The organism is Haemophilus sp. HN_Hi16, assembly GCF_049823435.1.
GTDB lineage: Bacteria > Pseudomonadota > Gammaproteobacteria > Enterobacterales > Pasteurellaceae > Haemophilus > Haemophilus influenzae_D.
The window spans coordinates 1726725-1952268 of sequence record NZ_CP187500.1; the positions used below are offsets into that span (position 1 = coordinate 1726725).

Sequence of the window (225544 nt, forward strand, 5' to 3'; positions counted from 1 at the left end):
GTAAGCTATCGCACCGTGAGGTTCACATAAATAACCTTTCGCCTGCATCGCTTTTAAGGTATCTTCTGTTTCACTATCACTTAGCATACCCGAACCTAAATCAGTTAAATTCCAATCATTTCGTTTAAACAATTCTTCCACTCTCGGCCAATTATTTGGGCGACTGACATCCATTGCATTAGAAAGAGTTGCAACTGTCGTTTTAGGCTCCCAATTACCCGATTTTAAATAACGTGGCACTGTATCATTTGCATTTGTTGAGGCAATAAAGCGTTTTATCGGCAAGCCTAAGGTTTTTGCAATTAACCCTGCAGTTAAGTTACCAAAATTACCACTTGGCACAGAAACCACAACATTATCACGTTTTTCTTTTGGCAATTGTGCGACAGCCTCAAAGTAATAACAAACTTGAGCTAATAAACGGCTAATATTAATAGAATTTGCAGAGTTAAGTCCGATAGCTTGGCGTAATTCAACATCATCAAAGGCTTGCTTAATTAAAGCCTGACACGCATCGAAATCAGCGTTAATAGCAACAGTACGAATATTCCCACCTAAAGTACAGAATAGCTTTTCTTGTAATGGGCTGATTTTGCCTTTTGGATAAAGGATAACTACATTAATATTTTCTAATCCATAAAACGCATGTGCTACAGCGGCTCCAGTATCGCCAGAGGTTGCCGTTAAAATAGTGATTTTGCCATCGCCACGTACTGCAGCAAGTGCTTGTGCCATAAAACGACCACCAAAGTCTTTAAATGCTAATGTGGGACCATGAAATAATTCAAGCGCATAAATATTATCTTCAACTTTTTCTAACGGTGCAGTGAAAGTGAATGCATTTTTCACCATCTCATCTAAAGTTGCTTTCGGCAATTCTTCACCGATTAATGCACCAAGAATTTTTTGGCTACGCTCAACAAGAGGTAATTCAAGTAATTCATCAATGTTATTAAGTTGCGGAATAACTTCTGGAAAGAATAAACCTTGATCCCGCCCAAGACCTTGACGAACAGCCTGAGAAAAAGTGACTTGTTCTTCTGGGTGTTTGATATTGTATAAATTCATATTTAATCCGTTTTTAATCTGATTTCATCTATTTAAATTAACTTATTTAATTTCTCTTGTGCCTTCGTTATCGACCTTACATACATGCACAAAACCTTCATTATTTTGTAAATAATGATTCTCTAAATAAGTTGAAAGTTTAATTGCAGTTTGTAAATCAGGGGCAATAGAGAAAATTGTTGGTCCAGAGCCTGAAATACCTGTGGCAAGTGCGCCTAAGTCTCGCGTAGCTTGTTTTACTTCAGCAAAATTAGGTAACAGAGATTCACGATAAGGCTCGGCAATGACATCTTTCATCATAATCGCTGCAAGGTTTTCCTGATGGGTATGGCAAGCATGCACAAAGCCACCTAAATGACGACCATGGGCAATCACGTCTTGTCGAGTATAGCTTTTCGGTAAAATTGCACGAGCTTCAGCAGTAGAAACTTCAATTCCTGGATAGGCTAATACCCAATACCAATTATCAAAAAATGGCAGTTTTTGACAAATATTGCCAAGCGATTGCACCATAAATTGCACACCGCCAAGATAGCAAGGTGCGACGTTATCATAATGGATTGAACCAGAAATACGACCTTCCAATTCTCCCATCATTTCAAGCAATTCCATTTTCGAAAAAGGTTCATTATGAAACTGATTTAATGCCACTAATGCAGCAACAATAGAACAAGCACTAGAGCCTAAACCAGAGCCAATAGGCATATTTTTTTCCAGCGTTAAACGCAAAGGTTTTACATTTGCTCCGCATAATTTTAATTGCTCACTAAATAGCACATAAGCTTGGTAAACAATATTTTTTTGCGGTTCTTTCGGTAATTTACGAACAAAATAGCCCGCACTTTCTAACTCAAAATCACTTGAAATAGATTCTATTTGAACCACATCGCCTAACAAAGAACCATCAATTGGAGAGATCGCAGCACCTAAAGTATCGAATCCTACACTAATATTTGCGCTAGATGCTGGAGCATAAATTCTTAACATCTGAAATCCTTAATGTTGTAATGTTCTTAAAATATCTGCAAAGATACCTGCCGCAGTAACTGCATTGCCTGCGCCATAACCACGTAATAAAAGTGGAATTGGTTGGTAATAACGAGTGTAAAATGCTAAGGCATTTTCGCCATCTTTTACTTTATAAAGTGGGTTATTCTGATCCACTGCAACAATAGATACTTTGCATTTACCTTCGCGAATTTTTCCAACATAACGCAATACTTTGCCTTCAGCTTTAGCGGTGGAAACACGAGCTTTAAATTCTTCATCAAGCTGTGGCAACATTGCCATAAATTCATCTGCAGATTTTCCTTCAGAAAAGCCTTTCGGCAATACACCTTCAACTTCAACATCGGAAAGTTCAAGTTCAATTCCTGCTTCACGAGCCAGAATTAATAATTTACGCGCTACATCTTGTCCTGAAAGGTCATCACGGGGATCTGGCTCAGTAAAGCCTTTTTCTCGCGCAAGTGCGGTGACTTCTGAAAGAGAAAGTCCTTCTTCTAATTTACCAAAAATAAAGGAAAGCGAGCCAGATAAAATACCTTCAAAATATTCAAGTTCATCGCCTGCGGCAAGTAAGTTTTGAAGATTTTCAATAACTGGTAAACCTGCGCCCACATTGGTTTCATACAAAAACTTATGGTGGCTTGCTTGAGCATTTTGACGTAATTCATTGTAATATGCTAATTCTCGTGTATTCGCTTTTTTATTTGGTGTAACCACATGGAAACCTTCTTTTAACGCACGAGCATAAAGCCCTGCAACAGACTCCGCCGAAGTACAATCTACAAATACAGGGTTTACCACATGATGTAATTTAATGAAAGAAAGCAATACATCAAAATCTGATGGCTGAGTCGCATTTTCTAAATCAGTTTTCCAATCCTCTAAATTTAATCCATTTTCATCAAGCAACATACGATTAGAATTTGCTATAGCGCAGACACGAATTTCAACATTCTTCTTTGCTAAATACTCCTTTTGGCTCTTTACCTGCTCTATTAATTCTCCGCCTACTCCACCAACGCCCACTAAAAACATATCCACTACTTTTTTATTATTGAAAAGTGCCTGATGGGTAGCTTTTACGGCTTCGATCGCTTTATTTTGTGACACAACTGCAGAAATTGAACGTTCACTAGAACCCTGTGCAATCGCTACAATGCTAATATTTGCCTGTGCTAATGCAGAGAAGAAACGAGCAGCAATACCTTTCGCTTGCTTCATTCCATCGCCCACAACAGAAATAATGGATAAATCTTTAATCACTTCAATTGGTTCTAATTGATGTTCATTTAATTCGTTAGCAAACTCAGTTTCTAGTACGGTTTTCGCGACTTCTGCAGATTTCACAGGCACACAGAAACTAATACTATATTCAGACGAAGACTGAGTAATTAAAATAACTGAAATACCTGCGCCTGACATAGCTGAAAATACACGAGATGCCATACCTACCATGCCTTGCATACCAGGGCCTGATACATTAAACATCGCCAAATTGTCTAAGTTAGTAATACCTTTGACTTGCAAACTTTCTGATTTCACATTGCCATCAATAATAGAACCTGGTGCAGAAGGATTTCCTGTATTTTTAATGACACAAGGAATATTTTGTGGCAACAATGGGCCAATCGTACGAGGATGAATGACTTTCGCGCCAAAATAAGAAAGTTCCATTGCTTCACGATAAGAAAGCGTTGGTAATAAACGTGCATCAGGCACTAAACGCGGATCGCAAGTATAAACGCCATCCACATCGGTCCAAATTTCGCATACGCTTGCGCCTAAACAAGCGGCTAAACAGGCTGCAGAATAGTCTGAGCCATTACGACCGAGCAGCACCAACTCACCTTTTTCATTACCCGCAGTAAAACCTGCCATCAACACCACTTTATCTTTTTCGATACTTGCTGCATCAACACGTTTTGTTGATTCTTCAATTTCAACAGAAGACTCAAGATAACCGCCTTTTGCTAATAATTGCTTGACAGGATCCACAATATGTACACTATAGCCACGCGCTTCAAACCAAGCTTTCATCATTGCGATAGAAAGTTTTTCACCACGGCAATCAATCGTCGCTTTAACTGCATCTTCTACTTTTCCTGCCTGACGAATTTCTTCTAATAATTCTTTGATTTGAGCAAATTCAGCATCAATAAGCGCCTTGATGCCATTTAAGTCGAATTGATTATTTTCGGTATGCAAGCCATTGATGATATTATAGAAAATTTCGATTGCTTCGTTGAAATGTGTATCGGTTGGTTGATTTAATGCAGCTTTTTCAGAAAGGGCGACGAGATGATTAGTTATTTTGGCTGGTGCTGATAAAACACCAGCAGCCTGCTCTTCTAAATGAGCTTGCTCGATCAATTTCGCCGCTTGGGAAAAACGTTCTGGATTTGCAAGCGAAGTGCCGCCAAATTTAAGTACGCGCATAATTGGTTCTCCTAGAGATATTGTGTTTTTAAATTTATAAAAAAACCCGCTATTCAGTTGAATTGCGGGTTTTCAGTATCCTGTTTTTTGCTGCACTAACCCGCACCATTAATTGTAATAATGGTCATCATAATAGTGGTAATTGTGCTAATGATTACGGATAAAGTGCGGTTATTTTTCATTGTTTTTTATCTTGAAAAATGAATGCGTAAAGAAATACCGAAATTTCCCGAGCTTGTCAAACAGAAAGTAACAAATTTTTCAGAAATTTTCTCAGTAAATAAATTTCGTGTAAACTAACCGCACTTTTATAAAGGAGAACCTATGGATATCCAACATAATCTCAACCTAATTCAGCAAAAAATTGAAACGGCTTGCAAAGAAGCTAAACGCAATCAAAATACCGTAAAATTACTTGCCGTATCTAAGACCAAACCTATTTCCGCGATTCTTTCGGCTTATCAAGCTGGGCAAATAGCCTTTGGGGAAAATTATGTGCAAGAAGGTGTAGAAAAGATCCAATATTTTGAATCGCAAGGTATTAACCTTGAATGGCATTTTATCGGTCCATTACAATCGAATAAAACCCGTCTCGTTGCTGAACATTTTGATTGGATGCAAACGCTTCATCGAGCAAAAATTGCAGATCGTTTAAATGAACAACGACCGACCAACAAGGCTCGATTGAATGTATTAATTCAGGTTAATATCAGCGATGAAGAAAGTAAATCGGGTATTCAACCTGAGGAAATGCTAACACTGGCAAAACACATCGAAAATTTACCGCACTTATGCCTACGTGGCTTAATGGCAATACCCGCGCCAACCGATAATATCTTTGAACAAGAAACCGTGTTCAGAAAAATGTCAGACCTATTTGAACAACTGAAACAAGCCTTACCAAATCAACAAATAGATACGCTTTCTATGGGAATGACCGATGATATGCCGAGCGCAATAAAATGCGGTTCTACAATGGTACGCATTGGCACTGCGATTTTTGGTGCGAGAAATTATTCAACATCACAAAATAAATAATCATGGAATAAGGCTCGAATTTAAAACAAGCCTTATTTATTAATGAAATTTAAATGCCAGTACTCTCGCCACATTTTGAGCGGAAGAAATTAAATTTTGTTCGCCTTGTTTGAGAATATCCGATAAATCGCCAAGTTGGTGAATAATAGGAAACACCGCATCAATACCGTGATCAAACACCACATCATAATCTTCACGCAAACACCCTGCGATGGCGATCACTGGCTTATTGAACTGTTTTGCCGTACGCGCCACACCAATTGGCGTTTTACCCATAATACTTTGTGCATCTATTCGCCCTTCACCCGTAATCACCACATCAGCATCTTTTACATAGTCGATTAAACGTAACCGGTCTAACACAATTTGTATACCTGCTTTCAGTTGTACGCTTGGTAATAATAGCAATCCACCACCCATACCACCAGCAGCACCTGCGCCAGCCTGATCACGAATTTGTTTACCGCAATCACGTTCGGCAATTTCAGCAAAATGCGAAAGTGCAGCATCAAGTTGTTTCACCATTTCAGACGTTGCACCTTTTTGTGGTCCAAAAATGGTAGATGCGCCACATTCACCACAGAGCGGATTATTCACATCGCACGCTACTTCAATGTGAACTTGTTGCAAACGTGGATCTAATTGTTGAACGTCAATCTTCACAATATTTGCTAGCTCTGCTCCACCAAAACCGATAGGCTTATCTTGCGAATCTAAACATTGCATCCCTAGTGCTTGCAACATTCCTACACCACCATCGTTGGTTGCACTACCGCCAATGCCAAGAATGAAACTCTCCACACCTAAATCTAATGCCAGTTTAATCAACTCCCCTGTGCCGTAACTGGTGGTAAGCAAGGGATTGCGTTTTTCAGGCGGAACAAGATGTAAACCAGAAGCTGCAGCCATTTCGATAATCGCAGTTTTTCCATCTCCCGATAAACCGAAGAAACTTTTCACTTTGTCGCCCAAAGGCGCGGTGACTTCACATTCAATGAGCTTGCCTTGCGTGGCATCCACAAGAGATTGAACTGTACCTTCGCCCCCATCTGCCATTGGCAATTTTACATAGTCCGCATCAGGGAATACGCGTTTGAAGCCTGTTTCAATGGCAGTAGCTACTTCAAGTGCGGTCAAACTTTCTTTAAAAGAATCAGGTGCAATCACAAATTTCATAACAACTCCTAGAATTTAAATACGCCAAAAATTAAGGTAGAAACAATGGTCATCATCAAACCGACCGCACTTTCATAAGGAATAAGTTTTAAACGTTCTTTGATATCCATATTCACACTACCGCCTGTGGCATGGAAGAAAGAACCATGTGGCATATGATCAAATACGGTCGCCCCTGCGTGAATCATTGCTGCACCAGCAAGACTGCTAATACCAAGTTCTAATAAGGTACTACTGAACACATTGGATGCCACCGCAGTACCTGCAGTGGTAGAAGCTGTCGCTAAAGACATCAACGCCCCTGAAATTGGTGCAAGAATGTATGATGGCAAACCTGAATGTTCCAAACCTTGAATCAATACTTCTTTTAAACCAGAATTAGCAATGATGCCAGCAAGCGCACCTGTACCAAGTAACATAATTGCCACGGGTGTCATTTTACTCAATCCATTGATAGCATAACTATTTATATTGCGAAGTTTGCCCATACAAAGCGCACCAATCAAACCACCTAACGGCAATGCAATTAATGGATCAACTTTAATATCAAACAATGGACGAAGTGCCAATAGCAAAATTGCCACTAAAGGTGCGACAAGTGCGGTCAGAAATGAAGGTAAATTTTGCGTTTCAAGCACGATTACCTCTTTGTCAGTTACTTTAGAACCTTTGTTGATTAAGCGTTTTGCTAAGAAGTAGGTGAGAATCAAACCAAATAGCGCGGGAATTATACCAGCCATCATCACGGAAGTGAGTGGCAAATGAAAAGTATCTGCTGCCGCAATGGCATTTGGGTTTGGCGACATAATATTACCAGCTTTACCACCGCCAATCATGGCGAGCAAAATTGCAGCTTTCGATAAATCGCTGCGACGCGCTAACGCTAAAGCAATTGGTGAAACAGTAATCACTGCTACATCCACGAACACACCTACCGCAGTTAAAATCATCGTCGCCAGTGCCAAGGCGAGTAAAGCTCGAGTTTCACCCAATTTATTAGTAATGGTTTCCGCGATGGAATTTGCTGCACCCGATTCAATCAACACGCCTGCCAACACACCAGCAGCTAAGATACGCATAACCGCAGTAGTAATACCCTGAGCACCACCGATCATTAGGCTCACTGTTTGCGATAAATCCGCACCGCCAATTAAGCCTCCAACCAAAGCTCCCACCAACATACCATAAGCTGGTGAGACTTTTTTCAAAATGAGGAAGATAGCAACGATTAACGCCACCAACGCACCTATTGCTGAGACTGTTGTCATTTTTTCTCTCCTATAAAAATTAAAACCAAGGAGATTATTTCTGTTTTATAGGGAAAATGCTTTATTAGAGCAAACAAAAAGTGCGGTTAAAAATCATCAAACTTTGTAAAGTTATACAACCTCAATGTTCTAACAACGTTCCGAGATAAAGCGTTAATTCATCATCTATCTTATTGAAAAATAAGCCAGTTATTTGCTCTATTTTGTTCAATCGATAACGCAAAGTATTCGGGTGAACAAATAATTTTTCCGCAGTGAGATAAAGATCACAATTTGATAAAAAATATTGTTGAAGGGTTTTATAAAGTGTCGCATTTTCTTCTGAGAAAAGGGGAGAAAGAGGTTTTATCAATTCGTTCCCTTGCCAAGAATGAGATAATCCAGCAAGTAGCACAGGCAATCGATGCTCATCAAACACATAAATACCTTTGCGTGGATGATGTTTTAATCCATAAGAAAGCGTGCTTTGTGCACTTTGAAAAGACAAGGGAAGTTGCTCAAAAAGCGGTAGATTTAGACAAGCACCTACAGCAATTTTATAATCTTGTTTTGAATAATCTGCAGGTAAAAGCGTTTTCATTTGAGCAGAAAGTACGGTGGAGTTTTGCCAAGTCTTTAAGACCACAACCTGATCAAGGGACAAAATTGCCACATCCTGTGCAAATTCAGACTGTTCTAAATAATTGATCAGATGCTGTAAATTATCCAGGGCTGGATTAAGTAACTTAATCAATACAACCACACGAGATTTATTTAAATCAAAAGAAAAAAATTTCGCCTGCTGTTCCATCTCTTTCCAATTCAAATTGCTGTGTAATAATTGTAAAATAAATTCTTCTTTGTAACGACGATGCCAGCTTTCTTGTTCGAGTAAAGCCTGTTGTTCCACAATAAGTTCTGCCGTCATTTTCACTAGTTCGGCATATTGTTTCACCTGCGTTGGCTCACCAGAAATCCCCACCACTCCAATATTTTTGCCTAAATAATGAATCGGTAAATTAATCCCTGGTTGCGCTTCAAAATTCCATTTTTGTGCCAACGCTTGATCAATCTCTACCACACGATTTTCCCTCAACGCCAATACCGCTCCTGTGTGCCGTTGATTCAAACGCGTTGAATTTCCCGACGCAATGATCACACCGTCGTGATCCATTACATTTACAGAGTGATGAATGATCTTCATTGCACGTTTAACAATTTTTTTGGCAGTGTATTTATCGAGTTGCATATTTGTAATAAAGAAGATAAATGAAGATAAAATATTGAGAAAAAGAAAGTTAGTCAAATATTGTTTTATCTGCAAGAAAAGACGCGAGACTATTCTCCCGCACTGCGTTTTTATCGCTATAATGTTTTATTCTGAACTTGAACATATCCCATAATTAATGCCAAAATCCCTAGTGGAAAAATAAGATCTATTACAGAACCATCATTTCCCCAAATCAAATTAGCAATAATAACGAGACTACCACTTATCGCCCAAGCAATTGTTGTAGGTATTGACCATACAATCATTTGTTTTTTTACATCATTAATCCCCATCATTCGATTCCAGAATAAATAAATTAATATAAATGATTTGCACCCCAAAACTAAACAAATAAGCTTACTCATTAAGGTGCAAATCAAAGTGCGGTTCATTTTTATATTATTTTTGACTACATACAGCAATAAAATGTAATTTATGTTCAGGATCATTAAAGGTTTTGAACATTCTTTTAAATTGCTCACGATTTTCCGCTTTCATGGCATTACGGATGATTTTTAACGTACCGAAAATTCCTTCATCATAAATCATTCCTTTTGGAGAAAGTAATGTCATCTCGCCAGAGAAAGTATCTACATATCTAAAGCCACTTTCTTGGAATATGCCTTTCCAGCCATCTTTCGTTAATGGCGTGACAGTCACATTAATCGCTTTGCGCATATTTTCTAGAATAGTTTGATGATCATTCCCCACCAGCATAACATCGTGAGTAAGCAATAAACCATTGGGTTTTAACACTCGAAAATATTCTGCAATGGCTTTTTTCTTAGCCTCCACGGGTAACATTGTGAGCATCGCTTCATTGATGACAATATCAAAACTTTCATCCTCGAAAGGCAATTTCATCGCATTCGCTCGCTGCACATGGATTTTTTCTTGCAAGCCATTTGCTTCGATATTTGCTTGTGCTTTTGCTAACGCATGTTCGTCTAAATCAACACCTTCAATATGACAACCAAATTGCTTCGCCAATCCAATGGCTGTCGTCCCCATATTACAAGCAACCTCTAACACTTTTTTATTTTGACTAAAATCGCCATTGGCAATTAACCAATCTGTTGCTTTTTTACCGCCTGGACGCAAACGAGTTTTACCTAAACGTGCAAGAAAATTATGCCCAACTTCATCTTTTGCCATATCTATCTCCTAGTAATTAACTTGGTTTTTATATTATAGATAAAAATGATAACTATTAAAATGGCAGATCAAACAAATAAGGCGGAATAATTGTTCCGCCTTTTTCTCTTATTTCTTCAATGCTTTTTTCAATTCAAGTAATTCTCGACGTAACTGTTTCAATTCGCTTTCCATTTCAGCTTGTTTATGCAGTTTTTTTCGGTTTCTACTTGTTGAGAACGCATCATCACTACTTCTTGTCTCAATTGCAAAACTTCCGCAGAATTGACCACACTTTGTGTTGAAACCGCAGGTTTGGATTTGTTACCAAATTTCCAAGAAACACCTACACCAAAAGTTTTTTCCGAACCAGAAAAACTCCCCGCTACATTAAGCAACACATTTTCAGCTGGCTTAAACACTACACCCATTGCCATCGCCTGCGCATTTTTATAGCTTCCTACACCTAAAGATAACGCAAATTTATCATCTTCGCCTAATTGTGCAGGTTTTAATGAAGCCAACGCCGCAGCACTTGCACCAACTCGGTTAATACGTAAATCTGTTCGATTTAAACGCGTATTTACGTGAGTGAATTGATTATCAATTTGTCCAAGTTTAGTTTCTGTACCATCTAAACGATTATTAACTTGTGTAAAGTTATTATTAACTTGAGTAAATTGGTTATCAATTTGACCCAGTTTATTGTCTGTATTATCTAAACGGTTATTGACTTGAGTGAATTTATTATCAACTTGAGCAAATTGATTATTCACTTGACCAATTTTAGTTTCTACCGCATTTAACTGACGAACATTTACTGCATCATTCTTCTGTGCCATCGGCGACATTAACGATTTGGCGGCGGAAATTAGTTGATGAATCACCAACAGAAACACTGTTTTCTCGATCTGCAAAGGACATATAACCTACAGCAACAGAATGTTTGGCAACAGACTTAGCATAAGCTCCTAAAGCTGTTGATTCTTTAGCATATGCTAAAGAACGATTCCCCACCGCAGTACTGTCTTCGTCTACTGCTGTACTGGAACTCCCCAAAGCCGTTGAATATCTGCCTATTGCGGTACTATATGTGCCGTAAGCAGAAGCCGTTAGTGCATGTGAAGATGAATGCATCCCAAAAGCTGTTGCAGCATAGGTTTTTCCATAAATTTTTCTAATTCTTCTGGTGTTTTTGAAAGAGTTCTTGTTGGGCTAGTAATTGAATTGGATAGAATGGCAGTACTGCCAGATTGTCTAACATAAGATTTCTTTAAGGCTTCAAGATCTATTTTTTACTATTTCCATATTCATTATTATACGCCTCAACTGTTTCAACTTTACTAAGCAGACCAACAGCAATAGAACCGTATCCGCCTAGGGCTTTGCTCTCATGTCCTAAAGCAATACTATATTCTTCATTCGCTTCAGACCATCGACCCAACGCCATACTTCGTTTTCCTAACGCTTTTGCATGCGTGCCAATAGCAATGCCTTCCCCATTAACTCCCGTTTCTGAATATGCTCCTATCGCAGTAGAATCCTTACCTAAAGATTTCGCCCCTTCTCCAATGGCAAGACTCAAATATTCGCCAGCCTTAGCACTCGCACCTATGGCAAGTGAATTTGAACCGGAAGCATTGGCTTCATTTCCTACGGCTATAGCAAGTTGTTTAATGGCTTTGGATTCACTTCCAACAGCAACAGTATCCGGTCCCGAGGCATCAGCGTTCAATCCAAATGCAACAGAACGAACGATTGCTTTTGCTCCAGAACCACAAGCGATACTATCTCCATCTTTTTTACATATTGACTGATCAATCGCAAAAAACTGAACAGGATAAAAAGAAGTAGAAAGAAGCAGGCTGATTAAAGAAAGTCGGGTTAGATTATTTTGCTTGCTTGCTTGCTTGCTTGCTTGCTTACTTAATGATTTTCATAATATTTTTCCTTTTGTCAAATAAATGATTATCGAAAGGCTTCCAAAAATTACAAAATATTAATAAAAAATCTGTGACGTATATCACAGATTTTTAAATCAATTAGCTATTTAGGCTTTTACTATTTACTCTCTTTCCACTTTCCATTTACTACTGTGCCGATCACTTTATAATCTGGCGTAAACACTGCTAAGTTTGCTATCTTACCTTTTTCTACCGAACCTAAACGATCATCTATACCAATTGCACGAGCTGGGTAAAGGTTACTCATTCTAATGGCTTCCGCAAGAGGAATTTCAACATATTCTACCGCATTTTTAATGGATTCCATCATTGTGATTGATGCCCCTGCAATCGTGCCATTCGCATCATAGCAACGCCCATCTTTGATATAAATTGTTTTTCCTACAAAGGTAAAACTTTCTAGTTCTGGCGGTGCACCTGCGGCTGCAATGGAGTCAGTCACAATACAAAGTTTGTCGCCTTTGATTTTTTTATCAATGCGAACATTGCCGTAATTCACGTGAATACCATCAACAATAATGCCTGTGTAAATATCGCTGTCTAGCACAGCTCCCACGACACCCATTGCACGCCCAGAACTAATTGGCGACATTGCATTATGCAAGTGAGTCGCAAAAGTTACACCTTTATGGAATGCGGCTTTAGCCACCTCATAGCTTGCGTTGGAATGCCCTACAGAGACAATAATGCCCGCTTCCACAAAATCGGGCGTATAGTTAATAGTTGGATTTTCTGCGGCAATGGTAATTTTTGTAATGACATCCGAATTTTCACAGAGAAAATCTTTCATTTCTGGCGTAATTTCACGAATATATTCGGGACGGTGCACGCCTTTTTTCTCAATGCTGAGATAAGGCCCTTCAATATGTAAACCAAGTGCTTGGTTTTTATGCTTGTTTAAATATTCACGCATAATTTTCACCGCACTTTTTATATTTTCATCAGGCGCAGTAATAAAAGTGGGAAGGAAACTTGTACAACCTGATTTTAAGTTAGTTTCCTGCATAATTTCCAAGGTTTCAACGCTAGTTTGGTCGTTAAACATCACGCCACCACAGCCATTTAATTGCAGATCAATAAAACCAGCAGTTAAATTATTACCTTGTAAATCAATGGTTTTGATGTCCTTTTCTAATTCAGTTTGCGGGATCACTGCTTCAATAGTCTCGCCATCAATTACTACCGCATAATCTCGTAGAATTTCATATTTAGTGTAGATCACACTGTTGGTTAATGCGTATTTCATTCTATACCTTCCAAATTTTTTAAGAAAAACGACTGATTGTAAAAATGATAGGTTATTTATCGCTGTAATAAGTCCCAGCAACCGCACCTTCTAATTCAGTAAAATATTTCACGGTTTTCACTTTTAACTCTTGTTGAGCAGCTTCATCACAAACGAGCAAGAAATGACGGTGCATTTGTAATGCACTGACTGTCCATAAATGGTTAATACTGCCTTCAACGGCAGCTTGCACTGCCAGTGCTTTTTGATGTCCTGTTGCTAAAATCATCACTTCTTCTGCATCTAATAATGTGCCAACACCAATGGTTAAAGCATATTTCGGCACTTGAGTAACATCGTTATTAAAGAAGCGTGAATTTGCAATTAATGTATCTTGTGTGAGTGTTTTAATGCGGGTGCGAGAACTTAATGAAGAGGCAGGTTCATTGAATGCAATATGTCCATCCACACCAACCCCCCCCATAAACAGATGAATTTTGCCGTAGGATTTAATTTTTTCTTCATAACGACGGCATTCTGCATTATGGTCATCGGTATTGCCGTTAAGAATATTGATATTTTCAGGTAAAATATCAATATGATTGAAAAAATTGTTATACATAAAACTGTGGTAACTTTCAGGGTGTTCCTCTGGTAAACCCACATATTCATCCATATTGAAAGTCACTACATGTTTGAAACTCACTTTGCCTGCTTGATAAAGTCGAATCAGTTCTTGATAAGTTTTTAGTGGTGTACCACCAGTAGGTAACCCCAATACAAAAGGACGCTCGGCGGTAGGTTTAAAATCATTGATACGATTGATGATATGTTGTGCAGCCCAACAACTGACTTGTTGTTCTGTTTGTAGCGGAATAAAACGCATATTAGCCTTCCTTTATTATTGACCGTAATGATCCTATTCATATCGTAGGCTGGACTGCCCCCCCTACACCAAAGGATCATTATAAGTGCGGTAATTTTCTATCTTATTTTTAAAAAGAAATTCTTTTGCTCCAATAATTTACGACAAAGCAATAGAAGTTGCCCCCTTCCGCCCTTCGGGTACCTTCCCCCGTAAACAGGGGAAGGGAAATTCTTACTGACTTGTTATTCTGTTTGTAACGGAATAAAACAGGGGGAAGGTAAGTTTTTTCTAATTTAAATATTTATGACAAAAATTTCGCTTTCAATTCTTTTGCTTTTGCAACTTGTTCTTCTGTTGCTTTTGCTGTCATTGGCTCACGGCAATAACCTGCATCCACCCCTTCTAATTTAAGCAATTCTTTGATGGTTAAATATAAACCGTTCGCTAAAATGCCTTCGATTAAATCGTTGGTTACATGTTGAATTTCTAATGCTTCAGTTAATTTACCTGCTTTGGTTAATTCAAAAATTTGACGAGCACGAACGCCGTTTACGTTAAAGGTTGAACCAATTGCACCATCCACACCAAGTGCAGCTGCAGGTAACATCATTTCATCGAAACCAGCCCAAATTAAGTGGTTTGGATAAGCTTTTTTCAAACGTTCTAATAAGTAGAAATCACCTGCTGTGAATTTTACCCCTAATACTTTCGGGTTTTTGTAAAGCTCGCCAAATTGTTCAATGCCCATATTCACGCCAGTTAAGAACGGAATAGAGTACACGATCATATTATTGCCCGTTTCAGCAATAATGGTGTCGTAATAATGTTTAATTTCAGGGAAACTAAATTTGTAGTAGAACGGAGTAACTGCAGATAAGCAATCATAGCCTAATTCTGTTGCATATTTACCTAATTCAACTGCTTCTTTTAGGTTTACGCTGCCCACTTGAGCAATTAGTGCGATTTGATCTTTTGCTTCATCTTTTGCAATGCGGAAGATTTCTTTTTTCTCTTCCGTTGAAAGCATAAAGTTTTCGCCTGTTGAACCGCCCACATATAAGCCGTCCACTTTCATTTTGTCGATGTTGTGGCGGATGATTTGGCGTAAACCTTTTTCATTAATGGTGCCATCTTCATTAAATGACACTAATAATGCACTGAAAATACCTTTTAAATCACGCATAAGTTTTCTCCTATTTTATACGTTGTTCAAGAATTACATTGAGAGTTTTTTGTTTAGTTTGAGCGGCAATTTCTTCTTCGCCCTGCACTAACAAAGCATAAATTAAATCCAATACAAAAAGCTGTGCGATCTTGGTGCCAATAGAATCGCCTTGTAACTTGCCTTGTTTATTACCATTTACCAAAACATAATCAGCATATTCTGTCACGGGGGAACGCAAACTATGCGTCAATGCCACTGTTGTTGCACCATTTTGTTTTGCAATTTTGATGGTATGTGCCGTTTCAGCAGAATAACCAGAATGGCTTAAACCAATTGCCACATCAGAAGACGTAAGTAATGCTGCCTGCATATACATAAAATGATTATTACCTGAAGCATCCACTTGAAAACCAATACGCATCAGCTTATTTTTAGCATCTTCCGCCGTTACGCCAGATGAACCCACACCAAATAAAAAAATACGACGTGCTTTTTTAAGTACTTTAACGACTTCTTCAAGCTGTTTTAAATCAAGTAAATTAATCGTTTCTTCCATTACATTAGCAACTGCGGCTTGCAATTTTTGTGCAATAGTGAGCGAATCATCACTTGGCATAATTTCTGTTTCAAGTACGCTTTCATCTTGATTATCTTTCGTCGCAAGTTCAATAGAAAGCTCTAGTTTGAAATCGCTGAAACCTTTAAAGCCAATGGTTCGACAAAAACGGACAAGCGTAGCTTCTCCAACTTCCAAATGTTTAGCGATTTCTGAAAGGGGGCATTGAGAGACCAAATCAGGCGAACGCAAAATCGTATCGGCAATTTTTTTCTCTGATTTAGTTAAGCTCTGGTAAAGCAAGCCAATTCTGTTTAACACATTTCCCGATTTAGCCATAAATTGTTCCTTCAGGCTTATCCAGTAAAACATCTTTTACCCAATAAGCTGCGCCAATTAAACCTGCATCTTGTCCAAATTTAGCGGATTCAATTTCACAACAATATATTGAAGGAAAATCTTGTAAATATTTTTCGACCAAAGGTAAATATCCCTCAGCTAATCCTACACTACCACCAATCGCGATTTTTTGAATATCTAAACTAATCACTAAATCTGCAATTAAATTAGCAATGGCTTTCGCAGAACGCTCGACAAGTGCGGTCGCTTTTTCATCATTTTTTCTAAAACGCTCAAACACTTCTTTTGGCTCACACGGATCTTCCCATTGGGAAGAAATCGCTTCAATTGCTCGCCCTGAAGCAACCGCTTCGACACAACCACGACGCCCACAACCACAGATCACACCATTTGGATCCGCTAATGTATGACCAATATGCCCAGCAATACCACGAGAACCTGTCTGCAAAATTTGGTTCAATACAACGCCACCGCCAACTCCTGTTGAAACGGTAATAAAAACGAAATTTGATACCTGTTCAGAATTTTGCAATTGATATTCCGCATAAGTCGCAGCTTGTGCATCATTTAATAAACCAATTGGTTTATCCGTATGTTTTGCAATACTCGCTTTAAGTGGAAATTCCGCCAAGCCGCCTAAGTTTTTCGGATTTAATGCACTTAAAATACCATTATTGATGATCCCCGTAGATGCCACCGCTACATAATCAAACTGCCCTTCATAATCAGCAAGCAATTTGCCTAACGCTTGGTGCATTCCCTCCACCACATTTTCACGTGGTGTATGAATTTGCTGACGTTGCTCAATTTCGCCATTTTTTACAATCGCCGCAGCAATTTTTGTCCCACCAATGTCTAGTGCTAAACAACGCATAACTTATCCTTATAGTATAAAGTCTTTTCTCACACGTCTTACGACTATCTTGCAGATTTCACTGAATTAGCAAACCAACTCACAATATGTTCAAGACGAGTTAAGGCTGAACCTACAGTCACGCAATCTGCGCCAATTTCAATTGCCACTTTTGCTAATTCAGGCGTGTTATAACGCCCCTCAGCCATCACAAAACAACCCGCTGCTTTTAAATCTTTTACTAATTGATAATCAGGTTCTTTTGGCACTGAGCCACCTGTATAACCCGACATCGTACTACCGACAATATCAAAACCAAGTGCTTTACAATACAGGCCTTCTTCTAAATTAGAACAATCTGCCATTGCCAAACAGCCCATTTCGTGGATTTTTTTCACCGCACTTTCAATATCCACAGGACGCGGACGGCTCGTGCCATCTACTGCAATAATATCCGCGCCTGCATTGGCTAGATCTTCAATATCTTGTAAAAACGGCGTAATACGCACGGGACTATCAGGCAAATCACGTTTTACAATTCCGATAATCGGAACATTCACAAAAGGACGGGTTGCTTTAAGGTTATCAACACCCTCAATACGTAAGCCAGAAGCTCCGCCCATAACCGAAGCCTGAGCCATAGCAGAAACGATTTCAGGTTTATCCATTGGGCCATCATCGACAGGTTGGCAAGAAGAAATAAGACCATATTGAATTTGAGAAAGCACTTCTTGATAAGATAATTTAGACATATAACACCCCTCATTTAAATCTGAATAAATCACTTTAAAATTAATTTAATCCACATAAAACAATCTTTTATAAATTGTAATATGCTTATATTTTCATCATTTAACATTATTATATGAAAAAGAAATGCCATTTTAAAGAATATTTTTGAAGTGTTTTTTCACAAATGTGATCAACTTCTCATTTTTGAAATAAAACTCGTAAAACTATTTTAAATTTGTTTTTTTACTCTTAGAATTGCTCTCGAATCCTATTTTGGGGGAGAAAACATACATTTTTTGCCTGAATTGATTCTCATATTACGGGGTTAATATATAACCCTTTCCAACATAAGTTCACACAGGAGCGAATATGATGAAATTGACAAAACTTTTCCTTGCCACAGCCATTTCTTTAGGCGTATCTTCTGCTGTTCTTGCCGCTGATTATGACTTGAAATTCGGTATGAATGCTGGAACTTCATCAAATGAATATAAAGCAGCAGAAATGTTTGCCAAAGAAGTCAAAGAAAAATCACAGGGTAAAATTGAAATTTCACTTTATCCAAGTTCACAATTGGGTGATGACCGTGCAATGTTAAAACAATTAAAAGACGGTTCTCTCGACTTCACCTTTGCAGAATCTGCTCGCTTCCAGTTGTTTTACCCTGAAGCAGCAGTATTTGCCTTACCTTATGTTATTAGCAACTACAATGTTGCACAAAAAGCCTTATTCGATACAGAATTTGGTAAAGATTTAATTAAAAAAATGGATAAAGATCTTGGCGTTACTTTACTTTCCCAAGCTTATAACGGTACTCGCCAAACGACTTCAAACCGTGCAATCAACAGTATTGCAGATATGAAAGGCTTAAAACTTCGTGTGCCAAATGCTGCAACAAACTTAGCCTATGCTAAATATGTTGGTGCATCGCCAACACCAATGGCATTTTCTGAAGTTTATCTTGCGTTACAAACGAATGCCGTCGATGGTCAAGAAAATCCGTTAGCAGCAGTGCAAGCACAAAAATTCTATGAAGTGCAAAAGTTCTTAGCAATGACTAACCACATTTTGAATGACCAACTTTATTTAGTAAGCAACGAGACTTATAAAGAACTCCCTGAAGATCTTCAAAAAGTCGTAAAAGATGCTGCCGAAAATGCAGCAAAATATCACACTAAATTATTCGTAGATGGAGAAAAAGATTTAGTCACATTCTTTGAAAAACAAGGTGTGAAAATTACACATCCTGATCTTGTCCCATTTAAAGCATCAATGAAACCATATTATGCTGAGTTTGTAAAACAAACGGGTCAAAAAGGTGAAGCAGCTTTAAAACAAATTGAAGCAATCAATCCATAATCCCTCTTTAGTGTGCCGTAATGGCACACTACATTCCCTTATTCTTCATTAAACGGAGTGAAGTATGAAATATATTAATAAGCTTGAAGAATGGCTGGGTGGCACATTATTTATTGCCATTTTCGGTATTCTTATCGCTCAAATTCTTTCACGCCAAGTTTTTCATTCTCCGTTAATTTGGAGTGAAGAACTCGCCAAGCTCTTATTTGTTTACGTGGGTATGTTGGGTATCAGCGTTGCTGTGAGAAAACAAGAACACGTATTTATTGATTTTTTAACTAATCTAATGCCTGAAAAAATCAGAAAATTCACAAATACTTTTGTACAATTATTAGTCTTTGTATGTATTTTCTTATTTATTCATTTCGGTATTCGTACTTTTAACGGCGCATCATTCCCTATTGATGCCTTAGGAGGCATTTCTGAAAAATGGATTTTCGCAGCACTGCCTGTTATCGCAATATTAATGATGTTTCGCTTTATCCAAGCGCAAACCCTAAACTTTAAGACAGGGAAAAGCTATTTACCTGCGACTTTCTTTATCATAAGTGCGGTCATTTTATTTGCGATTTTATTTTTCGCACCAGATTGGTTCAAAGTATTGCGCATTAGCAATTATATAAAACTCGGTTCAAGTTCAGTCTATGTCGCCTTACTCGTTTGGCTCATCATTATGTTTATCGGTGTCCCTGTAGGTTGGTCCTTATTTATTGCTACTCTACTTTATTTTTCTATGACACGTTGGAATGTCGTAAATGCCGCAACTGAAAAATTAGTCTATAGCCTAGACAGCTTCCCATTACTTGCCGTGCCATTTTATATTTTAACGGGCATTCTAATGAATACAGGTGGGATTACCGAACGTATTTTTAATTTCGCTAAAGCCTTACTCGGTCATTACACAGGAGGAATGGGACACGTTAATATCGGCGCAAGTTTATTGTTCTCTGGTATGTCAGGTTCAGCACTTGCTGATGCGGGGGGCTTAGGTCAATTGGAAATCAAATCAATGCGTGATGCTGGTTATGACGATGATATTTGCGGAGGAATTACTGCTGCTTCTTGTATTATTGGGCCATTAGTTCCGCCAAGTATTGCAATGATTATTTACGGTGTCATTGCCAATGAATCTATCGCAAAACTCTTTATTGCAGGTTTTATTCCCGGTGTATTAATTACTTTAGCTTTAATGGCAATGAATTATCGCATTGCAAAAAAACGAGGTTATCCACGTACACCAAAAGCTACGAAAGAACAACTTTGCAGCAGCTTTAAACAATCTTTTTGGGCAATCTTAACGCCGTTATTAATTATCGGTGGTATTTTTTCAGGCTTATTCAGTCCAACAGAATCTGCCATTGTTGCAGCCGCATACTCTGTAATTATTGGTAAATTTGTGTATAAAGAATTAACCTTAAAAAGCTTATTTAATAGTTGCATAGAAGCAATGGCAATTACAGGCGTAGTCGCCTTAATGATTATGACCGTGACTTTCTTTGGCGATATGATTGCCCGTGAACAAGTCGCAATGCGTGTTGCTAATGTGTTTGTTGCCGTTGCCGATTCACCTTTAACCGTATTGGTAATGATTAACGCACTGTTACTTTTTCTTGGAATGTTCATTGATGCCCTAGCATTACAATTTTTAGTATTACCAATGCTTATTCCTATCGCGATGCAATTTAATATTGACTTAATCTTCTTTGGTGTAATGACCACATTAAATATGATGATTGGTATTCTTACCCCACCAATGGGAATGGCTCTCTTTGTTGTTGCTCGTGTAGGAAATATGTCAGTTTCCACGGTAACCAAAGGCGTATTACCGTTCTTGATTCCCGTTTTCGTCACATTAGTATTAATCACGATTTTCCCACAAATCATCACATTTGTGCCAAATCTATTGATACCATAATAAAAAGCGCGGTTGAAAAACATTAAATTTTTTAACCGCACTTTTATCTTTTTCGTAAGTTACATCTGCCGTATCTTACAATACAAAAGGGTGCAATAACTGCACTTTATCAACGCCTATTCAATGCCGTTTAATGAATAGAAAACTGTAAACACAACTCAAAATGGGGTTTATTATGAAACTAACTAAAACAGCATTATGTACCGCACTTTTTGCTACCTTTACTTTTTCAGCGAACGCACAAACTTATCCTGATTTGCCAGTGGGGATCAAAGGAGGAACAGGCGCATTAATTGGCGACACAGTTTATGTGGGATTAGGTTCTGGTGGCGATAAATTCTATACCTTAGACCTAAAAGATCCTTCAGCACAATGGAAAGAAATTGCTACATTTCCGGGTGGCGAACGCAATCAACCTGTTGCAGCCGCAGTGGATGGAAAACTTTATGTATTCGGTGGTTTACAAAAAAATGAAAAAGGCGAACTTCAACTCGTTAATGACGCTTATCGCTATAACCCAAGCGATAATACTTGGATGAAACTTCCTACTCGTTCTCCCCGTGGTTTAGTAGGATCAAGTGGTGCATCTCACGGAGATAAAGTTTATATTTTAGGCGGCTCTAATCTCTCTATATTTAATGGTTTCTTCCAAGACACTGTGGCAGCAGGAGAAGATAAAGAGAAAAAAGATGAAATCGCAGCAGCTTACTTCGATCAACGTCCAGAAGATTATTTCTTTACAACAGAATTATTGAGCTATGAACCCTCAACCAACAAATGGCACAATGAAGGTCGCATTCCATTCTCTGGTCGTGCTGGTGCAGCCTTTACAATTCAAGGTAATGATCTCGTGGTTGTCAATGGCGAAATTAAACCAGGACTTCGCACCGCTGAAACCCATCAAGGTAAATTCACTGCTAAAGGTGTGCAATGGAAAAATTTACCTGACTTGCCCGCACCAAAAGGCAAATCACAAGATGGTTTAGCTGGTGCGCTTTCAGGCTATAGTAACGGTCATTATTTAGTCACTGGTGGCGCAAATTTTCCAGGTTCAATCAAACAATTCAAAGAAGGAAAACTTCACGCACATAAAGGTTTAAGCAAAGCTTGGCATAACGAAGTTTATACTTTAAATAATGGTAAATGGAGCATCGTTGGGGAATTACCAATGAATATTGGCTATGGTTTTTCTGTATCTTACAACAATAAAGTTTTACTGATTGGCGGTGAAACTGACGGAGGTAAGGCTTTAACTAGCGTCAAAGCAATCAGCTATGATGGTAAAAAATTAACCGTCGAATAATTTATCACAGAATAATGCATAAAATTTATAATAATCAAAAGCGGCGAAATTTATCGCCGCTTTATGCAAAATAAAAGTAATTAAAGCAAAATTAACACAAATTTTGACCGCACTTTAAATGCTCTATAAAGAGCTGGCATTTTTATTAATAAGATTTAGCGATGTTATTTATTCCACCACCACTACTCTGTTTATTCATTGCCATAGCAATGTATTTTTTGCCAAAGATTGCTAGTTATTCTGTCCATTTTTCAGTGATTGTTTTTGTTATTTCCCTTTCATTTTTGATTGCTTTAAGCAGCGTTATGCAATTCTTTATATGTAAAACCTCCATTAATCCTCGTGATTTTAAAGGCACAACAAAATTAGTTTGCACAGGCATATTTCGATTTAGCCGTAACCCAATGTATTTAAGTTTGCTGTTAATTTTGCTTGCTTGGACGCTTTGGTTAGGTAATAGTTTGGCTTGGTTAGGCGTAATTATCTTTATATTAGTGATAAACCAGTTTCAAATAGCCCGAGAAGAAACCTATTTGGAAAATAAATTTGGCGATGAATATCGTCGTTACAAACAAAAAGTAAGACGTTGGCTATAAAAAAACACCTTCACGAGGAAGGTGTTTTTATCAAATTAAAATCTATTTTTTCGGTGCCTGCATAAAGCGGAAGAAATCACTATCTGGTTTTAAAATCATTATATTGTCAGAATTTGCAAAACTCGCTTCATAGGCTTTTAAGCTACGCACAAAAGTAAAGAATTGTGGTTCTTGAGCAAAAGCATCTGAATATAATTTTGCTGCAGCTGCATCGCCTGAACCTCGTAATTCTTGTGCAGTTTTATTTGCATTAGCAAGAATTAACGTTACTCTGCGATCTACATCAGCTTGAATAAATGCTGCTTTTTCTTTCCCTTGAGAACGGTGTTCACGCGCCACTGCATCACGTTCTGCACGCATACGTTGGTAAATTGAAGAAGAAACTTCATCTGGTAAATTAATTTGTTTTACACGCACATCGATCACTTCAATACCCAATTCTGCCGTACTGTCTTGTCCTGAATTTAAAGCTTTTTTTGCCCCTTCCATTAATTCCCCACGAGTACCAGAAACAATATCTTTAATCGTGCGTGAACCAATTTCAGAACGTAAACGGTCATTTACTTTACGACTTAATAAATTTGCAGCTTGAGCATAATCGCCACCGCCAGTGGATGTGTAGAATCGTCCAAAATCACTGATTTTCCATTTCACATAAGAATCCACTAGCAAATCTTTTTTCTCAACAGTAACAAAACGTGTTGCAGAGCCATCTAAAGTACGAATACGCGCATCTAAAACTTTGATGCTATCAATTAAAGGCACTTTAAAATGCAAGCCTGGTTCATAGACAACCACTTTGTTATCTGCATCACGCTGTACTTTGTTAAATCGTAACATAATGCCACGCGTACCTTCCGTTACAACGACGATACTAGAATAAACCACTGCCGCAATCACGAAAATAACAGGTAATAAAAATCTACGCATTAGTTAAATCTCCCTTGACGAATCGGCGCAACGGTGGTTGGTTGAGGCTGATAAGAATTTTGACGTTCTGGCGCAGTAAAAGCAGGCGAAGAATTAACCGCACTTGGCACACTTGTTACCGATTTTTTGCCCATAATTTGCTCTAGCGGTAGCACAGTTAAATTATTACCATTATTGCCATCAAGCATTATTTTTGGCGTATTTGCCATCACTTTTTCCATCGTCTGAATATATAAACGCTCACGCAGTAAATCTGGCGCAGCCTTAAATTCTGGCAACAAGCGTTGCAAACGTTCCACTTCACCTTTTGCATCTAACACGATACGATCTTTATAAGCTGTTGCTTCTTCAAGAATACGTTGCGCATCACCGCGTGCAATCGGTTCTTTCTCACGCGCATAGGCTTCCGCTTCACGAATAAAACGTTGTTCATCTTCCTGCGCTTTAATTGCATCATCAAACGCATCTTTTACTTCTTCAGGTGGGCGCGCAGATTGGAAGTTCACATCAATAACCTCAAGTCCCATATCATAGGATTTGATAATTTCATTCAAAGCTTTCCAAGTATTTTCACGCACGACAGAGCGACCTGTGGTTAAAATATCATTCATAGACATATGCCCAATAACATAACGTAATGCACTATCTGTCGCTTGATTCAAACTATCATCTGCATTTGTTACGCTAAAAAGATATTTTGCAGGATCTTGCACGCGATATTGCACGGTCATTTCCACTTTTACCATATTTTCATCTTGAGTCAGCATTGCACCTTGTGTACGCAACTCTTTTACTTGCTCCACATTTACTGGCAATACTTTATCTACAAATGTTGGTTTCCAGTTCAAACCGGGTTGAACAATAGAATGTAACTCGCCAAAACGAAGCACAACACCGCGTTCAGCCTCTTTAATGGTGTAAAAACCGCTTACGCCCCAAATAATCGCACCAATCGCTACAGCAAGTGGAATAACTTTGCCAAAATGAAATGGCGTATTGCCTTGAGAACTGCCATTATTTTGACCGCTCTTTTTATTTCCACCACCTAATTTTTTAAGCAGATTATTAAAAATCTCCTCAATATCTGGCGGAGATTGCTCTTGATTTCCACGATTTTGGTTATTATTCCATCCATTATTGTTGGATGAATTTCCCGGCTGTTGGTCGTTGCTCTGCCCTGGTTTACTCCAAGGATCGCGATCTGAACCGTTCTGTGACATTTCATTCTCCATTTGTCAAAAAATTGTTAAGAGTTTAGCTAAATAAATGGGGCACGTCTATGAAAATACAAGAATTTTTAGGCAATAAAAAATCCTTGATTTTACACAAGGATTTTCTTGATTAATTCACATCATAAAAAACGCATTTTTGAAGTTCTTTTATCTGTAAACTTTCCCCACTCCATTCATAAAAGTGCGGTAATTTTTCTTGATGATTGACAAAAGCAGCTAAATAAATAGGGAGTTCATCAGTAAACCACAACTGCCCCTGCGGACAATAATCCGAAAAAATTTTTTGTTGTTCAGGGAAATGACGAACATTGGATAATTTTACGATCCCAAATCCTTGAGATTTCAATACAGCTTCTCGTAAACACCAACAACGATAAAAAGCGTTCAAAGAATCCTGCTGATGATGAAACCAATCAATTTCTTCTTTTGGTGCAATATGTTCCATCAACGCCGTAAAATTTCTTATTTTAGGAAATTCAATATCAATTCCCACCGCACTTTTTTCTTCATTTCTAATATCTAATATTACCGCCACCCAATCACCAGAATGACTAATATTAAAATCTATTCGCTCATCAAGAAAATAAGGTCTGCCACTTTCAGTACGATGAATTTGAGATAAAAGTGCGGTGGATTTTCTAGATATTTTTAAAAGTTGGAAAAGTAATAAGTGAGCAAGCCGACGGCACTGATGACGCTGAAAAACACGCGAGCTATCCGTTTCAGTTTGATATAGATTTTCTGGAATCAGTTCATCGGGTAAGGATTCCAAAGAAAAAGGTTGATTTATATTGCCGTAGGCGATGTAGGTTGTCATAAAAATAAAAGCACCATTCAAAGGTGCTTTTATATTAAAAGGATTTAGTTTGTGTGTAAATTAGCGAATCACTAATTCCGCCACAGAAACACCGGCCAAGCAAGCAACAACAACCCCAATTAAACCCGGCACCATAAAACTGTGGTTAAAATAATATTTACCAATTTTTGTTGTACCCGTTACGTCAAAGTTTACTGTTGCAATGTCTGATGGATAATTTGGAATAAAGAAATAGGCATAAGTTGCAGGCATTAAACCAACCAAGATTGGTGCTGGAATACCTAAGCCAATACCCACAGGTAATAACATGACTGCAGTCGCAGCTTGGCTGTTAATTACGACAGAAACTGCAAATAATGCCAATGCGAATGTCCAAGGATAAGTTTGCACCATATCAGTAATCGCAGCTTTAAATTCTGGCATTGCATATTTGAAGTAAGTGTCGCTCATCCACGCAATACCATAAATTGCAATCGCTGCTACCATACCAGATTTAAATACCACGCCATTTGGCACAATTTGAGGATTTGTTTTCGTTGCGAGTAAAATCACACCACCAAAGCAAAGCATCATCATTTGAATGATAAGTGACATTGAAATTGCTTTTCCGCTACCGATAGTGCGAATTTCAGGAATCATCGCAATCGCAACAATCACAACTAAAGCAAGTAAAAATAGGTAAACAGATTTTTTTGCCCCTTGCGGAAGGGTTTCATTCAATGTTGTGCTTGTGGTATTTAAAATACGTTCACGCCATACGGGATCTTGTAAGCGACGTTGATATTCAGGATCTTGTTCCAACTCTTTGCCACGACGCATACTGTATAAGGAAAGCGCAATTGTACCCACTAAAGTTGCAGGAACGGTTACACAAATAATATCTAATAAACTAATATGCTCAAAAGCGGGCATTGCTGTAATTTTACCTAGATAAAATACAACAGCTGCAGAAAGTGGGCTAGATGTGATGGCTAATTGCGATGCAACCGAAGACGCTGCCATTGGGCGTTCTGGACGAATTTTATTTTTCAGTGCAACATCGCCGATGATTGGCATAATTGTGTAAACAGAGTGACCAGTACCGAGCATAAAGGTTAATAAATAGACGACTAATGGGCCAAGTAAAGTGACACGTTTTGGATTTTTACGGAGAATGCGTTCAGCAATTTGTAACATAAATTTCAAACCGCCAGCAGCTTCAAGCACCGATGCACAAGTCACTACCGCAAGAATGATAAGCATAACATCAATCGGCGCTTTCCCTACTGGCATACGAAAAACAAAGACTTCAATTGCTAATCCAATACCAGAAACCACACCCAAACCAATACCGCCGTAACGGCTACCGATATAGAGCATTAATAGTAAAAATAAAAATTCTAAGTAAAGCATAAACACCTCAAAAATGAAAAACTATGCAAATAATACTTCTTTTTAGGCATATAACTAAATAATTTTTTAAAGTTTAAACCACGATTTTAAGTAAAAGATAATTTAGATCAATTTTTATGAAAGGGAAAAATAAAAAGTGCGGTAATTTTAAAGAGGATTATTAGAAAAAAATTAGGCGACTTAAAAGTCGCCCAACTTAAAATTATTGATTGTTTTGCACGTAATCAATCGCAGATTGAACAGTGGTAATTTTTTCAGCTTCTTCATCTGGAATTTCGATATCGAATTCTTCTTCTAAAGCCATTACTAATTCAACTGTGTCTAAAGAGTCCGCACCTAAATCTTCAACGAAAGAAGCTTCAGATTTAACATCTTCTTCTTTAACACCTAATTGTTCAACGATGATTTTTTTCACGCGTTCTTCAATACTCATTTGTTTTTCCTATTTTGTTGGTTTTAACTCATAAAAGAGCGGTTAGTGTATGTATTTTTTATCAACTTGCAACTATTTTATAGGCTGGTCGCACCACAAAATGGGCAATCTGAATACACACATTAAAAATAGTTACGTACCTTTGCATACGCTCAAGGCGTAACCAAGCTACACTGCGGCTTGGATTCTAACATTATCTAAAATCTTTGGCTATGATTTTGTTATTCAAAATCTATCAACATAATGCCAAAACGACATTAACTTAAATACAAACCACCATTAACGTGTAATGTTGTTCCCGTAATGTAAGCTGCATCATCAGAAGCTAAGAAAGCAACCGCTTTAGCTATGTCTTTTGCTTCGCCTAAACGACCTGCGGGAACATTAGATAAAATGCCGGCTTTTTGTTCATCCGTAAGCACGTCTGTCATATCTGTTGCAATAAAACCAGGTGCCACCACATTTACAGTAATACCGCGCGCAGCCACTTCTTTCGCTAAAGATTTAGAAAAACCAATCACACCCGCTTTTGCCGCACAATAGTTGGTTTGACCGGGGTTCCCCATTGAACCGACCACTGAACCAATATTGATGATACGACCAAAACGTTTTTTCATCATCGAACGTAACATTGCTTTAGAAAGATGATACACCGAAGTTAAGTTAGTTTGCATAATATCAAACCACTCATCATCTTTCATACGCATCAATAAATTATCGCGAGTAATACCTGCGTTATTCACGAGAATATCAATATCGCCAAAATCATTTTTAATTTGCTCAAGTAAAGTTTCAATAGATTCTTTATCCGTTACATTTAACACTAAACCTTTACCTTTATCCCCTAAATATGCAGAAATTGTTTCTGCACCTTTTTCAGAGGTTGCAGTACCGATAACAAACGCACCTTTTGAACTAAGTTCTTCTGCAATCGCACGACCGATACCACGAGTAGCTCCAGTGACTAAAGCAATTTTACCTTGCATTTTTTTCTCCTTTTTACGCTAAAAATTCTTCTACGGCATTGAATGATGCAACATCATTTACAGATATCGCTTGTAAATCACTCACAATGCGTTTGGTTAAACCATTTAATACTTTACTCGGTCCCACTTCAACAAGCACTTGAACGCCATCTTGTGCCATTTTTTCAACTGTTTCAGTCCAACGAACTGGGCTATATAACTGACGAATAAGTGCGGTACGAATTTCTGTACCTGCAGTTTCTGCTTTCACATCAACGTTATTTAATACCGATGTTGTTGGTGTATTAATTTGAATATTCTCAAGTGTTATCGCTAATTGCTCCGCTGCTGGTTTCATCAAGGCACAGTGAGAAGGCACACTCACAGCTAATGGCAATGCACGTTTTGCCCCAGCTTCTTTACATAATGCAGCTGCACGTTCTACCGCCGCTTTCGCACCCGCAATAACGACTTGACCTGGAGAGTTGAAATTCACTGCTGATACAACTTCGCTTTCCTCTGCTTGTTTACAAGCATTAATAATCGCTTCATTATCCAAACCAATGATCGCATACATTGCACCAGTGCCTTCAGGCACAGCTTGTTGCATTAATTTTCCGCGCAATTCCACTAATTTAATCGCATCTTGGAAATCCAACACACCAGCACAAACTAGTGCGGAATATTCCCCCAAGCTATGCCCAGCCATCACTTCTGGTTTTAATTGAGGAAACTTCTCTTGCCATACGCGATAAATAGCGACTGAAGCTGCCAAAAGTGCGGGCTGAGTTTGCCAAGTTTTATTGAGTTCTTCAGCTGGGCCTTGTTGAACAAGATGCCATAAATCATAACCAAGCGCATCAGATGCTTGTTTAAATGTTTCAGTAATGATTGGATATTCGGTGGCAAGATCAGCAAGCATACCGACAGTTTGGGAGCCTTGGCCTGGGAATACCATTGCGAATTTTTTCATTATGTTTTGTCCTATTGTTTTTTAATTGAGAATTCTTCTTCGGTAATTAAAATCGGGTTTAGCCGATGGCGACTTACTTTTTCTTTGCCTCGCCAAAGAAAAAGTAAGCAAAAAGAAGGGAACCCAATTTGTTCTTTCTCCGATTTAAAGTGCGGTTAAAACTCAAAATATTTTTTGTTCTTAAAATGAATTCAAAACTAACCGCACTTTTTAAACCGCTTACATATTCTAACAAACTAATTAGAAACGCACTAATGCTGAACCCCAAGTCCAACCACCGCCAAAGGCTTCTAATAATAATAACTGCCCACGTTGAATACGGCCATCTCGAACAGCCTCATCTAAGGCAACAGGCACAGTAGCTGCACTGTTGTTAGCATATTTATCTAACGTAACCACCACTTGTGACATATCCATTTCTAACTTTTTAGCCGTTGCCGTGATAATACGTAAATTTGCTTGGTGTGGCACAAGCCAGTCTAAATCTTTTTTATCTAAATTATTGGCTAAAAGTGTTTCTTCCACCACATTTGAAAGTTCACGAACTGCCAATTTGAACGTTTCGTTACCTTGCATCTCGATATAGCCAGATTTTTCTATACCACGTTCTGGCTGAGCTAAAACAAGGGCATTATTTTTATCTGCTGAAGCGTGTAAATGGGTGGAGATAATTCCTTCTTGTTCACTCGCTTCTAAAATTACAGCACCCGCACCATCACCAAATAGCACAACAGTGCTGCGATCTGTTTCATCTAATTTACGAGAATTGAGATCTGAGCCTATCACTAAGGCTTTTTTCACTTTGCCTGCACGAATAAATTGATCAGCTACGCTCAAAGCATAGACAAAGCCTGTGCAAGCTGCGGCTAAATCAAAAGAAATCGCATCATCAATATTTAATAAACCTTGCACTTGGCAAGCCGCACTTGGATAAGCATGTGAGTGACTTGTAGTTGCAACAATAATCAGTTCAATATCTTGAGGATTAATTTGAGCAGCTTCGATCGCATTTTTTGCCGCTTCAAATCCCATTGTTGCAACAGTTTCATCTGCCGCTGCGATACGACGTTCACGGATACCAGAACGAGTGACAATCCATTCATCTGATGTATCAACCATTTTTTCTAAATCCGCATTTGTGCGAATATGACTCGGCAGATAGCTACCGGTGGATAAAATTCTACTATTCATACTCAATAAGATAAGCGATTAAAAAGGAAAAAAATCTATGGACTATCGCCAAGTAAGAGATAAGACGACACCGGATTATTTTCCGATGTTAATGGAATGCAGATAGTAATACGGGGACCAACGTCCCCGCCCATCACATCTAACGCCAAGGTTAGACGGTTCAAGTGAACACCTATAAGTAAAAAATTACTTATTGATCACTTTACGACCACGATAGTAACCGTCTGCAGTTACGTGGTGGCGTAAGTGAGTTTCACCGCTTGCTTTATCTACTGATACAGCAGCAGTTGTTAAAGCATCGTGTGAACGACGCATATCACGACGTGAACGAGATTTTTTGTTTTGTTGAACAGCCATTGGCTATACTCCTAAATTTAATTTACTTTTGCTTTAAATTAGCTAATACAGCGAACGGGTTCGGTTTTTTTGCCAATTCTTCAGGCAATTCGCCAAAAACCTGTTCCTGCGCGGACACTTCACAGTGTTCAGATGAATGCATTGGTACAAGCGGCAAAGCTAAAATTAGCTCATCTTCCACCGTGCCAATTAAATCTATTTCGCCAAACTCATTGAACTCGATTGGCTCATAAATTTCGGGCAAGTCATCAGCCTGATCCCAATTAGCCACTGGACTATAAGTAAACTCACATTCCAATGTTTGTTTGTAAGGTTCGTTACAACGCTGACATTCAAGCTCGATATCAATCTGTACTTTACCTTTCATCACCACTAATTTTTGTGGATCAACATAAAACGATAATGTTACCTGTGCATCGCTGAGCACGTTTACCACTGATTCCGCCAAACGCTCAAGCTGATTTGCCGAATAATAACCAACATAATCAAGCCGTCTTTGAGCATCTTTTACCGGATCAACGGTTAGGGGTAGTTTTACCTTTTGCATAGGGCGTGAATATTACCCGTTGTTGCGAAGATAGTCAAAGGGAAATCACATTTTTATTGGATAATAACGAGAGAAAAATTTCTAATTATCAAAAAAGTTGGCACTTTGATAAAAATTGCTATAATCACGCCTCTTTTTTTAACAAGGAAAGATAATGATGACTTCAAATTCTTATTGGCAACGCTTAAAAGTGGCATTTCAATATGTCATGCCGCAAATTTATTTAACTCAAATTGCTGGCTGGTTTGCTAAACAAAAATGGGGCAAAACAACACATTTTGTAATTAAAGCTTTTGCGAAAAAATACAACATTGATATGAGCATTGCGCAAAAAGAACAATTTTCTGATTACGCAAGCTTTAATGAATTTTTTACTCGCCCGTTAAAAGAAAACGCACGTCCAATTAATCAAAATCCAACCGCACTTTGTTTACCAGCAGACGGTCGCATTAGTGAGTGCGGTCATATTGACGATAATCTTTTATTGCAAGCTAAGGGGCATTTTTTCAGCCTAGAAGACTTATTGGCAGAAGATAAAGAATTAGTGGAAACCTTTAAAAATGGGGAATTTGCCACTACTTATCTTTCTCCTCGTGATTATCACCGAGTACATATGCCGTGCGATGGCACGCTGCGTAAGATGATTTATGTGCCAGGCGATTTATTCTCTGTGAATCCATTTTTAGCCCAACATGTACCAAATTTATTTGCGCGTAATGAACGTGTGATTTGTGTATTTGATACTGAATTTGGCACAATGGTACAAATTTTAGTGGGTGCAACCATCACTGCAAGTATTGGCACAACTTGGGCAGGCGTAATTAATCCACCACGCCACAACGAAGTGAAAACTTGGACTTATGAAGGCGAAAGTGCGGTCAAATTATTGAAAGGTCAAGAAATGGGTTGGTTCCAACTTGGTTCAACAGTAATTAATTTATTCCAAGCAAATCAAGTGCGTTTGGCTGAGCATTTAAGCGTAAATGAACCTGTTCGCATGGGCGAAATCTTGGCATATAAAAAATAAACAGGATTTATTTCCATAAATGACAGAAACAAATCCTGAAAATAGATATTTCTCACTTCTTTAAAGGCAGTATAACCTTACTGCCTTTTTCTTCTTTCATTTGAACAATTAACGCATTGTTACAAATTCTTCTGAACCTGTTGGATGAATTGCCACCGTATTGTCAAAATCAGCTTTTGTTGCGCCCATTTTGATTGCTACTGCAAATCCTTGAATCATTTCATCTACACCAAAACCAATACCATGTAAACCCACAACTTTTTCATCTTTACCCACACAAACTAATTTCATTTTGCACGGTTGGCGATGTTGAGTTACCGCAGTGTACATCGCTGTGAAAGAAGATTTATATACCTTAACATTTTCTGCGCCGTACTGCTCAATCGCTTGCGGTTCAGTTAAACCTACAGTGCCGATAGGCGGATGGCTAAATACAACGGTTGGAACTAAACTGTAATCTAAATATTCAGTCGGTTTATTATTAAATAAACGCTCAGAAAGGCGACGACCTGCTGCAACTGCAACTGGTGTTAATTCAATGCCGTTTTCAATAATATCGCCTACCGCATAAATGCCTTTCACATTAGTATTTTGATATTTATCTACTTTGACATAGCCGTGTTCATTTGTTTCTACACCTGCATTTTCTAAGCCAATTTTATCTGTCGCTGGAACACGACCTGCCGCCCAAATAGCGCAATCTACGGTAACATCAGATTGACCATCACATTTTACAGTAAGTGAACCATCTGCATTTTTTACAATTTCAGATGGGGTAGAATTGGTATGTAATTGAATTCCATCTTGTGCAAGCACTTCCACTAATGTTTCTACGATTAATGGATCCTGATTACGCATTGGCGCATGGCGACGCACTAATAAATGTGTTTCCACGCCTAAGCTGTTTAATACGCCAGAAAGTTCAACAGCAATATAGCCTGCACCAATAACAGCAGCACGTTTTGGTAATTCGGTTAATGCAAAGAAACCATCTGAATCAATGCCGTATTCTTGTCCTTTAATATTTGGACGATATGGGCGACCACCAGTTGCGATTAAAATATGATCTGCGGTTACTTGCTCTTTTGTACCATCAGCAAGTGTTACTTCAATAGTATGGGCATCGACAAATTTTCCGAAACCATTAATTACATCAATATTATTTTTCGCTAATACATTATTATAAGATGTATGGATACGACTAATATAGGCTTGGCGACTTTCAATCAGTTTTGAAAAATCAAATTTTTTCACTTCAACATCAAAACCATAATCTGGCGCATAATTGTTGATTGCTTCTGCAATGTGTGCGCCATAAAACATTACTTTTTTAGGTACGCAACCTACATTTACACAAGTGCCGCCAAGATGTTTTGCTTCAATGATTGCACATTTTTTTCCATAGCTTGCTGCTCGATTTAGAGACGCAATACCGCCACTGCCACCGCCAATAGCGATGTAATCATAATGTTTAGTCATAGTTTGATCCTTTTTTAAACTCAAAGTTTTTTGTATTCTGCCTAATTTTTATAAAGAATGCTATAAATTGATGTAATTGGTTTTATGAATATTTTTTATTCTTTTGAACAGATGATTAGTTTGAAATGATTTTATGTGAAGCCTAGTATGTAGAATAAAATAGCGTGATAGAAAAAGAGGAAGATTGTTCAATCTTCCTCACTGTAGATATGTGATTAATTAGAATATTGGTTAATCGCAGCCGCAACTTCTTGATCTTGATAAATATTGTTTACAATATCATTAAAAGTTTGAGATAGCACTTTATGAATTTCATCATTGTCCGCATTAAATACGCCCTCTTGTGAACGCGTGACATTAAATGATTTATTATACGAACCTTTCGCACCTTGTACATAAACTGTCGCTTGAATTTTAGTATTAAGTTTATAACGAAGATTACCTTGTTCTACTTGCGTACCAAATTCATGCACATCTACAGTTACCCACGCATTTGAACCATTTAATTGCCCAATTCTAAAGCCTTTACTAATTAAATTTTGCTGCATCACTTGCTGAAATAATTGTGTAACACTTGGGGATGCATTTAATTTAATCAGTTCCCCGTGTTTCGTATAACTCGCAATCTCTTGTATTGTGCGGCTATCTTTTGTTGTAACAGATACAACGGCAGCTCGATTAACATTCATTGAAGCACTTGGCGCAAGCGGTGTAAATGCTAATATATTTGATTGTGCTTGGCAGCCTGCAAGAAATAATGTAGCCGCTAGAATACCTACTGATGATAATGTTTTAATTTTGTTTACTAATGTCATAGTTTCCCCATAAATCAATTAGAATTGTGCTATTCTTACAAACTTCCTTATTAATGTATAGCGTTTCATTGTAGTTTTTGTGGAGAACTTATAATGTCAATTCAACAAATTATTGAGCAAAAAATTCAAAAAGAATTTCAACCGCACTTTTTAGCAATAGAAAATGAAAGCCATTTACATCACTCTAATCGAGGTTCTGAATCACATTTTAAATGCGTTATTGTCAGCGCAGACTTTAAAAATATTCGAAAAGTACAACGTCATCAGCGTATTTATCAATTATTGAACGAAGAATTAAATCATAGTATTCACGCATTAGCATTACATTTATTCACTCCAGAAGAATGGAAAGCACAAAATGAAACTGTACCGCACTCAACAAAATGTGCAGGTATTGGTCGTTAATTTTGTTATAAAAATGTAACATTTTTGATATATCGCAAAAAGTTCTAACAAAAAACCCTCTGTTTAAGTAGCGAAAAACAGAGATTTTCGCTAGAATAAGGCGTTTAATTTAGTCCAAATTCGATTTCTCGGTAAAATTATTAACTGTGAAATCAATCCATTTGAGTTTTTTATTTTGTGACATTAATGTTTTTTTAGCGGTTTGTCACACTCAAACGTGAGATTGCTTCTAGGGTATTTTTACTATATTAGCAATTGTATTTTTAACCTTGAAAAGTAGTGCAAATAGTATGATTACAATTAAGAAAGGTTTGGATCTCCCAATCGCGGGAAAACCAGCACAAGTAATCCATAGCGGCAACGCTGTGAATCAAGTTGCGATTCTAGGTGAGGAGTATGTGGGGATGCGTCCTTCAATGAAGGTACGCGAAGGCGATGTTGTGAAAAAAGGTCAAGTACTTTTTGAAGACAAAAAAAATCCTGGTGTAATTTTTACAGCCCCTGCAAGCGGTACCATCACTGCAATCAATCGTGGCGAAAAACGGGTATTACAATCTGTTGTTATTAATGTAGAAGGTGATGAAAAAATCACTTTTGCAAAATATAGCACAGAACAATTGAATACACTTTCTTCTGAACAAGTAAAACAAAACTTGATAGAATCTGGCTTATGGACGGCATTACGTACTCGTCCATTTAGTAAAGTTCCATCCATTGAAAGTGAAGCATCTTCTATTTTTGTAAACGCGATGGATACCAATCCATTAGCAGCCGATCCCTCTGTCGTATTAAAAGAATATTCGCAAGACTTCACTAACGGTTTAACCGTATTAAGTCGTCTATTCCCTTCAAAACCATTACACTTATGTAAAGCGGGCGATTCTAATATTCCAACTGCTGATCTTGAAAATTTACAGATTCATGATTTTACTGGTGTTCATCCAGCTGGTCTTGTAGGGACGCATATTCACTTTATTGATCCTGTCGGTATTCAAAAAACTGTATGGCATATCAATTATCAAGATGTGATCGCTGTAGGTAAATTATTTACAACAGGCGAACTTTATTCAGAACGAGTAATTTCTCTTGCAGGTCCTCAAGTGAAAGAACCTCGTTTAGTACGTACAATAATCGGTGCTAATCTTTCTCAATTAACCCAAAATGAATTAAGTGCGGGTAAAAATCGTGTAATTTCTGGCTCAGTTCTTTGTGGTCAAATAGCAAAAAATTCACATGATTATTTAGGTCGCTATGCTTTGCAAGTATCAGTAATCGCTGAAGGTAATGAAAAAGAATTTTTTGGTTGGATTATGCCACAAGCCAATAAATATTCTGTGACTCGTACCGTATTAGGCCACTTCAGTAAAAAATTGTTTAATTTTACTACTTCAGAAAATGGTGGCGAACGTGCAATGGTGCCAATCGGTAGCTATGAGCGCGTAATGCCGTTGGATATTTTACCGACATTGTTATTACGTGATTTAATCGTGGGCGATACTGATGGTGCGCAAGCATTAGGTTGTCTGGAATTAGACGAAGAAGACTTGGCGTTATGCTCTTTCGTTTGCCCAGGCAAATATGAATACGGTTCAATCTTGCGTCAAGTATTAGATAAGATTGAGAAGGAAGGTTAAAATGGGTTTGAAAAATCTTTTTGAAAAAATGGAACCCGCGTTTTTACCCGGTGGTAAATACAGCAAGCTTTATCCGATCTTTGAATCGATTTATACCTTGCTTTATACACCAGGTACGGTAACGCACAAAAACACTCACGTTCGTGATGCGTTAGATTCAAAACGTATGATGATTACGGTTTTCCTTGCTTTGTTCCCTGCTATTTTCTACGGGATGTACAATGTGGGTAACCAAGCGATCCCCGCTTTAAATCAATTAGGCAATTTAGATCAACTAATTGCTAACGATTGGCACTATGCTCTTGCTAATTCATTAGGTTTAGATTTAACTGCCAATGCAACTTGGGGCTCTAAAATGGCACTTGGAGCAATTTTCTTTTTACCAATTTACTTAGTGGTATTTACCGTTTGTACTATTTGGGAATTATTATTCTCTGTGGTTCGTGGTCACGAAGTAAATGAAGGTATGTTTGTATCAACCATTTTATTTGCATTGATCGTTCCACCAACATTGCCACTATGGCAAGCCGCATTAGGTATTACTTTTGGTATCGTTGTTGCAAAAGAAATTTTTGGTGGTGTTGGTCGTAACTTTATGAACCCTGCACTTGCGGGTCGAGCTTTCTTATTCTTCGCATATCCAGCTCAAATTTCAGGCGATACGGTTTGGACTGCCGCAGATGGTTTTTCTGGTGCAACCGCACTTTCACAGTGGTCACAAGGTGGTCAAGGTGCATTGCAACATACCGTAACAGGTGCTCCAATTACTTGGATGGATGCTTTTGTTGGCAACTTACCTGGTTCAATGGGGGAAGTTTCTACCCTTGCAATTTTAATTGGCGGTGCTGTTATTGTATTCACTCGCATTGCAGCTTGGCGCATTATTGCTGGTGTGATGATTGGTATGATTGCAACCTCAACCTTGTTTAACCTAATTGGCTCAGAGACTAACCCTATGTTCTCAATGCCTTGGCATTGGCACTTTGTTTTAGGTGGATTTGCATTGGGTATGATATTTATGGCGACCGATCCTGTTTCAGCATCTTTTACTAATACTGGTAAATGGTGGTACGGTGCATTAATTGGTGTAATGGCTGTATTAATTCGTACTATAAACCCAGCCTATCCAGAAGGAATGATGTTAGCGATTTTATTTGCAAATTTATTTGCACCGATTTTCGACTACATCGTTGTTCAAGCAAATATCAAACGTCGGAGAGCGAGAACAAATGGCTAAGTTTAATAAAGACAGCGTAGGCGGCACAATCCTTGTTGTGCTACTACTGAGTTTAGTTTGTTCCATTATTGTTGCTGGTTCCGCAGTAATGTTAAAACCTGCACAAGAAGAACAAAAATTGCTCGATAAACAAAAAAATATTTTAAATGTAGCTGGTCTTTTACAAGCAAATACGAATGTAAAAGAAACTTATGCAAAATTTATTGAGCCGCGTTTCGTTAATTTAGCAACAGGCGAATACACACAACAAGCAGATGATAGCCAACAAGCAATTCCTGCTGATGCTGATAAAGCACGTATTCGTTCTCGTAGCAAAACAACTGAAGTTTATCTTGTAAAAGATGAACAGGGTCAAACCCAACAAGTTATTTTACCAATTTATGGAACTGGCTTGTGGTCAGTGATGTATGGCTTAGTATCTGTTCAACCAGATGGTAATACTATTAATGGAATTACTTACTATCAACACGGCGAAACACCAGGATTGGGCGGAGAAATTGAAAATCCAAACTGGGCAAGTCTATTTAAAGGTAAAAAATTATTTGATGAGCAACATCAACCTGCCATTCATATTGTGAAAGGTCAAGCTCCACAAGATGAACATAGTATTGATGGTTTATCTGGTGCAACTTTAACAGGTAATGGTGTTCAAGGTACCTTTAATTATTGGTTCAGCAAAGATGGCTTTGGTCCATATCTTGAAAAACTTCATTCAGGAGCAAACTAATGTCTGGAAAAACAAGTTATAAAGATCTGTTGTTAGCGCCAATTGCTAAAAACAACCCTATTGCATTGCAAATCTTAGGGATTTGTTCTGCATTAGCTGTAACAACAAAATTAGAAACTGCTTTTGTTATGGCAATTGCAGTTACCTTAGTAACTGGATTATCAAATTTATTTGTTTCCCTAATCCGCAATTATATACCTAACAGCATTCGTATTATTGTACAGCTCGCAATCATCGCTTCGCTTGTTATCGTAGTGGATCAAATTCTAAAAGCCTATGCTTATGGTTTATCTAAACAGCTTTCGGTATTCGTTGGTTTGATTATTACTAACTGTATCGTAATGGGACGTGCCGAAGCATTTGCGATGAAATCCCCTCCCGTTGAAAGTTTTGTAGATGGTATCGGTAATGGCTTAGGTTATGGTTCGATGTTAATTATCGTAGCATTTTTCCGTGAACTTATCGGTTCAGGTAAATTATTTGGTATGACTATTTTTGAAACTATTCAAAATGGTGGTTGGTATCAAGCAAATGGTTTATTCCTACTTGCACCAAGTGCATTCTTTATCATCGGATTTGTTATCTGGGGATTAAGAACTTGGAAACCAGAGCAACAGGAGAAGTAATCAATGGAACATTATATTAGCCTATTTGTTAAGGCAGTCTTCATTGAAAATATGGCACTTTCTTTCTTCTTGGGGATGTGTACTTTCTTAGCAGTATCTAAAAAGGTATCAACTGCGTTTGGTCTTGGAATTGCGGTAACTTTCGTTCTTGGTATTGCAGTGCCAGTAAACCAATTAATTTACGCAAATGTACTAAAAGAAAATGCTTTAATTGAAGGTGTAGATTTATCATTCTTAAACTTTATCACTTTCATTGGGGTTATTGCAGGTTTAGTACAAATACTCGAAATGGTATTAGATAAATTTATGCCGTCACTTTATAACGCATTAGGGATTTTCTTACCTTTAATCGCAGTAAACTGTGCAATCTTTGGTGGCGTATCTTTCATGGTTCAACGTGATTACAATTTCCCTGAATCTATCGTGTACGGTTTCGGCTCAGGTTTAGGTTGGATGTTAGCGATTGTGGCTCTTGCTGGCTTAACGGAAAAAATGAAATACGCTGATATTCCTGCCGGATTAAAAGGTTTAGGTATTACCTTTATCTCTGTTGGTTTAATGGCACTAGGCTTTATGTCTTTCTCTGGTATTCAATTATAAGGAGTGTAATCAATGAGCGATTCAGTAATTCTTGCACTCGGTATTGCCGCATTTACAGTTATTGTATTAGTGTTAGTGGCGATCATCTTATTTGCGAAATCAAAATTAGTCGATTCTGGCGATATCACTATCGGTATCAATGACGATCCTGAAAAAGCGATCACATTACCTGCAGGTGGTAAATTATTAGGTGCTTTAGCAAGTAAAGGTATTTTCGTATCTTCTGCTTGTGGCGGTGGTGGCTCTTGTGGTCAATGTATTGTTAAAGTGAAAAATGGTGGTGGAGAAATTCTTCCCACAGAACTTTCTCACATTAACAAACGTGAAGCAAAAGAGGGCTATCGCTTAGCTTGCCAAGTTAATGTAAAAGGCAATATAGAAGTTGAACTTCCTGAGGAAATCTTCGGCGTTAAAAAATGGGAATGCACCGTTATTTCTAATGATAACAAAGCAACCTTTATTAAAGAGCTTAAATTGGCTATTCCTGAAGGCGAGGAAGTACCTTTCCGCGCAGGTGGCTATATCCAAATCGAAGCTGATCCACATGTGGTAAACTATAAAGATTTCGATATTCCTAAAGAATACCATGAAGACTGGGATAAATATGATTTATGGCGTTATGTCTCTAAAGTGGACGAGCATATTATTCGTGCTTACTCAATGGCTTCATACCCTGAAGAGAAAGGTATCATTATGCTTAACGTGCGTATTGCGACTCCACCACCACGCCAACCTGATGCGCCTCCGGGTCAAATGTCTTCTTACATTTGGTCATTAAAAGCAGGAGATAAAGTCACAATTTCTGGCCCATTTGGGGAATTCTTTGCGAAAGAAACCGATGCAGAAATGGTATTTATCGGTGGTGGTGCGGGTATGGCACCAATGCGTTCGCATATCTTCGACCAATTAAAACGTTTACATTCTAAACGTAAAATGTCGTTCTGGTATGGTGCACGTTCTAAACGTGAAATATTCTATCAAGAAGACTTTGATCAATTACAAGCTGAAAATGATAATTTCGTATGGCATGTTGCATTATCAGATGCATTGCCTGAAGATAATTGGACTGGCTATACAGGCTTTATTCACAATGTACTTTATGAAAACTACTTGAAAAATCATGAAGCACCAGAAGACTGTGAATACTATATGTGTGGGCCTCCAGTGATGAATGCAGCTGTAATTAAAATGTTGAAAGATCTTGGTGTTGAAGATGAAAACATTTTATTAGATGACTTTGGTGGCTGATTTCAGTTAATCAATTCATCATAAAAACTGACCGCACTTTATGATAAAGTGCGGTCAAAATTTAAGATGTTTTTAGAAATTTTCTATGATTACAGGTAAGTTTTGTTGAGTTTGCCAGTAATTCACAAATTTAGGAAATCCAGATGAAAAAATTAATAAGCGGTATTATGGCTGTAGCAATGGCGTTAAGTCTTGCAGCCTGTCAAAAAGAAACAAAAGTTATCTCTTTAAGCGGTAAAACAATGGGGACAACTTATCATGTTAAATACCTTGATGATGGTTCAATAAAAGCAACATCTGAAAAGACGCATGAAGAAATTGAAGCTATCTTAAAAGATGTGAACGCGAAAATGTCCACTTACAAAAAAGATTCGGAATTGAGCCGTTTCAATCAAAATACCCAAGTGAATACACCGATTGAGATTTCAGCAGATTTTGCCAAAGTATTGGCCGAAGCGATTCGTTTAAATAAAGTGACTGAAGGTGCATTGGATGTAACTGTTGGTCCTGTCGTTAATTTATGGGGATTTGGCCCTGAAAAACGCCCAGAAAAACAACCTACACCAGAACAATTAGCTGAACGTCAAGCTTGGGTTGGCATTGATAAAATTACCCTAGATATTAACAAAGAAAAAGCTACATTAAGCAAAGCACTTCCTCAAGTTTATGTTGATTTATCATCGATTGCTAAAGGCTTTGGCGTTGATCAGGTCGCTGAAAAGTTAGAACAATTAAATGCTCAGAATTACATGGTTGAAATCGGTGGTGAAATTCGTGCAAAAGGAAAAAATATCGAAGGAAAACCTTGGCAGATCGCAATTGAAAAACCAATTACAACAGGCGAAAGAGCGGTTGAAGCTGTTATTGGATTAGACAATATGGGGATGGCAAGTTCAGGTGATTATCGTATTTACTTTGAAGAAAATGGTAAACGCTTTGCGCACGAAATTGATCCAAAAACAGGTTATCCAATTCAACATCATTTAGCCTCAATTACGGTGCTTGCACCAACTTCAATGACTGCAGATGGCTTATCTACAGGGTTATTTGTGCTGGGGGAAAACAAGGCGTTAGAAGTGGCTGAGAAAAATAATCTTGCCATTTACTTAATCATTAAAACAGATAATGGTTTTGTCACAAAATCATCCTCTGCTTTCAAAAAATTAACAAAAACAAAAGAATAGTTATGCAAACTTTATTTTTTACTTTAATCGCTTTCGTCGCAATTATATTGTTGATGTCTATCGGATTTATTATCAAAAAACAAAGTTTAAAAGGCAGCTGCGGTGGTTTATCTACCCTTGGTATTGCCAAAGCTTGCGATTGTGATAAACCTTGCGACACGCTTCAATTAAAATTAGATGCAGGCGATGAACAAGCGAAAGCTGAATATGAGCAAAAATTTGTGAAAAAAGATGATGATTCGCAATTTTATGAAGTGAAATAACTTGCTCAAAACTGACCGCTCTTTTGATGATAGGGCGTTATTAACGCCCTCTTGAGGATGAACTATGCGATCAAATAATCGTTGGCTACAACGTTTCCAAAATTATCAACGATCCCTTTTTCATTTAAAAAATGAAGTAACTCAATATGGAAATACCAATATTGATGTGATTAAAAAAGGAATTATTCAAAGTTTTGAAATCACTCACGAATTGTCGTGGAAATTGATGCAAGATATTCTTCGAGAAGAAGGAGAATCTGAGCTTTATGGATCAAAATCAGCAACTCGTTTAGCTTTTAACCGTGGACTAATTAATCAGGGAGAAATTTGGTTAGAAATGATCAAAAGCCGTAATCTAACAGTCCATACTTATGATCAGCAAATGATTAATGAAGAATTTGATAAAATTATTCATCTATATTTACCTGCATTTACTAGTTTTGAGCAAAAAGTGAGTATGATATGCAGCAATTTGGATTAAGTGATAAACAGCAGATAATTATAAAAAATATTTTAGCTCACTACCCAGAGGTTGAGCTTGCGATTATTTATGGCTCTCGTGCTCAAAACACTTTTAGAGAGGGCTCTGATATTGATTTAACACTGAAAGGTAAACATTTAACCCAAGATATTTTAGGAAAAATTTGGCTTGAACTTGATGATTCCGATTCACCCTATTTATTTGATTTATCAATTTATCAGCATTTGACTCATTCTCAACTGGCTGAAAATATAGAACGAACTGGCAAGGTTTTTTATCAACGATAATCAACTATCTTAACAACTAACCAATGTGCTTCGCCTTAACCGAAGTTACGGGAGAACTATGTTAATTTCAAATACTTATAATCAACACTTTCCTCAATTGACGCAAGAGCAGATTGCGAGCAATGCTACCAAAAAAGTGATTTGTGGTATGTCTGGCGGAGTGGATTCTTCTGTGTCAGCTTTTATTCTTCAACAGCAAGGCTATCAGGTGGAAGGCCTATTTATGAAAAACTGGGAAGAAGATGACGATACGGATTACTGTACTGCTGCAGCTGATCTTGCAGATGCTCAAGCAGTATGTGATAAATTGGGTATCAAACTACATAAAATTAATTTTGCTGCAGAATATTGGGATAATGTCTTTGAGCATTTTCTAACTGAATATAAAGCAGGGCGCACGCCGAACCCAGATATTTTGTGTAATAAAGAAATTAAATTTAAAGCATTTTTAGAATATGCAGCTGAAGATCTTGGTGCCCATTACATTGCAACAGGGCATTATGTACGTAGAGCTGGTGATGATGAAAATGCAAAATTATTACGTGGTTTAGATGCTAATAAAGATCAAAGTTATTTTCTTTATACCTTAAGCCATAAACAAGTAGGGCAAAGTTTATTCCCTGTTGGTGAAATTGAGAAGCCCATTGTTCGCTCTATTGCTGAAGATCTTGGTTTAATTACAGCGAAGAAAAAGGACTCTACCGGTATTTGTTTTATTGGTGAGCGTAAATTTAAGGATTTCTTAGCTCGTTACTTGCCAGCTCAACCGGGTAATATTCGCACTGTAGATGACGAAATTATTGGTCGTCATGATGGTTTGATGTATCACACGTTGGGACAGCGTAAAGGATTAGGCATCGGTGGTTTAAAAAATGCAGGAGATGAAGCTTGGTATGTAGTAGATAAGGATGTAGAAAATAATGAACTTATTGTTGCTCAAGGCCATGATCATCCTCGTTTATTTTCTAAAGGTTTGATTGCTAGCCAATTACATTGGGTTGATCGCGAACCAATTCGAGAGTTATTACGTTGCACGGTAAAAACGCGTTATCGCCAACAAGATATTCCTTGTGTGATTGAACCAATTGATGATGAAACCATTCGAGTGATTTTCGATGAACCCCAATCAGCAGTAACCCCAGGGCAATCTGCCGTATTTTACCTTGACGAAGTTTGTTTGGGTGGCGGTATTATCGCAGAAAGAATATAAAACAAAGATTACTAAAAGCGCATTTTATGCGCTTTTAGACTATTTATTCAAACCAAATGACACTTGCCATTCGGCCTGTTTGATTGTCCCTGCGATAAGAAAAGAACTTTTCTTTTTCGTTGAATGTACAGTGATTTCCACCATAAATTTGCGTAATGCCGAGATTATTTAATCGCTGAGTTGCGATTTGATAAAGATTACCTAGGTATTTACCTTCTTCGATTGCATCAGGTTGAAAGACAAGTTTGGCTTTTTCATCTACCGCAACAAATTGTTTTACAACATCAATTCCAACTTGAAATGCTGTTGGGCCAATTGCTGGGCCAAACCACACGATAATATCTTCAGATTTAGCTTGAAAATATTTCACTGTTTCTTCTAGTACGCCATCGCATAAACCACGCCAGCCAGCATGCACTGCAGCTACTTCATTGCCAGATGTTGTAGTGAATAGAACTGGCAAACAGTCTGCAGTCATAACAACGCAAACTTGATTGGGAACATTTGTATAAACTGCATCCGCTTCAAGATTTTCTCCTGAATAAGGTAATTGAAGTACTCTAGTGCTGTGTGTTTGCGTTAAAAATACAGGTTTTTGTGGCAAGCCAAATTTTTCGACTAATAAAGTGCGGTTGGTTTTTACCGCACTTTTGTTATCACCCACATGATCGCCTAAGTTGAAACTAAAATAAGGCTCTAGGCTCACGCCCCCTTCACGAGTGGTGGTAAAGGCATGAATATTCTTTGGAACGTTCCAATTGGGGTTAATCGCTTGCATATTAATAATCTAACTCATCTTGATGTTCTAGATAGTCGGCTTTGAGTGCATTAAGCAATTCAACGAAATCATCAGGCAATGGTGCATACCATTCCATCATCTCCCCCGTAATTGGATGGGATAAACGTAACATAACTGCATGTAAAGCTTGGCGTTTGAAATTACGCAATACTTCCATAAAGTCTTCACTTGCATTCTTGGGTGGACGAGGGCGTCCGCCATAGGTTTGATCGCCTAGTAATGGATGGGCAATATGTGCCATATGAACACGGATTTGATGTGTACGACCCGTTTCCAAACGTAAACGTAAACGGGTGTAGTTACGGTAATTCTCCATAATACGATAATGGGTCACAGCTGGTTTTCCCATTGGATGAACCGCCATTAAAGTGCGTTTGGTTGCATGACGAGCCATAGGTTGATCTACAGTGCCGCCTTTAGTCATAATGCCTGAAGCGACCGCTTCATATTCACGCGTAATTTTGCGTTTTTGTAAGTCGCGTACTAACTTAGTTTGTGCTGGAATAGTTTTCGCAACAACCATTAGGCCTGTCGTATCTTTATCTAATCGATGCACAATTCCTGCTCTAGGTACTTCTGCAATTGGCGGATAATGATAGAGTAACGCATTGAGTACGGTTCCATTTGGATTGCCAGCACCAGGGTGTACCACAAGATCTTTTGGCTTGTTAATCACAATAATATCATCATCTTCATACACGATATTCAATGGAATATTTTCTGCTTCAAAACGTGTTTCATCTTCCACTTCAACAATAATCTCTATTCTCTCTCCTCCGAGCACTTTCTCTCGTGGAATATTGGCAATGCGATCATTTAATTTTACGAGATCGGCTTCAATCCACGTTTTTAATCGGGAGCGAGAATATTCAGGGAACAACTCTGCAAGTGTTTGGTCTAAACGCTGTCCCATTTGTTCTGGCTGCACTTCAGCCGAAAGGGTAATTTGTGGCATAAATAGCTCTCAAAAATTTTAAAAGTTGGCTTATTGATTAATGTTCTATACAATAGCCAACAATTGTATCTTATTTATTGGTTTTCGTAAAAATTAAGGAAAAAACAATGCGTAAAATAAAATCTTTGGCGTTGCTTGCCGTGGCAGCATTGGTTATTGGATGTTCAAGTGGTTCAAAAGATGTTGAACAAGCATCGGTAAATGAATTATACACAAAAGGTACAACATCATTACAAGAAGGTAGCTACTCTGAAGCCATTCGCTATTTAAAAGCGACGACTGAACGTTTCCCTGGTAGTATTTATCAAGAACAAGCAATGTTAGATTTAATTTATGCAAATTATAAAACACAAGATTATACGCAAGTATTATTGACGGTAGATAGCTTTTTACATCAATTTCCACAAAGCCCAAATCAAGCCTATGCGGTATATATGGCTGGCTTAACTAATGCAGCAACAGGCGATAATGTTATCCAAGATTTTTTTGGAATTGACCGTGCAACACGTGAAACAACCTCTATGCGTACCGCTTTTTCTAATTTCCAAAACTTAGTTCGTGCATTCCCTAATAGCCCTTACTCACAAGATGCTTTAGCTCGTATGGCTTATATTAAAGATGCACTGGCTCGTCACGAATTAGAGATTGCCAAATTCTATGCAAAACGTAAAGCGTGGGTAGCAGTTGCAAATCGTGTGGTAGGAATGTTAAAACAATATCCTGATACTAAAGCAACTTATGAAGGATTATTTCTGATGCAGGAAGCTTATGAAAAAATGGGTTTGACCGCATTAGCAAATGATACTCAAAAAATTATTGATGCGAATAAAGATAAAACTTTTGCACCAATTGAAAAACCAAACGAACCAGACTTAAAAGTGCCAGCAGTTAAATAACAATAACTGCAGAAAAATCAAATACTCTCTGCACCCTAAAAGTTGAATAAAATTTAAACTAATTAAGGTGCAGATTTTTTTATTTTTTATCAACTGAAAATGCTTTACCATAATTCGCACAAATAATCTGAGCAGCATTATAAAGCGTCGTATCAGGTGTTAGACTTAACGTATGTTTCTTTTGCTTTTTAGGTGCTGCACGTAAACCCTGTCCCCAAAACTCATCATAGAAATCAGTTCGCACTTGAGTTAAATGATAATTTGCACAATTTAAAATCTTATACTGACGAACAGAACGTGCATAACGTTTAGGCTCAGGATAAACATACAATCCCTTATCTAAATTCACCACTGCATCAAAATGCACAATTTGTGGTTCTTGGTTATCCACCCAAATAGATTCACTATCGATGTAATAATTCACATTCTTCACCAAACGTACATATCCGCTTCGCACATCAGTCGGTGCTGTCAGCTTCACATCATTTTGTTCAACCTTTTGAGTTTGAGCAGAACAGGCGGTAAGTAGCCCAAGTGATAATGTTAAAATAATTTTTTTCATTATTTACTCCTTATGTTAGCTGACATTTATTTTAGAATTTTACAGTATGCCCATAACCTTCTAGGATTGTTTTAATATGCTCTAACGATTCTTTGGTTGGCGGTAATACATCTTCAAGCTCATAATCTAACCCAAGGGTTTTCCATTTATGTGCACCTAATCGATGATAAGGAAGAAGTTCAACTTTTTCAATATTGGTCATACCTTCAATAAACTGACCTAATAAATGCACATCGTGATCGCTATCGGTATAACCAGGAACAACAACATAACGAATCCATGTACGTTGATTACGTTTTTGCAAATATTTTGCGAATTCAAGGGTACGTTTATTTGGTACTCCAATAAGATTTTGATGAACTTGATCATTAAGCTCTTTTAAATCGAGTAAAACAAGATCTGTTACATCTAATAATTCATCAATAATATGATCATAATGACGTACAAAACCATTTGTATCCAAGCAAGTATTAATCCCTTCCGCTTTACAAGCACGGAACCAATCGCGTACAAACTCTGCTTGTAACATAGCCTCACCACCAGATGCAGTGACACCACCGCCAGTCGAATTCATAAAATGGCGGTAAGTCACTACTTCTTTCATTAAATCTTCGACACTGATTTCTTTGCCACCTTCAAGATCCCAAGTATCACGATTGTGACAATATTTGCAACGCATCAAGCAACCTTGCATAAATAAAATAAAACGAATACCTGGCCCATCTACAGTGCCACATGATTCAAAAGAGTGAATTCGTCCAAGAACTGACATACATAAATTTCCTAAAATTAGATATAGCTAAATTTTACCAAATATTTAGTCTATAAAAAATGAGCCTGATTGAAATCAGGCTCATACATATTATGTTTCCGCCAAAGTGCGGTCAAAAATAAAAATGTTTTTACATTGACTCTGTGAAAGTTCTAGTAATTACATCTTGTTGTTGCTCTTTAGTTAAAGAGTTGAAACGTACTGCGTAACCAGATACACGGATGGTTAATTGCGGATATTTATCCGGATTTTCCATTGCATCTAACAACATTTCACGATTTAACACGTTCACATTTAAGTGTTGGCCACCTTCAACAGTTGCTTCGTGGTGGAAGTAACCATCCATTAAGCCAGCAAGATTACGACGTTGTGCTTCTGCATCTTTACCTAACGCATTTGGTACGATTGAGAAGGTATAAGAAATACCATCTTTCGCGTAAGCAAATGGAAGTTTAGCCACAGAAGTTAATGATGCTACCGCACCTTTCTGGTCACGACCGTGCATTGGGTTCGCACCTGGTCCGAATGGTGCACCAGCACGACGACCATCTGGGGTGTTACCTGTTTTCTTACCATAAACTACGTTAGAAGTAATGGTTAATACAGATTGTGTAGGCACAGCGTTGCGGTAAGTTTTAAGTTTTTGAATTTTCTTCATGAAACGTTCAACTAAGTCACAAGCGATGTCATCAACACGGTTATCGTTGTTACCATATTGTGGATATTCACCTTCGATTTCAAAGTCGATTGCTACGTTAGTTGCAACAACATTGCCATCTTTATCTTTGATGTCGCCACGAACTGGTTTAACTTTCGCATATTTGATTGCTGAAAGTGAGTCAGCCGCAACAGAAAGACCCGCGATACCACAAGCCATGGTACGGTATACATCACGATCATGTAATGCCATTAATGCGGCTTCGTATGAATATTTATCGTGCATATAGTGGATTACGTTTAAGGCGGTCACATATTGTTTTGCCAACCAATCCATAAAGCTATCCATACGAGTCATTACTGTATCGAAATCTAATACTTCATCAGTAATTGGTGCAGTTTTCGGACCTACTTGCATACCTAATTTTTCATCGATACCGCCGTTGATTGCGTATAACAATGTTTTCGCTAAGTTTGCACGAGCGCCGAAGAACTGCATTTGTTTACCCACAACCATTGGTGATACACAACATGCGATTGCGTAGTCATCATTGTTGAAGTCTGGACGCATTAAATCATCGTTTTCATATTGAACTGATGAGGTATCAATCGATACTTTCGCACAGAAACGTTTGAAGTTTTCAGGTAATTGTTCAGACCAAAGAATGGTTAAGTTTGGTTCTGGAGAAGTACCCATGTTGTAAAGAGTGTGTAAAATACGGAATGTATTTTTGGTTACTAATGTACGACCGTCTAAACCCATACCTGCGATGGTTTCAGTTGCCCACATTGGGTCACCTGAGAATAATTGATCGTATTCAGGCGTACGTAAGAAACGAACCATACGGAGTTTCATAACTAAGTGGTCAACTAATTCTTGCGCTTCAGTTTCAGTAATTTTTCCTGCTTTTAAATCACGTTCGATATAGATATCAATGAAGGTTGCAGTACGACCGAATGACATTGCCGCACCATTTTGTGATTTGATTGCAGCAAGATAAGCAAAGTACATCCATTGAATTGCTTCTTGAGCATTAGTTGCCGGGTTAGAAATATCATAACCATAGCTTGCTGCCATTTGTTTTAATTGACCTAATGCACGGTGTTGTTCTGCGATTTCTTCACGTAAACGAATTGTTGCTTCAAGATTTACGCCATCTTCTAAATCTTTTTGTAAAGAAGAGAATTGTGCGTATTTATCTTTCATTAAGAAGTCTACACCGTAAAGTGCTACACGACGGTAGTCACCGATGATACGGCCACGACCATAAGCATCTGGAAGACCAGTTAATACACCAGATTTACGGCAACGTAAAATGTCTGGCGTATAAACATCGAATACACCTTGGTTATGCGTTTTACGATATTCAGTGAAGATTTTTTTCACTTCAGGATCAAGTTCACGACCATAAACTTTACAAGAACCTTCCACCATTTTAATACCACCGAATGGCATAATGGCACGTTTTAAAGGTTCATCAGTTTGAAGACCAACGATTTTTTCTAAATCTTTGTTAATGTAACCGGGTGCGTGGGAGATAATGGTAGATGGCGTATGTTCATCAAAATCCAATGGTGCGTGAGTACGGTTTTCAATTTTAATTCCTTCCATCACAGATTCCCAAAGCTTGGTTGTTGCTTCGGTTGGACCTGCTAAGAAAGAGTCATCGCCTTCATACGGAGTATAGTTTTTTTGGATAAAGTCACGTACATTGACATTTTCTTGCCAATCGCCACCAGCAAAACCAGCCCACGCCAATTTTTGCGCTTCATTAAGTTCTGACATAGTCATTTCCTTTGTTAATTAATAAATAAGTAAGTAAATCTTTAATGCGTTTTGGTTAAATAACGTTGGAATACACCAATACAAATTGCCCCGCCGACAATATTTCCCAACGTTACAGGGATTAAATTCTTCACAATGAAATGGTACAAATCTAAATCTGCATATTTCATCGGATCAACACCGATTTGTTGCCAAAATTCAGGTGTACTAAAATGTGCAGTAATAATTCCCATTGGAATCATAAACATATTAGCCACACAGTGTTCAAATCCTGATGCAACAAACAAACCAATCGGCATAATCATAATAAATGCTTTGTCTGTAACAGTCTTACCAGAATAAGACATCCAAACCGCCACACACACCATAATGTTACATAAAATACCTAGGTTAAAAGCTTCAAACCACGTGTGATGAATTTTATGTTGGGCGGTTGCAAGAATCGTTAAACCCCATTGGCCATTTGCTGCCATTGTTTGTCCACCAAACCAAATAACAGCGGCAATAAACAAACCACCAACGAAGTTGCCTAAATACACCACGATCCAATTTCGAATCATTTGTGTCGTAGTGATTCTACCGCCCACTCGAGCGACTAAAGTTAAAGTAGAAGAGGTGAATAATTCAGATCCTAAAATCACCACCATAATTACGCCCAAGGAGAAGACTAATCCACCTACTAACTTGGTTAATCCCCAAGGTGCACCTGCACTAGCAGTTTGTGTTGTTGTGTAAAATACAAAGGCTAAGGCAATACAAGCACCGGCACTAATGCCGGACATAAACGATAAAAATGGACGTTTATTTGCTTTATAAGTCGCTGTATTTTCTGCATAATCCGTTGCTTCAACTGGCGTGAGAGCAACAGAAGATAGTTTTTGATTTTCTGATGCCATAATCAAACTCCAACTATTGAAATTGAAAAAGTTGATGAAAATTTAATAATTTTAACAAGTTTACGGCTACAAATACTTCTATAATTGGCGTTATTTTACTCTCCTCCCCTTTCATTGCAAAGAAAAGCAAAAATTATTTCAACAAAATTTGATATTTTGCAATGTTTGTTCAATTAAACAAAAAACAAACTAAATTTTTACCGCACTTTTATATCTTAATAAATAAAAAATCTGCACTCAAATTAGTTAAATATTTTCTTTAACTAATTCAAGAGCAGATTGAAGTGCGGTTATTTTTTATATTGAATTATGGATTAAAGTTTTGCTGAAAGCATGGCTTCCAATTTTTCTTGGTCAACAGCAAATTTACGAATACCCTCTGCTAATTTTTCAACGGCCATTGCATCGCTGTTATGTTGCCAGTAGAACTCAGCTTCTGTTAATGGTTGTGGTTTCGCTTTTACTTCGCCTTTGTATTCAAGTTTGCGTACAAGTGCGGTTGAATTTTCTTGTAATTCTTTCAGTAATGCCGGTGCAATGGTTAAGCGATCGCAACCTGCAAGTTCAGTAATTTCTCCTACATTACGGAAGCTCGCGCCCATCACAACGGTGTTGTAGCCATATTCTTTGTAGTAATTATAGATTTTGGTAACAGAAATAACGCCTGGGTCTTCTGCTGGCGCATATTCTTTTTTGTCTGAATTTGCTTTGTACCAGTCTAAAATACGACCTACAAATGGAGAAATTAAGTAAACGCCTGCTTCTGCACAAGCACGAGCTTGCGCTTCAGAGAATAATAAGGTTAAGTTACAGTTAATGCCTTCTTTTTCAAGGATTTCTGCAGCTCGGATACCTTGCCATGTGGAAGCGATTTTAATCAAAATACGATCATTTGAAATGCCAACTGCATTATAAATTGCGATCAATTTACGCGCTTTTTCAACTGTTGCTTGTGTGTTGTAAGAAAGACGTGCATCCACTTCAGTAGAAATACGTCCTGGAACGATTTTTAAAATTTCTAAACCAATATTTACCGCTAATTTATCTTCTGCATCAATAAGTTGTTGTGCTTTATCATTGCTTTGAGCTTTTGCATAAGCTACCGCTTCATCAATTAATGGGGCGTATTGTGGTAATGCTGAAGCACTTAGAATTAATGATGGGTTAGTAGTCGCATCTTGTGGTTGATATTTTTTAATTGCGTCGATATCGCCAGTATCAGCTACGACGACGGTCATATTACGAAGTGAATCTAACTGTGTTGTCATTGTATTCTCCTTGAATGGACTTGTTTAAATCTAATCAGGTTACGATAGCACAATTAGCATTAAAAAGGTAATTTATGTAGGAAAATATTTACAATAGGAAAAATCAATACATCCTAGATCCCCCCTCTCATATCATCACTTTTAGCAATTTTTTTAGCGATTTATTAGACACAACTCACAAAACTCAATTTTTCTTCAAATAATTTCCTGACAAATCTTTACAAAAATGAATTTTTGAGCTAATAAGTAGAAGACTTTTTATAAAAATATCGCCTAATGACAAGGAGGCTCAAATGCAACACAAACTACTCTTCTCTGCAATCGCTCTTGCTCTTTCCTATTCTGCGCAAGCAGTTATAGTGCCTGAAGGAACACAATTAGATGAAAAACAGCATATCGTGTTCAATAATGGGGCTGAACCACAAAGTTTTGACCCACACAAAACCGAAGGTGTGCCAGAATCTAACGTTGCTTATCAATTACTTGAAGGCTTAGTCACCTCAGACTCTGAAGGTAAACTTCAACCGGGTGTGGCTGAAAGTTGGGAAAATACACCTGACTTCAAAACCTGGACATTCCATTTACGTAAAGATGCTAAATGGTCAAACGGAGATCCTGTTACTGCACACGATTTCGTGTTTGCGTGGCGTCGCTTAGTGGATCCTGCCACTGCTGCACCTTATGCGAGTTACTTAAGTTATTTACAAGTTGAAAATGCGCAAGACATTATTGACGGTAAGAAAAAACCGGCTGAATTAGGCGTGGAAGCAAAAGATGATTACACCTTTGTGGTTCATGCAACCAATCCTGTGCCTTATGCAGTCAGTTTAACGACTCACCAATCCTTATTGCCATTACCACAAAAAGTAGTCGAAAAATTGGGTGATGCATGGGTGAAAAAAGAAAACTACGTGGGTAACGGTGCGTATAAGCTGGCTAACCACATCATTAACGAAAAAATCGAATTTGAACGTAACCCACTTTATTGGAACGATAAAGAAACCGTAATCAATAGCGCGACATTCCTCGCCATTGAAAACCCAAGTACCGATGTAGCGCGTTATCGTGCGGGCGATTTAGACATGACCAGTTATGGTTTACCGCCAGAACAATTCGCTAAATTACAAAAAGAATTGCCAGGCGAAGTATACGTTACTCGTACCCTAGGAACTTATTCTTATGAATTAAACAATAAGAAAGCACCTTTTGATAACGTGAATATTCGTAAAGCCTTGAACTTATCCCTTGATCGTAATGTGATCACCGATAAAGTATTGGGCCAAGGTCAAACACCAACCTATGTGTTTACCCCAACTTACATCGAAGAAGGTCATCTCATTCAACAACCTGCTTATTCAAAAGAACCGATGGCACAACGTAATGAAGAAGCCATTAAACTCTTAGAAGAAGCTGGTTACAGTAAAGCGAATCCGTTGAAATTCAGCATTCTTTATAATACCAATGAAAACCACAAAAAAGTGGCTATTGCTGCAGCATCTATGTGGAAAGCGAACACCAAAGGTTTGATTGATGTGAAATTAGAAAACCAAGAGTGGAAAACTTACATTGATAGCCGTCGTGCAGGTCGTTACGATACGGCGCGCGCAGGATGGAGTGCGGATTACAACCAAGCAACAACATTCGGCAACTATTTCTTATCTAATTCTAGTAACAATACCGCGAAATACGCGAACCCAGAATATGATAAAGCGATGGCAGAATCTTACGCAGCAACTGATGCAGAAGGTCGTGCAAAAGCTTATGCGAAAGCCGAAGAAATTCTTGGAAAAGATTACGGTATCGTACCAATCTTTAACTATGTGAATCCACGCTTAGTGAAACCTTACGTAAAAGGTTATTCAGGCAAAGATCCACAAGATCATATTTACTTACGCAATCTTTATATTATTAAACATTAATTCGTTGCTCGTATTTAAGTGCGGTTAAAAATCGTCGTATTTTTTGACCGCACTTTTCGCCCATTTTGGTTGGAGTTGTTATGCTCAAGTTTATTTTTAAACGGCTGTTGGAAGCCTTGCCGACGCTGTTTATTTTGATTACTTTTTCTTTCTTTTTGATGCGTCTTGCCCCTGGCAGCCCGTTCACTTCTGAACGCGCTTATCCGCCAGAAGTCATGGCTAATATCGAAGCGAAGTATCATTTAAATGAACCATTATATAAACAATATTTCCTTTATTTAGAAAATCTTTCCAAAGGAGATTTTGGTCCCTCTTTTAAATATAAAGACCAATCAGTCAATGATTTAATCGCGTCAGCTTTCCCTGTTTCCATAAAATTGGGAATGGCTGCCTTCGCCTTTGCAGTCGTGCTAGGAGTAACAGCAGGTACGCTCGCCGCTCTCAATCAAAATAGCCGTTGGGATTATATTTTGATGAGTTTCTCGATGCTTGGGGTCATTATGCCAAGCTTCGTATTTGCACCTGTTTTAGTGCTAATTTTCGCCATTTATCTAGGATGGCTGCCAGCTGGCGGTTGGAACGGCGGTACCGCCATGTACATGATCTTACCTGTAGCCTCCTTAACTATCGCTTATGTTGCAGGGATTGCGCGTATCATGCGTGGTTCAATGATTGAAGTGTTACATTCCAACTTTATTCGAACCGCCAAAGCTAAAGGACTTTCCATGTCGAGAATCATTTTAAAACATGCTTTGCGTCCCGCACTTTTACCCGTGATAACCTATTTAGGACCTGCTTTCGTAGGGATTATTACCGGCTCAATGGTCATCGAAAGCGTATTTGGTTTACCTGGCATGGGATTATTATTTGTAAACGGCGCATTGAACCGCGATTACTCTTTAGTTTTGAGCCTCACCATTTTAGTGGGGACATTAACCATTTTATTTAATGCGATTGTGGATATTTTATACGCCATCATCGATCCAAAAATTCGTTATTAAGGATAAATTATGACAGATTATCGTACTCAGCCGATTAATCAGAAAAATGCGGATTTTGTGGAACAAGTGGCTGACCGTATTGAAGAAATGCAACTGGAAGGCCGCAGCCTATGGCAAGATGCGAAACGCCGTTTTTTCCGCAACAAAGCGGCCGTTGCCAGTCTGATTATTTTGGCGTTTATTATTATATTTATCACCGTAGCGCCTTGGTTCTTCCCATTTACCTATGAAGATACCGATTGGAATATGATGAGTGCCGCACCAACAATGGAAGGCTATCACTTCTTCGGTACCGACGCATCGGGTCGAGATTTATTGGTACGCACTGCTATCGGTGGACGGATTTCATTATTGGTCGGTATTGCTGGTGCTTTCATTTCCGTGACTATCGGCACAATTTATGGAGCGATTTCTGGCTATGTAGGCGGTAAAACAGATATGCTGATGATGCGCTTTTTAGAGATTCTCAGCTCATTTCCATTTATGTTTTTCGTGATTTTGTTGGTGACTCTTTTTGGCCAAAACATTTTCTTAATTTTTATCGCTATCGGGGCCATTGCTTGGCTTGGTCTTGCACGTATTGTACGCGGACAAACCCTCAGCCTAAAAAATAAAGAATTCGTCGAAGCCGCCATCGTTTGTGGCGTACCTCGTCGCCAAATCATTTTGAAACACATTATTCCGAATGTATTAGGTTTAGTGGCAGTTTATGCCTCGCTTGAAGTACCAGGACTCATTCTATTTGAATCATTCTTAAGTTTCTTAGGATTAGGAACTCAAGAACCGATGAGTAGCTGGGGTGCACTCTTAAGTGATGGTGCTGCACAAATGGAAGTGTCGCCTTGGTTATTAATTTTCCCGGCATTTTTCCTTTGCCTTACCCTATTTTGTTTTAACTTTATCGGTGACGGGTTGCGTGATGCACTCGATCCGAAAGATAGATAGGAGCGAATAATGAATCCTTTATTAGATATAAAAAATCTCTACGTTCGCTTCAAAACACCAGATGGCGTCGTTACAGCAGTGAATGACTTAAACTTCACGCTGAATGCAGGAAGCACGCTGGGCATCGTAGGCGAAAGTGGATCAGGCAAGTCACAAACAGCCTTTGCCTTAATGGGTTTATTGGCAGCCAACGGTGAAGTGGAAGGCTCTGCCATTTTTGAAGGGAAAGAATTAGTTAATTTACCGAATGCTGAATTGAATAAAATCCGCGCCGAGCAAATTTCCATGATTTTCCAAGATCCAATGACGTCGCTAAATCCTTACATGAAAATCGGTGAACAACTCATGGAAGTGCTGCAATTGCACAAGGGCTATGATAAACAAACTGCCTTTGCCGAATCCGTGAAAATGTTAGACGCAGTTAAAATGCCAGAAGCTAAAAAACGCATGGGCATGTATCCGCACGAGTTTTCTGGCGGTATGCGTCAACGGGTGATGATTGCGATGGCCTTATTATGCCGTCCCAAACTACTCATTGCAGATGAACCAACAACAGCTTTGGATGTGACCGTTCAAGCACAAATCATGACTTTATTAAATGAACTAAAACGTGAATTTAATACTGCAATTATTATGATCACTCACGATTTAGGTGTGGTAGCAGGTATTTGCGATCAAGTCATGGTGATGTATGCTGGACGAACCATGGAATACGGCACAGCGGAACAAATTTTCTATCATCCAACCCATCCCTATTCCATAGGCTTAATGGATGCGATTCCTCGCTTAGACGGCAATGAAGAACACTTGGTAACCATTCCTGGCAATCCACCGAATTTATTGCATTTGCCAAAAGGTTGTCCATTCTCACCTCGTTGCCAATTTGCTACTGAACAATGCCAAATTGCGCCAAAACTGACTACATTTAATCACGGTCAATTACGTAATTGTTGGTTACCAACGGAGAAATTTAACCTATGACAGTCTCAAACAACAAAGAATTACTCCTTGAAGTCAATCACTTAGGCGTCAGTTTTAAAATTAAAAATGATAAATCCCTTTTCTTCGCCAAACCGCAAACCTTAAAAGCGGTGAAGGATGTGTCTTTTAAACTTTACGCAGGTGAAACTCTCGGCGTAGTAGGTGAATCTGGTTGTGGTAAATCCACACTTGCACGCACTATTATCGGTTTAGTCGAAGCGAGTGAAGGGGAAATCTTGTGGCTTGGTAAACATTTACGAAAACAATCAGCGAAACAATGGAAAGAAACGCGTAAAGATATTCAAATGATTTTCCAAGACCCACTAGCCTCTCTCAATCCGCGAATGAATATTGGCGAAATCATTGCTGAGCCATTAAAGATCTACCAACCGCACTTAAGTGCCGCCGAAGTGAAAGAAAAAGTGCAAGCTATGATGTTGAAAGTTGGGCTTTTACCGAACTTGATTAACCGCTACCCACATGAATTTTCTGGTGGTCAATGTCAGCGTATCGGTATTGCTCGTGCATTAATCATTGAGCCCAAAATGATCATTTGTGATGAGCCCGTTTCAGCGTTAGATGTGTCGATTCAGGCTCAAGTGGTGAATTTATTGAAATCCCTGCAAAAAGAAATGGGGCTTTCCTTAATTTTTATCGCTCATGATTTAGCGGTGGTAAAACATATTTCTGACCGCGTATTAGTGATGTATTTAGGCAATGCAATGGAATTAGGCAGCGATGTGGAAGTATATAACGATACCAAACATCCTTATACCAAAGCTTTAATGTCTGCTGTTCCGATCCCCGATCCAAAATTGGAACGCAATAAATCCATCGAATTACTTGAAGGTGATTTGCCTTCGCCAATTAATCCACCGTCTGGTTGCGTATTTCGTACTCGCTGTCTAAAGGCTGATGAGAATTGTGCGAAACAAAAACCACCTCTCACCAGCCAAAACAACAGCCATTTTGTGGCTTGCTTGAAAGTCTTATAAAACAAAAAGTGCGGTTAAAATTCACCGCACTTTTTACTTTTACAATCCTAATTTTTCTTCAATTACTTTAGCCAAATCATCTAGCATCGCATAACGTTTACGATACATGGAACGTTTTTTACTTGGCACATCATCCAGATTTCTATCCATTTCTAAAGGCAATTCCCAGTAATCTTTTAATTCTCCGCCTGATTCGCCAAAAATCGCATCATAATCCACCGTGTATTGTTTACTTTGAATGAAACGAGATTTATTTTGGTATTTTTGCGGAATGCCAAGCAATTTATCGTAGCCTAAGATTTTCGTGAGTGATTTCATGGTTTCAACCATTAAATAGGCTGGGCGCAAACCGTGGCAAGATTTAGTTAGTTGTTTTACCATTTCCTTTGAGCCTTCAAAATTTGGCCCTTGTACAACAGCAATAAGAAGCGCATCGCCCAATTTGGCAAAGGTAAGCAAATAAACTAATTCATTTCTTGGTTTATGCCATAGCTCCAATACCCAATACCCCTCCATCGGTTGATGGGTTGTCATGCTTAATGTCATTTCAAAATCAGGAATGACTTCGCCAAAACTTAATGGTTTTTCCCATAACGGCGTAGAAAGTGCGGTAAGTTTTTTGGGTAAAAATAAAAGATTCTCACAAATGGCATTAAATCGTTGTGATGCATTGAAACGTTTATCGAGAAAACGACAAGCAACAGGATAACTATAATCCAAGTGCGTATTAAAAATATCGACGAGAAAAGGATGTTGATTGATAAATTGTTCAAAGCGACGAATTGAACCACGATTTAAAAAGCTACGTAAGTTATAACGCCAATGTTTTGGTGCATCAAAACGCCCTGGTCGATATGGATAAAGATCCTTAGATTGAGGCCATTGGTAAGTTGTTTTTGTTGTCATCTGGAGTGCCATTAGTTGATTATAATTTCGGAGAGAATTTTGACATAATTTCAGGAAATTTTCCATTTATGCTATTCTAAACACAATTTTTAAAAGGAATCCTTATGTCTGAAATTAAACTTAATTACCACAAAACCCACTTTTTAACGAGCGCGCCGAATATTCGTTCTATTCCTGAAGATACGGGCATTGAAATTGCATTTGCGGGTCGTTCAAATGCAGGAAAATCAACCGCACTTAATGCATTAACCAATCAAAAAAGTTTAGCCCGTACCTCAAAAACACCGGGGCGTACCCAACTAATCAACTTATTTGAAGTGGAACCAAATTGTAAATTGGTGGATTTACCGGGCTATGGTTATGCTGCCGTGCCAGAGCAGATGAAAATTCAATGGCAAAAATCCTTAGGCGAATATTTACAAAAACGCGAATGTTTGGCAGGGTTAGTTGTGTTGATGGATATTCGCCATCCGCTTAAAGATCTTGACCAACAAATGATTGAATGGGCGGTTTCAGCTGATTTACCAGTTCTTTTATTACTGACTAAAGCCGATAAATTAAGCCAAAGCTCACGTAGTAAACAAGTAAAAATGGTGCATGAAGCAATTCTTCCATTTCAAGGCGATATACAAGTTGAAGCTTTTTCTGCACAAAATAAAATTGGAATTGATAAACTTGCAGCGAAATTAGATTTTTGGTTTTCGCCACTTTTTGCGGAATAAAATACAAATATTGCGATCTAGATCGCAAAAAAAGCACGGGATGAATGATTTCATTACGTGCTTTTTTTATAGTGCCAAAACTATCTCCATTTTTACCACACTTTAAGGATTATAATGTCTCTTGCTATTGTTTACAGCCGTGCCTCTATGGGGGTGCAAGCGCCGCTTGTTACTATTGAGGTACATTTAAGCAACGGAAAACCCGGATTTATACTTGTTGGTTTGCCCGAAAAAACCGTGAAAGAGGCACAAGATCGGGTGCGTAGTGCATTGATGAATGCACAATTTAAATACCCAGCCAAACGCATTACCGTGAATCTCGCACCTGCGGATTTGCCTAAAGAAGGCGGACGATTTGATTTGCCTATTGCCATCGGAATTTTAGCTGCATCGGATCAGCTTGATGCGAGCTGCTTAAAGCAATTTGAATTTGTAGCGGAGCTTGCACTTACGGGGCAATTACGTGGCGTACACGGTGTAATTCCCGCTATTCTTGCAGCACAAAAATCAAAGCGAGAGTTAATCATTGCGAAGCAAAATGCCAATGAAGCCTCACTTGTTTCTGATCAAAATACTTATTTTGCGCAAACACTTTTAGATGTGGTGCAATTTCTCAATGGTCAGGAAAAATTACCTATCGCCACTGAAATTGTGAAAGAAAGTGCGGTAAATTTTTCGGGTAAAAATACATTAGATTTAACGGATATTATTGGACAACAGCACGCTAAACGTGCATTAACCATTGCCGCAGCGGGGCAGCATAATTTACTCTTTCTTGGCCCACCGGGTACAGGGAAAACCATGTTAGCCAGCCGATTAACAGGGCTTTTACCTGAAATGACTGATTTAGAAGCGATTGAAACGGCATCTGTAACGAGTTTAGTGCAAAACGAGTTAAATTTTCATAATTGGAAACAACGTCCTTTTCGCGCCCCGCACCATAGTGCATCAATGCCAGCTTTAGTTGGTGGTGGAACGATCCCAAAACCTGGTGAAATATCCTTAGCAACAAATGGGGTACTTTTTCTTGATGAACTTCCAGAGTTTGAACGAAAAGTGTTAGATGCGCTACGTCAGCCTTTGGAAAGTGGTGAGATTATTATTTCTCGTGCTAATGCAAAAATTCAATTTCCAGCTCGTTTTCAATTGGTGGCAGCGATGAATCCAAGCCCCACAGGTCATTATACTGGAACACATAACCGCACTTCACCGCAACAAATTATGCGTTATTTAAATCGACTTTCAGGGCCCTTTTTAGATCGCTTTGACTTGTCTATTGAAGTGCCTTTATTGCCACAAGGTAGCTTACAAAATACGGGCGATCGTGGCGAAACCAGCGCACAAGTTCGTAAAAAAGTGTTAAAAGTGCGAGAGATTCAAATGGAAAGAGCGGGAAAAATTAACGCTTATTTGAACAGTAAAGAGATTGAGCGTGATTGCAAGTTAAACGATAAAGATGCCTTTTTCCTTGAAAAAGCACTGAATAAACTTGGGCTTTCTGTTCGGGCTTATCATCGTATTTTGAAAGTGTCTCGAACCATTGCCGATCTACAAGGAGAACAACAAATTTCTCAACCGCACTTAGCGGAAGCCTTGGGCTATCGAGCAATGGATCGTTTGTTGCAGAAATCGTCGAATATGTAAAAACGCGTGGAAAGAATACCACGCGTGAAAGGATTAGTAAGTGCTTTGGGTATCTTGCGTACCGCTAATAATTGCAATGCCCGCACTTGCACCAATGCGAGTTGCACCCGCTTTAATCATCGCAAGTGCCGTTTCAGTATCTCGCACGCCGCCTGATGCTTTAACACCAATATTGCCGACCGTTTGTTTCATCAATGCAATATCTTCTACAGTCGCACCACCTTTATTGAAGCCTGTTGATGTTTTAACAAAAGCCACACCGATTTCTTTACAAATTTCACAGGCTTTCACTATTTCATCTTTAGTGAGCAAACAAGTTTCTAAAATCACTTTTAATGGCGTACCATCACAAGCATTAAACACCGCTTGAATATCTTGTTTTACTGCATTCCATTTTTGCGATTTTATCCAACCTACATTAATCACCATATCAATCTCATTTGCTCCCACTTTAATAGATTCTTGTGTTTCAAATGCTTTGACTGAGGTTAAATTCGCCCCCAAAGGGAAGCCAACTACGGTACAAATTTTTACATTTGAGCCAGCAAGTTTTTCTTTAGCAAGTGGAATATAACCAGAATTGATACATACAGAATAAAATCCATGTTCAATCGCTTCATTACAGAGTGTCAAAATATCTTGTTCATTTTTTTCTGCAGTCAGTGCAGTGTGATCGATATATTGAGCAAGTTGATTTGATGTCATTATTTTCCTCCTTTATTTATGTTTTACCTATTGTAGCAAAAATTCTTTATTTTTGACTGTTGTTTTATGCTCAATTACAATCATCTCAACAAGATAAGGAATAAATAAATAAAATGAAGATTAAAAAATTACTCAAGAATGGATTATCCCTCTTTTTAACTTTTATTGTGATGACTAGCATACTGGATTTTGTTCGTCGCCCTGTAGTGCCAGAGGAAATAAATAAAATCACGTTACAAGATCTTCAAGGGAATACGTTCTCTCTTGAAAGTCTTGATCAAAACAAACCCACATTACTTTATTTTTGGGGAACTTGGTGTGGCTATTGTCGTTATACTTCGCCAGCAATTAATTCTTTAACGAAAGAAGGCTATCAAGTTGTATCCGTGGCGTTACGCTCAGGCAATGAGGCGGAAGTGATTGATTATTTAAGAAAAAATGACTACCACTTCACTACAGTAAATGATCCGAAAGGCGAGCTTGCACAACAATGGCAAATTAATGTGACGCCCACAATTGTGCTGTTGAGTAAAGGCAAAATGGATCTTGTTACAACAGGCCTCACGAGTTATTGGGGATTAAAAGTGCGGTTGTTTTTCGCAGAGTTTTTTGGCTAAGCGGTAGAAAATCTATTACAATACGCAAACTTATTTTAAAGAGGACAGAATTATGATTATCGTAACAGGTGGAGCAGGTTTTATTGGCAGCAATATTGTCAAAGCATTGAATGATTTAGGGCGTAAAGATATTTTAGTGGTAGATAACTTAAAAGATGGCACTAAATTTGCCAATTTAGTTGATTTAGACATTGCAGATTATTGTGATAAAGAAGATTTCATTGCTTCTATTATTGCAGGCGACGAATTTGGCGATATTGATGCGGTATTCCACGAAGGGGCATGTTCTGCAACCACAGAATGGGATGGCAAATACATTATGCACAACAACTACGAATATTCTAAAGAGTTGTTACATTATTGCCTTGACCGAGAAATCCCTTTCTTTTATGCCTCAAGCGCAGCAACTTATGGAGACACCAAAGTATTCCGTGAAGAACGTGAATTTGAAGGTCCATTAAATGTTTATGGCTATTCTAAATTCTTGTTCGATCAATATGTGCGTAACATTTTGCCAGAAGCAAAATCGCCAGTATGTGGTTTCCGTTATTTCAATGTTTACGGGCCGCGTGAAAATCATAAAGATTCTATGGCGAGCGTGGCATTCCACTTGAATAACCAAATATTAAAAGGCGAAAATCCAAAATTATTTGCAGGCAGCGAACACTTCCGCCGTGATTTTGTTTATGTGGGCGATGTGGCTGCCGTGAATATTTGGTGCTGGCAAAATGGTATTTCAGGTATTTATAACCTTGGTACAGGAAATGCAGAAAGTTTCCGTGCAGTGGCTGATGCGGTAGTGAAATTCCACGGTAAAGGCGAGATTGAAACCATTCCATTCCCAGAACATTTGAAATCTCGTTATCAAGAATATACTCAAGCAGATTTGACTAAACTTCGTTCAACAGGCTACGATAAACCATTCAAAACAGTCGCGGAAGGCGTGGCTGAATATATGGCGTGGTTGAATAGAAAATAAATTATTAATGTAGTAAATCCCCTATAGACTCTCGGTATAGGGGATTTTATTTAGTATAATTGTGATAAATGTTTTAAATAACGCTCGTAAGAACTTTGATAATTTTTCACCTGTGATAAGTTAGGATAAGTTTTGGAGTTTTCATCTAAGTGAATGAAGGTGTCGCATAAAAATTCAAGTTCTCCTTCTCCATTTGCCCACATAGCTTGAATTGCCCCTCCTAATGCAGCAGCTTCTTCTTCCTGCAAACATACCACTTCGGTATTCATTACATCAGCAATCATTTGTCGCCAAAATAAGCTTTTCGCACCACCTCCAATTAGGCGAATTTGTGAGGTTTTGAGACCAGCTTGACGAAATAAATCTAAACCATAGCGAAGCGTAAAAGTGGCACTTTCCATCATTGCTCGACAAAGATTTTCTCGTGTGAAATTACTTGAATCTAATCCTAAAATGCTCGCTTTTGTATTGGGTAAAGGTGGAACTCTTTCACCATTAAAGAATGGTAAAATAGTGATGCCATTTGCGCCGATAGGTGCTTGTTGAGCAAGTTGATTTAATTCTTCAATATCAATATTTAGCAAATTCATTAGCTGTTTATTTGAGGAGGTTATATTCATCACACAAACTAGTGGTAACCAGCCATTATTACTTGAACAAAAATTTGCGATCATTGGTGGTAAATTAAGTAATGGCTTTTGCGTATAAGCATACAAGGTACCAGAAGTACCGAGACTCATCGTAGCAATCCCTTCTCGAATATTTCCTGTACCAATTGCTCCCATCATATTATCGCCTCCACCTGTGGAGACGATGACATTATCATTAAAACCAAATAAAGTCGCAATTTCAGGTTTAATCACACCGATTTTTTGTTCGGCAGAAAGTAATTTAGGTAACACTTCATCCATATTTAATTCTGGCGCAAGATATTTGAAGACTTCTCTTTTCCATTCTCTTTTCACAACATCGAAATAACCACTACCGGAAGCATCACCAAATTCAGTGCAGAATTTTCCTGTTAGCCAATAATTTAGATAATCGTGTGGCAGCATAATTTTGCGAATATTGGCAAATTTATCAGGATAATTTTGACGAAACCAACTCAGTTTTGAAGCCGTGTAACCAGTTTGGCAAATGATACCTAATTTTTCAAATGCGGCCGTTTGTCCGCCTAATTTTTCGATCAGTATATCATTTTCCGTAGCGGTTTCTGTATCACACCAAAGCTTAGCCTTATATAGAGGACGATCGTTTTTATCTAACATTACCAGTCCATGTTGTTGTCCTGAAATTCCTATTCCCTTCACTAAATTAGGTGAAAAGTGCGGTGAATTTTTTGCTTGTTTCAATGCAATTTGTAATGCTTGTTGTAATGCCTCAATCCACCAATTTGGTTGTTGTTCACGTCTTCCATTGGATTGTGTAATTAATCCATGTTTTGCGTAACCAACTCCAATCACTTTTTTTTGGACAGAATCAAGCACTATCGCCTTTGTTCCTTGTGTGCCACAATCAATTCCTATATACATAATGTCTCCTAAAATAAAAAAGTGCGGTGAAATACAACCGCACTTTTGCTTCATTTTTAGCTATAAATAACTTGGTTTACCAAATTTTCCAAATATTCTTGCTGACCTGAAACTGGTTTTGGCGCTAAATCTTTTTGTTGGACTAGTTGTGCAAGTGTTTCAAGTGAAGTTTTGCCTTGCAAAATATGCTGGCCAAGTTCACTATTCCAACCTGCATAGCGTTCATTAACAATTTTTTGTAAGGTTTCCTCTTGTAACATTTTTGCTGCACGTTTTAAGGATAATGCCAATACATCAATTGCACCGATATGAGCGTAAAATAAATCATAAGGATCAATACTTTGTCGGCGAATTTTCGCATCAAAATTAAAACCTCCAGTAGTAAAACCACCATGTTTTAAAATTTCATACATAACTAACGTGTTTTCTTCAACACTATTTGGGAATTGATCGGTATCCCAGCCTAATTGTGGATCGCCACGATTAGCATCAATTGAGCCAAAAATATCTAATGCACAAGCTGTTGCAATTTCATGTTGAAAGGTATGGCCAGCAAGCGTCGCGTGGTTAGCTTCAATATTAACTTTAATTTCTTTTTCTAAACCAAATTGTTTTAGGAAACCATACACTGTTGCCACATCATAATCATATTGATGTTTAGTTGGTTCTTGCGGTTTTGGCTCGATTAATAATGTACCTTTAAACCCAATTTTATGCTTATGTTCTACCACCATTTGCATAAAACGACCAATTTGTTCACGTTCACGTTTCAAATCGGTATTCAATAAAGTTTCATATCCCTCACGTCCACCCCATAATACGTAATTTTCTCCACCTAAACGTTGAGTAGCATTCATTGCATTAAACACTTGTGTTGCAGCCCAGGCAAAAACCTCAGGATTAGGATTGGTTGCTGCACCAGACATATAACGAGGATTAGTAAAACAATTTGCAGTTCCCCATAAGAGTTGTATACCCGTTTCTACTTGTTTGCGTTCTAAAATATCAACAATATGATGAAAATTTTGTACATATTCCCGCACTGAATTACCTTCAGGTGCAATATCTACATCATGAAAACAATAATAAGGTACGCCTAACTTATTCAAAAACTCAAAAGCAATATCGGCTTTTTGTTCTGCGCCAGCAAGCAAATTTGGATTTTTCTGCCAACTTCGTTCCAAAGAACCTAGCCCAAACATATCATTCCCATTCCAGCAAAAGGTATGCCAATAACACACAGCTAAGCGTAAATGTTCAGCCATAGTTTTACCTAAAATTACTTGATTAGCATCATAATGTTTAAAAGCAAAAGGATTTGTGGATTTTTCTCCCTCAAAGGAGATTTTTTCAATTTTATCGAAATAGGTTGTCATAACATTTTCCTCTCTAGATGATGAAGTTTTTCGTATTTTTGTGAAAAACTAGCTTTTCATCAATTATGTTATTTAATTTTTCTATGTTGATTATTTACAACTGTGGAGTGGATCACAGTTGTGAAAAAACGTAATAATGGAGAAAGATTTTATAATTGAAAGCCTTTTTTAAAGTGTGAAAACTAACAACTGGAGCAATAACTAGTCCTTCACTTAACTATTGAGGTATCAATATGAAAATCAAATCAGCTTTACTTACCCTTGTTGGTGCATTAACTGTATTTAGTAGTTCTGCCCATTCCAAAGATCTTAAAATTGGTTTATCCATTGATGATTTACGTTTAGAAAGATGGCAAAAAGATCGAGATATTTTCGTAAACAAAGCAGAATCAATGGGGGCAAAAGTATTTGTCCAATCTGCGAATGGTGATGATTCAGCACAAATTTCTCAAATCGAAAATATGATCAATAAAAATATTGATGTATTAGTAATTATTCCTCATAACGGTGAAGTATTAAGTAACGTTATTTCTGAAGCTAAAAAGGAAGGAATAAAAGTATTAGCGTATGACCGTTTAATCAATAATGCAGATTTAGATTTTTATGTTTCCTTTGATAATGAAAAAGTGGGTGAACTACAAGCTAAAAGTATTGTAGCTGTAAAACCAGAAGGTAATTATTTTTTAATGGGGGGATCTCCTGTAGATAATAATGCAAAATTATTTAGAAAAGGGCAAATGAAAGTATTAGATCCTTTAATTGCCAGTGGGAAAATTAAGGTTGTAGGAGATCAATGGGTTGATTCTTGGTTAGCTGAAAAAGCGTTACAAATTATGGAAAACGCATTAACAGCTAATAAAAATAATGTGGATGCTGTTGTTGCATCTAACGATGCTACTGCTGGAGGTGCGATTCAAGCCCTTAGCGCACAAGGCTTATCTGGGAAAGTCGCAATTTCTGGGCAAGATGCAGATTTAGCTGCAATTAAACGTATTGTCAATGGCTCGCAAACTATGACTGTTTATAAACCAATTACGAAACTTGCAGATAAAGCGGCAGAAATTGCGGTTAAATTAAGTAAGAATGAAAAAGTAGAAGCTAATGCAGAACTGAATAATGGCTTAAAAAATGTTCCTGCGTATTTACTTGATCCTATCGCTGTTGATAAACGTAATATTAATGAAACTGTAATTAAAGATGGTTTTCATACTAAGGAAAGTATTTATCACTAACTTTAAGAGGGAAGAGAAAACTCTTCCCTTACCTCTTAGGGAGTTACGATATGGCATTGTTGGAAATGAAACATATCACAAAAAAATTTGGTGATGTGACCGCACTTCATAATATATCTATTGAATTAGAAGCAGGGGAAATTTTATCTTTATGTGGTGAAAATGGATCTGGAAAATCTACATTAATGAAAATACTTTGCGGTATTTATCCTTGTGGAGATTACAGCGGTGATATTTACTTTTCTGAAAGTGAACTAAAAGCAAGGAATATTAGAGATACTGAAGAAAAAGGCATTTCAATTATTCATCAAGAACTTACTCTCGTAAAGAATATGTCTGTATTGGAGAATATTTTTTTGGGTAACGAAATAACTCATAAAGGTTTGACAGCAGATAATGAAATGTACTTACGTTGCAAAAATTTATTACAGCAGGTGCAATTAGATGTCGATCCCAATACACGAGTAGGAGAATTAGGTTTAGGGCAACAGCAATTAGTTGAAATAGCTAAGGCCTTAAATAAACAAGTAAGACTTCTTGTCTTAGATGAACCAACGGCTTCACTTACCGAAAAAGAAACGGAAATTTTATTAAATCTTATTAAGGATCTTAAAGCACACAATATCGCTTGTATCTATATTTCCCATAAACTCAATGAAGTTAAGGCGATATCTGACAAAATTTGCGTCATTCGTGATGGTGAACATGTTGGAACGAAAGACGCTTCAACAATGACAGAAGATGACATTATCACCATGATGGTAGGTCGGGAAATTACCTCACTTTATCCACATGAACCTCATGAAATCAAAGATGAAATTTTACGAGTAGAAAATCTTTCTGCTTGGCATCCAATCAATACACATATTAAGCGTGTTGATAACGTAAGTTTTAGTCTTCATGAGGGGGAAATTTTAGGTGTTGCAGGTTTAGTTGGTTCAGGTCGTACAGACATGGTGCAATGCTTATTTGGGTCTTATGAAGGTAAGTTTGAAGGAAATATTTTTATCAATCAAAAACAAGTAAATATCAAAAATTGTGCCCAAGCGATTGAACATAAAATTGTGATGGTTCCTGAAGATCGGAAGAAACACGGCATTGTTTCTATTATGGGAGTTGGCAAAAACATTACGCTTTCTTCTTTAAAATCTTATTGCTTCGGAAAAATGGTAGTTAATGAAGCAAAAGAAGAACAAATAATTGGCTCAGCCATCAAACGACTAAAGGTGAAAACTTTTTCACCAGATTTGCCAATAGGACAACTTAGTGGCGGTAATCAACAGAAAGCGATCCTAGCAAAATATTTATTGTTAAATCCTAAAATACTGATTTTAGATGAACCAACAAGAGGAATTGATGTTGGTGCGAAATATGAAATTTATAAGTTAATTAACCAATTAGCACAAGAAGGGATTGCGATTATTGTCATTTCATCAGAACTACCAGAAGTTTTAGGCATTAGTGATAGAGTTCTTGTTATGCACCAAGGTAAACTTAAAGCTAGTCTTATCAATACTGCTCTTACTCAAGAACAAGTTATGGAAACAGCACTTAAGGAGTAATCTATGTTTAAGTTAAAATCCGTAAATTTACAAGTTTACATTATGTTAATAGCTATTGCCGTCATTATGGCATTCTTTAGTGTTGCTACTGATGGCGCTTATTTAAGTGCAAGAAATATTTCTAACTTGTTACGCCAAACTTCAATTACTGGCATTCTTGCAATTGGAATGGTTTTTGTCATTATTTCTGCTGAAATTGACTTATCTGTTGGTTCACTTATGGGCCTACTGGGCGGATTTGCAGCTATTGCCGATGTTTGGTGGGGCTTCCCATTACCTGTAACTATTATTGCAACAATTGCTCTTGGTTTAATTTTTGGTATTTGGAATGGTTGGTGGGTGGCTTATCGCAAAGTGCCATCCTTTATTGTTACACTTGCAGGTTATCTCGCATTCCGTGGAATTTTGATTGGTTTGACTAATGGCACAACTGTATCTCCTATTAGTGGAACTATGATAGTTATTGGGCAAGGTTATTTATCAGATATTGCAGGGTTTATCTTAGGTGGTATTGCAGTTATTGGATTTGTTCTTTGGGGAAATTATCAACGTAGAAGTCGCCAGCAGCTTCAGCTGGAAGTGTCTGCATTATCAAAAGATTTTACGAAATATGCTTTGTTTGCAGTAATTGTATTAGGAGCAATTTATTTACTTAATGATTATCGTGGCATTCCATTTCCTGTTTTAGTACTGGCAGTTCTTGCAATCTTAGGGTTATTCCTCTCTCGTAAAACTTCATTCGGCCGCCACGTTTATGCGATTGGTGGCAATATTGATGCGGCAAAATTATCTGGTATCGATGTAGAGAAAACAAAACTGATTATCTTTGCAATGAATGGTGTGTTAGTTGCAATAGCAGGGTTGATTTTAAGTGCTCGTTTAGGTGCAGGCTCACCATCGGCAGGGCAAAATGCAGAACTAGATGCGATTGCAGCTTGTGTAATTGGAGGGGCAAGCTTAGCGGGAGGTGTAGGAAGTGTGTTTGGGGTTGTTATTGGCGCACTTATCATCACATCGCTTGATAATGGTATGAGTATGCTTGATGTGCCAACTTTTTGGCAATATATTGTCAAAGGTGCCATTTTGTTACTTGCTGTATGGATAGATACTAGTAATAAGAAAAAGATGTAATTATTAATTTTAAACCGTCATTTATAAAATGGCGGTTTTTTAATTTTATAGAAATGGTTACCTAACATACTGCTTTCTAGATGATGAAGTTTTTCATCTTCTTATGAAAAAACAAGTTCTTATCCGTTACATTATTTAATTTTTTATAGTGATTATTTACAATTGTGGACTAGATCACAGTTGTGAAAAAACGTAATAGATAAAGTAGTTTTAGTAATTTTAATTCTTTTCTTCTTTGACTAAAGTAAATTTGCTTTATACATCAGGAGGAATAATGAATAATTTTTATAATTTTGATGTGATTATTGATCGCCTAAATACATTTAGTGCTAAATGGAATGTAGATAATGATATTATTCCAATGTCTGTTGCGGATATGGATATTCCAGCCCCTCAGATAATGATAGATGAATTAGAAAAATTTAATCGTTTAGGAATTTATGGTTATACTGAATTACCAGCCGACTATTACAAGATAATCAGTGATTATATTTTCGAACAATATCATTATTCTGTTCTCTCTGAAAAAATTGTATTTTGCCCAAGAATAATCCAAGCCGTATCTATTTATATACGAGCATTTACAAAAGAAACTGATGGGATATGTATTCTATCACCTTCATATGGTCCAATATTAAACACGATAAAATTAAATGACAGAAAATTATATAAATGTCCTTTGGTTTATGAGAATAGAAAGTATCGTATTGATTTTAATTTATTAGAGGAATGTTTTGAACATTCTAAAGTATTTGTTTTAATTTCTCCTCATAACCCAACTGGAACGATTTGGAACAAAGAAGTCCTTATTAAAATTATAAACTTAGCTAAAAAACATAATGTATTTATCATTTCCGATGATGTCCACGCAGACTTTACACTAACAAATGACTCCCACTATTTAATATCATCATTAGATGAATGGGTAGCAAATCACTCAATGATCTGTTTATCCCCAGCAAAAACTTTTAATATTCCTGGATTGGAAATAGCTAACCTAATTATTGAGAATAAAGAGATTCGAGAAAAATTTATAAAAGAAATGATGGCATTAGGTATACATAATCCAAATTATTTCTCTATACCAGCTATTATTTCGTTATATAAATATTGTACTGACTGGGTAATCTATCTAAAAGAATACATAAAGAATAATAAGAAGATAGTAAAAGAATTTTTCAATGAGTATATTCCATTATTAGATATTACTGAAAGTGATGGAACTTATTTACTTTGGATAAACTATAAAAAGCTAAGTATAAATGAAAATGAATTAGCTTATTGGATTAATAATTTATCAAGAGTAAAAGTATCTTTGGGGAGTGAATTTAGCAAAGAGGGAGACGGTTTCTTTCGTATGAATGTCGCTATGCCTAGAGAAAAATTATTAGAAGCATTGAATCGAATCAAAAATGGGTTTTGTTTATTAAACAATAGGGAGATTTAATATGAAAACCACTCATCGCACAAGAATGCCAACAACATTAGAAGCTTTTTCACCAATCATTGTGATGCTATTACTGTTAGGGCTTGGGTATGCTTTATTTGATTTGCCAGCAGAGCCATTAATGATTATTTCAACGGTATTTGCTGGTTTTTTAGTTATTAAATTAGGTCATTGCTATTTAGATATTTTAGACGCCATTTCAGAAAAAATAGCTAAAACAATGCCTGCACTATTAATTTTAATTACTGTAGGATTATTAATTGGAACTTGGATTAGTGGAGGAACAATTCCTATGATGATCTACTACGGACTAAAAGCGATATCACCAGAATATCTTTATGTGACAGCCTTATTCCTTACTGCTATTGTTTCCATTTGTGCCGGAACCTCTTGGGGGGCAGCAGGGACTGTTGGTGTGGCATTTATGGGAGTTGCGATTGGATTAGACGCCAATTTGGCTGCTACGGCAGGTGCTGTGGTCGCTGGTGCGTATTTTGGAGATAAATTATCGCCATTATCTGATACAACCAATATTGCATCCGCAGCTGCTGGCGTAGATTTATATGAGCATATCGCTCACTTACTTTATACAACATTACCATCCTTTATTCTTTCGGCTACTGTCTATGTGGTATATGGTTTAAACTACGATTTTTCTAATGTAGCGACTCCAGAAAAAGTAAATACAATGATTCATGAGTTAGAGCAAGTTTATCATTTTAACTTTCTATTACTTATTCCAGTCGCTATTGTATTATGGGGATCTATTACTAAGAAACCGACTATTCCAGTAATGTTATTATCAGCATTTATCGCAATTATTAATGCTATCTTAATTCAAAAATTCTCTCTATCTGATGTGATTAATAGCGCAGTTAATGGATTTGATACCTCAATGATTCACCATACTTCAGTTAGCTCTGATTTAAGTCGTTTGTTGAATCGTGGTGGAATGAACTCAATGATGGGAACACTATTAATTTGTTTCTGTGCATTATCATTTGCAGGTGTATTACAATTGAGCGGTGCATTAACCGTGATTATTCAAAAATTACTCACCTTTGTTCATTCAACTCTTTCTTTGATTATTACAACGATTCTTTGCGGTTTAACAATGATTGGGGTTACTTGTAATGGGCAAATTTCTATTCTAATTCCAGAAGAAATGCTTAAAGATGCGTATGTAGAAAAAGGATTACATCCAAAAAATCTAAGTCGAACAGCAGAAGATTCCGCAACAATTATTGAACCTATTTTGCCATGGACTGCCGCAGGTGCATATATGGCAGGCACATTAGGTGTTGCAACATTGTCTTATTTACCTTGGGCAATTTTATGTTGGAGCGGTATTATCTTTGCTATTATTTATGGTGCAAGTGGAATAGGTATTGCGAAGCTAAAAAAATAAATGTGGTATTGGATATAAAAATGGCCAGTTATTCTGGCTATTTTTATCTTGAAGCTAAATATCTTTTCTATTATAACTTAAATAGCAATTTCCCATAGATAAGGATATAAAATGACGGAACAATACTACAAAATTGCCCTCTTATTTAATGCAAACAAAGTATATGATCGGCAGGTGGTGGAGGGTATTGGACAATATATTCAGGCATCGCAATGTATGTGGGATATTTTTGTAGAAGATGAATTTATCTATCATACTGATACCATTAATCAACTTTCTATTGATGGTATTATTGCAGACTTTGATGATCCAAAAACTGTTGAATTATTGCAACACACTCTTATTCCTACTATAGCAGTTGGTGGATCTTATAAACAAGCTGATTTTTATCCGCACTTTCCTTATGTAGCAACAGATAATATGGTATTGGTTGAAATGGCTTTGTCTCATTTACAGGAGAAAGGACTGTCACAGTTTGCATTTTATGGTTTGCAAGTAAATACTCATAAGCATTGGTCTATAGAACGAAGAGATGCTTTTGTAGAGTTGATGGAGAAAAATCATTACCCTATTTACCTATATGAGGGTGTGCAGGTTCATGCTCAAAATTGGTTGGAAGAGCAACAAAAGCTAATTGTCTGGTTAAAATCTCTTCCTTCTCATACTGGTATTATTGCTGTTACGGATGCGCGTGCTCGTCATTTATTGCAGGCTTGTGAGTACAGTAAAATTGCTGTACCTGAAGAGCTTTGTGTGGTTGGTATTGATAATGAAGAATTGATCCAATATTTATCGCGTGTGTCCCTTTCCTCCGTAGAACAAGGCACGAGAGAGATTGGTTATCAAGCTGCGAAATTATTACACAAATTACTCAATGGTCAAAAAGTTTCACATACCCCTATTTTAATTCCACCGATTACCGTTCACTCTAGAAATTCTACAGATTATCGATCATTAACAGATCCGCTTGTCATTCAAGCAATGCATTATATTCGTCATCGTGCCTGTCATCGAATTAAAGTAGAACAAGTTTTAGATCATCTTGAAACCTCACGTTCTAATCTTGAACAACGTTTTAAGAATGAAATGAATAAAACAATTCACCAAGTCATCCACGAAGAAAAAATTTCCCGAGCAAAGAATTTATTACAACAAACAGATATTTCTATTCAAGAAATTGCTGAGATTTGCGGCTATCCATCCATTCAATATTTTTATTCTGTTTTTAAGAAAGAATTTGAAATGACTCCTAAAGAGTTTCGACTAAATTGTTAAAGGAGCATATTTTTATTCAACTCTGTGCCATAATAACAAGTATTTTTAACCGCACTTTTATCTGAAAGACAGAAAATGAATATTCTAATTATTGGCCCATCTTGGGTTGGCGATATGATGATGTCGCACAGTTTGTACCAGCAACTGAAAATTCAATATCCAAGCTGCAATATTGATGTGATGGCACCGAATTGGTGTAAGCCTTTGCTTGCGCGTATGCCAGAGGTGCGTAAGGCGATTGAAATGCCATTAGGGCACGGGGCTTTTGAATTGGGAACACGTTATCGTTTAGGAAAATCTTTGCGTGAGCAATATGATATGGCGATTGTTTTGCCTAATTCATTGAAATCTGCGTTTGTTCCTTTCTTCGCAAAAATTGTTCATCGTCGTGGTTGGAAAGGCGAAAGCCGTTATATTTTATTGAATGATTTACGAGCCAATAAAAAAGATTATCCAATGATGGTGCAGCGTTATATTGCATTGGCTTTTGAAAAAAATGCTGTACCAAAAGCTGATGATATTCCTGTCTTGAAGCCCTATTTGACGGTTGAGCCAGCGCAACAAGCTGAAACCTTAAAAAAATTTGAAAAACAAACCGCACTTTTAGGCGAACGTCCAATTATTGGTTTTTGTCCTGGTGCAGAATTTGGCCCAGCAAAACGTTGGCCACATTATCATTATGCAAAATTAGCAGAAATGTTAATTACCCAAGGCTATGCAGTGGAGCTATTTGGTTCTGCTAAAGATGAACATGTGGGCGAGGAAATTCGTCAAGCACTGCTAGAAGAATTACGTGAGTTTTGTGTTAATTTAGCAGGAAAAACCAACTTAAATGAAGCGGTGGATTTAATTGCAAATTGTACAGCAGTCATGACAAATGACAGTGGTTTAATGCATATTGCAGCAGCAGTTAATCGCCCATTGATTGCACTTTATGGCCCAACGAGTCCGCAATACACGCCGCCGCTTTCGGATAAGGCAACGATTATTCGTTTAATTGAAGGTGGATTGATTAAAGTCCGTAAAGGCGACAAAGAGGGCGGTTATCATCAAAGTTTGATTGATATTACGCCGGAAATGGCATTAGAAAAACTGAACGAACTGTTAGCAAAATAATGAAAATTTGCTTAATGAAAATAAAACTTATAAAGATATTACTTATAAGATGACTTGTTTCATAAAAAATGCTCGCACTTGGCGAGCATTTTCATCTTTTATATTTTCTTAGTCTAAGGCTTTACCTTTTAATTCAGGGATTAAGAAAATTGTCGCTAACATATCAATTATGTAGATAATCGCAAGTAGGGCGATGGCAGTTTGGAAAGAGTAGGCGAGTACAACAGCGCCCACAACCACAGGCCCAAATCCCCCTACGGCACGACCAATATTGAAAAGTACGTTTTGTGCCGTTGCTCGAGCTTCTGTTGGGTAGGCTTCTGCCATTAATGCACCGTAACCGCCTATCATTCCGTTCACAAACATACCTAAAAATGCCCCAGCAAGAAGCATGATGTCAGGATCGGTAAGTTGTGAGTAAACCACGATACTTATCACTGCGCCTAATTGGAAAAGTAAGAAACTTGGTTTGCGTCCGATGCGGTCGGCAAGTTGTCCGAAAATCCAAATGCCAGCCATCATACCGCAGACGGTAACGGCTGTCCAAAGTCCAGATTTAGTTAAACTGAATCCAAGTTGTTTTGATAAGAAATTAGGTAACCAAATCATAATACCGTAATAACCGAAGTTTTGTACGGAAGTAAGTACGACGATACCAAGGCTAATTTTGCTCGTGTCTTTGTCTTTAATAAGAAGCTGGAATGAACGTAATTTATCAGTAAATCTGGATTGAGTTGAAAGTGCGGTTTGTTTTTGAGTAAAAATTTCAGGTTCGTGTAGATGAGAACGTAAGAACCAAGCGACAAATGCAGGGAAAATACCCACCAAGAACATTCCACGCCAGCCAATATGCGGGAGCAATAATGGTGTAAGTAATGCGGCACCTAATACACCAGCTTGCCAACCTAATGCAACATAAGATGCTGCTTTCGCTCGGTGACGTGCAGGCCATGCTTCTACTGCTAGAGCCATCCCAATTCCAAATTCACCGCCTAAGCCAATGCCAGCAATTGTGCGATAAATCAGTAAATCCCAGTAACCTTGTGCAATCGCACATAAACCAGTAAATACCGCAAAAAGAAGAATGGTCCAAGTAAGTACCCGTACACGACCGTATTTATCGCTTAATGCACCAAATAAAATACCACCAAAAACTGCACCAATAAGCGTCCATGTCACGAGAGAGCCACCTTGGGCAGGTGTCAGATTTAAGTCTGCGGAAATTGCACTAAGCATGAAACCTAAAATGAGAAGATCGAAACCGTCCATTGCATAGCCGACGGCGGAGCCAATTAAGGCTTTCCAGCCATAACTGTTTACTTTGTTTGTCATGATGTGTCCTTTTGTTACTCGCGGGTAACATTTAAAGTGAAAAGAAAGGTGATTAAAAATCGGTGGCTAGTTTACTGCATTAATAAAAAAATTCAATGAACAGAATACGAAAAGAAGAATAAAAAATTAATTTTGAATAAGAAGGAAAGGATAAGGCGATTAAATTAGGATGCTAGTGAGAAAGAACAACAATTTTAACGCTTATGCCTTGATTTTACTGGAGTTTAGTAGTGTTCGCTTATGTTTACTGAGATCAAAGATAGGGTGCAATGTAAATTAATTTGTGATTAATAACAACTAATTACGCAAGTTTAATGCGTATTCCCAAAGAGCATCGGGATCTACATTTAAAGGAATGTGAATAGCGTTTTAACAACAGTGAAACAAAATCTCAAATTTCAATTTTAAAATAATTAGTTAAAGGGAATTTGGTCTAGGTAAAAGTGCGGTGAAAATTCACCGCACTTTGTTCTTTTTTGTTTATCCTTCAATCCCTTCAAAAAGTGCTGTGCTTAAATAGCGTTCAGAAGCTGAAGGCAAAATAACAACAATGAGTTTATCAGCAAATTCTGGTAATTTAGCTAAACGATCTGCAGCCGCGACAGCTGCACCAGATGAAATACCTGCAAGAATGCCTTCTTCCGCCATTAAACGACGAGCTGTGGCAAGTGCGGTATCACTATCAACAGTTTCTACGCGATCAATAATAGATAAATCTAAATTTTTGGGAATGAAACCCGCACCGATACCTTGAATTTTGTGTGGGCCTGGTTTTACTTCTTCACCCGCTAAAGTTTGACTAATGACTGGAGATTCCACTGGCTCAACGGCAACAGAAGTGATTTGTTTACCAAAATCTAATTTAATCGCGCGAGAAATACCCGTAATCGAACCACCTGTTCCTACGCCAGCAACAACAACATCGACTTTGCCATCCGTATCTTTCCAAATTTCAGGCCCTGTTGTTTCTCGATGAATTTGTGGGTTGGCTGGATTTTCAAATTGTTTAAGCATGACATAGCGGCTTGGATCAGAAGCAACAATTTCTTCTGCTTTCGCAATAGCGCCTTTCATTCCTTTTGCGCCTTCGGTAAGCACTAAATTTACACCCAATCCGCACAATAAGCGTTTTCTTTCAAGACTCATTGTTTCTGGCATAGTGAGCGTGATTTTATAACCTCTAGCCGCCGCAACATAAGCCAAAGCGATACCTGTGTTACCACTCGTTGCATCTACAATTTCTTTTCCTTTCGTGAGCGTGCCATCTTTTTCTGCTTGCCACACCATATTCGCCCCAATACGGCATTTCACGCTGTAGCTTGGATTTCGCCCTTCAATTTTAACTACCACATTGCCGTTGTGACCAAAATGTTTTAAACGCACAAGCGGCGTATTTCCGATAGAATAAGAATTGTCTGCATAAACTGTCATAATATTTCCCTTTTGTTGGACTTCGTTAATGTTGGTTTATTTATAGTACCGTATTTTTGATTAAAAAAATAGTTATTTGATCTATTTTATAACCGCAAGCTATTTAACAATCCCTGTATTTTCTGAATGAACATCAAGCCCCGTTTGAGAGGAAAAAGGTCTATTCATATTAAAACGTAAGCCATTACGATAATTTTCTACCCACATTAGCGTCGCTCCACATACTGCAACAGGCATAATTAATAAATTAATCACAGGCACAAACGTACAGCACGTAACCAATCCTCCAAAAGTTAAATTTTGAGTTCGTTGATTGCCAAGCGCATTCTTCATTACATCAAAAGAAACTTTATGATTATCAAAAGGATAATCACAATATTGAATTGCCATCATCCAGCAAGTGAACAAGAAAGTAAGTACAGGCACGATGGTTTGCCCAACCAAAGGGATAAAACTCAGTAAAAACAAGGCGATAATTTTAGGCAGGCTATAACGTAATTTTTGCCACTCTCGAGCAAACATACGAGGCACATCTTTTATTACATCAGCAAGACCATCATCATTAATATTTTCCCCCGTCAGCATTTTTTCTACTTTTTCCGCCAATAAACCATTAAAAGGAGCAGCGATAAAGCCAGAAAGCGTGGTAAAAGTAAAATAAAAGAGCAATAAAATAGTTAAGATCGAGAATGCCAGTAAAATAAAACTGAGAAAACCAAGCCAATCAGGAATAAAATTCATTACCCAATCAATGGCACTGCTGATTTGGCTAATAAAAAGCCAAAATAAACCACAAAGCAAAACGGTATTGAGTAAAATTGGAATAATAACAAACCGACGTAAACCTTTTTGTGTGATGAAATGCCAGCCCATCACAAAATAATGGAAACCCGATTTTAATTCATTAAGATTCAACATTTTTCTTTCCTTTCAATAAAAATATACTTAAAACAGACCGCACTTTTCCTTTAAAATTCCACACCTTGAAGTATTTTTTTCACCTACTGAAATATGGTAGCATTAACACCGTTTATAGCACTCTTGCCGAACTATCGCACGTAAGGAATAAAAATGGATTTAAATACAATTTTGATTATTATGGGTATCGTGGTACTTGTCGCCTTAATCCTGCACGGATTATGGTCAAATCGTCGTGAGAAATCAAAATATTTCGATAAAGCCAATAAATTTGACCGCACTTCTCCAACATCTAAATCCCATACGCAAGAAGAAATGGTACAGCCAAACAATATTTCGCCAAATACCTATGTGGAAAATAGGCATACACCAATTACTCAACCAACCACAGAAAAAGCACCATCAGAAGCTGAATTGATCGATTATCGCCAAAGTGATAAAAGTGTGGATGACATCAAAATTTCTATTCCTAACGCGCAACCTATTTATGATATGGGCAATCATCGTTCAGAGACAACACAACCAACGCAGCCTCAATACGATATGCCGACCTCAAATAATGTCGCAAGTATGACCTTAGAACAACTTGAAGCACAAAGCCAAAATGTTGATTTTAATGGCATTAATTCATCATCGCCAGAATTAAGAGTGCAGCTTGCAGAATTATCTCACGAAGAACGTCAAATAGATTACAACGTCTCGTTTAATGAACCAAAAGCAGAAACGACAGCTCAGCCAAAACAAACAACTGGCTATATTCAACTTTATCTTATTCCAAAATCTAGCGAAGAATTTAATGGTGCTAAATTGGTGCAGGCTCTTGAAAATTTAGGTTTTATCTTGGGTAAAGATGAAATGTATCATCGCCATTTAGATTTAAGTGTGGCAAGTCCTGTGCTTTTTAGTGTGGCAAATTTAGAACAACCAGGCACATTCAATACTTATAACTTAGCAGAATTTAACACCATAGGAATTGTATTCTTTATGCAATTGCCCTCTCCGGGTAATAATCTTGCTAATTTACGTATGATGATCCGCGCTGCCCATACATTAGCCGAAGATTTACAAGGTGTTGTGCTGACTGAAGAACAAGAAGTCTTTGATGCAAATGCAGAGCAAACCTATCTTGCTCGTGTGTAAATTCATACTTTAAATTTACCGCACTTTTATTCATTGAGACAAGCTTTATGCCTGTCTATTTTCACTCTAAACAAGCAAAAAGTGCGGTCATTTTTCTCCGAGAATTTTATGACAGATATTCAAACTAAAATAAACAATCTACGCAAAACCTTGCACCAATATGAATACGAATACCACGTTCTAGATAATCCAACCGTGCCTGATAGCGAATATGATCGTCTCTTTCATCAACTAAAAGCTTTAGAACTAGAACATCCTGAATTTCTTACTTCAGATTCGCCAACTCAACGTGTGGGTGCAAAACCACTTTCTGGGTTTAGCCAAATTCGTCACGAAATTCCAATGCTCTCTTTGGATAATGCTTTTTCAGATGCAGAATTCAATGCTTTTGTAAAACGCATTGAAGATCGTTTAATTGTATTGCCTAAACCACTTACTTTCTGTTGCGAACCTAAACTTGATGGCTTAGCTGTGAGTATTTTATATGTTAATGGTGTACTTACCCAAGCTGCCACTCGTGGCGATGGCACTACAGGAGAAGATATTACGGCAAATATCCGCACCATTCGTAATATTCCGTTACAACTTTTAACAGACAATCCTCCAGCTCGTTTAGAAGTGCGAGGCGAAGTTTTTATGCCACACGCAGGCTTTGAGCGTTTAAATAAATATGCGCTAGAACATAATGAAAAAACCTTTGCTAATCCTCGCAATGCAGCGGCAGGTTCTTTACGCCAACTTGATCCTAATATTACCAGTAAACGTCCACTAGTATTAAATGCTTATAGTATTGGAATTGCTGAGGGTGTTGATCTGCCGACTACGCATTATGCTCGTTTGCAATGGCTAAAATCTATCGGTATTCCAGTAAATCCAGAAATTCGTTTATGTAACGGTGCTGATGAAGTTTTAGATTTTTATCGAGATATTCAAAATAAACGTAGCTCGTTAGGTTATGATATTGACGGAACGGTATTAAAAATCAATGATATAGCCTTACAAAATGAACTAGGATTTATTTCTAAAGCACCTCGCTGGGCGATTGCTTATAAATTCCCCGCCCAAGAAGAATTAACGGTGCTGAATGATGTTGAATTCCAAGTGGGGCGAACTGGCGCAATCACACCAGTTGCCAAATTAGAGCCAGTGTTTGTTGCAGGAGTTACAGTAAGTAATGCCACCTTACACAATGGCGATGAAATTGAACGTTTAAATATCGCTATTGGCGATACTGTTGTTATTCGTCGAGCAGGCGATGTAATTCCACAAATTATTGGCGTATTACACGAACGTCGCCCTGATAATGCTAAACCAATCATTTTCCCAACAAATTGCCCTGTGTGCGATTCTCAAATTATTCGTATTGAAGGCGAAGCGGTAGCACGTTGCACGGGAGGATTATTCTGTGCGGCACAACGTAAAGAGGCGTTAAAACATTTCGTCTCTCGTAAAGCCATGGATATTGATGGTGTAGGCGGAAAATTAATAGAACAATTAGTCGATCGAGAACTGATTCATACACCAGCCGATTTATTTAAACTCGATTTAACCACGCTCACACGCTTAGAAAGAATGGGCGTAAAATCGGCAGAAAACGCACTCAATAGTCTTGAAAAGGCAAAAAGCACGACGCTTGCTCGCTTTATTTTTGCTTTAGGCATACGTGAAGTAGGCGAAGCCACTGCATTGAATCTTGCTAATCATTTCAAAACCTTAGATGCGCTTAAAGACGCAAATCTTGAAGAACTTCAACAAGTGCCTGATGTAGGGGAAGTTGTAGCGAACCGAATTTTTATATTTTGGCGTGAAGCGCATAATGTTGCAGTCGTGGAGGATTTAATCGCACAAGGCGTACATTGGGAAACCGTGGAAGTAAAAGAAGCCAGTGAAAACTTATTTAAAGATAAGACCGTCGTCCTCACAGGCACCCTCACTCAAATGGGTCGCAACGAAGCAAAAGCATTACTACAACAGCTAGGCGCAAAAGTAAGCGGCTCAGTTTCCAACAAAACGGACTTTGTTATCGCAGGCGATGCAGCAGGCTCTAAACTTGCAAAAGCACAGGAACTAAATATTGCAGTATTAACAGAAGAAGAATTTTTAGCACAGATAACAAGATAAATTTTATCTAAAATAGTGATAATTATAATGATACCCAACGCTTGGTGTGACTGGAAGAACAGGCAATACACGTCTTGTTCTCGTTTTAACTTTATTGTCACTTTGGTTTAATTTTAAACTTGTATCAATTTGTTGCGTTATTTTATCCTTTTGAGTTTGCGTAACAGTATTACCACTAATAACTCGAGCATTATATTCTTGTACAGTTTTCATATCGTAAATAGCTTGACTACTTTGCTCTGACTGAGATGAACATCCAACCAAACTTAACATAACAACACTAATAAAAACGGAATTTTTCATTTAATATAACCTATTTACAAATTAAATCATTTAATACGGCGATGCCTTCTGAAATATGATTGATGGCAGTTTCCTTTAATTTTTTCTTTTCTTGTGCCTAAATACGCTTAGACAAATCTTTGTCTGTAATTGAATAAACAGGCACATAACTTAAATTTTGAAGATCTTTTTGGTTATAAATAGTTGCACCAGCCACACTGCCATAGAATTCTCCTCTATTGTCTAGAGAAAGATAATGGTAAGTTGAATTTGTGTAATCTACACCTCTTGTAATCTTAAATCCCTGACAAATTCCAGCTGGAGATTAATAAATACTTTCTGATGAAGTCGTTTCATCTATTTTATAAACTTTAAATTCAATACTTTGAGCTAGTTTTTGAGCATCATTATTTGAAACATCGGAATTAAATGCTTTTTTATCTTCAGAATCAATATAAGTGACTGCACTAGAATCATTTTCTGCAATCGAAAATTGTGAAGTAAATAAACTTCCAATAATGACGCAGAACAAAGAAAAAAAGTGCAATTTTTGTTATTCATTTCTCGTTCCTTTAGTACTTTATTAAATGCTAATCTGTTCGACTACGAATAATTTTTTCGCACTATATCAAAAAGTCTTATAACGTACTAGGTTATTTTTCAGGAGTGATACTTTTTGATTTTTCTTCGTTTTGAGCCTCTAAAGCATCACGTGCGGTACGAATACTTTTTTCAATTAATGGAACACGCTCATCATCTTTCGGCATTAAGCGCAACATCATTGCCCAAGTCACTGCCGCCATTTTATAATCTTCCGTTTCAAAATAACGGAATGCGAGCAGACTTAACGCTTCAATATTAGTGTGATCTTGACGAATTACCTCACGCAATAAATTGCCACCTTTAAGTTTATCAGTCGCGTCTTCAGAGAACATCAATATACGAGCATAGCCTAATTTATATTGCACATTATCTGGTTCAAGTTTATTAGCCTTTTGATAGCTATCAAATGCCAAACGTGCATCACCTAAATTCATCCCAATTTGACCGAGCATCCACCATTTTTTGGCATCAGTTGGATTTTTCTGCAAATCGATTCGAAGTGCGGTAGAAAATTGCTGCATTTCTGCATCAGAAAATGGATTTTTATCTTCATCTTTCATTCGATCATAGAAATAGGGCAATTTCGCATAAGTCTGCTCTAACATTGATTCGGCTTGCCAAGATCCCACCATAAAATAAGAAGAGCCTGCGATAATTCCTAACGCTAATACACCAGAGGCAAACCAAATTTTTCCATAAGATTTGTCAGAATAATCCACATTCTCTTGAACCTTGCTCGGCACATCATCAAGCAAAGTTTTCTGTAATTCTTGTTTGAGTTGCTCAACATTTTCAACTAAACCTTGGGAATTATCTTGTTCAATTTCTTCCAAGCGTGAGAAATATAATGCCTTATTTAAATCATCACGTTTTTGCCCATATTTCGCTTTGAATTGACACAATAAAGGATAAAAACAAATTAACGCCACAACTAAAGTGGTTAATATAAAAATTAATGCAAAATTCATCTATTTATCCTTGTTTAATAATTCTGCCAAACGCGCATTATCTTCATCAGTTAAAACATCTTGGGATTTTACCGCACTTTGAGCTTTTGGTTTACGTCTTAATAAAAATACCACGCCTAACAACACAAGCAATAATGGGGCAATCCATAGCACTAATGTACTCGCTGTCATAGGAGGATCATAGGTTACAAAATTGCCGTAACGTACCACCATATAATCCACTACATCATTTTTCGATTTGCCTTCTTGTAAAAGCTCAAATACTTTGCCACGCATATCCACAGCGATAGTCGCATTGGAATCCGCAATATTGTTATTTTGACATTGAGGACAACGCAAAGATTGTGTTAATTGATGGTAATCACTCTCTTGTTGTGGAGAACTAAAATTTAATGCGTCAATCGCTGAAAACGCCACTGTGCTAAACAAAAGAGCGGTCAAAAATAGCCATGTTTTTTTCATTATTGTTGCTCCGAGAGTTTGTCATAAATTGGTTTTAAAGTCTGAGTCCAAACTTTTTCGTTTACATCACCGGCATAACGATAATGAATCACGCCTTTTCCATCTATAATAAAAGTTTCAGGCGCACCATATACTCCTAAATCCAAACCGAAAGAACCTTTTTCATCTTTTAAAACAACTTGATAAGGATTGCCAAGATCTTTTAACCACTTCATTGCTTTAGGTGATTCATCTTTATAATCTAAACCGATAATTCGCACACCCTCTTTAGCAAGTTTGTTTAAATATTGATGTTCGGCATAACAAGTCGGGCACCAAGTCGCCCACACATTAAGCAAAACTGGCTTACCTTGTTGAAACAATTCATTCGTGTAAGCTTTATTTTCAAAAAGCTCCGTTAAATTTTTTGCTGGCACAGGCTTTCCAACCAAAGCTGACTCTAATGCTTTAATATCTTCGCCTTGTGCATTACGTTTTAATTGCACTAAAAAAGCAATTGTTATTGATAAAAAGAGAATAAGAGGAACGAGTAATTTTTTTTTCATTTTTTACCGCACTTTAAAATTGGTGCCTAGGGTAAGTATACCCTAGGCTAGTAAAAGTGTAGCCTCTTTGAGGCTAGTTGAAATTCCCCAAAGGGGAACCATTTCAATTAGCCATGGGTATACCTACCCATGGCAGTATAAATTATTTCTTCAACAACGCATTAAACCGATAGCGTCGATCGAACATACACAACAATCCACCTAACGCCATAAATAAGCCGCCAATCCAAATCCAGCGAATAAATGGCTTGTAATATAAGCGTAACGCCCAAGAATTGTCCTCAAGTTTTTCGCCAAGAGCCACATAAAGGTCACGAGTTAAACCACCAGCAATAGCGGCTTCTGTCATAGACATCCGACTTACTGTATAAAAACGTTTTTCTGCGAATAAACTTGCCTCTGGTTGCCCATTTTTCGAAATATCAATTTGAGCTTTTCCCCCAATATAGTTTGGACCATTCACATCCGTCACACCGGCAAATTTAAAATCGTAACGACCAATTTGTGCGCTCTCGCCAACTTTCATTCTCACATCACGTTCTACGCTAAAGTTTTGGCTAAACGCGATCCCCCAAACAGTCATTGCTACGCCTAAGTGAGCTAACATCATTCCCCAATGAGAACGAGATAGTTTGCGTACGCCAACAAAGAATGATTCACGATGCGTCGCACGTTGTTGCAATTCATAAAGCGCAAGTAACGCAATAATCACTGTCATCATTGAACCAAGCACTGAACTCACGGTAATTTTATCTTGCAAGAAATAAGGTAACGCAAAACCTGCAATCAGCATAACAAATACGCTGATAACAACAGGCGTGCGAATTGCAGAAAATTGGTCTCTACGCCATTTCACTAAAGGTCCAATACCAAGCAATAATGCAAATGGTGTCATAATAATTAAGAACATTTGATCAAAGAACGGTGCACCAATAGAAATAGAGCCTAAACCAAGTTGTTTGTGAACGAGTGGTAACAACGTTCCTAAGAATACAACGCAAAGTGCAGTCATTAATAAGATATTATTTAATAACAACATACTTTCACGTGAATAGCGTTCTGCATTATCACGAGAACGAATTTGACTGCCTTTATACGCATAGAGCGCAAGCGAACCGCCAATTACCACAACGAGGTAAGCCAAAATATACAAACCACGAGTTGGATCCGATGCAAATGCGTGAACTGAAACTAAGATACCAGAACGAACTAAGAATGTGCCGAGCAGACAAAGTGAAAAGGCTAAAATCGCAAGTAATACCGTCCAAGCTTTAAAAGAACCACGTTTTTCTGTCACAGAAAGGGAGTGAATCAATGCGGTACCAGCAAGCCAAGGCATAAATGATGAATTTTCCACAGGATCCCAGAACCACCAGCCGCCCCAGCCAAGCTCATAATAAGCCCACCAAGAACCGAGTACGATACCTAAAGTTAAAAACACCCAAGCAGCAAGCGTCCAAGGACGTGACCAACGCGCCCAAGCTGAATCTAATTTTCCTGTCATTAAGGATGCAATCGCAAACGCAAATGCCACAGAAAAACCAACATAGCCCATATAAAGTAATGGAGGGTGGAAAATCAAGCCTACATCTTGCAACATTGGGTTAAGTTCTTTTCCGTCCACTGGGAAATTAGGGAAGGTACGCGTAAAAGGATTTGAAGTGAACAAGACGAACAACACAAAACCGACGCTAATAATCCCCATAATACCCAGCACGCGAGCAACCGCTTCTTGAGGTAAATGTTTACTCAATAAAGCAACGGCAGATGACCAAACGGCAAGTAGCCAAATCCACAATAATAAAGATCCTTCATGAGAACCCCATACCGCAGATAAACGATAATAAATGGGTAAAGTAGTATTAGAATTATTTACAATATATTGCACGCTAAAATCATTGACTGCGAATAAATAAAATAACGCAACAAAAGCAATGCTTAAACTTGCAAATAAACCATAAGTCATTGGGCGAGCTAGTGCCATTAACTGTGCATTGCCCTTTTCAGCCCCCCACAAAGGGAAAATCGCCAACATAAGCGATACAGCTAAACTTAAAGCAAGCGCGTAATTTCCTAATTCAGCAATCATTTTGCGCCTTCTTTTTCTTGACGATCACGCGCACTTTCGCCTTTTAAGTCCGCTGCCTCAATTCCCATTGGTTTATGTACTTTTTGCATTTTTTCGCCTAATTCTGGCGGCACATAATTTTCATCGTGTTTAGCTAATACTTCTGTCGCGCTTAAAACAGTTGGCTGAGTTAATACACCTTGAGCCACAATACCTTGCCCTTCACGGAAAAGATCTGGCAAAATGCCTTCATATTCAACCGTGATCGCAGGGCCAATATCATTTAAATCAAACCGCACTTTCAAGCTTTTTGGATCACGCTCTACAGAGCCTTCAACCACCATACCGCCAACACGAATACGCTGCCCCACTTCAGGTTTTTGATTCAGATTATTATCCTTACCTTGAATCACTTCAGATGGCGTATAAAACAAGTCGATATTTTGGCGTAGTGCATATAACATTAACCCACTAGCAATAGCGATGCCTAATACAACAAAAATGACTAATTTAAATCTGGATTTACGTCTTGGATTCATAGTGTATTCCCCTTATTTGCTTGTTGTAAACGTTCTTCGCGTTGTTTCTCACGCAAGACATTTTGTAATACTGTCTTGCGTTGCTTGACACTTTGAACAATTAAGGCAATAACTGCCACTAAACTTACTGCATAGGATAACCATACGTAAAAACCGTAGCCACCCATATTAAAAAAATCACTCCAAGTTTGGAAAAACATAAAATATTCCTTATTTCTCACCCTAGGGTAGGTATACCCTAGGTTAGTAAAAGTACTACCCTTTTAGGGTAGATTCAACTTTCCCCAAAGGGGAATCATTTTATATTAACCGTGGGTATACCTACCCACGGAATTAGATACCCTCCGCAAGTGCTTTAACCCAAGGACGTTTCGCATCTTCTTTCAATAATTCCACGCGATAACGCACTAAAGTAAGCCAAATATACAAGGTTAAAAAACCGAAGATACACAAAATTAATGGAACCAACATTGGAATTGCAATGGATGGTTTTTCCAGTTTAGTGATACTCGCACCTTGATGTAACGTGTTCCACCATTCCACCGAAAAATGAATAATCGGTAAAATCACGACCGTTGTAATGCATAAAATCCCCGCTGCTTTTGCCCCTACATTACGATCTGAAAAAGCAGAATAAAGCGCTAAGATACCAAGATAAAGAAAGAATAAAATTAATTCTGCAGTTAAGCGAGCATCCCACACCCACCAAGTACCCCACATTGGTTTCCCCCAAATTGCCCCCGTAACAAGCGATAAGAAAGTAAACAATGCACCAATTGGCGCCATTGCAATCATTGCGAGATGAGCTTGCTTAATTTGCCACACAAGGGCAACCACAGCTGCAATCGCCATTGAACCGTACACGCCCATTGACCAAATCGCTGTCGGCACATGCACATACATAATTCGGAAACTATTGCCCTGTTGGTAATCAGCTGGGGCGAATGCTAACCCCCATACAATGCCGATACCGAGTAAAATAAGCGTTAAAAATGCAAATAGCGGACTCAATTTACCGCAGATACGATATTGAGTTTCAGGTTTTGCATAAGGATGTAGCCACTTCCACATAAAAAAATCCTTAAAAATTAAAGAGAAAAATTACCGCACTTTTATACGATGAAATAAAATTAATTATCTAAACTAATTCGCAGTGCCGCCGCGATGGCAAAAGGCGAAAGTGTTACTGCGCCAACCATCATTGCACCTAAAATCGCCAGTTGTCCCCCATAAGGCACATTTAATCCTGCTGCTTCTAATATTGATGAAGCAAAAATTAAAACGGGAATAAATAACGGAACAACAAGCAAACTCAACAACACACCCCCTTTTCGCAACCCCACTGTTAAAGCCACGCCAATTGCGCCAATACAGCTCAATACAGGGGTGCCAAGCAACAATGTCAAAACTAATGCCCACCAAATATTCACTTCAAGAGAAAGTAACAAAGCTGCAATAGGCGATAATAAAATAAGCGGTAAACCTGTGAGCAACCAATGTGCAACCACTTTAGCTAAAGCTATCATTGGCAAAGGCTGTGCAGTTAGCATTAATTGTTCAAGAGAACCATCAATAAAATCATCACGAAACAAACGTTCAAAAGAAAGCAATGCTGAAAGTAATGCAGCTACCCATGCGATACCCGGTGCGATACGGGAAAGTAATTTAGGCTCTGGCCCAATAACAAGCGGAAACAAAGTAATCACAAGCAAAAAGAACCATAGCGGATTTAAAATCTCCGCATTTTTGCGCATCGCAATTTGAAGTTCTCGTTTAATTATCTCTAAAAAAATCATTAAGTTATTCCGCTTTATAAGCCGCTAAATTCAATTTTTGCAGATGAGAACTTGGCACTTCTTGGTGGCTGGTCAATAACACAATACCTCCACGTTGAGCATGCTCATCAAAAAGTGCGGTTAGAATTTCCACGCCTTTTTTATCAATCGCAGTAAAGGGCTCATCTAAAATCCATAAGGGCGCTTGAGACAGCCATAAGCGACCTAACGCGATACGTTTTTGTTGTCCTGCAGAAAGTTGTGCGGCAGGCAAATCTTCACGCCCTAATAATCCCACTTTCTCAAGCAAATCCCACAACATATCGGTGTTTTGTTCAGCTTGACTAATTCGTTGATAAAACTGCAAATTTTCCCATGCGGTTAATTCTGGTTTAACACCAGAAAGATGACCTAAATAAAGCAAATTCTGATGATATTGTTCACGTTGTTTGGAAATCGCTTCAGAATCCCACCGCACTTCGCCTTCCAAAGGTTGCGCTAAACCCGCAAGAATACGTAACAAACTTGTTTTACCTATGCCGTTATGCCCTTCAATTTGTACAAAATCACCGCTATTAAAATCGCAAGTCAAAGCACGAAAAAGTACGCGCTCACCACGTTGGCAGGATAAATTTTGCAGAGATAACTTGTGTTGCTCAAACATAATTACAGAGGGAAAATAGAAAGTGGCAGTATTCTAATATTTGATGAAATTTTCGCAACTCAAACACATAACTCTTTAGAAGTAGATCGATAGGTTTATTGATTTAAAACAAAATTTAATAAATTCACTTTTTAAAAAAGGAAAAACATTTAATGATCTAAATCAATTTTTTTGCTATTATTTGCTCAATTTTGGTTATAGACCAAAACCTCAACGAAATCTGTTTTTAACAATAGAAGGAATACATTATGTCTTACACTCTCCCTGAATTAGGCTATGCCTACAATGCGTTAGAACCACATTTTGATGCGCAAACAATGGAAATCCATCATAGTAAACACCACCAAGCTTACGTAAACAATGCAAATGCTGCATTAGAAGGTTTACCCGCTGAATTAGTAGAAATGTATCCGGGTCATTTAATTTCTAACCTTGATAAAATTCCTGCAGAAAAACGTGGAGCATTACGTAATAATGCTGGTGGCCACACAAACCACAGTTTATTTTGGAAAAGCTTGAAAAAAGGCACTACTTTACAAGGCGCATTAAAAGATGCGATTGAACGTGATTTCGGTTCTGTAGATGCATTTAAAGCAGAGTTTGAAAAAGCAGCAGCAACTCGTTTCGGTTCAGGCTGGGCATGGTTAGTATTAACCGCTGAAGGTAAATTAGCCGTTGTATCAACAGCAAACCAAGATAACCCATTAATGGGTAAAGAAGTGGCTGGTTGTGAGGGTTTCCCACTTTTAGGTTTAGACGTTTGGGAACACGCTTACTACTTAAAATTCCAAAACCGCCGTCCAGACTACATTAAAGAATTCTGGAATGTGGTAAACTGGGATTTCGTTGCAGAACGTTTTGAACAAAAAAACAGCACACTGTAACTGTGCAAAATAATAAACATAGGAAAACCTAGCAAAAGTTAGGTTTTTCTGCTTTCCTCTCTATAACTTTTCTTTTGCAATCTTTTTTATCAAATCTGTATCTTTTACAGGCTTATTATTTATAGGCATTTATCAATGTTATTTTCCATAAACAAAGTATTATTAAAATTCAATAAATAATGAAGAAATGTAAAGCTTCTTTAGTGAGGTCAAAAAGAATGTTACTATGGCAAAATTTTAAGTTATTAAAAATAGAATTTATCACTATTTTTTATAACTATTTTTATGACCACATTAAAGTTAAGCCAAAAAAATGTGTTGCTATAAATAACAAAACTTAATCTTTAAATTAAACGAATCTAACTTTTTAAGGTCATATAAAACTGATTGAACTTTTTATTTATAAACGAGATTTTAATGAATCAAAATCTAATTGAAGTTAAGAATCTTACCTTTAAACGCGGTGATCGCGTGATTTACGATAACCTGAATTTGCAAGTAAAAAAGGGAAAAATCACTGCGATCATGGGGCCGTCGGGGATTGGTAAAACCACCTTACTTAAATTGATAGGTGGGCAACTAATGCCAGAGCAAGGTGAAATTTTGTTTGATGGACAAGATATTTGTCGTCTATCTAATCGTGAACTGTACGAAGTACGCAAGCGGATGGGGATGTTATTCCAATCAGGTGCACTTTTTACGGATATTTCTACTTTTGATAATGTCGCCTTTCCAATTCGTGAACATACGCATTTGCCTGAAAGTTTAATTCGTCAAATCGTGTTGATGAAATTGGAGGCGGTTGGGTTGCGAGGTGCTGCCGCATTGATGCCTTCAGAACTTTCCGGTGGTATGGCTCGTCGAGCTGCATTAGCACGAGCTATTGCACTTGACCCTGATTTAATTATGTTTGATGAGCCATTTACTGGGCAAGATCCAATCAGTATGGGCGTAATTTTGAGCCTGATTAAACGATTAAATGAAGCGTTAAATTTGACTTCTATCGTGGTGTCGCACGATGTGGAGGAAGTATTGAGTATTGCAGATTATGCCTATATTATTGCAGACCAAAAAGTCATCGCAGAAGGAACATCTGAGCAGCTTTTACAAAGCCAAGATCCGCGAGTAGTGCAATTCTTAAAAGGTGAATCTGATGGTCCTGTGCGCTTTAAGTACCCGGCGCAAGATTATGTGAAGGAATTGTTTGAATGATCATCAATTTTATTTCTGCTTTTGGAAAACAGGTGATCGACTTTTTCCGTGCCTTAGGGCGAGCAGGCTTTATGTTATTTGGCGCATTGATCGGCAAGCCACAAATTCGCAAGCATTTTCCTTTGCTTGTGAAGCAAATGCATGTTTTAGGTGTCCAATCGTTACTCATTATTTTGTTGTCCGGTTTATTTATTGGAATGGTATTAGGGCTACAAGGTTATGTCGTGTTAGTCGATTTTTCTGCTGAAACAAGTTTGGGACAGCTTGTAGCACTTTCTCTTTTACGAGAATTAGGTCCTGTTGTTACCGCACTTTTATTTGCTGGTCGAGCGGGGTCTGCATTAACGGCTGAAATAGGATTAATGAAAGCTACTGAACAACTGTCTAGTCTTGAAATGATGGCTGTTGATCCTTTACGTCGAGTGATTGCACCTCGTTTTTGGGCAGGAGTTATTTCCATGCCAATTTTGTCAATCTTGTTTATCGCGATTGGTATTTGGGGCGGTTCCTTAGTTGGTGTGGATTGGAAAGGTGTTGATTCAGGCAGCTTTTGGTCTGTTATGCAAAATTCCGTGAGTTGGAGCTATGATATTTTAAATGGCTTTATTAAAGCGGTTTTCTTTGCTGTAGCCGTAACTTGGATTGCGCTTTTTAATGGTTATGATTGTATGCCAACATCAGAAGGTATCAGTCAAGCTACAACACGAACAGTTGTGCACGCTTCACTTGTTGTTCTAGGATTAGATTTTATTTTGACTGCTATTATGTTTGGTGCAGGTTAAGGATTTTTTTATGAGACAAACAATTAAATATGAATTTTGGGTCGGATTATTTTTATTACTTGGTATTGGTGCCTTAGTTTTTTTAGGTTTACGCGTAGCTAATGTACAAGGTTTTGCTGAGACGAAATCTTATACCGTGACGGCAATTTTTAATAATATTGGCGGACTTAAAGTGCGCGCACCACTAAAAATTGGAGGCGTAGTAATTGGGCGTGTGAGTGCTATTACGCTTGATGAAAAAAGCTATTTGCCAAAAGTAAGTATTGCGATTAATCAAGAATATAATGAAATCCCAGAAAACAGTTCTTTATCAATTAAAACATCAGGTTTATTAGGTGAGCAATATATTGCCTTGACAATAGGTTTTGATGATGGAGATACAGCAATGCTTAAAAATGGTAGCCAAATTCAAGACACTACATCAGCTATGGTATTGGAAGATTTAATTGGGCAATTCTTATACGGAAGTAAAAAATCAGACGGCAATGAAAAATCAGAATCCGCAGAATAATAGGTTAAATTTTATAAATTAGGAGATTGATAATGAACCTTACTCAACTAAAAAAATGGTTTACTATTTTAACTTTCGTATTAACCGCACTTTTGGTTACACGAACAGCTATTGCAGAAACAAGTCCTTATGTTTTAATGCAGCAAGCGGCAGATAAACTATTTTCTGATATACAAGCTAATCAAAGTAAAATTAAACAAGATCCAAATTATTTACGTACTATTGTTCGTAATGATTTATTGCCTTATGTAAACTTAGAATATGCAGGTTCTAAAGTATTAGGTTCATACTACAAATCAACCTCTGCAGAACAACGCAAAAAATTTTTCAAAACTTTTGGCGAATTGATTGAGCAAAAGTATGCACAAGCATTAACAAATTATTCTAATCAAAAAATTCAAATTGAATCAGAAAAAGAATTAGGCGATAACAATTTTGTAAATATTCGCGTAAGTATTATTCAAACTAATGGCGTTGCTCCGATCCTATTAGATTTTAAATGGCGTAAAGGCAATAAAAGTGGGGAATGGAAAGCCTACGATATGGCAGCAGCAGGCGTAAGTATGCTGGAAGATACGATAAAAAATTGGGTTGGTATTTTAAACAAACAAGGTATTGATACATTAATCACAAAGATGCAGCAATCTGCCTCACAACCTATAATTTTCAATCAATAAATGAATAACTATGCTAAATTGGGATTTGCAAAAAAATAATGATAAAATAACGCTCTTTTTGTTTGGGGAACTATCTCGCAGCACGTTGTTACCAATGTGGCAGCAACGTGGCGTTTTTTTGTCAGCAAGTACACTTGATAAAACTATTGTTGAATGGAATTTGTCTGATCTTCAGCATATTGATTCTGCTGGTTTTGCAGCTCTTTGTGATTTTTTACGAGAGTGTCAAAAGCTTAATAAAACAGTGCGATTAGTTTATCCACCAAAACAATTATTAACCCTAGCAGATCTCTTTGGTTTATCTGATTGGATCGCAAATTTTACATAGCTTAACTAACCGGAAATCCGATGGAACTTCAAAAAATTGAACAAATTTTAAAAGACACACTAAATATTGCAGAAGTCTATGCACAAGGTGAAAATGCACATTTTGGTGTGATTGTTGTGAGTGATGAAATCGCTGCACTATCTCGTGTAAAACAACAACAAACGATTTATGCCCCTTTAATGCCTTATTTTAGTACTGGTGAAATTCACGCTCTAACCATCAAAACTTATACCGTAGAAAAATGGAAACGCGATCGTGCATTAAACCAGTTTAATTAAGGATTTAAAAATGGATAAATTTCGTGTTTATGGACAATCTCGTTTAAGTGGAAGTGTGAATATTTCAGGCGCAAAAAACGCCGCACTTCCAATTCTTTTTGCGGCTATTTTAGCGACAGAACCTGTTAAATTGACAAATGTTCCCGAACTTAAAGATATTGAAACTACTTTGAAAATTTTGCGTCAATTAGGCGTGGTTGTAGATCGTGATGCAACTGGTGCAGTTTTATTAGATGCCTCTAATATCAATCATTTCACTGCACCTTATGAATTGGTTAAAACTATGCGAGCTTCAATTTGGGCATTGGCACCTTTAGTCGCTCGTTTCCATCAAGGTCAAGTATCATTACCTGGAGGTTGTTCTATTGGGGCTAGACCTGTTGATCTCCATATTAGCGGTTTAGAAAAATTAGGTGCAGATATTGTTCTTGAAGAAGGATATGTAAAAGCACAAGTATCGGATCGTTTTGTGGGAACTCGTATTGTAATAGAAAAAGTAAGTGTAGGCGCCACTTTATCTATTATGATGGCAGCAACCCTTGCGAAAGGTACGACTGTTATTGAAAACGCCGCTCGTGAGCCTGAAATTGTTGATACCGCCGATTTCCTTAATAAAATGGGTGCGAAAATAACAGGTGCAGGTTCTGTTCACATCACGATTGAAGGTGTTGAACATTTAACTGGTTGTGAACATAGTGTTGTGCCAGATCGTATTGAAACGGGAACATTCTTAATTGCTGCAGCCATTTCAGGCGGTCGTGTTGTTTGTCAAAATACTAAGGCTGATACTTTAGATGCAGTAATTGATAAACTCCGTGAAGCTGGTGCGCAAGTTGATGTAACTGAAAATAGCATTACTTTAGATATGCTTGGTAATCGCCCTAAAGCAGTCAATATTCGTACCGCCCCACATCCGGGGTTCCCAACTGATATGCAAGCTCAGTTTACCTTATTAAATATGGTGGCAGAAGGTACAAGCATTATTACTGAAACGATTTTTGAAAATCGTTTTATGCATATTCCTGAATTAATTCGTATGGGGGGTAAAGCTGAAATTGAAGGGAATACAGCAGTATGTCACGGGGTTGAACAATTGTCTGGCACAGAAGTGATGGCGACAGATTTACGCGCTTCAATCAGTTTAGTGCTTGCAGGCTGTATCGCAACGGGAGAAACCATTGTAGAGCGTATTTATCATATCGATCGTGGTTATGAACATATCGAAGATAAATTACGTGGTCTAGGTGCGAAAATTGAACGTTTTTCTGAAGCATAATTAAGTATAGTTACTCGTTATATTCTTTCTATTTACAGCTATAGTACTTCGTCAAATTTCTATAAATGCCTTTCTTTATAAAGGCATTTTTGCGTTAATTGTAAAAATATAAGTCATTACGTTGTATAGATGCAAAATAATTTTCAAAAAGTGCGGTTAATTATTTTCTAGTTTTTAGAACAAAAGTTTATAAACTATAAATAAATAGTATTTTTTTTTCATAAATTTGGTTTTTATAATCGCATCTATCCAAAACACAACATAAGGAATAAAAAATGAAAAAATTACTTTTTACTACCGCACTTTTAACTGGAGTTATTGCTTTCTCAACTTTTTCTCAGGCAGGCGAAATTGCCGATCGTGTTGAAAAAACTAAAACTTTATTAGTCGGAACAGAAGGGACTTATGCACCATTTACTTTCCATGATAAAAGTGGAAAATTAACAGGTTTTGATGTAGAGGTTATTCGTAAAGTTGCTGAAAAGCTCGGTTTGAAAGTGGAATTTAAAGAAACACAATGGGATGCAATGTATGCGGGGTTAAATGCAAAACGTTTTGATGTGATAGCAAACCAAACTAACCCAAGCCCAGAGCGTTTAAAAAAATACAGTTTCACAACGCCTTATAATTATTCTGGTGGGGTGATTGTAACAAAATCATCGGATAACAGTATTAAATCATTTGAAGATTTGAAAGGTCGTAAATCTGCACAATCTGCAACAAGTAACTGGGGTAAAGATGCAAAAGCTGCAGGCGCGCAGATTCTTGTAGTGGATGGTTTAGCACAGAGCTTAGAGCTTATTAAACAAGGCCGTGCAGAAGCAACAATTAATGATAAATTGGCTGTATTAGATTATTTTAAACAACACCCAAATTCTGGTTTAAAAATTGCTTATGATCGTGGGGATAAAACTCCGACTGCCTTTGCTTTTTTACAAGGTGAAGATGCATTGATTACAAAATTTAATCAAGTACTTGAAGCACTTCGCCAAGATGGTACATTAAAACAGATTTCAATTGAATGGTTTGGTTATGATATTACTCAATAATTGGTTGGCGAGTCTTCCATTTATGAGTGCAGAACGAGCTGATTATGTAATCAGCTCGTTTTGGCCTATGTTGGAAGCAGCAATTTTATACACATTGCCATTGGCAGTCATTTCTTTCTTCTGTGGTTTGCTTATTGCAGTGATTGTTGCAGTTATTCGTACTTTGCCTAGTCCTAATTTACCCTTAAAATTGTTACAGGCTTTATGTCGAGTGTATATCTCTATAATTCGAGGTACACCGATGTTAGTACAAATTTTTATTATTTTTTATGGATTACCTGAAGTCGGTATTACTTTAGAGCCTTTTCCGACAGCGATTATTGCATTTTCTATTAATATTGGTGCTTATGCAGCAGAGACAGTTCGAGCTTCAATTATTGCTATACCTAAAGGGCAGTGGGAGGCCTCTTATGCGATAGGTATGAATTATCGACAAGCATTTATTCGTACAATTATGCCACAGGCTTTACGTATTTCAGTACCATCGCTTTCTAATACTTTTATTAGTACAGTGAAAGACACTTCATTAGCTTCTCTTGTTTTAGTGACAGAATTATTCCGTGTCGCACAGAATATTACGGCAGCAAACTATGAATTTATTTTGATTTATAGTGAGGCAGCTTTGATTTATTGGATTTTCTGTTTTGTTTTATCTTTCTTACAAGATCGTCTTGAAATTCGCTTATCTCGCCATTTATAAGGAATGTCTATGTTAAAAGTAAGTAATATTCAGAAAAATTTTAATGGCAATCATGTGTTAAAAGGCATTGATTTTGAAATTAATAAAGGTGAAGTGGTAGCAATTTTAGGTCCTTCTGGTTCTGGAAAAACCACCTTTTTACGTTGTTTAAACTTGCTTGAACGACCAGAGCAAGGCATTTTGGAATTTACTGATGGCAGTCTAAAAATTGATTTTAGCCAGAAAATTAGTAAAGCAGATGAATTGAAGTTACGCCGGCGTTCGTCAATGGTCTTTCAGCAATACAATTTATTCCCTCATCGTTCTGCCCTTGAAAATGTTATGGAGGGAATGGTTGTTGTACAAAAACAAGATAAAGCTCAAGCTCGTGAAAAAGCACTTAGTTTGCTAGAAAAAGTAGGGCTTAAAAATAAAGCGGATTTATTTCCATCCCAACTTTCTGGCGGTCAGCAACAGCGAGTGGGGATTGCTCGAGCCCTTGCGGTAAAACCTGATATTATTTTATTAGATGAACCTACATCGGCATTAGATCCTGAATTGGTGGGCGAAGTGTTACAAACACTAAAAATGCTCGCCCAAGAAGGCTGGACAATGATTATTGTTACTCACGAAATGCAGTTTGCGAAAGATGTCGCGGATCGTGTGATTTTAATGGCGGATGGATATATTGTAGAACAAAATACAGCAGATAAATTCTTCACTTGCCCACAACACGAGCGCACTAAACAGTTCTTGTTACAAGCAAAAATACCACTTGAGCTTGATTATTATATTTAAAGTGCGGTCAATTTTTAGAGCGTTTTTTGAAACAAACTCAATAATGGATAATGTAGGCTTTAATTAAAACGTGATGGATTTCACAACTTTAGAATTAAATGCTTCTACACCTTTACATTACCAATTCACTATGCAAGAATGCTCACGTTAAAATTTAAGTCAATAGGAGTAAATAATGACTTTGGCAGCACGTTTAAAACAAGAATTTGTTTCTGGTTGGAAACCTTTTGAGGTGGTTTGGCTTGTGCTTTTTATCATTGCGCAAATTTGGGCTTATGTACAAACACCTGATTCTTGGTTAGCAATGATTTCTGGTATTTCGGGTATTTTGTGTGTGGTATTGGTAAGTAAAGGTAAAATTAGTAATTATTTCTTTGGATTGATTTTTGCCTATACTTATTTTTATGTTGCTTGGGGATCGAATTTCTTAGGCGAAATGAACACCGTACTTTACGTATATTTGCCATCTCAATTTATTGGTTACTTTATGTGGAAAGCCAATATGCAAAATAGCGATGGTGGAGAAAGCGTGATTGCAAAAGCGTTAACTGTTAAAGGATGGATGACATTAATTGTTGTGACTACGGTTGGTACTTTGCTTTTTGTTCAAGCATTACAAGCTGCTGGTGGTAGTTCAACTGGTTTAGATGGACTGACTACAATTATTACGGTTGCTGCACAAATTTTAATGATTTTGCGTTATCGTGAACAATGGCTGTTATGGATTGGATTAAATGTTCTTTCTATTTTCCTTTGGGCAGAAACACCAGCCATCTACTTAATGTATTCAGCTTACTTACTTAACTCGTTATATGGTTATTATAACTGGACGAAATTAGTTAAGCGTACTAACTAAAAATATAAAAACAGTAAATAGCTTATAAAAAATCCCCGTTAAATGATGAATTTAACGGGGATTTTTTTACTTCAACAACATCAATTTATATCATAACCAATAAAAACATTTCATTTTTTTACCGCACTTATATGCAGAACCAAGAATTACTTCACAGATTTTTTGTGATTTTCATAGGCTGCTTTTACAAAGCCTGCAAACAACGGATGGCCATCACGAGGCGTAGAAGTAAATTCTGGATGGAACTGACAAGCGACAAACCAAGGATGATTTGGCACTTCGATAATTTCTACCAATTTTTTATCTGCAGATAATCCAGTTACTTTCAATCCTGCTTTTTCAATTTGTGGAAGTAAGATATTATTTACTTCATAGCGATGACGATGACGTTCTTCAATGGTTTCTTTGCCATAAAGCTCACGAGCGCGACTACCTGACACCAAATGACATTGTTGTGCGCCTAAACGCATTGTTCCACCAAGATCAGATTCATCGGTACGCACTTCTGTATTTCCATCCGCATCTTGCCATTCCGTGATTAATGCAACCACGGGTTGTTCACAATCTTTATCAAATTCAGATGAATTGGCTTTAGTTAAACCCGCTACATTGCGTGCATATTCAATCAATGCGATCTGCATACCTAAGCAAATGCCCAAATAAGGAATTTTGTTTTCTCGTGCATATTGTGCGGTACGAATTTTACCTTCCACACCACGATAACCGAATCCACCAGGAACAAGAATACCATCAATGCCTTTTAATACTTCAACACCTTTGGTTTCAACATCTTGGGAATCAATGTATTTAATGTTTACACTTAAACGGTTCGTTAAACCTGCATGTTTTAAGGCTTCATTTACCGATTTATAGGCATCGGGTAATTCAGTGTATTTACCTACCATTCCAATGGTCACTTCTCCCACTGGATTGGCTTGCTTATAAAGCACTTGCTCCCATTCAGAAAGATCTGCTTCTGGGCAAGTTAAACGAAAACGATCACAGACGAAATCATCTAAACCTTGAGATTTTAATAATGCGGGGATTTGATAAATCGAATTTACATCTTTTAATGAAATCACCGCACGCTCTTGTACGTTACAGAATAAAGCAATTTTTGCACGTTCATTTGCTGGAATCATGCGATCTGAACGGCAAATCAACACATCAGGTTGAATACCAATAGAAAGTAATTCTTTTACAGAATGTTGGGTTGGTTTAGTTTTTACTTCACCCGCCGTTGGAATGTAAGGCACTAAGGTTAAGTGCATAAATAACGTATGTTCACGACCAACTTGAACAGCTAATTGACGTAATGCTTCTAAGAATGGAAGTGATTCAATATCCCCAACAGTGCCGCCCACTTCAACAATCACAACGTCATGACCTTGAGCACCAGCAATAACGCGATCTTTAATTTCATTAGTAATGTGTGGAATCACTTGAATTGTTGCACCAAGATAATCGCCGCGACGCTCTTTACGTAATACTTCAGAATAAATTTTACCTGTAGTGAAGTTATTACGTTTAGTCATTTTAGTACGGATAAAACGCTCATAGTGACCTAAGTCTAAATCTGTTTCTGCGCCATCTTGAGTGACGAAAACTTCCCCATGTTGGGTTGGACTCATCGTACCGGGATCCACATTAATATATGGATCTAATTTCATAATGGTTACGTTTAAACCACGCGCCTCTAAAATTGCCGCCAATGATGCTGCCGCAATGCCTTTACCTAACGATGAAACCACACCGCCAGTGACGAAAATATAATTTGTAGCCATAGGGAACCTAATCTGTATTGGGATATAAATGATTATAGCTAATCATCTTACAGACAAAATCGACCAAAAGTGCGGTCAAAAATCGAAGATAATTAGCTATCAAAGACGGGACGGTAGTCTACCTTATTTGGTTAATAAACTCAATGCTAGTTTTAGCTTAATCCTTTTTATCATTGGAAATGATTAACAATCACATTACAAATGTTGAATGATAAATTAAGTACTAAATGCCACTACATACTATTCGAGTCGTTAAAAACATCAAGAAATGATGTTGGTTGAGACAAATATTAAAATATGCTCTTACACAATGAAATTAATCATCTTTAAAACAAAAATTATTGCAAAAATGTCAATTTGATCTAAGTCAATTAAATGAAATATAACAAATAAGCCCTATTTTTGTATTTATATCAAAAATGTGATCTATATAGCATTTTTTACTATTTTTTATCCTTATGTTTAGTAGTAGAATAGCCGCCAATTTGGATTATCTCTATAATAACTGGTGTTTTTTTAACCTTTAAAAATAATTATGTAGATAAGTCAATTTAAACTTAGCTGATTGGAGTTGAGTAATTAGGGATTATTTAAGGCATCGCCTTGTTAATCATTGTTGGAACTAATGTTGTTTATACAAAGGAGTTGAGAATGTTAGACGTTGTTGATCTTTCTCGCTTGCAGTTTGCTTTAACTGCGTTGTATCACTTCATTTTCGTGCCGCTAACATTGGGTTTATCCTTTATTCTTGTAATTATGGAAACTATTTATGTGGCGACAGGTAAAGAAGTTTATAAAGATATGACAAAATTTTGGGGAAAGTTATTTGGTATTAACTTTGCCCTTGGGGTGACCACCGGTATTATTATGGAATTCCAATTTGGTACTAACTGGTCTTATTATTCTCATTACGTAGGGGATATTTTTGGTGCGCCACTTGCTATTGAAGCGTTACTTGCCTTCTTCTTAGAATCCACTTTTGTGGGGTTATTTTTCTTCGGTTGGGATCGTTTATCAAAAGGAAAACACTTATTAGCAACTTATTGTGTGGCTTTCGGTTCTAATTTATCTGCTATGTGGATTTTGGTTGCAAATGGCTGGATGCAAGCACCAACAGGTTCAGAATTCAATTTTGAAACTGTACGTATGGAAATGACTAACTTCTTAGATCTTTGGTTAAACCCTGTTGCACAAAGTAAATTCTTACATACTCTTTCTGCAGGTTATGTGACAGGCGCATTTTTTGTTTTAGCCATTAGCTCATACTTTTTACTAAAAGGTCGTGATTTTGAATTTGCAAAACGTTCTTTCTCCGTAGCTGCTACTTTTGGATTTATCGCCTCTATTTCAGTGCTAATTCTTGGTGATGAATCTGGTTATGATATTGGTAAAGCACAACCAGTAAAATTAGCCGCAATGGAAGCTGAATTTGAAACTCACGCAGCACCTGCTCCATTCCTTCCAGTAGCAATTCCAAATACGGCTGAAATGAAAAATGATTTTGCGATTGAAATTCCTTATCTTGGCGGTGTAATAGCAACTCGTTCAATTGATAAAGAAATTATAGGTCTAAAAGATCTTCAAGCATTAAATGAAACTCGTGTACGTAGTGGTATCCGTGCTTATGAATTATTTACTCAACTACGCGCTGAGAAAAAAGCAAATGGTCAAGTAAATGAAGAAACCAAAGCACAATTCAATGAAGTTAAAAAAGATCTTGGTTTCGGTTTATTATTAAAACGCTATACAAACAATGTTGTTGATGCAACAGAAGAACAAATTAAACAAGCCGCTCGTGATACTATTCCAAATGTAGGCCCTAATTTTTGGGCATTTCGTGCAATGATTGCAGCTGGTGGTTTAATTGCTTTACTTACATTCGGCGCATTTGTTCAAAATTTACGTAATAAAGTCACTCAAATTCCATTATTGTTAAAAGTTCTTTTATGGGGATTGCCATTACCTTGGATTGCCATTGAGTGCGGTTGGTTCTTAGCAGAATATGGTCGTCAGCCTTGGGCTATTTACGAGATCTTACCTGTTGGCGTATCCGCTTCTAATTTAAGTACAGGCGATTTATGGTTCTCTATTGGTTTAATTTGTGCGCTTTATCTTGCGTTCATTATTGTTGAGATGTATTTGATGTTTAAATATGCGCGTTTGGGTCCAAGTGCGTTAAAAACCGGCAAATACTACTTTGAACAATCAGCTAAATAAGTAGGAGATAAATTATGATTGATTATGAATTTCTACGTTTTATTTGGTGGGTGTTAGTTATTGTATTATTGATTGGCTTCTCTGTAACTGATGGATTTGATATGGGCGTGACCGCACTTTTACCTGTAACAGGTAAAAAAGAAGTGGAACGCCGTATTATGATCAACACTATTGCTCCCCATTGGGATGGTAACCAAGTTTGGTTATTAACTGCAGGTGGTGCAATATTTGCAGCTTGGCCAATTGTATATGCAGTATCTTTCTCAGGTTTTTACATTGCATTAGTATTAGTCTTGGCAGCGTTATTCTTACGTCCATTGGGTTTTGAATATCGTGCAAAAATTGATAATCCAACTTGGCGTTCTGTTTGGGACTGGGGATTATTCGCAGGTGGTTTTGTACCAGCATTAGTATTTGGCGTGGCTTTTGGTAATTTATTACAAGGCGTTCCATTCCATTTTAACGAATTAACTCAAGTGACTTATACAGGTTCATTTTTTGAGCTATTAAATCCATTCGCATTATTATGTGGTGTTATTAGCTTATCAATGCTTGTCACTCACGGCGCAAACTGGTTACAAATGAAAACCACTGAAGTCTTACGTGATCGTGCTCGTTCAGTAAGTCAAATTGGTTCTATTGTGACTTTAATTGCATTCGTATTAGCTGGCGTATGGTTATATTCTAAAGATGGTTATGTAGTTACTAGCACTATCGATCATTTCGCTCCATCGTCTCCAATGAATAAAGAAGTTGCTGTAGAAACTGGTGCGTGGTTTAGAAATTTCAATGAAATGCCAATTCTTTGGATTTTCCCTGCGTTAGCTGTAGTTGCTGCATTATTAAATGCTGCATTTTCTAAAGCTAATCGTTGTGGTTTTGCATTTTTCTTCTCTGCATTAACAATGGCTGGTGTGATTATTACTGCAGCAGTATCAATGTTCCCATTTGTGATGCCTTCAAGTTCACATCCTGAACAAAGTTTATTAATGTGGGATTCGACTTCAAGTGAATTAACATTAACATTAATGCTGATTTTTGCAGTTGTTTTTGTGGTCATTGCTTTAGCTTATACTATTTGGTCTTACTCAAAAATGTTTGGTCGTTTAGATGCTAATTTCATTGATAAAAATAAACACTCATTATACTAAGGAGAAATAGAATGTTATATGCGATTTGGGTAGTGGGTGTATTGTTTGCAATTTGGGCTAGCGCGAAATGCACCATCAATAAAGAAAAAAAAGGTAAATTTGAAGAATAAATGATTTAAGAATTTTACCGACTAAATAAAAGGGTTCATAATGAACCCTTTTTAACTTTTCTCATTTATCTTTTTCTCAACAACAATGGAAAATAATTTTACGAATTTCTATGCTAGAATATTTACCAAAATTTCCATTTTTTTAACCGCACTTTATGACATTACAACTCAATACCATTGCTCTATTACTAGTGATACTTCTTATTCTTGGCGTATTAAGCAACAACAGCACAATTACCATTTCTGCTGCCGTATTACTTATCATGCAGCAAACTTTTTTATCTTCTCATATTCCTTTGCTCGAAAAATATGGCGTTAAAATTGGTATCATTATTTTAACCATTGGGGTTTTAAGCCCCTTAGTTTCAGGGAAAATTCAGTTGCCTAATTTATCAGGTTTTGTTAGTTGGAAAGTGGCACTTTCCATTTCTGTTGGTGTGCTTGTGGCATGGCTTGCCGGCAAAGGTGTGCCTTTAATGGGCGAACAACCGATTTTAGTCACTGGCTTGCTTATCGGCACAATTATTGGTGTAGCATTTTTAGGTGGAATTCCCGTTGGCCCACTTATTGCTGCAGGTATATTAGCTTTATTTTTAGGGAAAATTTAAATGAAAAACAAATACCTTACTCTTGTTGCTTTAAGCGGATTCTTCTGTGTCGCACTAGGCGCATTTGCAGCGCATGGTTTAAAGCACATTTTAGATGTTAAAGCATTATCATTGATTGATACGGGGTTAGAATATCAAATGTTCCATACCATTGCAGTACTTGCCGTTGCATTATCTGCTTTACGTGACAACCAATTCGCACGATTATCCATGTCTTCTTGGTTAATTGGAATCTTATTATTTAGTGGAAGTTTATACGCACTTGCTTTCGAAGCAAGCAATGTAATTGTATGGATTACGCCTATTGGCGGCACTTTATTTTTAATCGGATGGATTAGCTTAGCTTACGGAAGTTTCAAAAGTAAATCGCTATGAAAAACAGCTCGGTAAAACACACATTAACTCCCTTACAACAATCTCTTTTTTCTCAATTAAATGACATCATGCTGGTGGATCAACGTCGCTTATCCGCTGGCATTCATGGTATTGGAAAAATAAAAAGCCAAGAGGCTCAACAAGCCGTTGCAGATGAAATCCAACAGCAAATTGAACAAGCTAGATTACGTGTAGAACAACGAAAAAGTGCGGTACAAAATCCGATTGTTTTTCCAGAGAGTTTGCCCGTTAGCCAACGCAAAGTCGAAATTCAAAAACTGCTTTCTGAACATCAGGTCATCGTGGTAGCAGGGGAAACGGGATCGGGTAAAACCACCCAATTGCCGAAAATGTGTTTGGAATTAGGTTTCGGCAATTTGGGCATGATTGGTCATACTCAACCTCGTCGTATTGCTGCACGTTCGGTAGCCGCACGAATCGCGGAAGAATTACAAACAGAGCTTGGCGATTTAGTGGGGTATAAAGTTCGTTTTAACGATCAGATCAGTGATGATACACAAATCAAATTGATGACTGACGGGATTCTGCTAGCAGAAATTCAAAACGATCGTTTTCTCAATCAATATTCTTGTTTGATTATCGATGAAGCCCACGAACGTAGCCTAAATAACGATTTTATTCTCGGTTATCTGAAACAGTTGTTGCCACGTCGTCGTGATTTAAAACTTATTATCACTTCTGCAACCATTGATGTGGAACGCTTTTCTAAACACTTTAACAATGCGCCGATTATTGAAGTCTCAGGCAGAACCTATCCTGTTGAAGTACGTTATCGTCCCGTAGTGGAGGAAGATGATCAAGATCAGCTACAAGGTATTCTGAATGCGGTGGATGAATTGCAAGCAGAAGGTCGAGGCGATATCTTGATCTTTATGAATGGAGAGCGTGAAATTCGTGATACTGCCGAAGCCTTGCAAAAGCAAAATCTAAAACACACGGAAATTCTACCGCTCTTTGCTCGATTGTCTGCACAAGAACAAAATAAAATTTTCCATCCAAGCGGTTTAAATCGCATTGTATTGGCGACCAACGTCGCAGAAACCTCATTGACCGTGCCAGGCATTAAATATGTGATTGACCCAGGTACAGCACGCATTTCCCGTTATAGCTATCGCACCAAAGTACAACGTTTACCGATTGAACCTATTTCACAGGCATCCGCTAATCAGCGTAAAGGTCGTTGTGGTCGCGTAAGTGAAGGGATTTGTATTCGTTTATATTCGGAAGAGGATTTTAATTCTCGTCCAGAGTTTACCGATCCTGAAATTCTACGCACCAATTTAGCCTCCGTTATTTTGCAAATGACGGCATTGGGTTTGGATGATATTGAAGCGTTCCCTTTTGTAGATGCGCCAGATAAACGCCATATTCAAGACGGGATAAAACTGTTGGAAGAATTGGGCGCGTTTGAAATGGTTCGCACCAAAGCGGGTGAGAAACGTCAATTAACGGCTGCTGGTCGTCAATTAGCTCAACTCCCTGTGGATCCACGTTTAGCGAAAATGTTGTTGAGTGCTGTTTCACAAGGTGCGTTACATGAAGTGATGATTATTGTTGCCGCGTTATCCATTCAAGATCCGCGCGAGCGTCCACAAGAAAAGCAACAGGCTTCCGATGAAAAACATCGTCGTTTTGCCGATAAAAAATCAGATTTCTTGGCTTTCCTCAATCTTTGGCGTTATCTACAAGAACAACAAAAAGCATTGAGTAAAAACCAATTCCGTCGTCAGTGCCAAAAGGATTTCTTAAATTATTTACGCATTCGTGAATGGCAGGATATTTATCATCAAATTCGTTTAACCGTGCGTGAAATGGGCTTGCCGATTAATTCTGAAAAAGCAGAATATCAGCAAATTCATACCGCACTTTTAAGCGGTTTGCTTTCTCATATCGGTTTAAAAGAAGCGGAGAAACAACAATATCTTGGCGCACGTAATGCCCATTTTGCAATTTTCCCTAATTCTGTGCTTTTCAAAAAACAACCGAAATGGGTGATGGCGGCAGAGTTAGTGGAAACCTCCAAACTTTGGGGGCGTATGGTGGCAGAAATCGAGCCAGAATGGATTGAGCCACTTGCCGAGCATTTAACAAAAAAATCCTATTCCGAACCGCGTTGGTCGAAATCTCGTGGGGCGGTGATTGCAGATGAGAAAGTCACGCTTTACGGTGTGCCGATTGTGGCTGTGCGATCAGTGAATTACGGTGCTATTGATCCAACGGTAAGCCGTGAGATCTTTATTCAATCTGCCTTGGTGGAAGGGGGTTGGAATACCAAGCATAAATTCTTCAAAGAAAATCAAAGGCTCGTTCGAGAAGTAGAAGAATTGGAACACAAAAGCCGCCGCCGCGATATTTTGGTGGATGATCGCACATTGTTTGAATTTTACGATCAGCGTATTGGCACAGAAGTTGTCTCTCAAAAACATTTTGATACCTGGTGGAAAAAGGCACAGCAAAAAGATCCTGAATTGCTTAATTTTGAACGTTCATTTTTGATCAATGATGATGCGGAACAAGTGAGCAAGCTGGATTTCCCGAATTTCTGGCATCAAGGTAATTTAAAACTCAAATTGACTTATCAGTTTGAACCAGGTACCGATGCGGACGGCGTGACAGTACATATTCCATTGCCATTGCTCAACCAAGTGGAAATGACAGGCTTTGACTGGCAAATTCCAGGCTTGCGTGAAGAGTTGGTGATTGCGTTGATTAAATCTCTGCCGAAATCTTATCGCCGTAACTTCGTACCAGCACCTAATTATGCTCAAGCTTTTTTAAGTCGTGCGGTGCCGTTGGAAAAACCATTATTAGATACGCTGATTTATGAATTGCGTCGTATGACGGGCGTTACTGTAGAAGCAGAACATTGGAATTGGGAGCAAATTCCAAGCCATTTGAAAATGACTTTCCGTGTGGTGGATGAAAACGGTAAGAAAATTGCGGAATCCATGAATTTGGACGAGCTGAAATTCAACTTAAAAGATCGTGTGCAGGAAAGTATTTCTGCTGTGGCAGATGATGGCATTGAGCAAAGTGGGCTGCATATTTGGAGTTTTGCAGATTTACCACAATGTTACGAACAAAAACAACGTGGTTTCAGCGTCAAAGCGTTCCCCGCCATTGTAGATGAAAAAGATGCCGTAGGTATCAAACTGTTTGAAACAGAGTTTGAGCAATCGATGGCGATGCAACAAGGTTTACGTCGTTTGTTGTTACTCAATGTACCGTCACCGATTAAATATTTGCATGAAAAATTGCCGAATAAGGCTAAATTGGGTCTGTATTTTACTCCGTTCGGTCGCGTATTGGATTTGATCGATGACTGTATTGCTTGTGCCGTAGATAAGCTAATTGCCGATTTTGGCGGTTTTGTGTGGAATGAAGCAGGTTTTGAAAAATTGCGTGATTTCGTTAGAGAAAACCTTAACGAAGTGACCGTGGATATTGCGCAGAAAGTGGAGCAGATTCTTACTCTCACTTACCAACTTAACCAACGCCTTAAAGGCAAAATGGATTTCACGATGGCATTTGCATTATCCGACATCAAATCGCAACTTGCAGGTTTGGTGTATCAAGGTTTTGTGCAAAAGAGCGGTTATGATCGCCTACCAGATTTACAACGTTATCTGCAAGCCGTTGATAAACGCATTGATAAACTGGCTCAAGATGTGAACCGCGATCGTGCCGCGATGCTACGTGTAGAACAGGTGCAACAGGCTTACCAACAATTGCTCGCTAAACTGCCAAAATCTAAACCGATTTCTGATGAAGTGGCAGAAATTCGCTATATGATTGAAGAATTGCGAGTGAGTTTATTTGCACAGCAATTAGGTACGAAATATCAAATATCGGATAAAAGAATAGCAAATATTATTAGTCAATACTAATGATAATAATACTCAAAATTAAGGCGGTTTTATACCGCCTTAATTTATTTAAAACAACAATATACCTCTTTTTAAGTATTTTAAAAGATAAGCTTGATCAAGCTCAAACTTTAGCATTCTGCGAGTAGAAAAACTTTTTTCTTTTGGTATCTTACGCTTGAATGAAAATATATATCTACGTTTTGTATGGATATTAATAATAATTCTCAACTTTCTACTTAACCTTTTTATTACAAAAAATGGAGTGATTATCGTGAACGCATTCAAAAAAAGCCTTATTGTGGCAGCGTCTTTCGCGAGTTTAAGCTTATTTAACTCAGCCACTGCTGAGCTTGTATATAAGCCATTAGAACAACCTGTTGAACCCGCAAAACCTGATTTGAAAATTGAATCTGTAAATGAAAAATTTGCAGAAAAATATCCAAATCAATATAACAGCTGGCGTTCTACAGCAAACGGCGATGGCGAAAACATTATTTATGCTGATGAAGAAAATCCGCGCCTAATCGTACTTTGGGGTGGTTATGCATTTGCAAAAGAATATAACGCACCACGCGGTCACTTTTATGCGGTAACAGATGTGCGTAATATTTTACGTACAGGTGCGCCAAAAACTGCAAATGATGGCCCTCAAGCTATGGCATGTTGGACATGTAAAGGTCCTGATGTTCCACGTTTAATCGCGGAATGGGGTGAGAAAGATTATTTCAATGCGAAATGGGCAAAGGGAGGGCCTGAAATCGTGAACTCAATTGGCTGTGCTGACTGTCACGACACAACCTCTAAAGATTTTGCTGAAGGCAAACCAGCATTACGTATTGCTCGTCCACACGTATTACGCGCCCTTGATGCTTTAGAAAAAGCCACTGCTGAAAAAGATAAAGCAGAAGGTCGCCCACACAACAATTTAAGTTTCAACACGGCGGCGCGTACTGAAAAACGTGCAGAAATTTGCGCAAACTGCCACGTTGAATACTATTTTGCAGGGGACATCAAGCAAGTAACTTTCCCTTGGGATAATGGTCAAACCGTAGATGATATTGAAAAATATTATGATGATATTGGTTTCACTGACTGGACTCACTCACTTTCTAAAGCACCAATGTTAAAAGCACAACACCCTGACTTTGAAATTTGGTCTTTAGGTATGCACGGTAAAAATGGGGTAACTTGCGTAGATTGCCATATGCCAAAAGTACAAGGTGCGGACGGTAAAGTTTACACCGATCACCAAATTCAAAATCCATTTGAGGCATTTGACAGCACTTGTGCAAATTGTCACGATCAAAGCAAAGAAAAATTACGCGATATTGTTACTTCACGTAAAAAAGAAGTGAAAGATGTAATGGGTCGTTTAGAAGACCAAGTTGTCAAAGCTCACTTTGAAGCAAAAGAGGCTTGGGACGCAGGTGCGACTAAAGAAGAAATGGAAGCAGCATTAATGGATATTCGTCATGCTCAATGGCGTTGGGATTACACTGCTGCAAGCCATGGTGGTCATATGCATGCGCCTGAAGTAGTACTTCGTGTATTAGCTTCTGGCTTAGATAAAGTAGCAGACGCACGTACTAAACTTGCTGTAATCTTAACTAAACGCGGTGTGAAAACTCCAGTTCAAATCCCAGATATTTCAACTGCTGATAAAGCGTGGAAAGTAATGGGTATTGATATTGAAAAAGAACGTAAAGCGAAAGAAGAATTCTTAAAAACTGTGGTACCACAATGGGAACAACAAGCTAGAGAAAAAGGCTTATTAGTTGATCCACCAGCACAAAAATAAATGAAAAATGCACCGCACTTTTTAGTGCAAACTAGAAAGTGCGGTGATTTTCAAGGTCAAATTTGAGGTAACCCAAATGAATTTAACTTCTTTAATCAACAAATCTGCAAAAGCGTTAGCGTTAAGTGCAGCATTTGTAGCAGCGCCATTTTTGGCTCATGCGGATGATGCACAAAAACCTGCGGATCATGTTACTTATGAACCGCAATTAGATAACCAACGCGATCCTAATCAATATTGTGCTAAATGCCATAAATTCGACAAAATAGATAAAAACCAAACGTTAGATCAGTCTGGTGGCGAACTCCACTTTGGTAAATTTCACGGTGCACATTTAGATAAGAAAAATCCAAATAACGGTAAAGCTATTACTTGTGTAAGCTGTCACGGCAATATTTCCGAAAATCATCGTCGCGGTGCTAAAGATGTTATGCGTTTTGAAGGAGATATTTTCGGTAATAAAAAACCGATGTATTCCGTTCAAGAACAAAACCAAGTTTGTTTTGCTTGCCATCAACCTGACAAACTTCGTGAAAAATTATGGGCTCATGATGTACACGCAATGAAATTGCCTTGCGCAAGTTGCCATACGCTTCACCCTAAAGAAGATGCAATGAAGGGTATTCAACCAAAACAACGCGTTAAACTTTGTGTAGATTGTCATGGCGAACAACAAAAACGTAAAGCTGAACAAGATAAACTAATCGAACAAAAGGATAAACTATGACAGTCTGCTCACGCCGAAACTTTGTTTCTGGCATGGGGGCTGTGATCCTTATGACGGGGACATCTTTACCTGCTTTTGCAAAAGAAAACAAAGCAGATAAACCTAAACGTTACGCAATGATACATGATGAAAATGCGTGTATCGGTTGTACAGCCTGTATGGACTCATGTCGTGATGTAAACCAAGTGCCAGAAGGCGTTTCTCGCTTAGAGATTCTACGTAGTGAACCTTATGGGGAATTTCCAAATCAAGAATACGAGTTCTTTCGTCAATCTTGCCAACATTGTACAAATGCACCTTGTGTAGCAGTTTGTCCAACTGGTGCATCTTTTATTGATAAAGAGACTGGCATTGTAGATGTACATAAAGATTTATGCGTAGGCTGCCAATACTGTATAGCAGTTTGCCCATATCGTGTACGTTTTATTCATCCAATACATCGTACCGCAGATAAATGTAACTTCTGCCGCGATACAAATTTAGCCAATGGTAAACAACCTGCTTGTGTAGAGGCTTGCCCAACCAAAGCATTAACCTTTGGGGATATGAATGATCCAACAAGTGCAGTTTCACGTAAAGTGAAAGAAAAACCGGTTTATCGCACTAAAGTGGAATTAGGTACACAACCAAACTTATATCACATTCCATTCCAACATGGGGAGCCTAGAAGATGACGTTAGATTATCCAGTTCCATTTCATACGCCTAATCTAGTGTGGGATTATACCATTGCGATCTACTTGTTCTTATTGGGGATCTCATCTGGTGCAGTACAGTTAGCAATTGCCTATAAACGCAGTAATAAACTAGAAAATCTAAGCCAAAACTGGATTATTCGATCTGGGGTAATTTTAGGGTCTGTACCAACATTAATTGGTTTAACGCTATTAATTTTCCACTTGACTCGACCTTGGACATTCTGGAAATTGATGTTTAACTATCAATTCAACTCCGTAATGTCGATGGGGGTCATGCTATTCCAAATCTATATGTTATTTTTAGTGATTTGGGGGCTAGTGATTTTCAAAAAAGAAATCGAAGCATTAATTAATCGCTTTATGCCAAAACTGCAATTTGTGATGAAACTAATCGGTATTGCAGAACGTATTGCAAGTCCAGTCGAAGTTATTCTTTTCATATTGGCTGCTGTGCTTGGAGCATACACAGGGTTCTTACTTTCTGCATTGATTAGCTATCCAATGTTAAATAACCCAGTATTACCCGCATTATTCTTAGCCTCTGGCACATCATCTGGTATTGCTGCAACCTTCTTAATTATCTTAATTGCAGGAAAACTAAAAGGTGATTCTCACGAATCGCACTTCATCCACAAATTTGAAGTGCCAATTATGGTGACAGAACTTGGTTTGCTTGTGTGTTTCTTCGTTGGATTACATTTTGGTGGCGGACAAAAAACAGTTGCCTTACATAATGCCTTATCTGGTTTTTGGGGAGCGATATTCTGGATTGGAGTATTGATTATCGGCATCTTGATCCCATTAATTGCCAATATGTTTGTAAATGACCGTTTAAAATACAATCGTAACTTTATTATCTTGGTGTCAATTTTTGACTTAATTGGGGTATTCTGTTTACGTTTCTTTGTTTTATATGCGGGACAACTCACTGTAGCCTAAACTGACTTTTTATAAAAAATTAATCTGCATTCTAAAAGTTTGATTAACTTTCTCACTTATTAGAGTGCAGATTTTTATATCTAAATAATCCAACTATGAAGACTAAACAGAATTTACGAAAACTTTCATTCCTGCCGTAATGCTTTATTTAAATTAAAAAGACTAAACTCAATGAATTAAAAGTTTAGTCCTTAATTTAATTATGTATTTTCTTTAATATTATTCTTTTCAACATTCACTAACAAATAGTGGTGCCTTCTTCAGTACCTGTCACTACTTGACGTAATGCTCCAGGTTTACCCATATTGAACACTCTAATCGGCATGCCATGATCGCGAGCTAAAGTAAACGCCGATAAGTCCATCACTTGTAATTCTTTATCGATCACTTCTGCATAAGTTAAATTTTTATAAAGTTTTGCATCAGGATTTTTCGCTGGATCACAATCATACACACCATCAACTTTAGTCGCTTTCAACACAACATCAGCTTCAATTTCAATACCACGCAAACAAGCGGTAGAATCAGTGGTAAAGAATGGATTTCCCGTTCCCGCAGAGAAAATGACTACGCGTTTTTCGCGTAACATTTTGATTGCTTCAGACCAGTTATAAGTATCGCAAATACCATTTAATTGGAAAGCGGACATTAATTTTGCGTTCACATCAGCACGGAATAAAGAATCACGCATTGCCAAACCATTCATCACCGTAGCAAGCATTCCCATATGATCGCCCACCACGCGATTCATCCCCGCTTTTGCTAGTTTTGCACCACGGAATAAGTTGCCACCACCAAGAACGACACCGACTTCCACACCCATCTCCACTAATTCTTTAATTTCAACAGCCATACGATCGAGAATCGCAGGATCGATACCAAGACCATCTTCTCCTTGTAATGCTTCACCGCTTAATTTCAATAAAATACGTTTATAAATTGGTTGGCTCATTGTTTTTTCCTTCTGGCTTAAAAAAATTGGCTTATTCTATAAAATAACCGCTCAAGAGTGAAGAAGTTAAATATGGAAATTCTGAGTGAAAGGTGGATAATAGCGATATTTTCTTTTCAGGGAAGACAATGATGAACACGAAAAAAACAAGCCAAATTTTGCCCGCACTTTTTGCGGTGATTTGTGCCGCATTCGCAGGTTATTTTATTTTAATCGGTTCTGGGATGTTTACAGAACCAACTGTAGATCTTATTCTGCTTGCGACAATAACTATTCTCTTATTAAGCAGCAGTAAAAAATCCTTCTATTTTATTTTGCTACCGCTTGCATTACTACATGCTTTTTATACGCCTACGGGGCTAAATTTTGGCCCTCCAAGCTATCAATATATCGCCTCGCTTTTCGCGACAGATATATTGGAAACGAAGGAATTTCTATTGCAAATTCCAGTGAGTAGTTACTTAATTGCTTTCGCCATTCCTATTTTGATTTTTCTTCAGTACAAAAGTACGGTGAAATTTGGCATAAAATTTTATCGTAATAAAACATTTATTGCCTTGGCGACATTGCTTTTTGCTTACAACATGCCGCTTGCTGAACCGATTAAAGAAACGGTAAGTTCCACATTAAAAATTGTAGATGAAGTGCAAAAACTAAAACAAATCTCTCAATCTGATAGCTGGGGAAAATCAACATTAGAAAATTCACGCTATGATGATTATGTAATTGTACTCGGAGAAAGTGCGCGTAAAGATTACCACCATGCCTACGGCTATCCAATTGAAAACACCCCCTTTATGTCTAACGCTAAAGGCACGTTGATTGATGGTTTTCGTTCAGCAGGAACAAATACCGTCGCCTCACTTCGTTTAATGCTAACCTTTCCTAACAAAGAAAAATGGGAACCCAATTACAGTTTGAGTTTAGTAGATCTCATCAAATCTGCAGGCGTGAAAACTTATTGGCTTTCTAATCAAGGGATGCTCGGCGAATTCGATACGCCCGTTTCATCCCTTGCATCAAAATCTGATGAAACCTTTTTCTTGAAAGAAGGCGGAAGCTTTAATTCGACTAACTTTAGTGACTTTGATTTATTACCCAAATTCGCCCAAGTATTAGAAAATTCTGTTCAAGGAAAACGTTTTATTGTTTTGCATATTTATGGTTCACACCCAATGGCTTGCGATCGTATCGAAGATTATCCAAAAATCTTTGATGATAAAGATCTTAATCCGAAATATGGTTATTTAAATTGCTATGTTTCATCTATTAAGAAAACCGATGAATTTTTAAAACGTGTATATGATCAGCTTGAAGAAAATGCGAAGAAAAATCACCGCACTTTCTCAATGATTTATTTCTCAGATCACGGTTTGTGCCACCAACAAGATGAAAAAAACAATATACTTTTGTTCAATCAAAACTGTTTCAGCCGAGAGCACCATAATATTCCGCTATTCAAAATTTCATCAGATGACACAGAACGCAAAGAATATAAGGTGTTTAAATCAGGTTTAAACTTCTTAGAAGGGATCGCAAATTGGATAGGAATTAAAAATCCTCAATTAACGCAAACAGAAGATTTATTTTCTAACGAATCCGATAAAAATGACTTTGGATTGCAAAAACGAATTGATGAAAAATATCGTAAAGATGACGATCCAGCCATTGATATTCGTCCTAAACACGGAGCATATTGAGTACGTTTTATTTTTAGCTATAAATATCGTATAATCCGACGGATTTTATTTGTTTATTTTTTATAAGGTATCAACGTGTCAGAACAACAACCAAGAGTGATCGAATCAAAAGAAATTATGACTTTATTGCCACATCGCTACCCATTTTTGTTAGTGGATCGCGTATTGGATTTTAAAGAGGGCGAATGGTTAAAAGCAATTAAAAATATTAGCGTCAATGAACCTTGTTTCACAGGTCACTTCCCGGGCGAACCCATTTTACCGGGCGTTTTAATTTTAGAAGCTTTGGCACAAGCAATGGGCATTTTAGCCTTTAAAACTCACGAATTCAAAGGCGGTGAATTATTCTATTTCGCAGGTATTGATGAAGCGCGCTTTAAACGCCCGGTGTTACCTGGAGATCAAATGGAATTAAACGTTCAAGTGATTAAAGAACGCCGTGGTATCACTTCATTTACTGGCGTTGCTACCGTAAATGGCGAAATTGCTTGTGAAGCAAAACTAATGTGTGCTCGTCGTTAATTAAGGGGTAAATATGATCCACCCAAGTGCAAAAATTCATCCAACTGCCCTCGTTGAAGAAGGGGCGGTAATTGGCGAAGACGTTTTTATTGGGCCTTTCTGTATTGTTGAGGGCAGTGTTGAAATCAAAGCTCGCACTGTATTGAAATCTCACGTTGTGGTACGTGGCGATACGGTTATTGGCGAAGATAACGAAATTTATCAATTCGCTAGCATTGGCGAAGTAAACCAAGATTTAAAATACAAAGGCGAGGCTACAAAAACCATTATTGGTAATAGCAACCGAATTCGTGAACACGTGACAATTCATCGTGGCACGATTCAAGGCTGTGGCGTAACCTCTATTGGCAATAACAATTTATTAATGGTTAATGTTCACGTTGCACACGATTGCCAAATTAAAAATAACTGTATTCTGGCAAACAATGCAACGCTTGCAGGTCACGTAGAATTAGATGATTTCGTGATTGTTGGCGGTATGTCAGCGATTCATCAATTTGTGATTGTTGGTGCACACGTTATGTTAGGCGGTGGTTCTATGGTAAGCCAAGATGTACCACCTTATGTTATGGCGCAAGGCAACCACGCCCGTCCATTTGGCGTAAACTTAGAGGGTTTGAAACGTCGTGGTTTTGATAAACCAACCATGCACACAATCCGTAACATTTATAAAATGCTCTATCGTGGCGGTAAAACACTTGAAGAAGTGTTACCAGAAATTGAGCAAATTGCGGAAACCGATTCAGCGATCAGTTTTTTTGTTGAATTTTTCAAACGTTCAACTCGCGGAATTATTCGTTAATAAAACTTCTTCATTTTCAACCGCACTTTGCACACCAAAGTGCGGTTATTTTTTAGGATAAATTTGATGAACAAAACAAATCCAACCATTGCTCTTGTTGCAGGAGAAGTATCTGGTGATATTCTCGGTGCTGGTTTAATTCGCCAGCTCAAAGCACATTATCCTAATGCGCGCTTTATTGGTATTGCAGGCACAAGAATGTTGGCTGAAGGCTGTAAAACGCTCGTCGATATGGAAGAGCTTTCAGTCATGGGATTGGCTGAAATATTAAAACATCTTCCTCGTTTGCTGAAAATTCGTAAAAATGTCATTCAAACTATGTTGCAAGAAAAACCTGATGTTTACATCGGCATTGATGCGCCTGATTTTAATTTGGATGTAGAACTCAAGCTCAAAGCTAACGGAATTAAAACCATTCATTACGTGAGCCCCTCTGTATGGGCATGGCGTCAAAATCGTATCCATAAAATTGCCAAAGCGACCCATCAAGTTCTTGCCTTTTTGCCTTTTGAGAAAGCCTTTTACGATAAATTTAATGTCCCTTGCCGTTTTATTGGACACACAATGGCAGATGCTATTCCGCTCAAACCAAACCGTGCCGAAGCCTGCCAAATGCTACAGATTGATCCCGCACAACGCTATTTAACTATCCTAGTTGGAAGTCGTGGTTCAGAAGTGGAATTTCTGGCTGAGCCTTTCTTAAAAACCGCTTTATTATTAAAAGAACAATTCCCTGATTTACAATTCCTCGTGCCTTTAGTGAACGAAAAACGACGAATTCAATTTGAAGCCATTAAAGCTAAAATTACGCCAAATCTAGACCTGCATTTAATTGATGGCAATGCACGACAAGCAATGATCGCAGCTGATGCAACATTGCTTGCTTCAGGAACAGCAGCACTTGAAGCAATGCTTTGTAAATCCCCCATGGTGGTGGGCTATCGAATGAAACCACTGACCTATTTCTTAGCAAAACGTTTAGTTAAAACCGATTATATTTCTTTACCAAACTTGCTTGCGAATGAAATGCTTGTTCCTGAAATGATTCAAGAAGAATGCACGCCAGAATTGCTTGCTGAAAAGCTATCAGTTTATCTTTCTGATGATGAAAGTGCGGTAAAAAATCGCCATGTTTTAATTCAGCACTTCACGGATTTACACCAAAAAATTCAATGCAATGCCGATAAGCAAGCGGCTCAAGCGGTCATTGATTTATTAGAAGGAAAAGAAAATGTTTGAATATCCACAAGGCTATAAATTGATCGCTGGCGTTGATGAAGTTGGGCGAGGCCCTCTAGTTGGGGCGGTTGTCACTGCTGCCGTCATTTTAGATCCTCATAATCCAATTGAAGGATTAGCTGATTCTAAAAAACTTTCAGAAAAAAAACGTTTAGCCCTTGCTGACGAAATCAAAGAAAAAGCCCTTGCTTGGGCATTAGGTCGAGCTGAAGCTAACGAAATTGACGAGATAAATATTCTGCAAGCCTCCTTATTAGCAATGACTCGAGCGGTAAAATCTTTAAAAATTCAACCGCACTTTGTGTTGGTTGATGGCAATAAGATCCCAAAAGATTTAGCTATTCCAGCGCAAGCCGTCGTAAAAGGCGATAGTATTGTGGCTGAAATCAGTGCAGCCTCTATTTTGGCGAAAGTGGCACGAGACCAAGAAATGGAAGAATTAGACAAGCAATATCCAGAATACGCTTTTGCCAAGCATAAAGGCTATCCGACCAAATTACATTTGGAAAAATTAACTGAACTTGGCGCGTTACCGCAACATCGTCGTAGCTTTGCCCCAGTGAAAAAAGCACTAGAACAGTTTTAGAATGCTAATTTGGTTTAACAAAGGCTGTGTTTTAATACTGTGTTGATGCTTCACTAAAATTTGATACATAAACAAAATTTTTTGACTTCTGTGAGTCAAAGAAAACAGGTTAAGAGAGTAATTAAACCTGTACGGTCGATAAATATACCTAAACACTCTGCTATTCCTTTGTAATAGCACATTAAAATAACTTATGAGGATTGATAACGATGAAGACAGACATTCAAACCGAATTAACCCAAGCCCTGCGATCACACGAAAAAGTATGGGAAAACGAAGAAAAAACCATTTTAGCCAAAAACATTCTGTTGGATTTGGTGGAAAAAACCGACCCGACTATTATCGAGTTGTTATTGGGGAATGATGAGTTAAAACGCCATTTCTTTGTGGAAGTGAATGGTGTTTTGGTGTTTAAATTGCAGGATTTTCGTTTTTTCTTGGACAAACACCGCATCAATAATTCCTACACAAAATACGCCAATCGCATTGGCTTGACGGACGGCAACCGCTTTTTGAAAGACAGTTCGGATATTGTGTTGGATTTTCCGTTTAAAGATTGTGTATTAAATGGCGGACAAAGCACCGAAGAAGGAGAGGAAATTTATTTTAAACGCAATAATAGCCAGCCAGCCAGCCAGCCAGCCAGCCAGCCAGCCAGCCAGCCAGCCAGCCAGCCAGCCAGCCAGCCAGCCAGCCAGCCAGCCAGCCAGCCAGCCAGCCAGCCAGCCAGCCAGCCAGCCAGCCAATTATACACTAAATTAACCCGAAAAAGACAAGAAATCTTTTTTAATCAAACGCTTGCTTTTGATGAAATTGACCGACTTTTTGATGTAAAAGCATTCTCAAAATTCTCTCGCTATACCGCAGACGGCAAACAACCCGTTGGCGAAATCAAACGCCATTCAGACGGCACGCCAGCTGAAAATCTCATTATCAAAGGCAATAATCTGATTGCCCTGCATTCGCTTGCCAAGCAGTTTAAAGGCAAAGTGAAGCTGATTTATATTGACCCGCCGTATAACACGGGCAATGACGGTTTCAAATACAACGATAAATTTAATCATTCCACTTGGCTGACTTTTATGAAAAATCGGCTGGAAATTGCGAAAACATTGCTGGCTGATGATAGCGTGATTTTTGTTCAATGTGATGATAAGGAACAAGCCTATCTTAAAATATTAATGGACGATATTTTTAAACGAGAAAATTTTATTAACACTATAGTTTGGCGAAAAGTAAAAAGTGCCAAAATACAAAGTGGAAATTTACCTAGAGTTAAAGAATATATATTGGTATATAAAAAATCAAAATTATCATTACACAATATCTTTTTACCTAGAAATAATGAAAAAGATAAAAAGTTATATCGATTTCAAGATAAAAACGGCAGAGTATATCGTTTATCTGATTTCACACAAAAAGGTCAAGGAGAAGCTAGATATTTTGGGGAAAATTTAATTGAACCACCTAAAGGGAAGCATTGGATTTGGACACAAGAGAAAATTGATGAAGGAATGAAAAATGACTTAATTGTATTTTCTAAAAATGGAATGCCTAGCGTTAAACGTTTTTTAGATGAGAAAGAAGGTATCCCTTTATCTGATTTATGGGAAGATGATTTTGTACAAATTGTTTCTTCTACTTCATCTGAAAGACAAGATTTTGATGGACAAAAACCAGAAGCACTAATCAAACGAATTATTGAATTAACAACCAATGAATCCGACATCGTCCTAGACTACCATCTTGGCAGTGGCACAACCGCTGCCGTCGCTCACAAAATGAACCGCCAATATATCGGTATTGAACAAATGGATTATATTGAAACGCTTGCCGTTGAACGTTTGAAAAAAGTGATTGAAGGCGAGCAAGGCGGTATTTCCAAAGCCGTGAATTGGCAAGGTGGTGGCGAGTTTGTTTATGCCGAACTTGCTCCATTTAACGAAACAGCAAAACAACAAATTTTGGCGTGCGAAAATTCAAACGACATCAAAACGCTGTTTAATGAATTATGCGAACGCTATTTCTTGAAATACAATGTAAGCGTGAATGAATTTAGTCAAATCATTGAAGAACCTGAATTTCAAACCTTACCACTTGACGAACAAAAACAAATGATGCTTGAAATGTTGGATTTAAATCAAATGTATGTTTCATTATCCGAAATGGACGATGAACAATTTGCAGGTTGCTTAAACGATGACGATAAAGCGTTAAGCCGTGCGTTCTATCAATCAGTAAAAAATCAAGCGGAGAAAAAAGATGGCGAATAATAAAACGTTGTTTGATTGGGTGGAAGACCGCAAATCAATGCTGGAAGAAATGGAACAGACAGATTTTTTCGCACTGCCTGAATTTGTTTCAAATAATTTGAAATATCCGTTTTTTGAATGGCAGAAATCGGCTTTAGAAAACTTTGTAATTTTTGACCGCACTCCAAAATTAAAGGACTTCCCCGATATCAAAAACCGCCCTACCCATTTGCTATTTAATATGGCAACAGGTGCAGGCAAAACGATGATGATGGCGGCATTGATTTTGTATTATTTTGAAAAAGGATATCGGCATTTTCTGTTTTTTGTGAATCAAAACAATATCGTGGATAAAACGGAAAATAATTTTATTGACCCAACGCACGCAAAATTTTTATTTACCGAGAAGATTTTGCAGGGCGATACGGTAATTCCTATTCGCAAAGTGGAAACGTTTAGCCAATATTCAGACGGCATTGAAATTAAATTTACCAGTATTCAAAAACTGTATAACGATATCCACACCGAGCGAGAAAACCAAACCACATTGGCGGATTTGCACAAATTGAACCTTGTGATGCTGGGCGATGAAGCGCACCATTTAAACGCGCAAACCAAAGGCAAAAAACAAGGCGAGTTGGATTTAGAAAAGGAAATGAACGACCGTACCAGCCATGCCGAAATTGAACGCAAAGGCTGGGAGCATATGGTTTTGGAATTGTTGCTCAATAAAAATGGCAATCCTAGCCAAAATGTGCTGTTGGAATTTACCGCCACGCTGCCTGAAAATGCTGACGTGCAACAAAAATACGCGGATAAAATCATCACAAAATTTGGCTTAAAAGAATTTTTGCAAAAAGGTTATACCAAAGAAATCAATTTGGTATCTAGTACGCTGAATAAGAAAGAGCGGGTATTGCATGCTTTATTGTTTGCCTGGTACCGCCATCAAATCGCGTTGAAATATGGCATTGCCAATTTCAAGCCTGTGATGTTGTTTAGAAGTAAGACGATTGATGAATCAAAAGCGGATTATTTGGCATTTTTAAATTGGGTAGAAAATGTGCAAGCGGATGATTTTTCGTTTTTAACGACATTTTCAACAAGCTTAAACGATAGCGATAACGCCAACGAACAAGGCAAAACCCGCACCGAACAAGCCCTAAAATTTATGCAGGAAAATGGCTTTGAGTTTGCACATTTGGCAAATTGGGTGAAACAAAATTATCAAAAACATAATGTGATTATTACCAACTCCGAGACCAACAAAACCAAAACTGAAAAAACCGACAGCGAAACCGAAAAATTGCTAAACAATCTGGAAGCGGCTGATAATCCGATCCGTGCCATTTTTACGGTGGATAGATTAACCGAAGGTTGGGATGTTCTGAATTTATTTGATATTGTGCGTTTGTATGAAGGGCAAAACGGTGGCGGTTCAAATAAAAAATCGGGTAAAACGGCTGCCGCTACCGTATCGGAAAAACAGTTGATTGGTCGTGGCGTGCGTTATTTTCCATTTTCGTTTGAAGATAAACAGCCGAATAAACGCAAATTTGACAATGACATGCAACACGAATTGCGTATTTTGGAAGAATTGTTTTATTACACGCACGATGAGCAATCTCGCTATATTACAGAACTGAAAAACGAGTTGCGAAAAGACGGTTATTTGCCTGAAAAAGACGATGATAAGGTGTTGGCAACATTTAAACTCAAATCTGAATTTGCCGATAATAAGGATTTTAGAGAGTTGTTAATTTGGGCGAATAAAAAAATCCCCAATCCCAATGCCAAAAGCAATAATGCAGACAGCCTGCAAGCCAATCCGCAAACACTTTCATTCCAAATTCACGGCAATCAATTGTTGCAGGAAATGCAATTTACAGCGGATGAAAATGATGAAACAGCCCGACAAATCGGCACACAAAATAATTTTACTCAAACCATAAAAATGAGTGAAATGGAGCGGCATATTTTCAATAAAGCATTACATATCAAAGGGAAAAATAGTCAATCTTTATTCCATTTTGACCGCCTGCAAAGCAAACTCAATATTCAAAATCGCAATGAATTGCAAAATAACTTGTTGAAAGACTGGCAGATTGAATTTTTGGGATTAGAGCAAGATAAACAGGTTCGCCCGGATGATAAACTTGCAGGCTGCCTGAAAATCTTGGAAATGGTTGAAAAACATCTGAATGAAAGTGATATACCGTTTATCGGTACAAAAGAATTTACACCTAAAAAATTGTGGGAAATTTTCGGCACGCCAAAACAAAAATGGGTCAAAAAAGATGATATAAAAACTGCTATTGCCATGCAAAATGATTGGTATGTGATGGATAATTTTGCTGGAACAAGTTTGGAAGAAGCGTTAATTCAATTTATTTCAGAGCGTTTGGGCGATTTGAAATCTAAATATGACGTTCATTTAATCCGCAATGAAGAAGTGTTTAAATTGAATAACTTTGCCGATGGTGAAGGATTTATGCCGGACTTTGTTTTATTGCTGAAAGATAAACAAAAATCTTCTTCCAATGGTGTGAACGACTTTTTGCATTACCAAATTTTCATTGAACCCAAAGGCGAACATTTAGTGGAAACTGATAGGTGGAAAGAAGCTTTTTTAAAATCAATCACAGTAGAATATGGGAAGGATAAGATCCTGCAAAAAGATACACCGCATTATCGTTTGATCGGTTTGCCGTTTTTTACTGATCATCAGAAAAATGGACAATTTACGGAGTTATTCCCTTTAGGAGAGACATAGCTTGAAAAATAGAGTGGTGTATTATTAAAACACAGCCTTAACAAAACAAGGGAGCATTAAAAAATGCTCCCTTTCTCTTAATCAACTTAACTTTATGGAATGATGAGTAATTAAGCTTTCTGTACGCTATATGCTTCTAATGCACGTAAAGAATAAGTATAAGCTGCACCTGCATTTAATGCGATAGCTGTTGCTAATGCAGCAGCAACTTCAGCTTCACTTGCACCAGCTTTTACTGCTTCTTCTGCGTGTACGCTAATGCAGCTTTCACAACGCGTTGTTACAGCAACGGCTAATGCGATAAGTTCGCGAGTTTTAGCGTCAAGCACATTGCCCTCTTCCGCGGCTGAGTCTAATGCTTGGTAAGCTTGTAACATTTTAGGGTGTTGTTTACCCAATGCGCCAAATGATTTTTTAACGTGAGATGTGTGTTCTTTCCAATCTGCAAACATAATGTTCTCCTAAATATATTGAATTAATAACCAACTGGTGTGGCAAATTATAGGCGGATTAGATTATGATACTTGCTTATTTATCTCAATTTTTATCGCTAACATCTCATTATGGACTATTTAGATAAACTTACCCATTTAGCACAAGTGCGTGGAGAAATTAATATTCGCTGTGAATTTCAAGGCGAATGGCAAATATCTCATCAAGAAAAGGATGCAGGAAAAGGCATATTCCATCTTATTGAACAAGGCGAGTGCCAGCTTACACTAAATGAAAAACAATTTCATTTAAAAGAGGGAGATATTTTTTTTCTTCCTCAAAATCAACCGCACTTTATGCATTATTCAGTAAATAAAAGGGCAGATATTCCTACAAAAAAAAGTCATCAAGGATTATTTGAGTTACATCAGATTGGACGAGGTACACCAGATTTAAAAATGTTCTGCGGTAATTTTTATTATCAACAAGATGCACTTCTTACGGCATCAATGCCTGAATATTTACATATAAATTTATGCGACACGCCCATTCATCCTTTAGTGCAGCTTTTTTTGCAAGAAGCACAAAAAAATGATGCGGGTACGAAATCGGTCGTTGATGCACTTTCAAATGTACTTTTAATTTATATTTTACGCCACGCTATTCAACAAAATTTAATTGAACAAGGTATCTTATTTGCCTTACAAGATAAGCGATTAAATACTGCACTGATAGCAATATTACAACAACCTCAAAATGATTGGCATATTGAACAATTAGCTGAACTTGCAACAATGTCTCGTGCAAACTTTATTCGTATCTTTCAACAACATATTGGTATGTCGCCGGGACGTTTTCTCACGAAAGTGCGGTTACAATCTGCGGCGTTTTTATTAAAACAATCACAACAATCTGTGCTTGCCATTGCTTTAGAAGTGGGGTATCAATCAGAAGCGCATTTTTGTAAAGTTTTTAAAAATTATTACCAACTTTCGCCAAGCCAATACAGAAAATCTGTCAGCCTATAAATTGATGCGTTTTTGTGCTATAATAATATGCACTTCTAAAAGGCAACCTGCGTTGCCTTTTCTTTTTAAGGAAAAGATATGTTTAACAAAATTTTTTCGTGGTTTGAAAACCGTTTAAATCCCTATCCAGAAAGCAATCCAACAACACCTAAAAAAGGTTTGTTCCGTTTTATTTGGTCTAGTATTGCAGGAATGAAAGGATGGATTCTTTTGCTCGCAATTTTAACCGTCGGTACAGGTGTAATGGAAGCAGTATTATTCCAATTTATGGGGACGCTTGTAGATTGGTTAGGCACATTTACACCTGAAAGATTATGGCAAGAAAAAGGTCATTTATTAATTGGAATGGCTGCTCTATTACTCATTAGTATTGTGTGGGGATTTTTAGCTTCCACCGTGCATTTACAAACCTTACAAGGCGTATTTCCAATGCGATTACGTTGGAATTTCCATCGTTTAATGCTTGGACAAAGTTTAAGTTTTTATCAAGACGAATTTGCAGGTAGAGTATCCGCAAAAGTGATGCAAACTGCCCTTGCAGTACGTGACACAGTACTTACTCTTGCAGATATGTTCGTTTATGTATTGGTATATTTTATTACCTCTGGCGTAGTTCTAGTGGCATTAGATTCTTGGTTCTTATTACCATTCATTACTTGGATTATACTCTTCGGTTTGATCCTACGAACCCTCATTCCTAAACTATCAAAAACTGCACAACGACAAGCTGATGCTCGTTCTTTAATGACGGGACGTATTACAGATGCTTATTCCAATATTGCTACAGTAAAATTATTTTCTCACGGCTCGCGTGAAGCCACTTATGCCAAGCGTTCGATGCAAGATTTTATGGTAACAGTACACGCTCAAATGCGTTTAGCAACATCACTAGATACGCTCACTTACGCTACAAATATTCTACTTACATTAAGCACCGCAATACTTGGCATTATTTTATGGAAAAATGGTCAAGTTGGTGTGGGGGCAATAGCAACGGCAACTGCAATGGCATTACGCGTAAACGGGCTTTCTCGTTGGATTATGTGGGAATCAGCCCGATTATTTGAGAATATCGGCACCGTAAACGACGGAATGAATACTTTAACTAAACCTCACACCATTGTAGATAAACCACAAGCATCGCCGTTACAAGTGAAACAAGGGGAAATTAAGTTTAACGATATTACCTTTGCTTATGATCCAACAAAACCATTACTCAATCATTTCAATCTCACTATCAAACCAGGGGAAAAGGTTGGGTTAATCGGGCGTTCTGGTGCAGGAAAATCTACGATTGTGAACTTATTGCTGCGTTTCTATGAAGCACAACAAGGCGAAATTACCATTGATGGACAAAATGTACTCAATGTGCAACAAGAAAGCTTACGTCGCCAAATCGGTTTAGTCACTCAAGACACTTCGTTGCTGCATCGTTCTGTACGTGAAAATATTATTTATGGTCGCCCGAATGCTACTGATGAAGAAATGGTTTTAGCTGCTGAACGAGCGGAAGCCGCTGATTTCATCCCATTTCTCAGTGATGCTCAAGGTAGAAAAGGCTATGATGCCCATGTGGGAGAACGCGGGGTAAAACTTTCTGGTGGTCAGCGTCAGCGTATTGCTATTGCTCGTGTCATGTTAAAAGATGCGCCAATTCTATTGTTAGATGAAGCCACAAGTGCATTGGATTCAGAAGTTGAAGTGGCAATACAAGAAAGTCTCGATAAGATGATGGAAAATAAAACTGTGATTGCCATTGCCCATCGTTTATCCACCATCGCAGCGATGGATCGCCTGATTGTGCTTGATAAAGGACAAATTGTCGAACAAGGTACGCACGCCGAATTACTAGAGCTCAATGGTCTGTACGCTAAACTTTGGAATCATCAAAGTGGCGGATTTTTAAGCGAAAGTGCTGAATAATATTGCGTTTATCATATTTAATTAATTGCACTGTAATCAAACTAATTAAAAAATTAGTCTAATTTAATAGCTAAAGAAAAGTGCGGTCAAAATTGACCGCACTTTTTTTGCTAGATATTTAGCGTTTAATTCACGACTTCAGCAGTATATTTCAGCTTGTGAATCGCATCGAATAATTGTTGGTTTGTAACTTTGGGATCCTCCACAACTGTCACTAAACCATCTTTAATAGATGCTTTTGTTGAAATAACGCCATCAATATTACGCAATTCTTTATTAACCAAATAAGCGCAAAGCTGGCAATTCATTTCTTTTACTTTTAGCACAATTTGTTTGGTTTCATTCGCATGGGCGAAAGAAATGGCAAACAGCGAAAGCAAAAGTGCGGTACATAATTTCTTCATTTTTATTCCTAATTCGCTAATTCTAAAATCCAAGGCAAAATTGTTGGATAGGTTAAGAAAAAAATCATCACGATAAATACAATCCAATAAAGTACGACAAGTTTTTTACGGGAAATATATTTGCTACAAATGATTTTTTTGGAAAACATCAACAGCCAAAATCCATAGGCAAAGGCGCATAATGAAATTATGAGCATGGGAATACGCAAATAATCATATTCGCCCAAGCCAATAAGCCTGAGTTGATTAATGAGTTTGCGGATTTGTTGGATGGGTTTGGGGAGTTGTTGAATAAGGAATTTAAGGCGTGATAGTTACCGTGGGTAGGTATACCCACGGCTAATTATAGTCATAGTCCCCTTTGGGGAACGCTAACCTACCCCATCGGGGTGCATTATGCGTAAACCAGGGTATACCTACCCTGGGTAAACAGCGGAGATATATGAAAAATAAAGAATTATTAGCAGAATTAAAAGCCTATTCGGACAGCTTGCGACAAAAAGTCGAGGCAAAGTTTGAGGGGTGGGACGATTCTCTTGCTGCCATTAGTGAGCGACGCAAAAAGGTGCTAGATCCTGTTTCGGGCTATGACTTTTTTGTGTCGAATTACTTTCCGCATTATGTGCGTTCTCGCTCTCGTTCGCAGTTGCATAACTATCTTTTTGAGCAGTTGCCACAAGTATTACAACAGCTATCATCAGTGCATTTAGCCATTGCTGCACCACGTGGTGAAGCTAAATCGACCTTGGTGTCCCAACTCTTTACGCTTTACTGTCTTGTGACACAGAAAAAACGCTATGCGTTGATTGTGATGGATAGTATCGACCAAGCCTATCCAATGTTGGAAGCCATTAAAGTAGAGTTGGAATTTAACCAACGTTTGCGCATTGATTTCCCTGAAATGGCAGGACAAGGGCGTGTGTGGCAAGCGGCAACCATTATCACAAAAGCCAATCAAAAAGTGCAAGTGGCGGGTTCCGGCAAGAAATTGCGTGGTTTACGCCATGGGGCGTATCGTCCTGATTTGGTGGTACTGGATGATATTGAAAATGACGAACAAGTGCGTAGTCCTGAACAGCGTGACAAATTGCACGATTGGTTGAAGAAAACCGTCCTTACGTTAGGGGCGGCTGGGGATAAGTTAGACGTGGTATATATCGGCACTATCCTACATTACGACAGAGTATTGAATCGCACTTTGAGCTCTAAAGCATGGAAGACAGCCAAGTTTAAAGCCTTAATTCGTCAGCCTGATGATATGAGCCTGTGGGATAAGTGGGAGGACTTCTACTTAAACGAAGGCGAAGCGGTGGCTGATGCTTTCTATACGCAAAATCAAGCGGCAATGGATAAAGGTGCGGTAGTAAGCTGGGCTGCTCGTCCTATCTTAACCTTGATGAAGATTCGCGCTCGTGATGGGCATGCCACCTTTGATTCTGAATATCAAAATGACCCGTTAAGCAGTGATGACGCGATTTTTGCCAATGCTATTAAATACTGGACGGAATTGCCGTCTGATTTGATTTATTTTGGCGCGGTTGACCCGTCATTGGGTAAAGCCGGTGCAAGCCGTGACCCATCGGCGATTTTAGTGGGCGGTTATCAGCGTGCCACAGGTAAATTGTATGTGGTCGAAGCGCAAGTGAAAAAACGTTTGCCTGATTTAATTATTGAAGATGTGATCCGTTTCCAACAGCAATACAAGTGCCACCGTTGGTTTGTTGAAACCGTGCAATTTCAGGAATTTTTAAAAGACGAACTGGTTAAGCGCTCGGCACAACGTGGCGCACCTGTACCGGCAACCGCAATTAAGCCAAACACAGACAAAATGCTTCGAATTGAATCCTTGCAACCGCACATGGTGAACGGTTTGATTTTGTTACACAGCACACAAGCGACCTTGATTGCGCAACTGCGTCACTTTCCGAAAGCTGACCACGATGACGGCCCGGATGCGCTTGAAATGTTGTGGAAGAACTCCATCACCAACGCCGCCCCGATTGAGTGGATAGGTTTAAACGATGAAAACTTGGGGCATGATGATTTTGAAGCGGAAGATGATTTATATAGCATTTGGCGAGGATAAAACATGAAAATTTGGGAAAAAATTAAAACATTGGTGGGCTCAAAAACCGAACCAATCCAAACCGATGAAGCAATGGTAACAGCTAATGGGCGCATTTTATCCGACCACCCGAGCAACCGCATTACCCCGTCAAAACTGAAAAGCATTTTAGAGGATGCGGAAAACGGCGATATTACGGCACAGCACGAGTTATTCATGGATATTGAAGAACAAGACAGTGCCATCGGTGCGAATATTCAGACGCGCAAACGGGCGATTTTGACGCTGGATTGGCGCATTGCTGAACCACGCAATGCGACACCGGCAGAAGAAAAGCTCCAAACCGAAATTGATGAGTTGTTTTACCAATATCCGAACCTTGAAAACCTGCTTATGGATATGATGGATGCAGTCGGACATGGTTTTTCTGCCCTTGAAATTGAGTGGAAATTGGAAAATGGTAAGTATATTCCGCATAACTTTATCCCACGCCCACAGTCTTGGTTTAAGTTAGATAAAAATGACAATTTATTGTTAAAAACGCCAACTAATCCCATGGGCGAGCCATTAAGACAGTTCGGCTGGGTGGTGCATTCGCATAAGTCCCGTTCCGTTCAACTGGCGCGCATGGGGTTATTCCGTACACTGGCGTGGCTTTATATGTTTAAGCATTATTCCGTGCGAGATTTTGCCGAGTTTTTGGAACTTTACGGCATGCCGATTCGCATTGGTAAATATGGCGCCGGTGCAACAAACGAGGAAAAACGCACGCTATTACGTGCCCTTGCACAAATCGGACATAACGCCGCTGGGATTATGCCCGATTCGATGAAAATCGAATTGCATAATGCCGCAAACACCGGCGCGGGGTCGGCAAATAACCCGTTCTTGCAAATGGTGGACTGGTGCGAAAAATCTATTGCCCGTTTGATTTTGGGGCAAACGCTCACATCAGGCGCGGATGGTAAAAGCTCCACCAATGCATTGGGCAATGTGCATAATGAAGTGCGTCGTGATTTGTTGGTGTCTGACGCTAAACAAGTGGCGCAGACCATCACACAGCAAATCATCCTGCCTTATTTGCAGATTAACGTTGACCCAAACATTGCTTTGCACCGCGTACCCTATTTTGAGTTTGACACCAAGAAATACGACGATTTAAGCACCTTTGCCGATGCCATCCCGAAACTAGTGGGCATTGGCGTGCAAATCCCCGAAAAATGGACGCGCGATAAGCTCGGTATTCCGGAAGCGCAAGACGGTGAAGTGGTTTTAAAAGCTGTTCAAAGCGATTTTAATCCCGATTTAAAAACACCGGGGAAATCTACCGCACTTTCAGCGCATGTGGTGGGGTGCCAGTGTGCGGGGTGTTTGGGTAAAGGCGCGCGCGTGGCGTTGTCTGCCGGCAATAATGGGGAGACAGAGCAGGATTTGTTGGATAACAGTTTAAACGAGGCGTTAAATGTGATTAACTTTAACCGCCAATTAGACCCTGTGGTGCGTCAATTAGCCGTTGTATTAACCGCATGTAATACCTATGAGGAAGCAAGTGATAAATTAGCTGAAATTTACCCGGATTTAGATAACGCAGAACATCAACGTTATTTGACACAAGCCGTCTTTTTGTCCGAATTGTTGGGAGTCAGCAATGCCAAGCGTTAATTTCGTTTTGGAGCTAGAACCGAAAAAAGCCATTGAGTTTTTAAGGGATAAAAAGGCCATATTAGGGCATTTTGACGAAGATGCCTTAATGGATAGCGCCCGAGCAAAAGCAACGCGTATCGCCAATTTATCCAGCCTTGAGATGAGTAAAGACATCTACCAGTCTTTAGTTGATGCACAGGCACAAGGCTTACCTTTTAGCGAGTGGAAAAAAGGAATTTTTGAACATTTTAAGAAAAAAGGATGGATTGCCGGGTATGACAAAGAATATTTGCTTGCAGATCCGAAAACCGGTGAATATTTTGGCTCACCACGCCGATTAGAGACGATTTATCGCACCAACATGCAATCTGCTTATTCTTCTCAGCGCTATGCCGAAATGAGAGATAACGCAGATAACCGACCTTATTGGCAATATTCGGCAGTAAATGATGATCGTACCCGCCCAAGTCATTCAGCTATGCACGGTTTGGTTTATCGCTATGATGATCCGTTTTGGGCAACATTTTACCCGCCAAACGGATTTAACTGCCGATGTTCGGTTATCGCATTAGCCGAGCGAGACATTAAACGCCGCAATCTGGTCGTTGGGGATAGCGCAGATCGTTTGATTGATTACGACCGCAAAATCAATTCCACCACAACGGAAAAAACGACCGCATTTAAATTGTCAGATGATAAATGGATTACTACGGATAGAGGCTTTGATTACAATGTCGGACGAACCGTATATAAACCTAATTTAGCACTTTATCCTGAATCATTGGCACATCAATTTGCTAAACGTGAAATGGGCGGCGAGGGCTTTAAATTTGATTTTAAACAGTTCGAAAAAGAATTCTCGCCTTATGTTGATGATTATAAAAAGCTAAAAGGCAAAAATGAGCGTGAGGCATTTTTAAACCCGATTCGAGAACGGTTTAAAATGGACTATAAATTTATTGCCGGTGTGTTAAACGAAGATACCAAGCAGCAAATTAAAACTGATTTATCTACAGTTTGGCTTTCTGACGACTCGTTAATTAAGCAAATTGCAAATCGTTACGGACAAGATTTTGATTTTGATGACTATGCACGGTTGCCAGACGTGTTATATAGCCCTGACAAAATAGAACAAGACGGTAAAAATACGTTTAAATTTTACAAAGAAGTGGATTCACGGCGATTGATAGCTGTCATTAAAGTGCTTAATGGTAGCAATGAGATTTACTTGACATCGCAACACTTAGCAAGTGATCGACAATGGCGAAAAGCGTTTAAATAGATATGTCGCCCGGTGGGACTCGAACACCCCCACACATCAATCCCTGCTCCAATAGCATTCGTTCGCAGTTTTCGAGATTCACTGCTACGGGCGACTAGAGGCACTATAACATGATAGACGTAAAAATCAACAACGAAAAAGAACTTATCCACGCATTATCACAATTGGCGCAACATGTGAAATATAATGTGCCGCTTATGCGTACGATAGCAGGTACAATGCAATCTTCAGTTGACCAAAACTTTGAAGCCGGTGGTCGTCCTGCTTGGCTTGGTGTGAAAAGTCGCCCTGACGGAAAACCATTGATTGATAGCGGTGCATTAAGAAATAGCATCCATTCGAGTTGGGATAACAACGAAGCGCAGGTTGGGACAAACCTAAAATATGCGGCTATCCATCAATTCGGCGGAAAAACCAGCCCGCATAAAATCAAACCGGTCACTAAAAAAGCCTTGGTATTCGGAGGAATTGTCAGAAAATCAGTAGATCATCCCGGAAGTGATATTCCTGCCCGTCCATTCTTGGTTTTAACCCCACAGGACGAGGATGATATTTTAGAGGACGTGCAAGCCTATTTTCGGAGTGTAGTTAAATAAAATATAAAACCGCCCTAAATCGCGCGTATTTGCATTTTTATGATTGTAGGGGTGATTTATTGAATTAAATTTTTTAAAACGATTTAAAAGGATTTAAAAAGGTTTTAAAAATAGTTTAAGATTAAATGCAACATCCAATTTCATTTTTTCAAAAATTCTAACCTAGAGGGGAGTGAGGAAGTCGCTCCCCTCTTTTCATTTTTTCCTGTCCGTTATTCTGTTATCCGCTATTAAAGAACGAGGATAACAAACGATGCACATTAAGCCGATTGCGTTAAGTTTCGCGCTTAACAAAAAAACAAATGGGCGTATTCAGTTGTTCCCCTTTGGTCGTTTTTATTCGCAAGATGGACGCACCGAAGGTGCAGGAGGCTGGTATGTAGATGACACTAACGGCTACACTTTGGCTGAAGACATTAATCAGCTAAAGATTAAGCTCATGATCGACTACGAACATCAAACCCTATTTATTGAGAAAAACGGCAAACCTAACCCTGCCGCAGGTTGGATGGAAACGGTGGAGTATATTTCTGGTGAAGGCATTTTTGTCGATGTAGATTGGACAAAAAAAGCCCATCAACAAATTCGAGATGGAGAATATCGTTACATTTCTCCTCTGTTTTTGGCTGAGCCGGACGGCAAGGTAACGAAAGTGCTGAATGCTGCATTAACCAATCGCCCTGCTTGTCATGACTTGGCGGAAGCTGTCGCCTTTTCATCCCAATTTAATCAACATCAACACAAAAAGGACAATCCCATGCTGGAGTTATTACGCCAATTATTCGGCACGCCGGATGCGACCGAATACGAAATGAAACAAAAACTGACCGCACTTTCTGCGGCTAAGGGCGACAGCCCGGTGGCACTCAGTGATGTGTACGGTAAGTTAAAAGAAAAAGACGGTGAAGTCGTCGCTTTAACTGCGAAAGTCGGCGCAGAGCCTGACCCGAGCAAATATGTGCCGTTATCGTCAATGAAAGATGTGCAAGACAAACTAAACGCGTTAAGCGCGCAAGTGCATGGCGATAAAGTCAATGACTTGATTCAAACCGCATTATCTGACGGGCGTTTATTGCCATCACAAAAAGAATGGGCGGAAAAATTAGGTAAATCCGATATTACGGCCCTTTCTGATTATTTAACTGTTGCAACGCCAAATCAAGCTTTAGCTGGCGGTCATCAAGCAAAAGAAGACCCAAATAAAGACAAACAGGTTGCATTAAGTGCAGCAGAACAAGCGGCGGCTCGTGCGTTGGGTATGACCGAAGCCGAATTTATCAAAGAGCACAAGGAGCAAAAATAATGTTTAAGAAATCCGAAGTTTTAAAAGCGATTGAAACCCAGTTTAAAAAAGACTTTGCTGCCGGTTTAGGTTTGATTAAACCGCAGTGGGATTTAATTGCGATGAAAGTGTCATCCAATACCAAAGTGAACACCTACGGCTTTTTAGGTCAATTCCCGAAAATGGTGGAATGGGTAAACAAACGTCAGCGTAAAGTAATGCAAGCCCAAGGCACCAGCATTGAAAACAAACTGTATGAAAGTACTGTGGGCATTGCGCGCACTGACATTGAAGATGACCAAGTGGGCTTATTCCGTCCGATGGTGCAGCAAGCGGCACAAAGTGCGGCTGAATTGCCTGATGATTTGGTATTTGGCTTGTTAAAAGCCGGTAAAACGACTTTGTGTTATGACGGCCAAAATTACTTTGACACCGACCACCCTGTTTTTGACAACGTGGACGGCACAGGCTCAAGCAAAGAGCAAAGTAATATCACCACCGGAACGAAAACAGAAGCACCAATGTTTTATATTTTCGACACCACCAATGCGATTAAACCGTTAATTTGGCAAGAACGCACTGCGCCAGAAATTGAAACGAAATTTGCCCCTTCCAAGTCTGACACCGTATTTAACGAAGATATTTACGAATGGGGTGTGCGTGCTCGTGGTGCAGCTGGTTTTGGTTTCTGGCAGTTAGCGCACTGTGTGGAGAAAACTGAACTTACTGCGGAAAACATAATGGATGTCATTGCCAAAATGCAATCCTTAAAAGGTGACGGTGGCAAGTTATTGAACATTCGCCCAAATGTGATTTTAGTGCCACCTGCACTTGAATTCAAAGCACGTCAAATCTGTGAAGGTGAATTAATTAACGGCACGACTAATATCTTAAAAGGTCGTTTGAAAGTGATTGTGTCTCCACAAATCATTGCGGAATAACCATCAATAAGGGCGAGCAATCGCCCTTTAGGAGCAAAAATGGCAAAGAAACAGCAAAACAAGACAGACGATGAAGTGAAAACCGATTCTGCGGAAAACACCACAGAAACCGACCGCACTTTAGACGAGTTGGATGACACGCCCAAAGGTAGTGATGTGATTCATCCTATTGCCTATGCGGTGACGTTACGTGCAATTCATCCGCAAGCCTCTTATGGTCGCTGTGGTTATCGTTTTAACAAAGAAAGTGCGGTGGAAATTCCAGTTGAAAACTTGACGGGTGAGCAAGTCATTATGCTTGCTGAAGATCCCTGGTTAGAACTTATTCCCATCTGCGATAAATAAGGATGAGTGATGCATTACGCCAGTGCAGAAGATTTTGTGTTACGCGTAGGGGAAGTGCAAGCCATTGAACTGACCGACCGTGATTTGACTGGGCAAGTTAATGACAATTTGCTTGATGTTGCATTATCTGATAGCTCAAGCCAAATTGATGGTTATTTGGCAGCACGTTATACCCTCCCTCTTGTGAGTGTGCCACAAAACTTGGTGCGACTTTGTTGTGATTTGGCACGTTATCGTTTAGCGAGTATGTCTCGTGTGACGATTCCAGAAGAAATTATTACACGCTATAAATTAAGTTTAAAAGAACTTGAGGATATCAGTGTGGGTAAGATTTCACTGGGGTTGCCGCCTACAGAGAATAATGATGCCAACGAACACGACAATGGTGTGATTTTTACTAATCCGAAAAACAGGATTTTTGCGCGTGATCACTCAAATTGAAAATGCCCTTGTAGAACGCCTACAGCGTGGCTTAGGGCGTTTAGTCAATACCGTTAAAAGCTACGGTGGCGAGCTCGATGATGAAAGTCTTGGAACATCACGTTTGCCGATGTGTTTAGTCACTTTTGGGGGCGCACGTATCGAACGTATGGGCACCAATTTGAAACGACATCAATCCACAGCAAACTTTGTCATTATCGTGGCAGTAAATAGCTTGCGTAGCAATATTGCTGCACGACAAGGTGGAGCGGATAAACGAGAGGTGGGCGTTAATCAGTTGATTACAGCCGTACGCCGTTTGTTAGATGCGCAAACCTTAGGGCAATTAGTCAAGCCATTGAAACCGACCAGGGTGCGTACGCTCTTTAATAATGCCACTTTTAAAGGCGGTGCGATAACGGCTTATGCGATTGAGTATGACGCAATCTATGACGATTTAAGCCCGTTAGAAGATGGACGTTATCCTGAAATGACACAGGATAGCAAAAATCCTGATTATTTGTTTACGCATTATCATGGTGAGCTATCGCCACCAGAGCCGATGTTAGAACGTATTGGTAACAACATTTATGACCCAATAAGCGGTGCCAAAGTGCCGTTTGAGGTGGAAACACAAAATGAAAGTGAAAGCAGCAATAGGCATTAAGGTGCCGATGGAACATCAGCCTTATACCTATATTGAACAAGTACCGGTAGAGGTAGAGCCATCGATTTATTATCAACGTCGTATTAATGATGGCGATTTGATTGTGATCACAGAAACACGTTCTCGTAAAGAAAAGGAGAAAGACAATGGCTGAAATGAATATTGATTTTGATAATATCCCGACGAGTCTTCGTAAACCGGGTGTTTATACAGAATACAACTCACGCAATGCAGTGAGTACTTTGCCAACAAATGAGCAAAACGTCTTAATTGTGGCACCAATGTTAAATGCAACAAAAGCATTTAGCGCACCGACACCGATTTATTCGGATGTAGATGCAAAAAATACATTTGGTGCTGGGTCTTGGACTCACTTAATGGCGCGTATTGCTATCCAAAATAATACCATGATCCGTTTAACGGTGATTGGTTTAAAAGAGAGTGATTCAGGTGTGGCGGCAACTGGCACCATTACGCTAACAGGCACAGCAAGCAATGCAGGGGTGCTTAAAGTTATCATTGGTGGTCTTGATTATGCGGTGGCAATCGCTAAATCGGAAACCGCCGCCAACATTGCCGCCCGTTTAAATGCAGTGATTAATGCGGGGGAATATTGTCCTGTCAGTGCAACAGTCAATGAAGGTACTGTTACGCTTACTGCGAAATGTAAAGGCGAAATTGGCAATGAGATTAGTGTCAATGCCACATTAAGCGTAAATGATATGGCAGTGAATGTTTCTGCCCTTGCAAATGGTGCCGAAAATGCCGATTTAGTAGCGGCATTAGCATCTGTAGCTGGTCAGCATTATCACGTGATTATCTCCCCTTTTGCGGATGATAAAAATGCGAAAGCCTTGCGCGAACATTTAGAGTCGGTAGCAAGTCCTGTTGAGAAAAAACCAGGTGTTGGCGTATTAGGTTTTAATGGTACGTTGGCAAGCGGTACCACTTATACCGAGAAAATTAATGCTAACCGTATTACAGTGGGTTGGTATAAAGGGGCGGTGGAATCTAATGCCTTAATCGCTGCGGGATATGGGGCGGTTATTGCAGGCGAAGAAGACCCAGCTAAACCGTTAAATACACTTGAGATTAAAGGTTTAACCCCTGTTGATGCCACTCAAACACCGTTAAAAACCGAAGTCAATCAGGCGTTATTCCACGGTTTAACCCCTATTACAGTGGTAAATAATCGTGTGCAAATTATGCGTGCAATTACGACTTATACCAAGTCACCTGCGAATGTAGATGATCCTGCGTGGTTAGACTTAACCACAATTCGCACACTTGATTATACGCGTAAAGCCATTGAACAGCGTATTGAGTTACGTTTCCCTCGTGCGAAATTATCTAATCGCACCCCACCAAAAGTGCGGTCGGAAATCCTTGATGTGCTCTATCGTTTAGAGCAACAAGAGATTTTAGAAAATGTGGATGCGAACAAGGGTAAATTGCTTGTTGTTCGCAATGGCAAAGATCCAAATCGTTTAGATACGGCAATCCCAGCCGATGTGGTAAATGGCTTGCACGTTGTCGCTAACCGAATTGATTTAATTTTATAGGGGGCGTAAATGGAAAAATATGCTGGAACGGCGGTGTTAGAAGTAAATGGCGTTGAATTTGAAATTACCGATTTAAATGTGACAAAACAAACTGGGCGTAAATTAGTCAAAACCATGAACTCTGAAGGTCGAGCACGTGGCTTTGCTAAAGGCATTACGACCTGGGAGCTGTCAGTGACTGCTGCTCTGCCGATTGATGGTTCAGAGATCGATTGGGCTGGTATCAGTGATGCAAAAATTACGGTATATCCGCTTAATCAAGAAGATAAGCGCACGTCCTATCTTGGCTGCTTTACTACGCAAGTAGGCGAGAAATACACGGTGGATAACGAAGCCGTTATTGATATCCAGATGAATGCGCTTAAAGAGGTAAAAGAATAATGCGTTTACTTCTTGGTATCTCTTATGAAGACAAGCGTTATTTTGACTTTGACGTGCGATTACTAACCTTGGGTGGCGAATGTGCTGCCCTTGAGAAAGTCGCCGAGCTTGGTTTAGATGAGAAAGAAAACCTCACGAAAGCGGAGCAAATGCTCGTGGACTTGGCTTATTTATCTGAACAGCTTGATATTATCGGTATTGCGCAAGATAAGCTCACGCCACAGTTTTTACTGGATAACCTTGCCACGGATGATTATGTGCTGATTACCCAAGCTATCGCAGAACTACGAAAAAAGCACATCGACGCTGGGGAAAACCCGAGCAAAGCCGAAACCGAATAAAACAACATTACGTTGTGTTTGATGCCGAGAAGAATTACCGAAGTGCGGTTATTTTATTGGCTAAATTTGGGTTTACTGCTGAAGAAGTACGAGCAATGTGTCATGCTGAAGTTGCTGCGTGGGTGGCAAGTTGGCAATATTCGCAAGGTATTAAAACTCAGTCAGAAAAAGGCAACACGGTGCATTACAACCTTATGCGTCGTAAAACTAAGGGGGCGTAAGCCCCTTTTTTTGTGGATTTAAAATGAGTTTAAAGAGGGTTTAAAAATGGCTGAGTTGAATTTAGCACTGACGCTAAAAGCACGAGACCAAGCAAGCCGAGTTTTTCAGCGGGCACAATCGCAGATTAAGCAAAGCACAAAAGCAATGGCAAGTGCACGCGAAACGTTGGGCGTGCGAAGTGAACATAAAATCCAACAATAAATTAATCATACCATTGCCGCTTATAACCGATTAAAACGTAGTGGCACAGCCACTAGTCGCGAATTAGCGCGTGCGGCTGAAGCGACGCTCTCAAAAATTGCTGGGCTTAATGCGGAAATGGGGAAAACCACGTGGGGGCAACGATTAGGCAATGTTGGGCGAAATATTGCGGGTGCAACGGTAGGTGTTGCTGCTGGTGCAGCGGTTGCTGTGCCAAAAATTAGAAAGGCGGCAGATTATGATCTTGAAGTGGCAAAAATTGCAAATACAGCTTATTCAGGTGCAAGTATAGAAGAAAAGACAAAAGGTAAAGAAAAAATCCATGGCGCAATTAAAGCGTCGCTAAATTATGGCGGCACAAAAGAAGATGCATTAGGGGCTGTTGGACGTTTAATTGGTGAAGGCAATGTTTCAGTTGAGGACGCATTAAAACTTTTGCCAACGATTCAAATGAACGCTACTGCAACTGGGGCAAGCACTGATGATATTGCCGCATTAGTCAATTCATTGCTGAATTTCGGCATTAAAGCTGATGATATTCAACAAGCACTTGATTATGCCAGTGCGTCGGGTAAAGCGGGCGGTTTTGAATTAAAAGATATGGCGCGTTATGCCCCTGAATTTCTTTCAGCCGCAGGCAATGCTGGCTTGGGGGGATTGGAAGACTTAAAACAGGTGTTTAAAGGTGCGCAACAAGTTTATAAGGTATCAGGTGGTACGGGGCAATCCTCAACTAACCTAGTCAATTTCTTTTCAAAACTGCGTTCTAGTGATACAGCAAAAAAATTTGAAAAATTAGAAGTTTATGATCCCAAAACTAAGAAAACCCATGGCATTGATTTTGAAAAATCCATGACCAACGAAATGAAAACAGGCAAAAATGCGATTGAAGCCTTTATGAGCATAATTGATCAGGTGCTTGCAAGCGATAGAACGTATCAAAAACTGCTAAAAAAACTTAATAACGCAAAAGACGATAAAGAAGCTCAGGCTATTGCAGAGCGTATAGCGAAATATGTGGAAACCACAAAACTTGCTGAAGTGATGCCAGATATTCAAGCAGGCACGGCAATGTTTGCAATGCGTCGGGATAAAAATACGGCTCAAAATGTAGATGAGCAATATGCCATTGCTGAAAAAGGCGACTTCAACAAAGAAGATTTTGATTTTATGCGCCAACAAAATTCAGTTCGTTTTCAGATTGCTAAAAACAAACAGGAAATGAATTCAATTGAAAACTGGAATGGTGCAAATGATAGATTAGGAAATGCCGCAGACTGGTTAAGTGAAAATATAGAAGAATTTCCAAATTTAACCAAAGCCGTTGTTGGTGCGACTGACGCGTTACAAATTTTCAGTGCAGGACTTGCTGGGTTTTCTCTAGTTGATTTATTAACAGGTGGGAAAATGGGGGGCGGTGCTTTAGGTAAAGTGACCCAAGGTGCAGCAACAACATCCGCGATTGCGAATGGAGCTGGCAAATTACTCAATATCGGCGGAAAAGCCGCTACCGCAACAGGTGCGGCAATGGGTGTAGGTGGTTTAATGATTGCTGGAGAAGAACGTACAACGGAAGAAGCAAAGGCTGAAGAAAAAGCTGAGGCGAAAACTGCTCAAGAAAAACAGCTTGAAAACCAATTTTATCCCAATGCTTACGGTGGCAATAAACCGACCACAACCCATTACGCACCGCAAGGTTTCGGTTATAACAAAAATTCTGTATGGGGGACGGCTTCTCGCTCGGGCGAAGTGGCTGAAATTGCACGTAAAGATGAAGTTGCCGCTTTACGCCTTGAGCGAGGCACTCTCACTCAAGCCCAATATGATGAGCGCACGCGCCAAAGTGCGGTAAAAATTGCGGAAATTCGCAATCAGGGGAAAGGCTATTCAGGTTTATCTGTAGCAGCTAATGACACCGACTCCGCTTTAAGTCGCACACTGGGTGATTTATCTAGCTTGGCTAACTATCAAGCGGATTTTTAGCATTTTGGGCAAACCATTCGCGACGGATTAAAAACCGCCATTGAAAGCCAAAATTTTACAATTCAAAATCAAATTAAGATTGATATGGATGGGCGACCTGTTTATGAAGGGGTTGCTGAAAATATCTATCAATCAATGAAACGGGGGTAACTATGGGTTGGACAATGCCTGTACAACGTGCAAGTTTTCGCGGTGTGCGTTTTGATGTGCTTTCGGTGGATGATGATGTCTATCGCTCGACCATTGAGCATGCTTATCCTTTCGTCAATGGCGCAGACGTGGAAGATTTGGGATTAAATCCATTAACCGTGCGTATGCAAGCCGTATTTTATGGGACAGGCTATTATACGGACTTTAAGAAGTTTTTAAGCGTGTTACAAAAATCAGGGGCAGCAACATTAGTGCATCCGATTCGTGGGCGTTTGCAAAATATGATTTGCACTGGGGCGAGTTTTCACCACGAAGCAGAAATGATTGATTATGTGGCGTTAGATTTGACTTTTATTGAATCTACGCCAGCTAAACCGATTTTTGTCTTTAATTATTCCCTATTGGCAAAAATAGATGCCTTACTGACTGAATTAGAAAATTTTGTTGATGATGTGATGGCATTGTATGGCGAATTTATGGAGATTGTTGCCTTTGCCGCTAATACAAAATCACGTTTGTTGGGTGTTTATGGCGCATTATTTGGCTGTTTTGAGCAAGTGCGCGGGTTATTTGATTTTGACAAAACCAAGTATGGTGTGTCGCCTGTCGTGACACAAGATAACTTTAAAGCAAAATCTAGCCGTGCTGTGCGTGATTTGGTGACAATGATTGATTCTGGGTTGCGCCAAATTGCTTCGTGCAAGGACTTAACCCTGCGTGCAAAATTTGATGAGGTACTCCGCACAATACGTCAAATCAAGCATATTCCTGCTGATTTAGTGAGTGGTAAGAATATTAAATCTGCCAAAGAACAAGCGGCGTTGAAATCATTAACGACCTCTTTTAGTAAGGACGATACTGAATCTGTGCATTTAATGATGCAGTTAGCCTCTAGTGTTGCTTTGTTGCGTATTGCCACTGAATTGGTAGAGGACGATGATTTATTGCCACAGGATATTGATTACATCACGACTCAAGTGCGGTCACAAATTATGGATAATTTACAATTGTTACGCAAACAAGTGGACGATGAACATCGTGGGGAAAATATCACGGTATTAAGCACGCCTAATACGAGTTTTTATACTGCTGCGCACAATACGGCAGAACAATTACGCAATAAAGCGCATAAGTTTACTCAACTTGCCCTTGCGGCAATTAATCGTAAACCGCCTTTAATGGTGCGTGAGGTGCCATTTAGCGGTACTGTGCAACAAATTGCACATGCATTTTATCAGGATTACAAACGTGCAGATGAATTATTAAGATTGAATCCGCAGATCCGTTATCCGAATTTTATTGAGCGTGGGGAGTGGTTAAATAGCTATGTCAAATAATTACCCTTATGAAAATGATGTTACGGTGGAAGTGGACGATAAAGCCCACAATAGCTGGAAAAGTTATGATATTGATAGTGACTTTTTAATCCCTGCCGACGCCTTTAAATTTGATTTGGGCGTGCCTTCAAACAGCACGGTTTTACCTGATTTTTCGGGGGCTGAAGTGAAAGTGCGTATTAATGGCGAGCTGGTAATGACAGGTATCGTAGATACAACACAGCATACATACTATGAGTAAAACTAACCGCACTTATAGCCTCAATGGGCGCGACCGTGCGAGTATCCTTGTGGATTGCTCGGCACCCATTACCAATGTGAAAGGCTTGACTGTGTTGGATTCGGTAAAAAAAATTGTCGAACCCCTTGGTATTAAAAAAGTGGCGTTGCGTGCGGAAAATAACCCAACATTAGATAAAGTCGATATTGACGTGGGCGAAACAGCATGGAACGCGGCAATGCGTTGTGCGAACTCGGCAGGCTTGCACTTGTGGTTTGAACCCAATGGAGAGCTGATTGTGGGCGGTGCGGATTACAGCACGCCACCTGTGGCGACCTTGTGTTGCATGAAAGACGGCAAACGAAACAACTTTGAGCAGGCGGATTTAACGTTTGATGTATCAAATCGTTTTAGCGAAGTCACTTTTCTTGCACAAAGCCACGGCAAGCAAGGACAAGATAACAAAAACGATCTGAAATGGGTTTATCACGATCCTGAAATGACCACCTACAAGCCGAAAACCGTGGTGGTGTCTGATGTGGATAATTTGGAAGCCTTGCAAAAATGGGCGAAAAAATACATTGCGGACAGTGTGCTGGAAGGTTTTACCCTTACTATCGTTGTACCCGATCACAAAATGCAAGACGGCACATTATGGCAACCAGGGCAACGTGTACATGTAATTTGCGAAGAATATGATATTGATGCCATTTTCTTTTTAATGGGGCGTCGTTTTACGTTGAGCCGAAACGGTGGCACACAAACGGAACTACGCTTTAAACAAGATGGCATTTGGACACCAGACTCTTACAGCGCAAAAGCAGAAAAAGCTCGCAAGCGCAAAGGCAAGAAATTAATAGCTACTAACGGACATGGCAGCTGGGTGGATGCGAATTAAGGGGACAAAATGAGACGATTAAGCCAAGCCATTCAACAAAAGGCGCAAGGTGCGGTGGACGAAATCCGTCAAGCCTTTCGTGGTGTATTGCACTTGGTGAAAAGTGCGGACAATATTCAAAAAGTTCAGGCCTCAGGTCTTGCCGATGAAACCTTGCAAGATGTGGAGCTGATGCAGCAGTTTGGTTTTACCTCTGTGCCTCCCACAAATACGCAAGCGGTGATTTTACCCATTGGCGGACAAACCACCCACGGCATTGTGATTGCGACCGAGAACGGTTCTTTCCGCGTAAAAAATCTGCAAGGTGGCGAAGTGGCCGTTTATGATGAAAGTGGCTCTAGCATTGTGTTAAAAAAGGGGCGGTTAATTGAGATTGATTGTGATGTGTTAAAGATTAACGCTGCAACAAAAGTGGATATATCAAGTCCATTGGTTGAAACCGATCAGGTCTTTACTGCCCAAGGGCAAATCAATGGTAATGGTGGTATGGCTGTGCAAGGTGGCAGTGATGCAATCTTTACTGGTGATGTACAACAACGTGGTGGTAGCTTTACGACTGACGGCGACGTGACAGCTGGTGCAATTTCATTAAGGAACCATAAACATACTGGCGATAGCGGAGGCAAAACCACTAAACCTGAATAATCTAACCTTAAAGGAGATGCTGAAACCCTGCATCTCCTTTCTTTTTACCTCTTATCTTATTCTGTCAATATGGACAGAGAGATCAGCCCGTTTACTGGGGACTATACAAGTAAACAAATCAGTACCCTTGCCAACGCAGCGTATATCAGATTGACCACACCATTAGGTTCTTGGTGGGCAGATGGGCGTGTAGGCTCTCTGCTCCATCTTATTCCGCGCGAAAAAGATTTGTCGCGCATAGGTTTAATTGCACAACAATATGCCGAAGAAGCCTTGCAACCCTTGATTGATGATGGACGTGCGGACGAAATTATTGTCAATCATACCCAGCCACATAACGGTGTATTGATGTTAGATATATCCATCCGAGATAACCGGGGCGAAACCTATCATTTTAAACACCCGGTAAAAGTCATTTAAAAAGGGTTTAAACCATGTTTATTGTGCCGAGTTTAGAAGATATTCGCCAAGCGATTTTGCGCGATGTGCAGTCATTAGAGCCGAGTGCTGATGTGAGCATAGATAGTGACTATTATGCACGTGCCAGTAGCCTTGCTGCCGTAGCGGAAGGTATTTACGCTCATCAAAAATGGATTATTAAACCATTCTTTCCCGATACTGCCGACACAGATTTTCTTGAAAAACATGCTGGCTTGCGTGGTATTCGCCGTCGTAATGCGACTTATGCCAGTGGCCGTGGCGCAACTGTAACCGGTACCCCCTGATACGGTGATTAAAGCTGGATTACAAATTAAAACAGACGATAACCGATTTTATGAAACCACCGAAAGTGTAGTGATTTCTGCAAGTGGTTCTGCCGTTGTTGCCGTGCGAAGTCTTGCGACAGGTGCCAGCCAAAATATTAAAACTGCGACAAAAGCAAACTTTATGGCGGCACCTTTAGGCGTGCAATCTGATGTGGTGCTAAATGATGTAATTGGTGCAACGGATGCGGAAAGCGATGCGTCTTTGCTTGAACGTTTGCTTGAGATTATTCGCCGACCACCTGCTGGGGGCAATCGTTATGACTATCGTACATGGGCATTATCGGTGGATGGCGTGGATGCTGCTTATGTTTACCCGTTGCGTCGTGGGCTTGGTACGGTAGATATTGCGATTACATCAAATAACGATGTGCCAAGCGATGAAACAATACGTCGCTGCCAAGAATATATTGATGATGTGCGCCCAGTAACCGCGCGAGAAAGCAAAGTGGTGAAACCTGATGTAACGAAAGTCAATTTTAATATTCAGGTGAAAATCAGCGGCGTGACCTTGCCCGAAATTAAGGCAGCGATTTCCACCGCACTTGCAGATTATTTTAATACGTTAATCCCAGGCGATGATTTGATTGTGTCGCAATGTGAAGCGGTAGTAAATAACTTGGTCGGTGTGGTTGATCGTAAGTTTACGGCACCTATCACTAATCTAAAAGCGGATGTGCGTACAAAAATTGAGTGGTTTCGGTTAGGTCAAATCACCGTTACGGAGATGGCATGATGCAAACTGACCACAAAAAGGTGTTAGCAAAACTTTATCCGCCTGTTTCATACGACGTAAATGGAGAGCGTTTTTTAGCACAGTGTGAGGTGGATGGTAATGCCTTTGACCGATTACAAAAAAGTGCGGTGGATTTATTGCAAATTATTGAACCTACTACCTCCAATACAATGTTGTCCGATTGGGAACGTTTATGCGGCATAAAAACAGATTATAGCAATAACTATCAAGCACGAGTAAAACGTGTCATTGCCAAGTTAAATGCGATTGGGGGATTATCTATTCCCTATTTTAAACGGATTGCGGAAAGTATTGGATATCGCATCGAAATTAAAGAGTTTTCTCCCCTTGCTAATGATTTGCCAACGACGGGAGATTTGGTTCAATTTCGCAACGAAGAGCGTGATAACTTGATTTTTATGTGGCGAGTATCGGTGCTTAATGGCGATGACAATATTGTGTATTTTCGCGCAGGTAGTTCCTTTGCGGGTAATCATTTAGTGGAATTTGGTGACCCAATTATTGAGGAGTTCTTCCGAGATTTAAAACCCGCACACACCTACTGTTATTTTGCTTATCAAACAGGATCTTAATATATGAAAAGTTTAATGCCTCAAATTGATTCAAATGATGGCCTTTTTCACAACGGTAATCCAGCAACAGGCGAACAAGGCACACGAGTAACCGATACGTGGCTTAATAATTTGCAAGACCGAGTACGCGATGTACAAGCGGAAGTGCATTATGTGTTGCAAAAAGCGGGGTTCAAGCCCGTAGAAAATAAGCAAACTCAGCTTTATGAGGCGATTGTTAAGATTATTGATGACAACCGAAAGACGGCAAGTTTAACTCAAAAAGGCGAAACCAAACTTTACACAGGCTACGATAGCCAAAGTGAAGATTTAGCATTGACGCCTAAAACCGGTTATCAGTTAAAACAGCTTATTGACTCCAACACACGCTCGCTTGGCAATGTTATCCCCAACAGCAAAAAATCCAGTGTAGTCAACAGTAACAGCAACGATACCGTGGCAACCTCTGCAGCAGTCAAGACAGCTTACGATAAAGCAGTCTCTGCCGAAGAAAACAACCTCTATCAGAAAATCTATGTTGGTAAAGATAATTTGCAATTAGATCTAACAGATCGCCAGCAACTCATTAATCTTTTTGGCTATAGCTACCGCATTAACGGGCATTTATCATTCACCGCACATAACAATGCGCAAAGTAATATCACCGGCTTACCGTTAACCACAAAAAGCCCGATTGCTGTCACATTTTATATTATTGGTGGTTATTCGTCTGTTTATTGTCATTATCCACTTTTAGGTCGCTCATTTTTTAGTCGCATCAATTTTAATAACACGGCACTTACATATAAATGGATTGAGTTGCTTACCAACACTGGGGAACAAACCATCAATAATCAACTGGTTTTAGCAACAAGAGGTTGGAGTAAAATCAAGTTTTCAATTGATAGCGGGGGGGTATGGCGTGTTGAAATGAATCCAAACAGCGAAACTGACCCACGTTTTAATTTTGTGTACAAAATGAAAGATAACACGTCACGTTATTGCTCTTTCCCAGTATTAAGAAAAAATGAAGTCGTTGCGTATCAAGACTGGGTTAATGCACAAATAGCCGACAATTTCACGCGTGGTAAACTGACCACACAAAATCTTAATGACATTAAAGCCTACGGTATTTACGCGCAAGAGGCGAATAGAGATGCTACACCTGAGCGAAATTATCCGACCAATTTTGCCGGGACGTTGATTGTCTATCCATCGGCTTATAACGTCATGCAGAAATACATCAATTTCCGCTCGGGCGAAACCTATCAACGGAATGTCAATATTGACTTGCGCACATGGAGCGAGTGGCGGCGGATTGATGGGCTTAATAGCGTATCTCGTTCAGGTGATAAGATGACTGGCTCATTAATGATTGAGGGCAGTGCACCAGGGGGATTTGCCAATGGACTTATGCTTAAAAATAAAGCTGGGGGTCAAAATACAGGCGTATTTGTTGATTTTTATCAAACCGATAACATCCCTCGCGCATCAATGTTAATGAGGGATGCTGGTAATAATTCAACCCAAATTGAATTTCTGAACACTCCGGAAGGAGCGGATTGGTATAGAGATAGCCGACAAGGAGTGCTTACAATTTCATCGACTGGGGGGTTGTGGAGTAAATCTTACGGCTGGCTGCATGATCACTTTGCCAAACAAGATGATATTCGCAATGTTTGGAACGAATTAAACAACACCTACCGAAAAAATAGATACCGACACCAGTATTATCCGCACCATTACAACAGTGCAGAAGTGTTTGATATACCAATGGCAGATAATGGTGTAATGCGAGTAATTATTATGAATGTAACTATTAATGGCTACGCTAAAGTCAATCTACCTGAAGCATTTAATGGGAGCTGTGTGGTGCAAGCAACCGATGTTGGTGGCGGTCAAAAGCGTGTTGGTGCAAATATCCAAAATGGGAATGTTGTTGAAATCCACAATAGTGGACAAACAGACTTTCAAATTTTAGCTATAGGCTGGTATGGATGGTAAAAAATATGATGTTATTTAATATAGAAACAAGCATGTTCGCACCTGATTGTCTAGTAACAGATAATCAAAATTGGATTGAAGTGAGCGATGAAGAAATTGATGGTATTTCTGCCAGTATAACCGGCGGTGGTGCGGTTTGGGCTGAAAATGGCAAAATCAAATGCTCGGGCAAGGCACCGAGTCGATTTCATGTTTTCAACATGGCGACTAAATCCTTTGAGCTATCGGAGGAAAAACAAACCGCATTTTTAGCCGAAACCCAAACTCGCCTTATCGCCAACATCGATGAGCACGCAGCAAAAATCTACAGTACATGGACACGCTTTGAGAGTGAGTATCGTGAGCGTCAAGCCGCAGCAGAAGCCTTTAAAGCGGCAAATTATGAAGGTGATTGCAGTCGATATATCTCAGATTTTGCGCAACGTGCCAGACTGGATAATAAGACCGCTGCAAACCTGATTTTGACACAGGCAGCAGGCTTGGAAAAGTTGCAAGTTGAGTTGGCTAACCAACGTATGCGCAAGTATGAAGTCAAAGCCCCTAATCTTACGCTTGAGCAACTGCAATCAATCCATGATGACATTATCAAACAAATGGATAACTTGATGGAGGCATATCAAAATGGCTAAGGTGTATTTGGCGATGTACAAACACAAACGCGACTGGCGCAAAGAGCCATTCAAAGCGATAGCCGACCGCATTACTCGATTTTTTACCAAAGGCAACTATTCTCACTGCGAGATTGCCATTGAGCGCATTGAGTTTGGCAATGGGCATCATTATGAGCATGCGACAGTGTATGACTGCTACTCATCATCGGTACAAGACGGTGGCGTGCGTTGCAAACAGATTGATGTGTCCGATAACACCAAATGGGATTTAATCCCACATCAACGATGTCACCGAGGCGCAAATCAAAGCCTGTTTTAACCGCACTTCTGGCAAAAAATATGACTGGTGGGGAGCATTAGGCATCGTGCTTGGAACCAAACAAAAACGCTCAAAGTATTTTTGTAGTGAGTGGTGCTTCAATGCGATTTTGGGCAGTGAAGAAGGCTGGCGGTTTAGTCCAAATCAACTGGCCGTAATGTTCAATAAAAGAAGAATTTAAAAGGGGGGGGGGTTACCCTGCACAAAGTTTAATTCAGTAAAGAAAAGACGGCGATAACAACGGCACTAGGAATGCTCGTTGTTACCAGCTACGCAGAACGAACCTGCATATAGCCATATGCCGCCTACCTTGTGCAAGGCGGGCGGATTGTAACAAATCTTTTAACTAGGAGAAATATATGCAGTCAATTAAAGCAATCCGTTACACATTTTGTAACAAATTATTGGCGAAAGTGGGGATAGTTGGTTATTTAGAAATCAAATGCCCTCGTTGCAAAACCGTTAATACTACACGTTAATTTGATTTGAGTGTCAGAATGCCTTGAGCATCGGAACGCCATAGAATAGAAAGGAAAAACTATGGCAAATCAAAACACCTTTAAACAAGCTCCATTGCCGTTTATCGGACAAAAACGAATGTTTCTTAAACATTTTGAAACAGTTTTAAATAAGAATATTAAAGGTGATGGCGAAGGCTGGACGATTATTGATACATTCGACGGCTCGGGCTTATTAAGCCACGCAGCCAAAGTAATTAAAACCAAAGCACACGTAATTTACAATGATTTTGATGGATATGCGGAGCGATTGGCGCACATTGATGACATTAACAAGTTGCGTGCCGAGCTTTACTCTGTAGTTGGTAACGCTACGCAAAAAAATAAACGTATGACGAAGGATTGCAAAGCAGAATGCATCAGAATCATTCAAAACTTCAAAGGGTATAAAGATTTAAATTGCTTAGCGAGTTGGTTATTGTTCAGTGGGCAACAAGTAGCAACGCTTGATGACTTATTCCAACATGATTTCTGGCATTGTATTCGTCAGTCTGATTATCCAAAGGCAGACGGTTATTTGGACGGCGTAGAGATTGTACGTGAATCATTCCACACGTTACTACCGAAATTTGCTGATAATCCCAAAGCATTATTTGTGTTAGATCCTCCGTATCTATGCACACGCCAAGAGAGCTACAAGCAAGTAACTTACTTTGATTTAATCGACTTTCTACGTTTGATTAACATCACACGACCGCCTTATGTATTCTTTAGTTCTACTAAGAGCGAGTTTGTGCGGTTTATTGAATATATGGTCGAGGACAAAGTGGATAATTGGCAGACTTTTGACAACGCACAGCGCATTGTAGTCAATGCTTCGGCTAGTTATACAGGCAAGTATGAAGATAACATAGTTTATAAATTTTGAGTATGCTTTAGCCATTGAAAAGGCGTAAAATGATTGCGGAGTGCGGAGGAGGTAACTATGAATAAGCTCAAAATTGATAACGGCGATGAGTATATCGAAAAATTAGTAGCATTTGTATCTCAGTTTTACGCCGACAACCCAATATTTACCGAACTAAACTTAACAGATGAACAACAAAATCTTCTTATGGATAAGCTAATCATGCCAAAATTCAAAGATATTTATGATGTTTCTTATCAAGCATTAAGGCAAAGCTATTTTAAGTTGAATGGCTAATAACAGGATTTAAACGCCCTTTAAATAGTAATTAAAGGGCGTTTTTATTTGCTTTAAAGTTGTGATTCATTTTGCATAAATATTTTTTGGTTTATGCAAAATAAAAGCCTATTTTATGCAAAAAGATTCGCAAAATTATACAATTAGCTTATTTTTCATTTTTGATATTGGAGAAAATATTTGCCAAAATTGGACCCGATACATTGTGCCAGAAACTAAATAAAGCACTTGGTACCGTTGCAATTGGGTTGAAATGTGTGGCAGCCAGTGCGGCGCCTAAACCTGAGTTTTTGTTAAAAAGAATGAAAAGAGCGGTCAATTTAAAGACGTTTTTTGAGATGTCTATCCCTAACTTGTATTTATAGGTGGCTAGGAAGTGTTTATTTGCCAAGCATTTTCATCAAGCAATTGACCAAAATGACTTTCTACAAGAAGGCGAGTGATGTTATTTTGAGGATTAGTGAAGCTCTCTCTTGGTGTACCCGATTCGATAATTTCACCTTGATCCATCACCAAGACTTGATCAGCAATGTGTTTGATAATGCCTAAGTTTTGCCCTACATAAATATAGGAAAGCCCCAAATGTTCTTGTAAATCTAAAATTAAGTTAAGTAATTGAACACGTACAGAAGCATCTAATGCGCTAAGAACATCATCAATAATAATAATTTCAGGCTGAAGAATCAGTGCGCGAGCTAAGGCGATCCGCTGTTTTTGGCTCATTGAGAGATGTTTAATTTTAAGATTAGTATAATCGGGATAAAGTCCCACTAATGAAAGCGTTTCAAAGATCTTTTGATTGCGTGTTTCTTCATCCCAATCGGTAATTAATTTCAATGGTGCGTCTAAGGCTTGTCCTATATTTAAGCGAGGGTTAAATGCTGAATTCGCATCTTGGAAAACCATTCGGATATGCTGTGCTCGATTATGAAAATCTTCAAATTGTAACGGTAAATCATTGAATAATATTTTTCCTGAAGTTGGGGGGTAATCCCTGCGATCATTTTAACTAAGGTTGATTTACCCGAACCATTTTTACCAATGATCGCAAGCGTTTCTTTGCGATTAAGTGAAAAGCTTATCTCTTTTACTGCATAAAACTGCTCTGTGCCAAAAAATTTAGCCGGACCTTCAAAGGTTTTGCTAAGATTTTCCACTTGTAGTAAAGGCATTATTCACTTCCTTTTGATTCTGTATTGAGCGTAAGTGGTGACGTTGTCATTTTATCTTTAAACTGCCTTTCTCGGATATTTATTGGATGATGGCAGGAAAACTCGTGCTGTTTAATGCGATATCGGCTTGGCTTTTGAATACATTCACGTTGTGCGAAAGGACAGCGAGGCCCTAATCGACACCCCATCGGCATTTGTTCCAGAATGGGGACAATGCCTTCCAATGTTCCCAATCGGCTTTTAAAACTTAAGGGGCGACTAAAGTCGGGAACTGAGTAGAGTAATGCTTGTGTATAAGGATGATGAGGCATTTCTAATAATTGCTCGGTTGGGCCAGACTCTGTATTTTGACCACAATAAAGCACAGAAATGCTATCACACCATTCACTAATACTTTTCAGATCATTACTCGCTAATAAAATCGTTGTGCCTTGGTTTTGATTCATGCTTGAAAGTAAGCGGAAAATTTGTAATGCTGTAATTGACTCCAAAGAATTGGTGGGCTCATCCGCAATTAATAAGCGAGGCTGATTTGCAATCGCTACTGCGATCATGACTTTTTGACCTTCACCTTCTGTGAGATCGTCAGGATAATGCCATAATGTCCAGGTGATCTTTAATACCTACACGGTGTAGTAATTCAATTGCTCGACGTTTTTTCCAGCCGAACCATTGCCACCAATGACCTTTAAATGTCCAGTTCGGAATACTCTGAATAAGCTGTTTGCCGATTCTTCGGCTTGAATCTAGGTAGCTTAATGGATTTTGGAAAATCATTGAAATTTCTTTACCAACGATTTTTCGACGTTGATTCGGTGTTAGTTTAAGTAATTCAACATCATTAAAACGAAAACGGTCAGCCGTAACAATCCAGTTATCTTTAATGGAATTACTGATTATTTTAGCGATTAAACTTTTACCGGAACCGGATTCACCAACAAGTCCTAGAATTTCCCCTTCATTGACTGAAAGATTGACGCCGTCCACAATTTTTATACGGCCGTTTGGTGTTTGAATTTCAATATTAAGATTGCGAATATCTAACAGCGCCATGGGTTACTCGTAATATTTATTGATTGCTTTACACAATCCGTTAGTAAAAATAATGCTCAATAAAATGGTAAAAATAATAGCAAAACCGGGTAATAACACTGTCCATGGTGCAAGATAAATTAATTCTAATGAATCTTTAATCATTGCGCCCCATTCAGGCATTGGACGTTGTGCACCTAGAGAAATAAAGCTTAATGCTGCAATATCTAAAATAGCAACCACAAATGCACGGGCGATTTCTTGCGTATAGGCAACACTAATATTCGGCAAAATGGTGCTTTTTAATAGCTCCCAGTTTGAAATCCCATCTAATCTTAGTAAGAGAACATAGTCTTTCTTCAGCTCTTGTTGAATGGCTTGATAAATGGCATGTACAAAATACGGCAAAATAGCTAATAGAGTAGCAAATATGGCATTCATCAAGCTCGGTTCCATTAATGTTGAAATGATAATGGCAATCAACAAAATAGGAATGGATAAAAACGCATCAAAAATATGGCCTAAGACACGAAATTTAATCCCTTCTGACATGCCCGCAAGAATACCTAATGCACCACCAATAATCGCTACAGCAATGACGACTAAAAGAGATGAACCAAGGGTATAGTGCGTTCCCATGATGAGTCGACTGAATACATCACGACCGAGATCATCGGTTCCAAAGAAAAAGGCAATACGGCCTTTTTCGACCCAAGATGGCGGCATCAATTCTTCTCCCACAAATTCCATGCTTTCGTTATAAGGCATGATTAGCTTGGGAAAAAGTGCGATAAAAATAAGAAAAACAAATAAATATAAACTAAATAACGCTACACGATTTTGACGAAAAAGCAACCAAATCTGAAAAAAGGAGGTACTTTCACGAAATTCATCAGGTTCTCTATCTTGCATACCATCCCTTCTTATTAAATGGATCTAATATAAACATGAGTAATTTGGCTAAGGTATCAATAATGATTATACAAATACCAATTACCACTACACCGGCAGAAATGCTATTGTAATCTTGTTGGGTTACAGCATTTATGAGCCAAAGTCCAATACCAGGCCAGCCTAAGACTGTCTCTACTAGCATACATTGTGTTAACACTAAGGTAAATACACGAGTAAACTGTGGAATTAATAATGGAAATGTATTTCGAAAAACATAACGTCTTAAGATCATCCATTTTGACCATCCACGAGTTACTGCTGCTTTAGCATATTCTTGCTGAAGTAGATAATTTGCTCGTTGTTGAATAATACGGATAAATTCCATTGTTGGTAGAATGCAAAGCACCAATGTGGGCAAGGCTAAATGTTGTAAAACGTTCTGTACTATTTTTGTTCGGTAAGTCACATCTAAAAACCACATATCAATGATGGGAAAACCTGTTATTGGTTTGATTTCATAGAGTAAATTATATTGTCCAATTGCTGCAATTTCCCAATTTTGAATTGCTGCAACATAAAGCAAAATAGGGGCTAACCAGAAACTAGGAATCGATAAACCAACATTCGAGATACTTTGCAATGTTCGTGAAAAAGCACCTTGATTATAGACCGCACTTAATACACCCAAAGGAATACTTAAAAGACAAGCTAATAAGAGCGCAGTAAAGCAGAGTTCTAATGTGGGTGGTAAGACGGTGAAAATTAAATCTTTTAAGGATTTTCCGCCGTTATAAGTAATGCCCAAATCGCCTTGTAATAATGATGTTAAATAGTGATAGTAAGTACTATAAATATTATTGGTAATAAGAGCAGCATTAAGCGGATCACGCATTAAAATGACAAAGCTTAGCAAAGAGAGAATCAATAATAAGATAATCACCCAAACTATATGTCTAATTGCTGAAAGGAGCATTATTTTTTCTCCTTAGTTTTCATAAAATATAAAGTAGAAAAATTGATGCTACCAAATGGTGTCATTTCTATGCCTTTTACGTGCCACTTGCGACTAAAAGTCGTTGAACGTTTGCAATTGGCACAATAGGTAATTCATTTAAAATAAGTTCTTGTGCGCTATTATAAGCTTTAGAACGCTCATATAAATGATTAGTCGACAGTGCACGATCCATCATCTTATCAAATTCAGGGTTACACCAATTTGATAAATTTGTGATTTCATTTTGAGTATCACAACTTAAAATCGGGCGCATAAAACCATCAGGATCAAGGTTTCCTGCAAGCCACCCCGTTAAAATCAAATCGTAATCTTCAGTGTGATTGCGTAATTGTTCGGTTAAAAATGTACGTGTGACTGACCGCACTTTAACATCCACTCCAACCTTTGCTAAATCCCATTTGATAAGTTCAGCCATTTTAATGGGGGCAGGATTATATACTTGCTCTTCGTTTATTACCCACATTTTCAATGCTAATTTCTTATCTCGTAAGATTTTTTCCGCTTTTGAAGGCTGATAATCATAAGTAAAATCAGGTGTGTTAATCGCCGAAGCCCAAGAAATATCAGGAATAATATTATTCGCTACAGTTGCCGTGTTATGATAAATGTTTCGTACAATTCTAAAACGGTTTAAGCTTTGCGAAATGGCTTGACGAATAGTTTTATCCTGCATTAACGATTTTTGAAAATTGAAAGCTAAATAAGCTAAATTCATCCCTTCTGTTGATTGTAAATAATAAGAGGCATTTTTTTCACTTAACAAACCAAGTTGGCTGATTTCTGGAGAAGAAGCAATCTGACATTCATTATTAAAGAATTTTATTAAACGACCACTGCGCTCAGCTGAAAGATCTACAATAATATTTTTAATTTTGGCTTCTTTTTTCCAATACTCCTCATTACGTATTAAGCGAACATATTGATTATAAACGTAGTCTTTTACTTGGTACGGCCCCGTGCCGACAGGATGAGTATCCAATTGGGAGAGGTTATCATCAGCACTTAATTGGTATGCATATTCTTGCGAGAAAATAATAGAGTATTGACTGGCAAGATGCGACAGAATTGAGGCATCAGGTTCAAACAGTTCAATTTTGACCTGATAAGGATTCGTTGCTGTGATACTTTTAATTTTTTGATTCAGCTTAATACTTTCAAAATAGGGAAAGTGAACCTTCTTGGCTTGCTCGTGAAAGATTCTATATTGTGGATTTTTATAGGTTACTACATCGTCTGAAAGTGTCGGTAGATAAGTATCATGCCCTAAAACACGATTAATCGAAAAGACCACATCTTCTGCATTAAACTCACGTGTTGGGGTAAACCAAGGCGTACGATGGAATTTCACCCCTTGACGAAGATTAATGAGAATTTGTTTGCCATCAGATGAAATTGAATAGGATTGTGCTAACACAGGAACAAGTGCTGCACTGTGGTCTTTCATATCAAACAATTTGTTATAAATTTGCTCCGTCACCACATTCATACTGGTACCTGCGTCTGCAGTTTGCGGGTTAAAGGAAAAACCCGATGCATTTGTGCAGTATGTTAAGCCATTTTCTGTCAGCATTTTAGGTATGCGCGGGGCAGCTTGTGCCAGATTAATTAGGCTCAACCCACACAATAAAAAACAAAAAGTGACATTTCGATGTAACATAGCTTTATTATTAAAGACCGTTTTTTGATAAATTGAGTGAATTGTAAAATAATCAATCGTGGATTTGACCGCACTTTGCGCTTGGCTGTAACCGGGTTAAGTCGAAGCGGTAAAACGGCTTTTATTACGAGTTTGATTAATCAACTGTTACATATTAATCAAGAGGAAAATGCTCATCTTCCTTTATTTGAGGCTGCCCGAAATCAGTCTATTTTGGCGGTAAAACGAGTGCCTCAACAGGATTTAAGTATTCCACGTTTTGATTATGAAGCGAATCTCAATGATTTAGTGAATAATCCACCACAATGGTGCCAATCTACTCGAGGGGTGAGTGAAACACGTCTTGCTATTCGTTTTGAACGTCAATCGGGCTTACTTCGTCATTTTAAAGAACGTGGCACATTATACTTGGATATTTTCGATTATCCTGGTGAATGGCTATTGGATTTACCTTTGCTGAATCTAGATTTTCAACAATGGTCACTTGAACAAGCTAAAATTACATCGGGTATTCGCCAACAGTTTGCCCAAGAGTGGTTGGATAAACTGAAAAAGCTCGACTTAAGTGCGGTCGTCAATGAAGATGTTTTAGCGCAGATTGCAAAATCTTATACCGACTATTTACTTGCTTGCAAAGCAGAAGGAATGCAATTTATTCAACCAGGCCGATTTGTCTTGCCTGGGGAATTAGAAGTCGCACCTGTTTTGCAATTTTTCCCGTTATTGCATTTGTCGGAAGAACAATGGCAAAAACTGAAAAGAGAGGCGAAATCCAATAGCTATTTTGCCGTGTTAAATAAACGATATGATTATTATCGTAATAAGGTGGTGAAAGGCTTTTATGAAAATTATTTTTCTACTTTTGATCGCCAAGTAATTTTAGCGGATTGCTTAACGCCACTGAATCATAGCCAACAAGCCTTTATTGATATGCAAACAGGTCTTAATGAGCTTTTCAAAAATTTCCGTTATGGGAAACGCAATTTACTTAATCGCTTGTTTTCCCCGAATATTGATAAGCTCATGTTTGTGGCAACAAAAGCCGATCATATCACGACAGATCAAATTCAAAACTTAATTAGTCTGATGCGCCAATTGGTGCAAGAAGGCGGTCGTCATGTAGAATTTGAAGGGATTGATACAGAATATACGGCAATTGCTGCGATTCGAGCGACAAAACAAGTTTTAGTTAATCAAAACGGTAAACAAATCAAAGCTATTCAAGGTGTGCGTTCTTTAGATAAACAACTGATTACACTTTATCCAGGATCTGTTCCAAGTAAACTACCTAATGCTGAGTTCTGGTCAAAACAATCTTTTGACTTTGATTCCTTTGAACCTCAAGTTTTACAACAAGGTGAAAGCATCCCGCATTTAAGAATGGATGCAGTTTTACAGTTTTTATTGGCGGATAGGTTTGATTAATTTTTATCCGGATGTAAGGGAAGGATCACTCGATTATAAAAACTACCATTAATCATGGTTTTATTCAGATGATATTTGCGGTAAGCCTCAAATACAGGCATATCAGGCTTGGTTGGATTTTGCCAAAATGAAGCCAAATCCCCTTGGTGTGTAAGACCTTCAAAATGATAATTAGCACGCCCAAGCGTAATAACGGGCATTCCATGTAATAAGGCTGAAATACCACTCGTACTGTTTAATGTTACCATGCCTTTTCCATGGCGAAGTAGAACAGGCAATGACACATCGTACACATAGAATAGTCGCCCTTTTAATTGAGGATAGCGGCTTTCAAACTCTAGAATAACAGACTCATAATGAATAAAACCTCTATCCATTGGGTGGTGCTTAATGATCAAGTTTAAATGATTAGGCGCAGATGTAGCAAAAGACTGTAGTACTTCAGCTAAGAATTCACCGACGCTATTGAAGTCGCAATGTACTTTTACTTGGCTGTCATCGTAAACTTGCAGTGGTACAATAAAAAAATAACCGAGTTCTCCTTTTGTTACTTTTTTTGCAAACGAGCGATCACGCAAGTAATAACAAGTCCGCTTAATGCCTGATGTAACCCAGAGTTTTATATAGTATTTCAGATTCAGAATACGGTGGTGCTGGTATTTCGGGTAATTATCTCGCCCCAAATAAGCTTTAATATAATAAGCGATTGCCACTTTTGCCATCGGTAAAAAACCTTTGGCTAATTTAAGTGGTACAGCTGGCTCAGGTAAATTTTCGGCTTGCTCAAGATAGAAATCTGCTTGACGAGGAAGAGGAGAGAACGCATTTACCCCTTGTTTTTCGAGTGTGACGTAATCAGGACGGAAATAGCCTTCTTCAAACACCCAAAATGGAATTTTTTCATCTTGTGATATTTTTTTTGCAATTTTGTGGTATTTACGGTTGTCACCAAAGCAAACCATCGCATCAATATTGTGTTGTTTGCAAAATAGTTGCAAGTAAGGGTAGAACTCACTCACTGAGCCACGATAAGCAATCGTGTTTTCAATCGATGACGGATAAAAATGCTCATCGCCACCGTTAAAATTGATTTTATAAACGGTTTTTCCTTGTCCCACTAACCAAGCTGAAAGATCGGTAAAAAAGTGGCCGATTGGTCCTTGCAAAAGTAAAATCCGTTTCGAACTTTGGACTAATTCATCTAAATAGTGGTTCATACGAAAATGATTATTGATTATATGATTAAGACATATTGCCATAACTGCATTGTTAAGTACGCAATGTGCGCACTAAATGCTGTAATTTGCCATATTGTTTTGCCAACCAATGGCGATGAATGCCACTGTGATTAAGCGCTAAACGCTGTGCTTTTAAAATTTCAATCGCTGTTTGAGCATTGGTTAGCTCACCCGTATTCGGATTAACATATTGTGGATAATAGACCAATGTGCCAGCAATAAGTTCTAACAATGAAAGTTTTCGATTGCGGCGGTTAAAAGAGCAGTGATCAACGGTCAATCCCCAGTGGCTATAAAATGGCAAACCATAACAATGCACCGTTTTGTTTCTTAGCAAGGCTTCAAAACCTGCAAGAGATGTCATGGTGTGTAGTTCATCCACGGCATTGATGCAGTCAAGCACGTTTTCTGTTTTTGCAATTTGATCCGCTAATTTGACCGCTTGCGATTCTGCAATATGACCAATGCGATTACCACTTACAACATCCGGGTGTGCCTTATAAACGATATAAGCTTGAGGATTTGCGGCGCGTACTGTTTTTAATAAATCTAAATTAGTGCGAATATTCGGTGAGGCAGTTCGAATAGAGGCATCGTCTTCGACCTGTCCTACCACTAAAATTTTCTTTTTGACTGTATTCGGTAAAGAAAATGTTCCTTCACCGACATTATATTTACCGATATGTTGCGATACCAACACATGTTGTAGCTGACTGGCTTCGATTAAATCTGCTTCGGTAAATTGTTGATGCTGCAAAATCTCTTCTAAGCGAGAAGGACTTTCTGCATTGAAATAGATACCTAAATCGTCACACACTAAAGAAAGTGGTGCAACCAAGTTTGAGCCAAGCCCAACTGAACGAATAAACCCATCTTCCATTCTGAGCACGTTAATATTATGCGCTTTAGCATAATTTAGCGCGGCTTCTTTACCCGTTCCCCATAGTAACAAGCGGTCATTTTTTGTGAATGTTTTACCATTGAGTTTGCTCACATCTTTAACAAAATGTAGCTTGCAGCTTGGTAAACGGAAAAACGGTTTAATAACCGCACGTTTCCACAAGGATATTCCAACGCAATAGAGATTGCCTTGTAAGCGCAAGTTAAGTGCTTTGGTGTGAATGATGTGGTTAATGACATCAAAAATCGTTCCCGATTTGCCGGTATTCGGATTCAAATAACGAGTATATTGAAAATACGCCGCATAAAACAGTTGTAAAATTGACCGCACTTTACGGCGCTCACTTTGTGCTAGCGCTTTAGCATTAGGATGACGATCATCCGTTACGCCCCAGCCAGCAAACCATGGTACGCCAAAAGTCACCACTGGTTTACCCACTAATAATGCTTCAAACCCCATTTGAGAGGTAACACAATAAACTTTCTCTACGGCTTTAATTAGCGAAATCGGATTGACGGGATCACCAAAAAAATGCACGTCGCTTGGATTATTTTCATTTGGCGAAAAATAACCCTGCTTTTTACCACTTAATACATCAGGATGGGTTTTCACTAAAATTTTGGCATTGGGATTTTCTGTAATGGCAGCTTGTAACATTTGTGCAAAATGCTCAGTATCGGCTTGACCATATTTAACCGCTATATCGCCAAAGGTTTGGTCGATAACAAGCACTAATGGCTCGTCACCTTCTTTCTCATAATCCACTAATGTTTGGTTATATTTTGAAAGTTGATACGTCACAATTTGTGTCCGAGCCTTTTCCGCTAAAACCTCATCACATTCACCTGCCTGAATAAGCTGTTCCAATGTTGAGGGACGAGTCGTGTCGTAATAAATACCTAATTTATCCACGACCATAGAAAGTGGTGGATAACCATCAACCCCTAGACCAAGAGAACGTAAAAAACCGTCTTCTAAGAGCAAATAAGGCTGATGAAAAATGGTTGCAAGGAACTTAGCTCTCTTTCCACTTTTTTTATGTCCCCAGCCAATTCGAATGGCATTTTTTGTTTTTCGGTCGAAGCTAATTTTGCCTTGTAGTAATGTGGAAAAACGATGTCGATTTTTCCACAGACCGAAATCTAAGAGCGTAATAACATATTGATACACAATAATTAGTCTAATCCTATAACATCAGCAATTTGTTTTAACCGATGAGCCCAAGTATGATGATTAGCTACATAATCCGCACCGGCTTTTGCTCGTTCTAAATCTAGTGGGTTTGGGCCATATTTTAGTCGATTAAATAGTTCTAACATTTCTTCTTCAGAGTGAACAGTGTAGCAATAATCTTTAAATAAACGTTCTACGGCTAGTGATGGATTGGTTACTGAAATACCCCCGCAAGCAAGAATTTCTATCAATCTACGAGAAAACATTGTCGGTGAATCTGTAACAGTGTTGACATTTAAAGAAACTAAGTAATCCTTATAGATTTTTGCCGTATCAGGATATTTCAAAGCTGGATGAATATTAATTCCCTCTAAATTCGGATAACGATAATTTTGCGATTTTCTATCTGAATTTCGATCAAAAACAGCTAATCCCAATCCACTTATTAGCGCAGTTGAAAATAAGCTATTTTGCCATTGTCGTCTAACATCATGAATATGGTGGCTGTAACTACCTACAAAGTTTGCTTTATGATATTTAAAATTAAAACCAGTAAAAGAATGAAACTTTGGTTGCACTGCAAACATTAATGTATGGACAGAAGCATTTTCCCCCATCACTGCTTTATATTTAGGAATGCAATTTTCATCAACAGTAAACACATGATCAAAGTGCTTCGCAGAATCAATAAAGCGATCAAAATGAACAGCATCCTCTTTATTCCAAAAGACTGTTGGAATATCTTTTTCTTTTGCATTTTCAACTAATCGAACTAATTTTTCATTAGTTCGATTAGGATAATCTGGATAAGAAGCTATTTTGTATTTCCAACAGTTTCGGTAGCCTTGCCAAGCTGATTCAACGAGTAATATTGGATTATTAATTTTATTAAATAAAAACCATGATTCTCTTACCTTAGTGTCATTCTCTAAATTTAACGAATGGCTTGTAAGAGAATCACTGATTAAGTAAATTTTCATTTTTTAATAATTATAGTCCTTTCCACATTACATATAATCTTAATGCATTTGCTAGCATAGCTTCTTGTCTTTTCGGTTTATCAAAATGCAATGGTATCATAGATAAGAACAAAAGAATAGTTGCTGGCAAAATATATTTATTATTGATATTAGGAATCAAATTTTTTTCCATGAATTTATTTTGAATTAGTTTTATTCTTTCACTAATGCTAAATTTAATTTTAATGCCATTTGATTCAGAATGTTCTAGCTCAAAATAATCTGAAATAATAAAATCATATAACCCAATAAAAGAGTGACACAATTTAGCTAAATCATATGTCTGGTTGCCATAAATCGTTTTTTCTTTATTTAGGTTAATTCCTCTTGGATCAATAACTTTAATTGTATTACATCTAGAGTCGAACATAATATTACTAAAACATAAGTCACCATGAAGTATTGATGGAATGATAGGGAGTTCTAGAGTTTTATTTATACATTCTTCAGCGATTTTATATATAGATGGTAATGTCTTGCCATCGTATATAGTTTGTTTATGAATATCTAATTTAATTTTTTGGGCATATTCGTGTAATCTTTCAAACGTTTTATTTTTGTATAGCCCAATAGAATCTAAAGTAATTTTCTCTGGATCTTCATTAATTAAAAAATCTGGGGTTCTGCATTCGTTCATATATAATGAAATTGAATCGAAAATTTTTTCCCAAAACTCTGGAGGATTTGAACCGTGAACAAAAATCTCATTTAATGGAAGATAAGGTAAATATTCCGTTTCATAAAATACCAGTCCATTAACTTCACCACTTTGTAATAGCTGTGGCGTAAATCTTTTTAGATGAGGTGGTAGGGAAGCGAACCAATTTGCTTCAGCCTCTATTTTGATTGATGGAGCCCCTGACTTCCAAACAATCCCGTTAGCAATTTTTAAGTGATTAAATGCCCTTTGAGTAGTTATTTCTGAACGAGAACGGAAATATGTATTAATATGCCCAAAATCATACCAATGTTCTACTTCTTCATATACACAAGGTATTTCTAACGAGTATTTATGGATTGATTCAGTAAATTTCCCTTGTGTTTTAGCTAAACTACGAATAAATTTTTTAATAGATGAAAATGCAAAATATCCACACCAGGCTAATCTAGAGAAAGAATTATTTTGATATTCCCATTCATAGTTATCATTTGTTCTTGCTACGGCAATACAATTTTCTTTTGTCGGTATTTCACTGAGTAGTGTATCGCCGTGAAGTAAACGTAATACTTCATTATCATTATAGTCAATGGTATTTAATGCATACAGCAATGCCATTCCTAAAGATATTCCTGTAGGAATAAATATAGGGATTATGTTTAGACTACTAATAAGTTTTAATGAGTTCTTGTCTAATTCAAAATTGTCTGGTAAAGATAAATATATCCTCTCTTCGTTGAATACTTTTCTTAAATTATTCACTTGAAATGTGAAAAGTTTTTTATTCCCGATAGGTAAAAAAGAAGGTGGAATAGCACCAAACTCATTTCTAAATTCAGGAATAACATAATCAGCGGAATTAATAATGATCATTCTGAGGTATCCATTTTTGTGATTTTTCTTATTTCTTCATAAGTTAATGAAGTAAACTCATCAGGTCTAATTGCTCTATCATCAATATAGAACCCATCATGTCCACACCATGGTTTACCAATATAAATTTCATCATATGGCACATTATAGGAATTAAGCCATTGAATAATAGTTGGAAGTGTATAAATATTTATTTTTCCAATGTTTCCTTCAAAAGTTCTCATGTTTCTGCTAGAAGAAATAACTATTTCAAAACCATTTTTTTTATATTCTATTAATTTATCTATAACATCTTGAATTGGTGAGGCGCTTGCATAATTACCATCTTGGGTTAGTGTTATAGTGTTATCTAAATCAACAATTAATCTTTTCATTTTGTTTGTCACTTTTGTTTTTCTAATATATCGAGATATTCCTCTGGCGTGCCACAAAATAAAATATTCTCGATATTAATAAGATCATAGAGGATAGTATTATTTTCTCTAATTAAAGTATTGTATAAAGGTGCTATGTAAAATTCTTCTTTTACTTTTTCATTCTTTGCTTTTGCCTTTAAAAAGGCATTTTCAAATAGAGATTTTTTGCTAAAGTAATATAGTCCATCGCTACAAAAATCAGAGATTCTTTCTTTTTCTGCTGTTTTAATTACTTTCAAGGTATTTTCTTCTGCTAGTGCGAATGACCAATGATCTCCTTCACCTTTAAACACTTCTAAGTAACCATCACATGAATTAACCCATTTAGGTTTAATAAAATTAATGATTTTTGAATCAATATTGAAAATATATACTTCATCGTCAGCTTCTATATGCTTTAAGCCTTGATAAACAGTATCTGCTTGTCCCAATGTCTCTTTATCAAGGCAAACTAGATGAAAGTTTTTGATGCCTAAATGAGAAATTTCTTTCTCTATAAATTCTTTAGTATTATAAATATCTCTATATACGAAAATAAATGTATCAGTTTCAAAGTATTTCTCAAATGAACGGACTGACCACGAGAAAATACTTTCATCTTTCAGCATTAATTGATATTTAGGTTTTGTATATCCAGCTTTAAAGAAACGAGAGCTTAACCCTGCCATAGGAATAATAAATAGGCTCATATTTTCCTCATTTAATTATTTATAAATATCCATATCTCTTAAGACATTAAGAGGTATAAGTTTAGTTCCTGATAATCTAGATTTTTGCAGAGAACTAGGTGTTTCTAATAGAGATAGTGCATTTCCCCAAGCTTCTAATCCGCAGTTTATGTGTCCATGGTAAGCTCCCTTCTCTAAAGTATTGCTAGTAAACTGATATGATATTGTTGAATGATTGTGACATTTAAGTATAGGCAATATTGAATCTGGTTTACCTATCCATAATTGATCTCCCATTCCAAAGCCCCATTCTAAGAATAGATAATTTGATGTATCAGTAATTAAAGTTTTATATTCGTTTAATCTTTTATCTAAAATAAGAGGAGTACTATCTTTGAAAAAATAATCAGGTCTTATTTTGATTATAAGATCATATTGTTTAAAATATTCTTCTCCTAAAGTATTTACCCAATATGCATTATGGTAATACATTTTTTCAGAGTTAGACATCAAGTTATATGGGTACTCAGTATATTTTTTTATATTAAATTGGATAAGATTACACCATTGAAGATAGTTTGAAATATTATCTTTTATTATTGTTTCTATAGTATCATTGGAGAGATATGAATTTATCGCAGTATCAAATTTTGAGAAATCAAAAATATCTTGTTCTTTAGCAATAAAATCACAAGCCTCTTTTTCAAATATACGATAGCTATTTTGTGCATTAAATCTTGTAGAACCTATATTATCCCAAGTGCTAATATATGCATCTACGCTACCAAGAAATCTAAATTTAGAGGCAAATCTAGGAATTGCTTCTTCATATCCTCGCAATTGTCCACATATAAGCAGGGCAACTTTCATTAGTATATTTTTAGAATTGTTGTTTTTCCCTTGAGATACTTTGTTTTTTAAAGAGTTAAGACGAAACTCCAATATATCCTTATAGGTAGAATTAATTTTAGAGTTGGCTTTTATAAATAATGAGATTAAATTTATCTCATCTTTAATGCTTACGTAGTTTTTCTTCGTTAGTGCTAATAGTAAGTTTATAAAGAAGATGGGGTTTATTCTTCGTAACACAAAGATGAATAAAGGATTTTTAAATAATGTAATAAAGAAATCCATTATTTCATCTTTTACGAGTACATATACAAGTTGTTGTTGATTCAAGTTGTTAATAATATCAATTATTTCATATTCTTTTAATTTTAAGAATATACTTGGTGCAAAATAAGCAACGTTGACATTAAATGTTTCAGATGATGGTTCAAATTTCCAATCTTTCTCGCTCAAGAATTTGTTAATCATTATACTAACACGTTCCCAGCTACCCCAGCTTTTAGCGCCCATAGAATAGACATAGCGAGTATGACTAATCAAGTTACTACGATGGAATTGCTCAACTAGTTCATTAATATCAAGTAAATTATTTTCTATTAGAGATTGTATGTTTTCTTCAGAAAAAATTAATTCTTTCATTTTTTTCATCCTTTATTTTTATTTAGTCTGGGTAATATAGATATAATACTCTCTTTATCTTTTAATTCAACTTTAAATAAATTAGGGTGATTTATTTTACTCATCGGACTCCCTGTCTCAATAAGGGCAATTATATCAGATTTACTACCTAAATAATCGCTAATTTTAGATGGTAAATAAGGATTATTAACTTTTAGTCCTTCAGTTTCTGCGTCCATAACAACTAGTGCATCGAATTGGTCCGATAAATGCAGAAAGTCAAAATAAGAAACATAAGGTTGAATAATGATTAAATCATGCAATTCTTTCGGTGTAGTTTCTAGAATGCTCTCTCTATTTTGTTGAGTATAGATATAGAGTCTGAATGATTCTCTTAATTGGTTTGGTAGTTCTTTCCAAGCATCAACAAAAGGCGTAAATCCTCTATTGACATAGAATGAGCCGAAGTATGCTAAGTTTGTATAGTTGTTATCTAACTCAATTTTAGCGCAGGAAATTTCATAGAAATTTCTTGGGAGCGTTGGTTGAGGTAAGATCACAGCTTTACTTCTTATTATATCTTTATGAGACTCATCAGCATAAGAAAGCATATATTCTAATTGGTTCTCATTAGTGAAGATTAATTCATCTGCATATAAATATGGTAGTGCTTCACACCAATAAAATAAATTATTGTTAATATATGTCTCAGTTTTACCTGAGATAAATCCATGGTGAATTAACCATTCAATAGGTAATTCTTCAAATCTTGCTTTACCAGAAACGTCCATTAAAACTGGATCTGAAAATTCTGCACTCCATTTCAATTGCGGATATTTTATTTTTAATATCGCAGCTGCAAAGTGAGAGGCTGGCCACATTGCTCGGCTATAAATTGATTTATAGACCCGTCTTTTAGTAAACAATTTTGCAACTTCAACTAATGTATTAGTTGCAAATTGTTCAATAGAATGCCAGTTTGAAAACGATTGAGGGCTATTTAATTTTATTGTTTCTCCTAGATAAGGATCTGCAATGAGCATTAATTCTTCATCAATAGGCCTTACCTTATCCATATTGTTATAAATAATATCAACAGGCTTATTCATTTCTCTAATTCGTTTACTCATTACTACACCAGAGGTATCAATAAATGGTGCAAAGCAATAAGAAATAATAAGTGTATCACTAAATAGAGCATTTATATCTCGAATGATATGGTTATTTATTTTGAGATTTTGAATATCTCGTATGCATTTAGAAAAATCATCAGGATTTTTCTTGAGATATCTAGTGATAAAGCCGGATTGAGCCTTAATTTTACTCTGAATAAACTGATTAATATATTGATTATAAGTTCCTTTAATTAAATCGGAGAGTTTTTTGATAACTTCTAAACGTTGCAATACATTAAAATCATAAGATTCTTTTTGGCGAGATACGGAGTTATCCCGAACAACGCGTTTATAATTTGCATATTGATATTCAGGGACTAAGCTAACTCTTGGCATAAATTTAGCAAGTACTTCGCTCCAAAATACCACATCTTCACCACTGCGCAGATTTGAATCGTATTCTACAGATTTCACCATATATGTTGGTACAAGTTTGCAAGCATTCATAGTCAGTGTTGAAGTGACATCATTATATTGGATATCATCTTTTAGAATAGCTTTATCAAGTTGTTTAGTTATTGGACTTACAACAATTTCTTCCCCATACACATCTTCAATACCAGTTAATGTTAATGTGTTATACATAGCTTTACTGTATAAGCTAGAAAGGAATTTTGTGTCTACATAATCATCATCATCAATAAATGTAGTCCAAGAAAATTTGGCTTTCTGAATAGCGAAATTTCGAGCTTTGCTTACATTAGCTTCTTTCAAAGAATAATATCTTAAATTAAGATTAGGATTTTCCAACTTATATTGTCTTAATAACTCTTCTGTGCCATCTTTAGGACCATTCATCACAACAATAATTTCAAATAGGCTATAACTTAGGTCTTGATTATTTAAAGAATCTAAGCATTTCTTAATAGTATTAACTCCTTTATATGTTGGAAGAATGATACTAATACCATTTGTATAGTGAGATATGCCTACTTTATTATGTACAGATATTTTTCCTTTTATATCCCAAGGAACAATATCTAATTTTATATTTTCACAATCTAAAGGTGGGATAATAAATAAATTATCCTGTTGATCTTTCTCTGTATTAAGGTAGAAATAGTATTTCCCCAGTTTTTTACTTTGTGGTAATTCAATACTAGATTCTAGTGTATTATTATCTTTATCTAAGAATGTAATAGCTGCCAGTGCTTGTTTAGTCTGCTTAGGGGTTTCTTCACTATCAATGTTGATTGATAAGACAAGTTGGTCAATATTTTTGCAAGCAATAGTTTGAAAGAACCCTCTGTTTCTTAATTCAAGCCGCTCCACTGCGAAAAGCTCAATAAAATCCTTAAACTCTTTTTGAGGTAGACTTGTCCATTGAGTAATAGTACGGCGACCTTTCCAATTAATAGTTAAATAATCAGGTTTGCGAAGTGTAACTGATATTTCTGTACGTTGTTGTTTTTTAGTTCTCTTCTCAAAAGGTAGTGTGTAAAGTGTTTTAATTAAATGTTTAAAGCCTGTCCATGATTTAAAACCAAAAATGAGGGCGTATCCCAATCGAAATGACATTGAGTGCTCATAACTAAGAGCTTTTTTTTCTAATTGTTCTTTCTGTCTAGTTAAGTTAGATTTTTCTTGTAACCATTCTCTATGGACGACTTCAAATTCACGGATCGCTTTAGTTAAATTTTTCTTTTCTTCCTGTAAGAAATCAATTTTATTTTGTAATCTTTGGATTCGTTTATCTTGTTCAATAGCTGTATTGTGAAACAGCGTTAAGCTTGTATTAAACTGAAAAAATTCTTGCTGCGGTACTATTTTTTCTTCATAAGAGTGATATTTTTTTTGATTTTTTTTGATTTTTTTTCTTTTAGACATACCTATTCCTATTATTTAGGGGACAAAAGCCCCCTTATCTTTAATTACCAGATCCCTTTCATATCTACTACCACTACATTGTTACCAAAGTGCGGTTTGTTTTCAACGAATTCTTTATGGTTAACTAATAATACAGCAACATCTGCAGTTTTTAGGCTTTCTTGATAGTCTAGTAAAGTTAGTTTTTTGTCACTATGGTTTGCTTCTGCATTATAGTTTGGTTCAACCGCTTTTACTTGATTTGGATATAAATTCATTAATTTCTCAGTAATCGCTAATGCTGGACTTTCACGTAAATCATCGATATCTGGTTTGAAAGCTAATCCATAACAAACGATGTTGATTTCATTTGTTGATTTATTTGTAAGGTTTGCTGCTTTTTCTACAGCTTGTTTGACTTGCTCAATAACCCAATTAGGTTTGTTGTCATTTACTTCTCGTGCAGTACGAACTATATTTGCTAAATCGGGTGTTTTATCTACAATAAACCATGGATCAACAGCAATGCAATGACCACCGACACCACAACCGGGTTGAAGAATATTTACACGAGGATGGCGGTTAGCTAGAGCAATTAACTCCCAAACATTAATATTTAAGCGTTCAGAGATCAAAGAGAGCTCATTCGCAAAGGCGATATTTACATCACGAAAAGCATTTTCAGTAAGCTTACTCATTTCAGCCGTACGTGCATTAGTTTTCACTAGATCGCCTTTTACGAAAATTTTATAAACATCAATTGCTTTATTTGAACATTCGTCAGTAATACCACCGATAATTCGGTCATTTTCTACTAACTCGCGAATAACCTGGCCTGGTAATACGCGCTCAGGGCAATAAGCAACATAAACATCAATATCATCGATGTTACTATTTTCATGTGGGAATTTTAAATCTGGGCGTGAAGTTGACAGCCATTCAACCATTTGCTCAGTGGTACCGACCGGTGAAGTAGATTCTAGAATAACGGTATCTCCTTTTTTGAGAACAGGAGCTAATGCTTTTGATACAGCTTCAATATAGCTTACATCTGGTTCATGATCACCTTTAAATGGAGTTGGCACTGCGATTAGAAATGCATCAGCCTGCTCAGGCTTAGTAACTGCTTTTAATAATCCATCGGCTACTGCTTTTTGAACAATTTCACCTAAACCAGGTTCAACAATGTGAATTTTTCCTTGATTGATAGTATCAACAGCATGTTGGTTAACATCTACACCGATAACTTTAGTACCTTGTGCGGCGAACATTGCTGCGGCAGGTAAACCGATGTAACCTAAACCAATAACTGAGATTGTTTTGTTTTTCATATTGTTTATTTCCTATTTTATAAAAGATTATTTTTTAAAAGTGTTTCTACGATACGATGGGAAGCCATGCCGTCTCCATAAGGATTTTTTGCCATTGACATTTTTTCGTACAAATATGGATTATCTGTTAATAGAGAAAATTCTTTTACAATAGTATCTGTATCTGAACCTACAAGTTTCACAGTTCCAGCTGCTACTGCTTCAGGTCTTTCTGTTGTATCACGCATAACTAGCACTGGTTTTCCTAAGGATGGAGCCTCTTCTTGCACTCCACCTGAATCACTTAGAATAATATGAGAACATGACATTAAATAGACGAATGGCAGATATTCTTGTGGTTCAATAAGATGGACGTTCTCAATATTTGAAAGCATTTCTAGTAATGGTCTTCTTACGTTAGGATTAAGATGTAGAGGAAGTACAAATTCAAATTCAGAATATTTCTGCGCTAATTCTAATATCGCAAGCCCGATATTCTTAATACCATCACCATGATTTTCTCGACGATGAGCTGTAATTAAAATGATTTTTTTATCATATTTAGTAAATGGAAAACATTCTTCCATTTGAGTTCTTAAAATAGGATTTTTTAATTTCTCAGTTACTATTAAAAGTGCATCAATAACCGTATTCCCTGTAATAATAATGCCTTCTGGCTTTTTATTCTCTGCAATTAAATTCTTTTTTGCAGTTTCAGTTGGAGCAAAATGTAAAGATGTTAACATTGACGTTAAACAACGATTCGCTTCTTCAGGCCAAGGTGAATATATATTTTGCGTGCGCAAACCAGCTTCAACATGACCGACAGGAATTTTTTGATAAAAAGCAGCTAAACTTGCAGCAAAAGTTGTAGTTGTGTCTCCGTGAACTAAAATATAGTGAGGTTTGAATTCTTCTAAAACTGGAGTTAGTTTTTCAATAATACTCGTTGTAATTCCCTGTAGTGTTTGAGATTCTTTCATAATATTCAGATCATAGTCCGGTTCAATTTCGAATAGGGAAAGAACTTGATCTAACATTTCACGATGTTGTCCTGTTACACAGACTTTAGATATGATTTGTGGGTTTTCTCTAAGTTGATGTACTAAAGGCGCCATTTTTATTGCCTCAGGTCGTGTACCGAAAACAGTCAGTATTTTCATATATGGTTTCCTTTAAGTTAGGTTAGTAAAATGAGAAAAATTTTTACATGTAAAAGTGAGTTTACACTTTCCCCTATATCTCAATAATATCGAATGAGAAAGACAGAATATTTCATATAATTCAGCTCCTCTGCATATAATATCATAGATAACTCAGCTAAGAAAGATATGGGAGATCTAGTTGCTTTCATCAAAGAGTTTCTTGTCGTTAAATCCTTAAAACAACTATTGACATATCAGTAAATTCAATAGTATTTTTTTATTTCTAGAATAAATGGTATACTCCTAAGGTTGATTTTCGAATACGGAAGAATGAAGGAGAGAGAGCTGCGATGCATTTTTTCATCTTTTTCACAATTTATTTTCTTGTATTCATTTATATTTTTCTTAGATTTTATAGGAATGAAACATTCAATGAAAAATTATCCATTAAGAGCGGTCAGCTTTGCCTTGATATTTGGACTTTCCGCTTGTTCTTCGCTACCCACTTCAGGGCCGAGCCATTCTGCAGTGTTGGATATAAACCAAGGGGCTGATGCATCGGAATTAGCTACAAAAGTTAATGTTGTTGAGTTAAATGAATTACTTGTGCAACAAATGTATATGGCACAACAAAGTCAACGCTTTTCAGGGTTTGCAGATGTGTCTGGTAGCAGCGGTTATGCTGGTGCTGTAAATGTAGGTGATGTATTGGAGATTTCCATTTGGGAGGCGCCTCCTGCAGTATTATTTGGTACAACCTTTAGTAGTGAAGGACAGGGCAGTGGCCATGTTACGCAATTGCCTTCACAAATCGTGAATAAAAATGGTACGGTAACCGTACCATTTGTTGGAAATATCAGTGTCGTAGGTAAGACACCAGAGGTTGTTCAAGCTCAGATTGTGGCAAGCCTTAGACGTAAAGCAAATCAACCACAGGCAGTAGTTAAAATTGCTAACAATAATTCAGCAGATGTGACTGTTATTCGTCAAGGTAATACTGTGCGTATGCCATTAACTTCAAATGATGAACGTGTTTTAGATGCAGTGGCTGCAGTAGGTGGGTCAACAGAAAATATTGAAGATGTGACTGTTCAGCTTACGCGAGGAAATCAAGTGAAAACATTGGCATTTGAAACCTTAATTGCCGATCCTAAGCAAAATATTGTATTACGTGCAGGGGATGTGATTTCACTTTTAAATACGCCATATAAATTCACAGGGCTAGGCGCTGTAGGTAATAATCAACAGTTACGTTTTTCTAGCAGTGGTATTACGCTTGCTGAGGCAATTGGTAAAATGGGCGGTTTGATTGACACGCGTTCTGACCCACGAGGTGTCTTTGTATTCCGTTATACGCCGTTTGCACAATTAGACTCTAAAGCACAGCAAGAATGGGCGGCTAAGGGGTATGGTAATGGCATGGAAGTGCCAACCGTATACCGTGCGAATTTATTACAACCGGAAACCATGTTTTTATTACAACGCTTCCCTATCCAAGATAAAGATATTGTGTATGTGTCGAATGCACCGCTTTCAGAATTCCAAAAATTCTTGAGAATGATTTTCTCGATTACCTCGCCGGTAACGAGTACGACCAATACGATCAGAAGTTATTAATTTAAGGGGATAATATGACAACCGAAAACCCAGTGGCACCGAAGAAAAAGAAGAAATCACTTTGGAATAAAATGAATTCGCTTTTTGGATTAACTGTATTGATTCCAACTGCTTTTTCTGCAGTATATTTTGGTCTGTTAGCATCTGATATTTATGTTTCAGAATCTAGTTTTGTAGTACGTTCTCCTCGTAGTCAGTCTTCTTTAAGCGGAGTTGGTGCATTATTGCAAAGTACGGGTTTTTCTCGTTCACAGGATGATACTTACTCTGTGCAAGAGTATATGCGTTCACGTACAGCACTATCAGCATTAGAGCAAAGTTTGCCTCTTCGCACTTTTTATTCTGAAAAAGGCGATTTATTAAGCCGCTTTAATGGGTTTGGTTTGAATGATACACAAGAGGCATTCTATCGTTATTTTAAAGAACGTTTGAGTGTTGATGTGGATTCTATTTCTGGCATTGCAACATTGCGAGTGCATGCTTTTGATGCTGAAGAAGGTTATCAAATCAATGAGCGCTTATTGAAAGAAGGTGAATCATTAATCAATAGATTAAATGAGCGTGCAAGAAAAGATACGATTGAATTTGCTGAGCAGGCCGTAAAAGATGCAGAGAAAAATGTGAATGAAACTGCACAAGCATTGAGTCAATATCGTATTAAAAATAAAATTTTTGATTTACCGGCTCAATCTGGAGTGCAAATTTCATTAATTTCAATGTTGAAAAGTGAATTAATCCGAGTTGAAACTCAATTAGCACAATTAACTTCAATCACGCCAGATAACCCACAAGTACCCGCATTGCAAATGCGCCAGAAAAGTTTGAAAAGAGAAATTGATGAACAAACACGTCAATTATCAGGTAATGGAAATTCAGCTGCAACACAAACTGCAGATTATCAACGTTTAGTCTTAGACAATGAGCTTGCTCAACAACAATTGACCGCAGCAATGACATCTTTACAAAACACTCGCGGAGAAGCCGATCGCCAACAACTTTATTTAGAAATAATTAGTCAACCAAGTAAACCTGACTGGGCATTAGAGCCAAGTCGTATTTATAATATCATTGCGACCTTTATTGTCGGTTTAATGTTATATGGTGTATTGAGTTTACTTATCGCAAGCATAAGAGAGCATAAAAACTAATGAAATATGGTGATCAAACAACGTTTAAACAATCATTAGCGATTCAAGGGAAGGTGATTAACGCATTACTTATGCGTGAAATAATCACTCGTTATGGGCGTAAAAATATTGGCTTTCTATGGCTGTTTGTTGAGCCTTTACTCATGACTTTTTTTATTGTGATGATGTGGAAATTTATTCGTGCTGATAAATTTTCAACTTTAAATATGATTGCTTTTGTCATGACGGGCTATCCTATGGCGATGATGTGGCGCAATGCTTCGAATCGTGCAATTGGATCAATTTCAGCAAATCTTAGCTTACTTTATCATCGAAATGTTCGTGTGTTAGATACTATTTTTACACGAGTTTTACTGGAGGTGGCGGGGGCTTCTATTGCTCAAATTCTTTTTATGGTAATCCTGGTGATGATCGGTTGGATTGATGCGCCACAAGATGTGTTTTATATGCTTATTGCATGGTTTCTCATGGCTATGTTTGCTTTTAGCTTAGGCCTAATTATTTGTGCTATCGCTCAGCAATTTGAGGTTTTTGGTAAAATTTGGGGGACCTTAAGTTTCGTATTGTTACCTATTTCAGGAGCATTTTTCTTTGTACATAATCTTCCATCACAGGCTCAATCTATTGCACTTTGGCTTCCAATGATTCATGGTACGGAAATGTTTCGTCATGGTTACTTTGGGGATACGGTAGTCACTTATGAGAGCATCGGATTTTTAGTCGTAAGTGATTTGGCTTTATTGCTAATTGGCTTAGTGATGGTTAAAAATTTCAGTAAAGGGATTGAGCCGCAATGATTCGTGTGAATAAAGTGTGTAAAAAGTATCACACTAATAGTGGTTGGAAAACGGTACTAAAAGATATCAATTTTGAGTTAAAAAAAGGTGAGAAAATTGGGATCCTAGGACGAAATGGAGCAGGCAAATCAACACTTATTCGGTTGATCAGTGGAGTAGAACCCCCAACAAGCGGCACTATTGATCGTTCAATGAGTATTTCTTGGCCATTAGCTTTTAGTGGTGCATTTCAGGGAAGCTTAACCGGGATGGATAACCTGCTTTTTATCTGCCGTTTATGTGATGTTGATCCTGAATATGTGACTCGTTTTACAAAAGAGTTTTCTGAATTAGGTGATTATCTTTATGAACCAGTTAAGAAATACTCTTCAGGGATGAAAGCTCGGCTTGCATTTGCTCTTTCGCTTTCTGTTGAATTTGATTGTTACTTGATCGATGAAGTAATAGCGGTGGGAGACTCTCGATTTACAAAGAAATGCAAGTATGAATTATTTGAAAAGCGCAAAGATCGTTCAATTATTTTGGTTTCACACAGTCCAAGTGCAATGAGAGCTTATTGTGATAATGCGGTAGTATTGGAAAATGGCATCATGCATCATTTTGAAGATATGGATAAAGCATATCAATACTACAATGAAACGCAAAAATAATTAATAATCAGTAATTTAATTTACGATCAATAGGGAAATTAAGTCAATTTAATTGTCAAATATTTAATATAAACCACTATTTTTTTATTGGTATTTAAGTAGAATTAATTTGAGTCTTTCTAAAGTAAAGGAGCTTATGATGAAAATGAAAACTCTCTTAGCATTAGCAATCAGCGGAATTTGTGCTGCTGGCGTGGCAAATGCACATGACCATATGGCAAAACCAGCAGGTCCTTCAATCGAAGTAAAAGTACAACAATTAGATCCTGCAAATGGTAACAAAGATGTAGGGACTGTAACCATTACTGAATCAAATTATGGTTTAGTGTTTACACCAAATCTACAAGGTTTAGCTGAAGGTTTACATGGTTTCCATATTCATGAAAACCCAAGCTGTGAACCAAAAGAAAAAGACGGTAAATTAATAGCAGATTTAGGCGGCTGGCGGTCACTGGGATTCTAAAGGTGCAAAACAACATGGTTACCCATGGCAAGATGATGCTCACTTAGGTGACTTACCGGCTTTAACAGTATTACATGATGGTACAGCAACTAACCCTGTTTTAGCTCCACGTCTTAAAAAATTAGATGAAGTTCGTGGTCACTCTATTATGATTCACGCAGGTGGCGATAACCACTCAGATCATCCTGCTCCACTTGGCGGTGGCGGTCCACGTATGGCATGTGGCGTGATTAAATAAGTCGATTCTTAAAGATAAAAAGTGAGGTCAATTTCTAAAGAGTTTTAAAACCTCTCAAAAATCGACCGCACTTTTATTTTTTTATCACTTTATTTAATCACTTCCGTTGTATATTCCAATTTGTGAATGGCATTAATCAATTGCTCATCAACCACTTTGGGGTCTTCTACAACAGTAACGGTTCTATCTTTAATGGAGGCTTTAGTGGAAATCACGCCATCAATATTGCGTAACTCTTTATTCACTAAATAAGCACAAAGCTGGCAGTTCATTTCATTCACTTTTAGCACAACTTGCTTTGTTTCTTCCGCCTGAGCGATAAAGAAGGTGAATAATGAAAGTAAAAGTGCGATCGTTAATTTCTTCATTTTTTGTTCCTAATTAGAAAGCTCTAAAATCCACGGTAAAATGGTTGGATAAGTTAAGAAAAAGAGCATGACAATAAATACAATCCAATATAAAACAATGAGCTTTTTACGGGAAATATATTTGCTACAAATGATTTTTTTGGAAAACATCAACAGCCAAAATCCATAGGTAAAGGCACATAATGAAACGATAAGCATAGGAATACGCAAATAATCATATTCGCCCAAGCCAATCAACCATGTAGATGACACGCCAAATACTAAATAGATCAAAGGCGCAATACAGCACAACGTTGATGCCACCGCGGCACTAAGTGCGGTGGCTATGGCAATCCAAAAGGATTTATTAGAGTTTTTTAGAGACGTAGTCATATTTAAATTCTTTTGGATCAAAGGAATTTAACGGATCGCCACCCACTTCAGCATACGGATAGCCGAAGTTATTGATTGGAGCCAGTTCTGGTTGTGGATATAAATCGAAGTCACGGGCATGATTAAATCCGACCCAGTTTGCTTCCCAGTTACCAAACAAATATTTTGCTACGGCCTGTGTATCTTTATCTTCAACAGATTTTTTCTCAGCTAAACGCATTTTGGCAACGTCTGCGGAATCCACTGGTACCCAACCAAAACCAGCAAGGTAGAATTCAGCACGGCAGTGCTGACCGCCACTTACGTTTGCGATGCCTTGTTCATTCGCACTACCGAAAGCACCTTTGGAATATTTGCCCATTTTCTCTGCCGCACCTAAGCGAATACCAAAAATTTCACGGGCTGGGATGTCTGCCGCACGAGCAAGCGCCACAAATACAGAGTTAATATCGGTACATTTACCTTTTAATACGCCAGTAGTAAGAATTTTTTCTACATCGCCGTCGCCACAACCTAATACAGAATTATCACGTTCCATATTTTTTACGATCCAATGGTGAATAAGTTCTGCTTTTTTCAATGGATTAGTTTCTTTACCTACGATTTTGTCAGCAAATTCTTTCACAATGCCATCAGTTTTAATATGTGGAGTAGCTTTTAAGTACTCTTGTACATCCACTGAATACTGAATATCTTTTGGCGGAGTATAATTCTCTAAAGCACCTTTCACCATCGGTTCACGGTCTTTTGTTTCAATGACCATCGTGACTTTTAAATCACGTTTTTGTGCATCTTTATCCCAAGTGGCAAATAAGGTTTTCGCACCGTATTTATTGTTTTCTGTTATATAGGCATTCATGTAATTACCTTCAAAGTGAATCGATTTCACTTGTTGGTATTCTCCATTAAATGGCAATGGAACCCATAAATTGGTTTGTCCTTGCGAGCCTTTTGGTGCAACTAAATCGTAGGTTTGCGTGAATTCGTAAAGATGGGCGTCTGTATTGTAGTTGGGAATAATGGTGTTTGCATGGGCTAACGAGCCACACGCAGAAAACACCGCAACCGCGATAAGTTTCTTCATGAAAAGATCCTCTAGTTAATAATAGTTAAACTTAACATATTAGATAAACTAATACGCCACTATGCTAACGGATTTTTAAATCTATAGTCAATTTGTTATTCCAAAATTTATAAAAACATCAACCTACTAAAATACCCTATAAATAATGTACCTATTAATAATTAGTTGATTTGGCTCAAGTAAAACTTCTATACAAAGATTATAATTAACTCGTTTTAGTTATTACTCGATCTTACTGTGGGGGACGATATTATGAGTAACTTTAATCAAATAAGTCGCCGAGATTTTGTCAAGGCGTCATCTGCGGGAGCTGCACTGGCAGTTTCAAATCTTACTTTACCTTTCAATGTAATGGCTAAAGAGACACAATACCTCAATGAAAATAGCCAGGAACGTATTGTTTGGAGTGCTTATACAGTAAACTGTGGTAGCCGTTGTCCATTACGAATGCACGTAAAAGATAACCGAATCACTTATGTGGAAACCGATAATACGGGGACAGAAACATATAATCTTGATCATCAGGTTCGTGCTTGTCTACGTGGACGTTCTATGCGTCGTCGGGTGTATAACCCAGACCGTTTAAAATATCCAATGAAACGTATAGGTAAACGCGGAGAAGGTAAATTCAAACGAATCAGTTGGGATGAGGCTTTAACTGAAATTGCAGACGCATTGAAACGCAATATCAAAAAATATGGCAATGAATCAATTTATTTAAACTATGGTACGGGAACACTCGGTGGCACAATGGCTAAATCTTGGCCACCTGCATCCACTATGATCGCTCGTTTTATGAATTGTATTGGTGGATATTTAAACCATTATGGTGATTACAGCACCGCACAAATTGCAGTCGGTTTAGATTATACCTATGGTGGTGGTTGGGCATTGGGAAATGGAATGGCTGACATTGAAAACACCAAATTAATAGTGTTATTCGGTAATAATCCTGCAGAAACTCGTATGAGTGGAGGTGGTTTAACTTATTGTATTGAACAAGCCAAAGCTCGTTCCAATGCCAAAATGATTATTATCGATCCTCGTTATAATGATACTGGTGCAGGGCGTGAAGATGAGTGGATCCCAATTCGTCCGGGTACTGATGCAGCCCTTGTTGCTGCCCTTGCTTATGTAATGATTAAAGAAAATCTCGTGGATCAACCTTTCTTAGATAAATATTGTGTTGGTTATGATGAAAAAACATTACCCGCTGACGCCCCTAAAAATGGTCATTATAAAGCCTATATTTTAGGTTATGGTGATGATGATGGTATCGCTAAAACCCCTGAATGGGCGGCTAAAATCACTGGTATTCCAGCGGAGAGAATTATTAAACTCGCACGTGAAATTGGTAGTACAAAACCTGCCTTTATTTCCCAAGGCTGGGGGCCTCAACGTCGTAGTAATGGAGAATTAATCTCTCGTGCCATTGCGATGTTACCAATCTTAACGGGTAATGTTGGAATTCACGGCGGTAACACTGGTGCACGTGAAAGTGCGTACAGCATTCCATTTGTGCGGATGCCTACGCTGAAAAATCCCGTGAAAGCAAGCATTCCAATGTTTTTATGGACAGATGCAATTATTCGAGGCACAGAAATGACCGCACTTACAGATGGTATTCGTGGTGTTGATAAATTATCTTCCCCCATTAAAGTAATTTGGAATTACGCAAGTAACTGTTTGATTAATCAGCATGCACAAATCAATCGTACCCACGATATTTTACAAGATGATACCCAATGTGAAATGATCATTACTATTGATAATCATATGACATCTACTGCCAAATACAGTGATATTTTATTACCAGATTGTACAACTTCAGAACAAATGGATTTCGCTTTAGATGCCTTTGTATCCAATATGGCCTATGTCATTTTTGCAGATCAAGTGATCAAACCATCTTTTGAATGTAGACCTATTTACGATATGTTGAGTGATTTAGCTGAGAAAATGGGCGTAAAAGAAAAATTTACTGAAGGAAGAACACAAGAGGAATGGTTACGCCATATTTATGAGCAATCTCGAGAAAAATTACCTGAATTACCTACTTTTGAAGAATTTAGACAACAAGGTATTTTTAAAAAGGTTGATCCTAATGGCTTTAAAGTTGCATACAAAGATTTCCGTGATAATCCAGAAGCCCATCCACTTAAAACGCCATCTGGCAAAATTGAAATTTATTCTTCTCGTCTAGCTGAAATAGCAAAAACTTGGAAATTAGCAGAAGATGAAGTGATTCATCCCTTACCTATTCACGCCCAAAGTTTTGAGCATTACGGTGATCCATTAATGGAAAAATATCCGTTACAACTAAGTGGTTTTCACTATAAAGCGAGAACCCATTCAACTTATGGCAATGTGGATGTATTAAAAGCAGCTAATCCACAAGAAGTTTGGATGAATCCTATTGATGCAGAACCTCGTAATATTAAAAATGGCGATATGATTCGTATCTTTAATGATCGAGGCGAAGTACGTATTAATGTAAAAATTACCCCCCGTATTATTCCAGGGGTTGTGGCATTAAGCGAGGGGGCTTGGTATGCACCAGATAAAGATCGTATCGATCATTCAGGTTGCATTAATGTACTTACGACACAACGCCCATCACCGCTTGCGAAAGGTAATCCGCAACATTCTAATTTAGTTCAAGTGGAACGTTTGTAGGGGGATAATTATGGAACAATATGGTTTTTATTTTGATTCTGAACGCTGCACAGGCTGTAAAACTTGTGAATTAGCCTGTAAGGATTACAAAGATCTTGGCACAGAAGTCAATTTTCGTCGTATTTATGAATATACAGGTGGTCAGTGGAATCAACAAGCAGATGGATGCTGGCATCAAAATATATTTGCTTATTATATGTCTATTTCTTGTAATCACTGTGCAGATCCTGCTTGTACAAAAGTTTGCCCAACTGGTGCAATGCACAAAAATGCAGATGGTTTCGTGATCGTCAATGAAGAAATTTGTATCGGTTGTCGTTATTGCCATATGGCATGTCCTTATGATGCACCGCAATATGATGCACAAAAAGGTCATATGACAAAATGTGATGGATGTTATTCTCGCGTAAAATCAGGTCAAAAACCGATTTGTGTTGATGCCTGCCCACTACGAGCATTGGATTTCGCTCCTATTGATGAACTTCGAGCAAAATATGGCACACAAGCCTCCATCGCACCACTACCACCGGCTGATATCACTCAACCAAATTTAGTGGTAAAACCCAATAAACACGCTCGTTTAAGTGGCGATACAAGTGGGTTCTTAGGAAACCCAAGAGAGGTGTAAGATGAATACAGGATTATATGAACTGCCACTAGTATTTTTTACAGTTTTGGCACAAAGTGCGGTCGGTGCTTGGCTTGTTTTCACATTTGTACTATTTAATGAGAAAAATACAAAAAGTAGCACTTATATTCATAAAGTAATGTTTGTGATTTTGGCTTTGCTAGGTATTGGATTTATTGCTTCCATTATGCATCTTGGCTTACCTATACGTGCATTTAATTCACTTAATAGAGTCGGCTCATCAATGATGAGTAATGAAATTGCCACTGGTGCAATATTTTTCGCATTAGCAGGTTTCTACTGGCTGATTGCAATTTTAGGTAAAATGCCAGTTTCACTTGGAAATGTATGGCGAATTGTGACCGCTCTTATCGGCATACTATTTATGTATGTAATGAATCAGGTTTACCATATTACAAGCATACCAACTTGGAATAATGCATTAACCTCTTGGTCATTCTATCTTACCGTTGTATTAGGTGGATTAACATTAAGCTATGCGTTATTAATCCCTAATAAACAACGTGAATATCAGCTTCAGCATCTGCCAAGTTTATTTGCCATTGGAGTATTATTGGTCGCAATAGTAGCCATATATCAAGGCTTCAATTTACACAATATTCACAGTGCTATTCAAAATGCCGCTGACCTCGTACCAAATTATGCCATAATGACCGTAACTCGCTTATGTTTACTTTCCATTGTAGCTTTCCTCTTATTCCGAGTGAAAAACATAGGACTATTAGGTATTTCCGTTCTATTAACGTTAGTAGCTGAAGGCATCGGTCGCGTATTATTTTATGGATTACATATGACTTACGGCATGACGATTGGTGGTTAAATTATGTTGAGGCGTATAGCATACGCCTCAATTTTTAGAAACGTTAATTAGTAATATTTAACCAACCCTCATATCCCCATTCACTAACGACAAATTGTTTTCGGAGATACTATGCAAAATACTCTTCAACAAATTTCTATTTATGGGCGTTTACTCGGTGCAGTATTTTACTATGAGCCTAATGATGCACGACTTACTGATATTTTGACATTCTTTCGCCAACCAAATTGGATGCAAGAATGGGAAATTTCATTTGATGTAAAAACACATAAAAAAATCACCGCACTTATTGAAAAAGGGCTGCAACAAAATATCACTGAACAATATCAGTATTTATTTATTGGTCCAAATGAATTACCTACGCCACCTTGGGGATCCGTATATCTTGATCCTGAATGTGTTATTTTTGGTAATTCTCTCTTAGCATTACGCGATTTCTTACAACAACATCAAATCGCATTTCAAACACAACAAGATGAACCAGAAGATCATATTGGCTTAATGCTAATGCTTGCTGCATATTTAGCAGAAAATCAACCGCACTTATTAATCGAATTTCTACGTGAACACTTCTTAACTTGGGCGTATCATTTCCTTGAACAACTAAGCAAAATAGAAAATTCTGATTTTTATCAAGCTCTTGCATTACTTACCATAAAAACTTTACAACAATGGCAAGTAGATTTACATATTAATGTACCGACAGTAAGATTTTATCGATAATGAAAAACGAAGCCTATTATCAGGCTTATTTAAGCCACCATCACATTTCTCGTAGAGGACTATTGCGTCATGTATTTCCAGCTACAAAATCAACAATAGAAAAAACGCAGTTTCGTCCTCCCTTTTCAGCACGAGAAGATTTATTTTCCGCCGTCTGCAATGGTTGTGGGGAATGCGCTTCAGCTTGCCCTAATGGTTTAATTCAACTAAAACAGCAACAAGCCACCCTTGAAATTAACTACGCACCTTGTGATTTGTGTGGTAAATGCGCAGAAGTTTGTCCGACAAATGCACTACATCCTAATTTTCCAGCGGATACATTACTTCGTCCACAATTTTCCTCAGCCTGTTTAATCCTACAAAATCAAACCTGTCCAGACTGCCAAACCGCTTGCCCACAACAAGCAATCTCCAGCACTTTAGAGATTGATAATGAACGTTGCAATGGATGCGGAGAATGTAAAATTACCTGTTTTGTCGCAGCCATTACACTTAAATAAAAATCTTGAGACTGTACTAAATAACGACTAAAAATCCCATTTAGTATTCAGGCTTCTCAAACGAAATGGCAAGGTTTATACCATCGTTGTCCCTAATGCACAATCAGCGATATTATTGCCAATTATCCGAGAGAAAGTTAAGCCTGATAGCATTGTGTACACGGATACCTTTCGTAGTTATGATGTGCTTGATATCAGTGAATTTAGCCATTTTCGGCATTAATCACAGCTTGCATTTTACTGAAAATCACAACCACGTGAACGGAATTTAAAATTTTTGGAATCAAGCAAAATGCCATTGACGCAAGTTAGAAACTCAAGAACTGGAAGATTTGTCGGGCAGTCAAATAGTTTTTGTGGTTGCGGATACACTTATTAAAGAAGAATGGATTAAAACTTTTCAAGCGAATCCCAAATTGGTTGTAGCAATAGGTTGTTGCATTCCTAAAAAAATTGGGCTTGATGGCTGTTCTATCAGTGAAACACAGATACAAATATATGCAAAAACGATACTGGCAATTATGTTTAGCGTTTCATATAATTTTTTCCGTCTTGACTGGTAAAATATGAGATATGCTTTACTTCAGCAGGAGAAACAAACCAAAGCTATTTATATTGAATCTATGGAAACAACAGAACTAGCTAAATCAGCATTAAAAAAACTAGTGGATGAGAAAATACCATTAACACAGATCAAAGCAGTACTTTACTAACCTAAATGGCATTTAACCTATTCTGCCTTTGATTAGGCAAGCTTTTAATCTTGTGCCTAATTCCACTAAAACACCTCAAAAACTCACCGCACTTTATTTAATTTCCAAGGCACTAGTTAAAAAATGTGCATCAGTATAAATTTTCAATACAAAAAGTGCGGTCAAAATTTTCAAGGTTTTTGTATTTATGAATAAATTAAAGATGGCATTGTTTGTTGGGGCTCTTGTGAATTTATTTGCTTGTACCACAACACATCAGCCGAAAGAGACCATTAAATCTCGATTTTTAAAGAATAATATTAGCCAAGCTGAATTAAATATCATTATCGTTGTAATAATAAAGAAACTGGCAAAATTTCTAATTTAACGACTTATTTTCCGCTTTCTCGAGAAAGTCGTATGAAAGAGAATTTTGGTTTTTATTTTCAGTTAGATAATGGCAAGGCGATACCTTTTGATCATTCATACACACTGACACTGAATGCGCGTGGTACAAAATTTGAAGCGATTTATCGTTCGTATGATCCAATTCAAGGAAGTTATGTAGATTTAATCGTGCGATCTCAAAGTTCAATTTACTACAAGAATCAACAAGGCAAGCAAGTAACTTAGTTAAGTTGCAAAGGTGGTTAATTTTATCTAAGCAATGATTTTTTTCAAATATCAGTGGTTTTACCATTCTTTAAAAATAATAGATTAAATACGATTTCTATCATTAATATCTATACAACATAAAAATTCATTAAATCTCTCTTGATATTCTCCCTATAATGGTGTTAAATCGCTCACATATTGTGAGGTTATATCTAATTAAAATTATGTGTCAATTACTCGGAATGAATTGTAATACGCCGACGGATATTGTTTTTTCTTTTGAAGGTTTCCGTCGTCGCGCAGGTTTAACAGATTGCCATTCAGATGGCTTTGGGGTCGCTTTTTTTGAAGGACGAGGTGTACGTATTTTTCGTGATAATCAAACAGCCAGTCTTTCCCCCATCGCAGATTGTGTAAAACAATATAATATTAAATCTCTTAATGTCATTGCGCATATTCGTAAAGCAACACAAGGCGAAGTCAATATTGAAAACACCCATCCGTTCATTCGTGAAATTTGGGGACAAAACTGGGTTTTTGCACATAATGGTAATTTAAAAAACTTACCAGATATGACAGATCATTTTTTACAGCCAATAGGTTCTACAGATTCTGAAGCTGCTTTCTGTTATATGGCTGAGTATCTTAAAAATACTTTCCGCAAAAAACCAAGTGAAATGGAAATTTTTGAAGCAATTCAAAAAGTAACACAAGAACTTGCTCAACACGGTACGTTTAATTTCATTCTTTCTAATGGCGAGTGGATGATTGCACATTGCTCAACAAACTTACATTATGTTATGCGAAAAGCACCTTTTGGCAAAGCTCACCGTATTGATGATGATGGAGTAATTGATTTTAGCAATTATGCAAAAGCAGGAGATAAGGTCAATATCATCACAACATTTCCTTTAACCAAAGATGAATCTTGGACAAAAATGGAAAATGGTGGATTTGTATTTTTTAAAAATGGAGAGAAAATCGCCGAAGTTATTGGGACGCCAAAAGAAGCGATTGATGATGGTACTTTAGGTAATAGGACAATAAATTCTGCTATTTAAATATCAATATAAATAAACCCGCCCTTATTTTTATAAAAGAATTTTATATCTTTTATAAGAATTATAAAAATCAAAAACCTCTAAAAAAAAAGGTAAGAATAGAAAATACTATTCTTACCAACTAAATCTTCAATATTTTTTATAAAGCAATATTTAAATAAGGAATATGAATATCTAACCAGCGATAATCCAAAGTCCACCTAGAAGATCAAGCATAAAATTATTTAAAAATAATAAGATAAACACAACAACCATAGGAGAAAAATCAATCATTCCTAATGTAGGTAAGAATCGACGGATTGGTTTTAAAAGTGGTTCAGAAAGTTGATAAAAGGCATAACTTATAGAATTATTACCTCGATTAAACCAACTTAAAACAGCCCCAATAAAAAGCACATAGAAAATAGCTAAACCAATGCTTTTCAATACAGTTAATACGCCCAATACTAAGAGTACATTTACTGATAAACCAAAATAAATAATACCTTTCAACATACCGATAATAAATACTAACAGTAAAGCAGAAGTATCGATATTTTTCACAGTAGGCGCAATTTTACGTAGAGGTTTTAATACTGGATCAGTCATTTTGACTGCAAATGTTGAAACGGGACTGTAATAATCCACTCGAGCAAACTGTAACCAAGCTCGTAAGATCAATACAAGTGCGTAAAGATTAATAATTGATCCAATAAATAATGCGGTTTGGGATAATTCCATCATAACCATCCTTTTCTTCTAAAATAAATATATGGTGTCAGTGCGGCTGCGATCATTAATCCAATTGCCATTGGATAGCCATATTTAAAATGTAATTCAGGCATAAAATCAAAGTTCATACCATAAGTGGATGCAACTAATGTTGCAGGAAGAAACATCACAGAAACAACTGAGAAGAATTTCATAATTTTGTTCTGTTCAATATTGATATAACCCATTGCAGCTTGCATTAAAAAGTTTACTTTTTGGAACAATGATTCATTATGAGGCTGTAAAGATTCAATATCTCGTAAGATTTCTCGTGCTTGTTCTAACTGATTAGTTGGTAAGCGAGTTTTGCGAACCAAGAAACCTAATGCACGTTGGGTATCCATCAAGCACAAACGAACTTTTGAACTCGTATCTTCTTGTTCTGTGAGTGTATTTAATGCTTCATCAAAGGCTTCATCTTGTTTTCCGTTTAAAATAACACGACTCAACTCTTCCAAATCTGCATAAACATTTTCAATCACGTCCGCTAATTGCTCAATTTTCGTTTCAAATAAATCCAGCAAAACTTCATAAGAATTACATTCTAACAAACGCTGGCTACGTGAACGCATACGATATAAACGGAATGCAGGTAGCTCGCGATCACGCAACGTAAATAAACGACCATCACGAATAGTAAAAGCGACACTCGCTAAATCAGCATAATTGTCTTCATCTTCGCAATAAAAAAATGAGTGCAGGTGTAAACCATCTTCATCTTCAAAGAAACGGGCGGAAGCTTCAATATCTTCCAATTCTAGAAAAGAGGCTAAGCTCTGACCTAAGCCTTCTTGTAGTATTTCACGTTCTTCGCCTGTTGGCTCAAGTAAATCAAGCCAAATGGCAGTATTGAGATCAGTTTGGTCTTCGTCAATGCGAACCAAGCGGGAATCATTGATAGCAAACGCGTTGATCATTTCATACTCCTTGTAGGATTATGAACAGCTAACAGTGAACAAATTAAAGAAGAAACGAAAGTGCGGTGAAAAATCGCAAAGTTTTCGTTAAGAGATGCCGAAACAACGGTAAATTTACCGGCGAACGCGCACCGATAATAAAAAGGCGGGCGTCTAGAGCGATATTCGGTATCGACTATGACTGTCCAAAGTGTGTGTCCTTCTCGTTAAAAAATCGGGCGAATGTTACGCTTGAAAGTGGTGTTCGTCAAGTTTTATCAAAAAACGATGACAACATTTCGCCCTTATTTGAAAACTAATCTCTAAAATTATTAAATTGGAATGGTTGGCCTAATTCAGCGCCTTTAACAAGTTGAATGACTGCCTGTAAGTCATCGCGTGACTTACCTGTCACACGCACTTGTTCGCCCTGAATTTGAGTTTGAACTTTGATTTTAGAATCTTTTACCAATTTAGTAATTTTCTTCGCCATCTCTGTTTCAATACCCTGCTTAAGTTTGATTTCTTTACTATAAAGTTTACCGTGGTGTTCGCTTTCTGCGGGAATATCTAAGGAACTGTGCTCAATACCACGTTTAATGCAAGATCCAATTAAAATCTCAATTAATTGCTCAAGTTGGAAATCAGATTCTGTGGTAATTTTAATCGTTTCATTTTTTTCATTTAATTCAATTACCGCTTCTACACCACGAAAATCATAACGCGTGCTAAGCACACGGTTTGCATTTTCCACTGCATTACGGACTTCGTGTAAAGTGATTTCAGAAACAATATCAAAAGATGGCATAGTCTTCTCCCATTTTATTAAATTCGATCATTGGCACTTAAAAGGCATAAAAGTGCGGTTAAGTCGGCGAAGTTTACCACAATTTGCGCTTGTTGTTGCACTTTAGGTTTTGCATGGAACGCAACACCCAGCCCCGCCACATTCATCATTGCCAAGTCATTTGCACCGTCACCGATAGCAATAGAATATTGTGAATCAATACCGTATTCCTCTAACAAACGTTGTAATGTTTTAGCTTTATATTGGGCATCAACCACATCGCCTTTAACTAAGCCAGTGAGTTTTCCATCTTCAATATCAAATTGATTTGATGCAGCAAAATCAAGCTGTAATAACGCTTTCAAATAATCCGCAAAATAAGTAAATCCGCCTGAAGCAATTGCGGTTTTCCAGCCATATTTTTGTAAGGTTTGGATAGTTTCGATTAGTCCAGACATTAGCGGTAAATTCTCTCTAACTTGCTGCAAAATGCTTTCTGGCGCACCTTTTAATGTGCTAACTCGACGACGCAAACTTTGCTCGAAATCTAATTCACCTCTCATTGCGCTTTCCGTAATCGCAGAAACAAGTTCGCCAACACCCACTAGTTTCGCAATTTCATCAATACACTCAATTTGAATAGCGGTAGAATCCATATCCATCACGAGCAATCCAGCTTGAGACAATTTAGGGCTGAAATCTAATTTAGCAATATCTACTTCAACACCATTCGCAAATTTAACGAAGTCAGCAACCCATTGCCCTTTCAACAAAACCACAATATTTTGTGCTACCATCCAAACATCAAAAATCTGAAAATTTTGACCGCACTTTTGTTGAAATTTTTCTAGCGTGCTTATGTCCAATTTCGTACCGTATAAAACAAAAAAGTCCCCCCCCTGTATTAGTGCTTCATTGGCTAAAAGTGCGGTAGGAAATTGTGGGTATTTTTGTGTAATACTTTCGAAACGTTGAATTTGCATAAAAATCCTGTAAGTTGCTAAAAAATTGAATTATTCTAACTGATCGTAACAAATAATTAAGAAGATTCTATTACGTATAATTCTTCACAATAACACAGAAAGTGCAGTTAATTTTAGAATATTTTATCTGTTATTATATGACACCTATGTTAGATATTTTCATATCCCAATTCTAAAGAAATCTGTTCCGCCGTCTTCCTGATTTCTTGTAAAAAAGCATCTGTACCAAATTTATTGAGTCTATAAATAGACATTGAAACTGAGATAGCGTATTCCACTTGACCAAATGAATCAAAAATTGGGCAAGCAATACAGGTTACGCCTAGTTCATTTTCTTCTCTATCCATCGCATAAGCTGTTTGACGGATTGTTTCAAGTTCAAGTTTTATATCATCTAATTCTGTAATCGTATGACGAGTTAATTGTTTAATTTCCTTTTGATGCGATTGCCAATAATGAGAAAGATAATCTACTTTTTTTTCATACGCTAAGAAAATTTTTCCCATTGCAGAGCAATATAATTTCAAGTATTGACCAATGTAAGCTCGTGTTTTTAACATTCCATTAGTCGGCTCTAATTTATAAATCATAATAGCATGATCATCTTCCCTTTTTGAGAAATTGATAGTTTCGCCTAATTTCAGATTAAGTTGTTCTAAATAAGGTGAAGCCACGTGAATAATATTCATAGACGATAACACTTTTTGACCAATACTTAAACATTTTATGGTTAATCGATAACTACCAGCAGCATTTGCTGGTTTGACATAACCTTCATTTTGTAATCCTTGTAACAACCGATGTACGGTACTTTTATTTAAATTAGCAAGTTCAGCTAATTTAGCAAGTGGGCAACCGTTAGGATAATCACTAAGAATATCTAATAATCGTAATCCTCTGATTAAAGCTTGATTACCTAAACTTTTTTCTTTTTCCATTTTTACCTCAATATTAATTTCATAATATGAAATATTATCACAAAAAAATGAGATCTAGATCGCAAAATCAGTAAAATTATTTTAACATATTGATTTATAAATAATTTATTTATTTTACATTTATTGACTGCTCTTTCTTATTTTTGTAAATTATGAAACATAGTTTTACTATATGAAATACAGGAAGGAAAAAATGAGAGTTTCTTATGATGAATTAAAAAATGAGCTTAAGCGTGTTTTATTAGATCGTCAGCTTACTGAGGAATTAGCAGAAGAATGCGCTACTGCATTTGCAGATACAACACAAGCTGGTGCTTATTCACATGGTGTAAATCGTTTTCCTCGTTTTATTCAACAACTTGAACAGGGAGATATTGTACCCAATGCAATCCCTACAAAAGTATTAAGTTTAGGTTCTATAGAACAGTGGGATGCACATCAAGCAATAGGTAATTTGACTGCCAAAAAAATGATGGATAGAGCAATAGAGTTAGCTTCACAACATGGCGTCGGTGTAATAGCGCTTCGTAATGCTAATCACTGGATGCGAGGAGGATCTTACGGTTGGCAAGCTGCTGAAAAAGGTTATATCGGGATCTGTTGGACAAATGCATTAGCGGTAATGCCCCCTTGGGGAGCTAAAGAATGCCGTATAGGGACGAATCCATTAATTATTGCAGTTCCTACCACACCAATCACTATGGTGGATATGTCTTGCTCAATGTATTCTTATGGAATGTTAGAAGTCCATCGTTTAGCAGGTCGTCAAACCTTTGTTGATGCAGGTTTTGATGATGAAGGAAATTTAACTCGTGATCCCTCTATTGTAGAAAAAAACCGTCGTTTGCTCCCTATGGGATTTTGGAAAGGTTCTGGTTTATCTATCGTGCTGGATATGATTGCAACCTTACTATCGAATGGTGAATCGACAGTTGCTGTAACTGAAGATAAAAACGATGAATACTGTGTTTCTCAAGTGTTTATCGCCATTGAAGTAGATCGCTTAATTGATGGTAAAAGCAAAGATGAAAAATTAAACCGCATTATGGATTATGTAAAAACAGCAGAACGATCTGATCCAACTCAATCTGTTCGCCTGCCTGGCCATGAATTTACCACTATTCTTTCTGATAACCAAGCTAATGGTATTCCAGTGGATGAACGAGTTTGGGCAAAATTAAAGACGTTATAACAGCAATATGTTTCCAGTAAAACGCCATAATATAAAACGAATCACATTTGTGATAATCAATTGGAGGTGTAATGATGAGATCTCTCGCCCACTTTATTAACAAAGCACTAGAGATACTTTGTATTTCTATTTTAGCCTTGATGTCCATTCTAGTGTTTTTGAATGTCGTTTTACGCTATGGATTTAATAGTGGTATTAGTATAACTGAAGAAATTTCTCGTTATCTCTTTATTTGGCTGGCATTTTTAGGTGCGGTGTTAGCTTTCAATGAGAATCAACACGTTAGTGTCACTGTTTTGGTAAACAAGCTGCCTCCATTTGGTCAAGCTATACTTAAATTTATTACAGATATGATGATGCTGATTTGTTGCTATCTCATCATTGCGGGCAGTTGGATTCAATTTCAGCTTAATCTTAATAATTTCGCTCCTATTTCTGGATTACCTCAGGGACTAACTTACTTTGCAAGTGTAATCGCAGGCATTTTAGTTAGCGCACTACTGATTACTCGCTTGATAAGCACAATATTCTTTATATTCAGAGGAGAAGTAAAATGACAGTGATTATTTTTCTTTCCGTCTTGCTTGGTACCATTATTCTTGGTGTACCTGTTGCCTTTGCCTTGCTAATTTGTGGAATAGCACTAATGATCCATCTAGACTTTTTTAATGCACAAATACTTGCACAACAACTTGTCAGTGGCGCAGATAGTTTTTCTCTAATGGCTATTCCCTTTTTTATCCTTGCTGGTGAAATAATGAATGAGGGAGGACTTTCTAAACGTATTATTGATTTACCTATGAAACTTGTAGGTCATAAACGAGGAGGGCTGGGATTTGTTGCTATTTTAAGTGCAATGATTATGGCAAGCTTATCTGGTTCGGCTGTTGCTGATACTGCTGCTGTAGCTGCTATGTTACTACCAATGATGAAAACCACAGGCTATCCAATACATCGTTCTGCAGGTTTAATCGGCACTGCTGGTATCATTGCGCCCATAATTCCTCCATCAATTCCTTTTATTGTCTTTGGCGTTGCCAGTGGTGTATCTATCACTAAATTATTTTTAGCAGGTATTTTTCCTGGCGTGATGATGGGATGTTGCTTAGCTATTTTATGGTGGTGGCAAGCTAAACGCCTTAATTTAATGACATTTTCAAAAGCGACGAAGCAAGATCTTTGCTTTTCTTTTAAAAATAGTATTTGGGCATTAATGCTACCAGTAATCATTATAGGAGGATTTCGTTCAGGTATATTTACACCTACAGAAGCTGGTGTAGTTGCGACATTTTATGCATTAATTGTTTCTCTCTTTATATATCGTGAATTGCCCTTAAAACATTTGCCAAAAGTATTGTTAGCTGCAGCAAAAACTACCGCAGTTGTTATGTTTTTGGTTGCCGCAGCCAATGTAACTGGCTACTTAATTACTGTTGCTGAACTTCCCACAATACTGACAATATTGCTTGAACCTTTAATTGAAAATCCAACTATTTTACTTTTGGTCATTATGCTTGCTGTATTTGTGATAGGAATGGTAATGGATTTAACACCAACAGTCTTAATTTTAACCCCCGTTTTAATGCCACTTGTGGAAGAAGCTGGAATTGATCCAGTTTATTTCGGCGTATTGTTTATCTTAAATACCTCAATTGGCTTAATTACACCGCCCGTGGGCAATGTGTTGAACGTTATCACTGGAGTATCAAAGCTTCCTTTTGATCAGGCTGCGAAAGGTATTATGCCCTATTTAGGGATGATGATTATGTTATTACTTACCTTTATTTTTATTCCAGAACTAATTTTAATGCCACTACAATGGATCCAGTAAAACAAATTTTCTTAACACAAGGAGACTTTTATGAAACTTTTCAACTTCAAAAAACTTAGCATGCTAATCGCTGGTTTTACGTTAGTTACTTCTCCAGCATTAGCTGAAATATCACTACGTTTTGGCTATGAAGCGCCACGCTCAGATAGCCAACATAGTGCGGCTAAAAAATTTAATGATCTTTTGATGAAAAAAACGAAAGGTGAAATCAAATTAAAATTATTTCCCGATAGTACTTTAGGCAATGCACAAACAATGATTAGTAGTGTAAGAGGAGGAACAATTGATCTCGAAATGTCTGGATCACCAAATTTTACAGGATTAGAACCTAAATTAAATGTCATTGATATTCCTTTTATTTTTAAAGATCGTGAACACGTTTATAAAGTATTAGATGGCGAAGTGGGACAGAATTTATTAAAAGACTTAGAGAAACAAGGATTAAAAGGCTTAGCATTTTGGGATGTAGGTTTCCGCGCATTTTCAAATTCTAAACAAACAGTAACAAAACCTGAACATATTAAAGGGTTAAAAGTACGGACAAATCAAAATCCGATGTACATTGAGGCATTCAAATTACTAGGAAGTAATCCTGTTCCAATGCCATTAGCAGAACTTTACACGGCATTAGAAACTCGAGCTGTAGATGCGCAAGAGCATCCGATTGGAATTTTTTGGTCTTCAAAACTCTATGAAGTACAAAAATATTTAAGTTTGACTAATCATGGCTATACACCTCTCATTGTTGTGATGAATAAAGCAAAATTTGATTCACTTTTACCAGCCTTACAAACAGCTATTATAGAAGCGGCTAAAGAAGCTGGACAATTCCAACGAGATCTGAATGTAAAAAACGAACAAAATATTATTAGTAAATTACGTAAACAAGGAGTTGAAGTCATTGAAAAAGTCAATACAGAGCCCTTTAAAACCTTGATTGAAGAAAAAGTTCGCAAAAGCTTTATTGAAAAACATGGCGATGATTTATTGAAGAAAGTGGATGCATTATCGGAATAGTCAATAGGCTGGATTTTATACAATAAAAATCCAGCCCATAAAAAACTAAGGAGAATATATGCACTACTATCTTGGTATTGATTGTGGTGGTACGTTTATAAAAGCAGCGATTTTTGATCAAAATGGTACTCTACAAAGTATTGCACGCAGAAATATTCCTATTATTAGTGAAAAACCCGGTTATGCTGAACGGGATATGGATGAATTATGGAATCTTTGCGCACAAGTTATTCAGAAAACTATAAGACAAAGTAGTATTTTGCCTCAACAAATAAAAGCTATTGGTATTTCTGCACAGGGTAAAGGCGCGTTTTTTTTAGACAAAGATAATAAACCATTAGGGCGAGCAATCTTATCATCTGACCAACGGGCACGCGAAATTGTGCAATGTTGGCAAAAAGAAAACATACTACAAAAATTTTATCCTATCACACGCCAAACTCTTTGGATGGGACATCCTGCCTCGATTTTACGCTGGATAAAAGAAAATGAACCTAGTCGATATGAGCAAATTCATACGATTTTAATGTCTCACGATTACCTTCGATTTTGTTTAACTGAAAAATTGTATTGTGAAGAAACAAACATTTCTGAATCTAATTTTTACAATATGCGAGAAGGAAAATATGACATTCAGTTAGCTAAGTTATTCGGTATAACAGAATGTATAGATAAATTACCTCCAATCATTAAATCAAATAAAATTGCAGGATATGTAACTTCCAAAGCAGCAGAACAATCTGGTTTGGTAGAAGGAATACCTGTTGTTGGAGGATTATTTGATGTGGTATCCACTGCATTATGTGCTGATTTGAAGGATGATCAACATCTTAATGTTGTATTAGGGACGTGGTCTGTTGTTAGTGGAGTGACCCATTATATTGATGATAACCAAACAATTCCTTTTGTGTATGGCAAATATGCAGAAAAAAATAAATTCATTATTCATGAAGCAAGTCCAACATCAGCAGGTAATTTAGAGTGGTTTGTAAATCAATTTAATTTGCCTAACTATGATGACATTAATCACGAAATTGCAAAACTTAAACCCGCAAGTAGCTCAGTGTTATTTGCACCTTTTTTATATGGCTCTAATGCTAAGTTAGGTATGCAAGCAGGGTTTTATGGAATTCAATCTCATCATACCCAAATACATTTACTCCAAGCAATTTATGAAGGTGTGATATTTAGCCTAATGTCTCATTTAGAAAGAATGCAAGTACGTTTTCCTAATGCAAGCACGCTTCGCGTAACTGGTGGACCAGCAAAATCAGAAGTTTGGATGCAAATGCTTGCGGATATAAGTGGTATGAGACTAGAAATCCCTAATATTGAAGAAACTGGTTGCTTAGGTGCAGCATTGATGGCGATGCAATCCGAAAGTGCGGTTGAAATTTCTCAAATATTAAATATTGATAGGAAAATATTTTTACCTGATAAAAATCAATATAGTAAATATCAGCATAAATATCATCGCTATTTAAAGTTTATTGAAGCATTAAAAAATTTAGACTAAAAAAGGAAAAGTTATGAAAAAACATAAAATCGGTATTTATGAAAAAGCATTACCGAAAAATATTACTTGGCAAGAGCGTTTATCTCTCGCTAAAGCATGTGGCTTTGAATTTATTGAAATGTCTATTGATGAAAGCGATGACAGATTATCTCGTTTAAACTGGACAAAATCAGAAAGAATAGCTCTGCATCAATCTATTATTCAAAGTGGAATAACTATCCCCTCTATGTGCTTGTCGGCTCATCGTCGCTTCCCTTTTGGCAGTAAAGACAAAAAAATTCGTCAAAAATCCTTTGAAATTATGGAAAAAGCCATTGATCTTTCGGTGAATTTAGGCATTAGAACCATACAGTTAGCAGGTTATGATGTGTATTACGAAAAACAAGATGAAGAAACAATCAAATATTTTCAGGAGGGTATTGAATTCGCTGTAACTCTTGCTGCATCAGCTCAAGTTACTCTTGCTGTCGAAATTATGGATACGCCTTTTATGAGTTCTATTTCTCGTTGGAAAAAATGGGATACCATCATTAATTCTCCGTGGTTTACCGTTTACCCAGACATAGGAAATTTAAGTGCTTGGAATAATAATATTGAAGAAGAACTTACATTAGGCATAGATAAAATATCAGCTATTCATTTAAAAGATACTTACCCCGTCACTGAAACAAGTAAAGGACAATTTAGAGATGTACCTTTTGGTCAAGGATGTGTTGATTTTGTTCATTTTTTTAGCCTATTAAAAAAATTGAATTACAGAGGTGCATTCTTAATTGAAATGTGGACAGAAAAAAATGAAGAACCCTTATTAGAAATTATTCAAGCTCGTAAGTGGATAGTTCAACAAATGGAAAAGGCAGGATTATTATGTTAGCACAATTAAAAAAAGAGGTTTTTGAAGCCAATTTAGCATTACCTAAACATCATTTAGTGACTTTTACTTGGGGTAATGTTTCAGCAATTGATCGTGAAAAAAATTTAGTCGTCATTAAACCATCTGGTGTAGATTATGATGTAATGACAGAAAACGATATGGTTGTCGTAGATTTATTTACAGGAAATATTGTTGAAGGCAATAAAAAACCTTCTTCTGACACACCAACTCATCTTGAGCTTTATCGACAATTTCCTCATATTGGTGGTATTGTTCATACACATTCTCGACATGCCACAATTTGGGCTCAGGCTGGCTTAGATATTATTGAGGTGGGAACTACACATGGCGATTATTTTTACGGCACGATTCCTTGTACTCGTCAAATGACAACAAAAGAAATAAAAGGTAACTACGAATTAGAAACAGGAAAAGTGATTGTCGAAACTTTTCTTTCGAGAGGAATTAAACCTGATAATATTCCTGCGGTATTAGTGCATAGTCATGGTCCATTTGCTTGGGGAAAAGATGCAAATAATGCGGTACATAATGCCGTTGTTTTAGAAGAAGTTGCTTATATGAACCTATTTTCTCAGCAACTTAATCCTTATCTATCTCCTATGCAAAAAGATCTATTGGATAAACATTATCTACGCAAACATGGTCAAAATGCCTATTATGGTCAATAAATTGAGGACAGAATTATACTGCCTTCCTCATATTATTTAAGGAAAAATGATGGGAAAACCTTTATTACAAATCGCTCTTGATGCTCAATATTTAGAAACTGCATTAGTTGATGTAAAACAGATTGAGCATAATATAGATATTATTGAAGTAGGAACAATTCTTGCATGTTCAGAGGGGATGCGTGCAATGCGAATATTACGTGCATTATATCCTAATCACATTCTTGTTTGCGATCTTAAAACAACAGATGCAGGTGCAACTTTAGCAAAAATGGCATTTGAAGCTGGGGCAGATTGGCTTACCGTATCAGCAGCAGCTCATCCAGCAACAAAAGCAGCTTGTCAAAAAGTAGCAGAAGAATTTAACAAAATTCAACCTAATCTTGATGTACCAAAGGAAATTCAAATTGAACTTTATGGTAATTGGAATTTTGATGAAGTAAAAAACTGGCTTCAACTTGGTATTAAACAAGCCATCTATCACCGTTCAAGAGATGCAGAATTATCTGGTTTAAGTTGGTCAAATCAAGATATTGAAAATATAGAAAAATTAGATTCATTAGGTATCGAATTATCTATTACAGGAGGTATTACTCCTGACGATCTCCATTTGTTTAAAAATACAAAAAATTTGAAAGCGTTTATTGTGGGTAGAGCATTAGTTGGTAAATCAGGTCGAGAGATAGCAGAGCAATTAAAACATAAAATAGGGCAATTTTGGATATAAAGGCAGAATAGTATAAAATAGCTGCCACCTAATTTTCACATAGTAACCTTGTAAGGTATTGTTACAAGTATTTGCACTCACTTTCTGTCAAGATTAGGAAAATAACAAAATATTCACAGGAGAACAAAATGGCAACTCGTAGACAATTAGCCAATGCAATTCGTGTCTTAGCAATGGATTCTGTACAAAAAGCGAAATCAGGTCACCCTGGAGCGCCAATGGGGATGGCGGATATTGCTGAAGTATTATGGCGCGACTTTTTAAAACACAATCCAACTAATCCTAAATGGGCTGACCGAGATCGTTTTGTACTTTCTAACGGCCATGGTTCTATGTTGATTTATAGTCTTTTACATTTAACTGGCTATGATCTTTCTATCGAAGATTTAAAACAATTCCGTCAATTACATTCTAAAACCCCTGGCCACCCAGAATATGGTTATGCGCCCGGTGTTGAAACCACGACTGGCCCTCTTGGTCAAGGTATTACCAATGCTGTTGGTATGGCAATTGCAGAAAAAACACTTGCAGGTCAATTTAACCGTGAAGGCCATGAAATTGTCGATCACCATACTTATGTGTTCTTAGGCGATGGCTGTTTAATGGAAGGAATTTCACACGAAGCTTGCTCTTTAGCAGGAACATTAGGTCTTGGTAAATTAATCGCATTCTACGATGACAATAATATTTCCATTGATGGTCATGTTGATGGTTGGTTCAGCGATGATACTGCAGCACGTTTTGAAGCTTATGGCTGGCAAGTAATTCGTAATGTAGATGGTCACGATGCAGAGCAAATTCGTGCTGCTACCATTCTTGCTCAAGCAGAAAAAGAAAAACCAACGTTAATAATTTGTAAAACCATCATTGGTTTTGGTTCTCCAAATAAATCAGGCTCTCACGATAGCCACGGTGCACCATTAGGCGATGAAGAAATCGCTTTAACTCGCAAAGCACTTGGTTGGGAATATGCGCCATTTGAAATTCCAGCTGAATACTATGCTGAATGGTCTGCAAAAGAGAAAGGCTCAGCAGCAGAAAAATCTTGGGAAGAAAAATTTGCCGCCTATGCAAAAGCCTATCCTGAATTAGCAGCAGAATTTAAACGTCGTGTAAACGGTGAATTACCAGCAAATTGGGCGGCAGAATCTAAAACGTTCATTGAAAAATTACAAGCTAACCCAGCAAGCATTGCGAGCCGTAAAGCATCACAAAATGCAATCGAGGCGTACGCTCACGTATTACCTGAATTTTTAGGTGGTTCTGCAGACTTAGCAAGCTCTAACTTAACCTTATGGAGTGGTTCTAAACCGATTCGTGCGCATGAAAACGTAGGTGGTAACTACATCAACTACGGTGTGCGTGAATTTGGTATGTCTGCCATTATGAACGGTATTGCTTTACACGGAGGTTTCATTCCTTATGGTGCAACTTTCTTAATGTTCTACGAGTATGCACACAATGCGGTACGTATGGCGGCATTAATGAAACAACGCGCTTTATTCGTTTACACTCACGACTCTATCGGTTTAGGCGAAGATGGCCCGACACACCAACCTGTAGAACAAACGACTTCACTACGCTTAATTCCAAACCTTGAAACATGGCGTCCATGTGACCAAGTGGAATCTGCTATTGCATGGCAACAAGCGGTTGAACGTCAAGATGGCCCAAGTGCGTTGATCTTTACCCGTCAAAATCTTGCTCAAATGAACCGCACTTCTGCACAATTAGATGCAGTTAAACGTGGTGCTTATGTGTTAAAAGATTGTGATGGCACACCTGAGTTAATCTTCATTGCGACAGGTTCTGAAGTGGAATTAGCAGTAAAAGCTGCAGATGTATTGAGTGCTGAAGGTAAAAAAGTGCGTGTTGTTTCTATGCCAAGCACTAATCGTTTTGATAAACAAGATGCAGCATACCGTGAAAGCGTATTGCCTGCAGCTGTAACAAAACGTGTTGCAATTGAAGCGGGTATTGCTGACTTCTGGTATAAATACGTTGGATTCAACGGTCGTGTTGTCGGTATGAATAGCTTCGGCGAATCCGCACCAGCAGATCAATTATTTAAACTCTTTGGTTTCACTGTTGAAAACGTGGTAGCGAAAGCAAAAGAAATTCTTTAAGATTCATATAATTAGCTCCTTGATATTCAAGGAGCTATTTTATTGGCTATTAAAAATTATTGTGAGATATGAAATAAAGAAAGGAATAGATGTATACTTAATTTCTCAGCTATCTAACGAAAACTACAACTTTTTATTTTCTGCAGTTTCTGGCTCTAAATCTAATTTTGCCATTAATAACTGATCGCCATCTTCTTCTGGATTATCTGTAACAAGTAATTTATCGCCATAGAAAATCGAATTTGCCCCCGCCATAAAACACATCGCTTGCATTTCTTCAGTCATACCACTGCGACCTGCAGAAAGACGAACATAACTTTTTGGCATGGTAATACGTGCAACAGCAATCGTTCGCACAAACTCCGTCCAATCTAATTCTTCCGCATCGGCTAAGGGTGTACCTTCAACCTTAACGAGTTGATTAATCGGCACTGACTCAGGTTGCGGATCAAGATTTGCAAGGCTCGCGATTAATCCTGCTCGTTCTTTACGAGTTTCATTCATCCCCACAATGCCGCCACAACACACTTTTAACCCAGCTTTGCGTACTTTTCCTAAAGTGCTAAGACGATCATCAAAACGGCGTGTACCAATCACTTCCGCATAATGTTCTGGCGCGGTATCAAGATTATGATTGTAATAATCTAATCCAGCTTCTTTTAAATCTTCTGCCATACCGTCTTGCAATAAACCAAAGGTACCGCAAGTTTCTAAACCAAGGGATTTCACTGCTTTAATAATTTCTGTGACTTTCTCAATATCTTTTGGCTTAGGGCCTCGCCAAGCTGCTCCCATACAAAAACGCCCTGCACCACGCGCTTTCGCAATTTTTGCTTTCGCAATAATTTCATTAACATCTAATAACTGTTGATTTTGTACGCCAGTATGATAACGGGCTGATTGAGGGCAATAACCACAGTCTTCTGGGCATCCACCCGTTTTGATAGACATTAACGTGGATAACTGAATCGTGCGAGGATTAAAATGCTTACGATGAATTTGCGCTGCTCGGTAAACTAATTCCAAAAATGGCGTTTCAAATAACGCCTCTACTTTGCAAACAGACCAATATTCTACACTTGGATGAGGTGTAATAGAGTTAATTTGTAATTTTTCCGCTAACATATTTTTCCTTTGAAAGTGCGGTTAAAAACACCACGCTTTTTATACTTTCTTAATTGATGAATTAGTGTATATGGTAGAAACAATCAATTCAACGTTATGAATGAAACTAATTTTACACCCCTTTTTGTAATTGACTTATCTGACCATTTTCCACCACTAACATCTGATCTATCGAACCGATTAATTCCGATGGTTGGTGGGTAACAAGTAGCAATGTTAAATCTTTCTCGTCACAAAGTTTAGCGATTAAAGCCAGCATTTCTACCCGAAGTTTCTGATCTAATGCAGAAAAAGGCTCATCTAATAACAAAATTGGCTTATCTCGCAACAAACAACGTGCCAATGCCACTCGTTGTTTTTGCCCCCCTGAAAGAGAATTCGGTAAACGCTCTAAATAATCGCCCAATCCTACGGAGCAAGCGGCCTGTTCAATTTTTTCCTGCTCAAGTGCGGTTAATTTTAAAGAGGGTTTTATTCCTAAGGCAAGATTTTGTTGTACAGTCAAATGGGGAAATAAGTTATTTTCTTGAAATAGCATAGAAACAGGACGCTCGTAAGGCGCACTACGCGTATGATTTTTATCGTTTAACCAAATTTCTCCTTGAGCAGGAAATTCAAACCCAGCAATTAAATTCAATAAAGTACTTTTCCCCGCGCCACTTTCGCCAATAATTGCAACACGTTCGCCAGCATTTACGCTCAAATTAAAGCACATCGGTAAGGTTTTATCATTCAAAATCACATTATTTAGATAAATCATCGGCATCCCTATATGTGTGAATAAAGGCAAACAATATGCCACAAAGCAATAATAAAATCCCTGCGGTTACAGCTGCATCTTGATTACGATAATTCCCTAGCTGCTGATATAACAAATGCGGTAGAGAAGTAAACTCTTGATTGCCAAATAACGCAATCGCCGTAAAATCGCCGAGAGATAACGCTAAACCTAAAGCAAAAGCATAACGCAGCGGTGCGCGCAAGGTTTTCCATTCAATCAGATAAAAACGTTGCCAACCCACAATTCCTAGACTATTACACAGATTTTCGTAATAACGCATATTGTTATGAAAAGGTGCGCTTAAAATACGTAAAACAAAAGGCATTGCACTTAAGGCATTACAAAACACAACGATGATAAACAAATCAATATTGGAAAAATCACGATCTTGTAATAATAAAAACAACCCCATCGCAAGTACTAAAATCGGGATGGCTAAAATTACCATTCCAGCATTAATAATAAATTGCGATATTTTTTGATAATTCAACCATTCTAAACGGCGTGATAAAAGCAATAAGGCAATTGCCATCGTTAATGCAAGTAATGCGGACAAGGGTGCGATAGAAAGTGAATAGCCTAAGGCACGCCATAGCTGAGAATTATGCCAAACTGTGAGTAAATTTGATGAACTCAATGCGCTAATAAGAATATTCAATACTGGAGAAAAAAGGAAAAAGACAAAAACAAGTAAAACCAAAATATGGAAAATTTTGACCGCACTTTTAGGTTTCTCAAACCAAATATTACTATTGCTCAAACCATTTTGATTAGAAGGCGAAAAACGCGATGTTAAGCTAAATAAAACCAAGCAAAATACAAATTGCAACATAGCAAAAAGTGCTGCTTTCGGCAGATCAAATTCAAATAAAATCGCTTGGTAGATTGCTGTTTCTAATGTTGTATATTGAGGCCCACCACCTAGCGTAAGAACAACGGTAAAACTGGTAAAACACAGCATAAAAATCAAGCTAAATGTGGGCAAACATTGCTGACGAAAAACAGGCCACTCCACCAATTTAACGAATTGCCAACCTTGTAAATTAAGCTGGGCTGCAAGCTGACGTTGCTGATAAGGGATACTTTGCAAACTTTGTAAGAAAAGCTGTGCTGCCAGTGGAATATTGAAAAAAAGGTGGGCAATTAAAATTCCCGACAGTCCGTAAATATGCCCCTGCCACGACATTCCAAAAAGATTAGCAAACCAAGCTAACCAACCGCTTGAACCATAAATACCGATCAAACCAAAAATTGCCACTAAAGCAGGTAAGACAAAAGTTAGCGACATTAATTTTAACAACCACTTTTTTCCAAAAAATGGCTTATAAAATAATGCCCGAGCGAGAAGTAAACCAAAGAAAATAGATAAAACGGTAGAAAGTAAAGCTTGCCCAAAACTGAAAAGAATCAGATGCTGTAGATAATCATCAGTAAACCAAGCTCGCCATTGTAATTCATCGCCCAATGTAAAGATTGAACTTAACGCACTTCCATAAAAAAGCGTAATCACGCCGATGACAACAACGCCGCCCACATAATGACGCAGGCGGAATTGTGGATGATGAAATAACGACAGCATCAAATTATTTTGTTAATGTAGTTTGCCAAGTGCTGATCCAATTTTTTAACTGCTCAGGATTCACTGTTGGATTAATTGGTGTTTGCATTTTTTGTTGAACTTTAAGCGCATCAAAGTGCGGTTCAATTTCGCCTTGAATAACTGGCAACATAATATTGGCTGTCACAATATGTTTTTGTGCTGTAGGCGAAATTAAAAATGCCATAAAATCATCCGCACATTGATTTGGATGGTTGGCAACTCTTGCCGCTAATTCTACTTGAGTAATATGCCCTTCCGCAAAATCTGTCGCCGCATAATTATCTTTTTTCTCAAAAAGTTGATGATAAAGTGGCGATGTGCTGTAACTTAATACTAAATCCGCTTCGCCTTTTAAGAATGCACCGTAAGTATCTGACCAGCCTTTACCCACTGTTACCGTATGCTTATCTAAATTTTTCCAAGCAGATTGAATTTTATCTTCAGGATAAATTACATTCATCCAAACCAATAAACCACGTCCCACACTGCTGGTGCGAGGATCTTGATAAATCACACGAAGATCTTGGCGTTCAACCAATTCTTTCAAACTTTTCGGTGGGTTTTGTAATTTGGTTTTATCATACACAAAAGCATAGTTACCGAAGTCGAAAGGCAAGAAGGTCTTATTTGTCCATTTTGTTGGTAAATCAAGCGGAGTTAAATCCACGTTATTTGGTGCAAAAATACCTGTTTTTTCAGCTTGTTCTAAAACAAAGTTATCTAAACCTAGCACAATATCCGCTTTGGTTTTCTTCCCTTCCAAACGAACACGGTTAAGTAACACACCACCGCTTTCAAAAGGCGTAAAATTAATCGCACATTGTGGATGGGCTTTTTCAAAATCTTGTTTTACTTTTGGCCCCGCACCCCATTCAGAAGTGAAAGAATCGTAGCTATATACGTTCACACTTTGCTGTGATTGTGCTAATGCTGCAGTGGAAAAAAGTGCGGTAGAAATTAAGGTTAATTTAAGAAGGTTCATTATTACATCCTTATTTATGATTAAAAGGCAGCAATAATGACGAAAAGGAGATAAGGCTATATTCCTAGTTTCCTACGTCAGTATTAACTGTTTCAGGTTCACGGGTATGATCTCAGCGTATTGCACCCCGACTAGGCTTGCTAGTGTATTAAAATTTACTCAAGTTGCCAACGGCTTTTTAATGTATTCTGTGTGTAAAGAATAAAAAAGCCCTGTGAAACAGGGCATTCATTGGAGGTTAGAAAATTAAAAGATTATACGATCACGATTTTTCTCTAGTGTTGCTTTGCCAATTCCTTGTACTTCTAAAAGCTGTTCTACATTAGTAAAATTACCGTGTTTTTCACGATATTGCACAATAGCTTCCGCTTTTTTCGCACCAATGCCAGTTAGGGATTTTTGAATTTCACTGGCAGTTGCTATGTTAATATTCAATTTATCTCCCATCATAGCTGGTGCTACTTGTGAATCCGTTTGAGTGGTCACAACAGCTTGAGTTGTTTGCTCAACCACCTTGTTTTCAGCAAAAGTGGAACCAGCTGCAAGTGACCCACACAATACAACCGAAGTGAATAATGTTTTCATTAATTTCATAGAGGTTTCCTTATAATATGAATCGTTGATCAACAATCAACACACCTATTTTTTCCTGCCTTGCAAAAACCCTCAAGAAACTGACCGCACTTTTGCGATCTCGATCGCAAAAATTCTTAATTTGAATGAAAAAACAAAGGGCTTATCATTTACGACAAGCCCTTAATATTAATTAACTTCTTTTATTCTCAGCTCTTTTGGCACCTCAAAGAACATATTTTCTTCTAAACCTTGCAGCTCTTCTATAGTATCCGCACCAAACTCTTTTAAGCGGGAAATAATCGATTGAACTAATTCTTCGGGTGCAGACGCGCCAGCTGTAATCCCTATGGTTTTTACATCATTAAACCAATCATCTTGAATATCGGAAGGATCATCAAGAAGCTGTGATTTAATCCCCATTCGAGACGCCAATTCAGCTAAACGATTTGAATTTGATGAGTTTTTAGACCCCACAACCAACACTAAATCTGATAATTTAGCCAATTCTCGCACCGCTTCTTGACGATTGGTTGTCGCATAACAAATATCGTTTTTATGTGGCCCTTGAATAGCGGGATATTTTTCCTTTAATGCAGCAATAGTTTCTGCTGTATCATCTAGCGATAAAGTGGTTTGCGTCATAAAGGTTAAATCATCATTGTCTTGCATTGGCAAACGTGCAATATCTTCTACTTTTTCAATCAAGAAAATTCCGCCATCTTCATTACTATACTGCCCCATTGTGCCTTCAACTTCAGGGTGTCCTTTATGTCCAATCAAAATCGCTTTTGTTCCCTTTCGACTTGCACGAGCAACTTGCATATGCACTTTGGTCACCAAAGGACAGGTTGCATCAAATACTTTGAGATTGCGGTCTTTCGCTTCTTGTCGAACGGCTTGAGATACACCGTGCGCAGAAAAAATCACGATCGCACCATCAGGTACCTCGCTTAATTCTTCCACGAAGATCGCACCACGATCACGCAATCCGTTCACAACAAATCGGTTATGCACCACTTCATGACGAACATAAATCGGTGCGCCATGAATTTCTAAGGCGAGTTCAACAATACTAATAGCACGGTCTACACCGGCACAGAATCCTCGTGGATTGGCTAAAATTATCTTCATTTCTGACCGCACTTTTCTACTTGTTTATCTTGTACTTTTTTCTTTTCGCTCTTAAACGCATCCAATGCTAACAACCCTGCACCAATACAAATGGCAATATCGGCGATATTAAACACTGGATAATGATAAATATCCCAATAGAAATCAAAGAAATCCACGACGAAACCATTGTAAGCGCGATCTGCCATATTCGCTAATGCACCACCAATAATCAGTGCATAAGCAGAATTTTGGATTTTTTGTTCGGCATTATTTTTTGCTAAAAAATAAACCAACATGCCTGAAATAGCCAATGCCAACAAAATAAAGAAATATTGTTGCCAGCCACTATGATCTGCCAAGAAACTAAATGCTGCGCCATAATTGCGAACATAAGTCAGGTTAAAAACAGGCAGCACATTAACACTTTCATACAAATCAAATTTTTGTACCACAATGTATTTAGTGAGCAAATCAACCACAAAAGCGACCGCACTTAACCATAAAAACGAAAGCCCTGATTTTTTGGACATACTATTTCCCTTTTAAAAAAATTCCGCTCATTCTAGCACAAGCCGATAAATGATAAAGCACGATCTCATTTACTGAACGGCTTCTGGTAATTTTGCTGGATCATCAGCCAACTCTTTAACATTTACAACGTTATTCCAATCAAATACCTTAATTTCCTGTTTTTCAGGATGGAAGAAATCCACGCCTTGTAAATGTTTTTCCTTAATTCCCATCCAATCAGCAAAACCATAAACAAAATTAAATGCCGATTGTGGCATTTTTATTTTTTCTAGCTTTTTACTATCACTCGAAAACATAACGAAAGGAATTTCATAATTTTGTTTATAAAGATTATTTGGATGCAATGATAAACCTTCAGAATCCTCATAATGAGCAAGCCCATGATCAGAAAAGTAAATCACCGAATAGGGTTCATTTTGCGATACTAACTGCGAATTTAATTTTTCTAAAAACTGATCCGTATATTTAATCGATTCTAAATAACAAGACATAGATTGATTAATAAAATAATTTTTAACCTCGTACGGAAGACGCTCACAAAAGGCTGGATGTGAGCCCATTAAATGAATCACAATTAATTTTGGATTCGTAATATTTTCTTTTAAGGCTTTATCTAATACAGGCAACATTTCATCGTCATAAACTTTTTTAGAGTTATAACCTAACGGCTTCATAAAAATCGTTTCATCTGCACTTTGACCAATACGAGAGGCCATCGTATCAAATTCCCCAATTTTGCCTTGATTAGAAATCCAATAAGTTTTCACGCCCGCTTTTTTGGCTAAAGAAATAATATTATCCGTATAAACCGTTTCCCCTTTTTCTGCTCGATATAGGGTGTGTTGTAAAGACGGTTGCGTATTCGGTGCTGCAGAATAATAATTTTCAAAAACTGTGCCTTTCACACGCTCTAAAAATGGCGTAGTTTTCAGTGGAAAGCCATATAACGACATATAATCTTTTCGCATACTTTCACCAATAATTAAAATATAATTTTTATATTTTGGCGTAAAAGATTGAATATCCCATTGAGACGGCGCATTAACGGATTGATTTAGAAAATCTCGTTGTTCTAAATACAGATCATTCATTCGATCAAATTCAGAATAAAAAAGAACGGGATAAAAACGGAATTTATAGGCGTAGTTCCAATTAGAAAATTGATTATAAGAAAAAACTAATAATAGGCTGATAACAACCATATTTAGCCATTTAAATGCTTGTTGTTTAACATAAAAACTTAATTTCATTAAAGCAACAAATAAAATGATATAACTAACTTGAAATAAAAATATCCAAAAAGGAATGGTTGTGTAATATTCTAAGGTTTCATTAATATTCGTTTCATAAACAGAAGCGATAATCCCCAAAGATGGAATTCCATAGAAAAAACCAGCAGAGCAATAAAATAGCGCACTGAGGAATAATACAGTAATTAATATTCGCCCAAGCCAAGGGGTAAAATAAAAAGAAATCGCCGTGATAACAAATAAAATTGCGTAATCTGAAACGGGAATATTCTCACTTAATACATTGCCTAATCCCATATTGGTAAATATGGAAAAGAGAAACAATAAAAAATAAAACCATATTGTTTTGGAATGAATTATTTTTTTCCCGAACATCATTAACTTCCTTTTGCACAAAAGTAAAAAAGTGCGGTGAAATTTACCGCACTTTTGAGCAAAATTTATCTCAAATTATCATTTAACCTGTTATTGTTGCACTTCATCATCTTGATTGATGAAAGAGTCATTTACCTCAATTTTCGCTCTCTCACGTAATCCCTGTATTAACTGAAGTTGTAATTCAGATTGATGACTACGCAATAATTGCATACCAAATTGCGACAATTCTTTTTCACTTAAACTGCTTTGTTCAACCTTATTCAAGGCAACAACAACCACATCGCCATTTGAATTATGCACCACTTGATAAAGAGCTTCATTTGATTTTGGTTTAGCAATTGAAAATATACCATTTGTTAAAATAGGATCTTTATTTTCACTTAACGTAAAAGTCTGCTCACTTGAGAAATTAATGCCATCTATTTTTGATTCAGGGTTTTCACTTAATTTTTTCACTGCTTGTTGTGCTTTTTCATTAAGCACATTCTCAGCTTTCTGACGTTTTAAGAAAGTTTCAATATCTATTTTAGCCTCTTCTAAACTTTTTACGCCCTCTGCTTTGCGATCTAACACACGTACAATAATTGTGTGATAATCGCCTACATTAATTGGTTCAGAATTCATACCAACATTCGTAGTATCTGATTCAAATATTGTGTAAATAACATTAGGGAAATTTAATCCAGCTGGCACATTTTGACGAGAAAAATATCCGCTCTCTTGAACCTTAACACCTGCTGCTTGTGCTGCAGTATTAAGAGACTTACTGTCTTCAAAAGCCTTATCACTCGCTTGTTTTTCTAAAGAAAAATAACGACTCTCCATCAAAGATTTACGAACTAAATCTGCAATTTGAGCTTTCACATTCTCTAAACTTTGCGCTTTACGTTCTTGTACTAACACAATATGGTAATTGCCGTCCACATTGATTGGTTGGCTATATTGCCCTACCTGCAATGCAGCTGCGGCATCTTCAAAGGCTTTTGGTAATTCATTCGCATTTACCCAGCCTAAATCCCCGCCATTCTCGCCAGAAATTTTATCCAAAGATTTCGTTTTAGCGACATCAGCGAAATTTGCCCCTTTCTGTAATTCCTCATAAGCCACTTTCGCATCTTGTTCATTTGCAAATTGAATATGTGCTAAACGCTGAGTCATAAATTGTGCTTTATTATCTTGATAATATTGTGCAATTTCTATATCTGTAACTTGAAGATTTTTACTTATGTTATCTGCAGAAAGATCAATATACTGAACTTTAACCTGCTCTGGCTGAACAAAAGATTTTTGATTAGCTTCATAATAAGTTTTGATTTCATCATCAGATACTGATTGTTTTGCCATTTCATCTGCAAGAGATAAAGTTGCTAAACGAGCTAAACGCTTTTGAAAGAAAATTTCTGCACTATTTTTTACTTGAGCAGGAACAATAAATTCACTGTTAGCAACGCCATTTTGTATTTGTTCAAGAGGTAACGAAGCACGTAAAATTGAAGCGTAACCATCTGACGTTAAATGATTTTGTTGTAATATTCGTTGATAAACAGAATTATCAAATTTACCCTTTACTTGAAAATTAGGATCAGTCACGATTGCACGTTTAATCATTTCATCACTCACGCCTAATTTTAATTCTTTAACATATTGGCGAAGTAATTCTTGATCAATCATTAGATTAACGATGTTTTGACGAAGTGCGGTAACAAATTCAGGAGAATCGGACTGACCCATAAACGCCTCTCCCTCACGTTGTGCGCGTATTTCAAATTCTTGATTATAGCGATTTAAAAAATCTTGTTGAGAAATCACTTCGCCGTTCACTTTTGCCGCATAAGTATCATTTGAGCTAAAAAGATAGCCAGACATTCCACCAACTAAAAACGATACAGTAATCAAACCTAAGATAAATTTAGAAATCTTTGAGTTTGTTAAATTGTGCATTTTTTCAATTAACATTCTATAACCCTTGTTATAAATATAAAATTTTCCCGATTATAATCTAAACGTAAAAAATTAGCATCTTAAAAAGTGAAAACACCTAGTTCGTAAAGCAAGCTAATACTAATTTCTGTCAACAAGACCCTACCAAATATTGCCGCTTTTGATTTGAATTTTTGCCCAAGAAAATGACCGCACTTTATCCTTCCTATTTTCCAATGCAGAAAGAGCTAAAAATATTACCGAGTAAATCATCAGATGTGAATTGACCCGTAATTTCACTTAAATAGCTTTGAACTAAGCGTAATTCTTCCGCTAAAAGTTCTCCCGCGTGAAATTCAGTAAGTTGAACCAAACCGATTTGTAAATGCTCTGCGGCTTTCTCAAGTGCATCTAAATGACGACGACGAGCTAAAAATCCCCCTTCGATACCTGTTTGAAAACCCATTGCTTGTTTCAAATGCTCACGTAAAAGTTTTACACCATCATGCGTTTGAGCAGAAAGACTAATAATTTGATAACCACCCTGTTCGCTTTCACTTGCTTGTTCGCCATTTAAATCAATTTTGTTTCTAACAATAGTAACTGGCAAGGTTGAGGGTAATTTTGCTAAAAATTCTGACCGCACTTTGGTTAAATCTACACTTTCAGGATCGCTACTATCTAACATCAAAATAATACGATCGGCTTGCTCAATCTCTGTCCAAGCACGAGAAATCCCAATTCGCTCCACTTCATCGGTTGCATCTCGAAGACCTGCGGTATCAATAATATGCAATGGCATACCATCAATATGAATATGCTCACGCAATACATCACGGGTTGTACCTGCAATATCCGTAACGATAGCCGCTTCGCGACCAGCAAGTGCATTAAGCAAACTCGATTTGCCTGCATTCGGACGACCGGCAATCACGACTTTCATACCTTCACGTAAAATAGAACCTTGTTTAGCTTCAGAACGAACATTTTCTAGCTGATTAATAATACCACGTAAGTTTGCTTCAATTTTTCCATCCGCCAAGAAATCAATTTCCTCATCAGGAAAATCAATGCTTGCTTCCACATAAGTACGTAAATAAATCACAGAATCAACCAATTCATTTACTTTTTTAGAAAACTCGCCTTGTAAGGATTTCAATGCTGAGCGTGCCGCTTGTTCTGATGTTGCATCAATTAAATCTGCAATGGCCTCTGCTTGGGCAAGATCAAATTTATCATTCAAAAAAGCTTGTTCAGAAAACTCGCCTGGTCTCGCCAAACGGATTCCGTCAATTTGTAAAATACGTTTGAGTAATAAATCTAATACAACCTGCCCACCGTGACCTTGCAATTCCAATACATCTTCACCAGTAAATGAATTTGGCGATTTGAAATAAAGCGCAATCCCTTGATCTAAAATAGTGCCATCAGCATCTTTAAAAGGAAGATAATCTGCCATTCTTGGCTTAGGGCATTTACCTAATATAGCTTGAGCAACTTCTGTTGCTAAAGGTCCAGAGACTCTTAAAATCCCAATACCACCACGACCTGGCGCAGTAGCTTGAGCAACGATTGTTTCTTTCATATAAAACCTATTATTGTCTGGGGAAATATGATATTACCTAGGGTAAGTATACCCTAGGTTTATCCCAGTGCTACCCCTTTGGGGTAGAGCTTGACGTTCCCCAGAGGGGAACTATTATTACTATAATTAACCGTGGGTATACTTACCCACGGTTGATTGCCTAGGGTAGGTACACTACTACTTAGGGTAGGTATACCCTAGGTATACCCTAGGTTTATCCCAGTGCTACCCCTTTGGGGTAGAGCTTAATGTTCCCCAAAGGGCAACTATTATTACTATAATCAACCGTGGGTATACTTACCCACGGTTGATTGCCTAGGGTAGGTATACCCTAGGTTTATCCCAGTGCTACCCCTTTGGGTAGAGCTTGACGTTCCCCAGAGGGGAACTACTATTACTATAATTAACCGTGGGTATACTTACCCACGGTTGATTGCTTAGGGTAGGTACACTACTACCTAGGGTAGGTACACACTACCTAGGGTAGGTATACCCACGGCAGTAAAATAAAGAAAGGCACATTCTGTGCCTTTCTTTTTGCCTGTTCGTGACTATTTCTTACGAGAATGCAACCCTTTTTTCTCTAAACCACGATAAATTAATTGCTGTTGGGCGATTGTAATTAAGTTGGAAACTAACCAATACAACACTAAACCTGCAGGGAACCACAAGAAAAAGAACATAAAAACTAATGGCATAAAATTCATTACTTTTTGTTGTGTTGGGTCAGTTACTGGTGTTGGAGACATTTTTTGCAACAAGAACATTGAGATACCCATTAAAATAGGGAAAATGTAATAAGGATCTTGTGCCGATAAGTCTTGGATCCAACCAAAGAATGGTGCATGACGTAATTCAACGGCTTCTAAGAACGTCCAGTATAATGCGATGAAAATTGGCATTTGAAGAAGAATTGGCAAACAACCACCAAGTGGATTTACTTTTTCCTCTTTATAAAGCTTCATCATTTCTTGGCTCATACGTTGGCGATCATCTCCAAAACGCTCACGCATTTCTTGAATTTTCGGTTGCAACATACGCATTTTAGCCATTGAAGTATATTGTGCTTTCGTAAGAGGATACAAAATTGCTTTCACTACAATTGTTACACAGATAATCGCTAAACCCCAGTTAGACACAATCCCTTGAATAAAGGTTAATAACCAGAATAACGGTTTAGCAATAAACCAAGCCCAACCATAATCAACAGTTAAATCTAAATTATTTGCGACAGTTGCCATTTGATTTTGAAGTTTAGGACCAGTCCACAATGAACTTGTAATCGTCTCTTGGCTACCAGCAGGAATAGTGACAACAGGACCACGATAACCAATTGATGCAACATTATTTTTACTATCTGTAATTGTGTAAAGTTGATTATTTACATCTTGATTTGGGATCCACGCAGAAACGAAATAATGTTGTAACACTGCAACCCAACCAGCTTTAGTATCAATAGAAAGATTATTATCTTGCATATCAGCAAAACTATATTTTTTATAGTTAGTTTCTGAAGAAGAATATGCACCGCCAGTATAAGTAGGCATTGCAACATTACCAGAGCTTTCAACAATAGAATGTTTCAATTGACCATAAGGCTCAACTTCAATGGCTTGACCACTTTGGTTATCAATCTTGTAATCTACGCCTAAATCGTAGCTACCACGTTTTAATACGAAGATTTTTTGATAAGTTACGCCATCTTTTTCAAAAAGAAGAGGTATAGAAAGAGATTCTTGACCCTCTGCTAATTTAAAATTATCGCCTTCAATTTGATATTGCGCACGACCAGAACGAGTATCAATACCGTTTTTACCAATTAAACCACTTTGCGCAATATAAATATGCTCTTTAGTATCTTTTAATAATTCAAACGGTGTTTTTGAATCCAATTCTGCATCATATTTTAATAATTCAGAGCTAATTACATCGCCACCCAATGTATCAATTTTCAAACGGAACACATCGTTTTCAAGAGTAATAATACGACCACGAGTTTGAGAATCAGCTATGGCTTGTGAATTAGAAGGGGAACTTGCCGGAACGTCAGAAGTGGCAGTTATTGAAGTTGTTTGTTCAGTTTGCACAGGTGGATTTTTATCCAACTGCCATTGCTGATAAACAAGGAAAGAAATAAAAATCAGTGCAAGCACTAATAGGCTACGTCTTGAGTCCATTATTTTTTCTCATCATTATTATTGGTTTTTGGTGGAACAGGATCGAATCCACCTGCGTTTAAAGGATGGCATTTTAATACACGTTTCAGCGTAAGCCAACCACCTTTTAATAATCCGTGTGTTTTTAATGCTTCAATACCATAGCAAGAACAAGTAGGCACAAACCGACAACGAGCCCCAATAAACGGACTAATCATAATTTGATAAAGACGGATAATCTTAATTAAGATTTTTGTGCCAAACGAATGTGTCTCTGCCATAATTTTTCGAGTATTTGTGCAAATGTATTATTGTCGAGTTTTCCAATACCATTTTTAGCTACAAAAACAAAATCATAAGCAGGCAAACGATGCTGTGATAAACGAAAACTTTCTCGTACTAAGCGTTTAATTCGATTACGCTCGTGGGCGCGTTTTAAATGTTTTTTAGCAACGGTCAAACCTAAACGCGGATGTTCAAGATTATTTTTTCTAGCAAGGATTGTAATTTCGGGAGTACTAGCTCTGAATGGCTGTTCGAAAACATTTTTGAATTGAATGGGAGTTAATAAACGTAACTCCCTTGAAAAGTTTAGCTTAACCACTAAGAATTGTGATTATGCAGATAAACTTTTACGACCTTTAGCACGGCGACGCGCTAAAACTTGACGGCCATTTTTAGTTGCCATACGAGCACGGAAACCGTGAGTACGACTACGTTTTAATACAGAAGGTTGAAATGTACGTTTCATTTTAATTTACCTAAATACAATTAAGAGTGAATAAAATAGAGCGCAATTCTAGTCATAAAATGCGCGTTCGTCAAATAAGAAACGGAAATTTTTTAAAAAATTTCAAACTAATATTAAAAATATAGTGTATGCACATTTGATAATGTTAGAGATAACTCAATAGGTTAGTTTACAACCTTAAAATATTTTTCCAATTTCGAGATAAATTCTATTTTTATCATAACGATAAAAAGCATGATTACTAGTGGATTTTTGATAATCCCACGATAATTTGGGTGTTAGCCCCATAAAATGTATATTTCGATGCCATAAAGTAATTGTGGTTGTGTATTCACGATTTTTTTGCTGTATCCCAATCAAATCTTTCTCTCTATATACTCGATTGGCATAACTAAAAGTAAGACGTGATGAAATACCATAAGACCAATCCTGCCCCCAACCAAGTCTCAATGTCTTTTGTTGATAAGCATTATCTAATGCTTGTGTATTTTCTCTATGAAAATCCATGCCAGCAAACCAAAATTGGGTGCTTTTAGGTAAATAAAATAGTGTTGATGAAATGAAATAATAATTACCATCTAAATGTTTTCGGATTTTATAACGAGATTTTCCATACTCAAGTGCGGTAGAAATTTGCCAAGTTTTACTTAGCCAATCTACCATTTCTAAACGAATACCCAATTTATCCGCATATTGCTTCATTGTATTCGTTCCAGAGCTACCGCCTGCATACCAACGCTTTTCTTGAAAAGGAAACAACGAGACTTCAACTGAGGCGGTTTGATAACCTAAACCACCACCTATACGCAAAGTAGCCTCATTGTATTTTTTATTATCCCAATAATATTTTCCATTTCCATTAAACATAGTTTTACTAAAAAAATGATCTGCCCATGGCCATTTTTTTTCTACCGATAAAGAATACCCTACCCCCTTCCCACTTTCTTTTTCCCAAGCGGTCCAATTACCAATTTTTGTGCCACTTTTTGGAGCGTTATTCAAATTATCATCATTTAAAAAATTTAATCCTACTTGCCATATCCATTGATTCCGCTGATTTAGTGTTAAAAGATACTGATCAATAACACCTAAAAATTTTTCATCATCTACCTCTGTACGTAATTTTTCAAATTGAATTTTGGCAGCTTCATTTTCATAGTTAAAAAATAGAGCTTGAGCTAATTGATAACGTAAAGGTAGTAAAGATGCGTTTCGAGCGAATAATTCACGATAATAAGCAATAGATTGAGTTAAATCACCTTGTTCACGAGCTTCAATAGCCTTTGCCCAAGTTAGCAAGAAATTATCTTGTTGAGGAAATTGTTTATATAGTGGTAATAACAGTTGAACTGCCTGAGTGTTATTTTGATATAAAGCAGGAATTAACCCACGCAAAACAAGTCTTGGATGTTGTGCTAATTGGCTTTTGGAAAGAGAAATAATATGCCTATTTGGTATTTCTTTCTTAGGCATAGAAGAAAAAGAGGAGGTTTTTAATTCCGCACTTTGAATCGTATTTGTCAATGTATCATTTTTAGGACGTGCAACATCTGCCCAAGCTACATTCGTTAATGATAAGCCTATTAATGATAAGCCTATTAATGATAAGAAAGAAATTTGTTTTACGCCATTTTTCATATTTTATCCATGAACTTAAAAAACTCTGACTTGACATTATTAAAAAAAAAGATCGATAATGCAAATTATTATCAATTTTGTATAGGTATATAATTCTATGAAATCTGTTTCTCTTATCTCTGGTGGACTTTCCCTTTTATTAAGTGCTTGTAGCGGGGGAGGTGGTTCTTTTGATGTAGATGACGTCTCTAATCCCTCCTCTTCTAAACCACGTTATCAAGACGATACTTCAAGTTCAAGAACAAAATCTAAATTGGAAAATTTGTCCATTCCTTCTTTAGGAGGAGGAATGAAGTTAGTGGCTCAGAATATTCTTGGTAAGAGAGAACCTAGTCCCTTAAATGAAGATGGCTATATGATATTTTCCTCACTTTCAACGATTAAAGAGGATGTTGAAAAAGTTAAAAAAGAACAGAACATATATAAAAATCCAATTGGGCGGATTGATGAACCTAATGAAGAATCACAAGATTCTAATTCACAAAAATACGTTTATTCTGGGTTGTATTATATCGATAGTTGGCGTGATTTTTCGAAAAAAGAAGAGCAAAAAGCTTATATTGGCTATTATGGTTATGCGTTTTATTATGGTAATAAGACTGCAACAAAATTGCCAGTAGACGGTGTAGCAACGTATAAAGGAACTTGGAGCTTCATCACTGCAACTAAAAATGGCACAAAGTATTCTTTGTTCAGTAATTCTATCGGTCAAGCTTATTCCAGACGCAGCGCTATTTCAGAAGATATCTATAATTTAGAAAACGGTGACATGGGCTTAACAAGTGAATTTAGTGTAGATTTTGGTAAGAAAGAGCTCACTGGAGAACTTTATTATAATGAAAGGGAAACAGCGCTTAATAAATCAGAAAATAGAAAACATACACTCTACGATCTAAAAGCTAAAGTGTATAGCAACCGATTCAGAGGTAAAGTAAAGCCAACCGAAAAAGATTCTATAGATCATCCCTTTACCAGCGAGGGAACATTAGAAGGTGGTTTTTATGGGCCTAATGCTGAAGAACTAGGGGGTAAATTTTTAGCTGATGATAACCGAGTTTTTGGGGTATTTAGTGCTAAAGAAACGCCAGAAAACTCAAAATTACGCAGAGAAACCTTAATTGATGGCAAGCTAATTACTTTTAAAAGAACTGATGCCACAACCAATGCAACAGCCAATACAACAGCCAATACAAAAACCAATGCAATAACCGATGCAGAAAACTTTAAGACGAAAGATATACCAAGTTTTGGTGAAGCTGATTACCTTTTAATTGACAATCAGCCTATTCCTCTTTTACCTGAAACTGAAAATAGTGGTGATTTCATAAGTAGTAGGCACCATACTGTAGGAAATAAACGCTATAAAGTGGAAGCATGTTGCAGTAATCTAAGCTATGTAAAATTTGGTATGTATTATGAAGACCCACTTAAAGAAGAAGAAAAAGACAAAGAAAAAAACAAAGAAAAAGAAGAAGACAAAGAAAAACAAACGGCGGCAACGACCAACACTTATTATCAATTCTTATTAGGTCAGCGTACTGTCAGCTCAGAAATTCCTGCAACGGGAAACGTGAAATATCATGGTAGTTGGTTTGGTTATCTGGGCGATGGTTCAACATCTTACTCCGCTACAGATAAAAATGCTGTCGCCGAGTTTAATGTTGATTTTGCCAATAAAAAGCTAACAGGCCAATTAAAACGACACGATACTGGAAATACCGTATTTAGTATTGATGCAACCTTTCAAAATGGTAAGAATGACTTTGAAGGCACTGCCCACGCAGACAATGTAGCGATTGATAGCCAAAGTACACAAGGCACATCTAAAGTCAATTTCAAGACAACAGTAAACGGGGCATTTTATGGACCTAATGCTTCTGAATTAGGAGGATACTTCACTTATAACGGAAAAAATCCTACAGATAAAAATTCCTCAGCCGTATCTTCATCATCCAATTCAGAAAATGCAAGAGCCGCAGTTGTGTTTGGCGCTAAAAAACAAGTAGAAACAACCAAATAATGGAATACTAAAAATGACTAAAAAATCCTATTTTCGCCTAAGTATTATTTCTTGTCTTTTAATTTCACACTATGTAAAAGCAGAAACTCAAAGTATAAAAGATACAAAAGAAGCTATATCATCTGAAGTGGGCACTCAAAGTACAGAAGATTCAGAATTAGAAACTATCTCAGTCACTGCAGAAAAAATAAGAGATCGTAAAGATAATGAAGTAACTGGACTTGGCAAAATTATCAAAACTAGTGAAAGTATCAGCCGAGAACAAGTATTAAATATTCGTGATCTAACACGCTATGATCCAGGGATTTCAGTTGTAGAACAAGGTCGCGGTGCAAGTTCTGGATATTCTATTCGTGGTATGGACAGAAATAGAGTTGCTTTATTAGTAGATGGTTTACCTCAAACGCAATCTTATGTAGTGCAAAGCCCTTTAGTTGCTCGTTCAGGATATTCTGGCACTGGTGCAATTAATGAAATTGAATATGAAAATGTAAAAGCCGTCGAAATAAGCAAGGGGGGGAGTTCTTCTGAGTATGGTAATGGAGCACTAGCTGGTTCTGTAACGTTTCAAAGCAAATCAGCAGCCGATATCTTAGAAGGAGACAAATCATGGGGAATTCAAACTAAAAATGCTTATTCAAGCAAAAATAAAGGCTTTACCCATTCTTTAGCTGTAGCAGGAAAACAAGGGGGATTTGAAGGGCTAGCCATTTACACTCAACGAAATTCGGAGGAAACCCAAGTCCATAAAGATGCATTAAAAGGCGTGCAAAGTTATGAGCGATTCATCGCCAAAACAGATAATAAAACTAATGCACACTTTGTGATACAAGATGAGTGTCCAAATGGTGATTATGACAAGTGTAAAACTTCACCCAAACCACCTGCGATTTTATCCACCCAAAAAGAAACCGTAAGCGTTTCAGATTATACAGGGGCTAACCGTATCAAACCTAATCCAATGAAATATGAAAGCCAGTCTTGGTTTTTAAGAGGAGGTTATCATTTTTCTGAACAACACTATATTGGTGGTATTTTTGAATTAACACAACAAAAATTTGATATCCGTGATATGACATTTCCCGCTTATTTAAGATCAACAGAAGACAAGGATTTAAGCAGTCGTTCTTTTTATCCAATGCAAGATCATGGTGCATATCAACATATTTATGATGGCCGAGGCGTTAAATATGCAAGTGGGCTTTATTTCGATGAACACCATAGAAAACAGCGTGTAGGTATTGAATATATTTACGAAAATAAGAACAAAGCTGGAATCATTGACAAAGCAGTGTTAAGTGCTAATCAACAAAACATCATACTTGACAGTTATATGCAACATACGCATTGCAGTCTTTATCCTAATCCAAGTAAAAATTGTCGCCCAACACTTGATAAACCTTATTCATACTATCATTCTGATAGAAATGTTTATAAAGAAAAACATAACATGTTGCAATTGAATTTAGAGAAAAAAATTCAACAAAATTGGCTTACTCATCAAATTGTCTTCAATCTTGGTTTTGATGACTTTACTTCAGCGCTTCAGCATAAAGATTATTTAACTCGACGTGTTATCGCTACGGCAAATAGTATTTCAGAGAAAAATAAAACAAGAAATGGTTACGAATCAACCCCTTACTTATACCCGAAACCAAAAGCAGAGTTGGTAGGAGGAGATCTTTGTAATTATAAAGGTAGCTCCTCTAATTACAGAGACTGTAAAGTGCGGTTAATTAAAGGCAAAAATTATTATTTCGCAGCACGCAATAATATGGCATTAGGGAAATACGTTGATTTAGGAGTAGGTATTCGGTATGACGTATCTCGTACAAAAGCTAATGAATCAACTATTAGTGTTGGTAAATTTAAAAATTTCTCTTGGAATACTGGTATTGTCATAAAACCAACGGAATGGCTTGATCTTTCTTATCGCCTTTCTACTGGATTTAGAAATCCTAGTTTTGCTGAAATGTATGGATGGCGGTATGGTGGCAATAATACCGATGTTTATGTAGGTAAATTTAAGCCTGAAACATCTCGTAACCAAGAGTTTGGTCTCGCTCTAAAAGGGGATTTTGGTAATATTGAGATCAGTCATTTTAGTAATGCTTATCGAAATCTTATCGCCTTTGCTGAAGAACTTAGTAAAAATGGAACTACTGGAAAGGGCAATTATGGATATCATAATGCACAAAATGCAAAATTAGTTGGCGTAAATATAACTGCGCAATTAGATTTTAATGGTTTATGGAAACGTATTCCCTACGGTTGGTATGCAACATTTGCTTATAACCGAGTAAAAGTTAAAGATCAAAAAATCAATGCTGGTTTAGCCTCCGTAAGCAGTTATTTATTTGATGCCATTCAGCCCAGCCGTTATATCATTGGTTTAGGCTATGATCATCCAAGTAATACTTGGGGAATTAATACAATGTTTACTCAATCAAAAGCAAAATCTCAAAATGAATTGCTAGGACAACGTGCATTGGGTAGCACTTCAAGGAATGTAAAATCAACAAGAAAACTTACTCGGGCATGGCATATCTTAGATGTATCGGGTTATTACATGGTGAATAGAAGTATTTTGTTCCGATTAGGAGTATATAATTTATTAAACTATCGCTATGTCACTTGGGAAGCGGTGCGTCAAACAGCACAAGGAGCGGTCAATCAACATCAAAATGTTGGTAACTATACTCGCTACGCAGCATCAGGACGAAACTATACCTTAACATTAGAAATGAAATTCTAAATTAAAATGCGCCAGACAGGTTAAGCACGCTATCTATATCGCACTGGCGCATTTCTTTTCAGTTCTATAATCTTATGAAATGAAAACTCAACACTAGATTTTTTAGAAGATCTTTTCACACATTTATTGTAAAATCTCCGACAATTTTGACCGCACTTTTATAATAAAAACAACAAGGATCCTTTT

At 37.6% G+C, this 225544-nt stretch carries 205 protein-coding genes, 14 pseudogenes, 1 riboswitch and 1 other annotated feature (1 of these 221 running past the window's edge); of the genes and pseudogenes, 120 read left to right on the forward strand and 99 right to left on the reverse strand.

Translation table 11 applies throughout. The features are described 5' to 3' along the window. The 3 genes in view from thrC to thrA are tightly spaced (at most 42 nt apart) and all read right to left on the reverse strand, a layout consistent with a single transcriptional unit that may run on beyond the window. Positions 1 to 1068, reverse strand: the 5' portion of a protein-coding gene (gene thrC / locus ACPT9C_RS08575; RefSeq protein WP_118879842.1) for a threonine synthase. Its footprint begins 210 nt before the window's first position; the window shows 1068 of its 1278 coding nt (coding positions 1-1068); the start codon lies at positions 1066 to 1068; its stop codon lies beyond the left edge, outside the window. 42 nt (positions 1069 to 1110) lie between these two features. Next, positions 1111 to 2055, reverse strand: coding sequence for a homoserine kinase (gene thrB / locus ACPT9C_RS08580; RefSeq protein WP_118879843.1), 945 nt, complete (start codon positions 2053 to 2055; stop codon positions 1111 to 1113). A gap of 9 nt (positions 2056 to 2064) precedes the next feature. Continuing rightward, the gene (gene thrA, locus ACPT9C_RS08585) at positions 2065 to 4512 is read right to left on the reverse strand and encodes a bifunctional aspartate kinase/homoserine dehydrogenase I (RefSeq protein ID WP_118879844.1); all 2448 of its coding nucleotides are present in this window, start codon (positions 4510 to 4512) and stop codon (positions 2065 to 2067) included. Positions 4513 to 4547: 35 nt separating this feature from the next. Further along, positions 4548 to 4666: a sequence feature (Thr leader region), on the reverse strand. A 170-nt stretch (positions 4667 to 4836) separates the two neighbouring features. Here thrA and ACPT9C_RS08590 point away from each other — a divergent pair. Then, positions 4837 to 5550 carry a YggS family pyridoxal phosphate-dependent enzyme gene (locus ACPT9C_RS08590; RefSeq protein ID WP_114893658.1) on the forward strand — a complete coding sequence of 238 codons (714 nt, stop codon included), beginning with the start codon at positions 4837 to 4839 and terminating at the stop codon, positions 5548 to 5550. Positions 5551 to 5589: 39 nt separating this feature from the next. On the opposite strand, the gene ACPT9C_RS08595 is transcribed toward ACPT9C_RS08590, so the two are convergent. The 14 genes and pseudogenes from ACPT9C_RS08595 to ACPT9C_RS08660 form a co-directional block, all read right to left on the reverse strand. Then, on the reverse strand, positions 5590 to 6726 hold the full coding sequence (locus ACPT9C_RS08595; RefSeq protein ID WP_021034965.1) for a glycerate kinase: 1137 nt from the start codon (positions 6724 to 6726) through the stop codon (positions 5590 to 5592). Between the two features lie 8 nt (positions 6727 to 6734). Then, a complete protein-coding gene (locus ACPT9C_RS08600; RefSeq protein WP_050846818.1) occupies positions 6735 to 7994 on the reverse strand; it encodes a GntP family permease in 1260 nt (419 codons plus the stop codon). Positions 7995 to 8115: 121 nt separating this feature from the next. Then, the gene (locus ACPT9C_RS08605) at positions 8116 to 9222 is read right to left on the reverse strand and encodes a PucR family transcriptional regulator (RefSeq protein WP_050848305.1); all 1107 of its coding nucleotides are present in this window, start codon (positions 9220 to 9222) and stop codon (positions 8116 to 8118) included. A 116-nt stretch (positions 9223 to 9338) separates the two neighbouring features. Beyond that, a pseudogene (locus ACPT9C_RS08610) lies at positions 9339 to 9554 on the reverse strand (GntP family permease); the annotation flags it as partial. 88 nt (positions 9555 to 9642) lie between these two features. Continuing rightward, complete coding sequence (locus ACPT9C_RS08615) at positions 9643 to 10398, reverse strand: class I SAM-dependent methyltransferase (RefSeq protein WP_118879845.1); 756 nt, start codon at positions 10396 to 10398, stop codon at positions 9643 to 9645. Between the two features lie 158 nt (positions 10399 to 10556). Continuing rightward, entirely contained in the window at positions 10557 to 11219 is a 663-nt protein-coding gene (locus tag ACPT9C_RS08620; RefSeq protein ID WP_230306505.1) for a YadA C-terminal domain-containing protein, read from the reverse strand. After that, complete coding sequence (locus ACPT9C_RS08625; RefSeq protein ID WP_050948537.1) at positions 11203 to 11514, reverse strand: hypothetical protein; 312 nt, start codon at positions 11512 to 11514, stop codon at positions 11203 to 11205. The genes ACPT9C_RS08620 and ACPT9C_RS08625 overlap by 17 nt, the downstream gene beginning before the upstream one ends. 151 nt (positions 11515 to 11665) lie before the next feature. Beyond that, positions 11666 to 12247 carry a hypothetical protein gene (locus ACPT9C_RS08630; RefSeq protein WP_366663783.1) on the reverse strand — a complete coding sequence of 194 codons (582 nt, stop codon included), beginning with the start codon at positions 12245 to 12247 and terminating at the stop codon, positions 11666 to 11668. 191 nt (positions 12248 to 12438) lie between these two features. Further along, positions 12439 to 13587: an N-acetylglucosamine-6-phosphate deacetylase gene (gene nagA / locus ACPT9C_RS08635; RefSeq protein ID WP_050948539.1), complete on the reverse strand. Its 1149-nt coding sequence runs from the start codon at positions 13585 to 13587 to the stop codon at positions 12439 to 12441. A 52-nt stretch (positions 13588 to 13639) separates the two neighbouring features. Then, positions 13640 to 14452, reverse strand: a complete 813-nt coding sequence (gene nagB, locus ACPT9C_RS08640; protein WP_050948540.1) for a glucosamine-6-phosphate deaminase — start codon at positions 14450 to 14452, stop codon at positions 13640 to 13642. A 283-nt stretch (positions 14453 to 14735) separates the two neighbouring features. Further along, the gene (nanA, locus tag ACPT9C_RS08645; RefSeq protein WP_050948541.1) at positions 14736 to 15617 is read right to left on the reverse strand and encodes an N-acetylneuraminate lyase; all 882 of its coding nucleotides are present in this window, start codon (positions 15615 to 15617) and stop codon (positions 14736 to 14738) included. A 10-nt stretch (positions 15618 to 15627) separates the two neighbouring features. Then, on the reverse strand, positions 15628 to 16494 hold the full coding sequence (locus ACPT9C_RS08650; protein ID WP_050846807.1) for a MurR/RpiR family transcriptional regulator: 867 nt from the start codon (positions 16492 to 16494) through the stop codon (positions 15628 to 15630). Continuing rightward, on the reverse strand, positions 16487 to 17389 hold the full coding sequence (locus ACPT9C_RS08655; RefSeq protein ID WP_050948542.1) for an N-acetylmannosamine kinase: 903 nt from the start codon (positions 17387 to 17389) through the stop codon (positions 16487 to 16489). Before ACPT9C_RS08655 ends, ACPT9C_RS08650 begins: the two co-directional genes overlap by 8 nt. Before the next feature lie 44 nt (positions 17390 to 17433). Next, positions 17434 to 18120, reverse strand: coding sequence for a putative N-acetylmannosamine-6-phosphate 2-epimerase (locus tag ACPT9C_RS08660; RefSeq protein WP_005648624.1), 687 nt, complete (start codon positions 18118 to 18120; stop codon positions 17434 to 17436). A 349-nt stretch (positions 18121 to 18469) separates the two neighbouring features. Between ACPT9C_RS08660 and siaP the strand changes: the two genes are divergently transcribed. From siaP to ACPT9C_RS08680, 4 genes are all read left to right on the forward strand, one after another. Next, complete coding sequence (siaP, locus tag ACPT9C_RS08665; RefSeq protein WP_005691499.1) at positions 18470 to 19459, forward strand: sialic acid TRAP transporter substrate-binding protein SiaP; 990 nt, start codon at positions 18470 to 18472, stop codon at positions 19457 to 19459. 64 nt (positions 19460 to 19523) lie between these two features. Next, a complete protein-coding gene (gene siaT, locus ACPT9C_RS08670; RefSeq protein ID WP_038439053.1) occupies positions 19524 to 21374 on the forward strand; it encodes a sialic acid TRAP transporter substrate-binding protein SiaT in 1851 nt (616 codons plus the stop codon). Positions 21375 to 21549: 175 nt separating this feature from the next. Beyond that, positions 21550 to 22677: an N-acetylneuraminate epimerase gene (locus tag ACPT9C_RS08675; RefSeq protein WP_050948543.1), complete on the forward strand. Its 1128-nt coding sequence runs from the start codon at positions 21550 to 21552 to the stop codon at positions 22675 to 22677. 161 nt (positions 22678 to 22838) lie between these two features. Then, complete coding sequence (locus ACPT9C_RS08680) at positions 22839 to 23273, forward strand: methyltransferase family protein (protein WP_005691502.1); 435 nt, start codon at positions 22839 to 22841, stop codon at positions 23271 to 23273. 42 nt (positions 23274 to 23315) lie between these two features. Here ACPT9C_RS08680 and hflC read toward each other — a convergent pair whose 3' ends face one another. The 11 genes and pseudogenes from hflC to yceD form a co-directional block, all read right to left on the reverse strand. Then, entirely contained in the window at positions 23316 to 24203 is an 888-nt protein-coding gene (hflC, locus tag ACPT9C_RS08685; protein WP_048951898.1) for a protease modulator HflC, read from the reverse strand. Next, a complete protein-coding gene (gene hflK, locus ACPT9C_RS08690; protein ID WP_048951899.1) occupies positions 24203 to 25423 on the reverse strand; it encodes an FtsH protease activity modulator HflK in 1221 nt (406 codons plus the stop codon). The genes hflC and hflK overlap by 1 nt, the downstream gene beginning before the upstream one ends. Before the next feature lie 121 nt (positions 25424 to 25544). After that, positions 25545 to 26252, reverse strand: coding sequence for a 4'-phosphopantetheinyl transferase family protein (locus tag ACPT9C_RS08695; RefSeq protein WP_050948544.1), 708 nt, complete (start codon positions 26250 to 26252; stop codon positions 25545 to 25547). Between the two features lie 60 nt (positions 26253 to 26312). Further along, complete coding sequence (locus tag ACPT9C_RS08700) at positions 26313 to 27644, reverse strand: anaerobic C4-dicarboxylate transporter (RefSeq protein WP_061671397.1); 1332 nt, start codon at positions 27642 to 27644, stop codon at positions 26313 to 26315. 202 nt (positions 27645 to 27846) lie between these two features. Beyond that, positions 27847 to 28077, reverse strand: a complete 231-nt coding sequence (acpP, locus tag ACPT9C_RS08705; RefSeq protein ID WP_005627318.1) for an acyl carrier protein — start codon at positions 28075 to 28077, stop codon at positions 27847 to 27849. Positions 28078 to 28334: 257 nt separating this feature from the next. Next, positions 28335 to 29063: a 3-oxoacyl-ACP reductase FabG gene (fabG, locus tag ACPT9C_RS08710; protein ID WP_050948546.1), complete on the reverse strand. Its 729-nt coding sequence runs from the start codon at positions 29061 to 29063 to the stop codon at positions 28335 to 28337. A 13-nt stretch (positions 29064 to 29076) separates the two neighbouring features. After that, positions 29077 to 30015: an ACP S-malonyltransferase gene (gene fabD / locus ACPT9C_RS08715; protein WP_050948547.1), complete on the reverse strand. Its 939-nt coding sequence runs from the start codon at positions 30013 to 30015 to the stop codon at positions 29077 to 29079. 240 nt (positions 30016 to 30255) lie between these two features. Continuing rightward, positions 30256 to 31206, reverse strand: a complete 951-nt coding sequence (locus ACPT9C_RS08720; RefSeq protein WP_050948548.1) for a beta-ketoacyl-ACP synthase III — start codon at positions 31204 to 31206, stop codon at positions 30256 to 30258. Positions 31207 to 31247: 41 nt separating this feature from the next. Then, positions 31248 to 31370, reverse strand: a pseudogene (locus tag ACPT9C_RS08725) (phosphate acyltransferase PlsX); the annotation flags it as partial. A gap of 22 nt (positions 31371 to 31392) precedes the next feature. After that, positions 31393 to 31563, reverse strand: a complete 171-nt coding sequence (rpmF, locus tag ACPT9C_RS08730; protein ID WP_005544470.1) for a 50S ribosomal protein L32 — start codon at positions 31561 to 31563, stop codon at positions 31393 to 31395. A gap of 22 nt (positions 31564 to 31585) precedes the next feature. Further along, positions 31586 to 32110, reverse strand: a complete 525-nt coding sequence (yceD, locus tag ACPT9C_RS08735) for a 23S rRNA accumulation protein YceD (RefSeq protein WP_005660861.1) — start codon at positions 32108 to 32110, stop codon at positions 31586 to 31588. Positions 32111 to 32267: 157 nt separating this feature from the next. Here yceD and asd point away from each other — a divergent pair, with 157 nt between their 5' ends. Further along, positions 32268 to 33137 carry an archaetidylserine decarboxylase gene (gene asd, locus ACPT9C_RS08740; protein ID WP_162628674.1) on the forward strand — a complete coding sequence of 290 codons (870 nt, stop codon included), beginning with the start codon at positions 32268 to 32270 and terminating at the stop codon, positions 33135 to 33137. Between the two features lie 108 nt (positions 33138 to 33245). On the opposite strand, the gene gorA is transcribed toward asd, so the two are convergent. Together gorA and ACPT9C_RS08750 are read right to left on the reverse strand one after the other, a co-directional pair. Further along, a complete protein-coding gene (gene gorA / locus ACPT9C_RS08745; RefSeq protein WP_110426642.1) occupies positions 33246 to 34616 on the reverse strand; it encodes a glutathione-disulfide reductase in 1371 nt (456 codons plus the stop codon). Positions 34617 to 34831: 215 nt separating this feature from the next. After that, a complete protein-coding gene (locus ACPT9C_RS08750) occupies positions 34832 to 35431 on the reverse strand; it encodes a YajG family lipoprotein (RefSeq protein ID WP_042610961.1) in 600 nt (199 codons plus the stop codon). A gap of 93 nt (positions 35432 to 35524) precedes the next feature. Here ACPT9C_RS08750 and ACPT9C_RS08755 point away from each other — a divergent pair, with 93 nt between their 5' ends. The 12 genes from ACPT9C_RS08755 (at position 35525) to mnmA (ending at position 45333) form a co-directional block, all read left to right on the forward strand. Then, complete coding sequence (locus ACPT9C_RS08755; RefSeq protein WP_005668108.1) at positions 35525 to 35836, forward strand: BolA family protein; 312 nt, start codon at positions 35525 to 35527, stop codon at positions 35834 to 35836. Between the two features lie 290 nt (positions 35837 to 36126). Next, positions 36127 to 37470, forward strand: a complete 1344-nt coding sequence (locus tag ACPT9C_RS08760) for a Na(+)-translocating NADH-quinone reductase subunit A (protein WP_118879846.1) — start codon at positions 36127 to 36129, stop codon at positions 37468 to 37470. Position 37471: 1 nt separating this feature from the next. Then, on the forward strand, positions 37472 to 38707 hold the full coding sequence (locus tag ACPT9C_RS08765; protein ID WP_050948552.1) for an NADH:ubiquinone reductase (Na(+)-transporting) subunit B: 1236 nt from the start codon (positions 37472 to 37474) through the stop codon (positions 38705 to 38707). Beyond that, positions 38700 to 39434 carry a Na(+)-translocating NADH-quinone reductase subunit C gene (locus ACPT9C_RS08770; protein WP_021034936.1) on the forward strand — a complete coding sequence of 245 codons (735 nt, stop codon included), beginning with the start codon at positions 38700 to 38702 and terminating at the stop codon, positions 39432 to 39434. The genes ACPT9C_RS08765 and ACPT9C_RS08770 overlap by 8 nt, the downstream gene beginning before the upstream one ends. Beyond that, entirely contained in the window at positions 39434 to 40060 is a 627-nt protein-coding gene (nqrD, locus tag ACPT9C_RS08775; RefSeq protein WP_005648665.1) for an NADH:ubiquinone reductase (Na(+)-transporting) subunit D, read from the forward strand. Before ACPT9C_RS08770 ends, nqrD begins: the two co-directional genes overlap by 1 nt. 3 nt (positions 40061 to 40063) lie before the next feature. Next, on the forward strand, positions 40064 to 40660 hold the full coding sequence (nqrE, locus tag ACPT9C_RS08780) for an NADH:ubiquinone reductase (Na(+)-transporting) subunit E (protein WP_005631374.1): 597 nt from the start codon (positions 40064 to 40066) through the stop codon (positions 40658 to 40660). A 12-nt stretch (positions 40661 to 40672) separates the two neighbouring features. After that, positions 40673 to 41908 (forward strand): NADH:ubiquinone reductase (Na(+)-transporting) subunit F, encoded by a 1236-nt coding sequence (gene nqrF / locus ACPT9C_RS08785; RefSeq protein WP_050948553.1) that lies wholly within the window; start codon positions 40673 to 40675, stop codon positions 41906 to 41908. 143 nt (positions 41909 to 42051) lie between these two features. Beyond that, positions 42052 to 43092, forward strand: coding sequence for an FAD:protein FMN transferase (locus tag ACPT9C_RS08790; protein ID WP_050948554.1), 1041 nt, complete (start codon positions 42052 to 42054; stop codon positions 43090 to 43092). Between the two features lie 2 nt (positions 43093 to 43094). Then, complete coding sequence (gene nqrM, locus ACPT9C_RS08795) at positions 43095 to 43355, forward strand: (Na+)-NQR maturation NqrM (protein ID WP_050948555.1); 261 nt, start codon at positions 43095 to 43097, stop codon at positions 43353 to 43355. Between the two features lie 64 nt (positions 43356 to 43419). Then, positions 43420 to 43836, forward strand: coding sequence for a nucleotidyltransferase substrate binding protein (locus ACPT9C_RS08800; RefSeq protein ID WP_050948556.1), 417 nt, complete (start codon positions 43420 to 43422; stop codon positions 43834 to 43836). Beyond that, positions 43818 to 44123, forward strand: a complete 306-nt coding sequence (locus ACPT9C_RS08805) for a nucleotidyltransferase domain-containing protein (protein WP_050846784.1) — start codon at positions 43818 to 43820, stop codon at positions 44121 to 44123. Before ACPT9C_RS08800 ends, ACPT9C_RS08805 begins: the two co-directional genes overlap by 19 nt. 58 nt (positions 44124 to 44181) lie before the next feature. Further along, complete coding sequence (gene mnmA / locus ACPT9C_RS08810) at positions 44182 to 45333, forward strand: tRNA 2-thiouridine(34) synthase MnmA (protein ID WP_050948557.1); 1152 nt, start codon at positions 44182 to 44184, stop codon at positions 45331 to 45333. A gap of 43 nt (positions 45334 to 45376) precedes the next feature. Here the strand turns inward: mnmA and pgeF are convergent, their stop codons facing one another. Both pgeF and rluD read right to left on the reverse strand, forming a co-directional pair. Continuing rightward, entirely contained in the window at positions 45377 to 46111 is a 735-nt protein-coding gene (gene pgeF / locus ACPT9C_RS08815; protein WP_050948558.1) for a peptidoglycan editing factor PgeF, read from the reverse strand. Position 46112: 1 nt separating this feature from the next. Then, positions 46113 to 47087 carry a 23S rRNA pseudouridine(1911/1915/1917) synthase RluD gene (gene rluD, locus ACPT9C_RS08820; RefSeq protein WP_050948559.1) on the reverse strand — a complete coding sequence of 325 codons (975 nt, stop codon included), beginning with the start codon at positions 47085 to 47087 and terminating at the stop codon, positions 46113 to 46115. Between the two features lie 107 nt (positions 47088 to 47194). Between rluD and ACPT9C_RS08825 the strand changes: the two genes are divergently transcribed. Continuing rightward, positions 47195 to 47983 (forward strand): outer membrane protein assembly factor BamD, encoded by a 789-nt coding sequence (locus tag ACPT9C_RS08825; protein WP_050948560.1) that lies wholly within the window; start codon positions 47195 to 47197, stop codon positions 47981 to 47983. Positions 47984 to 48062: 79 nt separating this feature from the next. Here the strand turns inward: ACPT9C_RS08825 and ACPT9C_RS08830 are convergent, their stop codons facing one another. The 5 genes from ACPT9C_RS08830 to tal all read right to left on the reverse strand — a co-directional run bounded on the left by ACPT9C_RS08830 (position 48063) and on the right by tal (position 53924). Next, a complete protein-coding gene (locus ACPT9C_RS08830; RefSeq protein WP_050846780.1) occupies positions 48063 to 48545 on the reverse strand; it encodes a surface-adhesin protein E in 483 nt (160 codons plus the stop codon). 31 nt (positions 48546 to 48576) lie between these two features. Next, positions 48577 to 49317: a pyruvate formate lyase 1-activating protein gene (gene pflA, locus ACPT9C_RS08835; protein WP_050948561.1), complete on the reverse strand. Its 741-nt coding sequence runs from the start codon at positions 49315 to 49317 to the stop codon at positions 48577 to 48579. Positions 49318 to 49447: 130 nt separating this feature from the next. Beyond that, positions 49448 to 51760: a formate C-acetyltransferase gene (pflB, locus tag ACPT9C_RS08840; RefSeq protein WP_050948562.1), complete on the reverse strand. Its 2313-nt coding sequence runs from the start codon at positions 51758 to 51760 to the stop codon at positions 49448 to 49450. A gap of 41 nt (positions 51761 to 51801) precedes the next feature. Then, on the reverse strand, positions 51802 to 52656 hold the full coding sequence (gene focA / locus ACPT9C_RS08845; RefSeq protein WP_005658158.1) for a formate transporter FocA: 855 nt from the start codon (positions 52654 to 52656) through the stop codon (positions 51802 to 51804). A gap of 314 nt (positions 52657 to 52970) precedes the next feature. After that, a complete protein-coding gene (tal, locus tag ACPT9C_RS08850) occupies positions 52971 to 53924 on the reverse strand; it encodes a transaldolase (RefSeq protein WP_050948563.1) in 954 nt (317 codons plus the stop codon). Between the two features lie 293 nt (positions 53925 to 54217). Here tal and ACPT9C_RS08855 point away from each other — a divergent pair, with 293 nt between their 5' ends. The 5 genes from ACPT9C_RS08855 (at position 54218) to oppF (ending at position 59765) form a co-directional block, all read left to right on the forward strand. Further along, a complete protein-coding gene (locus tag ACPT9C_RS08855) occupies positions 54218 to 55843 on the forward strand; it encodes an ABC transporter substrate-binding protein (RefSeq protein WP_423717250.1) in 1626 nt (541 codons plus the stop codon). Positions 55844 to 55923: 80 nt separating this feature from the next. Further along, entirely contained in the window at positions 55924 to 56844 is a 921-nt protein-coding gene (oppB, locus tag ACPT9C_RS08860; protein WP_046067751.1) for an oligopeptide ABC transporter permease OppB, read from the forward strand. A gap of 9 nt (positions 56845 to 56853) precedes the next feature. After that, positions 56854 to 57789: an oligopeptide ABC transporter permease OppC gene (oppC, locus tag ACPT9C_RS08865; protein ID WP_005651799.1), complete on the forward strand. Its 936-nt coding sequence runs from the start codon at positions 56854 to 56856 to the stop codon at positions 57787 to 57789. Between the two features lie 9 nt (positions 57790 to 57798). Beyond that, positions 57799 to 58770 carry an ABC transporter ATP-binding protein gene (locus ACPT9C_RS08870; RefSeq protein WP_114892776.1) on the forward strand — a complete coding sequence of 324 codons (972 nt, stop codon included), beginning with the start codon at positions 57799 to 57801 and terminating at the stop codon, positions 58768 to 58770. After that, positions 58767 to 59765, forward strand: coding sequence for a murein tripeptide/oligopeptide ABC transporter ATP binding protein OppF (gene oppF, locus ACPT9C_RS08875; RefSeq protein WP_050948566.1), 999 nt, complete (start codon positions 58767 to 58769; stop codon positions 59763 to 59765). The genes ACPT9C_RS08870 and oppF overlap by 4 nt, the downstream gene beginning before the upstream one ends. 39 nt (positions 59766 to 59804) lie before the next feature. Here the strand turns inward: oppF and ACPT9C_RS08880 are convergent, their stop codons facing one another. Next, positions 59805 to 60671, reverse strand: coding sequence for a VirK/YbjX family protein (locus tag ACPT9C_RS08880; protein WP_050948567.1), 867 nt, complete (start codon positions 60669 to 60671; stop codon positions 59805 to 59807). A 104-nt stretch (positions 60672 to 60775) separates the two neighbouring features. Between ACPT9C_RS08880 and yihA the strand changes: the two genes are divergently transcribed. Beyond that, positions 60776 to 61393 carry a ribosome biogenesis GTP-binding protein YihA/YsxC gene (gene yihA, locus ACPT9C_RS08885; RefSeq protein WP_050948568.1) on the forward strand — a complete coding sequence of 206 codons (618 nt, stop codon included), beginning with the start codon at positions 60776 to 60778 and terminating at the stop codon, positions 61391 to 61393. 114 nt (positions 61394 to 61507) lie between these two features. After that, entirely contained in the window at positions 61508 to 63037 is a 1530-nt protein-coding gene (locus ACPT9C_RS08890; RefSeq protein ID WP_050948569.1) for a YifB family Mg chelatase-like AAA ATPase, read from the forward strand. A 33-nt stretch (positions 63038 to 63070) separates the two neighbouring features. Here the strand turns inward: ACPT9C_RS08890 and deoC are convergent, their stop codons facing one another. Then, positions 63071 to 63742: a deoxyribose-phosphate aldolase gene (deoC, locus tag ACPT9C_RS08895; RefSeq protein WP_050948570.1), complete on the reverse strand. Its 672-nt coding sequence runs from the start codon at positions 63740 to 63742 to the stop codon at positions 63071 to 63073. A gap of 113 nt (positions 63743 to 63855) precedes the next feature. Between deoC and ACPT9C_RS08900 the strand changes: the two genes are divergently transcribed. Together ACPT9C_RS08900 and rfaD are read left to right on the forward strand one after the other, a co-directional pair. Further along, entirely contained in the window at positions 63856 to 64359 is a 504-nt protein-coding gene (locus ACPT9C_RS08900) for a protein disulfide oxidoreductase (RefSeq protein WP_050948571.1), read from the forward strand. A 52-nt stretch (positions 64360 to 64411) separates the two neighbouring features. Next, complete coding sequence (rfaD, locus tag ACPT9C_RS08905) at positions 64412 to 65338, forward strand: ADP-glyceromanno-heptose 6-epimerase (RefSeq protein WP_050848338.1); 927 nt, start codon at positions 64412 to 64414, stop codon at positions 65336 to 65338. Between the two features lie 50 nt (positions 65339 to 65388). Here rfaD and xylB read toward each other — a convergent pair whose 3' ends face one another. Then, positions 65389 to 66870 carry a xylulokinase gene (gene xylB / locus ACPT9C_RS08910; protein WP_050948572.1) on the reverse strand — a complete coding sequence of 494 codons (1482 nt, stop codon included), beginning with the start codon at positions 66868 to 66870 and terminating at the stop codon, positions 65389 to 65391. 56 nt (positions 66871 to 66926) lie between these two features. Beyond that, entirely contained in the window at positions 66927 to 68246 is a 1320-nt protein-coding gene (xylA, locus tag ACPT9C_RS08915) for a xylose isomerase (protein ID WP_042593772.1), read from the reverse strand. A 233-nt stretch (positions 68247 to 68479) separates the two neighbouring features. Here xylA and xylF point away from each other — a divergent pair, with 233 nt between their 5' ends. The 7 genes from xylF to waaF all read left to right on the forward strand — a co-directional run bounded on the left by xylF (position 68480) and on the right by waaF (position 77417). Continuing rightward, positions 68480 to 69478: a D-xylose ABC transporter substrate-binding protein gene (xylF, locus tag ACPT9C_RS08920; protein ID WP_021034920.1), complete on the forward strand. Its 999-nt coding sequence runs from the start codon at positions 68480 to 68482 to the stop codon at positions 69476 to 69478. A gap of 50 nt (positions 69479 to 69528) precedes the next feature. Further along, positions 69529 to 71040: a D-xylose ABC transporter ATP-binding protein gene (xylG, locus tag ACPT9C_RS08925; protein ID WP_021034919.1), complete on the forward strand. Its 1512-nt coding sequence runs from the start codon at positions 69529 to 69531 to the stop codon at positions 71038 to 71040. 3 nt (positions 71041 to 71043) lie between these two features. After that, positions 71044 to 72171, forward strand: coding sequence for a sugar ABC transporter permease (locus ACPT9C_RS08930; protein WP_061671396.1), 1128 nt, complete (start codon positions 71044 to 71046; stop codon positions 72169 to 72171). Positions 72172 to 72445: 274 nt separating this feature from the next. After that, complete coding sequence (locus ACPT9C_RS08935; RefSeq protein ID WP_050948574.1) at positions 72446 to 73618, forward strand: MalY/PatB family protein; 1173 nt, start codon at positions 72446 to 72448, stop codon at positions 73616 to 73618. A gap of 1 nt (position 73619) precedes the next feature. Beyond that, complete coding sequence (gene nhaC, locus ACPT9C_RS08940) at positions 73620 to 75026, forward strand: Na+/H+ antiporter NhaC (protein ID WP_061671395.1); 1407 nt, start codon at positions 73620 to 73622, stop codon at positions 75024 to 75026. 111 nt (positions 75027 to 75137) lie between these two features. Next, complete coding sequence (locus ACPT9C_RS08945; RefSeq protein WP_061671394.1) at positions 75138 to 76301, forward strand: XylR family transcriptional regulator; 1164 nt, start codon at positions 75138 to 75140, stop codon at positions 76299 to 76301. Positions 76302 to 76376: 75 nt separating this feature from the next. After that, complete coding sequence (waaF, locus tag ACPT9C_RS08950) at positions 76377 to 77417, forward strand: lipopolysaccharide heptosyltransferase II (protein ID WP_061671393.1); 1041 nt, start codon at positions 76377 to 76379, stop codon at positions 77415 to 77417. 108 nt (positions 77418 to 77525) lie between these two features. Here the strand turns inward: waaF and ACPT9C_RS08955 are convergent, their stop codons facing one another. From ACPT9C_RS08955 to cysZ, 3 genes are all read right to left on the reverse strand, one after another. Continuing rightward, positions 77526 to 78749, reverse strand: coding sequence for an MFS transporter (locus ACPT9C_RS08955; RefSeq protein ID WP_061671392.1), 1224 nt, complete (start codon positions 78747 to 78749; stop codon positions 77526 to 77528). 480 nt (positions 78750 to 79229) lie between these two features. Continuing rightward, complete coding sequence (gene cysK / locus ACPT9C_RS08960; protein WP_050948578.1) at positions 79230 to 80180, reverse strand: cysteine synthase A; 951 nt, start codon at positions 80178 to 80180, stop codon at positions 79230 to 79232. 99 nt (positions 80181 to 80279) lie between these two features. Beyond that, positions 80280 to 81098: a sulfate transporter CysZ gene (gene cysZ / locus ACPT9C_RS08965; RefSeq protein ID WP_050846777.1), complete on the reverse strand. Its 819-nt coding sequence runs from the start codon at positions 81096 to 81098 to the stop codon at positions 80280 to 80282. 153 nt (positions 81099 to 81251) lie between these two features. On the opposite strand from cysZ, the gene zipA reads away from it, so the two are divergent. Beyond that, a complete protein-coding gene (gene zipA, locus ACPT9C_RS08970; RefSeq protein ID WP_050948579.1) occupies positions 81252 to 82238 on the forward strand; it encodes a cell division protein ZipA in 987 nt (328 codons plus the stop codon). Between the two features lie 108 nt (positions 82239 to 82346). Then, complete coding sequence (ligA, locus tag ACPT9C_RS08975) at positions 82347 to 84359, forward strand: NAD-dependent DNA ligase LigA (RefSeq protein WP_050948580.1); 2013 nt, start codon at positions 82347 to 82349, stop codon at positions 84357 to 84359. Positions 84360 to 84362: 3 nt separating this feature from the next. Here the strand turns inward: ligA and ACPT9C_RS08980 are convergent, their stop codons facing one another. From ACPT9C_RS08980 to ccmA, 11 genes and pseudogenes are all read right to left on the reverse strand, one after another. Then, positions 84363 to 84662, reverse strand: a complete 300-nt coding sequence (locus ACPT9C_RS08980) for a hypothetical protein (protein WP_050948581.1) — start codon at positions 84660 to 84662, stop codon at positions 84363 to 84365. Between the two features lie 10 nt (positions 84663 to 84672). Then, positions 84673 to 85173, reverse strand: a pseudogene (locus tag ACPT9C_RS08985) (hypothetical protein). Positions 85174 to 85294: 121 nt separating this feature from the next. Then, a complete protein-coding gene (gene ccmI, locus ACPT9C_RS08990; RefSeq protein WP_050848346.1) occupies positions 85295 to 86212 on the reverse strand; it encodes a c-type cytochrome biogenesis protein CcmI in 918 nt (305 codons plus the stop codon). Continuing rightward, positions 86213 to 86674 (reverse strand): cytochrome c-type biogenesis protein, encoded by a 462-nt coding sequence (locus tag ACPT9C_RS08995; protein WP_050948582.1) that lies wholly within the window; start codon positions 86672 to 86674, stop codon positions 86213 to 86215. Continuing rightward, positions 86674 to 87219 carry a DsbE family thiol:disulfide interchange protein gene (locus tag ACPT9C_RS09000; RefSeq protein WP_050948583.1) on the reverse strand — a complete coding sequence of 182 codons (546 nt, stop codon included), beginning with the start codon at positions 87217 to 87219 and terminating at the stop codon, positions 86674 to 86676. The genes ACPT9C_RS08995 and ACPT9C_RS09000 overlap by 1 nt, the downstream gene beginning before the upstream one ends. A gap of 142 nt (positions 87220 to 87361) precedes the next feature. Continuing rightward, a complete protein-coding gene (locus tag ACPT9C_RS09005; RefSeq protein ID WP_050948584.1) occupies positions 87362 to 89308 on the reverse strand; it encodes a heme lyase CcmF/NrfE family subunit in 1947 nt (648 codons plus the stop codon). Further along, entirely contained in the window at positions 89305 to 89826 is a 522-nt protein-coding gene (ccmE, locus tag ACPT9C_RS09010) for a cytochrome c maturation protein CcmE (RefSeq protein WP_044330600.1), read from the reverse strand. Before ccmE ends, ACPT9C_RS09005 begins: the two co-directional genes overlap by 4 nt. Further along, positions 89823 to 90026, reverse strand: a complete 204-nt coding sequence (ccmD, locus tag ACPT9C_RS09015) for a heme exporter protein CcmD (RefSeq protein WP_005693416.1) — start codon at positions 90024 to 90026, stop codon at positions 89823 to 89825. The genes ccmE and ccmD overlap by 4 nt, the downstream gene beginning before the upstream one ends. Before the next feature lie 133 nt (positions 90027 to 90159). Further along, positions 90160 to 90897, reverse strand: coding sequence for a heme ABC transporter permease (locus ACPT9C_RS09020; protein ID WP_048954773.1), 738 nt, complete (start codon positions 90895 to 90897; stop codon positions 90160 to 90162). 59 nt (positions 90898 to 90956) lie between these two features. Then, positions 90957 to 91622 (reverse strand): heme exporter protein CcmB, encoded by a 666-nt coding sequence (gene ccmB, locus ACPT9C_RS09025; RefSeq protein ID WP_048940978.1) that lies wholly within the window; start codon positions 91620 to 91622, stop codon positions 90957 to 90959. Between the two features lie 4 nt (positions 91623 to 91626). Further along, entirely contained in the window at positions 91627 to 92265 is a 639-nt protein-coding gene (ccmA, locus tag ACPT9C_RS09030) for a cytochrome c biogenesis heme-transporting ATPase CcmA (protein WP_005662806.1), read from the reverse strand. Positions 92266 to 92513: 248 nt separating this feature from the next. Between ccmA and sodA the strand changes: the two genes are divergently transcribed. The 12 genes from sodA to pnuC all read left to right on the forward strand — a co-directional run bounded on the left by sodA (position 92514) and on the right by pnuC (position 101595). Beyond that, on the forward strand, positions 92514 to 93149 hold the full coding sequence (gene sodA, locus ACPT9C_RS09035; protein ID WP_005647694.1) for a superoxide dismutase [Mn]: 636 nt from the start codon (positions 92514 to 92516) through the stop codon (positions 93147 to 93149). Between the two features lie 417 nt (positions 93150 to 93566). Further along, positions 93567 to 94361: a phospholipid ABC transporter ATP-binding protein MlaF gene (gene mlaF / locus ACPT9C_RS09040; RefSeq protein WP_005656079.1), complete on the forward strand. Its 795-nt coding sequence runs from the start codon at positions 93567 to 93569 to the stop codon at positions 94359 to 94361. Beyond that, positions 94358 to 95143: a lipid asymmetry maintenance ABC transporter permease subunit MlaE gene (gene mlaE, locus ACPT9C_RS09045; RefSeq protein ID WP_050948586.1), complete on the forward strand. Its 786-nt coding sequence runs from the start codon at positions 94358 to 94360 to the stop codon at positions 95141 to 95143. The genes mlaF and mlaE overlap by 4 nt, the downstream gene beginning before the upstream one ends. Positions 95144 to 95153: 10 nt before the next feature. Next, positions 95154 to 95654, forward strand: coding sequence for an outer membrane lipid asymmetry maintenance protein MlaD (gene mlaD, locus ACPT9C_RS09050; protein WP_005656074.1), 501 nt, complete (start codon positions 95154 to 95156; stop codon positions 95652 to 95654). A gap of 32 nt (positions 95655 to 95686) precedes the next feature. Continuing rightward, on the forward strand, positions 95687 to 96331 hold the full coding sequence (mlaC, locus tag ACPT9C_RS09055) for a phospholipid-binding protein MlaC (protein WP_021034910.1): 645 nt from the start codon (positions 95687 to 95689) through the stop codon (positions 96329 to 96331). A gap of 10 nt (positions 96332 to 96341) precedes the next feature. Then, positions 96342 to 96659 (forward strand): STAS domain-containing protein, encoded by a 318-nt coding sequence (locus tag ACPT9C_RS09060; protein WP_005686374.1) that lies wholly within the window; start codon positions 96342 to 96344, stop codon positions 96657 to 96659. A gap of 20 nt (positions 96660 to 96679) precedes the next feature. Beyond that, a complete protein-coding gene (locus tag ACPT9C_RS09065) occupies positions 96680 to 96937 on the forward strand; it encodes a BolA family protein (protein ID WP_005686372.1) in 258 nt (85 codons plus the stop codon). Positions 96938 to 96947: 10 nt separating this feature from the next. Next, positions 96948 to 98213: a UDP-N-acetylglucosamine 1-carboxyvinyltransferase gene (gene murA / locus ACPT9C_RS09070; RefSeq protein WP_050948587.1), complete on the forward strand. Its 1266-nt coding sequence runs from the start codon at positions 96948 to 96950 to the stop codon at positions 98211 to 98213. A gap of 275 nt (positions 98214 to 98488) precedes the next feature. Continuing rightward, on the forward strand, positions 98489 to 99262 hold the full coding sequence (locus tag ACPT9C_RS09075) for an amino acid ABC transporter substrate-binding protein (protein WP_044345866.1): 774 nt from the start codon (positions 98489 to 98491) through the stop codon (positions 99260 to 99262). After that, entirely contained in the window at positions 99246 to 99962 is a 717-nt protein-coding gene (locus ACPT9C_RS09080; RefSeq protein WP_005633396.1) for an amino acid ABC transporter permease, read from the forward strand. Before ACPT9C_RS09075 ends, ACPT9C_RS09080 begins: the two co-directional genes overlap by 17 nt. Positions 99963 to 99971: 9 nt before the next feature. Next, on the forward strand, positions 99972 to 100739 hold the full coding sequence (locus ACPT9C_RS09085) for an amino acid ABC transporter ATP-binding protein (protein ID WP_005647711.1): 768 nt from the start codon (positions 99972 to 99974) through the stop codon (positions 100737 to 100739). Between the two features lie 175 nt (positions 100740 to 100914). Then, a complete protein-coding gene (gene pnuC, locus ACPT9C_RS09090; RefSeq protein ID WP_050948588.1) occupies positions 100915 to 101595 on the forward strand; it encodes a nicotinamide riboside transporter PnuC in 681 nt (226 codons plus the stop codon). Between the two features lie 146 nt (positions 101596 to 101741). On the opposite strand, the gene pyrG is transcribed toward pnuC, so the two are convergent. Then, on the reverse strand, positions 101742 to 103379 hold the full coding sequence (pyrG, locus tag ACPT9C_RS09095) for a glutamine hydrolyzing CTP synthase (RefSeq protein ID WP_050948589.1): 1638 nt from the start codon (positions 103377 to 103379) through the stop codon (positions 101742 to 101744). A 651-nt stretch (positions 103380 to 104030) separates the two neighbouring features. On the opposite strand from pyrG, the gene ACPT9C_RS09100 reads away from it, so the two are divergent. From ACPT9C_RS09100 to nrfD, 9 genes are all read left to right on the forward strand, one after another. Next, positions 104031 to 105596, forward strand: a complete 1566-nt coding sequence (locus ACPT9C_RS09100; RefSeq protein WP_005665906.1) for a cytochrome ubiquinol oxidase subunit I — start codon at positions 104031 to 104033, stop codon at positions 105594 to 105596. Between the two features lie 14 nt (positions 105597 to 105610). Continuing rightward, positions 105611 to 106747, forward strand: a complete 1137-nt coding sequence (gene cydB / locus ACPT9C_RS09105; protein ID WP_005656051.1) for a cytochrome d ubiquinol oxidase subunit II — start codon at positions 105611 to 105613, stop codon at positions 106745 to 106747. A 265-nt stretch (positions 106748 to 107012) separates the two neighbouring features. Next, a complete protein-coding gene (locus ACPT9C_RS09110) occupies positions 107013 to 107465 on the forward strand; it encodes a DUF441 domain-containing protein (RefSeq protein WP_118879848.1) in 453 nt (150 codons plus the stop codon). Continuing rightward, entirely contained in the window at positions 107466 to 107840 is a 375-nt protein-coding gene (locus ACPT9C_RS09115; RefSeq protein WP_005662832.1) for a DUF423 domain-containing protein, read from the forward strand. It begins immediately after the preceding gene. Next, positions 107837 to 111748 carry an ATP-dependent RNA helicase HrpA gene (gene hrpA, locus ACPT9C_RS09120; protein ID WP_423717249.1) on the forward strand — a complete coding sequence of 1304 codons (3912 nt, stop codon included), beginning with the start codon at positions 107837 to 107839 and terminating at the stop codon, positions 111746 to 111748. The genes ACPT9C_RS09115 and hrpA overlap by 4 nt, the downstream gene beginning before the upstream one ends. A gap of 253 nt (positions 111749 to 112001) precedes the next feature. Then, positions 112002 to 113528, forward strand: a complete 1527-nt coding sequence (gene nrfA / locus ACPT9C_RS09125) for an ammonia-forming nitrite reductase cytochrome c552 subunit (RefSeq protein WP_005662840.1) — start codon at positions 112002 to 112004, stop codon at positions 113526 to 113528. Positions 113529 to 113604: 76 nt separating this feature from the next. Further along, positions 113605 to 114255: a cytochrome c nitrite reductase pentaheme subunit gene (nrfB, locus tag ACPT9C_RS09130; RefSeq protein WP_015702045.1), complete on the forward strand. Its 651-nt coding sequence runs from the start codon at positions 113605 to 113607 to the stop codon at positions 114253 to 114255. After that, positions 114252 to 114929 carry a cytochrome c nitrite reductase Fe-S protein gene (gene nrfC / locus ACPT9C_RS09135; RefSeq protein ID WP_006996588.1) on the forward strand — a complete coding sequence of 226 codons (678 nt, stop codon included), beginning with the start codon at positions 114252 to 114254 and terminating at the stop codon, positions 114927 to 114929. Before nrfB ends, nrfC begins: the two co-directional genes overlap by 4 nt. After that, positions 114926 to 115891 carry a cytochrome c nitrite reductase subunit NrfD gene (nrfD, locus tag ACPT9C_RS09140; protein ID WP_118879850.1) on the forward strand — a complete coding sequence of 322 codons (966 nt, stop codon included), beginning with the start codon at positions 114926 to 114928 and terminating at the stop codon, positions 115889 to 115891. The genes nrfC and nrfD overlap by 4 nt, the downstream gene beginning before the upstream one ends. Positions 115892 to 116129: 238 nt before the next feature. On the opposite strand, the gene pyrH is transcribed toward nrfD, so the two are convergent. Beyond that, positions 116130 to 116843, reverse strand: a complete 714-nt coding sequence (gene pyrH, locus ACPT9C_RS09145; RefSeq protein WP_012055380.1) for a UMP kinase — start codon at positions 116841 to 116843, stop codon at positions 116130 to 116132. 131 nt (positions 116844 to 116974) lie between these two features. On the opposite strand from pyrH, the gene ACPT9C_RS09150 reads away from it, so the two are divergent. The 7 genes from ACPT9C_RS09150 (at position 116975) to ACPT9C_RS09180 (ending at position 126717) form a co-directional block, all read left to right on the forward strand. Beyond that, positions 116975 to 118543 (forward strand): phosphoethanolamine transferase, encoded by a 1569-nt coding sequence (locus ACPT9C_RS09150; RefSeq protein WP_118879859.1) that lies wholly within the window; start codon positions 116975 to 116977, stop codon positions 118541 to 118543. Between the two features lie 117 nt (positions 118544 to 118660). Then, positions 118661 to 119065, forward strand: a complete 405-nt coding sequence (fabZ, locus tag ACPT9C_RS09155) for a 3-hydroxyacyl-ACP dehydratase FabZ (protein ID WP_050838232.1) — start codon at positions 118661 to 118663, stop codon at positions 119063 to 119065. Between the two features lie 13 nt (positions 119066 to 119078). Then, positions 119079 to 119867 (forward strand): acyl-ACP--UDP-N-acetylglucosamine O-acyltransferase, encoded by a 789-nt coding sequence (gene lpxA / locus ACPT9C_RS09160; RefSeq protein WP_050948595.1) that lies wholly within the window; start codon positions 119079 to 119081, stop codon positions 119865 to 119867. 66 nt (positions 119868 to 119933) lie between these two features. Next, positions 119934 to 121106 (forward strand): lipid-A-disaccharide synthase, encoded by a 1173-nt coding sequence (gene lpxB / locus ACPT9C_RS09165; protein ID WP_118879851.1) that lies wholly within the window; start codon positions 119934 to 119936, stop codon positions 121104 to 121106. After that, entirely contained in the window at positions 121099 to 121692 is a 594-nt protein-coding gene (rnhB, locus tag ACPT9C_RS09170; RefSeq protein WP_118879852.1) for a ribonuclease HII, read from the forward strand. The genes lpxB and rnhB overlap by 8 nt, the downstream gene beginning before the upstream one ends. Before the next feature lie 209 nt (positions 121693 to 121901). After that, positions 121902 to 123965 carry a DNA methyltransferase gene (locus ACPT9C_RS09175; RefSeq protein WP_425627466.1) on the forward strand — a complete coding sequence of 688 codons (2064 nt, stop codon included), beginning with the start codon at positions 121902 to 121904 and terminating at the stop codon, positions 123963 to 123965. Then, positions 123955 to 126717: a DEAD/DEAH box helicase family protein gene (locus tag ACPT9C_RS09180; RefSeq protein WP_118879853.1), complete on the forward strand. Its 2763-nt coding sequence runs from the start codon at positions 123955 to 123957 to the stop codon at positions 126715 to 126717. Before ACPT9C_RS09175 ends, ACPT9C_RS09180 begins: the two co-directional genes overlap by 11 nt. Positions 126718 to 126827: 110 nt before the next feature. On the opposite strand, the gene ACPT9C_RS09185 is transcribed toward ACPT9C_RS09180, so the two are convergent. Beyond that, on the reverse strand, positions 126828 to 127169 hold the full coding sequence (locus ACPT9C_RS09185; RefSeq protein ID WP_005659324.1) for a carboxymuconolactone decarboxylase family protein: 342 nt from the start codon (positions 127167 to 127169) through the stop codon (positions 126828 to 126830). A gap of 111 nt (positions 127170 to 127280) precedes the next feature. Here ACPT9C_RS09185 and ACPT9C_RS09190 point away from each other — a divergent pair, with 111 nt between their 5' ends. Together ACPT9C_RS09190 and ACPT9C_RS09195 are read left to right on the forward strand one after the other, a co-directional pair. Beyond that, positions 127281 to 128177 (forward strand): cupin domain-containing protein, encoded by an 897-nt coding sequence (locus tag ACPT9C_RS09190; protein ID WP_005659322.1) that lies wholly within the window; start codon positions 127281 to 127283, stop codon positions 128175 to 128177. Between the two features lie 78 nt (positions 128178 to 128255). Beyond that, a complete protein-coding gene (locus ACPT9C_RS09195; RefSeq protein ID WP_005659320.1) occupies positions 128256 to 130100 on the forward strand; it encodes an ABC transporter ATP-binding protein in 1845 nt (614 codons plus the stop codon). 125 nt (positions 130101 to 130225) lie between these two features. Here ACPT9C_RS09195 and ACPT9C_RS09200 read toward each other — a convergent pair whose 3' ends face one another. Further along, a complete protein-coding gene (locus ACPT9C_RS09200; RefSeq protein WP_005651690.1) occupies positions 130226 to 130504 on the reverse strand; it encodes a heavy-metal-associated domain-containing protein in 279 nt (92 codons plus the stop codon). Positions 130505 to 130512: 8 nt separating this feature from the next. Continuing rightward, a pseudogene (locus ACPT9C_RS09205) lies at positions 130513 to 130740 on the reverse strand (hypothetical protein); the annotation flags it as partial. A gap of 206 nt (positions 130741 to 130946) precedes the next feature. Here ACPT9C_RS09205 and terL point away from each other — a divergent pair. The 28 genes and pseudogenes from terL to ACPT9C_RS09345 all read left to right on the forward strand — a co-directional run bounded on the left by terL (position 130947) and on the right by ACPT9C_RS09345 (position 154354). Further along, entirely contained in the window at positions 130947 to 132590 is a 1644-nt protein-coding gene (gene terL, locus ACPT9C_RS09210) for a phage terminase large subunit (RefSeq protein ID WP_118879854.1), read from the forward strand. 3 nt (positions 132591 to 132593) lie between these two features. After that, positions 132594 to 134231 (forward strand): DUF935 domain-containing protein, encoded by a 1638-nt coding sequence (locus tag ACPT9C_RS09215; protein WP_111689166.1) that lies wholly within the window; start codon positions 132594 to 132596, stop codon positions 134229 to 134231. After that, positions 134218 to 135495 carry a phage minor head protein gene (locus ACPT9C_RS09220; protein WP_111689167.1) on the forward strand — a complete coding sequence of 426 codons (1278 nt, stop codon included), beginning with the start codon at positions 134218 to 134220 and terminating at the stop codon, positions 135493 to 135495. Before ACPT9C_RS09215 ends, ACPT9C_RS09220 begins: the two co-directional genes overlap by 14 nt. Before the next feature lie 110 nt (positions 135496 to 135605). After that, entirely contained in the window at positions 135606 to 136091 is a 486-nt protein-coding gene (locus ACPT9C_RS09225; RefSeq protein WP_111689168.1) for a phage virion morphogenesis protein, read from the forward strand. Between the two features lie 253 nt (positions 136092 to 136344). Beyond that, positions 136345 to 137394 (forward strand): phage protease, encoded by a 1050-nt coding sequence (locus tag ACPT9C_RS09230; protein WP_050948602.1) that lies wholly within the window; start codon positions 136345 to 136347, stop codon positions 137392 to 137394. After that, positions 137394 to 138314 carry a Mu-like prophage major head subunit gpT family protein gene (locus ACPT9C_RS09235; RefSeq protein WP_050948603.1) on the forward strand — a complete coding sequence of 307 codons (921 nt, stop codon included), beginning with the start codon at positions 137394 to 137396 and terminating at the stop codon, positions 138312 to 138314. The genes ACPT9C_RS09230 and ACPT9C_RS09235 overlap by 1 nt, the downstream gene beginning before the upstream one ends. A gap of 39 nt (positions 138315 to 138353) precedes the next feature. Next, a complete protein-coding gene (locus ACPT9C_RS09240; protein ID WP_050948604.1) occupies positions 138354 to 138659 on the forward strand; it encodes a hypothetical protein in 306 nt (101 codons plus the stop codon). A 9-nt stretch (positions 138660 to 138668) separates the two neighbouring features. Further along, on the forward strand, positions 138669 to 139100 hold the full coding sequence (locus ACPT9C_RS09245) for a gp436 family protein (RefSeq protein ID WP_111689169.1): 432 nt from the start codon (positions 138669 to 138671) through the stop codon (positions 139098 to 139100). Beyond that, positions 139084 to 139746 carry a DUF1834 family protein gene (locus ACPT9C_RS09250; protein WP_118879783.1) on the forward strand — a complete coding sequence of 221 codons (663 nt, stop codon included), beginning with the start codon at positions 139084 to 139086 and terminating at the stop codon, positions 139744 to 139746. The genes ACPT9C_RS09245 and ACPT9C_RS09250 overlap by 17 nt, the downstream gene beginning before the upstream one ends. After that, on the forward strand, positions 139718 to 139900 hold the full coding sequence (locus ACPT9C_RS09255; protein WP_005688541.1) for a DUF2635 domain-containing protein: 183 nt from the start codon (positions 139718 to 139720) through the stop codon (positions 139898 to 139900). The genes ACPT9C_RS09250 and ACPT9C_RS09255 overlap by 29 nt, the downstream gene beginning before the upstream one ends. Next, positions 139893 to 141308 (forward strand): phage tail sheath subtilisin-like domain-containing protein, encoded by a 1416-nt coding sequence (locus ACPT9C_RS09260; protein WP_050948605.1) that lies wholly within the window; start codon positions 139893 to 139895, stop codon positions 141306 to 141308. Before ACPT9C_RS09255 ends, ACPT9C_RS09260 begins: the two co-directional genes overlap by 8 nt. 9 nt (positions 141309 to 141317) lie before the next feature. Next, positions 141318 to 141689: a hypothetical protein gene (locus ACPT9C_RS09265; RefSeq protein WP_050948606.1), complete on the forward strand. Its 372-nt coding sequence runs from the start codon at positions 141318 to 141320 to the stop codon at positions 141687 to 141689. Beyond that, positions 141689 to 142030, forward strand: coding sequence for a hypothetical protein (locus ACPT9C_RS09270; protein WP_021034874.1), 342 nt, complete (start codon positions 141689 to 141691; stop codon positions 142028 to 142030). The genes ACPT9C_RS09265 and ACPT9C_RS09270 overlap by 1 nt, the downstream gene beginning before the upstream one ends. Before the next feature lie 56 nt (positions 142031 to 142086). After that, the gene (locus tag ACPT9C_RS09275; RefSeq protein ID WP_218834128.1) at positions 142087 to 142251 is read left to right on the forward strand and encodes a hypothetical protein; all 165 of its coding nucleotides are present in this window, start codon (positions 142087 to 142089) and stop codon (positions 142249 to 142251) included. A 46-nt stretch (positions 142252 to 142297) separates the two neighbouring features. Next, positions 142298 to 142453, forward strand: coding sequence for a hypothetical protein (locus ACPT9C_RS09280; RefSeq protein WP_230304884.1), 156 nt, complete (start codon positions 142298 to 142300; stop codon positions 142451 to 142453). 117 nt (positions 142454 to 142570) lie between these two features. After that, on the forward strand, positions 142571 to 144436 hold the full coding sequence (locus ACPT9C_RS09285; RefSeq protein WP_240030850.1) for a phage tail tape measure protein: 1866 nt from the start codon (positions 142571 to 142573) through the stop codon (positions 144434 to 144436). Between the two features lie 152 nt (positions 144437 to 144588). Next, positions 144589 to 145923 carry a DNA circularization protein gene (locus ACPT9C_RS09290; RefSeq protein ID WP_050948608.1) on the forward strand — a complete coding sequence of 445 codons (1335 nt, stop codon included), beginning with the start codon at positions 144589 to 144591 and terminating at the stop codon, positions 145921 to 145923. Continuing rightward, positions 145913 to 147041 (forward strand): annotated as a pseudogene (locus tag ACPT9C_RS09295) (phage baseplate assembly protein). Before ACPT9C_RS09290 ends, ACPT9C_RS09295 begins: the two are co-directional and overlap by 11 nt. Before the next feature lie 9 nt (positions 147042 to 147050). Next, on the forward strand, positions 147051 to 147686 hold the full coding sequence (locus tag ACPT9C_RS09300; protein ID WP_050948609.1) for a phage baseplate assembly protein V: 636 nt from the start codon (positions 147051 to 147053) through the stop codon (positions 147684 to 147686). A gap of 69 nt (positions 147687 to 147755) precedes the next feature. After that, positions 147756 to 148106, forward strand: coding sequence for a phage GP46 family protein (locus ACPT9C_RS09305; RefSeq protein WP_050948610.1), 351 nt, complete (start codon positions 147756 to 147758; stop codon positions 148104 to 148106). Positions 148107 to 148120: 14 nt separating this feature from the next. Further along, positions 148121 to 149186, forward strand: a pseudogene (locus tag ACPT9C_RS09310) (baseplate J/gp47 family protein). Continuing rightward, positions 149183 to 149779, forward strand: coding sequence for a YmfQ family protein (locus tag ACPT9C_RS09315; protein ID WP_171970161.1), 597 nt, complete (start codon positions 149183 to 149185; stop codon positions 149777 to 149779). Before ACPT9C_RS09310 ends, ACPT9C_RS09315 begins: the two are co-directional and overlap by 4 nt. A gap of 3 nt (positions 149780 to 149782) precedes the next feature. Continuing rightward, a complete protein-coding gene (locus ACPT9C_RS09320; RefSeq protein ID WP_050948611.1) occupies positions 149783 to 151762 on the forward strand; it encodes a pyocin knob domain-containing protein in 1980 nt (659 codons plus the stop codon). Positions 151763 to 151794: 32 nt separating this feature from the next. Further along, positions 151795 to 152391 (forward strand): hypothetical protein, encoded by a 597-nt coding sequence (locus ACPT9C_RS09325; RefSeq protein ID WP_240030867.1) that lies wholly within the window; start codon positions 151795 to 151797, stop codon positions 152389 to 152391. Beyond that, a pseudogene (locus tag ACPT9C_RS09330) lies at positions 152384 to 152873 on the forward strand (enoyl-CoA hydratase). The gene ACPT9C_RS09325 and the pseudogene ACPT9C_RS09330 overlap by 8 nt, the downstream one beginning before the upstream one ends. A gap of 178 nt (positions 152874 to 153051) precedes the next feature. Continuing rightward, the gene (locus ACPT9C_RS09335) at positions 153052 to 153171 is read left to right on the forward strand and encodes a Com family DNA-binding transcriptional regulator (RefSeq protein ID WP_050948612.1); all 120 of its coding nucleotides are present in this window, start codon (positions 153052 to 153054) and stop codon (positions 153169 to 153171) included. A gap of 61 nt (positions 153172 to 153232) precedes the next feature. Further along, positions 153233 to 154078, forward strand: coding sequence for a hypothetical protein (locus ACPT9C_RS09340; protein ID WP_050948613.1), 846 nt, complete (start codon positions 153233 to 153235; stop codon positions 154076 to 154078). A gap of 57 nt (positions 154079 to 154135) precedes the next feature. Continuing rightward, positions 154136 to 154354, forward strand: coding sequence for a hypothetical protein (locus tag ACPT9C_RS09345; RefSeq protein ID WP_021034860.1), 219 nt, complete (start codon positions 154136 to 154138; stop codon positions 154352 to 154354). 148 nt (positions 154355 to 154502) lie between these two features. Here the strand turns inward: ACPT9C_RS09345 and ACPT9C_RS09350 are convergent. The 6 genes and pseudogenes from ACPT9C_RS09350 to ACPT9C_RS09375 form a co-directional block, all read right to left on the reverse strand. After that, positions 154503 to 154646, reverse strand: a pseudogene (locus ACPT9C_RS09350) (bile acid:sodium symporter family protein); the annotation flags it as partial. Between the two features lie 77 nt (positions 154647 to 154723). Beyond that, positions 154724 to 155526: pseudogene (locus ACPT9C_RS09355) on the reverse strand (ATP-binding cassette domain-containing protein). Then, positions 155526 to 156579 (reverse strand): annotated as a pseudogene (locus tag ACPT9C_RS09360) (oligopeptide/dipeptide ABC transporter ATP-binding protein). Before ACPT9C_RS09360 ends, ACPT9C_RS09355 begins: the two co-directional pseudogenes overlap by 1 nt. 3 nt (positions 156580 to 156582) lie before the next feature. After that, on the reverse strand, positions 156583 to 157470 hold the full coding sequence (locus ACPT9C_RS09365) for an ABC transporter permease subunit (protein WP_050948614.1): 888 nt from the start codon (positions 157468 to 157470) through the stop codon (positions 156583 to 156585). Continuing rightward, complete coding sequence (locus ACPT9C_RS09370; RefSeq protein WP_050948615.1) at positions 157460 to 158425, reverse strand: ABC transporter permease; 966 nt, start codon at positions 158423 to 158425, stop codon at positions 157460 to 157462. The genes ACPT9C_RS09365 and ACPT9C_RS09370 overlap by 11 nt, the downstream gene beginning before the upstream one ends. Further along, positions 158425 to 160124 (reverse strand): annotated as a pseudogene (locus ACPT9C_RS09375) (ABC transporter substrate-binding protein). The gene ACPT9C_RS09370 and the pseudogene ACPT9C_RS09375 overlap by 1 nt, the downstream one beginning before the upstream one ends. A gap of 36 nt (positions 160125 to 160160) precedes the next feature. On the opposite strand from ACPT9C_RS09375, the gene ACPT9C_RS09380 reads away from it, so the two are divergent. After that, positions 160161 to 161549, forward strand: a complete 1389-nt coding sequence (locus tag ACPT9C_RS09380) for a YcjX family protein (RefSeq protein WP_111695721.1) — start codon at positions 160161 to 160163, stop codon at positions 161547 to 161549. On the opposite strand, the gene ACPT9C_RS09385 is transcribed toward ACPT9C_RS09380, so the two are convergent. From ACPT9C_RS09385 to wecB, 10 genes are read right to left on the reverse strand one after another with little or no spacing between them, the layout of a single operon-like run. Then, on the reverse strand, positions 161546 to 162766 hold the full coding sequence (locus ACPT9C_RS09385; RefSeq protein WP_111695722.1) for a capsule biosynthesis protein: 1221 nt from the start codon (positions 162764 to 162766) through the stop codon (positions 161546 to 161548). The genes ACPT9C_RS09380 and ACPT9C_RS09385 overlap by 4 nt on opposite strands. A 52-nt stretch (positions 162767 to 162818) precedes the next feature. Continuing rightward, positions 162819 to 164822: a capsular polysaccharide biosynthesis protein gene (locus ACPT9C_RS09390; protein WP_230304887.1), complete on the reverse strand. Its 2004-nt coding sequence runs from the start codon at positions 164820 to 164822 to the stop codon at positions 162819 to 162821. A 41-nt stretch (positions 164823 to 164863) separates the two neighbouring features. Then, positions 164864 to 165841 carry a CgeB family protein gene (locus ACPT9C_RS09395; protein WP_061671256.1) on the reverse strand — a complete coding sequence of 326 codons (978 nt, stop codon included), beginning with the start codon at positions 165839 to 165841 and terminating at the stop codon, positions 164864 to 164866. Positions 165842 to 165851: 10 nt separating this feature from the next. Continuing rightward, positions 165852 to 167411 (reverse strand): EcbG, encoded by a 1560-nt coding sequence (locus tag ACPT9C_RS09400; RefSeq protein WP_050948620.1) that lies wholly within the window; start codon positions 167409 to 167411, stop codon positions 165852 to 165854. Beyond that, positions 167408 to 167785 carry an HAD-IIIC family phosphatase gene (locus ACPT9C_RS09405; RefSeq protein WP_050948788.1) on the reverse strand — a complete coding sequence of 126 codons (378 nt, stop codon included), beginning with the start codon at positions 167783 to 167785 and terminating at the stop codon, positions 167408 to 167410. Before ACPT9C_RS09405 ends, ACPT9C_RS09400 begins: the two co-directional genes overlap by 4 nt. Before the next feature lie 8 nt (positions 167786 to 167793). Next, a complete protein-coding gene (locus tag ACPT9C_RS09410; protein WP_050948621.1) occupies positions 167794 to 168516 on the reverse strand; it encodes a glycosyltransferase family 2 protein in 723 nt (240 codons plus the stop codon). A gap of 15 nt (positions 168517 to 168531) precedes the next feature. Then, positions 168532 to 169983: a hypothetical protein gene (locus tag ACPT9C_RS09415; RefSeq protein WP_118879784.1), complete on the reverse strand. Its 1452-nt coding sequence runs from the start codon at positions 169981 to 169983 to the stop codon at positions 168532 to 168534. Positions 169984 to 169988: 5 nt separating this feature from the next. Next, on the reverse strand, positions 169989 to 172964 hold the full coding sequence (locus tag ACPT9C_RS09420; protein ID WP_061671257.1) for a glycosyltransferase: 2976 nt from the start codon (positions 172962 to 172964) through the stop codon (positions 169989 to 169991). Positions 172965 to 173008: 44 nt separating this feature from the next. After that, positions 173009 to 174274 (reverse strand): UDP-N-acetyl-D-mannosamine dehydrogenase, encoded by a 1266-nt coding sequence (wecC, locus tag ACPT9C_RS09425; RefSeq protein WP_050948624.1) that lies wholly within the window; start codon positions 174272 to 174274, stop codon positions 173009 to 173011. Positions 174275 to 174291: 17 nt separating this feature from the next. Continuing rightward, positions 174292 to 175416, reverse strand: a complete 1125-nt coding sequence (wecB, locus tag ACPT9C_RS09430; protein ID WP_050948625.1) for a non-hydrolyzing UDP-N-acetylglucosamine 2-epimerase — start codon at positions 175414 to 175416, stop codon at positions 174292 to 174294. Positions 175417 to 175830: 414 nt separating this feature from the next. On the opposite strand from wecB, the gene ACPT9C_RS09435 reads away from it, so the two are divergent. From ACPT9C_RS09435 to sodC, 5 genes and pseudogenes are all read left to right on the forward strand, one after another. Further along, positions 175831 to 177015 carry a polysaccharide biosynthesis/export family protein gene (locus ACPT9C_RS09435; protein ID WP_050948626.1) on the forward strand — a complete coding sequence of 395 codons (1185 nt, stop codon included), beginning with the start codon at positions 175831 to 175833 and terminating at the stop codon, positions 177013 to 177015. Positions 177016 to 177029: 14 nt separating this feature from the next. Beyond that, complete coding sequence (gene bexC, locus ACPT9C_RS09440; RefSeq protein ID WP_050948627.1) at positions 177030 to 178163, forward strand: capsule polysaccharide exporter BexC; 1134 nt, start codon at positions 177030 to 177032, stop codon at positions 178161 to 178163. Then, positions 178163 to 178960, forward strand: a complete 798-nt coding sequence (gene bexB, locus ACPT9C_RS09445; protein ID WP_050948628.1) for a capsule polysaccharide exporter permease BexB — start codon at positions 178163 to 178165, stop codon at positions 178958 to 178960. Before bexC ends, bexB begins: the two co-directional genes overlap by 1 nt. After that, positions 178957 to 179610: a capsule polysaccharide exporter ATP-binding protein BexA gene (gene bexA, locus ACPT9C_RS09450; protein ID WP_118879786.1), complete on the forward strand. Its 654-nt coding sequence runs from the start codon at positions 178957 to 178959 to the stop codon at positions 179608 to 179610. The genes bexB and bexA overlap by 4 nt, the downstream gene beginning before the upstream one ends. Positions 179611 to 179749: 139 nt before the next feature. Further along, positions 179750 to 180311: pseudogene (sodC, locus tag ACPT9C_RS09455) on the forward strand (superoxide dismutase [Cu-Zn] SodC). An 89-nt stretch (positions 180312 to 180400) separates the two neighbouring features. Here sodC and ACPT9C_RS09460 read toward each other — a convergent pair. The 3 genes from ACPT9C_RS09460 to ACPT9C_RS09470 are packed head-to-tail and all read right to left on the reverse strand — an operon-like array spanning position 180401 to position 182135. Continuing rightward, positions 180401 to 180679, reverse strand: coding sequence for a heavy-metal-associated domain-containing protein (locus ACPT9C_RS09460; protein ID WP_050948630.1), 279 nt, complete (start codon positions 180677 to 180679; stop codon positions 180401 to 180403). A 9-nt stretch (positions 180680 to 180688) separates the two neighbouring features. Then, on the reverse strand, positions 180689 to 181051 hold the full coding sequence (locus ACPT9C_RS09465) for a mercuric transporter MerT family protein (protein WP_050948631.1): 363 nt from the start codon (positions 181049 to 181051) through the stop codon (positions 180689 to 180691). Next, positions 181026 to 182135 (reverse strand): transglutaminase-like domain-containing protein, encoded by a 1110-nt coding sequence (locus tag ACPT9C_RS09470; protein ID WP_050948632.1) that lies wholly within the window; start codon positions 182133 to 182135, stop codon positions 181026 to 181028. The genes ACPT9C_RS09465 and ACPT9C_RS09470 overlap by 26 nt, the downstream gene beginning before the upstream one ends. A 252-nt stretch (positions 182136 to 182387) precedes the next feature. Between ACPT9C_RS09470 and ACPT9C_RS09475 the strand changes: the two genes are divergently transcribed. The 8 genes and pseudogenes from ACPT9C_RS09475 to ACPT9C_RS09510 all read left to right on the forward strand — a co-directional run bounded on the left by ACPT9C_RS09475 (position 182388) and on the right by ACPT9C_RS09510 (position 189871). After that, positions 182388 to 184811 carry a DMSO/selenate family reductase complex A subunit gene (locus tag ACPT9C_RS09475; RefSeq protein ID WP_423717245.1) on the forward strand — a complete coding sequence of 808 codons (2424 nt, stop codon included), beginning with the start codon at positions 182388 to 182390 and terminating at the stop codon, positions 184809 to 184811. A gap of 10 nt (positions 184812 to 184821) precedes the next feature. Continuing rightward, positions 184822 to 185439, forward strand: coding sequence for a DMSO/selenate family reductase complex B subunit (locus ACPT9C_RS09480; protein ID WP_038441398.1), 618 nt, complete (start codon positions 184822 to 184824; stop codon positions 185437 to 185439). 1 nt (position 185440) lies between these two features. Further along, on the forward strand, positions 185441 to 186280 hold the full coding sequence (locus tag ACPT9C_RS09485; RefSeq protein WP_050948634.1) for a dimethyl sulfoxide reductase anchor subunit family protein: 840 nt from the start codon (positions 185441 to 185443) through the stop codon (positions 186278 to 186280). Between the two features lie 111 nt (positions 186281 to 186391). Further along, positions 186392 to 187003, forward strand: a complete 612-nt coding sequence (dmsD, locus tag ACPT9C_RS09490) for a Tat proofreading chaperone DmsD (protein WP_050948635.1) — start codon at positions 186392 to 186394, stop codon at positions 187001 to 187003. Next, positions 187003 to 187503: a ferredoxin-type protein NapF gene (gene napF, locus ACPT9C_RS09495; RefSeq protein WP_061671259.1), complete on the forward strand. Its 501-nt coding sequence runs from the start codon at positions 187003 to 187005 to the stop codon at positions 187501 to 187503. The genes dmsD and napF overlap by 1 nt, the downstream gene beginning before the upstream one ends. Before the next feature lie 43 nt (positions 187504 to 187546). After that, positions 187547 to 187772 (forward strand): annotated as a pseudogene (locus ACPT9C_RS09500) (transposase); the annotation flags it as partial. 631 nt (positions 187773 to 188403) lie between these two features. Further along, positions 188404 to 188828, forward strand: a pseudogene (locus ACPT9C_RS09505) (hypothetical protein). Positions 188829 to 189034: 206 nt separating this feature from the next. Continuing rightward, positions 189035 to 189871, forward strand: a complete 837-nt coding sequence (locus ACPT9C_RS09510) for a class II glutamine amidotransferase (protein WP_014550958.1) — start codon at positions 189035 to 189037, stop codon at positions 189869 to 189871. Positions 189872 to 190045: 174 nt separating this feature from the next. On the opposite strand, the gene ACPT9C_RS09515 is transcribed toward ACPT9C_RS09510, so the two are convergent. The 5 genes from ACPT9C_RS09515 to ACPT9C_RS09535 form a co-directional block, all read right to left on the reverse strand. Further along, on the reverse strand, positions 190046 to 190591 hold the full coding sequence (locus tag ACPT9C_RS09515; protein WP_021034832.1) for a YggT family protein: 546 nt from the start codon (positions 190589 to 190591) through the stop codon (positions 190046 to 190048). Further along, positions 190591 to 191538: a magnesium/cobalt transporter CorA gene (corA, locus tag ACPT9C_RS09520; RefSeq protein ID WP_021034831.1), complete on the reverse strand. Its 948-nt coding sequence runs from the start codon at positions 191536 to 191538 to the stop codon at positions 190591 to 190593. The genes ACPT9C_RS09515 and corA overlap by 1 nt, the downstream gene beginning before the upstream one ends. Positions 191539 to 191833: 295 nt before the next feature. Then, complete coding sequence (locus ACPT9C_RS09525) at positions 191834 to 192325, reverse strand: YajQ family cyclic di-GMP-binding protein (protein ID WP_005629625.1); 492 nt, start codon at positions 192323 to 192325, stop codon at positions 191834 to 191836. A gap of 17 nt (positions 192326 to 192342) precedes the next feature. Then, a complete protein-coding gene (gene serB / locus ACPT9C_RS09530) occupies positions 192343 to 193287 on the reverse strand; it encodes a phosphoserine phosphatase (RefSeq protein ID WP_050948638.1) in 945 nt (314 codons plus the stop codon). 149 nt (positions 193288 to 193436) lie between these two features. Beyond that, complete coding sequence (locus ACPT9C_RS09535; RefSeq protein WP_050848370.1) at positions 193437 to 194225, reverse strand: IclR family transcriptional regulator; 789 nt, start codon at positions 194223 to 194225, stop codon at positions 193437 to 193439. 193 nt (positions 194226 to 194418) lie between these two features. Here ACPT9C_RS09535 and yiaK point away from each other — a divergent pair, with 193 nt between their 5' ends. From yiaK to tkt, 9 genes are all read left to right on the forward strand, one after another. Beyond that, the gene (gene yiaK / locus ACPT9C_RS09540) at positions 194419 to 195417 is read left to right on the forward strand and encodes a 3-dehydro-L-gulonate 2-dehydrogenase (protein ID WP_040035137.1); all 999 of its coding nucleotides are present in this window, start codon (positions 194419 to 194421) and stop codon (positions 195415 to 195417) included. Positions 195418 to 195491: 74 nt separating this feature from the next. Further along, positions 195492 to 195974: a TRAP transporter small permease gene (locus ACPT9C_RS09545; RefSeq protein ID WP_012055359.1), complete on the forward strand. Its 483-nt coding sequence runs from the start codon at positions 195492 to 195494 to the stop codon at positions 195972 to 195974. Continuing rightward, positions 195971 to 197248, forward strand: a complete 1278-nt coding sequence (locus ACPT9C_RS09550) for a TRAP transporter large permease subunit (RefSeq protein WP_050848371.1) — start codon at positions 195971 to 195973, stop codon at positions 197246 to 197248. Before ACPT9C_RS09545 ends, ACPT9C_RS09550 begins: the two co-directional genes overlap by 4 nt. A gap of 30 nt (positions 197249 to 197278) precedes the next feature. Beyond that, the gene (locus ACPT9C_RS09555) at positions 197279 to 198265 is read left to right on the forward strand and encodes a TRAP transporter substrate-binding protein (RefSeq protein ID WP_040035138.1); all 987 of its coding nucleotides are present in this window, start codon (positions 197279 to 197281) and stop codon (positions 198263 to 198265) included. A gap of 58 nt (positions 198266 to 198323) precedes the next feature. After that, positions 198324 to 199781 (forward strand): FGGY-family carbohydrate kinase, encoded by a 1458-nt coding sequence (locus ACPT9C_RS09560; protein ID WP_050948639.1) that lies wholly within the window; start codon positions 198324 to 198326, stop codon positions 199779 to 199781. Between the two features lie 13 nt (positions 199782 to 199794). Continuing rightward, positions 199795 to 200655, forward strand: a complete 861-nt coding sequence (locus ACPT9C_RS09565; RefSeq protein ID WP_005647851.1) for an L-ribulose-5-phosphate 3-epimerase — start codon at positions 199795 to 199797, stop codon at positions 200653 to 200655. Continuing rightward, complete coding sequence (gene araD, locus ACPT9C_RS09570; RefSeq protein ID WP_042611468.1) at positions 200649 to 201344, forward strand: L-ribulose-5-phosphate 4-epimerase; 696 nt, start codon at positions 200649 to 200651, stop codon at positions 201342 to 201344. Before ACPT9C_RS09565 ends, araD begins: the two co-directional genes overlap by 7 nt. 49 nt (positions 201345 to 201393) lie before the next feature. After that, the gene (locus tag ACPT9C_RS09575) at positions 201394 to 202071 is read left to right on the forward strand and encodes a 3-keto-L-gulonate-6-phosphate decarboxylase UlaD (protein WP_050948640.1); all 678 of its coding nucleotides are present in this window, start codon (positions 201394 to 201396) and stop codon (positions 202069 to 202071) included. 128 nt (positions 202072 to 202199) lie between these two features. Further along, positions 202200 to 204197 carry a transketolase gene (gene tkt, locus ACPT9C_RS09580; protein WP_061671261.1) on the forward strand — a complete coding sequence of 666 codons (1998 nt, stop codon included), beginning with the start codon at positions 202200 to 202202 and terminating at the stop codon, positions 204195 to 204197. Positions 204198 to 204320: 123 nt separating this feature from the next. Here the strand turns inward: tkt and bioB are convergent, their stop codons facing one another. The 15 genes from bioB to ACPT9C_RS09655 all read right to left on the reverse strand — a co-directional run bounded on the left by bioB (position 204321) and on the right by ACPT9C_RS09655 (position 220583). Beyond that, positions 204321 to 205322 carry a biotin synthase BioB gene (bioB, locus tag ACPT9C_RS09585; RefSeq protein WP_014550962.1) on the reverse strand — a complete coding sequence of 334 codons (1002 nt, stop codon included), beginning with the start codon at positions 205320 to 205322 and terminating at the stop codon, positions 204321 to 204323. Between the two features lie 112 nt (positions 205323 to 205434). Further along, on the reverse strand, positions 205435 to 206082 hold the full coding sequence (thiQ, locus tag ACPT9C_RS09590; RefSeq protein ID WP_005669738.1) for a thiamine ABC transporter ATP-binding protein: 648 nt from the start codon (positions 206080 to 206082) through the stop codon (positions 205435 to 205437). Further along, positions 206066 to 207682 (reverse strand): thiamine/thiamine pyrophosphate ABC transporter permease, encoded by a 1617-nt coding sequence (gene thiP, locus ACPT9C_RS09595; RefSeq protein ID WP_050948642.1) that lies wholly within the window; start codon positions 207680 to 207682, stop codon positions 206066 to 206068. Before thiP ends, thiQ begins: the two co-directional genes overlap by 17 nt. 4 nt (positions 207683 to 207686) lie before the next feature. Further along, complete coding sequence (gene thiB / locus ACPT9C_RS09600) at positions 207687 to 208685, reverse strand: thiamine ABC transporter substrate binding subunit (protein WP_050948643.1); 999 nt, start codon at positions 208683 to 208685, stop codon at positions 207687 to 207689. A 52-nt stretch (positions 208686 to 208737) separates the two neighbouring features. Next, positions 208738 to 208825, reverse strand: a riboswitch (TPP riboswitch). Between the two features lie 106 nt (positions 208826 to 208931). Then, entirely contained in the window at positions 208932 to 209279 is a 348-nt protein-coding gene (locus tag ACPT9C_RS09605) for a helix-hairpin-helix domain-containing protein (protein ID WP_050948644.1), read from the reverse strand. 168 nt (positions 209280 to 209447) lie between these two features. Further along, positions 209448 to 210392 (reverse strand): 4-hydroxy-3-methylbut-2-enyl diphosphate reductase, encoded by a 945-nt coding sequence (gene ispH, locus ACPT9C_RS09610; protein ID WP_005659294.1) that lies wholly within the window; start codon positions 210390 to 210392, stop codon positions 209448 to 209450. Further along, a complete protein-coding gene (gene lspA / locus ACPT9C_RS09615; protein ID WP_050948645.1) occupies positions 210389 to 210904 on the reverse strand; it encodes a signal peptidase II in 516 nt (171 codons plus the stop codon). Before lspA ends, ispH begins: the two co-directional genes overlap by 4 nt. 69 nt (positions 210905 to 210973) lie before the next feature. Beyond that, positions 210974 to 212533: a phosphoethanolamine transferase gene (locus ACPT9C_RS09620; protein WP_050948646.1), complete on the reverse strand. Its 1560-nt coding sequence runs from the start codon at positions 212531 to 212533 to the stop codon at positions 210974 to 210976. An 87-nt stretch (positions 212534 to 212620) separates the two neighbouring features. After that, positions 212621 to 214489 (reverse strand): SurA N-terminal domain-containing protein, encoded by a 1869-nt coding sequence (locus ACPT9C_RS09625; protein ID WP_050948647.1) that lies wholly within the window; start codon positions 214487 to 214489, stop codon positions 212621 to 212623. A 190-nt stretch (positions 214490 to 214679) separates the two neighbouring features. Next, entirely contained in the window at positions 214680 to 216038 is a 1359-nt protein-coding gene (gene mnmE, locus ACPT9C_RS09630; RefSeq protein WP_050948648.1) for a tRNA uridine-5-carboxymethylaminomethyl(34) synthesis GTPase MnmE, read from the reverse strand. Positions 216039 to 216589: 551 nt separating this feature from the next. Then, positions 216590 to 218215 carry a membrane protein insertase YidC gene (gene yidC / locus ACPT9C_RS09635; protein WP_050948649.1) on the reverse strand — a complete coding sequence of 542 codons (1626 nt, stop codon included), beginning with the start codon at positions 218213 to 218215 and terminating at the stop codon, positions 216590 to 216592. Then, positions 218215 to 218475 carry a membrane protein insertion efficiency factor YidD gene (gene yidD / locus ACPT9C_RS09640; protein WP_005659282.1) on the reverse strand — a complete coding sequence of 87 codons (261 nt, stop codon included), beginning with the start codon at positions 218473 to 218475 and terminating at the stop codon, positions 218215 to 218217. The genes yidC and yidD overlap by 1 nt, the downstream gene beginning before the upstream one ends. Next, a complete protein-coding gene (rnpA, locus tag ACPT9C_RS09645) occupies positions 218439 to 218798 on the reverse strand; it encodes a ribonuclease P protein component (RefSeq protein ID WP_005647913.1) in 360 nt (119 codons plus the stop codon). The genes yidD and rnpA overlap by 37 nt, the downstream gene beginning before the upstream one ends. 12 nt (positions 218799 to 218810) lie before the next feature. After that, positions 218811 to 218945 carry a 50S ribosomal protein L34 gene (rpmH, locus tag ACPT9C_RS09650; protein ID WP_005539760.1) on the reverse strand — a complete coding sequence of 45 codons (135 nt, stop codon included), beginning with the start codon at positions 218943 to 218945 and terminating at the stop codon, positions 218811 to 218813. A gap of 177 nt (positions 218946 to 219122) precedes the next feature. Then, positions 219123 to 220583 (reverse strand): surface lipoprotein assembly modifier, encoded by a 1461-nt coding sequence (locus ACPT9C_RS09655; RefSeq protein WP_050948650.1) that lies wholly within the window; start codon positions 220581 to 220583, stop codon positions 219123 to 219125. Positions 220584 to 220680: 97 nt separating this feature from the next. Between ACPT9C_RS09655 and ACPT9C_RS09660 the strand changes: the two genes are divergently transcribed. Together ACPT9C_RS09660 and ACPT9C_RS09665 are read left to right on the forward strand one after the other, a co-directional pair. Next, positions 220681 to 222603, forward strand: a complete 1923-nt coding sequence (locus ACPT9C_RS09660; RefSeq protein WP_050948651.1) for a transferrin-binding protein-like solute binding protein — start codon at positions 220681 to 220683, stop codon at positions 222601 to 222603. A 13-nt stretch (positions 222604 to 222616) separates the two neighbouring features. Continuing rightward, a complete protein-coding gene (locus ACPT9C_RS09665) occupies positions 222617 to 225358 on the forward strand; it encodes a lactoferrin/transferrin family TonB-dependent receptor (protein ID WP_050948652.1) in 2742 nt (913 codons plus the stop codon). Positions 225359 to 225544 lie beyond the last annotated feature (186 nt).

Bases quoted from the DNA above. Each gene is read 5' to 3' on its own strand.
- thrB (WP_118879843.1), bottom strand. From the start codon at position 2,055: ATGTTAAGAATTTATGCTCCAGCATCTAGCGCAAATATTAGTGTAGGA.
- thrA (WP_118879844.1), bottom strand. From the start codon at position 4,512: ATGCGCGTACTTAAATTTGGCGGCACTTCGCTTGCAAATCCAGAACGT.
- ACPT9C_RS08590 (WP_114893658.1), top strand. From the start codon at position 4,837: ATGGATATCCAACATAATCTCAACCTAATTCAGCAAAAAATTGAAACG.
- ACPT9C_RS08595 (WP_021034965.1), bottom strand. From the start codon at position 6,726: ATGAAATTTGTGATTGCACCTGATTCTTTTAAAGAAAGTTTGACCGCA.
- ACPT9C_RS08600 (WP_050846818.1), bottom strand. From the start codon at position 7,994: ATGACAACAGTCTCAGCAATAGGTGCGTTGGTGGCGTTAATCGTTGCT.
- ACPT9C_RS08605 (WP_050848305.1), bottom strand. From the start codon at position 9,222: ATGCAACTCGATAAATACACTGCCAAAAAAATTGTTAAACGTGCAATG.
- ACPT9C_RS08615 (WP_118879845.1), bottom strand. From the start codon at position 10,398: ATGGCAAAAGATGAAGTTGGGCATAATTTTCTTGCACGTTTAGGTAAA.
- ACPT9C_RS08620 (WP_230306505.1), bottom strand. From the start codon at position 11,219: ATGGCACAGAAGAATGATGCAGTAAATGTTCGTCAGTTAAATGCGGTA.
- ACPT9C_RS08625 (WP_050948537.1), bottom strand. From the start codon at position 11,514: ATGCATTCATCTTCACATGCACTAACGGCTTCTGCTTACGGCACATAT.
- nagA (WP_050948539.1), bottom strand. From the start codon at position 13,587: ATGAAATACGCATTAACCAACAGTGTGATCTACACTAAATATGAAATT.
- nagB (WP_050948540.1), bottom strand. From the start codon at position 14,452: ATGCGTTTTATTCCGCTACAAACAGAACAACAAGTCAGTTGTTGGGCT.
- nanA (WP_050948541.1), bottom strand. From the start codon at position 15,617: ATGCGTGATTTAAAAGGTATTTTCAGTGCATTATTAGTGTCATTTAAT.
- ACPT9C_RS08650 (WP_050846807.1), bottom strand. From the start codon at position 16,494: ATGGCTAAATCGGGAAATGTGTTAAACAGAATTGGCTTGCTTTACCAG.
- ACPT9C_RS08655 (WP_050948542.1), bottom strand. From the start codon at position 17,389: ATGCGTTGTTTAGCACTAGACATTGGTGGGACAAAAATTGCTGCGGCG.
- ACPT9C_RS08660 (WP_005648624.1), bottom strand. From the start codon at position 18,120: ATGTCTAAATTATCTTATCAAGAAGTGCTTTCTCAAATTCAATATGGT.
- siaP (WP_005691499.1), top strand. From the start codon at position 18,470: ATGATGAAATTGACAAAACTTTTCCTTGCCACAGCCATTTCTTTAGGC.
- siaT (WP_038439053.1), top strand. From the start codon at position 19,524: ATGAAATATATTAATAAGCTTGAAGAATGGCTGGGTGGCACATTATTT.
- ACPT9C_RS08675 (WP_050948543.1), top strand. From the start codon at position 21,550: ATGAAACTAACTAAAACAGCATTATGTACCGCACTTTTTGCTACCTTT.
- ACPT9C_RS08680 (WP_005691502.1), top strand. From the start codon at position 22,839: ATGTTATTTATTCCACCACCACTACTCTGTTTATTCATTGCCATAGCA.
- hflC (WP_048951898.1), bottom strand. From the start codon at position 24,203: ATGCGTAGATTTTTATTACCTGTTATTTTCGTGATTGCGGCAGTGGTT.
- hflK (WP_048951899.1), bottom strand. From the start codon at position 25,423: ATGTCACAGAACGGTTCAGATCGCGATCCTTGGAGTAAACCAGGGCAG.
- ACPT9C_RS08695 (WP_050948544.1), bottom strand. From the start codon at position 26,252: ATGACAACCTACATCGCCTACGGCAATATAAATCAACCTTTTTCTTTG.
- ACPT9C_RS08700 (WP_061671397.1), bottom strand. From the start codon at position 27,644: ATGCTTTACTTAGAATTTTTATTTTTACTATTAATGCTCTATATCGGT.
- acpP (WP_005627318.1), bottom strand. From the start codon at position 28,077: ATGAGTATTGAAGAACGCGTGAAAAAAATCATCGTTGAACAATTAGGT.
- fabG (WP_050948546.1), bottom strand. From the start codon at position 29,063: ATGCAAGGTAAAATTGCTTTAGTCACTGGAGCTACTCGTGGTATCGGT.
- fabD (WP_050948547.1), bottom strand. From the start codon at position 30,015: ATGAAAAAATTCGCAATGGTATTCCCAGGCCAAGGCTCCCAAACTGTC.
- ACPT9C_RS08720 (WP_050948548.1), bottom strand. From the start codon at position 31,206: ATGAATAGTAGAATTTTATCCACCGGTAGCTATCTGCCGAGTCATATT.
- rpmF (WP_005544470.1), bottom strand. From the start codon at position 31,563: ATGGCTGTTCAACAAAACAAAAAATCTCGTTCACGTCGTGATATGCGT.
- yceD (WP_005660861.1), bottom strand. From the start codon at position 32,110: ATGCAAAAGGTAAAACTACCCCTAACCGTTGATCCGGTAAAAGATGCT.
- asd (WP_162628674.1), top strand. From the start codon at position 32,268: ATGACTTCAAATTCTTATTGGCAACGCTTAAAAGTGGCATTTCAATAT.
- gorA (WP_110426642.1), bottom strand. From the start codon at position 34,616: ATGACTAAACATTATGATTACATCGCTATTGGCGGTGGCAGTGGCGGT.
- ACPT9C_RS08750 (WP_042610961.1), bottom strand. From the start codon at position 35,431: ATGACATTAGTAAACAAAATTAAAACATTATCATCAGTAGGTATTCTA.
- ACPT9C_RS08755 (WP_005668108.1), top strand. From the start codon at position 35,525: ATGTCAATTCAACAAATTATTGAGCAAAAAATTCAAAAAGAATTTCAA.
- ACPT9C_RS08760 (WP_118879846.1), top strand. From the start codon at position 36,127: ATGATTACAATTAAGAAAGGTTTGGATCTCCCAATCGCGGGAAAACCA.
- ACPT9C_RS08765 (WP_050948552.1), top strand. From the start codon at position 37,472: ATGGGTTTGAAAAATCTTTTTGAAAAAATGGAACCCGCGTTTTTACCC.
- ACPT9C_RS08770 (WP_021034936.1), top strand. From the start codon at position 38,700: ATGGCTAAGTTTAATAAAGACAGCGTAGGCGGCACAATCCTTGTTGTG.
- nqrD (WP_005648665.1), top strand. From the start codon at position 39,434: ATGTCTGGAAAAACAAGTTATAAAGATCTGTTGTTAGCGCCAATTGCT.
- nqrE (WP_005631374.1), top strand. From the start codon at position 40,064: ATGGAACATTATATTAGCCTATTTGTTAAGGCAGTCTTCATTGAAAAT.
- nqrF (WP_050948553.1), top strand. From the start codon at position 40,673: ATGAGCGATTCAGTAATTCTTGCACTCGGTATTGCCGCATTTACAGTT.
- ACPT9C_RS08790 (WP_050948554.1), top strand. From the start codon at position 42,052: ATGAAAAAATTAATAAGCGGTATTATGGCTGTAGCAATGGCGTTAAGT.
- nqrM (WP_050948555.1), top strand. From the start codon at position 43,095: ATGCAAACTTTATTTTTTACTTTAATCGCTTTCGTCGCAATTATATTG.
- ACPT9C_RS08800 (WP_050948556.1), top strand. From the start codon at position 43,420: ATGCGATCAAATAATCGTTGGCTACAACGTTTCCAAAATTATCAACGA.
- ACPT9C_RS08805 (WP_050846784.1), top strand. From the start codon at position 43,818: ATGCAGCAATTTGGATTAAGTGATAAACAGCAGATAATTATAAAAAAT.
- mnmA (WP_050948557.1), top strand. From the start codon at position 44,182: ATGTTAATTTCAAATACTTATAATCAACACTTTCCTCAATTGACGCAA.
- pgeF (WP_050948558.1), bottom strand. From the start codon at position 46,111: ATGCAAGCGATTAACCCCAATTGGAACGTTCCAAAGAATATTCATGCC.
- rluD (WP_050948559.1), bottom strand. From the start codon at position 47,087: ATGCCACAAATTACCCTTTCGGCTGAAGTGCAGCCAGAACAAATGGGA.
- ACPT9C_RS08825 (WP_050948560.1), top strand. From the start codon at position 47,195: ATGCGTAAAATAAAATCTTTGGCGTTGCTTGCCGTGGCAGCATTGGTT.
- ACPT9C_RS08830 (WP_050846780.1), bottom strand. From the start codon at position 48,545: ATGAAAAAAATTATTTTAACATTATCACTTGGGCTACTTACCGCCTGT.
- pflA (WP_050948561.1), bottom strand. From the start codon at position 49,317: ATGTCAGTTCTTGGACGAATTCACTCTTTTGAATCATGTGGCACTGTA.
- pflB (WP_050948562.1), bottom strand. From the start codon at position 51,760: ATGTCAGAACTTAATGAAGCGCAAAAATTGGCGTGGGCTGGTTTTGCT.
- focA (WP_005658158.1), bottom strand. From the start codon at position 52,656: ATGGCATCAGAAAATCAAAAACTATCTTCTGTTGCTCTCACGCCAGTT.
- tal (WP_050948563.1), bottom strand. From the start codon at position 53,924: ATGACAACACAGTTAGATTCACTTCGTAATATGACCGTCGTCGTAGCT.
- ACPT9C_RS08855 (WP_423717250.1), top strand. From the start codon at position 54,218: ATGCAACACAAACTACTCTTCTCTGCAATCGCTCTTGCTCTTTCCTAT.
- oppB (WP_046067751.1), top strand. From the start codon at position 55,924: ATGCTCAAGTTTATTTTTAAACGGCTGTTGGAAGCCTTGCCGACGCTG.
- oppC (WP_005651799.1), top strand. From the start codon at position 56,854: ATGACAGATTATCGTACTCAGCCGATTAATCAGAAAAATGCGGATTTT.
- ACPT9C_RS08870 (WP_114892776.1), top strand. From the start codon at position 57,799: ATGAATCCTTTATTAGATATAAAAAATCTCTACGTTCGCTTCAAAACA.
- oppF (WP_050948566.1), top strand. From the start codon at position 58,767: ATGACAGTCTCAAACAACAAAGAATTACTCCTTGAAGTCAATCACTTA.
- ACPT9C_RS08880 (WP_050948567.1), bottom strand. From the start codon at position 60,671: ATGACAACAAAAACAACTTACCAATGGCCTCAATCTAAGGATCTTTAT.
- yihA (WP_050948568.1), top strand. From the start codon at position 60,776: ATGTCTGAAATTAAACTTAATTACCACAAAACCCACTTTTTAACGAGC.
- ACPT9C_RS08890 (WP_050948569.1), top strand. From the start codon at position 61,508: ATGTCTCTTGCTATTGTTTACAGCCGTGCCTCTATGGGGGTGCAAGCG.
- deoC (WP_050948570.1), bottom strand. From the start codon at position 63,742: ATGACATCAAATCAACTTGCTCAATATATCGATCACACTGCACTGACT.
- ACPT9C_RS08900 (WP_050948571.1), top strand. From the start codon at position 63,856: ATGAAGATTAAAAAATTACTCAAGAATGGATTATCCCTCTTTTTAACT.
- rfaD (WP_050848338.1), top strand. From the start codon at position 64,412: ATGATTATCGTAACAGGTGGAGCAGGTTTTATTGGCAGCAATATTGTC.
- xylB (WP_050948572.1), bottom strand. From the start codon at position 66,870: ATGTATATAGGAATTGATTGTGGCACACAAGGAACAAAGGCGATAGTG.
- xylA (WP_042593772.1), bottom strand. From the start codon at position 68,246: ATGACAACCTATTTCGATAAAATTGAAAAAATCTCCTTTGAGGGAGAA.
- xylF (WP_021034920.1), top strand. From the start codon at position 68,480: ATGAAAATCAAATCAGCTTTACTTACCCTTGTTGGTGCATTAACTGTA.
- xylG (WP_021034919.1), top strand. From the start codon at position 69,529: ATGGCATTGTTGGAAATGAAACATATCACAAAAAAATTTGGTGATGTG.
- ACPT9C_RS08930 (WP_061671396.1), top strand. From the start codon at position 71,044: ATGTTTAAGTTAAAATCCGTAAATTTACAAGTTTACATTATGTTAATA.
- ACPT9C_RS08935 (WP_050948574.1), top strand. From the start codon at position 72,446: ATGAATAATTTTTATAATTTTGATGTGATTATTGATCGCCTAAATACA.
- nhaC (WP_061671395.1), top strand. From the start codon at position 73,620: ATGAAAACCACTCATCGCACAAGAATGCCAACAACATTAGAAGCTTTT.
- ACPT9C_RS08945 (WP_061671394.1), top strand. From the start codon at position 75,138: ATGACGGAACAATACTACAAAATTGCCCTCTTATTTAATGCAAACAAA.
- waaF (WP_061671393.1), top strand. From the start codon at position 76,377: ATGAATATTCTAATTATTGGCCCATCTTGGGTTGGCGATATGATGATG.
- ACPT9C_RS08955 (WP_061671392.1), bottom strand. From the start codon at position 78,749: ATGACAAACAAAGTAAACAGTTATGGCTGGAAAGCCTTAATTGGCTCC.
- cysK (WP_050948578.1), bottom strand. From the start codon at position 80,180: ATGACAGTTTATGCAGACAATTCTTATTCTATCGGAAATACGCCGCTT.
- cysZ (WP_050846777.1), bottom strand. From the start codon at position 81,098: ATGTTGAATCTTAATGAATTAAAATCGGGTTTCCATTATTTTGTGATG.
- zipA (WP_050948579.1), top strand. From the start codon at position 81,252: ATGGATTTAAATACAATTTTGATTATTATGGGTATCGTGGTACTTGTC.
- ligA (WP_050948580.1), top strand. From the start codon at position 82,347: ATGACAGATATTCAAACTAAAATAAACAATCTACGCAAAACCTTGCAC.
- ACPT9C_RS08980 (WP_050948581.1), bottom strand. From the start codon at position 84,662: ATGAAAAATTCCGTTTTTATTAGTGTTGTTATGTTAAGTTTGGTTGGA.
- ccmI (WP_050848346.1), bottom strand. From the start codon at position 86,212: ATGAATTTTGCATTAATTTTTATATTAACCACTTTAGTTGTGGCGTTA.
- ACPT9C_RS08995 (WP_050948582.1), bottom strand. From the start codon at position 86,674: ATGAAAAAAACATGGCTATTTTTGACCGCTCTTTTGTTTAGCACAGTG.
- ACPT9C_RS09000 (WP_050948583.1), bottom strand. From the start codon at position 87,219: ATGAAAAAAAAATTACTCGTTCCTCTTATTCTCTTTTTATCAATAACA.
- ACPT9C_RS09005 (WP_050948584.1), bottom strand. From the start codon at position 89,308: ATGATTGCTGAATTAGGAAATTACGCGCTTGCTTTAAGTTTAGCTGTA.
- ccmE (WP_044330600.1), bottom strand. From the start codon at position 89,826: ATGAATCCAAGACGTAAATCCAGATTTAAATTAGTCATTTTTGTTGTA.
- ccmD (WP_005693416.1), bottom strand. From the start codon at position 90,026: ATGTTTTTCCAAACTTGGAGTGATTTTTTTAATATGGGTGGCTACGGT.
- ACPT9C_RS09020 (WP_048954773.1), bottom strand. From the start codon at position 90,897: ATGTGGAAGTGGCTACATCCTTATGCAAAACCTGAAACTCAATATCGT.
- ccmB (WP_048940978.1), bottom strand. From the start codon at position 91,622: ATGATTTTTTTAGAGATAATTAAACGAGAACTTCAAATTGCGATGCGC.
- ccmA (WP_005662806.1), bottom strand. From the start codon at position 92,265: ATGTTTGAGCAACACAAGTTATCTCTGCAAAATTTATCCTGCCAACGT.
- sodA (WP_005647694.1), top strand. From the start codon at position 92,514: ATGTCTTACACTCTCCCTGAATTAGGCTATGCCTACAATGCGTTAGAA.
- mlaF (WP_005656079.1), top strand. From the start codon at position 93,567: ATGAATCAAAATCTAATTGAAGTTAAGAATCTTACCTTTAAACGCGGT.
- mlaE (WP_050948586.1), top strand. From the start codon at position 94,358: ATGATCATCAATTTTATTTCTGCTTTTGGAAAACAGGTGATCGACTTT.
- mlaD (WP_005656074.1), top strand. From the start codon at position 95,154: ATGAGACAAACAATTAAATATGAATTTTGGGTCGGATTATTTTTATTA.
- mlaC (WP_021034910.1), top strand. From the start codon at position 95,687: ATGAACCTTACTCAACTAAAAAAATGGTTTACTATTTTAACTTTCGTA.
- ACPT9C_RS09060 (WP_005686374.1), top strand. From the start codon at position 96,342: ATGCTAAATTGGGATTTGCAAAAAAATAATGATAAAATAACGCTCTTT.
- ACPT9C_RS09065 (WP_005686372.1), top strand. From the start codon at position 96,680: ATGGAACTTCAAAAAATTGAACAAATTTTAAAAGACACACTAAATATT.
- murA (WP_050948587.1), top strand. From the start codon at position 96,948: ATGGATAAATTTCGTGTTTATGGACAATCTCGTTTAAGTGGAAGTGTG.
- ACPT9C_RS09075 (WP_044345866.1), top strand. From the start codon at position 98,489: ATGAAAAAATTACTTTTTACTACCGCACTTTTAACTGGAGTTATTGCT.
- ACPT9C_RS09080 (WP_005633396.1), top strand. From the start codon at position 99,246: ATGATATTACTCAATAATTGGTTGGCGAGTCTTCCATTTATGAGTGCA.
- ACPT9C_RS09085 (WP_005647711.1), top strand. From the start codon at position 99,972: ATGTTAAAAGTAAGTAATATTCAGAAAAATTTTAATGGCAATCATGTG.
- pnuC (WP_050948588.1), top strand. From the start codon at position 100,915: ATGACTTTGGCAGCACGTTTAAAACAAGAATTTGTTTCTGGTTGGAAA.
- pyrG (WP_050948589.1), bottom strand. From the start codon at position 103,379: ATGGCTACAAATTATATTTTCGTCACTGGCGGTGTGGTTTCATCGTTA.
- ACPT9C_RS09100 (WP_005665906.1), top strand. From the start codon at position 104,031: ATGTTAGACGTTGTTGATCTTTCTCGCTTGCAGTTTGCTTTAACTGCG.
- cydB (WP_005656051.1), top strand. From the start codon at position 105,611: ATGATTGATTATGAATTTCTACGTTTTATTTGGTGGGTGTTAGTTATT.
- ACPT9C_RS09110 (WP_118879848.1), top strand. From the start codon at position 107,013: ATGACATTACAACTCAATACCATTGCTCTATTACTAGTGATACTTCTT.
- ACPT9C_RS09115 (WP_005662832.1), top strand. From the start codon at position 107,466: ATGAAAAACAAATACCTTACTCTTGTTGCTTTAAGCGGATTCTTCTGT.
- hrpA (WP_423717249.1), top strand. From the start codon at position 107,837: ATGAAAAACAGCTCGGTAAAACACACATTAACTCCCTTACAACAATCT.
- nrfB (WP_015702045.1), top strand. From the start codon at position 113,605: ATGAATTTAACTTCTTTAATCAACAAATCTGCAAAAGCGTTAGCGTTA.
- nrfC (WP_006996588.1), top strand. From the start codon at position 114,252: ATGACAGTCTGCTCACGCCGAAACTTTGTTTCTGGCATGGGGGCTGTG.
- nrfD (WP_118879850.1), top strand. From the start codon at position 114,926: ATGACGTTAGATTATCCAGTTCCATTTCATACGCCTAATCTAGTGTGG.
- pyrH (WP_012055380.1), bottom strand. From the start codon at position 116,843: ATGAGCCAACCAATTTATAAACGTATTTTATTGAAATTAAGCGGTGAA.
- ACPT9C_RS09150 (WP_118879859.1), top strand. From the start codon at position 116,975: ATGAACACGAAAAAAACAAGCCAAATTTTGCCCGCACTTTTTGCGGTG.
- fabZ (WP_050838232.1), top strand. From the start codon at position 118,661: ATGACTTTATTGCCACATCGCTACCCATTTTTGTTAGTGGATCGCGTA.
- lpxA (WP_050948595.1), top strand. From the start codon at position 119,079: ATGATCCACCCAAGTGCAAAAATTCATCCAACTGCCCTCGTTGAAGAA.
- lpxB (WP_118879851.1), top strand. From the start codon at position 119,934: ATGAACAAAACAAATCCAACCATTGCTCTTGTTGCAGGAGAAGTATCT.
- rnhB (WP_118879852.1), top strand. From the start codon at position 121,099: ATGTTTGAATATCCACAAGGCTATAAATTGATCGCTGGCGTTGATGAA.
- ACPT9C_RS09175 (WP_425627466.1), top strand. From the start codon at position 121,902: ATGAAGACAGACATTCAAACCGAATTAACCCAAGCCCTGCGATCACAC.
- ACPT9C_RS09180 (WP_118879853.1), top strand. From the start codon at position 123,955: ATGGCGAATAATAAAACGTTGTTTGATTGGGTGGAAGACCGCAAATCA.
- ACPT9C_RS09185 (WP_005659324.1), bottom strand. From the start codon at position 127,169: ATGTTTGCAGATTGGAAAGAACACACATCTCACGTTAAAAAATCATTT.
- ACPT9C_RS09190 (WP_005659322.1), top strand. From the start codon at position 127,281: ATGGACTATTTAGATAAACTTACCCATTTAGCACAAGTGCGTGGAGAA.
- ACPT9C_RS09195 (WP_005659320.1), top strand. From the start codon at position 128,256: ATGTTTAACAAAATTTTTTCGTGGTTTGAAAACCGTTTAAATCCCTAT.
- ACPT9C_RS09200 (WP_005651690.1), bottom strand. From the start codon at position 130,504: ATGAAGAAATTATGTACCGCACTTTTGCTTTCGCTGTTTGCCATTTCT.
- terL (WP_118879854.1), top strand. From the start codon at position 130,947: ATGAAAAATAAAGAATTATTAGCAGAATTAAAAGCCTATTCGGACAGC.
- ACPT9C_RS09215 (WP_111689166.1), top strand. From the start codon at position 132,594: ATGAAAATTTGGGAAAAAATTAAAACATTGGTGGGCTCAAAAACCGAA.
- ACPT9C_RS09220 (WP_111689167.1), top strand. From the start codon at position 134,218: ATGCCAAGCGTTAATTTCGTTTTGGAGCTAGAACCGAAAAAAGCCATT.
- ACPT9C_RS09225 (WP_111689168.1), top strand. From the start codon at position 135,606: ATGATAGACGTAAAAATCAACAACGAAAAAGAACTTATCCACGCATTA.
- ACPT9C_RS09230 (WP_050948602.1), top strand. From the start codon at position 136,345: ATGCACATTAAGCCGATTGCGTTAAGTTTCGCGCTTAACAAAAAAACA.
- ACPT9C_RS09235 (WP_050948603.1), top strand. From the start codon at position 137,394: ATGTTTAAGAAATCCGAAGTTTTAAAAGCGATTGAAACCCAGTTTAAA.
- ACPT9C_RS09240 (WP_050948604.1), top strand. From the start codon at position 138,354: ATGGCAAAGAAACAGCAAAACAAGACAGACGATGAAGTGAAAACCGAT.
- ACPT9C_RS09245 (WP_111689169.1), top strand. From the start codon at position 138,669: ATGCATTACGCCAGTGCAGAAGATTTTGTGTTACGCGTAGGGGAAGTG.
- ACPT9C_RS09255 (WP_005688541.1), top strand. From the start codon at position 139,718: ATGAAAGTGAAAGCAGCAATAGGCATTAAGGTGCCGATGGAACATCAG.
- ACPT9C_RS09260 (WP_050948605.1), top strand. From the start codon at position 139,893: ATGGCTGAAATGAATATTGATTTTGATAATATCCCGACGAGTCTTCGT.
- ACPT9C_RS09265 (WP_050948606.1), top strand. From the start codon at position 141,318: ATGGAAAAATATGCTGGAACGGCGGTGTTAGAAGTAAATGGCGTTGAA.
- ACPT9C_RS09270 (WP_021034874.1), top strand. From the start codon at position 141,689: ATGCGTTTACTTCTTGGTATCTCTTATGAAGACAAGCGTTATTTTGAC.
- ACPT9C_RS09280 (WP_230304884.1), top strand. From the start codon at position 142,298: ATGGCTGAGTTGAATTTAGCACTGACGCTAAAAGCACGAGACCAAGCA.
- ACPT9C_RS09285 (WP_240030850.1), top strand. From the start codon at position 142,571: ATGGGGAAAACCACGTGGGGGCAACGATTAGGCAATGTTGGGCGAAAT.
- ACPT9C_RS09290 (WP_050948608.1), top strand. From the start codon at position 144,589: ATGGGTTGGACAATGCCTGTACAACGTGCAAGTTTTCGCGGTGTGCGT.
- ACPT9C_RS09300 (WP_050948609.1), top strand. From the start codon at position 147,051: ATGAGACGATTAAGCCAAGCCATTCAACAAAAGGCGCAAGGTGCGGTG.
- ACPT9C_RS09305 (WP_050948610.1), top strand. From the start codon at position 147,756: ATGGACAGAGAGATCAGCCCGTTTACTGGGGACTATACAAGTAAACAA.
- ACPT9C_RS09315 (WP_171970161.1), top strand. From the start codon at position 149,183: ATGATGCAAACTGACCACAAAAAGGTGTTAGCAAAACTTTATCCGCCT.
- ACPT9C_RS09320 (WP_050948611.1), top strand. From the start codon at position 149,783: ATGAAAAGTTTAATGCCTCAAATTGATTCAAATGATGGCCTTTTTCAC.
- ACPT9C_RS09325 (WP_240030867.1), top strand. From the start codon at position 151,795: ATGTTCGCACCTGATTGTCTAGTAACAGATAATCAAAATTGGATTGAA.
- ACPT9C_RS09335 (WP_050948612.1), top strand. From the start codon at position 153,052: ATGCAGTCAATTAAAGCAATCCGTTACACATTTTGTAACAAATTATTG.
- ACPT9C_RS09340 (WP_050948613.1), top strand. From the start codon at position 153,233: ATGGCAAATCAAAACACCTTTAAACAAGCTCCATTGCCGTTTATCGGA.
- ACPT9C_RS09345 (WP_021034860.1), top strand. From the start codon at position 154,136: ATGAATAAGCTCAAAATTGATAACGGCGATGAGTATATCGAAAAATTA.
- ACPT9C_RS09365 (WP_050948614.1), bottom strand. From the start codon at position 157,470: ATGCAAGATAGAGAACCTGATGAATTTCGTGAAAGTACCTCCTTTTTT.
- ACPT9C_RS09370 (WP_050948615.1), bottom strand. From the start codon at position 158,425: ATGCTCCTTTCAGCAATTAGACATATAGTTTGGGTGATTATCTTATTA.
- ACPT9C_RS09385 (WP_111695722.1), bottom strand. From the start codon at position 162,766: ATGAACCACTATTTAGATGAATTAGTCCAAAGTTCGAAACGGATTTTA.
- ACPT9C_RS09395 (WP_061671256.1), bottom strand. From the start codon at position 165,841: ATGAAAATTTACTTAATCAGTGATTCTCTTACAAGCCATTCGTTAAAT.
- ACPT9C_RS09400 (WP_050948620.1), bottom strand. From the start codon at position 167,411: ATGATCATTATTAATTCCGCTGATTATGTTATTCCTGAATTTAGAAAT.
- ACPT9C_RS09405 (WP_050948788.1), bottom strand. From the start codon at position 167,785: ATGAAAAGATTAATTGTTGATTTAGATAACACTATAACACTAACCCAA.
- ACPT9C_RS09410 (WP_050948621.1), bottom strand. From the start codon at position 168,516: ATGAGCCTATTTATTATTCCTATGGCAGGGTTAAGCTCTCGTTTCTTT.
- ACPT9C_RS09415 (WP_118879784.1), bottom strand. From the start codon at position 169,983: ATGAAAGAATTAATTTTTTCTGAAGAAAACATACAATCTCTAATAGAA.
- ACPT9C_RS09420 (WP_061671257.1), bottom strand. From the start codon at position 172,964: ATGTCTAAAAGAAAAAAAATCAAAAAAAATCAAAAAAAATATCACTCT.
- wecC (WP_050948624.1), bottom strand. From the start codon at position 174,274: ATGAAAAACAAAACAATCTCAGTTATTGGTTTAGGTTACATCGGTTTA.
- wecB (WP_050948625.1), bottom strand. From the start codon at position 175,416: ATGAAAATACTGACTGTTTTCGGTACACGACCTGAGGCAATAAAAATG.
- ACPT9C_RS09435 (WP_050948626.1), top strand. From the start codon at position 175,831: ATGAAAAATTATCCATTAAGAGCGGTCAGCTTTGCCTTGATATTTGGA.
- bexC (WP_050948627.1), top strand. From the start codon at position 177,030: ATGACAACCGAAAACCCAGTGGCACCGAAGAAAAAGAAGAAATCACTT.
- bexB (WP_050948628.1), top strand. From the start codon at position 178,163: ATGAAATATGGTGATCAAACAACGTTTAAACAATCATTAGCGATTCAA.
- bexA (WP_118879786.1), top strand. From the start codon at position 178,957: ATGATTCGTGTGAATAAAGTGTGTAAAAAGTATCACACTAATAGTGGT.
- ACPT9C_RS09460 (WP_050948630.1), bottom strand. From the start codon at position 180,679: ATGAAGAAATTAACGATCGCACTTTTACTTTCATTATTCACCTTCTTT.
- ACPT9C_RS09465 (WP_050948631.1), bottom strand. From the start codon at position 181,051: ATGACTACGTCTCTAAAAAACTCTAATAAATCCTTTTGGATTGCCATA.
- ACPT9C_RS09470 (WP_050948632.1), bottom strand. From the start codon at position 182,135: ATGAAGAAACTTATCGCGGTTGCGGTGTTTTCTGCGTGTGGCTCGTTA.
- ACPT9C_RS09475 (WP_423717245.1), top strand. From the start codon at position 182,388: ATGAGTAACTTTAATCAAATAAGTCGCCGAGATTTTGTCAAGGCGTCA.
- ACPT9C_RS09480 (WP_038441398.1), top strand. From the start codon at position 184,822: ATGGAACAATATGGTTTTTATTTTGATTCTGAACGCTGCACAGGCTGT.
- ACPT9C_RS09485 (WP_050948634.1), top strand. From the start codon at position 185,441: ATGAATACAGGATTATATGAACTGCCACTAGTATTTTTTACAGTTTTG.
- dmsD (WP_050948635.1), top strand. From the start codon at position 186,392: ATGCAAAATACTCTTCAACAAATTTCTATTTATGGGCGTTTACTCGGT.
- napF (WP_061671259.1), top strand. From the start codon at position 187,003: ATGAAAAACGAAGCCTATTATCAGGCTTATTTAAGCCACCATCACATT.
- ACPT9C_RS09510 (WP_014550958.1), top strand. From the start codon at position 189,035: ATGTGTCAATTACTCGGAATGAATTGTAATACGCCGACGGATATTGTT.
- ACPT9C_RS09515 (WP_021034832.1), bottom strand. From the start codon at position 190,591: ATGGAATTATCCCAAACCGCATTATTTATTGGATCAATTATTAATCTT.
- corA (WP_021034831.1), bottom strand. From the start codon at position 191,538: ATGATCAACGCGTTTGCTATCAATGATTCCCGCTTGGTTCGCATTGAC.
- ACPT9C_RS09525 (WP_005629625.1), bottom strand. From the start codon at position 192,325: ATGCCATCTTTTGATATTGTTTCTGAAATCACTTTACACGAAGTCCGT.
- serB (WP_050948638.1), bottom strand. From the start codon at position 193,287: ATGCAAATTCAACGTTTCGAAAGTATTACACAAAAATACCCACAATTT.
- ACPT9C_RS09535 (WP_050848370.1), bottom strand. From the start codon at position 194,225: ATGGAAAAAGAAAAAAGTTTAGGTAATCAAGCTTTAATCAGAGGATTA.
- yiaK (WP_040035137.1), top strand. From the start codon at position 194,419: ATGAGAGTTTCTTATGATGAATTAAAAAATGAGCTTAAGCGTGTTTTA.
- ACPT9C_RS09545 (WP_012055359.1), top strand. From the start codon at position 195,492: ATGAGATCTCTCGCCCACTTTATTAACAAAGCACTAGAGATACTTTGT.
- ACPT9C_RS09550 (WP_050848371.1), top strand. From the start codon at position 195,971: ATGACAGTGATTATTTTTCTTTCCGTCTTGCTTGGTACCATTATTCTT.
- ACPT9C_RS09555 (WP_040035138.1), top strand. From the start codon at position 197,279: ATGAAACTTTTCAACTTCAAAAAACTTAGCATGCTAATCGCTGGTTTT.
- ACPT9C_RS09560 (WP_050948639.1), top strand. From the start codon at position 198,324: ATGCACTACTATCTTGGTATTGATTGTGGTGGTACGTTTATAAAAGCA.
- ACPT9C_RS09565 (WP_005647851.1), top strand. From the start codon at position 199,795: ATGAAAAAACATAAAATCGGTATTTATGAAAAAGCATTACCGAAAAAT.
- araD (WP_042611468.1), top strand. From the start codon at position 200,649: ATGTTAGCACAATTAAAAAAAGAGGTTTTTGAAGCCAATTTAGCATTA.
- ACPT9C_RS09575 (WP_050948640.1), top strand. From the start codon at position 201,394: ATGGGAAAACCTTTATTACAAATCGCTCTTGATGCTCAATATTTAGAA.
- tkt (WP_061671261.1), top strand. From the start codon at position 202,200: ATGGCAACTCGTAGACAATTAGCCAATGCAATTCGTGTCTTAGCAATG.
- bioB (WP_014550962.1), bottom strand. From the start codon at position 205,322: ATGTTAGCGGAAAAATTACAAATTAACTCTATTACACCTCATCCAAGT.
- thiQ (WP_005669738.1), bottom strand. From the start codon at position 206,082: ATGATTTATCTAAATAATGTGATTTTGAATGATAAAACCTTACCGATG.
- thiP (WP_050948642.1), bottom strand. From the start codon at position 207,682: ATGCTGTCGTTATTTCATCATCCACAATTCCGCCTGCGTCATTATGTG.
- thiB (WP_050948643.1), bottom strand. From the start codon at position 208,685: ATGAACCTTCTTAAATTAACCTTAATTTCTACCGCACTTTTTTCCACT.
- ACPT9C_RS09605 (WP_050948644.1), bottom strand. From the start codon at position 209,279: ATGAAATTAATGAAAACATTATTCACTTCGGTTGTATTGTGTGGGTCA.
- ispH (WP_005659294.1), bottom strand. From the start codon at position 210,392: ATGAAGATAATTTTAGCCAATCCACGAGGATTCTGTGCCGGTGTAGAC.
- lspA (WP_050948645.1), bottom strand. From the start codon at position 210,904: ATGTCCAAAAAATCAGGGCTTTCGTTTTTATGGTTAAGTGCGGTCGCT.
- ACPT9C_RS09620 (WP_050948646.1), bottom strand. From the start codon at position 212,533: ATGATGTTCGGGAAAAAAATAATTCATTCCAAAACAATATGGTTTTAT.
- ACPT9C_RS09625 (WP_050948647.1), bottom strand. From the start codon at position 214,489: ATGTTAATTGAAAAAATGCACAATTTAACAAACTCAAAGATTTCTAAA.
- mnmE (WP_050948648.1), bottom strand. From the start codon at position 216,038: ATGAAAGAAACAATCGTTGCTCAAGCTACTGCGCCAGGTCGTGGTGGT.
- yidC (WP_050948649.1), bottom strand. From the start codon at position 218,215: ATGGACTCAAGACGTAGCCTATTAGTGCTTGCACTGATTTTTATTTCT.
- yidD (WP_005659282.1), bottom strand. From the start codon at position 218,475: ATGGCAGAGACACATTCGTTTGGCACAAAAATCTTAATTAAGATTATC.
- rpmH (WP_005539760.1), bottom strand. From the start codon at position 218,945: ATGAAACGTACATTTCAACCTTCTGTATTAAAACGTAGTCGTACTCAC.
- ACPT9C_RS09655 (WP_050948650.1), bottom strand. From the start codon at position 220,583: ATGAAAAATGGCGTAAAACAAATTTCTTTCTTATCATTAATAGGCTTA.
- ACPT9C_RS09660 (WP_050948651.1), top strand. From the start codon at position 220,681: ATGAAATCTGTTTCTCTTATCTCTGGTGGACTTTCCCTTTTATTAAGT.
- ACPT9C_RS09665 (WP_050948652.1), top strand. From the start codon at position 222,617: ATGACTAAAAAATCCTATTTTCGCCTAAGTATTATTTCTTGTCTTTTA.